194 protein-coding genes (2 of these 194 cut by a window edge) are annotated in these 230686 nt (G+C 32.6%); 104 read left to right on the top strand and 90 right to left on the bottom strand.

The genetic code is table 11. The features are described 5' to 3' along the window. From AB3G39_RS07335 to AB3G39_RS07325, 3 genes are all read left to right on the top strand, one after another. Window positions 1–587: the 3' portion of a class I SAM-dependent methyltransferase gene (locus AB3G39_RS07335; protein WP_369752269.1), read on the top strand. The gene continues 178 nt to the left of window position 1, outside the view; only the last 587 of its 765 coding nucleotides appear in the window; the start codon falls outside the window, past its left edge; it ends in the stop codon at window positions 585–587. A gap of 41 nt (window positions 588–628) precedes the next feature. Then, window positions 629–1300, top strand: coding sequence for a ZIP family metal transporter (locus tag AB3G39_RS07330; protein WP_367771154.1), 672 nt, complete (start codon window positions 629–631; stop codon window positions 1298–1300). A gap of 323 nt (window positions 1301–1623) precedes the next feature. Then, a complete protein-coding gene (locus AB3G39_RS07325) occupies window positions 1624–2307 on the top strand; it encodes a hypothetical protein (protein ID WP_369764689.1) in 684 nt (227 codons plus the stop codon). Between the two features lie 1202 nt (window positions 2308–3509). Here the strand turns inward: AB3G39_RS07325 and AB3G39_RS07320 are convergent. Together AB3G39_RS07320 and AB3G39_RS07315 are read right to left on the bottom strand one after the other, a co-directional pair. Beyond that, entirely contained in the window at window positions 3510–5897 is a 2388-nt protein-coding gene (locus tag AB3G39_RS07320; protein ID WP_369764688.1) for a TonB-dependent receptor domain-containing protein, read from the bottom strand. A gap of 151 nt (window positions 5898–6048) precedes the next feature. Continuing rightward, the gene (locus AB3G39_RS07315) at window positions 6049–7194 is read right to left on the bottom strand and encodes a helix-turn-helix domain-containing protein (RefSeq protein WP_367754324.1); all 1146 of its coding nucleotides are present in this window, start codon (window positions 7192–7194) and stop codon (window positions 6049–6051) included. A gap of 166 nt (window positions 7195–7360) precedes the next feature. On the opposite strand from AB3G39_RS07315, the gene murQ reads away from it, so the two are divergent. From murQ to AB3G39_RS07275, 8 genes are all read left to right on the top strand, one after another. Next, window positions 7361–8176, top strand: a complete 816-nt coding sequence (gene murQ / locus AB3G39_RS07310; RefSeq protein ID WP_367754326.1) for an N-acetylmuramic acid 6-phosphate etherase — start codon at window positions 7361–7363, stop codon at window positions 8174–8176. A 49-nt stretch (window positions 8177–8225) separates the two neighbouring features. Continuing rightward, window positions 8226–8447: a DUF6095 family protein gene (locus AB3G39_RS07305; protein ID WP_367754328.1), complete on the top strand. Its 222-nt coding sequence runs from the start codon at window positions 8226–8228 to the stop codon at window positions 8445–8447. Next, a complete protein-coding gene (locus AB3G39_RS07300; RefSeq protein ID WP_367754330.1) occupies window positions 8447–9019 on the top strand; it encodes a pentapeptide repeat-containing protein in 573 nt (190 codons plus the stop codon). The genes AB3G39_RS07305 and AB3G39_RS07300 overlap by 1 nt, the downstream gene beginning before the upstream one ends. Before the next feature lies 1 nt (window position 9020). Next, entirely contained in the window at window positions 9021–9599 is a 579-nt protein-coding gene (locus AB3G39_RS07295; RefSeq protein ID WP_367771163.1) for a DUF1572 family protein, read from the top strand. Between the two features lie 108 nt (window positions 9600–9707). Continuing rightward, on the top strand, window positions 9708–10082 hold the full coding sequence (locus tag AB3G39_RS07290) for a DNA topoisomerase IV (protein ID WP_367771166.1): 375 nt from the start codon (window positions 9708–9710) through the stop codon (window positions 10080–10082). A gap of 49 nt (window positions 10083–10131) precedes the next feature. After that, on the top strand, window positions 10132–10902 hold the full coding sequence (locus tag AB3G39_RS07285) for a TerC family protein (RefSeq protein WP_367754336.1): 771 nt from the start codon (window positions 10132–10134) through the stop codon (window positions 10900–10902). A gap of 143 nt (window positions 10903–11045) precedes the next feature. After that, the gene (locus tag AB3G39_RS07280) at window positions 11046–12965 is read left to right on the top strand and encodes a DUF294 nucleotidyltransferase-like domain-containing protein (protein ID WP_369764687.1); all 1920 of its coding nucleotides are present in this window, start codon (window positions 11046–11048) and stop codon (window positions 12963–12965) included. Further along, the gene (locus tag AB3G39_RS07275; protein ID WP_369764686.1) at window positions 12965–13627 is read left to right on the top strand and encodes a PolC-type DNA polymerase III; all 663 of its coding nucleotides are present in this window, start codon (window positions 12965–12967) and stop codon (window positions 13625–13627) included. The genes AB3G39_RS07280 and AB3G39_RS07275 overlap by 1 nt, the downstream gene beginning before the upstream one ends. A 60-nt stretch (window positions 13628–13687) precedes the next feature. Here AB3G39_RS07275 and AB3G39_RS07270 read toward each other — a convergent pair whose 3' ends face one another. Both AB3G39_RS07270 and AB3G39_RS07265 read right to left on the bottom strand, forming a co-directional pair. Further along, window positions 13688–16402: a DNA gyrase/topoisomerase IV subunit A gene (locus AB3G39_RS07270; RefSeq protein WP_369764685.1), complete on the bottom strand. Its 2715-nt coding sequence runs from the start codon at window positions 16400–16402 to the stop codon at window positions 13688–13690. Window positions 16403–16437: 35 nt separating this feature from the next. After that, window positions 16438–18300: a DNA topoisomerase IV subunit B gene (locus AB3G39_RS07265; RefSeq protein ID WP_367754344.1), complete on the bottom strand. Its 1863-nt coding sequence runs from the start codon at window positions 18298–18300 to the stop codon at window positions 16438–16440. Between the two features lie 349 nt (window positions 18301–18649). Here AB3G39_RS07265 and AB3G39_RS07260 point away from each other — a divergent pair, with 349 nt between their 5' ends. The 4 genes from AB3G39_RS07260 (at window position 18650) to AB3G39_RS07245 (ending at window position 24863) form a co-directional block, all read left to right on the top strand. After that, window positions 18650–21436 (top strand): TonB-dependent receptor domain-containing protein, encoded by a 2787-nt coding sequence (locus tag AB3G39_RS07260; RefSeq protein WP_369764684.1) that lies wholly within the window; start codon window positions 18650–18652, stop codon window positions 21434–21436. A gap of 33 nt (window positions 21437–21469) precedes the next feature. Continuing rightward, on the top strand, window positions 21470–22870 hold the full coding sequence (locus AB3G39_RS07255; protein ID WP_369764683.1) for a hypothetical protein: 1401 nt from the start codon (window positions 21470–21472) through the stop codon (window positions 22868–22870). 66 nt (window positions 22871–22936) lie between these two features. Then, window positions 22937–23896 carry a hypothetical protein gene (locus tag AB3G39_RS07250; protein ID WP_369764682.1) on the top strand — a complete coding sequence of 320 codons (960 nt, stop codon included), beginning with the start codon at window positions 22937–22939 and terminating at the stop codon, window positions 23894–23896. A gap of 10 nt (window positions 23897–23906) precedes the next feature. Next, window positions 23907–24863 (top strand): hypothetical protein, encoded by a 957-nt coding sequence (locus AB3G39_RS07245; RefSeq protein WP_369764681.1) that lies wholly within the window; start codon window positions 23907–23909, stop codon window positions 24861–24863. 84 nt (window positions 24864–24947) lie between these two features. On the opposite strand, the gene AB3G39_RS07240 is transcribed toward AB3G39_RS07245, so the two are convergent. The 3 genes from AB3G39_RS07240 to ychF form a co-directional block, all read right to left on the bottom strand. Continuing rightward, window positions 24948–25469, bottom strand: coding sequence for an NADPH-dependent FMN reductase (locus tag AB3G39_RS07240; protein WP_369764680.1), 522 nt, complete (start codon window positions 25467–25469; stop codon window positions 24948–24950). Window positions 25470–25625: 156 nt separating this feature from the next. After that, complete coding sequence (locus AB3G39_RS07235) at window positions 25626–26651, bottom strand: MBL fold metallo-hydrolase (RefSeq protein WP_369764679.1); 1026 nt, start codon at window positions 26649–26651, stop codon at window positions 25626–25628. A 153-nt stretch (window positions 26652–26804) separates the two neighbouring features. Continuing rightward, window positions 26805–27899 (bottom strand): redox-regulated ATPase YchF, encoded by a 1095-nt coding sequence (ychF, locus tag AB3G39_RS07230; protein WP_369764678.1) that lies wholly within the window; start codon window positions 27897–27899, stop codon window positions 26805–26807. A 307-nt stretch (window positions 27900–28206) separates the two neighbouring features. Here ychF and AB3G39_RS07225 point away from each other — a divergent pair, with 307 nt between their 5' ends. From AB3G39_RS07225 to AB3G39_RS07215, 3 genes are all read left to right on the top strand, one after another. Further along, window positions 28207–30855: a TonB-dependent receptor domain-containing protein gene (locus AB3G39_RS07225; RefSeq protein WP_369764676.1), complete on the top strand. Its 2649-nt coding sequence runs from the start codon at window positions 28207–28209 to the stop codon at window positions 30853–30855. Between the two features lie 152 nt (window positions 30856–31007). Further along, the gene (locus tag AB3G39_RS07220) at window positions 31008–31760 is read left to right on the top strand and encodes a class I SAM-dependent methyltransferase (protein ID WP_369764675.1); all 753 of its coding nucleotides are present in this window, start codon (window positions 31008–31010) and stop codon (window positions 31758–31760) included. A gap of 116 nt (window positions 31761–31876) precedes the next feature. Continuing rightward, on the top strand, window positions 31877–32410 hold the full coding sequence (locus AB3G39_RS07215) for a hypothetical protein (protein ID WP_369764674.1): 534 nt from the start codon (window positions 31877–31879) through the stop codon (window positions 32408–32410). A 70-nt stretch (window positions 32411–32480) separates the two neighbouring features. Here the strand turns inward: AB3G39_RS07215 and AB3G39_RS07210 are convergent, their stop codons facing one another. Continuing rightward, a complete protein-coding gene (locus AB3G39_RS07210) occupies window positions 32481–32831 on the bottom strand; it encodes a 4Fe-4S dicluster domain-containing protein (RefSeq protein ID WP_367771200.1) in 351 nt (116 codons plus the stop codon). A 151-nt stretch (window positions 32832–32982) separates the two neighbouring features. Between AB3G39_RS07210 and AB3G39_RS07205 the strand changes: the two genes are divergently transcribed. From AB3G39_RS07205 to AB3G39_RS07180, 6 genes are all read left to right on the top strand, one after another. Then, window positions 32983–34041 carry an acyl-CoA reductase gene (locus AB3G39_RS07205; RefSeq protein WP_369764673.1) on the top strand — a complete coding sequence of 353 codons (1059 nt, stop codon included), beginning with the start codon at window positions 32983–32985 and terminating at the stop codon, window positions 34039–34041. A gap of 93 nt (window positions 34042–34134) precedes the next feature. Beyond that, entirely contained in the window at window positions 34135–35205 is a 1071-nt protein-coding gene (gene serC / locus AB3G39_RS07200; protein ID WP_369764671.1) for a 3-phosphoserine/phosphohydroxythreonine transaminase, read from the top strand. 109 nt (window positions 35206–35314) lie between these two features. Continuing rightward, window positions 35315–36265 carry a D-2-hydroxyacid dehydrogenase gene (locus tag AB3G39_RS07195; RefSeq protein ID WP_367754370.1) on the top strand — a complete coding sequence of 317 codons (951 nt, stop codon included), beginning with the start codon at window positions 35315–35317 and terminating at the stop codon, window positions 36263–36265. Window positions 36266–36366: 101 nt separating this feature from the next. Beyond that, window positions 36367–36930 (top strand): hypothetical protein, encoded by a 564-nt coding sequence (locus AB3G39_RS07190; RefSeq protein WP_369752292.1) that lies wholly within the window; start codon window positions 36367–36369, stop codon window positions 36928–36930. A 113-nt stretch (window positions 36931–37043) separates the two neighbouring features. Beyond that, the gene (locus AB3G39_RS07185) at window positions 37044–37478 is read left to right on the top strand and encodes a DUF6146 family protein (RefSeq protein WP_369752293.1); all 435 of its coding nucleotides are present in this window, start codon (window positions 37044–37046) and stop codon (window positions 37476–37478) included. A 32-nt stretch (window positions 37479–37510) separates the two neighbouring features. Beyond that, complete coding sequence (locus tag AB3G39_RS07180) at window positions 37511–37813, top strand: DUF6787 family protein (RefSeq protein ID WP_367754376.1); 303 nt, start codon at window positions 37511–37513, stop codon at window positions 37811–37813. A gap of 1 nt (window position 37814) precedes the next feature. Here AB3G39_RS07180 and AB3G39_RS07175 read toward each other — a convergent pair whose 3' ends face one another. Together AB3G39_RS07175 and msrA are read right to left on the bottom strand one after the other, a co-directional pair. After that, a complete protein-coding gene (locus AB3G39_RS07175) occupies window positions 37815–38102 on the bottom strand; it encodes a hypothetical protein (RefSeq protein ID WP_369752294.1) in 288 nt (95 codons plus the stop codon). Between the two features lie 48 nt (window positions 38103–38150). Then, window positions 38151–38696 carry a peptide-methionine (S)-S-oxide reductase MsrA gene (gene msrA / locus AB3G39_RS07170; protein WP_369764670.1) on the bottom strand — a complete coding sequence of 182 codons (546 nt, stop codon included), beginning with the start codon at window positions 38694–38696 and terminating at the stop codon, window positions 38151–38153. 157 nt (window positions 38697–38853) lie between these two features. Here msrA and AB3G39_RS07165 point away from each other — a divergent pair, with 157 nt between their 5' ends. The 8 genes from AB3G39_RS07165 (at window position 38854) to AB3G39_RS07130 (ending at window position 48718) form a co-directional block, all read left to right on the top strand. Beyond that, entirely contained in the window at window positions 38854–39516 is a 663-nt protein-coding gene (locus tag AB3G39_RS07165; RefSeq protein ID WP_367754382.1) for an ABC transporter ATP-binding protein, read from the top strand. A gap of 66 nt (window positions 39517–39582) precedes the next feature. Further along, window positions 39583–40347 carry a TIGR02757 family protein gene (locus AB3G39_RS07160; protein ID WP_367754384.1) on the top strand — a complete coding sequence of 255 codons (765 nt, stop codon included), beginning with the start codon at window positions 39583–39585 and terminating at the stop codon, window positions 40345–40347. Between the two features lie 297 nt (window positions 40348–40644). Then, the gene (locus tag AB3G39_RS07155) at window positions 40645–41013 is read left to right on the top strand and encodes a response regulator transcription factor (RefSeq protein ID WP_367771223.1); all 369 of its coding nucleotides are present in this window, start codon (window positions 40645–40647) and stop codon (window positions 41011–41013) included. A gap of 21 nt (window positions 41014–41034) precedes the next feature. Then, entirely contained in the window at window positions 41035–42144 is a 1110-nt protein-coding gene (locus AB3G39_RS07150; protein ID WP_369752296.1) for a HEAT repeat domain-containing protein, read from the top strand. Between the two features lie 21 nt (window positions 42145–42165). Further along, on the top strand, window positions 42166–43575 hold the full coding sequence (locus tag AB3G39_RS07145) for a glycosyltransferase (RefSeq protein ID WP_367754390.1): 1410 nt from the start codon (window positions 42166–42168) through the stop codon (window positions 43573–43575). 29 nt (window positions 43576–43604) lie between these two features. Then, window positions 43605–46034: a sulfatase-like hydrolase/transferase gene (locus AB3G39_RS07140; RefSeq protein ID WP_369764668.1), complete on the top strand. Its 2430-nt coding sequence runs from the start codon at window positions 43605–43607 to the stop codon at window positions 46032–46034. Beyond that, window positions 46031–47296: a YaiO family outer membrane beta-barrel protein gene (locus AB3G39_RS07135; RefSeq protein WP_369764667.1), complete on the top strand. Its 1266-nt coding sequence runs from the start codon at window positions 46031–46033 to the stop codon at window positions 47294–47296. The genes AB3G39_RS07140 and AB3G39_RS07135 overlap by 4 nt, the downstream gene beginning before the upstream one ends. A 69-nt stretch (window positions 47297–47365) precedes the next feature. Then, window positions 47366–48718, top strand: a complete 1353-nt coding sequence (locus AB3G39_RS07130; RefSeq protein WP_369764666.1) for a DEAD/DEAH box helicase — start codon at window positions 47366–47368, stop codon at window positions 48716–48718. Between the two features lie 59 nt (window positions 48719–48777). Here AB3G39_RS07130 and AB3G39_RS07125 read toward each other — a convergent pair whose 3' ends face one another. Further along, the gene (locus AB3G39_RS07125; protein WP_369764665.1) at window positions 48778–49890 is read right to left on the bottom strand and encodes a lactonase family protein; all 1113 of its coding nucleotides are present in this window, start codon (window positions 49888–49890) and stop codon (window positions 48778–48780) included. A 170-nt stretch (window positions 49891–50060) separates the two neighbouring features. Here AB3G39_RS07125 and AB3G39_RS07120 point away from each other — a divergent pair, with 170 nt between their 5' ends. The 4 genes from AB3G39_RS07120 to AB3G39_RS07105 are packed head-to-tail and all read left to right on the top strand — an operon-like array spanning window position 50061 to window position 54271. After that, entirely contained in the window at window positions 50061–51989 is a 1929-nt protein-coding gene (locus tag AB3G39_RS07120) for a BatA domain-containing protein (RefSeq protein WP_369764664.1), read from the top strand. A 45-nt stretch (window positions 51990–52034) separates the two neighbouring features. Then, window positions 52035–53288, top strand: coding sequence for a dihydroorotase family protein (locus AB3G39_RS07115; protein WP_367771246.1), 1254 nt, complete (start codon window positions 52035–52037; stop codon window positions 53286–53288). Window positions 53289–53292: 4 nt separating this feature from the next. Next, window positions 53293–53622 (top strand): hypothetical protein, encoded by a 330-nt coding sequence (locus AB3G39_RS07110; protein WP_367754404.1) that lies wholly within the window; start codon window positions 53293–53295, stop codon window positions 53620–53622. Window positions 53623–53626: 4 nt separating this feature from the next. Further along, the gene (locus tag AB3G39_RS07105) at window positions 53627–54271 is read left to right on the top strand and encodes an alpha/beta hydrolase (RefSeq protein ID WP_367771249.1); all 645 of its coding nucleotides are present in this window, start codon (window positions 53627–53629) and stop codon (window positions 54269–54271) included. 31 nt (window positions 54272–54302) lie between these two features. Here the strand turns inward: AB3G39_RS07105 and AB3G39_RS07100 are convergent, their stop codons facing one another. Together AB3G39_RS07100 and AB3G39_RS07095 are read right to left on the bottom strand one after the other, a co-directional pair. Then, window positions 54303–54806 (bottom strand): hypothetical protein, encoded by a 504-nt coding sequence (locus AB3G39_RS07100; protein WP_367771252.1) that lies wholly within the window; start codon window positions 54804–54806, stop codon window positions 54303–54305. Window positions 54807–54817: 11 nt separating this feature from the next. Then, window positions 54818–55582, bottom strand: a complete 765-nt coding sequence (locus AB3G39_RS07095) for an MBL fold metallo-hydrolase (RefSeq protein ID WP_367771255.1) — start codon at window positions 55580–55582, stop codon at window positions 54818–54820. 96 nt (window positions 55583–55678) lie between these two features. Here AB3G39_RS07095 and AB3G39_RS07090 point away from each other — a divergent pair, with 96 nt between their 5' ends. Continuing rightward, window positions 55679–57139, top strand: coding sequence for a TonB-dependent receptor (locus tag AB3G39_RS07090; protein WP_367754412.1), 1461 nt, complete (start codon window positions 55679–55681; stop codon window positions 57137–57139). Window positions 57140–57210: 71 nt separating this feature from the next. On the opposite strand, the gene bcp is transcribed toward AB3G39_RS07090, so the two are convergent. Continuing rightward, window positions 57211–57663: a thioredoxin-dependent thiol peroxidase gene (gene bcp, locus AB3G39_RS07085; RefSeq protein WP_367754414.1), complete on the bottom strand. Its 453-nt coding sequence runs from the start codon at window positions 57661–57663 to the stop codon at window positions 57211–57213. 334 nt (window positions 57664–57997) lie between these two features. On the opposite strand from bcp, the gene nth reads away from it, so the two are divergent. Beyond that, window positions 57998–58648 carry an endonuclease III gene (nth, locus tag AB3G39_RS07080; protein WP_367754416.1) on the top strand — a complete coding sequence of 217 codons (651 nt, stop codon included), beginning with the start codon at window positions 57998–58000 and terminating at the stop codon, window positions 58646–58648. 276 nt (window positions 58649–58924) lie between these two features. On the opposite strand, the gene AB3G39_RS07075 is transcribed toward nth, so the two are convergent. The 3 genes from AB3G39_RS07075 to AB3G39_RS07065 form a co-directional block, all read right to left on the bottom strand. After that, window positions 58925–59509, bottom strand: coding sequence for an RNA polymerase sigma factor (locus AB3G39_RS07075; protein WP_367754418.1), 585 nt, complete (start codon window positions 59507–59509; stop codon window positions 58925–58927). A 317-nt stretch (window positions 59510–59826) separates the two neighbouring features. Further along, window positions 59827–60582, bottom strand: a complete 756-nt coding sequence (locus tag AB3G39_RS07070; protein ID WP_367754420.1) for a family 16 glycosylhydrolase — start codon at window positions 60580–60582, stop codon at window positions 59827–59829. Between the two features lie 6 nt (window positions 60583–60588). Then, complete coding sequence (locus tag AB3G39_RS07065) at window positions 60589–60798, bottom strand: fibronectin type III-like domain-contianing protein (protein ID WP_369766267.1); 210 nt, start codon at window positions 60796–60798, stop codon at window positions 60589–60591. Between the two features lie 246 nt (window positions 60799–61044). Between AB3G39_RS07065 and uvrA the strand changes: the two genes are divergently transcribed. After that, a complete protein-coding gene (gene uvrA / locus AB3G39_RS07060; RefSeq protein ID WP_369764663.1) occupies window positions 61045–63831 on the top strand; it encodes an excinuclease ABC subunit UvrA in 2787 nt (928 codons plus the stop codon). Window positions 63832–63914: 83 nt separating this feature from the next. Here the strand turns inward: uvrA and AB3G39_RS07055 are convergent, their stop codons facing one another. The 5 genes from AB3G39_RS07055 to AB3G39_RS07035 form a co-directional block, all read right to left on the bottom strand. Next, window positions 63915–64211 (bottom strand): hypothetical protein, encoded by a 297-nt coding sequence (locus tag AB3G39_RS07055; protein ID WP_367754426.1) that lies wholly within the window; start codon window positions 64209–64211, stop codon window positions 63915–63917. Between the two features lie 380 nt (window positions 64212–64591). After that, entirely contained in the window at window positions 64592–66061 is a 1470-nt protein-coding gene (locus tag AB3G39_RS07050; RefSeq protein ID WP_367771264.1) for a lipopolysaccharide biosynthesis protein, read from the bottom strand. 36 nt (window positions 66062–66097) lie between these two features. Beyond that, complete coding sequence (locus AB3G39_RS07045) at window positions 66098–67390, bottom strand: glycosyltransferase family 4 protein (protein WP_367771267.1); 1293 nt, start codon at window positions 67388–67390, stop codon at window positions 66098–66100. A gap of 51 nt (window positions 67391–67441) precedes the next feature. Beyond that, window positions 67442–69871 (bottom strand): YfhO family protein, encoded by a 2430-nt coding sequence (locus AB3G39_RS07040; protein WP_367771270.1) that lies wholly within the window; start codon window positions 69869–69871, stop codon window positions 67442–67444. Window positions 69872–69920: 49 nt separating this feature from the next. After that, window positions 69921–70202 carry a DUF4834 family protein gene (locus AB3G39_RS07035; RefSeq protein WP_367754434.1) on the bottom strand — a complete coding sequence of 94 codons (282 nt, stop codon included), beginning with the start codon at window positions 70200–70202 and terminating at the stop codon, window positions 69921–69923. Window positions 70203–70334: 132 nt separating this feature from the next. Between AB3G39_RS07035 and AB3G39_RS07030 the strand changes: the two genes are divergently transcribed. The 4 genes from AB3G39_RS07030 (at window position 70335) to AB3G39_RS07015 (ending at window position 74444) form a co-directional block, all read left to right on the top strand. Next, window positions 70335–71300 carry a transporter gene (locus AB3G39_RS07030; protein WP_369764662.1) on the top strand — a complete coding sequence of 322 codons (966 nt, stop codon included), beginning with the start codon at window positions 70335–70337 and terminating at the stop codon, window positions 71298–71300. A gap of 187 nt (window positions 71301–71487) precedes the next feature. Continuing rightward, window positions 71488–72681, top strand: a complete 1194-nt coding sequence (locus AB3G39_RS07025) for a C10 family peptidase (protein ID WP_369764661.1) — start codon at window positions 71488–71490, stop codon at window positions 72679–72681. Between the two features lie 13 nt (window positions 72682–72694). Continuing rightward, window positions 72695–73201, top strand: coding sequence for a hypothetical protein (locus AB3G39_RS07020; RefSeq protein ID WP_369764660.1), 507 nt, complete (start codon window positions 72695–72697; stop codon window positions 73199–73201). 124 nt (window positions 73202–73325) lie between these two features. Continuing rightward, a complete protein-coding gene (locus AB3G39_RS07015; protein WP_367771280.1) occupies window positions 73326–74444 on the top strand; it encodes a GTP cyclohydrolase in 1119 nt (372 codons plus the stop codon). Between the two features lie 72 nt (window positions 74445–74516). On the opposite strand, the gene AB3G39_RS07010 is transcribed toward AB3G39_RS07015, so the two are convergent. Further along, complete coding sequence (locus AB3G39_RS07010; protein ID WP_369764659.1) at window positions 74517–74984, bottom strand: hypothetical protein; 468 nt, start codon at window positions 74982–74984, stop codon at window positions 74517–74519. Between the two features lie 105 nt (window positions 74985–75089). Then, window positions 75090–76352: an aminotransferase class I/II-fold pyridoxal phosphate-dependent enzyme gene (locus AB3G39_RS07005; protein WP_369764658.1), complete on the bottom strand. Its 1263-nt coding sequence runs from the start codon at window positions 76350–76352 to the stop codon at window positions 75090–75092. 227 nt (window positions 76353–76579) lie between these two features. On the opposite strand from AB3G39_RS07005, the gene AB3G39_RS07000 reads away from it, so the two are divergent. Next, the gene (locus tag AB3G39_RS07000; protein ID WP_367771288.1) at window positions 76580–77383 is read left to right on the top strand and encodes an NYN domain-containing protein; all 804 of its coding nucleotides are present in this window, start codon (window positions 76580–76582) and stop codon (window positions 77381–77383) included. On the opposite strand, the gene AB3G39_RS06995 is transcribed toward AB3G39_RS07000, so the two are convergent. Beyond that, entirely contained in the window at window positions 77380–79764 is a 2385-nt protein-coding gene (locus AB3G39_RS06995) for a 7TM diverse intracellular signaling domain-containing protein (protein ID WP_369764657.1), read from the bottom strand. The two genes, AB3G39_RS07000 and AB3G39_RS06995, sit on opposite strands and share 4 nt — an antisense overlap. Before the next feature lie 165 nt (window positions 79765–79929). On the opposite strand from AB3G39_RS06995, the gene AB3G39_RS06990 reads away from it, so the two are divergent. From AB3G39_RS06990 to AB3G39_RS06970, 5 genes are all read left to right on the top strand, one after another. Continuing rightward, window positions 79930–81438 carry an FMN-binding glutamate synthase family protein gene (locus AB3G39_RS06990; RefSeq protein WP_369752316.1) on the top strand — a complete coding sequence of 503 codons (1509 nt, stop codon included), beginning with the start codon at window positions 79930–79932 and terminating at the stop codon, window positions 81436–81438. Between the two features lie 401 nt (window positions 81439–81839). After that, window positions 81840–82418, top strand: coding sequence for a non-canonical purine NTP diphosphatase (locus AB3G39_RS06985; RefSeq protein WP_367771296.1), 579 nt, complete (start codon window positions 81840–81842; stop codon window positions 82416–82418). Between the two features lie 204 nt (window positions 82419–82622). Beyond that, complete coding sequence (locus tag AB3G39_RS06980; RefSeq protein WP_367754466.1) at window positions 82623–84554, top strand: DEAD/DEAH box helicase; 1932 nt, start codon at window positions 82623–82625, stop codon at window positions 84552–84554. Between the two features lie 88 nt (window positions 84555–84642). Then, window positions 84643–85410: a carboxypeptidase-like regulatory domain-containing protein gene (locus tag AB3G39_RS06975; protein ID WP_367771299.1), complete on the top strand. Its 768-nt coding sequence runs from the start codon at window positions 84643–84645 to the stop codon at window positions 85408–85410. 78 nt (window positions 85411–85488) lie between these two features. Next, window positions 85489–85827, top strand: a complete 339-nt coding sequence (locus AB3G39_RS06970) for a DHCW motif cupin fold protein (RefSeq protein ID WP_367771302.1) — start codon at window positions 85489–85491, stop codon at window positions 85825–85827. A 255-nt stretch (window positions 85828–86082) separates the two neighbouring features. On the opposite strand, the gene AB3G39_RS06965 is transcribed toward AB3G39_RS06970, so the two are convergent. Further along, window positions 86083–87546: an aminoacyl-histidine dipeptidase gene (locus tag AB3G39_RS06965; RefSeq protein ID WP_369769785.1), complete on the bottom strand. Its 1464-nt coding sequence runs from the start codon at window positions 87544–87546 to the stop codon at window positions 86083–86085. Between the two features lie 101 nt (window positions 87547–87647). On the opposite strand from AB3G39_RS06965, the gene AB3G39_RS06960 reads away from it, so the two are divergent. Beyond that, window positions 87648–88718 carry a DUF3810 domain-containing protein gene (locus AB3G39_RS06960; protein ID WP_367771308.1) on the top strand — a complete coding sequence of 357 codons (1071 nt, stop codon included), beginning with the start codon at window positions 87648–87650 and terminating at the stop codon, window positions 88716–88718. 139 nt (window positions 88719–88857) lie between these two features. Here AB3G39_RS06960 and AB3G39_RS06955 read toward each other — a convergent pair whose 3' ends face one another. Next, window positions 88858–90162 carry an NAD(P)/FAD-dependent oxidoreductase gene (locus AB3G39_RS06955; RefSeq protein WP_369769784.1) on the bottom strand — a complete coding sequence of 435 codons (1305 nt, stop codon included), beginning with the start codon at window positions 90160–90162 and terminating at the stop codon, window positions 88858–88860. Between the two features lie 258 nt (window positions 90163–90420). Between AB3G39_RS06955 and AB3G39_RS06950 the strand changes: the two genes are divergently transcribed. After that, window positions 90421–90915, top strand: a complete 495-nt coding sequence (locus AB3G39_RS06950; RefSeq protein ID WP_367754478.1) for an RNA polymerase sigma factor — start codon at window positions 90421–90423, stop codon at window positions 90913–90915. 5 nt (window positions 90916–90920) lie between these two features. Next, entirely contained in the window at window positions 90921–91553 is a 633-nt protein-coding gene (locus AB3G39_RS06945) for a hypothetical protein (protein WP_367771313.1), read from the top strand. 38 nt (window positions 91554–91591) lie between these two features. Here the strand turns inward: AB3G39_RS06945 and AB3G39_RS06940 are convergent, their stop codons facing one another. Both AB3G39_RS06940 and AB3G39_RS06935 read right to left on the bottom strand, forming a co-directional pair. Beyond that, window positions 91592–92401: a lysophospholipid acyltransferase family protein gene (locus AB3G39_RS06940; protein ID WP_367771316.1), complete on the bottom strand. Its 810-nt coding sequence runs from the start codon at window positions 92399–92401 to the stop codon at window positions 91592–91594. Between the two features lie 122 nt (window positions 92402–92523). Beyond that, window positions 92524–93171 carry a CoA pyrophosphatase gene (locus AB3G39_RS06935; protein WP_369769783.1) on the bottom strand — a complete coding sequence of 216 codons (648 nt, stop codon included), beginning with the start codon at window positions 93169–93171 and terminating at the stop codon, window positions 92524–92526. Window positions 93172–93266: 95 nt separating this feature from the next. Between AB3G39_RS06935 and AB3G39_RS06930 the strand changes: the two genes are divergently transcribed. Beyond that, the gene (locus AB3G39_RS06930) at window positions 93267–93701 is read left to right on the top strand and encodes a DUF4268 domain-containing protein (protein ID WP_367771322.1); all 435 of its coding nucleotides are present in this window, start codon (window positions 93267–93269) and stop codon (window positions 93699–93701) included. Between the two features lie 81 nt (window positions 93702–93782). Here AB3G39_RS06930 and AB3G39_RS06925 read toward each other — a convergent pair whose 3' ends face one another. The 11 genes from AB3G39_RS06925 to guaA form a co-directional block, all read right to left on the bottom strand. Then, the gene (locus AB3G39_RS06925) at window positions 93783–94193 is read right to left on the bottom strand and encodes a hypothetical protein (RefSeq protein ID WP_367754487.1); all 411 of its coding nucleotides are present in this window, start codon (window positions 94191–94193) and stop codon (window positions 93783–93785) included. Between the two features lie 9 nt (window positions 94194–94202). Then, complete coding sequence (locus AB3G39_RS06920; protein WP_367771325.1) at window positions 94203–95147, bottom strand: NAD(P)H-dependent flavin oxidoreductase; 945 nt, start codon at window positions 95145–95147, stop codon at window positions 94203–94205. Between the two features lie 15 nt (window positions 95148–95162). Then, window positions 95163–96797, bottom strand: a complete 1635-nt coding sequence (locus AB3G39_RS06915; RefSeq protein ID WP_369769782.1) for a S8 family serine peptidase — start codon at window positions 96795–96797, stop codon at window positions 95163–95165. Between the two features lie 90 nt (window positions 96798–96887). After that, the gene (gene mnmA / locus AB3G39_RS06910) at window positions 96888–98075 is read right to left on the bottom strand and encodes a tRNA 2-thiouridine(34) synthase MnmA (RefSeq protein WP_369752327.1); all 1188 of its coding nucleotides are present in this window, start codon (window positions 98073–98075) and stop codon (window positions 96888–96890) included. A 73-nt stretch (window positions 98076–98148) separates the two neighbouring features. Next, window positions 98149–98856: a toxin-antitoxin system YwqK family antitoxin gene (locus AB3G39_RS06905; RefSeq protein ID WP_369764651.1), complete on the bottom strand. Its 708-nt coding sequence runs from the start codon at window positions 98854–98856 to the stop codon at window positions 98149–98151. 92 nt (window positions 98857–98948) lie between these two features. Next, on the bottom strand, window positions 98949–100847 hold the full coding sequence (gene yidC, locus AB3G39_RS06900) for a membrane protein insertase YidC (protein WP_367754492.1): 1899 nt from the start codon (window positions 100845–100847) through the stop codon (window positions 98949–98951). A 113-nt stretch (window positions 100848–100960) separates the two neighbouring features. Further along, the gene (locus AB3G39_RS06895) at window positions 100961–102574 is read right to left on the bottom strand and encodes a CTP synthase (protein ID WP_367754494.1); all 1614 of its coding nucleotides are present in this window, start codon (window positions 102572–102574) and stop codon (window positions 100961–100963) included. 152 nt (window positions 102575–102726) lie between these two features. Continuing rightward, on the bottom strand, window positions 102727–102960 hold the full coding sequence (locus AB3G39_RS06890) for a DUF3820 family protein (protein ID WP_367754496.1): 234 nt from the start codon (window positions 102958–102960) through the stop codon (window positions 102727–102729). A gap of 85 nt (window positions 102961–103045) precedes the next feature. Beyond that, window positions 103046–103447: an OsmC family protein gene (locus AB3G39_RS06885; RefSeq protein WP_367771342.1), complete on the bottom strand. Its 402-nt coding sequence runs from the start codon at window positions 103445–103447 to the stop codon at window positions 103046–103048. Beyond that, complete coding sequence (locus AB3G39_RS06880) at window positions 103447–105438, bottom strand: LysM peptidoglycan-binding domain-containing protein (RefSeq protein WP_369769781.1); 1992 nt, start codon at window positions 105436–105438, stop codon at window positions 103447–103449. The genes AB3G39_RS06885 and AB3G39_RS06880 overlap by 1 nt, the downstream gene beginning before the upstream one ends. A 126-nt stretch (window positions 105439–105564) precedes the next feature. Then, window positions 105565–107094, bottom strand: a complete 1530-nt coding sequence (guaA, locus tag AB3G39_RS06875; RefSeq protein WP_369769780.1) for a glutamine-hydrolyzing GMP synthase — start codon at window positions 107092–107094, stop codon at window positions 105565–105567. Window positions 107095–107368: 274 nt separating this feature from the next. Between guaA and AB3G39_RS06870 the strand changes: the two genes are divergently transcribed. Then, window positions 107369–107896, top strand: coding sequence for a hypothetical protein (locus tag AB3G39_RS06870; protein ID WP_367771348.1), 528 nt, complete (start codon window positions 107369–107371; stop codon window positions 107894–107896). Window positions 107897–107920: 24 nt separating this feature from the next. On the opposite strand, the gene AB3G39_RS06865 is transcribed toward AB3G39_RS06870, so the two are convergent. Next, window positions 107921–108622, bottom strand: coding sequence for a hypothetical protein (locus tag AB3G39_RS06865; protein ID WP_367771350.1), 702 nt, complete (start codon window positions 108620–108622; stop codon window positions 107921–107923). A gap of 160 nt (window positions 108623–108782) precedes the next feature. Continuing rightward, the gene (locus AB3G39_RS06860) at window positions 108783–109379 is read right to left on the bottom strand and encodes a hypothetical protein (protein ID WP_369769779.1); all 597 of its coding nucleotides are present in this window, start codon (window positions 109377–109379) and stop codon (window positions 108783–108785) included. A gap of 228 nt (window positions 109380–109607) precedes the next feature. On the opposite strand from AB3G39_RS06860, the gene AB3G39_RS06855 reads away from it, so the two are divergent. From AB3G39_RS06855 to AB3G39_RS06795, 13 genes are all read left to right on the top strand, one after another. Next, window positions 109608–109991 (top strand): RidA family protein, encoded by a 384-nt coding sequence (locus AB3G39_RS06855; protein WP_369769778.1) that lies wholly within the window; start codon window positions 109608–109610, stop codon window positions 109989–109991. Window positions 109992–110061: 70 nt separating this feature from the next. Next, on the top strand, window positions 110062–111318 hold the full coding sequence (locus AB3G39_RS06850; protein WP_369764646.1) for a voltage-gated chloride channel family protein: 1257 nt from the start codon (window positions 110062–110064) through the stop codon (window positions 111316–111318). A gap of 69 nt (window positions 111319–111387) precedes the next feature. Beyond that, window positions 111388–112395 (top strand): bifunctional oligoribonuclease/PAP phosphatase NrnA, encoded by a 1008-nt coding sequence (locus tag AB3G39_RS06845; RefSeq protein WP_369769777.1) that lies wholly within the window; start codon window positions 111388–111390, stop codon window positions 112393–112395. Between the two features lie 6 nt (window positions 112396–112401). Beyond that, window positions 112402–113085, top strand: coding sequence for a gliding motility-associated peptidyl-prolyl isomerase GldI (gene gldI / locus AB3G39_RS06840; RefSeq protein WP_367754516.1), 684 nt, complete (start codon window positions 112402–112404; stop codon window positions 113083–113085). 19 nt (window positions 113086–113104) lie between these two features. Beyond that, window positions 113105–114229, top strand: coding sequence for a peptidylprolyl isomerase (locus AB3G39_RS06835; RefSeq protein ID WP_367771361.1), 1125 nt, complete (start codon window positions 113105–113107; stop codon window positions 114227–114229). 40 nt (window positions 114230–114269) lie between these two features. Beyond that, the gene (locus tag AB3G39_RS06830) at window positions 114270–115451 is read left to right on the top strand and encodes a peptidylprolyl isomerase (protein ID WP_369769776.1); all 1182 of its coding nucleotides are present in this window, start codon (window positions 114270–114272) and stop codon (window positions 115449–115451) included. Window positions 115452–115822: 371 nt separating this feature from the next. Then, window positions 115823–117115 carry a hypothetical protein gene (locus tag AB3G39_RS06825; RefSeq protein ID WP_369764641.1) on the top strand — a complete coding sequence of 431 codons (1293 nt, stop codon included), beginning with the start codon at window positions 115823–115825 and terminating at the stop codon, window positions 117113–117115. Window positions 117116–117297: 182 nt separating this feature from the next. After that, the gene (locus AB3G39_RS06820) at window positions 117298–117804 is read left to right on the top strand and encodes a hypothetical protein (protein ID WP_369764639.1); all 507 of its coding nucleotides are present in this window, start codon (window positions 117298–117300) and stop codon (window positions 117802–117804) included. 149 nt (window positions 117805–117953) lie between these two features. Then, window positions 117954–118247 carry a hypothetical protein gene (locus AB3G39_RS06815; RefSeq protein WP_369764638.1) on the top strand — a complete coding sequence of 98 codons (294 nt, stop codon included), beginning with the start codon at window positions 117954–117956 and terminating at the stop codon, window positions 118245–118247. Next, window positions 118244–118588, top strand: a complete 345-nt coding sequence (locus tag AB3G39_RS06810) for a hypothetical protein (protein WP_369764637.1) — start codon at window positions 118244–118246, stop codon at window positions 118586–118588. Before AB3G39_RS06815 ends, AB3G39_RS06810 begins: the two co-directional genes overlap by 4 nt. Before the next feature lie 184 nt (window positions 118589–118772). Continuing rightward, entirely contained in the window at window positions 118773–119084 is a 312-nt protein-coding gene (locus AB3G39_RS06805; RefSeq protein WP_369764636.1) for a hypothetical protein, read from the top strand. A 5-nt stretch (window positions 119085–119089) separates the two neighbouring features. After that, window positions 119090–119491 (top strand): DUF5958 family protein, encoded by a 402-nt coding sequence (locus tag AB3G39_RS06800; protein WP_369764635.1) that lies wholly within the window; start codon window positions 119090–119092, stop codon window positions 119489–119491. 159 nt (window positions 119492–119650) lie between these two features. Beyond that, complete coding sequence (locus AB3G39_RS06795; protein ID WP_369764634.1) at window positions 119651–120040, top strand: VOC family protein; 390 nt, start codon at window positions 119651–119653, stop codon at window positions 120038–120040. A 61-nt stretch (window positions 120041–120101) separates the two neighbouring features. On the opposite strand, the gene AB3G39_RS06790 is transcribed toward AB3G39_RS06795, so the two are convergent. After that, window positions 120102–120539 (bottom strand): hypothetical protein, encoded by a 438-nt coding sequence (locus AB3G39_RS06790; RefSeq protein WP_369764633.1) that lies wholly within the window; start codon window positions 120537–120539, stop codon window positions 120102–120104. A gap of 317 nt (window positions 120540–120856) precedes the next feature. On the opposite strand from AB3G39_RS06790, the gene AB3G39_RS06785 reads away from it, so the two are divergent. Further along, window positions 120857–122752: a heavy metal translocating P-type ATPase gene (locus AB3G39_RS06785; protein ID WP_369764631.1), complete on the top strand. Its 1896-nt coding sequence runs from the start codon at window positions 120857–120859 to the stop codon at window positions 122750–122752. 202 nt (window positions 122753–122954) lie between these two features. Continuing rightward, window positions 122955–125456: a PAS domain S-box protein gene (locus AB3G39_RS06780; RefSeq protein ID WP_369764630.1), complete on the top strand. Its 2502-nt coding sequence runs from the start codon at window positions 122955–122957 to the stop codon at window positions 125454–125456. Window position 125457: 1 nt separating this feature from the next. Here AB3G39_RS06780 and AB3G39_RS06775 read toward each other — a convergent pair whose 3' ends face one another. The 13 genes from AB3G39_RS06775 to AB3G39_RS06715 form a co-directional block, all read right to left on the bottom strand. Continuing rightward, a complete protein-coding gene (locus AB3G39_RS06775; protein ID WP_369764628.1) occupies window positions 125458–126063 on the bottom strand; it encodes a GNAT family N-acetyltransferase in 606 nt (201 codons plus the stop codon). A 26-nt stretch (window positions 126064–126089) separates the two neighbouring features. Beyond that, window positions 126090–126449, bottom strand: coding sequence for a hypothetical protein (locus AB3G39_RS06770; protein WP_369764627.1), 360 nt, complete (start codon window positions 126447–126449; stop codon window positions 126090–126092). 127 nt (window positions 126450–126576) lie between these two features. Beyond that, window positions 126577–127755, bottom strand: coding sequence for an AIR synthase related protein (locus AB3G39_RS06765; RefSeq protein WP_369764626.1), 1179 nt, complete (start codon window positions 127753–127755; stop codon window positions 126577–126579). 187 nt (window positions 127756–127942) lie between these two features. Next, entirely contained in the window at window positions 127943–129436 is a 1494-nt protein-coding gene (locus AB3G39_RS06760; RefSeq protein ID WP_367771399.1) for a carboxypeptidase regulatory-like domain-containing protein, read from the bottom strand. Window positions 129437–129493: 57 nt separating this feature from the next. Beyond that, entirely contained in the window at window positions 129494–130870 is a 1377-nt protein-coding gene (locus AB3G39_RS06755; protein WP_369764625.1) for a CsgG/HfaB family protein, read from the bottom strand. 4 nt (window positions 130871–130874) lie between these two features. Further along, window positions 130875–131273 (bottom strand): curli production assembly/transport component CsgF, encoded by a 399-nt coding sequence (locus AB3G39_RS06750; protein ID WP_367771403.1) that lies wholly within the window; start codon window positions 131271–131273, stop codon window positions 130875–130877. Window positions 131274–131286: 13 nt separating this feature from the next. Further along, entirely contained in the window at window positions 131287–132009 is a 723-nt protein-coding gene (locus AB3G39_RS06745; protein ID WP_369769775.1) for a CsgE family curli-type amyloid fiber assembly protein, read from the bottom strand. Window positions 132010–132011: 2 nt separating this feature from the next. Beyond that, window positions 132012–132551, bottom strand: coding sequence for a hypothetical protein (locus AB3G39_RS06740; protein WP_369764624.1), 540 nt, complete (start codon window positions 132549–132551; stop codon window positions 132012–132014). Between the two features lie 89 nt (window positions 132552–132640). Next, a complete protein-coding gene (locus AB3G39_RS06735; protein ID WP_367771412.1) occupies window positions 132641–133666 on the bottom strand; it encodes a hypothetical protein in 1026 nt (341 codons plus the stop codon). 56 nt (window positions 133667–133722) lie between these two features. Further along, window positions 133723–134943, bottom strand: a complete 1221-nt coding sequence (locus AB3G39_RS06730) for a hypothetical protein (protein ID WP_369764623.1) — start codon at window positions 134941–134943, stop codon at window positions 133723–133725. Window positions 134944–134996: 53 nt separating this feature from the next. Further along, complete coding sequence (locus AB3G39_RS06725) at window positions 134997–135791, bottom strand: hypothetical protein (protein WP_367771418.1); 795 nt, start codon at window positions 135789–135791, stop codon at window positions 134997–134999. 315 nt (window positions 135792–136106) lie between these two features. Then, the gene (locus AB3G39_RS06720; RefSeq protein ID WP_369764622.1) at window positions 136107–137183 is read right to left on the bottom strand and encodes a hypothetical protein; all 1077 of its coding nucleotides are present in this window, start codon (window positions 137181–137183) and stop codon (window positions 136107–136109) included. Window positions 137184–138119: 936 nt separating this feature from the next. After that, window positions 138120–140309, bottom strand: a complete 2190-nt coding sequence (locus tag AB3G39_RS06715) for a glutamine synthetase III (protein WP_369752357.1) — start codon at window positions 140307–140309, stop codon at window positions 138120–138122. Window positions 140310–140542: 233 nt separating this feature from the next. Here AB3G39_RS06715 and AB3G39_RS06710 point away from each other — a divergent pair, with 233 nt between their 5' ends. Together AB3G39_RS06710 and AB3G39_RS06705 are read left to right on the top strand one after the other, a co-directional pair. Further along, on the top strand, window positions 140543–141556 hold the full coding sequence (locus AB3G39_RS06710; RefSeq protein ID WP_367754563.1) for a glutamine synthetase beta-grasp domain-containing protein: 1014 nt from the start codon (window positions 140543–140545) through the stop codon (window positions 141554–141556). 132 nt (window positions 141557–141688) lie between these two features. Next, window positions 141689–142642: a TerC family protein gene (locus AB3G39_RS06705; protein ID WP_369764621.1), complete on the top strand. Its 954-nt coding sequence runs from the start codon at window positions 141689–141691 to the stop codon at window positions 142640–142642. A gap of 97 nt (window positions 142643–142739) precedes the next feature. Here the strand turns inward: AB3G39_RS06705 and AB3G39_RS06700 are convergent, their stop codons facing one another. From AB3G39_RS06700 to AB3G39_RS06685, 4 genes are all read right to left on the bottom strand, one after another. After that, on the bottom strand, window positions 142740–143270 hold the full coding sequence (locus AB3G39_RS06700) for a hypothetical protein (RefSeq protein WP_367771429.1): 531 nt from the start codon (window positions 143268–143270) through the stop codon (window positions 142740–142742). A 154-nt stretch (window positions 143271–143424) separates the two neighbouring features. Continuing rightward, window positions 143425–143925: a hypothetical protein gene (locus AB3G39_RS06695; protein ID WP_367754568.1), complete on the bottom strand. Its 501-nt coding sequence runs from the start codon at window positions 143923–143925 to the stop codon at window positions 143425–143427. Between the two features lie 717 nt (window positions 143926–144642). Next, the gene (locus AB3G39_RS06690; protein WP_369764620.1) at window positions 144643–147078 is read right to left on the bottom strand and encodes an Ig-like domain-containing protein; all 2436 of its coding nucleotides are present in this window, start codon (window positions 147076–147078) and stop codon (window positions 144643–144645) included. Window positions 147079–147380: 302 nt separating this feature from the next. Beyond that, window positions 147381–152912 carry a hypothetical protein gene (locus AB3G39_RS06685; protein ID WP_369764619.1) on the bottom strand — a complete coding sequence of 1844 codons (5532 nt, stop codon included), beginning with the start codon at window positions 152910–152912 and terminating at the stop codon, window positions 147381–147383. 413 nt (window positions 152913–153325) lie between these two features. Here AB3G39_RS06685 and AB3G39_RS06680 point away from each other — a divergent pair, with 413 nt between their 5' ends. Continuing rightward, window positions 153326–153574 carry a hypothetical protein gene (locus AB3G39_RS06680; RefSeq protein WP_367771438.1) on the top strand — a complete coding sequence of 83 codons (249 nt, stop codon included), beginning with the start codon at window positions 153326–153328 and terminating at the stop codon, window positions 153572–153574. A gap of 1015 nt (window positions 153575–154589) precedes the next feature. Then, window positions 154590–155714, top strand: coding sequence for an SDR family oxidoreductase (locus tag AB3G39_RS06675; protein ID WP_367771440.1), 1125 nt, complete (start codon window positions 154590–154592; stop codon window positions 155712–155714). Between the two features lie 160 nt (window positions 155715–155874). On the opposite strand, the gene AB3G39_RS06670 is transcribed toward AB3G39_RS06675, so the two are convergent. After that, a complete protein-coding gene (locus AB3G39_RS06670) occupies window positions 155875–159315 on the bottom strand; it encodes a methylmalonyl-CoA mutase family protein (protein ID WP_367771442.1) in 3441 nt (1146 codons plus the stop codon). Between the two features lie 257 nt (window positions 159316–159572). Between AB3G39_RS06670 and AB3G39_RS06665 the strand changes: the two genes are divergently transcribed. Both AB3G39_RS06665 and purU read left to right on the top strand, forming a co-directional pair. Then, window positions 159573–160280: a DUF4197 domain-containing protein gene (locus tag AB3G39_RS06665; protein ID WP_367771445.1), complete on the top strand. Its 708-nt coding sequence runs from the start codon at window positions 159573–159575 to the stop codon at window positions 160278–160280. A 32-nt stretch (window positions 160281–160312) separates the two neighbouring features. Next, window positions 160313–161167, top strand: a complete 855-nt coding sequence (gene purU, locus AB3G39_RS06660; RefSeq protein WP_367754580.1) for a formyltetrahydrofolate deformylase — start codon at window positions 160313–160315, stop codon at window positions 161165–161167. A 274-nt stretch (window positions 161168–161441) separates the two neighbouring features. On the opposite strand, the gene AB3G39_RS06655 is transcribed toward purU, so the two are convergent. Further along, window positions 161442–162254 carry an alpha/beta fold hydrolase gene (locus AB3G39_RS06655; protein WP_369766265.1) on the bottom strand — a complete coding sequence of 271 codons (813 nt, stop codon included), beginning with the start codon at window positions 162252–162254 and terminating at the stop codon, window positions 161442–161444. A 104-nt stretch (window positions 162255–162358) separates the two neighbouring features. Here AB3G39_RS06655 and AB3G39_RS06650 point away from each other — a divergent pair, with 104 nt between their 5' ends. Next, complete coding sequence (locus AB3G39_RS06650; protein ID WP_367771450.1) at window positions 162359–162505, top strand: hypothetical protein; 147 nt, start codon at window positions 162359–162361, stop codon at window positions 162503–162505. On the opposite strand, the gene AB3G39_RS06645 is transcribed toward AB3G39_RS06650, so the two are convergent. Together AB3G39_RS06645 and pyrF are read right to left on the bottom strand one after the other, a co-directional pair. Then, window positions 162500–163300 (bottom strand): ABC transporter substrate-binding protein, encoded by an 801-nt coding sequence (locus AB3G39_RS06645; protein WP_369752363.1) that lies wholly within the window; start codon window positions 163298–163300, stop codon window positions 162500–162502. The two genes, AB3G39_RS06650 and AB3G39_RS06645, sit on opposite strands and share 6 nt — an antisense overlap. Window positions 163301–163586: 286 nt before the next feature. Then, entirely contained in the window at window positions 163587–164414 is an 828-nt protein-coding gene (gene pyrF, locus AB3G39_RS06640; RefSeq protein ID WP_369752364.1) for an orotidine-5'-phosphate decarboxylase, read from the bottom strand. Window positions 164415–164837: 423 nt separating this feature from the next. Between pyrF and AB3G39_RS06635 the strand changes: the two genes are divergently transcribed. The 6 genes from AB3G39_RS06635 (at window position 164838) to AB3G39_RS06610 (ending at window position 168994) form a co-directional block, all read left to right on the top strand. Further along, the gene (locus AB3G39_RS06635; protein WP_367754589.1) at window positions 164838–165401 is read left to right on the top strand and encodes a helix-turn-helix domain-containing protein; all 564 of its coding nucleotides are present in this window, start codon (window positions 164838–164840) and stop codon (window positions 165399–165401) included. Window positions 165402–165412: 11 nt separating this feature from the next. Further along, window positions 165413–165859, top strand: a complete 447-nt coding sequence (locus tag AB3G39_RS06630; protein WP_367754591.1) for a response regulator — start codon at window positions 165413–165415, stop codon at window positions 165857–165859. A gap of 1 nt (window position 165860) precedes the next feature. Beyond that, the gene (locus tag AB3G39_RS06625) at window positions 165861–167645 is read left to right on the top strand and encodes a CHASE3 domain-containing protein (RefSeq protein ID WP_367771459.1); all 1785 of its coding nucleotides are present in this window, start codon (window positions 165861–165863) and stop codon (window positions 167643–167645) included. Between the two features lie 331 nt (window positions 167646–167976). Continuing rightward, a complete protein-coding gene (locus tag AB3G39_RS06620) occupies window positions 167977–168120 on the top strand; it encodes a lmo0937 family membrane protein (protein WP_367754595.1) in 144 nt (47 codons plus the stop codon). A gap of 13 nt (window positions 168121–168133) precedes the next feature. Then, a complete protein-coding gene (locus AB3G39_RS06615) occupies window positions 168134–168433 on the top strand; it encodes a hypothetical protein (RefSeq protein ID WP_367771462.1) in 300 nt (99 codons plus the stop codon). A gap of 240 nt (window positions 168434–168673) precedes the next feature. Further along, window positions 168674–168994: a hypothetical protein gene (locus tag AB3G39_RS06610; protein WP_367771465.1), complete on the top strand. Its 321-nt coding sequence runs from the start codon at window positions 168674–168676 to the stop codon at window positions 168992–168994. 85 nt (window positions 168995–169079) lie between these two features. On the opposite strand, the gene prfA is transcribed toward AB3G39_RS06610, so the two are convergent. Continuing rightward, window positions 169080–170156 carry a peptide chain release factor 1 gene (gene prfA, locus AB3G39_RS06605; RefSeq protein ID WP_367771467.1) on the bottom strand — a complete coding sequence of 359 codons (1077 nt, stop codon included), beginning with the start codon at window positions 170154–170156 and terminating at the stop codon, window positions 169080–169082. Window positions 170157–170487: 331 nt separating this feature from the next. Between prfA and AB3G39_RS06600 the strand changes: the two genes are divergently transcribed. Beyond that, complete coding sequence (locus tag AB3G39_RS06600; protein ID WP_369764616.1) at window positions 170488–170958, top strand: hypothetical protein; 471 nt, start codon at window positions 170488–170490, stop codon at window positions 170956–170958. Window positions 170959–170991: 33 nt separating this feature from the next. Then, window positions 170992–171372, top strand: coding sequence for a hypothetical protein (locus AB3G39_RS06595; protein WP_369764615.1), 381 nt, complete (start codon window positions 170992–170994; stop codon window positions 171370–171372). Window positions 171373–171996: 624 nt separating this feature from the next. Here AB3G39_RS06595 and AB3G39_RS06590 read toward each other — a convergent pair. Next, window positions 171997–172479, bottom strand: coding sequence for a hypothetical protein (locus AB3G39_RS06590; protein WP_367771470.1), 483 nt, complete (start codon window positions 172477–172479; stop codon window positions 171997–171999). Between the two features lie 246 nt (window positions 172480–172725). Here AB3G39_RS06590 and AB3G39_RS06585 point away from each other — a divergent pair, with 246 nt between their 5' ends. The 3 genes from AB3G39_RS06585 (at window position 172726) to AB3G39_RS06575 (ending at window position 176625) form a co-directional block, all read left to right on the top strand. Continuing rightward, complete coding sequence (locus AB3G39_RS06585) at window positions 172726–173376, top strand: DUF1801 domain-containing protein (RefSeq protein WP_369752367.1); 651 nt, start codon at window positions 172726–172728, stop codon at window positions 173374–173376. A gap of 281 nt (window positions 173377–173657) precedes the next feature. Beyond that, a complete protein-coding gene (locus AB3G39_RS06580; protein WP_369764614.1) occupies window positions 173658–175964 on the top strand; it encodes a DNA topoisomerase 3 in 2307 nt (768 codons plus the stop codon). 172 nt (window positions 175965–176136) lie between these two features. Beyond that, entirely contained in the window at window positions 176137–176625 is a 489-nt protein-coding gene (locus tag AB3G39_RS06575) for a DUF6265 family protein (RefSeq protein WP_367754613.1), read from the top strand. Window positions 176626–176648: 23 nt separating this feature from the next. Here the strand turns inward: AB3G39_RS06575 and AB3G39_RS06570 are convergent, their stop codons facing one another. Further along, window positions 176649–177812, bottom strand: coding sequence for an MFS transporter (locus tag AB3G39_RS06570; protein ID WP_369764613.1), 1164 nt, complete (start codon window positions 177810–177812; stop codon window positions 176649–176651). A 412-nt stretch (window positions 177813–178224) separates the two neighbouring features. Here AB3G39_RS06570 and AB3G39_RS06565 point away from each other — a divergent pair, with 412 nt between their 5' ends. From AB3G39_RS06565 to AB3G39_RS06545, 5 genes are all read left to right on the top strand, one after another. After that, window positions 178225–180600 carry a TonB-dependent siderophore receptor gene (locus tag AB3G39_RS06565; RefSeq protein WP_369764612.1) on the top strand — a complete coding sequence of 792 codons (2376 nt, stop codon included), beginning with the start codon at window positions 178225–178227 and terminating at the stop codon, window positions 180598–180600. A gap of 71 nt (window positions 180601–180671) precedes the next feature. After that, entirely contained in the window at window positions 180672–181802 is a 1131-nt protein-coding gene (locus AB3G39_RS06560) for a PepSY-associated TM helix domain-containing protein (RefSeq protein ID WP_369752371.1), read from the top strand. Between the two features lie 167 nt (window positions 181803–181969). Further along, window positions 181970–184372, top strand: a complete 2403-nt coding sequence (locus AB3G39_RS06555) for a TonB-dependent siderophore receptor (RefSeq protein WP_369764611.1) — start codon at window positions 181970–181972, stop codon at window positions 184370–184372. Between the two features lie 44 nt (window positions 184373–184416). Beyond that, on the top strand, window positions 184417–184965 hold the full coding sequence (locus AB3G39_RS06550) for a PepSY-associated TM helix domain-containing protein (protein ID WP_367754623.1): 549 nt from the start codon (window positions 184417–184419) through the stop codon (window positions 184963–184965). A 211-nt stretch (window positions 184966–185176) separates the two neighbouring features. Further along, a complete protein-coding gene (locus AB3G39_RS06545; protein ID WP_367771491.1) occupies window positions 185177–186499 on the top strand; it encodes an APC family permease in 1323 nt (440 codons plus the stop codon). 67 nt (window positions 186500–186566) lie between these two features. On the opposite strand, the gene AB3G39_RS06540 is transcribed toward AB3G39_RS06545, so the two are convergent. Both AB3G39_RS06540 and AB3G39_RS06535 read right to left on the bottom strand, forming a co-directional pair. Continuing rightward, window positions 186567–186941 (bottom strand): hypothetical protein, encoded by a 375-nt coding sequence (locus tag AB3G39_RS06540; RefSeq protein ID WP_367771493.1) that lies wholly within the window; start codon window positions 186939–186941, stop codon window positions 186567–186569. 242 nt (window positions 186942–187183) lie between these two features. Continuing rightward, complete coding sequence (locus tag AB3G39_RS06535) at window positions 187184–189817, bottom strand: valine--tRNA ligase (protein WP_369764610.1); 2634 nt, start codon at window positions 189815–189817, stop codon at window positions 187184–187186. A 227-nt stretch (window positions 189818–190044) separates the two neighbouring features. Between AB3G39_RS06535 and AB3G39_RS06530 the strand changes: the two genes are divergently transcribed. After that, window positions 190045–190434 carry a DUF1573 domain-containing protein gene (locus AB3G39_RS06530; RefSeq protein ID WP_367771499.1) on the top strand — a complete coding sequence of 130 codons (390 nt, stop codon included), beginning with the start codon at window positions 190045–190047 and terminating at the stop codon, window positions 190432–190434. Window positions 190435–190490: 56 nt separating this feature from the next. Here AB3G39_RS06530 and AB3G39_RS06525 read toward each other — a convergent pair whose 3' ends face one another. Then, a complete protein-coding gene (locus tag AB3G39_RS06525) occupies window positions 190491–191819 on the bottom strand; it encodes an aspartyl protease family protein (RefSeq protein WP_369764609.1) in 1329 nt (442 codons plus the stop codon). Window positions 191820–191944: 125 nt separating this feature from the next. On the opposite strand from AB3G39_RS06525, the gene AB3G39_RS06520 reads away from it, so the two are divergent. The 5 genes from AB3G39_RS06520 (at window position 191945) to lgt (ending at window position 197055) form a co-directional block, all read left to right on the top strand. Continuing rightward, entirely contained in the window at window positions 191945–193138 is a 1194-nt protein-coding gene (locus AB3G39_RS06520; RefSeq protein ID WP_367771505.1) for a pyridoxal phosphate-dependent aminotransferase, read from the top strand. A 263-nt stretch (window positions 193139–193401) separates the two neighbouring features. Continuing rightward, entirely contained in the window at window positions 193402–194073 is a 672-nt protein-coding gene (folE, locus tag AB3G39_RS06515; RefSeq protein ID WP_367754637.1) for a GTP cyclohydrolase I FolE, read from the top strand. Window positions 194074–194194: 121 nt separating this feature from the next. Beyond that, a complete protein-coding gene (gene cysS, locus AB3G39_RS06510) occupies window positions 194195–195673 on the top strand; it encodes a cysteine--tRNA ligase (protein ID WP_369764608.1) in 1479 nt (492 codons plus the stop codon). A gap of 65 nt (window positions 195674–195738) precedes the next feature. Continuing rightward, window positions 195739–195981 (top strand): membrane protein insertion efficiency factor YidD, encoded by a 243-nt coding sequence (gene yidD, locus AB3G39_RS06505; protein WP_367774162.1) that lies wholly within the window; start codon window positions 195739–195741, stop codon window positions 195979–195981. A 120-nt stretch (window positions 195982–196101) separates the two neighbouring features. Beyond that, window positions 196102–197055, top strand: coding sequence for a prolipoprotein diacylglyceryl transferase (gene lgt / locus AB3G39_RS06500; protein WP_367754641.1), 954 nt, complete (start codon window positions 196102–196104; stop codon window positions 197053–197055). A 59-nt stretch (window positions 197056–197114) separates the two neighbouring features. On the opposite strand, the gene AB3G39_RS06495 is transcribed toward lgt, so the two are convergent. The 9 genes from AB3G39_RS06495 to AB3G39_RS06455 form a co-directional block, all read right to left on the bottom strand. Continuing rightward, on the bottom strand, window positions 197115–199283 hold the full coding sequence (locus tag AB3G39_RS06495) for a T9SS type B sorting domain-containing protein (protein ID WP_369764607.1): 2169 nt from the start codon (window positions 199281–199283) through the stop codon (window positions 197115–197117). A 191-nt stretch (window positions 199284–199474) separates the two neighbouring features. Further along, a complete protein-coding gene (locus AB3G39_RS06490; protein WP_369764606.1) occupies window positions 199475–200089 on the bottom strand; it encodes an acyloxyacyl hydrolase in 615 nt (204 codons plus the stop codon). Window positions 200090–200230: 141 nt separating this feature from the next. Then, complete coding sequence (gene secDF / locus AB3G39_RS06485; protein ID WP_367754647.1) at window positions 200231–203203, bottom strand: protein translocase subunit SecDF; 2973 nt, start codon at window positions 203201–203203, stop codon at window positions 200231–200233. A gap of 226 nt (window positions 203204–203429) precedes the next feature. Continuing rightward, window positions 203430–204365 carry a malate dehydrogenase gene (gene mdh, locus AB3G39_RS06480; protein ID WP_367754649.1) on the bottom strand — a complete coding sequence of 312 codons (936 nt, stop codon included), beginning with the start codon at window positions 204363–204365 and terminating at the stop codon, window positions 203430–203432. 67 nt (window positions 204366–204432) lie between these two features. After that, entirely contained in the window at window positions 204433–206376 is a 1944-nt protein-coding gene (gene gyrB, locus AB3G39_RS06475; RefSeq protein WP_367771520.1) for a DNA topoisomerase (ATP-hydrolyzing) subunit B, read from the bottom strand. Between the two features lie 180 nt (window positions 206377–206556). Continuing rightward, window positions 206557–208173 carry an asparagine synthase B gene (asnB, locus tag AB3G39_RS06470; RefSeq protein ID WP_367771523.1) on the bottom strand — a complete coding sequence of 539 codons (1617 nt, stop codon included), beginning with the start codon at window positions 208171–208173 and terminating at the stop codon, window positions 206557–206559. Window positions 208174–208368: 195 nt separating this feature from the next. Continuing rightward, window positions 208369–209994: an amidohydrolase gene (locus AB3G39_RS06465; RefSeq protein WP_369769774.1), complete on the bottom strand. Its 1626-nt coding sequence runs from the start codon at window positions 209992–209994 to the stop codon at window positions 208369–208371. 137 nt (window positions 209995–210131) lie between these two features. Next, window positions 210132–211808, bottom strand: coding sequence for an asparagine synthase B (asnB, locus tag AB3G39_RS06460; RefSeq protein WP_367771529.1), 1677 nt, complete (start codon window positions 211806–211808; stop codon window positions 210132–210134). A 187-nt stretch (window positions 211809–211995) separates the two neighbouring features. Beyond that, window positions 211996–212445, bottom strand: a complete 450-nt coding sequence (locus AB3G39_RS06455) for a hypothetical protein (RefSeq protein ID WP_369752378.1) — start codon at window positions 212443–212445, stop codon at window positions 211996–211998. 215 nt (window positions 212446–212660) lie between these two features. On the opposite strand from AB3G39_RS06455, the gene AB3G39_RS06450 reads away from it, so the two are divergent. Then, window positions 212661–213206 (top strand): DUF2911 domain-containing protein, encoded by a 546-nt coding sequence (locus tag AB3G39_RS06450; protein ID WP_369752379.1) that lies wholly within the window; start codon window positions 212661–212663, stop codon window positions 213204–213206. Window positions 213207–213278: 72 nt separating this feature from the next. Here AB3G39_RS06450 and AB3G39_RS06445 read toward each other — a convergent pair whose 3' ends face one another. The 3 genes from AB3G39_RS06445 to AB3G39_RS06435 all read right to left on the bottom strand — a co-directional run bounded on the left by AB3G39_RS06445 (window position 213279) and on the right by AB3G39_RS06435 (window position 219064). Further along, window positions 213279–215033, bottom strand: a complete 1755-nt coding sequence (locus AB3G39_RS06445; protein ID WP_369769773.1) for a TonB-dependent receptor — start codon at window positions 215031–215033, stop codon at window positions 213279–213281. A gap of 93 nt (window positions 215034–215126) precedes the next feature. Continuing rightward, complete coding sequence (locus AB3G39_RS06440; RefSeq protein ID WP_369769772.1) at window positions 215127–215993, bottom strand: PhzF family phenazine biosynthesis protein; 867 nt, start codon at window positions 215991–215993, stop codon at window positions 215127–215129. Between the two features lie 56 nt (window positions 215994–216049). Next, a complete protein-coding gene (locus tag AB3G39_RS06435) occupies window positions 216050–219064 on the bottom strand; it encodes a tetratricopeptide repeat protein (RefSeq protein WP_369752381.1) in 3015 nt (1004 codons plus the stop codon). A gap of 169 nt (window positions 219065–219233) precedes the next feature. Between AB3G39_RS06435 and AB3G39_RS06430 the strand changes: the two genes are divergently transcribed. Further along, the gene (locus AB3G39_RS06430) at window positions 219234–219917 is read left to right on the top strand and encodes a cell division ATP-binding protein FtsE (protein WP_367754669.1); all 684 of its coding nucleotides are present in this window, start codon (window positions 219234–219236) and stop codon (window positions 219915–219917) included. Then, window positions 219917–220804, top strand: coding sequence for a glycosyltransferase (locus tag AB3G39_RS06425; RefSeq protein ID WP_367771543.1), 888 nt, complete (start codon window positions 219917–219919; stop codon window positions 220802–220804). The genes AB3G39_RS06430 and AB3G39_RS06425 overlap by 1 nt, the downstream gene beginning before the upstream one ends. On the opposite strand, the gene AB3G39_RS06420 is transcribed toward AB3G39_RS06425, so the two are convergent. From AB3G39_RS06420 to AB3G39_RS06410, 3 genes are read right to left on the bottom strand one after another with little or no spacing between them, the layout of a single operon-like run. Then, window positions 220801–221898 (bottom strand): glycosyltransferase, encoded by a 1098-nt coding sequence (locus tag AB3G39_RS06420; RefSeq protein WP_369769771.1) that lies wholly within the window; start codon window positions 221896–221898, stop codon window positions 220801–220803. The genes AB3G39_RS06425 and AB3G39_RS06420 overlap by 4 nt on opposite strands. Further along, window positions 221895–222299, bottom strand: coding sequence for an FdtA/QdtA family cupin domain-containing protein (locus AB3G39_RS06415; protein ID WP_369769770.1), 405 nt, complete (start codon window positions 222297–222299; stop codon window positions 221895–221897). The genes AB3G39_RS06420 and AB3G39_RS06415 overlap by 4 nt, the downstream gene beginning before the upstream one ends. 3 nt (window positions 222300–222302) lie before the next feature. Continuing rightward, window positions 222303–223406: a glycosyltransferase gene (locus AB3G39_RS06410; protein ID WP_369769769.1), complete on the bottom strand. Its 1104-nt coding sequence runs from the start codon at window positions 223404–223406 to the stop codon at window positions 222303–222305. Between the two features lie 48 nt (window positions 223407–223454). Here AB3G39_RS06410 and AB3G39_RS06405 point away from each other — a divergent pair, with 48 nt between their 5' ends. Next, entirely contained in the window at window positions 223455–224336 is an 882-nt protein-coding gene (locus AB3G39_RS06405) for a glycosyltransferase (RefSeq protein ID WP_367771554.1), read from the top strand. 4 nt (window positions 224337–224340) lie between these two features. Here the strand turns inward: AB3G39_RS06405 and AB3G39_RS06400 are convergent, their stop codons facing one another. The 5 genes from AB3G39_RS06400 to AB3G39_RS06380 are packed head-to-tail and all read right to left on the bottom strand — an operon-like array spanning window position 224341 to window position 229365. Beyond that, window positions 224341–225099, bottom strand: a complete 759-nt coding sequence (locus AB3G39_RS06400; RefSeq protein WP_369769768.1) for a transferase — start codon at window positions 225097–225099, stop codon at window positions 224341–224343. Then, complete coding sequence (locus AB3G39_RS06395) at window positions 225092–226579, bottom strand: oligosaccharide flippase family protein (RefSeq protein WP_369764597.1); 1488 nt, start codon at window positions 226577–226579, stop codon at window positions 225092–225094. Before AB3G39_RS06395 ends, AB3G39_RS06400 begins: the two co-directional genes overlap by 8 nt. Window positions 226580–226581: 2 nt before the next feature. Continuing rightward, complete coding sequence (locus AB3G39_RS06390; RefSeq protein ID WP_369769767.1) at window positions 226582–227688, bottom strand: DegT/DnrJ/EryC1/StrS family aminotransferase; 1107 nt, start codon at window positions 227686–227688, stop codon at window positions 226582–226584. Between the two features lie 60 nt (window positions 227689–227748). Then, window positions 227749–228726, bottom strand: coding sequence for a GNAT family N-acetyltransferase (locus AB3G39_RS06385; protein ID WP_369769766.1), 978 nt, complete (start codon window positions 228724–228726; stop codon window positions 227749–227751). A 36-nt stretch (window positions 228727–228762) separates the two neighbouring features. Next, complete coding sequence (locus tag AB3G39_RS06380) at window positions 228763–229365, bottom strand: trimeric intracellular cation channel family protein (protein WP_367771568.1); 603 nt, start codon at window positions 229363–229365, stop codon at window positions 228763–228765. 210 nt (window positions 229366–229575) lie between these two features. Between AB3G39_RS06380 and AB3G39_RS06375 the strand changes: the two genes are divergently transcribed. Both AB3G39_RS06375 and AB3G39_RS06370 read left to right on the top strand, forming a co-directional pair. Beyond that, on the top strand, window positions 229576–230361 hold the full coding sequence (locus AB3G39_RS06375; protein ID WP_367771571.1) for a TrmH family RNA methyltransferase: 786 nt from the start codon (window positions 229576–229578) through the stop codon (window positions 230359–230361). 42 nt (window positions 230362–230403) lie between these two features. Continuing rightward, window positions 230404–230686: the start of a serine hydrolase gene (locus tag AB3G39_RS06370; protein ID WP_369769765.1), read on the top strand. 1262 nt of this gene lie beyond the right edge of the window; 283 of the gene's 1545 nt are visible here — the first part of the coding sequence; its start codon is at window positions 230404–230406; its stop codon lies off the right edge, out of view.

Below are 230686 nucleotides of genomic sequence, written 5' to 3'. Positions count from 1 at the left end.
TGCTTGACTTGGCTTGCGGTAAAGGCCGTCATTCTATTTATTTGAACCAACTGGGATTTAATGTCTTAGGCGCTGATTTGTCGGAGAATAGTATCGCTGAAGCCAACAAAAATGCCAACGACTCTTTACACTTCAAAGTACACGACATGCGTGAACCTTTTGAAGAAAAATTTGATGCAATATTTAATTTGTTCACTAGTTTTGGTTATTTCGAAAACGACGATGACAATTTAACCACTTTAAAAGCCATCAAAGAAAGCTTGTCTGACTATGGTTTTGCCGTAATTGACTTCATGAATGTCAAACAAGTGCTCGATACATTAGTTCCTGAAGAAACAAAAACGGTTGAAGGCATCGATTTTCATCTGAAACGCTATTTAAAAGACGGACATATCTATAAAGAAATCGACTTTGAAGACAAAGGACAAAAATTTCATTATACCGAAAAAGTAAAAGCCTTAACTCTTCAAGATTTTGAAGCATTAATGGAAGAAGCAGGAATTTATCTTTTGGATATATTTGGCGATTACAAGTTGAAAAAATTCTACAAAAATGATAGCGAACGCTTAATTATGATATTTAAGTAGTTGATTAATCCATTCAACAAATAAACGATTCAACAAAAAACATGAATTACCTTTTACCCTTACTTTCTGTACTGTTAGGCTATATCATTGCATCAATTTTAAAACCAAAAAACAAAACCAACCTCAAGCTATTATTAGCTTTTAGTGGTTCTTTTTTATTGTCTTTAACCGTGATGCACTTGCTTCCTGATGTTTACGAAAGCAAAGACAGCAACATAGGTATCTTTATCATGTTAGGGATTTTGTTCCAAATCATACTAGAATTTTTTTCCAAAGGGGCAGAACATGGACACGTTCATGGACACGAAAACATGAACCATATTCCGTGGTTATTGTTTATCAGTCTCTGTATTCATGCCTTCTTAGAAGGATTCCCTGTAGGCCATCATCATGATAATCTAGCCATTGGTATCGCCATTCATCACCTGCCTATTGCCATCATCTTGACTACCTTTTTCATCAATTCGCATTTGAATCCAAAAGCCATTTTTGCCTTCATGATCACCTTTGCCGTCATGACGCCACTAGGAACACTCGCATCTGATTATTTACCTTTTTTAAACCAATATACTACTCAAATCACAGCCGTAGTCATTGGGATATTATTCCATATTTCATCTACCATTATTTTTGAAAGTAGCGAAGGACATAAATTCAACATTGCCAAAGTTTCCATGATTATCCTAGGAATCTTACTGGCTTACTTTTTATAATTCTATCATTTGGGCGTGCCCCTTCGTAAAAACTTCAGGTCGGGCTATTCACTTCAATCTTTTTATTTTTAAAGAAAAAATAAAAAGGATTTCCGCTATTATCCCTCACGCAACACAAGTACACAATACAAATAAATGGTTCACCTAAAACTAATATCAGAAAAAATTTACAATTCCTTGATAAACAGACTACAGTTGACTATATTTGAGTAAGATAAATTTGGACGATTGCTACACATATCGCCGCAAAAAAGACTGACTTTGTGTGATTTTTTCACACATATGCAAGTTTGTAGCAATTCGACGAGAAAAAATCGTACTAAATGAAAAGATTCTATTCCTTTTTAGCTACAATTATTATTGCAATATGCATTATATCATATTTTGTAACACAAGAAGTATTTGTCTCAACACAGTTTTCTACAATTATTGACATAATCAACGTTACTCAAGTGTTAATTTCAATATACATAGCTTACTTGTTATTTGATCGATTTGGAACTAGCAAAAAAATACTTGATAAACAGAATGAAATAATTCTTGATTATTTGGAAGAATTAAAAAAATTGAGAATCCATATTTATTTATTCGAAGGAGAAAAGCTCAAAATTGAAGTGAATACAAATATTTCAAAAGATATGAATTTTTCGAGAGAGCTTTTTGTAGATAAAAAAATCATGCTTGTAAAATCTGGTTACTTCTCATTAGACAAAATTAAAAAATTCAATGAATTAACAAATCATCCTTTATTTCCTATTGAACTTAAAAATGAATTAGACATATTTAACTATAGTGTTTTAACGTCAAGTTTATCTGAAAAGAAAGAGAACTTTGCTTTTTTTTCTTTAGAACCAGAATATGATTTTGATATGACCAAATGGATGATTCCAGGTCGCAAAGAAGATATTACAATTACTGATTTTTTTGATAAGATTGAAAATCTTCTTATAACAGTTGAAAATTGGATCAATAAAGAATCTTCAATAAGAATTAAATTGAATTTCTAATACGAATCTACTAACAGCCAACAAACCCACTCTGGTGCTCGATTGCATCGAGTACCTACTTTCTTGTATGAACAAAATAAAGCGGTTTGTTAATCAAAGATTTCCAACTTCTCTCAACTTGTACTATTTATTGTCGAAATACTAGATGAGATTGCTTCGTTCCTCGCAATGACAAAGTGCATCAAATTATAAATTCTGTAATACTTAAATTTTTTGTACTTCAATTCGCTACACAAATAAAGCAAATAGTACTATCCACAATCAAAGTCATAGCGAGGAACGAAGCTATCACACTAAAACACATCGACAATAAAACTAAGAAAATATGACAACGGAAACACTAGATGAGATTGGTACTTTCTTCGCAATGAATTAGTTATTGCTAGAAAAAAAATACGCATAAAATCCGTTTTCATCAACGTTTTGCTTTAGCAATCCGTTTTATCCGCGTTCTAAACTAAACCATAGACACACTCTGGTGCTCGATTGCATCGAGTACCTACTTTCTTGTATGAACAAAATAAAGTGGTTTATTAATCAAAGATTTCCAACTTCCCTCAACTTATACTATTTATTGTCGAAATACTAGATGAGATTGGTACTTTCCTCGCAATGACAAAGTGCATCAAATTATAAATTCTGTAATACTTAAATTTTTTGTACTTCAATTCGCTACACAAATAAAGCAAATAGTACTATCCACAATCAAAGTCATAGCGAGGAACGAAGCTATCTCACTAAAACACATCGACAATAAAACTAAAAAAATATGACAACGGAAACACTAGATGAGATTGGTACTTTCTTCGCAATGAATTAGTTATTGCTAGAAAAAAAATACGCATAAAATCCGTTTTCATCAACGTTTTGCTTTAGCAATCCGTTTTATCCGCGTTCTAAACTAAACGATTGACTTTCCCAATCTAATAGAAACTGTTCTTCATTGCCGAAATACTAGATGAGATTGGTACTTTCCCCGCAATGACGTAGCTAATGGTAAAGAAAAGACAATCATCAACCCTTCTAGTACGAATTTTTAAGCCGTTTCCAGAAAGAATTTCGACAATGAAAATCTAAAAACTGTATTGAAATTTAAAATTGCCTTGGACATTTGATCTAACTATAGTTAAAACAAAGTAGAAAACCATTTATGGAATGATTTTCTACTTTGTTTTAAAGACTATCTTCTAAGATATTTGGTATTATCTACCTGTTCTATTTTTTTCTTCTTGATTCCCAAAATCTCTATCTTTTACATTTATTTTTTTGTTCCCAAAATTATAAACCACAGACAGACGTACAAATCGATTGCTTTCATTGTTGGCATACACTTGTTTCACTCCATTTACAACCGAAACAAAATCTTTTAAATAAGAAGTATTAAAAATATCATTTGCCAGAAACGCCACTTGAACACTTTTATTAAACAAATCTTGCTTAAAACCAATATTTAAACTTGACATATAACCTATTTCATATAATCCTGCTTTATAAGGAGGAGTATAACTAAAATCAATTTGCAATTTTGCCGTTTTACCTAAGGAGAAAGTATTGTTTGTAGAAAGATCAAGTTCTAAACCATTTTTTGGTGTCGCGTTTATAGCACTTGTAAAATCAGTTTTTGATCCTAAAAAATACAATGAATTTTCACTTTGCCACCAATCTGTAAAATTAGCAGAATAAGTCTCTCCAATACCGTAATTCACCCCTTTAAAATAATTCTCTCTTGTCACAATTAGTGTATTCGTGTCAGGATTTGATGTAAATAGCACACCATAAGCATCTGTAATAACATTTAGGAAAACACTAGTTCTTAAAATTTCTTTATACGAATGTGAAAATTCAAAATTATCACTGAAAGAAGGCTTCAAAAACGGGTTTCCTTCTGAATAGCTATTACTGCTGATGTAAATACGAAACGGATTCAATAAGTCAAAACGAGGTCTATTGATTCTTTTTCCGTAATTCAAACTGAAATTATTGTTCTCGTTTTCGTTATAAGAAGCATAAAATGTTGGAAATAATTTTAAATAATTATTCACTGTTTCTTGATTCAAATTTTCAGAAAAACCATTGGTTTTAGTATTCTCTAATCGCAATCCCAATTGAAAATTCCATTTTTCATTAATTTTTTTAGCTCCATTAATGTAAACTGCCTGATTATTTTCGGTGTACTTAAATCGGTTTGATTGCTGAGGATCTAATTCTGGACTACCAGTAATGGTATTAAAATAGAACACATCGCTCTTGCTATTTGTAAAACTCATCTTTGCACCATACGATAATTTTAACACTTGAAGCGGATGTTCCATATCTGCCTTAAAACTAAAGTTATTGATATCTTGATTAGAAATATTTCTCCCTGACTGATTTATAGCTATAAATGTCATATCTGCCTCGTAGTTATTAGCAACAAACTTTCGATCAAATTTTGAATTATAATCGAAATAATCTACATCAAATGATAATTTTCGGTTAAGGGAATCCAGTTTTGTAATCAAATGCACATTATACGTTTGATTGCTAGATTCTTTGTCAGCAAAACTAGTATTGAGTATGTAATTTTGTAATTGCTTTTGTTTATTGTATCTGTCAATTCTAATATCTGATTGAAAATCAGGATTGTTTTTGGAGTTTAAATATTGAAAACCAACCGTTGTTTTTTCTGAAAAATCATAATCTAAAGCTAATTTTCCTGATGCATTTTCGTCTTTTACTTTTGTTCTCGCTTTCAAAATCGAAAGCCCTTCTACGAAATACACCTCAGAAACTTCATCGACATTTTTATATCCCGTTTTTCCATTTATACTTGCAGAAAAACGGAACTTATTTTTACTGAAAAAGAAATTATTTCTTAAAGAATAAATGCCATATTTATTTTGATCGTAAGAAGCTGTAGTCGTGTTTTTCCAGGAATCACGTGCTCCCTTTTTCATGATAATATTAATTAATCCACCAGTTCCTTCCGCTTCGTATTTTGCTGGCGGATTACTGATAATTTCAATGTTTTTAATATCACTTGCCGAAATTGATTTTAAAAAGTTGTTCAACTCCTCAGCAGTCAACTCAATCATTCTTCCGTCAATCATCACTCGAGAAGCTCCTTTTCCTAGAATAGTGATCACATTACTTTGCACCACAACTCCTGGCGCTGTATTTATGGCACTTAATGCATCACCACCAACCGTTGTAACATTATTTTCTAGATTATAAACCACACGATCTGTTTTCTGTTCGATGGTATTCCTTTTAGCTTGAATGACAATTTCATTCAAATTTGTTGCATTCTCTTTTAAAAGAATTGTACCTAAATCGAAATCATTTTCTATTGCAATTTCTTTTTCGTAGTCTGTAAATCCTAAAAGACTTACACCTATTTTATAAAAACCTTTTTTAATATTAATTTCAAAAGTACCATCTTGTTTAGTTGTAGTACCGTCAATAATTTTCCCCTGTGAATTTGATATGGAAACATCAGCCCATTGTAAGGGAGTTGTTTCACTAACTATTTTTCCTTTCAATTTTAAAGGTGCTTGCGCTAAACAAAACAAAGGCAATAGTAAAAAAATAAGGAGGTTCACTTTTTTCATAATTTCTAATTTTAAACTTGTTCGATTAATTTGAAGCAAAGTTCCCTTAGAAATTTTCAGAATTCGACCGACAAAAAAAAGTCGAACCAATTTCTATTAAAAAAATTGGTTCGACTTTTTCAAGTATGAAGTTCGACTTTTTACAAAACCTTTATAGTGAAGCGTTTCGGTAAGAGGTAGGCGTTAGATTAGTATATTTTTTAAAAGACGTATTGAAGGATGATTTTGAATTAAAACCTACTTCGTACAAAATTTCTAAAACGGTAAGCTGACTTTTGGATTGATCTTTTAAAATATGCATCGCTTTTTGAATGCGATATTCATTCACAAAATCAAAAAAGTGCTGGTTCATACGATGGTTAATCAACACTGATAAATCCCGAACTGGAATATTAATTTGATTAGAGAGTTCTTGAATTGTAAGCGACGGATCTAGATAAGGCTCCTTCTCTATCATATAATTTTTTAATGCTAAAATTTGAGAAGATACAAATTCGTCTTTATTGCTTATTATTTCTTTTGTAACCTCATTTTCTTCAGGAAGAAAATCTTTTGTCAGTTGCAATTTAGAATTGATTCCTCTAAAAAGTTCAGGATGATTTAGAGCTTTCATTACTAACCAACAAGTAATAAATAAAGCGACACTCCCTACTACAACATTTAACCAAAGAAACAGTTGTCTGAAATCGCTGTAACGCAATACATTTTTTAATGCCACCAAGCAGTGTGCGATAAGAAAAACGGTTGTCATCTGAAAAAGATACTTGTACGTAGAAGTACTTGGATTGGTATAGTTTTCCAGATAAATCTCTCTATATTTCTTCAAAATTAAAAATGAGCTCACGATATAAAACACGTATTGCAATTCAATTAAAACCTGTATAAAGTATATTTCTGGCATTTGCTCTAGAAATTCAAAAATTTCCTTTTCAGTATCACTAGCAAGATAAAGTCTTGGAAGAAAAACTAAATTAACTAGCACAATAGGAAATAAATGCACTAAATGCTTCCATTTTAATTTAAAATCAGAATAACAAACTGCTAACACATAAAGATAAAACAAAGGCATTGCCAACAAACAGATTGTCCATCTAAAAATCACTAAATTGACATAATCTTGAATATAATCTAAAACAAAAAAACCACAAAGGTCAATAGCAGAGACAATAAAGAACCACGCAAATAAACGGTTAGCTAATTTATTTTCGGTTTTAACGGTCAGTAAAAAAAATGCCATCAATAAAGACACAAAAACCCCGATGCGAGCAATCCCTTGCAATAAGCTTATTCTATCCATTTATCTTTTAATATGTAACAAATATAATATTTTAGTTCTTTTAACAAGAATTCGTCAGAGCGATAATGTGAACAAAATGAGAAATTAAATGTTTGTGACTTTACGCTATAAATTTCGAGATTGCAATAAAAAAGATTATTTTTGGGGAGTTCAACTATACTAAAAAATGACTTTCACAAAAACTACCGAGCAATCCTCAAAATACGAGCATCTTGAAAAAATGTCCGTTCACGAATTATTGACAAATATCAATCAAGAAGACAAAACTGTTCCTCATGCTGTTGAAAAAGCATTGCCACAAATAGAAAATTTAGTCACTCAAATTGTTGCTAAAATGAAGTTGGGAGGCCGACTTTTCTACATTGGAGCAGGAACTTCGGGACGATTGGGCGTGGTAGATGCTTCAGAATGTCCGCCTACTTTTGGTGTACCCTTTGATCTCGTGGTAGGAATTATTGCAGGTGGTGATATGGCGATACGCAGAGCGGTAGAAAATGCCGAAGATAATAACACTCAAGCTTGGAAAGATTTACAAGAACAAAATATAAATACCAATGATGTTGTAATAGGAATTGCAGCATCAGGAACAACACCTTATGTTATAGGTGGTTTGCAAGCCTGCAACGAAAACAAAATTATTACAGGTAGTATTTCATGTAATGCAGGAAGTCCACTTTCTCTTACGGCACAGTTCCCTATTGATGTAGTAGTAGGTCCAGAGTTTGTTACTGGAAGCTCAAGAATGAAAGCAGGAACAGCTCAGAAATTAGTGTTAAACATGATTTCTACAGCTACAATGATCCAACTAGGAAAAGTAAAAGGAAACAAAATGGTCGACATGCAATTGAGCAATAGTAAACTGGTTGATCGAGGTGTAAAAATGATTATGGGTGAAATCCCAGTAACCTACGAGCAAGGTGCTGAGTTATTAAAAACATATGGCAGCGTGCGGAAAGCGGTAGACTTTTACAATAATAAGTAGTACACAGCAGACAAAGAACTTGAAATTTTAAACCTGAAACAAAAAAATAATGGCAACAAATAAAGAGATGTTATCCAAAGGAATCAAATATTTAGCATGGGCTTTGCCGTTGTTGTTTATCGGTCCGTCTTTGATTTATAATGCCTTTATGAACAAACAAAACGTTTGGCACTATTTGGTTTTGGCAATTGGAATAATGGCATGCATTGGAGCAATGTATTTGATGTTTCTAGGTTTAAAAACAATTATGAAAGGCATATTTAACGACTAATGGAAGAATTAATACACATTCAAAAAACCTTTGAAAAAGTAGTCTTTATTGACAAAAAAGTAAGTAATCGAGAATTTGAAGATTGTACTTTTAAAAATTGTGATTTCTCAAATAGTAATTTCTCCTATAATAGTTTTCTAGATTGTGAATTCATCGATTGTAATCTATCGATGACAAAATTATCAGGAACAAGCATGAAAAGCATTCAATTTAGAAACTGCAAACTACTCGGAATTCAATTTGAGGAATGCGACGATTTCTTGTTTAATGTTAATTTCCAAGAATGTGTTCTCGATTATTCTTCCTTTGCCAATAAGAAAATGCCAAAAACAAAATTCAATTCTTGTTCGTTACAAGAGGTAACTTTTGTTGGTACTAATCTGACGCAAGCCATTTTTGATGATAGTAATCTAGAAGGCGCTATTTTTAATAATACGCAACTAGCGGGAGCTGATTTTTCGAAAGCCTCTAATTTTAAAATTGATCCCGAATTCAATCCCATGAAAAAAGCCAAGTTTTCTACACAAGGAATTATTGGACTTTTGGATAAATACGATATTAAAATTCAATAAAATGGAAACGAATCAACTGTATCTTGAAAGTGTAAAAAAGCAAATGCACTATTACAAAACAATCGGTGAGAAAGCAATCAATCAATTAGAACCGGAACAGCTATTTATTACATCGAACGATGATTCTAATAGCATTTCGACAATTGTAAAACACCTTTCGGGAAATATGCTTTCGCGCTGGACCAATTTCCTAACGACCGATGGGGAAAAAGAATGGAGAAATAGGGATTTGGAATTTGAAAATGAACCACAAACCAAAGAAGAAGTATTAGCAATATGGAATACTGGCTGGGATTGTTTTTTTAAAGCAATTGATTCTCTGCTTCCGGAACAGCTTTTACAAATTATATACATTCGAAATGAAGGACAAACAGCAATGGATGCCATCAACAGACAATTGGCTCATTATCCGTATCATGTAGGTCAAATCGTTTTTTATGCTAAGCAATTAAAAAATACAAATTGGGATAGTTTATCCATCCCGAAAAACAATTCAAAAGAGTATAATTCGGAGAAATTTGCTCAGGAAAAGAGCATCAAACATTTCACTGATGCCGAATTAAAAAGACTAAACAAATAAGGAACCGCTAATCAACTAGCCCTGATAGCAGTGGAAATCCTTTTTATCCTGATTTTTTTCAGGATAAAAAGATTGAAACGAATAGCAGGAATAAGCTTCAAAAAAAATATGAAAAAAATACTATTACTTCCTGTACTGCTCTCTATTGTGTCCTGTTATAATGTTGAACATAACTGCAAAGACTTTAAAACAGGGAAATTCCGTTTTGAATATGAAGTCGATGGGGTAAAAAAAGTAACCCTTTTTGAGCGAAATGACAGCATTGAAATTGAAAATTTTGAAGGTAAGATTGATACCGCATCGATTCGATGGGTAAACGATTGTGAGTATATTTTGAAGAAATTGCATCCAAAAAATATGGCGGAAGAAAAATCAATCGACATGAAAATTTTGTCAACATCAGGAAACACCTATATATTCGAATTTGGTATTGTAGGGACTGCACAAAAACAAAAAGGGACTGTTACTAAACTTAAAGACTAAACTTAAAGACTAAACTTAAAGACTTTTTTATAATTCTTAACTCAATAAAATGGAAGTATTTTTAAATCCTGATGCTTGGATTGCCCTGTTAACATTGACTTTTTTAGAGATTGTACTTGGAATCGATAATATTATTTTCATTTCAATTGCTACGGGTAAACTGCCCGTTGAAAGCCGTAAAAAAGCCACCAAAATAGGAATGTTCTTGGCTATGTTCATGAGAATCGGTCTGTTGTTTGGTATTAATTTATTGATTCAAATGAAAGAACCTTGGTTTACGATTGACCTAAGTTGGTTCTCTGCTGGAGTAACGGGACAAAGTCTCATATTACTTTTTGGTGGATTATTTCTTATCTATAAAAGCACTAATGAAATTCGTGAAAAAGTAGATGAAAAAGGACATGAGGAAAAAGAACTGGGCAAAGCGGCTACAAAATCATTTCAGAATGTATTACTACAAATTATTATGATTGATTTGGTTTTCTCTTTTGATAGTATTCTAACTGCTGTAGGGATGACTAATGGTGTTCATGGTGCTATATATATCATGATTACCGCTGTTGTAATTTCGGTATTAATTATGATGCAGTTTGCCGTTCCTGTTGGGACATTTGTGAACAACCATCCTTCCATCCAGATTTTAGGACTTTCCTTTTTGATCTTAATTGGCATGATGCTACTCACTGAAAGTGCTCATTTATCGGATGCACTTATTTTTGGTAGCCATGTGACACCGGTCCCAAAAGGCTATTTGTATTTTGCCATTTCCTTCTCCCTTTTTGTAGAAGTCATCAACATGAAAGTAACTAAAAAGAAATAAAAATTAGTAACTAAAAAAGCTTTCGTTTCGGCGGAAGCTTTTTTTTTATGCTCATTTCTAAGAATATGATATATAAATATCAAATTTTGTTTTTTTCTTTTTATCTCTAATTTTATAAATTAACTTAGTTGCAAATTATCGTAATGAAAAATACTATTTCCCATAGGGTTGCCGACTTTTTAAAAAACTTTCCACCATTTAGTTTTTTACATCAAAGAGAAATCGAAGCCCTTTCTGAGCAAATATCAATTATATATAAGGAAAAAGACAGTGTTGTATTTACTGAAAATGAAGAAACGCACAACAGTTTTTACATCGTTCACAAAGGAGCTGTAACCTTACGAAATAGTTTCAGTAACGCTGTTTTGGACATGTGTGATGAAGGTGATATTTTTGGGTTAAGACCACTTATAGCTAATGAGAACTATAAAATGGAAGCCCGAACTCATGAAGAAAGTATTCTGTATGCTATACCGATTGCCTTTTTTAAGCCCTATGCGCTTGAAAACAAAGCAGTAGGGAACTTTTTAATTGAAAGTTTTGCTTCAAACACACGCAATCCTTATTCCAAAAGTCATAGAGGGAAATTATTTGGTGAGGCTTCAGCAACTGAAACTTTGGATGCCAATAAAAGCATATTAGACATTCAGCCCGTAAAGTATTCAAAAAAACTAGTTAGTTGTTCTGCGTCAACTACAGCAAAAGATATTGCTGAAACCATGACTAAAAAAAACGTAGGTGCTATTCTTGTTGTCGAAAATTCACTCCCTATAGGCATTATAACTGATAAAGATTTAAGAAATAAAATTGTTACTGGAGCATTTCCCATCACCACAACTGCCAGTGTAATAATGACAACTCCTGTTATTACCTATCCTAAAAAAATGACCGTTACACAAGCGCAAATGGCTATGATGAAAAGTAATATTAGCCATTTATGTATTACCAAAGACGGTACTGCTAATACTAAAGCAGTGGGAATCCTATCCAAACATGATGTTATGGTGGAAATAGGTAATAATCCTGCAGTGTTAATAAAAGCAGTAAAAAGAGCTAAAAAATTCAAACAAATCAAGCCAATACGAGCTAATATAATGCAACTATTACAAGGATATTTAGATCAAAATATCCCAATGACTTTGACTTCTAAAATAATTACCGAATTAAATGATGTTTGTATAAAGCAAGTTATTGCCATTGCGTTAAAAAAAATGAAAACCACTCCTCCTGTAAAATTTGCATGGTTGGCCATGGGAAGTCAAGGAAGAAGTGAGCAATTGCTACATACCGATCAAGACAATGCATTAATGTATGAAGATGTCCCAGAAGAATTAAGTGCAGAAACCAAAAGCTACTTTTTAGAATTGGCAACACATGTCAACAAAGGCCTTTTTGACATTGGTTATGATTATTGTCCTGCTGAAATGATGGCTTCAAATCCTAAATGGTGTTTGAGTTTGAGTGAATACAAAGATTTAGTGTACCATTGGATTACTAATCCTGGAAAAAATGAGGTTTTATTGTCTTTTATCTTTTTTGACTATAGCTTGTCTTATGGAGATAAGGAACTTGTAAATAACTTGTCCGATTTTATTTTTGAAAATATAAAAGCCAATCCAGTTTTTTATATTCACTTAGTAAGTGGTGCATTGCAAAGTCCTTCCCCCACTGGATTCTTCAGACAACTTCTTGTAGAACAAGATGGAGAGCACAAAGACTTTTTTGACATTAAAAGACGTGCTTTAATGCCACTAGCCGATGCCGCTAGAGTATTAATCCTGTCACATTCTGTGAAATCCATAAGTAATAGTCCGGAGCGGTTTGAAAAATTAGCCGACTTAGAACCCCAAAACAAGGAATTGTATTTGGCTTGCTCCTATTCCTATAAAGCATTATTAAAATTCAGAACCAAACAAGGACTTTTACATCACGATTCGGGGCAGTTTATTGCCTTAGAAGCACTAACCAAATTAGAAAAAATAAAATTAAAACGAACCTTTAAAACCATTAAGGAACTTCAAGAACTTATTACTATTCGGTTCAATGCTTCAAATATATTATAATGAAGAAATTTTTAAAAAAAGGCCAAACCGTTTTATTGAATTTTTTGGGTAAATCAGAAAACCCATATGAAGAGGAGTTGCTATCAAAAGACATTGACTCCACCCGTTTTGTAATATTGGATACGGAGACCACAGGATTCGATTATGTAAAAGATCGCATTCTTTGCATTGGAGCAGTTGTTTTACAAAATAATACAATTGCAATTCAGGACAGTTTTGAGGTTTACATACAACAGGAGCATTACGATAAATCAACAGCTAAAATTCATGGCATTTTAAAAGAATTTGCATTAGACAAACCTAATGAATTAGAAGTGTTGCAACAGTTTCTGACATTTTTAGGAGACTCCATTATCGTTGCACATCATACCGTTTTTGATGTTACTATGATTAATAAAGCACTAGAAAGGAATGGATTACCATTACTAACTAATAAGTCTTTAGACACAGCGGTACTTTATAAAAAAACGCTAATTGTTTCTCACTTATTTGAGATTAAGGATACCTATAGTCTGGATGAACTTGCGGATAAATTTGATATTTCTATAAAAGACAGACACACTGCATTAGGTGACGCCTATATTACAGCTATTGCTTTTTTGAAAATTAGAAAAAAATTAGAAGCAAAAAAAATTACAACTCTAAAACAATTATTTAAATAAGCACATTCAAAACCGTTTAAAATTAAAAAGCTTCCACAGTTGTGGAAGCTTTTTTTATAGTTAAAATAAAATAATTTGGCCATCATCATCAAGATGTACATCAGTATCATCATTGTGATCATCGCTTTTAATCGGTTCCTCTTTAATTTCTACAGGAGGTTCGTAAGGTAATGATTCTAATAAGTTTACCTGTTTTAGTTTATCTGTTGTTAATTGATTTCCAAGTGCTTTAAATCCTTTGACAGCAATAAAATCTTCGATATCAATAGTTACACTTTCTTTTTGAACTCCTTTAATCTTTGGAAAAATTAATTCGGCAACGGGACGGTAATCTGTTGATACAATTTCCAATTGGGAATTTGGGTGTTCTGTAATGAAGTTTTCCTCTTTATTTTCGGTTTCCACCAAGAAACGTTTTAAGTAATAACGCTCTTTTTCACCATCAAAATAAATTGCAGATATTGGTTTCTTAGGAATCCATTTTTCCAGCACTACCATATCCGTGTCGAAATGAGTGGTTAATTCCGGAATGACTACTTTTAATTTTCCAGATTGCTGTATAATCAAGATTTTGTCATTTGGTCTAAACTCACCCAATAATTCTCCTCTACCATCAACATTCAAACGTTGTACTGTATCATCAAACCAAATTTTTCTTGGTAATAACGTTGAGATTCCTTTTTCTTTAATTTCAATTTTCTTAATCGGATATTTAGAAACCACATTTCCTTTAGAAGCACGTCCTTTTATACCAATTTTAGAAAAATCAATATCAAATTTCAGTTTTTTAATACTTCCCACCTGACGTAAAATTATAGTCACTACTTCAGCTTCTCCATTTGGATTACAGGTGAAATAAAGAATCTGTGACCCTTTGGTACCATTGGTTAAATCATATAATTTATCTCTAGTAACTCCCGAAACATTAAATCGTTTAATATAAGAAGGCCCCGATTTTCCATCGCGATAAATCACATTGTAAATAGTACGCTTGTCGCTTTTGTCAAAAATAGCAATGTGAATAATGTCTTTACCCACAAAGGTTTTGGCATCTACTTTGGTCACCATCATGTTTCCGTCACGTAAAAAAACAATGACATCATCAATATCTGAACAATCCGTAACATACTCGTCTTTTTTCAAGCTGGTTCCTACAAATCCTTCTTCTTTATTGACATATAATTTAGTGTTTCTCAATACTACTTTGGTCGCTTCAATATCATCAAAAACACGAAGTTCCGTTTGACGTTCTCTCCCTTTTCCGTATTTGTCTTTCAGCTTGACAAAATAAGCAATAGCAAAATCAATTAAATGTTCTAAATCATGCTTTACTTGCTCAATATTTCCTTCTAAGGCTTCAATTTTATCTTGTGCTTTATTGCTATCAAATTTAGAAATACGCATGATTCGAATATCCAACAAACGCAGAATATCTTCTTCGGTAATAGCTCGTTTTAAATGTTTTATATGCGGTTTCAATCCATCATCAACGGCCTGAATAACATCTTCTCTAGTTGTTTTTTCCTCAATATCACGATAGATTTTGTTTTCGATAAAAATACGTTCCAAAGACAAGAAATGCCATTGTTCTTCTAGCTCGCTTAATTGAATTTCCAGTTCGCTTTTTAATAATTGAACCGTTCTGTTTGTTGAAATTTTCAACATATGGGAAACACCAATAAACAACGGTTTGTTATCTTCAATTACACAACCTAAAGGTGCTACCGAAGTTTCACAAGCCGTAAAGGCAAATAACGCATCAATCGTTTTATCAGGAGAAACACCAGGATACAAATGAATTAGGATTTCAACATTGGCAGCGGTATTATCCTCAATTTTTTTGATTTTGATTTTCCCTTTATCATTCGCTTTCAAAATACTATCTATTAAGGTAGTCGTATTTGTAGAAAACGGAATTTGGGTAATTACCAATGTGTTTTTATCTAGTTGCCCAATTTTGGCACGCACACGCACACGACCTCCGCGCAATCCATCATTATAATTGGAAACATCGGCAATACCTTGAGTCATAAAATCAGGATAAATCGTAAACGGTTTACCTTTTAATATTTTTACCGAAGCATCAATTAATTCATTAAAATTATGTGGCAAAACTTTGGTCGAAAGACCTACAGCAATCCCCTCCGCACCAGAAGCCAATAGTAATGGGAATTTTACTGGAAGATTGTTTGGTTCTGCTCTTCTTCCATCATAAGACATTCCCCAATCGGTAATTTTTGGGCTGTATAAAACCTCCAAAGCAAACTTTGACAATCGGGCTTCAATGTAACGAGAAGCAGCAGCACTATCACCAGTAAGGATATTCCCCCAGTTTCCCTGGCAGTCAATCAGCAGTTCCTTTTGTCCAATTTGTACCATAGCATCACCAATACTCGCATCTCCGTGAGGGTGATATTGCATGGTGTGACCTACAACATTGGCTACTTTATTATAACGACCGTCATCCAACTCTTTTAGAGAGTGCATAATACGGCGTTGCACTGGTTTAAAACCATCTTCAATAGCAGGAACGGCACGTTCTAGAATTACATAAGAAGCATAATCCAAGAACCAATCTTTGTACATTCCTGTAACTTTGGTAATGGTATCCCCACCTTCTTCTTCGTTATCGTAAAAATGTTGTCCTTCAAAATTCTTGGCATCGACTTTGATTATTTCATCCGATTCTTCTTCTTGATTTTCATCAATTGAATTATCTTCTGAAGCGCTATCTTCATTTTCTGGAATTGTATTTTCGTCGTCTTCGTCTTTCATTAAATATATCCTATTGAATAGTAATTAATTGTATTTTAAACTGTTTCAATTGCATCCAATTCCACTTTCAAGTTTTTTATGATAAACTCTTGTCGGTCCGGAGTGTTTTTACCCATATAGAAAGACAGCAATTGCTCTACTGAAGTATTTTTGTCCATCATTACAGGGTCCAATCGAATATCTTCCCCTATAAAAAACTGAAACTCATCTGGAGAAATCTCTCCCAACCCCTTAAATCGGGTGATTTCTGGTTTTGGTTTTAATTTTTCAATGGCTGCTTTTCTCTCGTCATCAGAATAACAGTAAATGGTTTCTTTCTTGTTTCGAACTCTAAAAAGGGGTGTTTGTAAAATATACAAATGCCCTTCTTTTATCAATTCAGGAAAAAACTGTAAAAAGAATGTTATTAATAACAATCGAATGTGCATTCCGTCGACATCGGCATCGGTTGCAATTACAATGTTGTTGTAACGCAAGTTTTCCATATCATCTTCAATATCTAAGGCCGCTTGAAGCAAATTGAATTCTTCATTTTCATAAACAATTTTTTTGCTCATTCCGTACGAGTTCAATGGCTTACCACGCAAACTAAATACCGCTTGCGTATTTACATCACGCGATTTGGTAATCGATCCAGAAGCGGAATCTCCCTCGGTAATAAACAGTGTACTTTCTAAATAACGTGGGTTTTTTATATCTGGTAAATGCACGCGGCAATCACGCAGTTTTTTATTATGCAAATTGGACTTCTTTGCTCTGTCTTTGGCTAATTTTCTAATTCCTGAAAGTTCTTTACGTTCTCTCTCCGCTTGTAGAATTTTACGTAAAAGCAAGTCGGCCGTTTCTGGATTTTTGTGTAAATAATTATCTAATTTATTTTTGATAAAATCATTTACAAAAGTACGAACCGAAGGCATGCCAGGATCTGAACCCATATCGGTCGAACCTAATTTGGTTTTTGTTTGTGATTCAAAAACAGGTTCCATTACCTTAATACTTATCGCACTCACAATCGATTTCCTAACATCCGAAGGATCGAATCCTTTGTTGTAGAATTCCCGAATTGTTTTTACAATTGCTTCTCTAAATGCCACTAAATGTGTTCCTCCTTGCGTTGTATTTTGTCCATTTACAAAGGAATGGTATTCCTCACTGTACTGGGATTTACTGTGTGTAATTGCTAATTCGATATCATCCCCTTTCAAATGAATGATTGGGTAAACCATATCTTCTTCGGCAATATTTTCATCTAATAAATCTTTCAATCCATTATCAGAAAAGTATTTTTCTCCATTATAGATTATTGTTAAACCCGCATTCAGGTAACAATAATTCTTTAGCATTTTAATTACATATTCATTTCTGAATTTATAATTTTTAAAAATAGCTTCATCTGGAATAAAAGTAACCTTTGTTCCTTTTCGTTTTGTAGTATCAATAATATCTTCTTCCAGCACCAAATTTCCCGCTGAAAATTCGGCTGCTTTTTGTTTTTCATCTCGAACGGATTCAACGCGAAAATAATTGGATAAAGCATTTACTGCCTTAGTACCCACTCCGTTTAACCCTACCGATTTTTTAAAGGCCAAAGAATCGTACTTCCCACCTGTATTCATTTTAGAAACTACGTCAATGACTTTCCCAAGTGGGATTCCTCGGCCATAGTCACGAACCGTAACGGTCTTGTCTTTAATGGTTACTTCAATCGTTTTACCAGCACCCATTACAAATTCATCGATACAGTTATCCAAAACTTCTTTCAGAAGAATATAAATACCATCGTCCGCAGAAGATCCATCCCCTAATTTCCCAATGTACATACCGGGACGCATACGGATGTGTTCTTTCCAATCGAGGGAACGAATATTGTCTTCGGTATATTGATTTTGATCTGACATTTTAAAATTTATCGATTTTGTGCTAATATAGGATATCTCGATATATTTTAAAAGAGGTAACAGTCAAAGTTATTAAGAATGATATTGACAATTATTATGTAGTGTCACTTTTGGAGTACTAGATCCTTTTAAAGAAAACCAAAAAGTAACCAAAAAGTTAATTCTAATTAAATTTTGTAAGAATCAATTTGATTTTTACAATGATTTAATATCGGAAAATAAAATTAAATAACTGAAAAACAAATAGTTAATATTAAATCTAAAATATTGAAATTATTAAAATATTAAGGAACAGTAACCTGTGATTTTTGAAATAGCTAAATAATTAGGTTTGTAAAAAAATTAAGCCGTGTGTAAAATAAGTACTTTTCGATTGTCTCTATTACTATTAATTATCCCTTTTTTCAGTATAATTTATGGGTCTGAAATCAAAGGTCGAATATTGGATAAAAACACTAATGAACCTATAATAGGGGCTACCATTTATCTAACCGCTACAACTTATGGTTATTCTGGTTTTGACGGTACTTATATCATAAAAAATGTTCCTAAAGGAAGTTATATAGTGAAATGTAGCTATCAAGGATATATAAATCAAGAAACAACAATTACTGTAAAATTGGGTGCAATTACATTAAACTTTGAATTAGTAGAAAAAAACATCACCCTTTCCGAAGTCGTAATTTCTGTAAAGCAAGACAAAGAATCTTCAAAATATGCCTTACATAGAGAAAAAGAATCGCAAAATATTTTAAATGCAATTAGCGCGAAAAGCATACAGTTGCTACCTGATTTAACCACCGCCGGCGTATTACAACGTATGTCTGGAGTTTCATTAGAGCGCACCAGCACAGGCGATGCTAGATATGCCATCATAAGAGGAATGGATCAGCGATACAATTACACTCTTGTAAATGGAATAAAGATCCCAAGTCCGGATAACAAATATCGTTATGTCCCAATGGATATGTTTCCAGCTGATTTATTAGAACGATTAGATGTTATTAAAGCACTAACACCCGAAATGGAAGGAGATGCAATAGGTGGGGCTATGGATTTAATTATGAAAAATGCGCAAGACAAATTGGCGATAACCGCTAATATTGCAACAGGATTTAGTCAGTTTATTAGTGATAATGGATATGAAAATTTCGATAAAAAAGTAATTAACAGTAAGTCTCCTGCAGATATTAATGGTGCTAATTATATCGCAACACCTAATGATTTTACCTATAAAAACTTTGATTACAAACGTAAAACTTTGCCTTTAAACACCAACTTAGGATTTTCAATAAGCAATCGTTTTTTGAAAGATAAAAAACTGGGAGTAGTTGTAGCGACTAGTTATCAAAATGAATACAAAGGATCAAATAGTATATGGTTCAAACCAGAAAATCAACCTGCACCAGGGAATGTTCCTGCGTTTACAGATCTATATTCCAGAAGGTATAACACCAACCAAACTCGATATGGAATTCACACTGAGCTAGATTATATTTTAAATTCTAAAAATAAAATTAGTCTTTACAATGTGTATTTAAAATCCGAAGAAACTCAAAATCGTAAATCTATAGATACTAGTTTATCGATAGGTCGATCAGGAGTTGGAACAGGAAATACATACAAATTATACCGTTCCAGATATATAAAGCAAAGTATTTACAATAACACCTTGCAAGGAGAACATAAAATCAATGAATATTTAAATGCTGATTGGTCAGCTGTTTATTCTTTGGCTAAAAGCATCACCCCAGATTGGTCTGAATACCAAACTGTAGAACAAGTTGGTTATGATGCTAATCAAAATCAAACAGTTACTCCAGCTGTTTTAAATATTCCTTTTTATCGAATTTGGATGAACAACTCCGATAGAGATTATGCTGGTTACATAAATTTCAAGTATAAAAAAGAAATCTTAAATAAACCGATGGTCCTATCGATGGGAGGGCTTTACAGAAATAAATTGCGAAAAAACAATTACAATGAATGGAATTTAATACCTAATAATTCCAGTTCAGGCGAACCCATTCCTTATGATGGTATTTTATCTCCAGACAAATTTCATTTTAATGGTATTACTGCAGCACAAGGAAGTCCTAACAATGCTTTAAATTATGACGCTACGGAGAAAATTGCGGCCTATTATTTTCAAGATAATATTCAATTTAATGACAAACTTTCGATTCTTGGAGGTCTACGTATAGAAAATACGACACAAACTTGGAAAACAGCACAGGATGCTACCATAATTGCGGGAGCGGTTGGATCAAAAACCTATACTGATTTTCTGCCAAGTATCCATTTTAAATATAAATTAAGTGAAAAAGAGAATCTTCGGTTATCTTATTTTAGTGCCATAAACAGACCCGGATTCTACGAATATATTCCTTTTAAAATAGAAGGAGAGGATTTTAACATGAGTGGTAATCCAAATTTAAAACATGCAACTGCTTCCAACTTTGATATTAGATATGAATTATTTCCAAAAGGATTAGATCAGTTCTTAATTGGAGCTTTTTATAAAAACATTCAAAACCCAATAGAATCTGCCATTTTATTCACAGGGACATCAAGCGCCACTTTAAAACCTACCAATTTTGGAACAGCTACCAATTTTGGGTTTGAAGTAAACATGGCTAAATATTTTGGAAAGATTGGAATAACAGCTAATTACACTTACACTAACTCAAAAATTACTACTACTAAATTGTTTTACAACAGTTCTTATGTGAGCGAAGAAACGACTCAAACTAGACCACTACAAGGACAATCCCCTCATATTGCCAATCTTTCGTTATTGTATAAAAATCAAAATTCAGGAATAGATGTACAATTGGCCTACATCTATACAGGAAGAAAAATCACATTAGTTTCCCCTTATAAAGATTTAGATTATTGGCAAAAAGGAAATTCGCAACTTGATTTTTCTATAGAAAAAAGAGCATTTAAAAATTTTACTTTCTATAGCAAAATTACCAATCTTTTAAACACGCCCGTTCTTGTGCAAATTTTGCAACCCAACATTTATACTACTGGGAAGTTTGCCTTACCTAATCAAACAGACCCTGACAGAGTTACCGTACAAAAAGACTTGTATGGAATCAATTACACCTTTGGAATGCGTTATAAATTTTAATCATAAACAAAACAACTATAAATAAATTAAACAATGAAAAATAAATTAAATTTTGGAATTATAGCTTTAGCATTAATAGCTTTATCCTCTTGCAGTAATGATCAAGTCTCAACACCGCAATTTAAAGCTAGTACTACTATTACAGGAGAAACCCTTTCTGGAAGTGTAAAAGGAACAATGGAATCAGGCAAAACCTATTATTTTAATTCAAAAGTAACCATTAATGCTAATGATACATTGGTTATGCAAAGTGGTGTAAAATTATTAGCTACAAATCCTGCTGCAGAATTAATTGTAAAAGGTGTCTTTATTTCATTGGGAACAAAAGAAAATCCAAACTGGATTACTGGAAAAGATGCTTATTTGAATCCAGCTAATTATAAATTAACAACACTACAAGATCCTAATACTGATCCAGCTTTGAAACCAGATGGAAAGCTTTGGGGAGGTATTCAATGTGAAGCCACTTGTTCTTTATTGGATATCAAATGGACTCATTTAGATTTTGCAGGAGGAACTGCAGATGACTTAAATGCTGATCAAGGGTACAAATCTGGAGATGATTTATTCAATATCAAATTTGGTAATCCTGATGGAATTTTAATTCTAGAAGATTCATGGGTTTATGGTTCAACTACAGATGCCGTTCGTGCAAATGGAGGAAAAATACACATCATGAGAAATACAGTTGAAAAAGTTGCTTATAATGATGGGGACTGTTTTAACGTAAAAAATTCAAGCATAGGAGACATGGCTTATAACTTAATCATAGGAACCGCTAAAGGAGGTACAAAAGCATCTAATAAAGGTACTTACGGAAGCGTTCAAACGGAAATCAATATGTATAACAATACGTATGTATCTGGTGGTTTTAGAAGTGTAGATCCAGACCGTGGTGCTAATGCTAATATTGAGCAAGGTGCCAAAGGAAAAGTGTACAACAATCTATTTGTGAATTGTAGAACAGGCTTGCGTATTTTAGAAAACCCAGCTGCGGATTTTGCCAATTGTTTTTATGGTAATAACTTAAGTTATGGTGATACTGCCGCAATTGTAAATGAGTTTTACCCAACTACTCATGCAACAACTCCCCAAGCTACTGATCTTCCTTTACCTTCTTCTTTCTTACCAGTAGGTTATGTTAATGGCGCAGTATATAACGCTCCGCAATTAGTAGGTCAAAACAATCCTAAATTTGTAAACTTCCCGTTACCTGTTCCTGTTATAGCAAATTTAACTTTGTATAACTTTCAAGGAAATTATGATTTTCACTTAGCTGCTGATTCACCAGCAATTGGTAAAGGGAACGCTTCATTTACTGCAGTTAATGCAACAGCTTCTCTAACAAATCAATATCTAAAAGCCACCGTTACTCCTCCAAATGTTGATTTAGGCGCATTCCCTAAAAATGGTTTAGGTAATCTACATAATTAATAAAATTTATTTTAATTAGAAAGGCGGCTGGGAAATCCATCCGTCTTTTTTTATTTTTTTTGAATTATGAAATTACGCTTCTGTATTCTATTTGTATCTATATTAATACATTCATTCAGTTTTTCTCAAAACAAGAAAACGCCTTTTACTTTCATTGTATTAGGTGATATGCCCTACAATTTACCCAAAGACAATCTGAAATTTGAAAATGTAATTGCAGCACTTAACAAACGCAATCAAGCTTTTAATGTTTTTGTAGGAGATTTTAAATCGAGCAAAACACCATGCTCAGATACTGCTTTTCAAAAAATTTTAGGTTATTTCAATAGCTTCAAAAAACCATTAATCTATACTCCTGGCGATAATGAATGGACAGATTGTGGAAAACCTCAAGCGGGCTCTTACACTACCAATGAACGTTTATCTGCAATTAGAGTACAATTCTTTAGGGACACTTTACATAGTTTAGGCAAATCAACAATGGAGTTAAGTTCAGAATCGTCAAATGTTGCTTATGCGAAATATGTTGAAAATAAAATGTGGAAGTACAACGGGATTTCATTTGCCACCATTCATCTTGTAGGCTCAAATAACAATTTCAATACTGATAATTTAAATTCAAATGAAGAATTTTATGAGCGTTCAAATGCTGATATTTTTTGGTTGAATACCGTTTTTGAACAAGCAAAAAAGGACAATTCTTTAGGAATTGTGATCTTTGAACATGCAGATATGATTACACCCGATAAAGGAAAAGAGGGGTTTGTAACTTTCCTTAAAGAACTTCAAAAACGAGTAGAAACATACAAAAAGCCAGTGCTTTTAGTAAATGGTGATTCTCATGAATACAAAGTAGATAAACCATTGTATGAAAATGTGGAGTTAAAAAAAACAGTGCTAAACTTCACCCGATTGCAGGTATTTGGCGAAGCTGATATGCATGCTGTCGAAGTTACAGTAAATCCAAAAAATCCAGCACTTTTTGAAATCAACCAAATTTGGATTCCAGAAATTAATAAATTTTAAATTAAAAATAATGAAATACTCTTCCCTAATTGCATTTTGTTTTTACAGCATATTTCTAACAAGCTGTACTAGCGACACTACTAAAACAGCAGAACCTGAAGTTATTATTGACCCCGTTGTCGTTGAGCCAATAGTAAACACTCCTTTGGTTTCCGAAGTAGGCTTGATGTGGTCCTATGCACCTGAATCCTCTGGGATTGTCTTGACAAATGGTTCTATTTACACCTTTAATGATTCCGGAAACCCTAATGTTTTTTACAAAGTAAATCCTGCCGATGGAACTTTGCTGCAGTCTATAACCGTTACAAATTTTCCAAACGTAGATTGGGAAGATATTACAGCAGATGATAATTATATCTATTTAGGTGATTTTGGAAATAATGATGGAATCCGAAAAGATTTAAAAGTTCTAAAAATCAGCAAAGCACAGTTTATAAACGAAACAGCCAAAACGGTTAATGTAACAGCCGAAGCTATTGCTTTTTCTTATAATGAACAAACGAGTTTCATTTCTTCAAGCACTCATAATTTTGATTGCGAAACCATTATTTCAAAAGCAGATAATTTATATATTTTTACTAAAAATAGAGGAGATAATAAAACCAGCATTTATAAACTCTCCAAAACTCCGGGTCAGTATTCCGTATCATCATTAGCAAGTTATAACGTAAATGGGTTGGTCACTGGTGGAGATTACAATGCTCAAACTAATGAAGTAATTTTAGTAGGTTACACCCCTTCTGGTCATAAAAATTCTTTTGTTTACAGTTTGACTAATTTTAATGACGATTCGTTTTTTTCAGGAACTGTTGTTGAAAAAATAATAGGAAATAGTTCCAATGACTGGCAAACCGAAGGAATTGCTTTTGGTTCATTAGATGGAAAAAAAATATACCTTTCATGTGAAACAACAGCTTTTAGTAAAGCACAATTATACAGCACCGATAAGACCACTTTGGGTTTCTAAAAAGGATCAGACCTAGGTAGTTGACTTATTTGCAATAATCATTAGGGTGAACTTTTAAAATATCGATGGAACTTATCTAAAAAATTAGAAATTATTTACAATTCCATTCAATTCCTCATCCAATTGGGGATTAGAAATCTTATTGTTTGCGATATCAAAATTATCATAGAAACTAGGTAAAGAAAAAGTAGCTTTAATTTCGGCTCCATATCTTGGAAAAGCATTTTTAGCAATTTCTAATACTGTGGCTCCCCCTCTTTTTCCATCAGAAGTAGCCATAAGCAGCATTGGTTTTTCTTGAAAAACTTTCCCTTTGATTCGAGAACACCAATCAAAAACATTTTTGAACGCTGCAGAATAGTTTCCATTATTCTCTGCCATAGAAACAACCAAAATATCAGCTGTAGCAATTTTATCTAAAAATGCTTGCGCCAACGGATGCTGACCAATTTCAGCCTCAACATCAACACTAAACAAAGGCATTTGAAAATCGTTTAAATCCAACACTTCTACCTCGGTATTTTTAAATAAAGAAGTAGCATAAGTGGCTAATTTCTTATTGATCGAGTTTTTACTGGGGCTTGCGCCAAAAGCAATGATTTTCATAGTACTAGTTTTTTATAAAAATAGTAAAAAAGGATTTGACAACAAAGTCACAAAATATAAACTAAGCTCACAAAGTAAATAGATAGATTTTAGTGTACCTCAAATTCGTAACTTATTGAATATAAAAATTTCAAGCTCTGAAACTCCAAAAAAACTTTACTCCTCTGTCCACCATTTAGTACTTTCAGAAGTTTTTGCGGCAAACAACTCCCATATTTTTGGGACAATGAAACTTAGTTTTTTGGTTTCGGCTTTTTCTACAAATCGTTCTACTGGCTCTTTCCAAGGATATTGTGCTAATGCAAAACCTGCCCAATGTACTGGCATGCAATTTTGAACTTTTGCATCTATTGCAGCCTGAACACTCTCCTCCGGATACATATGAATTTGGTGCCAGTTTTCATTGTATTGACCACATTCCATAAAAGCAAAATCAAAAGGTCCCAAACGGTCACCTATTTCTTTAAAATGCGTACTATCACCACTAACCCAAATGTTTTCTTCTTCAGTCTTAAAAACCCAACCACCCCAAAGGGATTTGGCCCTATCAGTCAATCCTCTTCCTGAAAAATGGCGAGTAGGCGTAAACGAAATTTTTATATCATTAAAAATAGACTCTTCCCACCAATTAAATTCTGTAATAATATCCTCTGGAATTCCCCAAGAAACCAAATGTCTTTTTACACCTAAGGCAACATAAAAAAACTTCACTTTCCCCTTTAGTCTCAAAATACTTTCATAATCTAAATGATCGTAATGGTCGTGAGAAATTAATACCAAATCTATCTCAGGAAAACTATCAATAATAGCTAAAGTTGAATTACTAAAACGTTTCACTTTAAATGGTGCTATTGGAGCTGCATCAGGACCAAACATGGGATCGATTAAAATAGTCTTGCCCTTCAATTTCATATAAATTGCCGAGTGTCCATACCATATACTCTGCATGGATTGATTTGAACTTGTGAATAACCCATTATCAAAAGAGACAACTGGCAAGGACTTTGCTTCTCTACCCTCTTTCTCACAAAACTGCTTACGCAAAAAATTAGGCATCTTAGACAATGAAAAATCCATACTGGTTTCTTCCAAGTTTTCAAAAATGGTACCGTTCCAATACTCTGATTTTGAATATTTTTCTATTTCGGCTTTTGACGGTTTTGCTCCAAATTGCTTTCTCATAATCTTTATAATTGCTTCCTGAAAATTCTACGACTTAAACTTAGTAAAAAATAAACTACTTAACTGTTACTTTATATCCTTGTTAACAATCAAAAAAGCCTGCAAAATTACTTTTGCAGGCTTTACCTCTTTTTTATTTTCTAATTTATCTGATTATACGTTAAATCGGAAATGCATTACATCTCCATCTTTAACGATATATTCTTTTCCTTCAACTTTAAATTTTCCAGCTTCTTTCGCTTTTGCCTCAGAACCATAATGAACGAAGTCTTCGTATGAAATTACTTCGGCACGGATAAATCCTTTTTCGAAATCAGTATGAATTACTCCTGCTGCTTGTGGCGCAGTTGAACCAACATCAATTGTCCAAGCACGAACTTCTTTAACACCAGCCGTGAAATACGTTTGTTGTTTTAATAATTTGTATGCTGCACGAATAAGAACTGACGCTCCTGGCTCAGTTAATCCCATATCTTCTAGAAAAACTTGACGCTCTTCGTAACTTTCTAATTCTGTAATATCCGCTTCAGCACCTACAGAAAGAATAATCACTTCGGCATCTTCATCTTTAACTAATTCACGAACTAGATCAACATACTTATTTCCTGCAACTGCCGAATTTTCATCAACATTACAAACATATAGTACGGGCTTTGCAGTAATCAATTGAAAGCCTTCCATCAAAACTTCTTCATCGTTATTTTGAGGAGTTATTGTTCTTGCAGATTTTGCTTGTAATAACGTTTCTCTGATTCGGTCTAAAAGTGCTTTTTCAGTTTGCGCTTCTTTATTTCCAGTTTTAGCTGCACGATTTACTTTTTCCAAACGTTTTTCAACATTCTCTAAATCTTTTAATTGCAACTCGATATCAATCGTTTCCTTATCACGTATAGGATTTACATTTCCGTCAACGTGTACAATATTATCATTATCAAAACAACGTAATACATGAATGATTGCATTACACTCTCTAATATTTCCAAGAAATTGATTTCCTAATCCTTCCCCTTTACTTGCTCCTTTAACTAAACCTGCAATATCAACAATATCAACAGTAGCCATTTGAACACGTTCTGGTTTTACTAATTCCTCTAATTTTTCAATTCTAGGATCTGGTACATTTACGACACCTATATTAGGTTCAATTGTACAAAAAGGAAAGTTAGCACTTTGCGCTTTTGCATTTGACAAACAATTAAATAATGTTGATTTTCCAACATTTGGCAATCCTACAATTCCTGCTTTCATTTTATTTATGTTTACAAATAGTCTTTTACGCTATTCGTTTTTAGTATTAACTTTAAAAGTTTGCAAATATAAGATTTAATAAATCTATTAGTGAAAATAAACCCAAAATTTATATGAACAACATTATTTTCAAACAATTTATCAAAGTAATAATAATTTTTGTAACAATTTATGGATTCAATAATTAGATTGTGAATTTTCAACTAACCCTCAATTATTTTTAGAAATACAGCCGATATATTAATGTTATGTTAAAAAAATACTATATTGCACTAGATTTAAACCAAAAACCAAACTTAATCAAATTATGAAAAAAATCACATTACTTTTTTTACTACTAAATGTCAGTGTTCTTTTTGCTCAAAAAGAAATTTCTGGAGTAGTAAAAGATAACTCTGGTGCGGGATTGCCGGGAGTTAACATTGTCGAAAAAGGGACAAACAATGGAGTCTCTACTAATATCGACGGAGCATACAAAATAAAAGTTAAAGAGGGAGCTACTTTAGTTTTTAGTTATATTGGTTATTCTAAAGTTGAAAAAGCAGCAACTGGCTCAACAATTAATATCGTTTTATCAGAAGAAGGTGGTCAAGCCTTAGATGAAATTGTAGTTACAGGAACAAGAACTGCTCCCAGAAGTAACACTACATCTGCATTACCAATTGATGTAATTTCTTCTAAAGATTTAACATCTACTGGTCAAGCAACTTTTGACAAAGCATTACAGTACAAAATCCCTTCTTTTAACACGGTTCAAACACCAGTAAATGATGCGACTTCATTACTTGATCCATACGAAATTAGAAATATGGGACCAAGTAGAACATTAATCCTTATCAATGGAAAACGTAAAAACTTAAGTTCTTTACTTTATGTTCAAACTTCTCCAGGACGTGGTGAAACAGGTGCAGATATTTCTGCTATACCTACAGACGCTATCGAAAGAGTTGAGATACTTCGTGATGGTGCTTCTGCACAATACGGTTCTGATGCAATTGCTGGGGTAATGAATATTATCTTAAAGAAAAGTACTAACGGAGGTTCAGTTACAGTAAGAAGTGGAATAACTTCTGAAGGTGATGGTGAAATGTTAGGTGTTAGTTTAAACAATGGTTCTACTGTTGGAGATAAAGGGTTCGTAAACTATACTGTAGATTTCTCTAAAGTAAACCAATCAAACAGACCAGGTAAAGTAGATGCTGCTGGTGAAGCTGGAGATTTTGGTGCTTCTTTATCAGATGTTCAAGCTTTCCTTGCTAAACACCCAGATGCAGGAAACATCAATGGTTCTCCTGAAACTGCTGCTGCAAAATTCTTAGTGAATGGTGGAAAAGAATTAAGTGAAACATCTCAACTTTATTACAATGCTGCATACGTTTACAAAAAAGTAAACTCATTTGCGAATTATAGAACTCCATACTGGAGAACATTATCTGATTATCCATACCTAAAAGACTTTTTTGGCGATGGTACACCTGCATCTTATCAAGGCTATGTTCCTACATTTGAAGGAGATTTGAATGACTATAATGGAACATTAGGATACAAATCAACAAAAAATGACTGGAATACTGACGCAAGTATTACTGTTGGTGGTAACACACAAACTTATAGTGTAAACAATTCTCACAACAGATCTGACATACAAGACAGCAATGGAAATAACGTTTACTTGGAAAACAGTCCAATCTCTTTCAAACCAGGCGGAACAGCTTTCAATCATATTGTAGGGAATTTAGATATCTCTAAAGTATTGTCTGATAAAATCAGTATTGGTTTTGGTTCAGAAATGAGAACAGAAACTTTCGAAGTTATCGAAGGTGACAAAGCATCTTGGGATGGAATTGGAGCTGATTCATTTGCAGGTAATAGACCCGAAAACTCAGGAAAATGGAATCGTTACAACTTAGGAGCTTATTTAGATGTTGCTTACGATGTAACTAAAGACTTCTTAATAAACGGAACAATTCGTTATGAAGACTATAGTGATTTTGGTGGAGCAACCGTTTGGAAATTAAGTTCTAGATATAAATTTGCTGATGATAAAATCACATTAAGAGGATCTGTTTCTACTGGTTTCAGAGCACCTACTTTACACCAAATTTATACTCAAAAATCGCAATACTCTTTTGTTCCTGGACAAGGAATTCAAGTAAGTGGTTTAATCAACAACTCATCTCCACAAGCACGCATCTTAGGTATTCCTAAATTAGATGCTGAAAAATCAACAAACATAACTGTTGGTATTGGTGCAAAACCTTCTAGAAACTTCAACTTTACTGTAGATTATTACAATATTAAAGTAGCAGATAGAATTGTTTTAGGAGACAAAGTAGATACTCAATTTGGTACAGTAGCTTGGTTTGAAAACTCATTTGACTCAAGAACTTCAGGTTTAGATTTTGTTGCTAATTACACTAACATTGAATTAGGGACTGGAAAACTTGCTTTAAACTTATCTGGAAACGTTACTATTCAAAACGAAAGAATTTCTCCTGTAAAAAGTAATAATTTCAGCCCTACATTAGATGCTTTAATGTTTACTTCTAGACCAGATACAAAATGGATTTTGGGAGCAAATTATGAAATTGGAAAATTTGGTTTCTCTCTTAACAATACTTATTTTGGAAAAACTACATTCAAACAAGACGGTTTAGATTCTAACTTAAGAACTGAATTTACGCCGAAAATTGTTACAGACTTAGGAGTTTCTTTCTCTGCAACTGAGAAATTAACATTTGCTTTAAATGTAAACAATTTATTAAACGTGTTGCCAGAATGGAAATTCAAAGCAGAGAATGCCGCAGGTGCTGCATTATTAGCTGATGCTGCTCAGGTTAAAAACCAATCAAACTTGATTACTTTCAACCAACGTTATTCTCAAATGACATATGATGGTTTTCACTTTAGTCAATTAGGAACTATGTTTAATTTATCAATGAACTATAAATTCTAATTCGGTTATCGAATATATAATTTAAAAAGGCTGTCGAAAGACAGCCTTTTTTTATACCCCCTTTTTTCATAAATTTATATCGAAACAATTCATTTTCAAAATAAAAAGATACACAAAAAAATTATCATGAAACCGTATTAAAATAGTAAATTATGGCAACACTATACAATGAAAAAATGGCAACTATATATGATGCTATGTATCAAACTTTTGTTGATTACGATGAAGAGTATCAATTTTACAACTCCCTTATTCGGGAAAATAATTGCAAAAGCATCCTAGAAATAGGAAGCGGTACAGGAAATCTTGCCAAACGCTTTCAAGAAAACAAACAAGATTACAAAGGATTAGATTACAGTAAAAATATGATTGCTATCGCACAGGAACGGAATAAAAACTGTCTTTTTATTCACGGAGACATGCGTGATTTCAACTTGGAGAAACCAGTAGATGCCATTCTTATAACAGGCAGATCTACAAGTTATTTAACTTCAAATGATGACATTAACGAAACCTTTACGTGTTTAATCAACAATATTAATGACGAAGGAATTATAATCTTTGATTTTATAGATGCTAACCGGTTTATCCCTTTTGTAAATGAAAATCAAAAAATTAAACATGAAGCTAAACATGAAGGAGTGAACTATTTAAGGGAAAGCAATTGGGAAACAACCTCCTTAGACAACTTTATGCTAGAATGGAATGCAAAATACTTCACTATTACCAATGGCGAAAAAGAATTAATAGCGAATGATTTTTCAACCGTACGTGTTTTTACACTAAACGAAATTCAGCTTTTATTATACATAAATAATTTTGAAATCATAAAAACCATAGATCGAAAAACCTATGCCTATGATACCTATGTTATTGTAGCAAAAAAAAGAATTCTTAAAATTTAACCTTATTTAGTTTTGACAATAGCGTAAATAATATAATCTTTTATTAAAATCATATAATAATTAAGCTAACATCTATTTGTATTTTTGTGATATACAAATCATTAAAAACAAATATCATGAAAATTATAGCTTTAGGAATGGTTGCTTTTTTACTTTCGTTTAATAGTCAAGCACAAAACAAAAATGTAAAAACAGAAGTAAAAACCAATATTACAACAATAAAAGATTCCCAAGGGGAGAAAAAATTGGTTAAAACAGAAGAAATAAAAGAAGTTCAAGCAGTTGAATTAATGGATGCCGATTCAAAAGTTTTAAACAAAGACACAAAAGAAACTCCTGTTGAAGTTACCGCAACAACAAAAATCACGGCTGATGGAGTTACTAAATTAATTGACGTAGACCGATCTGCTTATTACGAATTAGACGGAGTAAAATACCAAGTTTCTAATGATAAAAGTGGTTATACTGTTTTTTCTCCTGACGGAAAAAAATCAGCTATCTTAAGAAAAACATCGAATAACAATTACATCTATAAATCTAAAAACAAAACTTCATTTGGTTATTTTGATAGTGATGGAAATTTAGTTCTAGAATCGTATGATGAAGCGACAGACACAATCACTGTTACTACTTATGTTATTGAAAAATAAAAAATAAGACATAGCACAAAAAAAACCTGAACGAGAGTTCAGGTTTTTTTGTGCTTAAATTAAATTAAACTTATTCATTATGCAGAAAAGCTTGTCTATTTAACAAGGTTTCTTCAGTTTCCACATGGTTATCATCTGGAATACAACAATCTACAGGACAAACAGCAGCACATTGCGGCTCATCATGAAATCCTTTACACTCCGTACACTTACCAGGTACAATATAGTAAACTTCATCAGAAATTGGAGTTTGAGCAGCATCTGAATCAACCTCTGTACCATCTGGTAAAATCACCTTCCCTGCCAATTTTGTTCCATCTTTATATCTCCAGTCATCTGCACCTTCATATATAGCTGTATTAGGGCACTCTGGTTCGCAAGCACCACAATTTATACATTCATCTGTTATTATAATTGCCATCGTAATTTATCTTAAAGTTTATATGTCTTAAGCCTTATAGTCTCAAAGTTAAAAGACAATTCAATCTTTTGACTTGATGACTTTTGACTTCGACTTTATTATGCTTATTTTTGTGCAAAATTACAATCAAAACAATTCATAAGCAAACATTATGACATTAGAAACAAAAAAAAGTGTTTTTGTTGAATTAGGAAAATTTTTAAGCCAATTTTCTCAAGATAATGATTCAAAAAAAACAAGCGTACTATATAATGACCTCTTTTTCGAAGAATTCATCAATTTAATAAAACTTTCCCAGTCCCATAATGGATGGTATACACCTGAACATGTATACTTTTCTATCCAATCTTGGGCCAAAGCACTGACCGAAGATAATTTAACGAAATGGACATCTGTCTACGCAATTGAAAATATAAAAGCCAAGAACGTTGCTTTAATTTTAGCGGGAAATATCCCTCTGGTAGGGTTTCATGATTTTCTGACTGTATTAATGACTGGCCATAATGTTTTAATAAAAACATCATCAAACGACCAACATTTACTTCCTTTTTTAGCAAAATACATTATCGCCATTGAACCTGAATTCGCTGAAAAAATCACGTTTGTTGAAGGAAAACTAGAAAATTTTGATGCTGTAATAGCAACTGGAAGCAACAATACAGCTCGTTATTTTGAATATTATTTTAAAGATAAACCATCCATTATCAGAAAAAACAGAAATTCTGTTGCAGTACTAAATGGTTCAGAGTCCAAAGAGCAGTTAATTGCTTTAGGAGAAGATATATTTAGGTATTTTGGACTAGGATGTCGAAATGTATCTAAACTTTTTGTCCCAAAAGACTATGTTTTCGATCCTTTTTTTGAAGCTATTTTTGAATATCAGGATGTGATTCACTATGAAAAATATGCCAATAATTACGATTACAATAAGGCTGTGTTTTTAATGAGTAATTTTAAGCTTCTTGACAATGGTTTTTTGACCTTAAAAGAGGATTCAAGTTACGCCTCTCCTATTTCAAGTGTCTTTTACGAGCGCTATGAAACCATAGCTGATCTACAACAAAGGTTAATAAATGAAAAAGAGCAAATACAATGTATTGTTAGTAATGGTCTTGTTCAAAACAGTATCGCTTTTGGAGAAACGCAAAACCCTCAATTATGGGATTACGCAGATAACGTAGATACTATTTCGTTTTTGTTAACAATATAGGTTAAAAATGTTTTATTTTTTCGAATTATTTAACGCTTTTTAAAGTCCTATTGCCGAAATTTGCATTTTAATTTTTCGGACATAAACTACATCATGAAAAAACACAACTACAGCGCAGGACCTTGTATTTTACCACAAGAAGTTTTTGATAAATCAGCACAAGCTATTTTAAATTTTAATGAATCCGGGTTATCTATATTAGAAATTTCGCATAGAAGCAAAGATTTTGTTGCGATTATGGATGAAGCTAGAGCATTGGCACTAGAATTATTAGGATTAGAAGGCAAAGGATATCAAGCACTTTTCCTTGCTGGCGGAGCAAGTCTAGAATTTTTAATGGTACCTTATAACTTAATGAAAGAAGGCGGTAAAGCGGCTTATCTTGATTCAGGAACATGGGCTAGCGGAGCAATAAAAGAAGCGAAATTTTTTGGAGAAACGGTTGTTGTTGCCTCTTCAAAAGAAGAAAATTACAATAATATCCCAAAAGGATACAGTGTACCTGCTGATGCAGATTATTTTCACTGTACAAGTAATAACACCATTTTTGGTACGCAAATAAAAGAATTTCCATCGTTAGACATGCCAATTGTTTGCGATATGAGTTCTGATATTTTTTCTAGAGTTTTGGATTTTTCTAAATTTGATATCATCTATGCAGGAGCACAAAAAAATATGGGGCCAGCAGGAACCACTCTTGTAATTGTAAAAGAAGAAATCCTAGGTAAATCAGGTAGAACTATCCCAAGTATATTGGATTACGAAAAACATATTAAAGCAGAAAGTATGTATAATACTCCTCCTGTTTTTCCTGTATATGCATCACTGTTGACTTTACAATGGTTAAAAAATCTAGGTGGTATTGCTTCTGTTGAAAAACTAAACAATGCAAAAGCTGCTTTACTTTACACTGAAATTGACAGAAATCCATTGTTTAAAGGTGCTGCTGCAATTGAAGACCGTTCTAATATGAATGCAACTTTCTTATTAAACAATCCAGAGCATGCAGCAACTTTTGACACTATGTGGAAAGCAGCAGGAATTTCTGGAATACCTGGACATCGTTCTGTAGGTGGTTATAGAGCTTCTATGTACAATGCTTTACCTATTGAAAGCGTTCAAGTTTTGGTAGATGTCATGCAAGCTTTAGAAAAAGCAATTTAAAAATTATAATTAGGGATTGATTTAAGGATTTCAAAAACTTTTTATAATCAATCACACCATTAAATAAACAGATTGAATTTTTAAATTTTCAATCTTAAAAAAAACAATAATGAAAGTATTAGCAAACGACGGAATTTCTAAAAGTGGAATTCTAGCTTTAGAAAAAGGTGGATTTGAAGTAATAACTACAAAAGTAGCACAAGAACAAGTGGCTAATTTTGTAAACGAAAACAACGTGAGCGTAGTTTTAGTTCGTAGCGCTACTAAAGTACGTAAAGATATAATTGACGCTTGTCCAGGTCTAAAAATAATTGGTCGTGGTGGTGTAGGTATGGATAATATTGATGTTGACTATGCAAAAAGCAAAGGGATTCATGTAATCAATACTCCAGCATCTTCATCAGAATCTGTGGCAGAATTAGTTTTTGCTCATTTGTTTTCTGGTGTTCGTTTTTTACATGATTCTAATAGAAACATGCCTCTTGAAGGAGATTCAAACTTTGATGGTTTGAAAAAAGCATATGCAAACGGAATTGAATTAAGAGGTAAAACATTAGGAATTGTTGGTATTGGTCGTATTGGTCAAGCTACTGCTAAAATGGCTCTTGGACTAGGTATGAAAGTGATTGCTGCGGATAGTTTTATCCCACAAGTTGACGTAAAAGTGGAATTCTTTGACGGACAATCAATCACTACTACTATAGTTTCTCAATCACTTGAATCTTTATTCAAAGAAGCTGATTTTATTACTTTACACGTTCCAGCTCAAGATGGTTACATCATCGGTGAAAAAGAACTAGCTATCATGAAAGATGGTGTTGGTATTGTAAACTGTGCTCGTGGTGGTGTTATTGATGAAGTTGCATTAGTAAAAGCATTAGACAGCGGAAAAGTATTGTTTGCTGGATTAGATGTTTTTGAAAATGAGCCAACTCCAGAAATGACAATTTTAATGAATGCTAAAATTTCTTTGACTCCACATATTGGAGCTGCAACTGGAGAAGCACAAGATAGAATTGGTACGGAATTAGCTTCACAAATCATTAGTTTGATTGGTTAATTAACTTAATTTTAGTTACATATATACAAGTGGGTTTGTTAATTTATTTTAACAAACCCACTTTTTTTGTAAATTGCAAAGCAAATCTAAAAAGTATAAAAATGTTTGAACAATTAACCCAATTAGCCCAACAATTTGGTGTAGATTCTGTGATAAATAATGCAGCAGTACCAAATGAAAAAAACGAAGCAGTACTAGGTGAAGCCAGTAATTCAGTACTAAGCGGATTACAAAAAGTAGTTTCCGAAGGAGGCATTGACCAATTAGCTGGATTATTTCAAGGTAACAATGCTACAAATAGTACTAACCCAGTAGTACAAAAACTAACACAAGAATTATCAGGTAACTTAGGTGAAAAATTTGGAATAAATGCCTCTGATGCCTCTGGAGTAGCTTCTAAATTAATTCCTCAAATTTTGGGTGCTTTAGTAAGTAAAGCAAAAGATCCAAATGATTCCAGCTTTGAAATATCCGATATTATTGGAGCCATCACAGGAGATGCTGGGAAAAACTCTGGAATTATGGATGCAATCTCTACCTATGGAGGACAATTTGGCTTAGACCAAAATGGAGATGGCAAAGTAGATATTAGTGACGCAATGGATGCTGTTACCAAAAAAGGTGGTGGAATTGGCGGGATGCTAGGTGGTTTATTTGGAAAATAATAAACAACATACTTATTTTTAAAAATCATTTGCTTATCGTAAATGATTTTTTTTTGTTAAAACACTCACAACCAACTAATTATTTTTGTAAATTTAATTTCAATATTTCAATCATGAAAAAAATTTTTTACATAGTAAGCGTTATTTTATTTTCCATTTTTAGTTGTAAAACAGCTAACACAGCTTTAGTAAAGTCTAATAAAACAATTCCTACTCAAAATGATACCATCCGAATTGCTAACGATGAATTAGAATATGAAGTAATAATTATTGACCCCGGTTTTAATACTTGGCTTGTTTCAAGAGCCTTTCCTCGAAATTATTATTCCCAATCGTATTTAGAAAGTAAAAATAGAATCTGGATCAGCGAATGGAATAACCGTGTTTTACAACCTTTTCGCTATAGTCCCAATTTATATGAAATGAGTATATCTTACGATCCCAATATTGACTATGGGTATGAAGTCAATTATTTAATTTATAATTATTTAGTTTATTTTCAAAATACCTATAAACAAAAACTTTTTGGATATGTTCCCTCAAGATAATCTTAGTATATTTGTAATCATTATAAATAAAAATGAAAGGATTGAAGAAACGTTGGGGAATAGAATCTAATTTTCAACTTACCATAATAATTATTGTTTTTGCAATTACGGGATCTGCTTCGGCTTGGTTATCTAAACCTTTTTGTTTATGGTTGGGAATTATAAAAGAAGATTTAGGTATGTGGTTTACTCCTATTCGCCTTTTACTGATTTTCCCAATTTATCAAGTCCTTTTAGTGTTGAATGGATTTATATTTGGACAGTTCAAATTCTTCTGGGCTTTTGAAAAAAAAATGCTAAAACGAATGGGATTACGTTTTCTATTTAAAGATTAATTCACTCTCTTTTTTTAATCCAATAATTATAAATCCAGGTCAAGGTAAAACTTGGAATAATATCGGTAAAGGGAATAATCTCTTCCAAAAAGGCGATCACACCCGCTACCTTTCCCACAGTTCCTTTATACATATGAGTCATTAAAAAACCTGCAATTGGCGCCCAAATAACATCAGAAAACTCCCCAATCATAGGCACCGTAAACGACAGCATACCTATTCCATCAAAGAGTATCCCAAGTATTAAATTCTTAGTTTTATTATTAGCTGCTAAAACTGGTGTATCCATATTCCATTACTTTAATAATTCGTTTCAAGAAAATTAATAATAGGTTTCTTATTTGAGTTTATCTTTAAAGACTTTTTTTAGCTTTTCGATTTTAGGAGTGATTACATAAGAGCAATACCCCTGCAATTTATTCTGATTGTAGTAATCATTATGATATTCTTCTGCCTTATAAAACGTAGATACTGGTGAGATTTGCGTAACAATAGGAGCATCAAAAGTATTTTCTTCAGTCATTAACGAAATATAGGCTTTCGAAATCTCTTTTTGCATTTCGCTGTGATAAAATATTTCACTTCTATATTGCGTCCCAATATCATTCCCTTGACGGTTTAATGTTGTAGGATCATGAGTTGCAAAAAACACCTCTAATAATTCGCCAAAAGAAATCTCATTGGGATCAAAAGCAATTTCTATGGCTTCAGCATGTCCTGTATCTCCATTACAAATTTCAGCATAAGTAGGATTTAAAGTATGTCCTCCAATATACCCCGAACCAACGCTTTTCACTCCCTTTAATTCTAAAAACACTGCTTCAGTACACCAAAAGCAACCTCCAGCAAATGTAGCTTTCTCCATTGTATTTCGTAATTCCATTTTATAAATTCTTAATTTAAATTCTATTTATGACTATCCAAATTTAACCTATTTAATAGACTTCTTTCTTTTTCATTAACTAAAATTTATAGTTTGTGGGATTAAAATTATACCAATAATCATTAAAATCTTTGTTTCTTTGTACAAACTGGTTAAAATGATACAAGCAAAAAATTTACATAAATATTACGATGAACTTCATGTTTTAAAAGGAGTTGACTTACATATAAAAAAGGGAGAAATCGTATCTATTGTAGGGGCATCAGGAGCAGGTAAAACTACTCTTTTACAGATTTTAGGAACATTAGATAGACCTTCAACAGAAAATGAAATTGTTCTTCGTATCAATAATGAAGATATTTTGACCATGAAAGATAAAAATTTATCCAAATTTAGGAATCTAAATCTGGGCTTTATTTTTCAATTCCATCAGCTATTGCCTGAATTTACTGCCTTAGAAAATGTATGTATTCCTGCCTTTATAGCTAATAAACCGAAAAAAGAAACTGAGATTGAGGCCGAAAAATTATTAACTTATCTAGGTCTTTCTCATAGAATGAATCACAAACCCAATGAGCTTTCGGGTGGAGAACAACAACGAGTAGCAGTAGCAAGAGCGTTAATAAATAAACCAGCGGTCATTTTTGCAGATGAACCTTCGGGGAATCTTGATACAGCATCAGCAGAGAACTTACATCAGTTATTTTTTAAATTGCGTGATGAATTTGGACAAACATTTGTAATAGTCACACATAACGAAGATTTAGCCAATATGGCCGACAGAAAATTAATTATGATTGACGGTATGATTAGTAACTAAAACAGTTTAAAGTTCATTAAAAATGACGAAACATTTTAAACATTAAACTTTAAACTTTAAACAAAAATGAATCCATCTGAACTCAAATCATTTCTTGATGAGAAAGTGATACAATACAATACACTCGACTTTATCGATAGTGATCCCGTTCAGATCCCACATCTTTTTACCCAAAAAGAAGATATTGAAATTGCAGGCTTTTTAAGTGCCACAATTGCTTGGGGAAATCGTAAAATGATCATCAAAAACTCCCACAAGATGATGGATTTAATGGGGAATGCCCCCTACGATTTTATAATGTCCCATACTGAAACTAATCTAGAACAACTGGAATCATTTGTACACAGAACCTTCAACGGACAAGATTTTACATTCTTCATTAAAAGTTTAAAAAACATTTATCAAAACCATAATGGATTAGAATGCGTATTTACTAATAACCAAGATTTAGAAACTATGCAACTATCCATTTCAGAATTCAAAAAAATATTTTTTGAAATTCCACATCAATACCGAACACAAAAACATGTTTCGGATCCAATGAACAATTCAGCTGCAAAACGCATCAACATGTATTTAAGATGGATGGTACGCCAAGACAACAAAGGAGTTGACTTAGGAATATGGAAAAATATTTCACCCTCTTCCCTATCCTGTCCTCTTGATGTTCATTCAGGCAATGTAGCTCGAAAACTGGGTTTATTATCTCGAAAACAAAATGATGGAAAGGCACTTGCCGAATTAGATCTACAACTCCGAAAATTAGATCCAAAGGACCCCGTAAAATACGATTTTGCCCTGTTTGGTCTAGGGGTTTTTGAAGGTTTTTAATTTATACACTAGTATATTTAAAATAACTAAACAAAAAGAATTTAAATATATCCCTCAAAGAGCTATTTTCTAAATTTTTAAATAAGATTTAACATTAAAAAAAGTAGTCTTTCACTTTCATATTCACAAATTAATGCCTTTAATCGATGTTTTTAGCATTTAATCGATGGGCGGAACGAAGATTTATATTAAATTTGGTTTAATTAAATAAGAAAAGACTTTAAAAGAAGAAAATCTAGATTAAACAAAATAACACAACTGAATTTCAATTATAAAAAAATTAAAAAAAGTCAAACAATGAGTGAATCAAAAAAAATTCTTTTGGCAGAAGATAATTCAATCCTCTCATTATTGCTCAAATTCAAATTAGAGAAAGAAGGGTATAAACTTTTCATGGCCATTAATGGAAAACAAGCAATTGAAATAATAGAAGAACACAGCCCTGATCTAATTCTTACTGATATAATGATGCCATTTGTAAGCGGATTAGAAGTAATAAGTCACGTAAGAAACAAATTAGAATACATAACGCCAATCATTGTGTTTTCATCAGCAGGTCAGGAAGAAATGGTTCTCAAAGCATTTAATTTAGGTGCAACTGATTTTATGAGTAAGCCATTCAGCCCAAATGAATTAAGTATAAGAATAAAAAGATTATTACGATAGAAAAAAATTGGTAAACAAAATATGGTAAATATATTTCAATATATTGTCGACTATCTAAAATATGCCCCTACAATTATTCAATTGTCTTGGGCTTTGAGTGCTGTATTTACATTTACAATAATTAGTTTAACATTCTATTTAAAACACTTAAGAAGTCGTCTAAGGACTAAAGAAAGAATCCAAAAAGTATATGAAAAAAAATATGAAGCTGATTTAATAGAATATTTATATTCGGGTAATGAAGAAGAGGAAGTGAGTCCTGAACAACAAAAAATTATTAATTATTTGAAAAAAAGTTCAGAAGATAGTTTAAAAAGAAAACTAATCATCTCGACCTTGTTGAAATTGAGAAGCGAAATTTCAGGTGAAACAGCTAATGACATCCAGAAACTATATTACCAAACAGGACTTATTAATTATTCCTCATCAAAACTGAAACATAAAAAATGGAATATAATTGCAAAAGCAATTAAAGAGCTTACCCAATTTGGAATTAAAGATGTGCATGACGACGTAATTCTTTTAATAAATCATCCAAAAAAAGAAGTGCGTAAAGAAATCCAAATGTATTTAGTAAAATTATTCCATTTTGAAGGACTTGATTTTCTAAATGTATTAAAAACTCCATTATCAGAGTGGGACCAAATTCAATTATTAGAAATTCTTCAAAATTTTGAAGACCAAAAAATACCAGATATAAATGAATGGTTAGAATCAAGTAATAGTACCGTTGTTCTTTTTGCTTTAAAACTAGCCAAAATTTACAATCAGTTTGAAGCCAAAGATGTAATTATAAAACTTCTGAATCATTCAGAAATGCAGGTTAGAATAGAAGCAATTGATGTACTTTCCAACATGGGAGTTATTGAAGCGGTCGCAATATTAAAAAATGATTTTGATCAACGTGATATAGAGGAACAGATTGCCTTCTTTAAAATGTTGGAAAGCATGTATGACACTAGCGATATTTCTTTCATTTCACAATTTATTAATCATGAAAACTTTTATATAAAAGTATCTGTAATGAAAATATTGAAAGTAATTAATGTTGATAATGAATCCAATACATTTAAAATAATTACTACAGATAAAGAATTTTCAGAAAGTATCAATTTAATTAAAGCCAGTTAATTATACTAAAAAACTACCCAAATGATAATAGATTTAATTCAATACCTATTTTTTGGTTTTGCACTTACTGCAATTCTATCCTATATCATATTAGCCGCAATTTCAGCAATTGAGACAATAGAATATATGAAAAAAAATAGCTTTGTTAATTATAAAGAAATATTATCATCCTCAATTTCTCCTTCCATTTCAATTATTGCACCTGCCTATAATGAAACTTTAAACATTGTAGAAAACGTACGCTCTTTATTATCAAACCATTATGTAAATTACGATGTAATCATAGTAAATGACGGAAGTAAAGATGATAGTCTTGAAAAACTTATTAAAGCGTATGACTTAGTTAAAGTAGACTACCTTATCAATAACCAAATCCCAACAAAACCGCTTAGAAAAGGAGTCTTTAAATCCACTAACCCTGCTTTTGAAAAATTGATTGTAGTTGATAAAGAAAATGGTGGAAAAGCAGATGCATTGAATACTGGACTAAACATTAGCCCTAATAAATATGTAGCATGTATTGATGTCGATTGTTTATTACTAGAGGAATCCTTACAAAAAATGATTAAACCCTTTCTAGAATCTACGGATGAAAAGGTAATTGCTGCGGGAGGAGTTATCCGAATTGCAAATTCATGCATCATAAAAGACGGTAAATTACTAGATGTGAACTTGCCTAAAAATTTAATAGTAAGAGGGCAAATTTTAGAATATCTAAGAGCTTTTTTATTAGGTAGAATGGCATGGAGTAAATTGAATGGTTTATTAGTTATTTCGGGCGCCTTTGGTTTATTTGATAAAAAAATAGCTATTGAGGTGGGAGGTTACGACACCAAAACTGTTGGAGAAGATATGGAAATCATTGTGAGAATGAGAAGACATATGGAAGAGCAAAAAATAAAATATAAAGTAGCCTATATTCCAGATCCACTTTGTTGGACTGAAGCGCCGGATAATTATAAAATCTTTATTTCACAAAGAAATAGATGGACCCGAGGAACCATTGAAACATTAAAAAAACATCGTAAAATTGGTTTTAACCGTAAATACAATGCATTAGGAACCATTAGCTATCCTTATTGGTTAATTTATGAAAGACTAGCTCCAGTAATTGAAATTATGGGTTTATTCTATTTTTTATTTCTTTTACTAAATCATAATGTAAAATGGGATTATGCAATAGCATTCATTGTACTATCTTATTTATTTACTGTATTCTTTTCGATTATTACTATCATTTCTGAAGAGCTTACTTACCACCAGTATAAGAAAAAAGGAATTGGTTTACAATTAATCAGCACAGCCTTTTTAGAGCCTTTCACAAATCATCCCTTTATTCTATATGCAGCAATTAAAGGTAATTTTGATTACTATTTTAACAAAAAAATAAAATGGGGAGAAATGACTAGAAAAGGAATGACAAATGATTAAATTACCTAAATAAATAGAGATAGTAAAATATGAAGATTAAGTCGTTTTTAAATAATTGTTTCCCTTATATTTATTTAACAATTTCATTGGTAATCGCTTTTTGGTTTATTACTGCATTTGAAATATATACTAAGGCAACTAACGGAATAAACATTACAAACACAACAACAATGTTGTTCTATAAATTACTCAATGATTTTGGAATAGCATTGTTGATTGGAGTATTCTTTTTTCCAGTATATATGCTCTTTTATTATGTTAGAAAACCATGGAGTGTTATTGTAATCAAAATCATTTTTTCTTTACTGATTATTGGTCAATTTGCATTGGTTAAATACAACCTTACCACGCTAGTAAATTTAGGTGCAGATATTTTAGGATATTCCTATAGTGACATGTACACTACTGTAACTGCATCCGAATCATTATCTTATTTATACTTTATTCCTTTTATTATTTTTCCACTTCTTTATTTAGGTATTAATAACCTATTGGTAAGCTATGGTAATCCAAAAATTATTTATATCATTTCAGGAATTTCAATACTTATCTTAGGAGGTTTAAAATTGGGAATTTCTGAAGCTTCTGATTCTACTTATCAAAATAAGTTGTCCTTCTTTGCAACTGATATCTTTCGTTTTCAATCAGATAAAAATGCGTTTAATGCTGATAATCTATTTTACAAAAAAGAGTATCCGTTAGTGCAACCATTTGAATCATCTCCGGATGTATTAGCCCCTTTTTTTGAAATTCATGAGGAAAAACCAAATATTGTAATGATCATAGTTGAAGGACTAGGTGATGAATTTATTGGTAAAAATGCCTATCGAGGCTTTACTCCTTATTTAGATTCCTTAATTCCAAAATCACTTTATTGGGAAAATTTCGTTAGTAATGCAGGAAGAACTTTTGGCGCCTTACCTTCAATATTAGGGTCTCTGCCATATGGCGAAAAAGGATTTTTAGAAATGAACCCATTGCCTTCTAATATTTCTCTCGTCAGTATTTTAAAAGCAAATGAATACACTACCTCATTTTATTGTGGTGATGAATCCAGTTTTGACAGAAAAATAAATTTTTTAGAATACAACGGAATCGAAAATGTCATTGATATAAATAAATTTGGTCCAGGTTATGTTAAAACAAAAGAAAATTCTGGTGGTTTTTCATGGGGGTATCCTGATGGCGAAATATTCAAAAAAACATTATCCGAATTAGATTCTAAAAAACTCCCAAGGCTGGATGTGATCATGACACTAACCAATCATGAACCGTTTGATTTTCCAGCTAAAAAAGAATATTTAAAAAAAGTAGATGATATAATCAATACAAATAAAACACTTGAATTAACAAAATCGGAGGTTAACACCTATAAAGATATATTTGCATGTTTATTATATACTGATAATTCTATTAAAAATTTCATTGAATCTTATTCCAAAAGACCTGAGTTTAAGAATACCATTTTTGTAATTACAGGTGATCACCGATTAATCCCAATAGCTCAAAAAGACAAACTATGTCGCTTTCACGTGCCATTGTATATCTATAGTCCGTTATTGAAAAAACCACAAACATTTAAATCTGTTTCATCACACTGGGATATAACACCCAGTTTAGTTTCATTTTTAATGAATAATTACAAAATGAATAAAATGGAGAAAACAGCTTGGATGAGTACAGGCTTAGATACGGTAAGAAAATTCAGAAACATTCACACTATTCCTATAATGCAAAATAAAGGAAGTATAAATGAAATGATTTATAAAGACTATTTACTTTCAAATGGTGACTTATTCAAAATCAATGAAAATTTTGACATTGCAAAAGTAAACGACGCCGCAATGCTGAAAGCAATAACTGACACTTTGAATGCCGCAAAAAAACTTAATGCATATCTAACTCAAAAAAACAAAATAATACCTAACTCAATTAATATATATACAAAACCTGCTTTTGAATTTTCGAAAACAGATCTTGCTACAATCAAAAAATTAACTAAAGGATTGACCTATGACGAAATATTCTTCCTTGCACGCGACTTTGCATTTAACAAAGAGCGCGATAAAGCCAGATTACTTTGTAATTACATATTAAATGAGTTTCCAAATTATGCAGACGTACGAACATTAAAAGGTAGAACTTTAGCATGGGATAAAAATTATGCAAAAGCAGAAACCGAATTTCTTGAAGTAATAAAAAGAACTCCCTATTACAATGACAGCTACCTTGCTTTAATGGATATGTATTGGTGGTCAAATCAAAACGAAAAAGGAATCGTTACTGGAAAAAAAGGACTAAAAAACAAAGTGGAAACACCAGAACTGGGAGTGAAATTAGCGCAAGCCTATTTCCGAACAAATAACTCGCTAATAGCAAATAAAATTATTGACAGTGTTATAAAAAAGCACCCAAAAGAAACAGAATTATTTAAAATTAAAAAATCCTTTGTAAAATGATTACAAAAAAAATAGCCAAACTAACATTTGTACTTTGTTTTACAATGATTTTTCAAATGTATGGGCAAGAAGAGAAATACAATGGCAATCCAGATACTTCTTTTGAAACTGCTCGTAATATGGCTTTCAATAAGCAACGCAAGCAGGCACAAGATACTTTGTCCCATATTTTAACTAAATATCCAGATTATCATGATATTCGTTCTTTCTTAGCCACAACCTATTCTTGGGATGGTGATTATAAAAAAGCGCGAAAGGAATTTGCCTATGTTTTAGAGAAAGATCCACAAAATAAAAGTACATGGATTGCTGCAATTAAAAATGAAATATGGGGAGACAAACCCTATACTGCTTTAGAAATGACAACCGAAGCATTGAAAAACTTCCCTGATGATGCCGAAATATTATACCTAAAAGCGAGTGCCGAAGAAAAAACAAATAAACCATTAGAAGCATTAAATACTTTAGAATCAATATTAAACAAGAACCCTGAAGATCAAAAAGCAAAAGAGTACAAATCGAGTTTAAGTACAACTCTAAGAAAAAACACGATCGGAATCAAAGCTGAAGTCGATATCTATTCGGAAGTTTTTGATCCGATGCAGTATTATACTTTAAATTACAGTCGCCAAACTAAGTACGGTAGTATTATAGGAAAACTAAATTTCAATAGAAGATTCAATGAAAACGGAACTCAAATTGAATTTGATCTATATCCAAAAATTACCAAAGGATTATATGCTTATTTAAATATAGGTTTTGCAAATACGTTTCTTTTTCCTGATTTACGATATGGAGCCGAATTGTATAAATCATTGCCAAAAAGTCTTGAAGTTTCTCTTGGATTCCGCTCTTTAAAATATACAACTACCACTAACATTTATACGGGCTCCATAGGTTGGTATACTGGGAATAGTTATTTGTCTTTTCGCCCGTATTTTACTCCGGGTGATAATGGAACCAGTACATCAGGGACTTTTACGTATCGAAAATACCGTTCTGATGCTGACAATTACCTCGGCTTCTCTTTTGGAATGGGATTTTCCCCAGAAATAAATCAATTTAATTTTAGTGGAAATGAAACAGCTATTGTAGATCTTAAATCTCAAAAATTAAATTTAAGCTATAATTTTACTTCTAAAAACAAACAAAATGCTTGGGGAACTCAGTTTGGTGTCGCACATCAAGAAATTAGTTTTGATCAAGGAAATTATTTCTGGATCTATTCACTAGCAGTTTCATGGGATTTAAGGTTTAGATAAAACAGCAGATTTTGCACAATTAGCATCTTTACACTCAAAAAACGTATCTTTGCACAAAATATACGTTTTATGACCACTTTCGAGCAATTAAATCTACCCAAATCAGTCCAAAAAGCAATAGACGATTTAGGTTTTACATCCCCAACTCCTATTCAGGAAAAAACTTTTTCTGTGATAATGTCAGGTCGTGATATGATGGGAATTGCCCAAACAGGAACTGGTAAGACTTTTGCCTATTTATTACCCTTATTAAAATTATATAAATTTATTCCAGGACATACTCCAAAAATAGTAATCCTTGTCCCTACTCGTGAACTTGTAGTTCAAGTGGCAGAAGAAGTAGAAAAATTGACCAAATACATGTCAGTTCGTACTATTGGTATTTTTGGTGGTGTAAATATCAATACCCAAAAAACAGCTATTTATCAAGGTTGCGACATTCTAGTAGGAACTCCAGGAAGAATCATGGATTTAACGCTAGATAATGTAATTCGTTTTGAAGAAATGCAAAAGCTGGTTATTGATGAGTTCGATGAAATGCTGAATTTAGGTTTCCGTACGCAGTTGACAGCTATTTTGGCTATGATGCCAAAAAAACGTCAAAACATTCTCTTTTCAGCAACCATGACGGATGAAGTAGATGCTATTTTGAATGATTATTTTGATTACCCAGAAGAAGTTACTCTTTCTGCATCAGGAACTCCATTAGAAAACATTACACAAATAACGTATAATGCACCTAACTTTAACACCAAAATAAATCTATTAAAACACTTGTTACAAGAAAATGAAGACATGAGTCGTGTGCTGGTTTTCGTAAATAACAAGAAAATATCCGATATGGTTCATGAACGTATCGAAGAAGATTTTGAAGGACAATTTGGAGTAATCCACTCTAATAAATCTCAAAACTATCGTTTGAGCACTATGGCTTCGTTCCAAGAAGGAAATCTTCGCGGTCTTATTACAACGGATATTATGGCTAGAGGATTGGATATTTCGAATATTACACACGTTATTAACTTCGAGATGCCAGAGATGCCAGAATTATACATGCACAGAATAGGTAGAACAGGTCGTGCTGATAAAACAGGTACTGCAATTAGTTTTGTTGCGCCCCGTGAAGAAGAGTATAAAGTGGAGATTGAGGTGTTAATGAATATGGAATTAAATGCTGAGCCTTTCCCTGAAGCAGTTGAAGTTTCATCTAAATTAATTGAACCTGAAAAAGACAGACAGCCGATTAAGTTTTTGATGAAAAAGAAAAAACTGGAAGGCGATGGTGCATTTCAAGAGAAAAGTAAAAAGAACAAGAAAGTCAATTTAGGTGGACCGGGGGTAACCAAGAAAAAAACACATGGATCTGTCAATCGAAATATGCTTAAAACAAGAGATAAAAAACGAAAAGACAAAAACAAATAGCATAAAAAAAGGCTTAAAAATGAATTTCATTTTTAAGCCTTTTTAATTTAAAACCCTCTCTAATTTTCAGTAAACACTAAACAAACTGGAGAACATAATTCAATTCTTTTTCCTGTATCTGTTAATGCACCAGTTAGTTGATCTCTTTTAAAAATAACAACATTGTTCGTGTATTGGTGGCCTACCAAAAGATAATTTCCTGTAGGATCAATAACAAAATTTCTTGGCCCTTTACCTAATGTACTCGTTTGTCCTTTTGATTTTAATTTCCCGTTTTTACTAATTTCAAATATCGAAATATCATTTGCTTCCCCTCTATTTGAAGCATATAAAAATTTCCCGTCAGGTGAAATATGAATATCCGCAGAACCAAAAGTTCCTTTAAAACCTTTAGGTAAAATAGTAGTTTCTGCCACTTTTTTTAATTTTCCGTTTGAATATTTAAAAGTAGTCAAGCTTGCATCCATTTCCTGCACTAGATACACAAATTTACCATCTTTACTAAAAGTTAGATGTCTTGGCCCGCTTCCCGCTTTAACAGCTACACTATCGCATACTTTCAAGGCTTCCTCATTTGTATTGGGATCGTATGCATAAGAATATACTTTATCAAGACCTAAATCATTTGACAAAACAAACTTTTTATCAGGAGAAAAATGCACCATATGTACGTGTGGTCCTTGTTGTCTTTGTACATCAGCTCCCTTTCCATAATGTTGAATTACTTGCTTAGCTTCGGCAAGACTTCCATCACTGTTTTTTTGAAAAACCGAAATGTTCCCACCAGAATAATTAGCAACAATAACATTTTTATCGTCATTGATAATATAACAAGGATCAGCTCCTTTTGAACTTAGTCTATTAATTAAATCTAATTTACCGCTAGATGGAATGTAGCTATAAGAACTAACCGTACTTTCTGGTCCATTTTCATTTACTGAATAAACATAATTATTATCCTTTGAAACGGTCAAATAACTTGGGTTTATACTGTTTTCAGCAACGTTTTTAAAACTAAAATCAGCTGTAGTGGTATCAAAATTATAAACATATATCCCCTTGCTTTCACAACTGTTAGTATAGGTACCTATAAGTAAATTAAGCTTTTGACTTTGAGCTTGAAATGCCGTTAATATTGAAAATAAAAAAAGAATTAAAACCTTATTTTTCATAATTGTGTGTTTTTTAAGAAAGCTAAAATACATAATTAACCTTAATTGTTTAATGCTTTTAAAAATTATAACAACATCTATAAAAACTGTCTACAAATTTGTATTTTTGACTACTAATATCCATTTCACTTCAAAAGAAATAGAATCCAATGAAGTAAACTAAAAACCGAATGCAGTACAAACATCCCGAAATTTTATACTTTCTTTTCTTACTGATTGTACCAATTTTGGTTCATTTATTTCAATTAAGACGGTTCAAAAAAGAATACTTTACTAATGTTCAGTTCTTAAAAGCTTTATCTATACAAACTAGGAAAAGTTCTAAAATAAAAAAATGGTTGCTCCTTTGCTGTCGTTTACTTCTATTAGCTTCTATTATTATTGCATTTGCTCAGCCCTTTTTTTTAGCCAAAGACAATAAGAATGCTTCAAATGAATTGTATATCATTCTGGATAATTCCTTTAGTATGCAAGCCAAAGGAAAAAAAGGAGAACTCTTAAAACGCTCTGTACAGGAATTACTTGAAAACACACCCGAAAATACCCGTTTTTCTTTGCTCACCAATTCCGAAAGTTATTGGAATACTGATATTAAAGAAATTCAAAATACATTACAAAATCTTGAATATAGCGCTATTCCGTTTCAATTAGACAATTTAATTGCAAAAGTAAAATCACATAAGTCCATTTTCAAAAAAGACATTATCATCATTACTGATGCCGTAGGTATTGATAAAAAACAATTAAAAGGCATTAATGAAAATGAAAATCCGTATTTTATAATTCCAAAAGCAGAACAAAAAAATAACGTAGCAATCGACAGTGTTTATATCAGTGAAACATTAGAAAATTTCTATGAAATTGAAGTAAAACTATCGAGCTACGGACAAAGCGAAAAAGAAGTTCCAATAGCTATTTACAACCAAAACAAATTGATTGCAAAAACGCTAGTCAATTTTGAAACGAAACAGAAAATAGTTCATTTTACTATTCCAAAACAAGTTTTTCACGGTTATGTAAGTATTACTGATAATGGTTTGGGGTATGACAATGTTTTATATTTTAGTATTTCAAAAACTAAAAAAGTAAAAGCACTTAGTATTGGAGACCTTCAAAAAAACACTTTTCTAAGTCGGATTTTCACAAATGAGGAGTTTGATTTCAATGCAACTACAATTTCTTCATTGGATTACAATGAAATAGAGAAACAAGATGTTATCATTTTAAATGAACTAGATGAAATTCCTCAAGCATTACAAACCACATTAAAATCAGTAGTAGAAAAAGGAGCTAATTTAATCGTGATTCCGTCAGGAAAATCATCTTTGAGTAACATCAATCCTTTCCTGAATATTTTTGGAAAACTACAATTCAACTCTTTAGAAAATTTTGAAAAACGAATCACCAAAATTAATTTTGAACACCCTTTATTCAATGGTGTTTTTGAAAATAAAATTACCAATTTTCAATATCCAAAAACGAATAGTTCATTTGAAATTTCAGGAGTAAACTCTGGAGCGCTATATTATGAAGACCAGAGCTCATTTTTGACTTCGTTACCCAATGTTAATTCAACCGTTTACGTTTTTTCGGCACCAATTAATACCGAAAATTCAAATTTTCAACAATCGCCATTAATTGTTCCTACCTTTTATAAAATGGCAGTAAGTAATCATAATGATGGAATTATTGCATTAACTATTGGGAATGAAAATCCTTTTTTGGTAGATGTATTATTATCTAAAGATGCCGTTTTAAGTGTAAAAAATAAAACGGAACAATTCATTCCCATCCAACAAATACTGAACAATAAAGTAAAATTAATTTTTAATGATTATCCCACACAAGCAGGGAATTTTGAAATTTACAACCAAAAAGAAGCGCTAGAAAACATTAGTTTTAACTACAATAGAAGCGAAAGCAACTTAGAAAATAGCAATGAAAATGCAGTAACAGACTATAAAACACTCGATTCAATTGCAACTGTTTTTGACACTTTACAAACAGAGCGAACAGACAATCAAATTTGGAAATGGTTTGCTATCTTTGCACTGTTATTTATGGCTGGCGAAATGGCAATCATACGATTCATGAAATAAAAAGCATATTTCATGTATTAAGAATTAAAAAAATAAAATCCACATATGAAACTTATCATCCGAGAAGCAAAAATTATCGACCCACAAAGTCCTTTTCATAACAAAAAAGCAGATATTTTAATTGTAGATGGTTTTATAAAAAAAATAGCAACTTCAATCCCAAATGAAGAAAATATCGAGGAAATAAAACGTGCTAATTTACATGTTTCCCAAGGCTGGTTTGACAGTAGCGTATCGCTAGGAGAACCTGGTTTTGAAGATAGAGAAACAATAGCAAATGGATTACATGTAGCGGCAAAAAGTGGTTTTACTGCAATTGCGTTACAACCCAACTCCTTCCCTATTATAGACAATCAATCCCAAATAAACTTTGTACAAAGTAAAGCTTTTGGAAGTGCAACTCAACTGTTTCCCATTGGTGCTTTAACAAAAGGAAGCGAAGGAAAAGATATGGCTGAATTGTATGATATGAAAAAAGTGGGGGCAGTCGCTTTTGGGGATTACAATAAAAGCCAAGACAATGCCAATCTACTAAAAATAGCCTTACAATACGTTCAAGATTTTGATGGATTAGTGATTGCTTTTCCACAAGATGAAAAAATAAAAGGAAATGGAGTGGCTAATGAAGGTATCGTATCCACAAGATTAGGCTTAAAAGGCATCCCAAATCTAGCGGAAGAATTACAAATTGCCCGCAATCTATTTTTGTTAGAATATACTGGAGGAAAATTACATATCCCCACAATTTCAACTGCAAAATCTGTGGAACTAATTAAAGATGCAAAAGCAAAAGGACTAAGCGTTAGCTGTAGTGCAGCAGTGCATCATTTGGTTTTAACAGATGAAAAACTAGAAGATTTTGACACACGACATAAAGTTACACCACCATTAAGAACAGAGCAGGATCGAAAAGCACTAATCGAAGGGATACTAGATGGTACAATTGACATGATTACATCCGACCACAACCCCATCGATATTGAGCATAAAAAAATGGAGTTTGATGCCGCCAAAAACGGAACTATTGGACTAGAAAGTGCCTTTGGTTCTTTAATGACCGTATTGCCTTTAGAAATAATAATAGATAAATTAACTGCCGGAAAAACTACTTTTGGCATCGAAAATTCTATCGTTACCGAAGGAGCCAAAGCCAACCTAAGCTTGTTTTCACCTGAAGAAAATAGCACATTTACAAAAGCATCTATTTTGTCAAAATCCAAAAATTCTGCTTTTCTAGGAGTAGAAATGCAAGGAACCGTGTACGGTATCGTAAATCAAGATCAATTAATTTTAGCATAAAAACATGAATAACAACACCGTTGAAAAAGGTAAAACTACAGCCATAACCAGTTATATTCTAGGAATTGGAGTCTTTATTGCCATGTCTATGAATGCTGAAGATAAAAACACTTTTGCCTCCTTTCATATTCGTCAAGGATTAGGATTAACAATTACATTTATTTCATTAGGGCTTATTGTAAGTAACTTTGATAGTTTAATGATATCAGCTCCAATGTGGATTTTTGTTTCTATTTTATGGACTTATGGTATTTTCAGTGCGATAAAAGGAGAAACAAAACCAGTTCCTTTAATTGGAAAACTTTTTCAAAAATGGTTTACAAACATATCTTAATCAAATGAAATTATCTTTAGAATACCTCGTAAGAGAACCCAAAATAAAATTAGACAAAAATCCTTTATTACTTTTACTCCACGGTTACGGAAGCAATGAGGAAGATTTATTCTCCTTTGCAACTGAACTTCCTGATGACTATTACGTGATTTCAGCACGAGCACCTCATACTTTGCAGTATGGCAGCTATGCATGGTACGCAATAAATTTTGATGAAAATCAAAATAAATTTTCAGATAACGAACAAGCAAAAGTATCCCGAGATTTAATTACTACTTTTATTGATGAATTAATAGCGACCTATCCTATTGATACGGATAATATTATCTTGACAGGATTTAGTCAAGGGGCGATATTGAGTTATGCCGTGGCACTTTCACATCCAGAAAAGATTCATAAAGTGGTTGCATTGAGCGGTTATATAAGCGAACCTATTTTTGAAGAAAATTATAAAAATAACGATTTCTCCAATTTAAAAATATTTGCTTCTCATGGGACTGTAGACCAAGTAATACCAGTAGATTGGGCTAGAAAAACTAAACCATTTCTAGATAATTTAAATATAAAATCAACTTATAAAGAATATCCAATAGGACATGGGGTTTCACCTCAGAATTTCTATGATTTTAAAAATTGGTTGTTAGAATAAAAAAAAGGTTCCAAAATTGGAACCTTTTTTTTTAGCGTTTTTGATATAATAAAGACTGAATCACCTCAAATGAAATCGTTTCATCTTGATTTACAAAATACTTCAGTAAAACTTCTCCCCAAATTTCACCATCGCTATAATCAGCGATAATCCATCTGTGATTTAACACTTTCACTTTGTTGATTATAAATTTATTAGCCCCTATTTGATCTTGTCCTACGTAAGGATTCCCTTTTGGATTTGAATTTAAATCCATCAATTTCTCTTTCACATAAGGAATTAACTTTTCATACTGGATTGTTTTTTCGGAACCTGAAGTATCAAAATAGTTTTGTGCATTTTCATTTTTTTCCAATGAAAAATAGTTCGCATCAGTCAATTTTGCCGTTACCGAATTCAAACTGTCTTTTAGTTTTTTGGTCGTTTTTTCGTATCTATGTTGCTCATATTCTACTTCTTTACTTAAAAACATGTAGGTATAGACGTTTAATAATGCAATAAGAATAAAGGCATACAGCAATAATGATTTTTTCATTTTATATTTAATTAAATTGTAATTTCTAAATTGTCAAAAGCAAGATAGACGTTTTTAGGTAATTTTTTTTGCACATCCTCATGAAACCCTAGTAAATGACTAATGTGCGTTAAATAGGCTTTTTCTGGATTAACCAAAGCAATAAAATCTAAAGCTTCTTGTAAGTTGAAATGAGAAAAATGATGTTCTTCTCGCAAGGCATTTATAACTAATACTTTTATGCCTTTTAATTTTTCAGTCTCGACATCTTCAATAGTTTTAACATCTGTCAAATAAGCAAAATCGTCTATTCTAAAACCAAAAACTTGAAGATTCCCGTGCATGACATTTATAGGAATTGCTATTTTATCACCAATAGGAAATGGTTGGTCGTTGATTATTTCAATTGTCTTTACAGAGGGTGCGCCAGGATACCGATTTATGGTTTCAAAAACATAATCAAATCGTCTTTTTAGATTCTCAATTACCCTTTGATGTGCATAAATAGGAATTTCTCCTTGTTTAAAATTAAAAGGTCGAATATCGTCTATACCAGCAGTATGATCCGAATGTTCATGAGTAAATAGGATTCCATCTACTTTTTGACAATTTGAAGTAAGCATTTGCTGTCTAAAATCGGGTCCGCAATCGATAACGTAAGAATAAGAATCCCACGAAACCCAAACAGAAACACGTAACCTTTTATCCTTATAATCAGTACTTTTACATACTGGATGGCTACTCCCAATTATAGGAATTCCTTGAGAAGTACCAGTGCCTAAAAAATATACCTTCAAATCTATTTTATTTTTTTACAAAAATAGGATTAATTATCTTTCATAAGAAACCTATTTCATTAACTTTGTACATTATTAGCCATATTTAAAATAAAAATGGATACTGCAATAAAACTAAAAGGTGACAAAGTCATCGAACAAATACCTTCAATAAAAGATAAGGCACTCCGTATTAATTTGAACGAAAATATATATGGAACTTTTGCCGAAATTGGAGCTGGACAAGAAACGGTAAGACACTTTTTTAGATCTGGTGGTTCTTCAGGAACTATAGCTAAAGCTATGTCTGCTTACGATAAAGACTTTAGTGATGCGATATATGGCACTGAAAATGATGGGCGTTATGTAACTGAAAATCGATTAAAAAAGATGTTAACTTTTGAAGGAGAGTTAATTGAAGAACGATTAAGTAGAGAAAAGCACCCTAATAAAATGTTTTTTAGTTATGCTAATACTGTAGCTACTATTGACTTTGCAAAGCAATTCAAAGGACATGGATGGGTTGGTATTCGCTACCAAATTGAGCCTGATGAAGATTATAATGAAATTACGCTTCATATTCGTTTTAAAGAAACGGATGCACGGTTACAACAAGAAACATTGGGTATTCTTGGAGTAAATTTAATATATGGTGCTTTTTATAAATACAACGACCCTAAGCGATTGTTGCGTTATTTATACGATCACCTTGACAAAGACCAATTAGAAATTGACACCATTAATTTTTCTGGACCTCGTTTTGCTGATGTTGACAATCGTTTAATGAGTTTACAATTAGTGAAAAACGGAATGACTGATGCTGTAATGTTTGACCCTAACGGTAAAAACATTCTTCCTGCCGCCATATTATACAAAAAGAACATTCTAGCATTGAGAGGAAGTTTCCGTCCTGTAACTAAGGTAAATATGGACATGTATGAGAAATCATTAAAAATGTTCATTGAAGAAAATAAAGTGGAAAAAGAAAATACATTAGTTGTATTTGAGATTACACTTTCTAATCTTCGTTCTGACGGAGAAATTGACGAAAGAGATTTTATGGATCGTGCTGAATTACTTTGTTCATTAGGACAAACAGTAATGATTTCTAATTTCCAAGAATATTATAAAGTAGTAGAATATTTTGCTAACTATACTAAAGCTCGAATGGGGCTTGCTATGGGAGTAAATAATCTAGTCGATATATTTGATGAAAAATACTACCGTCATCTAAGTGGTGGAATACTTGAAGCATTTGGAAAATTATTCTATCGCGATATGAAAGTATTCCTATATCCTATGCTAGATGAAAATGGAGATATTGTTACATCAGAAACACTAAAAGTACACCCAAGAATGAAAGAATTGTATAAATTTTTTAAATTCAACGGAAAAGTGATTGACATTGACGATTATGACCCTGAGAATCTGGAAGTATTCTCTCGTGAAGTACTTAAAATGATTAGTGATGGAAAACCAGGTTGGGAACCAATGCTCCCTTCTGGTATTGCGGAAATTATTAAAGAACATCATCTGTTTGGGTACAGCCCAAATAAAGTTTTAAAGGAAAGTAATTAATTTAAAACCAGAAAAAAGAGCCAAGAAAAAGACTACGATTCTGTCTATTTCTTGGCTCTTTTTTTATCTGCTTATTTCAGTATTTGATCAGCATGTTCTTTCGTTTTCACTTTTTCAATTACTTCATCAATAATTCCATTTTCATCAATTACAAAAGTGGTTCTATGAATTCCATCGTATTCTTTGCCCATAAATTTTTTAGGTCCCCAAACACCAAAAGCTTCAATAACTGATTTGTCTTCATCGGCTAATAAGGGAAATGGAAGTTCATATTTTTCCTTGAACTTGGCTTGCTTGGCTTGAGCATCAGCACTTACACCTAACAAAGCATAATTATTAGCTTCAAAACGCGAAAAATTATCGCGTAAATCACATGCTTCTGCGGTACAACCTGGCGTACTTGCTTTTGGATAAAAGAAAACCACTAGCTTTTTTCCTTTATAATCGGCTAATTTATGTGGTTTTCCATCTTGATCTACTGCTGAAAATGCAGGCGCTTTATCTCCTTTTTTTAATGTTGTCATCGTTTTATTTTTTTTACCACTAAGATCACTTGGATTTTTCGCTAAGTTCACTAAGCTTTGAATGAAAATTTTATTATTTATGAATTCTTTTTGTTTGTTTTTTTTAACCGCAAAGTTCACTAAGAGTTTTATTGCGTTTTTATTTGAAGCCCCAGATGGAAGTGAAAAGCCCGGACTGAAAAAAACTATTTTTTTCTTGTCAAGAAGAGCGACCAGAGGAAGCTCCTTATTTGACATTAGAAAAAATGTTTTTTAAAGGAGGACTTATAACGAACAGCTGGATTAGGCACATCCTAAAAATTATTCTATTTTTACAAGATATAAATTTACAAAAATGACCAAGCAAGAACGTGTAACATTTGTTATAAATACGTTAAAAGAATTATACCCTACGATTCCTATTCCGTTAGATCACAAAGATCCTTATACTTTGTTGATTGCTGTTTTACTTTCGGCACAATGTACAGATGTTCGTGTGAATCAAATCACGCCTTTACTTTTTGCTAAAGCGGACAATCCGTATGATATGATTAAAATGTCAGTCGAGGAAATTAAGGAAATTATTCGGCCTTGTGGGCTTTCGCCAATGAAATCGAAAGGCATTCATGGTTTATCTCATATTTTAATAGACAAACACGGAGGCCAAGTACCACAAAGTTTTGAGTTTTTGGAGGAATTACCTGCCGTAGGGCATAAAACAGCAAGCGTAGTGATGTCACAAGCTTTTGGCGTTCCCGCATTTCCTGTAGACACACACATTCATCGCTTGATGTACCGATGGAATTTGACTAATGGTAAAAATGTAGTTCAGACTGAAAAAGATGCTAAACGTATTTTTCCAGAAGAAATTTGGAATGATTTACACCTGCAAATTATTTGGTACGGAAGGCAATATTCGCCAGCTAGAGGATGGGATTTAGAAAAAGACATTATTACTAAAACTGTAGGACGCAAATCTGTTTTAGCAGCGTACTATAAAAAATAAATTTCCCCAATTTGAAAATCAAAATAGGGAAATTTACTTCATACAAGTCATCTTAACTTAACCTTGTATATTGCTTTTAAAAAGCTAATTAGCTATTATTTCGAAGCTTTGATTCTTTACATTTATGATGCTCAAAGCTTTTGAATAATTCAATAAAAAAGAAACGATTTCTTTTTTTGGCTTCATTGTCGTGGTAACAAATGAATTCTTAGAGTAAATTTTTGCCATGTTATACTATTTGTTTTCTAATACAACGTTGCTTTTATTAATTTATTGTCAATTAGTTAAAACTATTTGATGTTTATCAATCACTTTTCTCAAATTCATTAAAGCATAACGCATTCTCCCTAAAGAGGTATTTATGCTTACGCCTGTAATTTCTGAAATTTCTTTAAAGCTCATATCCTGATACATTCTCATAACCAAAACTTCTTTTTGATCGAGCGGTAATTCCTCTATTAATTTTCTGATGTCCTGCTCAACTTGCGCTGAAATTAATTGATTTTCAATTGTGGGAGAATCATCAGACATGATTGAAAAAATAGAAAACTCCTCTGTTTCTCTGAATAGGGGCATTTTTTTATTTTTTCTGTAATGATCAATGATAAGATTATGAGAAATTCTCATTACCCACGGCAAGAATTTACCTTCTTCGTTGTAAGAGTTTGATTTTAATGTTTTGATTACTTTAATAAAAGTGTCCTGAAAAATATCATTAGAAATATCTCTATCAGAAATCTTGGAATAAATAAATCCAAAAATTCTTGATTCATGCCTTTTTATTAATGTAGCCAAGGCATTTTCATTTCCTGATACATAATTTTGTACCAATAAAGCGTCTGGAAGTTCTAAATTAGCCATAGTTTTACCTTTTAGTTTAATTAAAAATTTTTCGAAATTTTTCTAAAAAAGTAGTTTTATGTATAGGCTAATTGTAGTTTTGTGTTAATAGATTGGTCAAATTTAACAAATATTTACTTGAAATTACAACTAAAGTTAAGAAAAAAATAACGCATTATATAAAAAATTCTTACTAATTGTTGTTTTTTTTTTAACCATCCAAAATTCAAATAATAATTAGCAGTTTTCTTAAACAATAGTCCCACAGTTAATTATAAAAAAAGAGATGATTTTACTTAACTAATATCAGGTCTTTTTTATTAAATATGAATTTAAATTTATTGATACACTTTTATATAATCTAAAATGAATTTTTTAGGAAAAATAGCGTCATCAACTTCAGGTCCACCAAAATTACCTCCAATAGCTAGATTAACAAGAAAATAAAACGGTTTATCAAAAGGCCAAGTATCTTCATTTTTGACTTCTGGATAAAAGGTATAAATCAAGATACCATCAACATAAAAATCCATTTTATCTTTTGTCCAATCGATACCAAATCGATGAAAGCCATCTTCAATGCATTCAATTTTAGTTTTCTTAGAATTTATAGAATTCCCATGACTATCTTGGGTATGTAAAGTGGTATAAACCATCTGCGGTTCTTTCCCAACGTATTCAAGTATATCAATCTCACCTGATTTTGGCCAACCTACTTCATCTATATTAGAACCTAGCATCCAAAATGCAGGCCAGATTCCTTGCCCAACAGGCAACTTAGCTCTAGCTTCAAAATAACCATACAAAAATTCTTTCTTGTCTTTCGTTGTTATTCGGGTAGAAGTGTATTTATTACCTTCTTTTTTAGCGGTAATTACTAGATTCCCATTTATTAATTCATGGTTCTCATTGGTATATAATTGCCTTTCATTATTACCCCATCCGCAATTAGGACAACCATTACCTAACTCTATGTTCCAAACTTTTTCATTTAATGATTTTCCTGAAAAATTTTCTTCCCAAACTAATTTTCGTTTGCCTTGCTGAGCAAAACCCAATTGCCCAATTATCAATAAGATTAAAAATTTATTCATTTCGTATTAATTAGTATATTGAAAATTAGATTCTAAAGTTGTAGCGGAGTTTCCTCCTATAAAAATCTTAAAATCACCCACCTTTGCTTCCCATTTAGAATTAGCAGTATAATATTGAATTGTATTTTGATTAATTACAAAAGTCACCGTTTTGGTTTCATTTGGTTGTAATTCTATCATCTCAAAGCCCTTTAGTTCTTTAAGAGGTCGAGCCACACTATCTAATGGACTTGTTTTGTTATTGTCCAATGTATTAATAACAATAATTTTTTGTTACAATTTATAAGTGTACTAACTCCTTTTCATTTATCAAAAGAGCTATCGCTTTTTTAACCCCGTCTAAAATAACAATATCATTCCATTATTTTCATCAAAAAGTTTGTAATTCCTAAAATTTGTGAATTGTTCACCCGCTTTTCCCCAATGAAAAATGATTACTTTTGTAAAAATATACCATTTCTTATGCAAGTTGATTTTTCCAAAATAGACCCCAAAAAAAACATTATAATTAAAGGAGCCGAGGTACACAATTTAAAAAGTGTAGATGTGGTAATTCCTAGAAACAAATTGGTAGTTATTACTGGACTTTCTGGTTCTGGAAAATCGAGTTTGGCTTTTGATACTTTGTATGCCGAAGGACAACGCCGCTATGTAGAAAGTTTATCTTCCTATGCAAGACAATTTCTTGGACGATTAGACAAGCCAAAAGTAGAATACATCAAGGGCATTGCTCCCGCTATTGCCATTGAACAAAAAGTAAATACGACAAATGCACGATCTACCGTTGGAACTTCTACGGAAATTTATGATTACATGAAATTGCTTTTTGCTAGAATTGGGAGAACATTCTCCCCTATTTCTGGTCAAGAAGTAAAAAAAAATACCGTTACAGATGTTATTACTGATGTACAAAATTTTACCCTAGATAGTAAATGGTTGCTTCTCGCTCCCATTCACCTAGAAGAAGGTAGGAAACTAGAAGACAAACTAAAGGTATTGTTACAACAAGGTTTTTCAAGAATCTTAGTTGACAATACAATGGTTCGTTTGGACGAAATTGATCAGCATTCATTAGATAATAAAGATATAACCCTTATTATTGACAGAATTGTAGTTAAAGAGGAAGAAGAGTTTTTTAATCGTCTTGCTGATGCCGTGCAAACCGCTTTTTATGAAGGAAAAGGAATTTGCTATTTACAGGAGTTAAACTCTGAAAAAAGATATTCTTATTCTAATAATTTTGAATTAGATGGAATAACTTTTTTGGAGCCTAATGTTCATTTATTCAGTTTCAACAATCCTTACGGAGCTTGTCCTGTATGTGAAGGATATGGAAACATTATAGGAATTGATGCTGAATTGGTTGTACCCAATACCACTTTATCAATATTTGAAAATGCTATTTTTCCTTGGCGTGGGGAAAGTATGAGTTGGTTTAGAGACGAATTAGTTAATAATGCATATAAATTTGACTTTCCTATCCACAAACCATTTTTTCAATTAACGGATGAACAAAAAGAATTAATCTGGACGGGTAACTCCTATTTTCAAGGACTCAATGATTTCTTTAAAGAACTAGAAGAAAAAAATTATAAAATTCAAAACCGCGTCATGCTTTCTCGTTACCGTGGTAAAACCAAATGCCATTCTTGTAAAGGAAAACGACTTCGAATTGAGGCCTCTTATGTAAAAATAAATGATAAAACGGTTTCGGATTTAGTGGATTTACCTATTAAACATTTAGTTGCTTTTTTTAAAGATTTAAAATTAGATGTTTATGATCAACAAATTGCTAAACGCTTGTTATTGGAAATCAATAACAGATTATCATTTTTAACCGAAGTAGGGTTGGATTATTTGACATTGAATCGAAATTCATCTACGCTATCAGGTGGTGAGTCGCAACGAATTAATTTAGCCACTTCTTTAGGAAGTAGCTTGGTTGGTTCCATGTACATTTTGGACGAACCTAGTATTGGGTTACACCCAAAAGATACAGAACGCTTGATAAAAGTATTGATTTCATTACGTGATTTGGGAAATACTGTAATTGTGGTGGAACACGATGAAGATATTATGAAAGCAGCCGATATGATTATCGATATTGGACCAGAAGCAGGAACCTTTGGCGGTAAATTAGTCGCGCAAGGAAGCTATAACGAAATCCTGAAGTCAACTTCTTTAACGGCTAAATATTTAAATGGCGAACTCGAAATCGCGGTTCCCAAAAAACGAAGACCATTTAAGAATTTTATAGAAATAAAAGGAGCGAGAGAAAACAATTTGCAAAATATTGATGTTACTTTTCCATTGGATGTATTAACGGTTATAACGGGAGTTTCTGGAAGTGGAAAAAGTACGCTTATTAAGAAAATTTTGTTTCCGGCGATGCAGAAAAAACTGGACAATGCAGGTGAAAAAGCAGGTCAGTTTAGTGAAATAAAAGGTTCGTTTTCACATATAAAACATATCGAATATGTGGATCAAAACCCAATTGGGCGAAGTTCCCGTTCTAATCCAGTAACCTATATCAAAGCATACGATGACATTAGAGAATTATTTGCCAAAGAAAAGTTATCTAAAATAAGAGGGTATCTACCCAAACATTTTTCTTTTAACGTAGATGGTGGCCGTTGTGAAACTTGTAAAGGAGAAGGTTCTATTAATGTTGAAATGGTATTTATGGCCGATGTACAATTACCATGTGAAACTTGTAATGGAAAACGATTTAAAAAAGAAGTCCTTGAAGTAACATTTGTAGGCAAAAATATACATGATATTCTAACACTGACTATTGATGATGCTGTCGCTTTCTTTGAAACTAATCAGCAACATAAGATTACTCAAAAACTAAAACCGTTACAAGACGTAGGATTGGGATATGTTCAATTAGGACAGTCCTCATCCACTTTGTCTGGTGGAGAAGCACAACGAATAAAACTAGCTTCTTTCCTTGTAAAAGGCGCTACAAAAGACAGAGCACTATTCGTATTTGATGAACCTACGACAGGATTGCATTTTCATGATATTAAGAAACTATTAGCGTCCTTTGATGCTTTAATTGAAAAAGGACATTCCATACTTGTTATTGAACACAATCTAGACCTAATTAAATGCGCCGATTGGATTATTGATTTAGGTCCTGAAGGTGGGGAAAATGGAGGGAAACTTTTAGCAGTTGGAACACCTGAACAAATTGTAAAAATAAAAGAATCCGTTACAGGTAAATATTTAAAAGATAAAATATAAGCTTTAACACTTGAGCAAAAAAAACTCCTATTCTGTTTAAAATTAAACAAGTATAGGAGTTTTTCTATTTTATAGACTAACTATTAACTAAAGCATTTATCTTCAAATGGATTACCATCTTCGTCAATAGCAATTAATATTACTTTTTCTTTATTAGACACACAATACAAATAAAACCATGGCAATGACCACAGTCCAAAAGTGATACATGAAATTAAAAAATTGAAATTATGGTTCACTTTTTTCCCCTTCTTTGATAAAACAGCAAAAGGTAATTTATCATTTCTTTCCACTACAGTAAAACCATTATTCATTTTTTCTTTCAAAATTTTCGTGAATTTAGAAAAATTTTCTTCTGGAGTAATTGTATTAATTTTCATCGCTATAATTGTTTTTATTTACCTAGTAAAATCGTCAACGGATCCTTTTATAAATAGGATATAAAATTAAACAGTTTTTCTAGTTGCCACAATACCCACTTTTAGTGATATTTCAAAAAACTTTGCAAAGCATTAGAATCTGTTCTTACTAATTATTTACAAATGTATTTCTTATAAAAAGATAAAATATTACAAATTAAAACTATAAGTTTATAAAATTCACAGTAATCTAAAACACTGTATAGCATTAATTTAACGAGAGATACAAGAGATACAAATAGGATTAAAAAAAGCAACTACAATTTGAGTTGTAGTTGCTTTTTTTAAAAAATTAATCAATCTGAAAAATATTTTTTAGATCCTCAAGATTTCGGGCCTAATTATATATTTATTTTTAACCTTTTTAAAAGATTATTTATCACTTGATTTATTTCGTTAGAAATGACAAATTTATAATTAAGGTAAACATATGAAATAGTTACCAGAATCGATTTTAACCCTATTGCAATAATGGGATTAAAGGGAAATTGCCAAAAATAAAATAATACAAATAATACAAGTGTTAGTGCCATTGAATATAAAGTTTGGTTTGTAAAAGGATACAAGTGCAATCGTTTTACTACAAACATTAATTTTGCCAAACTATATAACGTGATGGATAATAAAGTCGCAAAAGCAGAACCCAAAATTCCATAAATAGGAATAAAAATCATATTTAATCCAATAGTTAAAAAAACCAGTACTACTCCTAAAAACAAAACGGCACGATAGTATTTTGTATTGAAAATTATAGCATTATTGTTCCCCAATATTAAATCAAAATACTTGGATAACCCAATCATAAAGACAACTAATATACCACCGCTGTATTCCTTTGGAACCATTTCATACAGTTGACTTATGTTCACAAAAATGCACAACATTACAAACCCACCCACTACTTGTAAATTAATAGACGTTTTCTTGTACAAACTATTCATTTCTTCATGCTTGTCTTCGTGCATTAATTTTGCAGTTATTGGATACACAATTTGATGCATTGCACGACTAGGAACAGAAATAACTAGTGCAATATAGGTTGCCACAGAATAATAAGCTATATTTTCAATTTTAATGTATTGATTGAGCATTAGTTTATCAATATCTAAAAGTAAAGTAGCTACACTTCCAGATAAAATAATAAAAAAAGTATAGACCATAATTTCCTTCGCATTATGTGGAATGGAAAATTGAAAATTAGGTTTTTTTAAGTAAAAGGCATACAGCATTGTTACAATAAATGCAACAAAATAAATCCCTGCGGTAACATACACAAATTGAATAACCGAAATCCAATTATAATAAACTCCAACCAATGTCAATAATGAAAACGAACGCAAACCAACTTCTTTAATAAAATTACCAAAAACTGAATGCATATGAACCCTAGCCCATGCATAAAATATTTCGAAATAAGCCATGCATAAACCCGTAAATGGTATCAACCACAAATACTCTTTTACTATTGGATTTTCTTTTGATAAAAATTCTGAAATATCACTATAAAAAAACAATCCAATCAATAATAAGGGAATCGATAATAACAGTGGAAACAATACTGTAAAAGACAAAAATTTAGATTCTTCTTGTTCTGTTTTACATTGAGAATAAAATTTCACCAATGTATTTTGCATTCCAAAAGCCAAGAGCGGCATAATAATACTGGAAGCCGAAAGAACATAATTAGTTAGTGCATAATAGGTTGCCCCAAGAAAGAAAGGATACAAGTAAATTGTATTTACAGCCCCAATTCCAAAACCAACATAGGTTATTACTGTATTCTTTAAAGACTGATTTAATACTATTCCCATTCTTTACTATTGCGAGACACCAATAATCTCTTTATGTTATTTATTAAGTAGCTGTACTAATTCTTTAGTCAAATTTTTTCTGGAATATTTTTGCAAACCCACACCATTGGATTTTAATTTACCTTCTAAAAACTGATTATAAAAGTCCAAAAGTACACTTTTTAACTTCTCTTTTTCAGAATAGTTAAAGAACACTCCTGTATTCGTATTGGTAATAATTTCGGCAAAATCAGAATCTTTTGGACCAATCGCAATAATGGGTCTATTAGAAACCATATATTCGAATAATTTTCCAGGAATAATACTCTTAGTATCTTCAGAATCAATTTCAATCAGCAATAAAACTTGTGACTTTTTTTGATGAACAATTGCTTCCCCATGTGAAACATATCCTAAGTTTTTCAAATAAGGAACTAAATCAAAATTTTTAATTTCATCCAATACTTCTTGACTAACAGCCCCAATTAATTTTATTTCTAAATGTCTTTTAAAATCAGGTATTTCGTTCAGTAATTCTTTTATACTTTCCCATAAAATAATTGGATTTCTTTCGGACAAGAATGAACCAATATGAGCCAAGCTAAACTTAGTATCTAATTCCTGATTTGCTATGGTTTCCACGTCATACCCATTGGTAATTACTTCAATCGGCTTTGTCGTTATTGCTTGAAATTCAGCTTTTGTAGTTTTACTGGTAACAATAATAGTATCTGCAGTATTCAAAACCTGGTACTCCAAATCTTTATGTTTTTTTGCAGCATAATTCGATAAACGAAGTGATTTATGATATCCTATAGTGGTCCACGGATCACGGAAATCAGCAATCCATTTTAAATTTAGTTTTTGTTTTAATTCTAATCCTATAAGATGTAAACTATGTGGTGGTCCAGAAGTAATAATAGTATCAATAGTATTCTCGGCAATGTATTTTTCTAAAAAAGAAACAGACGGTTTAACCCAAAATACACGAGCATCAGGAATAAATAAATTACCTCGAATCCATAGGAACGTTTTGTCTAAAAAAGACTGTTTTTTTTGATTTGGAATTATCCCTGAACTTATCTTTTTGGTTTTAGATCTAGAAAAAAAAGATGCCAATTGATATGGCTCAAAAATTTTATGTTTTAAAATAACTGTAGCAGCCGAAACTTCTTTTTCTAAATCGGTATCCACAATAGGATACGTTGGGTTTTCAGGAATGTAAATGATGGGTTGAACTCCAAATTCTGGTAAATATTTTACAAATTTCAACCAGCGTTGCACACCTGGACCTCCAGCTGGTGGCCAATAGTACGTTATAATTAGAACTTTTTTAGTTTCAGCTTCCAAGTTTATAGTTTAAAGTTAAATAGATTATTCTATCTGCAAAATCTGAAATCGTTAATCAACAATCTTAGATCCATTTTTTCTTTCAAAATAAACTCCGCCTATTACCAATAATAACATTCCAGCTAAACTAATTAATGTTATAATACTTCCGGTTTTAATTACTTGTGGCTCAAATTTGAACTCAATTGTATGTTCTCCTCCCGGTACAATCATGGCTCTCAATACATAATCAACAGGAAAATGATCTGTTTTAACACCATCAATATAGGCATTCCAACCATTTTCATAATAAATTTCAGAGAAAACGGCTAGACCTTCTTTTCCATTTGTAGATGTATACTTTATATAATTAGGTTTGTAAACCTTTAATTTAATAGTCCCTGAAGTATCTAAGTTTCTTTTTAATCTGGCATTTTTAAATTTATCTCCATACAGATGAATATTGAAAATAGCGGCTCTTTTTGTATCGATTTTATCCAACATTTTCATTTCATCATTGGCTTTATTCACCAACTTAACATCATTTACAAACCAAGCATTACCATTGGCATCTGGATTAACAATTGGAAATTCTTTTCCTTCCTTATCCGTTTGAATGACATACTTTACATTTAGCATATTCAGTATATCCAAATTGTTTTTAGCCAGCTGATAATCAAATAATTGTTGCACTCTTCTAGGCCTTACAGCACTATACCCTCCAATTGACTTATGAAAATAAGAAGTCCTTGCTCCCATTAAATCTCCAGCCTCAAAAACACGGTAATGCGTAGTGTCCTTTAAAATTTGAGTATCAGAAGGTTTTTCATGGAAAGGAACTTCAACATCTCTTCCACTAACAAAATCTTTAGCTGAAACATATTTTTTATCTACAAAAAACAAATCCGAGACCATAAATAATCCTACCAAAATGATAGCGGTATTTTGAGCTATTTTATTTTTAATGAATAACCATAAAACGCCAGCTACTAATAGAATAAAAAAACCTGATCGCAACAAGTCCGCACTATACAAACTCATTCGGTCGCCTTTTAGTGCCTCTACAAATTGTGGTCCGTAACTTTCTAAATAATACCCATCATTTGCGCTAGAAAAGCTAAACATGCTTTTACATAAAAACAAAATCAAAATTATTCCTAAACCTAAAGTTCCTGATTCTAATAACCCTTTAGTTTGTTTCTCTTTTTCTAATTTAAAGAATGATTGCAACCCCATTATAGCTAAAACAGGAAAACACAACTCTAGTATAACTTGTATTGATGAAACAGCCCTAAACTTATCATACATAGGTACATAATCAATAAAAAAGTTGGTCAGTAACGGGAAGTTTTTACCCCAAGAAAGTAACAATGATACAACTGCTCCTGAAAGAAAAACATATTTAATTTTACGTTCATCAATAAACAAAGCTAAAATTCCTAAAAAGAAAACAACAACTCCTATATAAGCAGGTGCTGCAACAATAGGCTGGTCACCCCAATAGGTAGGTAGTCCCATTGTGAAATCGGCGGCTTGCCCTTCTGGAACGCCCTGACTAATCATGAATTCATACATTTTACTATCAGTCCCAACTGCTTCATGATTAGAACCTCCAAATAATCTTGGAGCTATCAAATTGAAACTTTCAGTAACTCCATAACTGTATTCAGTAATATAATCACGTGTCATAGCACTATTGGTAGTGTTTTTAGAACCATCAGGATTGTATGTTAGTTCACTTTTCCCACGAATACTAAAATTTGCATATTCAGAGGTTGCTAAAAGATTGGTAGCATTAGCTCCAATAGCAAAAATACCAGCAACGGCTAAAACTCCTAAAGATTTTAAAATTGCATTATACTCCTTGATTTTTACATCCAAATAAATAAAATAACCAGAAAGTATCAACAAGAATATTAATAAGTAATAGGTCATTTGAAAGTGGTTTGCATTTATTTCCAATGCAGTTGCAAACATAGTAAGCAATCCTCCAACAACATATTTTTTTCTATAAACCAAAATAAATCCAGCAATCACAAGTGGCATATACGCAATCGCATGAGCCTTGGCATTGTGACCAACACCCAATATTATAATTAAATAAGTAGAAAAACCAAAAGCTAAAGCACCAAAGAAAGCTTTTAACGGATCCGTTTTAAGAACTAATAACAGTCCGTAGAACCCCAGAAAGTACAAAAATAAATAATCGGCAGGACGCGGTAAAAATCGTAAAACATCATCTATTGCCCCAATAAAATCATATGGATATTTAGCTCCTAATTGGTACGTAGGCATCCCTCCAAAAGAAGAGTTCGTCCAATATGGCTCTATATGATCGGAGGCTCTAAAGTCATTTTGCTCCTTAGCCATTCCAGTATATTGAGCAATATCTGATTGGTAAATTTGTTTTCCCTGTAATACCGGATAAAAATAAAGAAGTGAGACAATTAAAAAACCAACAATGGCTAGCGCGTGAGGATAGAACTTATTTACTATTTTCAATTTTCGAGAGTTTATTTTTTTAAATATGTGTATGTAAACGAGGACAAATTTAATCTATTTCTTCGTAATCAACATATTCTCCTACTTTTTTAGTTTCCCGAGGATTTTTTTCGTTTTTAGTATCATAAATTACTTCATCATTCGTTGGTGATTGATTCCATGAAGTACCCTGAGAACGTTGCTGTTCCTGTTGAAAATTTTGCCCTGCTTTTTCCACTACTTTTTTAACTAATAGAGGCAAAAATAACTTTGCTAAAAACTTAAATATGTAATAGAAAGCAAGTATGTAAAACAATGTTCTTATAAAACCTGTAAAAGAGGCAGTTTGCATAATATAATATTTTTTACAAAATTAATAAATCCATCCCGAAACTTCGGGACAAAATTAAAATATCATTCTTAAATAAATGATAAAATATAGTACATTTGAAATGCGTTATTACTTTTAAACCCAAAAAATAATATGTCAAAACTCAAAACAGCCCTTCTTTTTGTCCTAATTACACTTCCCAGTTTTAATTATGGACAGCATACCGATCAAATAAATTCTAATAGACCCGGCAAAAGCATGTCCGCATTTGCAGTAGGAAAATCAGTTTTCCAAATTGAATCGGGACTATACGGAATTAAGGAAAACCACAGATTGCTTGGATATGATGCCAAAGGTTTTGGTTTAGATTTCACCCTTAGATGGGGATTGTTCATGGAAAAATTAGAATTAATAGCAGATTTACAATATCAAAATGAAAAATTTACAACACCTTATAGTGTTGTCGATAAAAAAGCATTAAAGCAAACCGTTTTAGGTGCAAAATATCTAATTTACGATCCATTCAAAAATTATGAGAAAAAAGTAAACATTTACAGTTGGAAAGCCAACCACAAATTTGACTGGCATCAAATGATTCCTGCCGTATCTATTTTTGCTGGAGCTAACCTCAGCTTTTCTGATAATCCGTATTCTTTCACTAATCAAGCCAGTATTTCTCCAAAAATAATGCTGATCACTCAAAATCATTTAGGTGACGGTACTTGGGTTTTTGTTACTAATATTATAGCTGATTACATTTCAACTGATTATCCTAGTTATGGTTACGTTTTAACTTTAACCAAAGGATTCAATGATCAATGGTCTGGATTTGTCGAAAATCAAGGCTTTAAAAGTGATTTTTACAGCGATGCTATTGTTCGTGGGGGAGCAGCCTATTTATTAAATAAAGACATGCAAATTGACGCATCGATAAGCACTAATTTTAAAGATACGCCAACCGTTCTCTATGGCGGAATTGGTTTTTCTTGGCGCTATGATGCCAATTATCAAGAAGTTAGAATGAGTCTTGACAAAGGCGGAAATAAAAAAACGAAGTCTCAAAAGAAAGTAGAGAAAAAGAATAAAAAACGCAAAGACGAAATAGAAAACACACAATAATATTTCGTAATTCAATAAAAATATAAGAAATATTTTACTAGAATATATTTATCATTAAGATAATTAACTACATTTGAAACACTTAAATACCACATTTTAATTTTTTAATGATAACAATTAAACTATATAAAATGAAACAAAACAAAACAGAACAGAACAGAACAGAACAAGTTATAAACTTGTCAAAATGTTGAAAAAATCAACATTACTATTGTTTTTAGGAATTACTTTTTTAATTTCTTGTAGTAAAGACGATAATCGAGATCGTAGATTATACACTTCTAATGAAGTTAATAAAATTACGGCTATTGATATCGCTCAATATTTTTTCAAAAACAGTAATTCTAAGGCTGGCAAAGGAGTAGATAATACAAAGACAATTAAAGACATTACCACCTACAAAACGCTTAAAAACGAAACTGCTTTTTATGTGATTAATTACAACCAAGGTGGTTTTATAGTAATAGCTGCAGATAATAGAATTAGTCCCATTTTAGCATTTTATGATATTGGCAAATTTAACACAAAACTTACCGAAACGCCAGAGCCAGTTATCGAATGGATGGAAAGCGAAAAAGAGCAGGTTCAATATACTGTAGACCATAATCTTAAACAGAGTAAAAACATTGCTTTAGAATGGAGAAAAATAACAACTGACATCAATGAAACTGGTCCAAGCCAACCATTAAAAAGTATTACGGGAAGAATAGATCCAGACCCAACTCCTTGTGCAGATTTATATATTACTAAAGGCCCTTTACTAAAAACATCCTGGGACCAATGGGGTAATGGTTTTAATAATTTAATTCCATATGATTGCCCTTCTAACCCTGGAGGAAAAGCACCAACTGGATGTGTAGCAACTGCAATGGCACAAATACTATTCTATTTCAAAAAACCAAATACTTACAATTGGTCAAATATGCCCACAACATATGGAACTTATGATACTCAACTTTTAATGAAAGATGCTGGTTTATCGGTAAATATGCAATACAACTGTGAAGGTTCTGGAGCATACGCGATAAATATTGTTCCTGCTTTAAAAAATACTTTTGGATATTCGAATGCATCATATACTACAACTTATAGCTCAACTCTGATTACTGATAATATCGACACTAATAAACCTGTCTTACTAGGAAGATTTCCATCCTCTGGAAGTGGACATGCTTGGGTTTGCGACGGATATCAAAGAAACACATATTATGAACGAGACAATCTTGGAAATTGTACTGGATTTGCTACAACTACATTATATTTAAATATGAATTGGGGATGGGGAGGTCAGAACAATGGATATTATGCATATAACAATTTTAACCCAGGAACTTCTTCTTATAATAACAATCGTACTATTATATACAATATAACACCTTAAAATCTAATTTATTATGAAAAAAATTTTTATTCTTGCTGCCGTAATACTATATATTTCCTGCAATAACGATGTTGAAAGCAAACAGGCTACCTTAATTTCTGCGAATATCAATGTGTACCTTAAAAATAGTGCTGGTGAAAACATTTTAAACACAGATAAATATCCCGAAAATAACATTAGTATAAAATACCTAATAGCTGGAAAAGAACTTGGTTATGGTTATGATACACCCAGTGCTATACTAGACAATCCTAAAGGTTTTTTTCTTGGCATACTGTCTGAAAACGAAACCGGAAAAGGAATGCGTGTCTTTTTAAATAGCGATGCTTCCGAAGAGTATCCTATTACTTATATTCATTGGAATTCTATAGAAACTGATATTATCAAAACAAAATATAAAAGAGGAAATGGAAATGATGGTACTTACGTTATATTAGAAAAAGTTTGGTTAAATGATGTTTTAGTTTGGGAAGTTGAAAAACAAGGTCAAACAAATAATAATATCACGATAGTCAAATAAAATAAATAGCTATTTTCAAACTCAAAAGCCCATTAATTTGGGCTTTTTTTTATGTCGTATTTTTTAATTCTTAGAAAGATAGCTATATTCGTGGTATCGTCTTAAAAACAAAACATTTTTCTTAATGATTACAATAAAAGAAGCCATTACAAAAAAGGAAATGACGGATTACATCAAATTTCCTTTTTCCCTCTATAAAAACAACGAATTCTGGGTTCCACCCATTATTGCTGACGAACTAGAATCATTTGATAAAGCTAAAAATCCTGCATTCGAAAATGCCGAAGCGTATTTTTACATCGCCTATAAAAACAATGAAATTGCAGGTAGGATTGCCGCAATTGTGAATTGGAGCGAAGTAAACGATCAACAAAAAAAGAAAGTCCGTTTTGGTTGGTTTGATGTTATAAATGATATCGAAGTGACTAAAGCCTTGCTTGAAAAAGTATACGAATTAGGCCGAAAAAACAATCTAGAACATGTTGAAGGCCCAATGGGTTTTTCTAATTTAGATAAAGTAGGAGTGCTTACTGAGGGATTTGACCAATTGGGAACTATGATTACTTGGTACAATCACCCGTATTATGCAAAACACTTTGAGCAATTGGGTTATGTAACTGAAAAAGAATACATAGAAAGTAAATTTCCTTTTGAAAATGTAAAACCGGAATTTTTTGAAAAAGCTAATGATTTAGTAAAAAGAAGGTATCAATTAAGTCCGCTTAATTTCAAGACTACTAAAGAGGTTATGCCGCATGTAGATAAAATGTTTGATTTATTCAATGCTTCTTACGCTTCTTTATCTTCATTTGTTGCTATTTCAGATACTCAAAAAGAATATTTTAAGAAAAAATACATCAGTTTAATCAATCCGGAATATATTAAATTTGTGGAGGATAAAGACCATAATATAGTTGCTTTTAGTATTGTTATGCCTTCTTTTTCTAAGGCGTTACAAAAAGCAAATGGTAAATTATTCCCTTTTGGATTCATCCATTTACTAAAAGCTAAAAAGCAAAGTAAGGATATGATTTTTTACCTCATCGGTGTACATCCTGATTTTCAAAACAAAGCAGTTACCGCTATAATATTCAATGAATATTATCATACGTTCAAAGAAAAAGGTATTGTAAACTGTTTCAGAACACCGGAATTAGCAGATAATATTGCAATTCATAACTTATGGAAACATTTTAAACCCGAAATTCATTGCCGTAGAAAGACTTTCCGAAAAAATCTTTAATAAAACAATAAATAGAAAATCCATCAACACAACTGATGGATTTTCTATTTATATTTGGTTACAAACACTGAATTACATTTTACAATCTACTTTTGATAAAACCATACTGTCATCAAAATTTAATTTTTTCACATCTTTAAAGATTACTTCCCCCTTATTATCATCTATAACTGCTCCGTACCCTTCCACATAATTATTCCCTTTTTTCAAGAAAACAACTTGACGAATTGAAGTTACACCTTCGGACATGAAAGTATAATCGGCATAAAGGGTATCCTTTTTTATTTCCCCAACCAATGTTCCAAAATTTTTATCCTTTTCATAAAAAACATAACTTAATTTCCCTGAAACCTGTTGATCTCCCTTAATATTCAAAGTCATATAAACCGTATCTTTTTTAATAACGGCGCTATAACATTCCTGAGAACTGGATGTATCAACAACAGCCTTTTCTGGTAGAGTTGTAGTCTCTTTTTTTTCTTTTTTACAGGAAACAAAAACACTCCCTAATAAAATACTTAATAAAATTACCTTTCTCATCAATCATTTAGTTTTTATAAATGTACAAATTCTTACATTAAATGAGTCCAAAAAAAAAACATCAGCGATTGCTGATGTTTTTTATACTATTATAAAAGTAAAGAATTAAGCGTCTAAATCTACTTTAGTTCTAGATGCAATTTCTTTGTAAGTACCGTTTTCTAACTTTTCACGTATTGCTTCAAATGCTACCAATGTTTCATCAATATCTGATAATGTATGAGATGCTGTAGGTATCATTCTTAACAAGATAATCCCTTTTGGAATCACCGGATAAATAACAATTGATAAGAAAATACCGTAATTTTCTCTTAAATCATTTACCATAACCATAGCTTCAGGTACACTTCCTTCAAGATAAACTGGAGTAATACAGGTATTTGTATCACCAATATTGAAATTTCTTGAACGCAATCCCGTTTGCAATGCATTTACGTTTTCCCAAAGTTTATCTTTCAATTCTGGGTGGTTACGCAACAATTCTAAACGTTTCAATGAACCCAGAGTTTGGATCATAGGTAACGATTTTGCAAACATTTGAGAACGCAAATTGTATTTCAAATAATCAATAATTTCTTTATCCGCAGCTACAAAAGCACCAATGTTCGCCATTGATTTTGCAAAAGTTGAAAAATAAACATCAATATTATCTTGAACTCCTTGCTCCTCACCTGCTCCAGCTCCTGTTTTACCAAGAGTACCAAAACCGTGTGCATCATCAACTAGTAAACGGAAATTGTATTTTTGCTTCATAGCAACAATCTCTTTCAATTTTCCTTGTTGTCCACGCATTCCAAAAACACCTTCAGTAATAAATAAAATACCTCCACCAGTGGTTTCAGCCATTTTAGTAGCACGTTGCAGGTTTTTTTCCATACTTTCTAAGTCATTGTGCTTATAAGTAAAACGTTTCCCCATATGCAAACGTACACCATCAATAATACAAGCATGTGAATCAACATCATATACAATGATATCATTTTTAGTAACCAAAGCATCAATAATAGACACCATTCCTTGGTAACCAAAATTCAATAAATAAGCTGATTCTTTCATTACAAAAGCAGCCAATTCTTCCTCTAATTGTTCATGGTATTTCGTATGTCCACTCATCATTCTCGCTCCCATAGGATAGGCTGCACCAAACTGAATTGCTGCATCTGTATCCGCTTGTCTCACCTCAGGGTGATTCGCTAAACCTAAGTAGTCATTCAAACTCCAATTCAAAATATCTTTTCCGCCAAACTGCATTCTAGGCCCTAATTCTCCTTCTAGTTTTGGAAAAACAAAATATCCCTCTGCTTGTGAAGCCCATTTTCCTAATGGCCCTTTATTGTTTTGAATTCTTTCGAATAAATCCTTTACCATAATATATTTAAGTAATAATTTTAATTTTAAGAAGTTGCAAAAATAAATATTTATATTTTATAAAAGTCTTGAAAGTAAATTTATTTTTTGTAGCTATTCCTGCTATTCACTATATCTTTTACTTTTTTAAAGAAAAAAAGTAAAAGGATGCCGTTCCTATCAGGGCTAAAAATTCGATTCCAATAATAAACTTTGTATATTTGAATAATATTTCAACTCAATTATAGATGTCACAAAATCCAACAGAATTAAAACTAGCTGTCCTTATTGACGCTGATAATGTTCCTTATAGTAATGTAAAAGGAATGATGGAAGAAATTACGAAGTACGGAACTCCAACAACCAAACGTATTTACGCCGACTGGACGCGTCCAAATGCTGGAGGATGGAAAGGGGTTTTATTAGAACATGCCATTACTCCTATTCAGCAATACAGCTATACCTCTGGAAAAAATTCTTCTGACTCTGCTTTGATAATTGACGCCATGGATTTATTGTACTCCGGCAAACTAGATGGTTTTTGTATTGTATCTAGTGATAGTGACTTTACACGTTTAGCCATACGCCTGCGTGAATCGGGTATGAAAGTAATAGGAATTGGAGAACAAAAAACACCAAAACCTTTTATCAGTGCCTGTGACCGATTTGTATTTATTGAAGTTTTGGATGGCGCAATCAAGAAAAACACTCCTAAAAGAGTTTCAAATACGGAAACGAAAAAAATAATTGAAAAAAGCACTGAAAAAGCAGCCGAGAAAAACACTCAAAAACCACTGAGTAAAATTGACGAACCTACAATTGATCTTATCGAAGACTCCATTGATGACATTGCTGATGATAGTGGCTGGGCTTTCCTTGGCGACGTAGGAAACCTCATTGTTAAGAAAAAACCTGAATTTGATCCTAGAAATTATGGTTTTCCAAAACTAACTCCCATGTTAAAATCCCTAACTGATATTCTAGAAATTGACGAAAGAGATTCTGACAAGAAAGGAATTAAACACGTATATGTACGCTTGCGTTTTAGTTAAACTAGCTTTTTTATCGCCTGATACAACGTTTCCTTTTTTATAGGTTTTGTTAAGTAATCATTCATTCCTATTTCTGTAACTCTTAATTTGGTGCCTTCCATAACATCCGCTGTTACCGCTATGATAGGAATGTTTGCATACGCTGAACCTATTTCACCATTACGTATCGCAATTGTTGCCTCATAACCATCCATAACAGGCATTTGCAGATCCATTAAAACAATATCAAAAGTATTGGTTTTAAAAGCATCCAATCCCTCTTGTCCATTATTCGCATAAACAACATTTGTATTCAACCATTTTTTAGTAATCATCTTAATCACCATTTGATTAATGGAATTGTCTTCAACCACTAAAATTGTTTTTCCCTCTAAATCATACACTTCAGGTTCAGCCGAAACTACATCCAATTTTGGTTGCTCCACACTTTCAAAATCAATCGTAATTTTACAAGTGGTTCCTTTACCTGGGTAACTATTCATTACAATAGTTCCTCCTTGCATATCAACCAACGTTTTTACAATATAAAGTCCCAATCCTAAACCGCCAAATTTCCTTTTATTATCAATACTATTTTGAGAGAATGAATCAAAAATACTATCCATTTTTTCCTTTTTAATACCAACACCGGAATCAGATATGGAAATAATCAAACTCACCTTATCATCTGGTTTAATTTGAGATTCAATATCGAAATTTACAAAGCCTTCGGAAGTAAACTTAATAGCATTACTAATAACATTATTTACTATTTGCGAAAACCGCATTTCATCTCCCTTCACTAAAAGTGGAAAACCATCTCTCTTAGAAAAATTAAACTCTAATCCTTTATCTTTAGATCTTAACTCTGCGGTCTCTTTAATTCGCTCCAAAGTATGCAAAGGATTGAAAGGCACACTTTCTAATCTCAATTCGTTCTTTTCAATTTTTGAAAAATCAAGAATATCATTTACGGAGCTTAATAAACTATGAGAAGAATACTTTATAACCTGACAGTTTTTTTTGATTTTTTCATCCTCCACATCACTTGAAACTGAATCAATTAAATTCATTATGGCATTCAAGGGCGTTCTTAATTCATGACTTATATTCGATAAAAAATAAGATTTCAAATCATTCATTTCTTCTGAACGAACCAAAGCCAGGCGATTTAATTCATTTTTTTCGTTTTTAAGATTTCTGATTAAATTAGACATCGAAAGCGAAAGAAAAATTATTTCTAATCCAGTTCCAAATTTCGAACTGTTTTGAGTTATAAAATTATTAGGCACCATTCCAAAGTTATTCAGGATAAAAACGGTGAACCCAAGAATTAAAAAGAATATACCAATTGTAAATAAAGAATCAACCTTCTTTTTTTTATAATAAAGGTAAATTACGGAACAAACAATTAGAATCAAAAATATTAGTGCCAGCACATTTACAGCTATATAACAAAATGATAAAGTGGCAGGAATAAAAAGTGTACAAAGAAACAAAACCCCTAACGTAGCATAACTAACATTAAATAATCTATAAAAAGATTTACTGTTATCTTTTATTTTCAAGAAAACTTCACTGTATTTACCTGATAAAAAAGCAGCGACAATAGCTAATAATAAAACAGCATGATTTGAAAACCATCCTCCATTTGGGGTGATGTATTTAAAGAAAAAACCATCTAAAGAAAACTGCAATAAACCAACAAAAACTACATATAAACTATAATATAAAAAAGTTTTTTCACCCAATGCAAAAAAGAAGAAAAAGTAAATTATTGCTGCAATTGTTAATATTCCATAGAATATACCAAATAGAAACTGCTCATTTGAAATCATGTCTATAAAACTCCTAGAAGTATATAACATCAAAGGCATTTTTAATACCTCACCATCACTTTTAAGATGCAAAAACATTTTTATTTTCGCTTTTGGTTTGATTATAATATTAAAAATCGACTTCCGATTGTCAAAAGAACGCATTGAGAAAGGAATATTATCTCCACTTTGTTGCTTTAAAATCTCTCCCGTTGACTCGTCTATAAGGAACAATTCAACCACATCAGTTATCGGGCGAGCCGTTTCGAGGTAATAATTCAAAACAGAATCACTATCGTTTTGAAGCTGCAGTTTCCCCCAGTAATTATCATTTGTAAAACCTAAATCCTCATTTTTAGTCTTTAATGCTTGAGGATGTAAAGAATCATAGTTTGAAATTATATATTCTATGTCAAGAGTCTTATCGCCTACATTTATTATCGATGCCTGTTTATGCAACGAAATGACATTAGGTAAATCATTAGAATGAAATACGTATTGAGAATAAGAATTTGTTAAAAAAAAGAAGAATAAAAAGAAGAATATTTTGGATTTACTTTTTGTGGTATTATTATACAATCTCATATCTTGACCTTTACTATTTATTAATATACGTAATAAAATATAGTTTAGTTTTATTGCAAATATATTGAAAAATAAAAATAGATATTTTTTCAATAAAATCTTACATAAATCAATAAAGAAGCTATATTCTTCTTAATTTAGTGCTCCCACTAAAATCATCTTCACATGAGAAAAAAATTTTTTGTTTTTGTAACTATCGCTTTCTTACTATCCATGCTATTCTATATCTATTTCAATACAAGTCTAGTAATATCAATCGTTTTATTATCACTCTTATTTATTGGGTTCCTTAATAGTTTACAACACAAGCATGCTATTTTACGAAACTTCCCTGTACTGGGATATTTTAGATATCTATTTGAAATGATAGCTCCCGAAATTCAGCAATATTTTATTGAAAGAACAACAGACGGCAAACCTTTTTCTAGAAATGAACGTTCCCTTGCCTATGAAAGAGCCAAAAATATTGATGCTACAACCCCTTTTGGGACGCAATTAGACATCAACCAATCTAGTTATGAAGGGATCAAACATTCTATATTTCCAGCAAAAGTTAATCATGAACTCCCAAGAATAACGGTTGGTGGCCCAGATTGCAAACAACCTTATTCCGCTTCTTTATTGAATATTTCAGCCATGAGTTTTGGCTCATTAAGCGAAAATGCCATTATTGCACTTAATAAAGGAGCTAAAAAAGGAAACTTTTATCACAATACAGGAGAAGGAGGATTAACTCAATTCCATTTACAAGGCGGAGATGTTACTTGGCAAATAGGTACTGGATATTTTGGATGTCGAACAAATGAAGGGAATTTTGATGCTGAAAAATTCAAAGAAAAAGCCAATCATCCTTTTGTGAAAATGATCGAAATAAAACTATCTCAAGGAGCAAAACCTGGACATGGTGGTGTATTACCTGCCACAAAAAACACAGAACAAATCGCAAAAATAAGAGGTGTAGAACCCCATACCACCATACTTTCACCACCTAGTCACACTGCTTTTAGTAACCCCGAAGGCTTGATTCAGTTTATAGCCCAACTACGTCAATTATCAAATGGAAAACCCATTGGATTCAAACTATGCATTGGCCAAACCAGTGAATTTGAATTAATTTGTCAAGAAATGATTCTGCAAAATTGTTTTCCTGATTTCATAACGGTTGATGGTGCCGAAGGAGGTACAGGGGCAGCTCCTCTTGAATTTTCAGACGGCGTAGGTATGCCATTTGAACCCGCATTGATCTTTGTAAACAAAACATTAATCAGTTTAAATATCCGTGATAGAATACGCGTGATAGGAAGTGGTAAAATTATTTCAGGCTATTCCATTCTTAGAGCAATTGCAATGGGGGCAGACATGTGCAATAGTGCCCGTGGTTTTATGTTTTCATTAGGCTGTATTCAAGCATTACGTTGCAATAACAATACTTGCCCTACTGGTGTTGCAACCCAAGATAAAATGTTAATGAAAGGATTAGTTGTTACAGACAAATCTGAAAGAGTGTACTACTTCCATAAAAACACTTTACATGCGGCTAATGAACTTTTAGCGGCAGCTGGTAAATCCAGTTATAATGAAGTCGATAATTCTATTTTTATGCGTGGAGATGAATTCACTAAACTATCTGATCTCTATTTTCCAGATAACTTAACGAATGTCTCTCGTTTTTAATAAAAATAAAAGAGAATCATTTTATTTATGCCAAAAAAAAGGAGGGCATCTATAGCCCTCCAGTTGTAAGTTCTGATTTACCATTATCAACTCATACTTCTAACAGTATAGCTGACTATTGCGTTTTTTTATCTTATGTGAAGATTAAAAATACACAAGTAATTAATCAAAACCACATAGTAAAGATACATTAAAATAAAACTCAAATCCATAAAAGACAACCGTTTAACCTCAATTTAACTCATTCTATTTAGAAATTATAAAAAAGATAGACTTTTAAGAAAAAAACTGAAATTTACATCTAATTCGTTTTCAACAAAGGATAAAACGCAAATAATAGAAACCTCTATACCTTTTAAATAATAGTATATTTGTTTTACTAAATTATAAAGTTTAAAAATATGCAGCTTGTTTTCGCGTCCAATAACAAAAATAAAATAAAGGAAATTCAACAATTACTTCCAGCAACAATACAATTGCTAAGTTTGGAAGACATTGGTTGTCATGAAGAGATTCCTGAAACTGCGGATACTATTGAGGGAAATGCAATTTTAAAAGCAAACTATGTCACTCAAAAATATGGTTATGATTGTTTTGCTGATGATACAGGGCTAGAAGTAGAAGCCTTACACGGTGCTCCAGGAGTGTACTCCGCCCGATATGCCGGAGAACAAAAAGATTCAAACGACAATATGAATAAACTGTTGACTGATTTATCAGGGAAATCGAATAGAAATGCACAATTCAAAACGGTGATTACTTTAAATAAAGATGGAAAACAACAACTATTTACAGGAATTGCTACAGGGAAAATTACTGAAGAAAAATGGGGTGACAAAGGATTTGGCTATGATCCCATTTTCAAACCAGAAGGGTATCAGGAAACTTTTGCTCAACTATCATCAGAAATAAAAAACAAAATCAGTCATAGAGGAAAAGCAACACAACAATTAATTGCCTTTTTAATAAACAAAGAATAATTGTTTGAAATACAACATTTTTTATTCAAAATTTTAAATTTCGAGCAGAAAAATAGCTCTTATAATTATAAATCATAACCCCAAAACTCGAAAGCAAAATATAACTTTCTGATAATCAAATAATAATAAAACATTAAAACTTAAAATAGCATTAGTTTATCTGAATTATAAACAGTAATTTTGCACCCTATTTTAAAAATACATATGAATAAATTTGAACAATTAGGATTGAGTGAATCGTTACTGAAGGCGATTTTAGATCTAGGATTTGAGAATCCGACCGAAGTACAGGAGAAAGCGATTCCCCTATTATTGGAAAAAGACACAGATATGGTTGCGTTGGCTCAGACAGGGACAGGGAAAACGGCAGCATTTGGATTTCCAGTTATTCAGAAAATTGATGCCAACAATAGAAATACACAAGCATTGATTTTATCTCCAACACGCGAATTGTGTTTGCAGATTACCAACGAAATTAAAAACTACTCTAAATACGAAAAAGGTATTAATGTGGTAGCAGTTTACGGTGGAGCTAGCATTACGGAACAAGCGAGAGACATTAAGAGAGGAGCACAAATTATTGTAGCTACTCCAGGAAGAATGCAAGATATGATTAATAGAGGTTTGGTAAACATTTCTCAAATTAATTTTTGTATTCTAGACGAAGCGGATGAAATGTTGAACATGGGATTCTACGAAGACATCGTAAACATCTTATCAACTACTCCAGACGAAAAAAACACATGGTTGTTCTCTGCAACAATGCCTGCTGAAGTAGCACGTATTGGAAAACAATTCATGAAAGACCCTATCGAAATTACTGTAGGAGCTAAAAATTCAGGTTCTGCAACAGTTTCTCATGAGTTTTACCTTGTAAATGCTCGTGACCGTTACGAAGCTTTGAAACGTTTAGCCGATGCTAATCCAGACATTTTCTCAGTAGTTTTCTGTCGTACTAAGCGTGACACACAAGCTGTAGCTGAAAAATTAGTTGAAGATGGATACAGCGCTGCTGCATTGCACGGAGATTTATCTCAAGCGCAACGTGATGGTGTTATGAAATCTTTTAGAGGAAGACAAATCCAAATGCTTGTAGCTACTGATGTTGCAGCACGTGGAATTGACGTTGATAACATTACTCACGTAGTGAACTACCAACTTCCTGACGAAATAGAAACTTATAATCACCGTTCAGGTCGTACTGGTCGTGCTGGTAAATTAGGTACTTCTATCGTTATTGTAACTAAAAGTGAATTGCGTAAGATTTCTTCTATCGAAAGAATCATCAAGCAAAAATTCGAAGAAAAAACAATCCCATCTGGAATTGAAATCTGTGAAATCCAATTATTACATTTAGCGAATAAAATTAAAGATGTAGAAGTTGATCACGAAATTGACAACTACCTTCCTGCAATAAACAATGTTCTTGAAGACTTAACGAAAGAAGAGTTAATCAAGAAAATGGTTTCTGTTGAGTTCAATCGTTTTATCAACTATTACAAGAAAACTAGAGATATTTCTAATCAAGCTTCAGGTTCTGAAAGACGTGATCGCGATGATAGAGATGGTGCTCCAAGAGAAAATAATAATGGTGGTGCAACAAGATATTTTGTGAACATCGGTTCTAGAGATAACTTTGATTGGATGTCATTAAAAGACTACTTGAAAGAAACTCTTGACTTAGGTCGTGATGATGTTTTCAAAGTAGATGTAAAAGAAGGATTCTCTTTCTTTAACACGGATCCAGAACATACTGATAAAGTAATGGAAGTATTGAACAACGTACAATTAGAAGGACGTCGTATCAATGTTGAAATTTCTAAAAATGACGGTGGCGGAAGACGTGACCATAATGGAAGAAGTTCAGGTGGAAGTTTTGGTGGAGGAAGAAGTTCAGCTCCAAGAAGAGAAGGTAATTTTGCTCCAAGACGTGAAGGTTCAGGAGGTTTTAGAAGCGACAGAAATTCAGCTCCAAGAGAAGGTGGTTTCAGAAGCGACAGAAACTCTGCTCCAAGAGAAGGTGGATTTGGTGGAAGAAGTTCAGCTCCAAGAGGAGAAGGATCTTCTGACAGAGCACCTAGACGTTCTGAAAGTTTCGGTGATTCACCTAGACCAAGAAGACCAAGAAGAGACTAACATTTATTGTTAATTTTCTGATAATTATATCTGAGAACTACAAAATATTTAATCCTGTTTTACTACTTTTAAAGTTTTAAATCAGTTTATGAAATATTTTGTAGTTTTCTTTTTTATATTACTTTCCATAACTAGCTCAGCTCAAGTTATCACTCCATCTCAAAAAGTATCTGGTTATATCTATAATGATAATACCAAAAGTCCATTGATTAATGTCAACATAATCAATATCAACAAAGTAAGAGGAGCTCGTACTGATTCTCAAGGATATTTTGAAATTGATGTGCAACCAAGCGACACTCTACATCTTTCTCTTTTAGGATTTCAATCATTGAGAGTTAAAGTAACCAATGACTGGATCAAAAACAAAGTAGCAAAAATCTACCTTACTGAAAAAGCAATTGCACTTGAAGAAGTAGTTATCCGACCATTTAACTTAACTGGTTATCTTGAAGTCGACTCAAAAACAATCCCAACAAACGAAAACTTCCGTTATAGCATTTCTGGATTAACTCATGGTTATGAAGCAGGGGAATATTCACCAAATGCTTTTGGAAGAGTTCTTGGCTCCATTTTCAATCCAGCTGACATGCTTTATAATTTCTTTGGAAACAACCCCAAAGAACTTAAAAAACTTAAGGAAATGAAAAAAGATGATACGGTACGTAATTTATTGGAATCTAAATTTGACAGAGAAACTATTGCTGTACTCCTTGGTGTTGAAAAAAAAGAAATAGCCGAAATTTTGCAACGTTGCAACTATTCCGAAGCCTTTATACAAACAGCAAATGACTTACAAATCATGGACGCTATAAGTGGTTGCTATGAAGAGTATAAAATATTAAAGAAGAAATAATAACACATTTACTAAAAAAATAACAATCCCTAATTACTTGTAGTTGGGGATTTTTTTTAACCTAATATACCTATCAACATGTCAAATATACCTTTTCAAACTATTAATTGGGATACCATAGAGAAAACAGAACACAAAGGAGAAAACGGAACTTCGTTTTGGCAAACTTTACAATTAGGAGGGTTACGAATTCGAAAAGTGAGCTATTCTAAAGGGTATCTAGCAGATCATTGGTGTCAAAAAGGGCATATTGTACATTGCTTAAAAGGAAGCTTTATAAGCGAACTGGAATCTGGAAATCAAGTTTCATTATCCGAAGGTGGAACTTATGTTGTCTCAGATGATTTAAGTTCTCATCGTTCTACTTCAATTTATGGAGTTGAATTATTAATCATTGACGGCGATTTTCTAAAATAAAATTCAAACACAATCAATAAATTATATACATTTACTTCAATCAAATAAATTAATAACCGAAAATCTAAATACATATCATGGCAAAAAGTCAAGACGCTAAGAAAACAGCAAAGAAAGAACCGTTAAAAACGGCTAAAGAAAAGAAAGACGAAAAAAGAGAAAAGAAAAACAGTCCAAAAAGAGACTAATTCTTATTAAATAACAAACCCTCGTTTATTACTAAACGAGGGTTTGTTTTATAATTTAGGCTGAAATTTATTTCAACGGAATATTAGCTAAAATTTCTACTAAAAATTTCCAGAATTTCTGAGAAGAAGAAATACTTGCTCTTTCATCAGGTGAATGCGCTCCATGGATTGTTGGTCCAAAAGAAATCATATCCATTTCAGGATAATTAGTTCCAAGAATTCCACATTCTAATCCTGCATGACACGCTACAACACTTGGTTTTGCTCCATTTTGTTTTTCATAAATAGGAACTAGAACATCTAATATTTCTGATTCAGCATTAGGAGTCCAACCCGGATAAGATCCTGAAAATTCCACTTCACAACCCATTAATTCAAAAGCAGAACGTAAACCGTTTGCTAAATCAAACTTAGCCGTTTCCACTGAAGAACGTGTTAAACATTTAACCGTAAGGTTCCCATCTCCTACTACTACTTTTGCAATATTATTAGATGTTTCCACAAGATCAGCAAAATCAGCACTCATAGCATAAACCCCATTATGAGCTGCATACATTGCTCTAACAAAATAAAATTGAGCAATTGAAGGCATTACTTTAGCAGGAGCTGCTTTTAATTTTTCGAAAACAACCTCAAGATTTGGCTCAGTCGTTTTTAATTCTGTTTTGATATCATTTACAATCTGTTGCATATCAAAAACAAATGCTTCATCATACACTTCAGCAATTACTACTGTTGCAACACTTTCTCTAGGAATAGCGTTACGTAAACTTCCTCCTTGTATTTCAGAAATTTGCAAACCAAAATTATCAAAACCATCAAATAACAAACGGTTCATAATTTTATTAGCATTCCCTAATCCTTTGTGGATATCCATTCCAGAATGCCCACCTTTTAAACCTTTTACCGTAATTTTATATCCAACAGAAGCTTCTGGTGTTTCCTCTTCATCATATTCAGCAGTAGCTGTCACATCAATACCTCCAGCACAACCGATATCAATTTCGTCATCTTCTTCAGTATCTAAATTCAATAGAATTTGACCTTGAAGAATCCCTCCTTTAAGATTTAACGCACCCGTCATTCCTGTTTCTTCGTCTATCGTAAACAATGCTTCGATAGCTGGATGTGGAATATCAGTACTTTCAAGAATCGTCATTATAGCCGCAACTCCAAGTCCATTATCGGCCCCTAATGTAGTCCCTCTAGCACGTACCCAGTCTCCATCAACATACATATCAATCCCTTGAGTATCGAAATCAAAAATGGTATCTCCATTTTTTTGATGAACCATATCCAAATGTCCTTGCATTACTATTGCTTTACGATTTTCCATTCCTGGAGTCGCTGGCTTACGAATAATTACATTACGGATCTCATCTTCAAAAGTTTCTAATCCAAGATTTTTTCCAAAGTCTTTCATAAATTCGATTACTCTTTCTTCTTTTTTTGAAGGGCGAGGAACTGCATTCAAATCGGCAAACTTATTCCAAAGTACTTTGGGCTCTAAATTTCTTATTTCTTGACTCATTTATTATTGTTTGAAGTTTAACATTTTTAAAGTCCAAAGTTACAAAGTTTAAATTCTTTTTCGGTACTAATTGATATTGTAATTATATTTACATTCTATAAATGAATCCTGTGAAACCGAAATACATTTTACCTTTTTTTCTAATTGTTCAAATCATTTTTTTACAAATCATTCCTTTTTACCCAGAATGGATAGAGCAAAACTATAGTAACGGGCTGTACCCTAGTATCGCAGCATTTTTAAGGACTTTTTTAGGAGCGATTCCATTTTCTATTGGAGATTGCATTTATTTTATTCTTATTTTTTTGATTATAAAATGGTTTTGGAATAAAAGAAAATCTTGGAAATTGCAGTGGAAAAATAACATTTTGACTATTCTAAGTTTCTTTTCCGTTTTTTATTTTTTGTTTCACAGCCTTTGGGCGTTTAACTATTATCGTCAACCTCTTTTTGAAAAAATGGCTATTCAAAGAGAATATACCGATGCTGATTTACTTGATTTCACCAAAGCTTTAATAATTAGAACAAATAGTATACAGAGACAGTTAGCCCAAAATGACAGTTTGAAAGTAAAATTTCCCTACACCCAAAATCAGGCATTCCAAAAGAATTTAAATGGGTATAAAAACCTATCCAAGGAGTATCACTATTTTACTTTTAACCAAATAAGTACCAAGAAATCACTACTTAGTTTGCCATTATCTTATATGGGTTTTAGTGGTTATTTGAATCCTTTTACAAATGAAGCACAAGTCAATGATTTAGTTCCTATGTATAATTTTCCTACCACTACCTGTCATGAAATGGCACACCAAATGGGCTATGCCAGTGAAAGCGAATGCAATTTTATAGGATTTATGGCTTCTATAAAAAATGAAGATTTGTATTTTCAATACTCAGGGTACAGCTTTGCTCTGCGATACTGCTTAGGTAATTGGGAAATACGAGATAAGAAAATTTTTAAACAATTACTAAAAACAGTTCACCCTGGAATTTTAAAAAATTACCAAGAAAGTAGCAATTTTAGAAAACAATACCAAAGCCCAATTGAAAGTGCATTCCATATTTTTTATGATAATTTCTTGAAATTAAATCAACAAAAAGATGGGATGGAGAGCTACAGTAAATTCATCAATTTAATGGTAAACTATTACAAAGAAAAAAAACTTTAGTAAGAAAACAAAAAAATGAACTTTCCTTTCTCACTTGAAATCTTTGAATCCTTGAATCCTTGAATCTTTGAATCTTTGAATCCTTGAATCCTTGAATCCTTGAATCCTTGAATCCTTGAATCCTTGAACCTTAAAAAAACTAAACCTCGTCACTAGTAAAAGAAGTAAAGCTTTTCTTTTTATAAGGACGAATAATTAATCGACCTTCCCGGTCAAAACGAATGTAATTGTACACCCAATTCAAGAAAACTACAGCTTTATTTTTGAATCCAATAAGGGAAAACAAGTGTACAAACATCCATACAAACCAAGCAAAAACACCACTAAAATGGTAATTAGGCAAATCAACAACGGCCTTATTTCGACCTATAGTAGCCATAGAACCTTTGTCATTGTATTCAAAAGGCTGCATCTCTTTATGCTGAATTAACTTTATTATATTCTCTCCTAATAATTTTCCTTGCTGCATGGCAGGCTGTGCCATCATGGGATGTCCTTCTGGGTATTCCTTCGTTTCCATAGAAGCAATATCTCCTACGGCAAATATATTGTCATAACCCTTTACTTGATTGAATTCATTCACCCGAATACGTTCTACTCGCTCAACAAGAGATTGTGCATCTAGACCCGCTACAAGCGCTCCTTGAACACCTGCCGTCCAGATTACAGTAGCCGTTTCAAAAGTTAAATCGGAATTAGTGGTAATGGTGCGTCCATCATAATTAGTTACTCGAACATTTTTCCAAATTGTAACGCCCAAACTTTCTAGAAATTTTTCGGCTGCCAATGATGATTTCTCACTCATTGTATTTAAGATTCGGTCTCCGCTTTGTATGAGGTTAATTCCCATTTTTGCAATATCAAGATCGGGATAATCTTTTTGAAGAATAGCTTTTTTCATTTCGGCCAATGCGCCTGCCAGTTCCACTCCTGTTGGTCCACCTCCTACGAGTACAAAGTTGATTAAGCTATTCTTTTCGGCAACATCTGTAGTCAAAACAGCTTGTTCAAAATTTTCCAGAATAAGAGAACGAATATTGAGTGATTGCGGTATGGTTTTCATAGCCATACTATTGCGTTTTATTTCTTTATTTCCAAAATAATTCGTTTTGGAACCGGTAGCAATAACAAGGTAATCATAGCTCAACTCCCCTATTTCGGCAATTACTTTTTTGTTTTTAGTGTCTATTTCTTGAACAGATGTCAATCTAAAATAAAAATTATCATATTCTTGAATTACTTTACGAATTGGATACGCTATAGATCCGGCTTCAAGACCACCTGTTGCTACTTGATACAATAAGGGTTGAAATGTATGGTAATTGTGCTTGTCCAATAAAACTACTTGTACCTTTTTATTTTTTAATTGTTTGGCTAGCGCTATTCCTGCAAAACCGCCACCGATAATAACAATTCTAGGTAAAGTTGAATTTGGGATATTCATAATTAAATGCTGTTTCAAATTTGTAAAACTCAAATATACAAAGTTTAGTGTTTGTTGTTCTAAATTACTGCAACTGAAAATGCAATTATGAAAAATAGACGGTATAGATAGCCCCGATAGCAATGGAAATCCCACGCTTTTTTGCGTGGATTGCAATGGATAGCGGGACAAGACTTTATTGTAATTCAAATCATGGTGCTAGAAAATAAAAAAGCGGTACTTTGTAACAAAATCTAAATTTAGATTACTAACGTATATATGAGTGAAAATCTAGAACATTCTTTTGTAAAGCAACTGAAGGACAATCAGAATATAATCCACAAGATATGTAGGTTGTATACTGACAACGAAGATGCACATAAGGATTTGTTTCAAGAAATCACCATTCAACTATGGAAGGCTTTTCCAAAATTTAGGGGCGATAGCAAATTTTCTACTTGGGCGTATCGTGTTGCCTTAAATACTGCCATTACTTTATACAGAAAAAACAAACGATCGATCGCTACAGTTGAATACGAGAGCCGGCAGCACTTTATCAAAGAAGTCGATTACAACTATGAAGAAGAAGAACAGATTAAGCTCATGTACAAAGCGGTTTATCAGCTCAGTGATATTGAAAAGGCGTTGGTCTTTATGTATCTAGAAGACAAAGATTACCGAGAAATTGCAGAGACATTAGGGATTAGTGAAGTCAATGCGAGAGTTAAAATGAACAGAATAAAAGGGAAATTAAAAAAGATATTAAATCCTTAAGGAATATGAAAGAGCTGGATTTATTAAAAAAAGACTGGAAAAAGAACGAGAATTCTTTTGTTCAGATAAGTGAAATAGAGATTTATAAAATGATTCATAAAAGATCCTCGTCTATAGTAAAGTGGATTTTGATTATTAGCATTTTAGAAGTACTTCTATGGACATCCATTAGTATTCTTTTTAATACTGATGACTATTTTAAAAAAATGGATCATGTTGAATTGATTCCTTTTATGAAGGGAATTACTTATTTAAACTATGGTGTAATATTGGTTTTTATCTATTTATTTTATAAAAATTACATTCAAATTTCAACTACCGAATCTACTAAACAATTAATGAAAACCATTTTAAGAACAAGAAAAACGGTTCAATGTTATGTATGGTATAATCTAGGAATGGCATTGATTAGTTTGATTATCGGGTATATAATTGCTTTGCTATACAATCCCGAGACAAGTGCTTTAATGAGTCAAATTACAAATAGCGGAAAAGTTATGGCTATAACTATTGGCGTTTTAGTATTAACAACTGTTGCCTTTTTTGGTGTTTTTTGGTTATTTTACAGATTACTTTACGGCATCCTGCTACGCAGATTGTATGCTAATTATAAAGAATTAAAAAAAATAGATTTATAAAAAAAAGAGTTAGCCATGGCTAACTCTTTTTTTTATAATTAATATTCCCACCTACGGAGCTTATTTAATTTTTCCTGCTCTTCTATTTCCTCACACGGAATTACCTTTAGGAAAGACGGATGTTGTTCAATAGCATACTCAACTTTTTCAACAATTTCATCAATTGTATCATTATCATAGTCAATTTCTAAAGGTTCTTTAATTATAAAAGACTGAAGAATTCCTTTCTTTTTCATACGTAGTCCCTTTTTGTCAAATGAACGTCTAAAGCCATCAATTACAATAGGTACCACTATAGGACGGTGTTCTTTTATAATGTGAGCCGTTCCTTTTCGAACTGGCTTAAAAGATTTAGTCGTTCCTTGAGGAAAAGTAATTACCCATCCATCATTTAGCGCCATTTTTATGTTCTCCGTATCGTTAGGGTTTACATCTTTTTTCTCTGTTACATCAACCCCTTTTGCTCGCCAAGTACGCTCTACGGATATCGCTCCAGCATATGCCATAATACGTGGCAACAAACCAGATTTCATTGTTTCTTTGGCAGCTACATAATAGATATTCATCTTCGGTTGCCATAAGTAACATACATTTTTTATGGTATCCTCACGACCACTTAGGCTAGCATTAAAAACATGAAACATAGCTACTACATCAGCAAAGTATGTTTGATGATTGGATATAAAAAGCACATTTGTATCTGGTAGATTCCTGATAATCTCCGAACCTTCAATTTTTAATTCATTAAATCCTCTATAGCGCCTGTGTGTTGCTGCACCAAAAAATCGAATTAACCATTTTTTCAAAAATAGTATATGACCAAAAGGATTTCTCTTAAATAACCCCATAAAAGTGTTTGTTTATTTTTTTGATTTCGGATTACAAACTTACAAAAATTATTTTTGTCGTGTTTTCGAAACACCTAATCTCTTATCCTACATTTATTTTACTTCAATTTTAAGTTAATAAACTAAATTCTATATTCTAGTGTAGAATTCAAAACATCTTTCAATTCACTCAACATCATTGCCGTAGCCCCCCAAACCACTTGCCCTTCTATTTCAAAAGCAGGAACATTAATATCATTTGCATACGAAGTTGAAAGTCTAGCATTAATAATTATTTCATCATTTAGAAAAACGGATAATGGCAGCTCAATTATTCTGGCCACTTCACTAGCATCAGGAACAAAGCAAATTTCCTCACTGCAAATTCCGAAAAAAGGATATACCATAAAATTACTTGGCGGAATATACATAGGTGTAAAAGGCTTTATTATTTTCATTTTTTCAGGAAGGACACCAATTTCTTCATGTGTTTCACGCAAAGCTGTTGTCGAAAAATTTAAATCCTCTTTTTCATATTTACCTCCTGGAAATGCAATTTGTCCAGAATGTACCCCTTCATACGAATTACGAACAATAAGAACCAAATGTGTTATTCCATTTTTAGGATAAAGCAACATCATTACTGCAGCTTTTTTAGCGTTTTTATTCTCCACAGTACTATTTAAGCTTTCAATCCTTTCCATAGGAGCCATTTTCACATGGGAAGCCATAGCGGGAAGTTTCGCTTCTGCTAAACAAGGAACAAATTCTAAAAATGATTGAAAATCCATTATCAAAGTCTATTTTTGCATTCAAATTATTATATAAATATAGTCTAGAAAATAAGATTTCGCAAATTTTCTAAAATCAAATTCAGAGAAACAAAATGTACAGCAAAGAAGAAACTCAAAAATTAAAAAGAGAATTCTGGATCACATTCGCAGAGAAATACCCAAGAAAATGGGTCCTATACGATACCAAAATAAAAGACTTCTCCTTTAAATTTTATGTTGACAATAAAAAAGCACAAGTCTTAATTGACATTGAACCTCGCAATGACGAAAAGCGTACTGCTTATTTTGAGAAAATGGTAGCTTTAAAAAATATTTTAGAAGAGGAATTTATTAAAGATTTAGTTTTTGAAAAAGACTATGTTTTAGAAAGCGGAAAAACCATTAGCCGAATTTGGGTAGAAAAACTAGGTGTAGGTGTAAGTAATAGAAACAATTGGGATGTAATATTTGATTTCTACAACGATAAAATGAGCGCCTTGGAACTTTTCTATTTAGAATATGATGAGTTTATTAAAGATGTAGAATAATTATCTTTATAAAGACCACGGTAAAAATTGTTTTTAAATCATAAAAAAAGTCGCTATTCGCGACTTTTTTTATGATTTAAATTACATATTGAAAATATTATATACAATAATTCTGTTATCATAATTGATATACAATTGTTTTCTATTGTCCTGATTTTTTCTTGTAATAATTGATAAGGTACAATCCTCTCCATTATTATCTTTACAAGTAAAAGAATACACAATATCAGTATCATTTTCGGCTATTGGTTGATACACGATAATCTCAAATAACTGAATCACTTCTGAATAAATTACAAATCTGCTTTTATTAGTGTCCAATGAAACTAAAATGTTGACCAAATTCAAGTCGGACCATTTCCCCCATTTTCCTCTTTCGTTTTTTTCCAAAACACTAAACCCAGAAGTTTTAAACTTATAATTTTGACTGTATCCCTGCTGCAGACCAAGTCCTAAAAAAAGTAATATGATATATAATTTTATTTTAGTCATTTCTTTATATTAAAAATCAAACACTTCAACTTCTTTTCTAGCTGTGTCAAAATCAGCAATCATTTCTATTATAATTCCTTCAGCAGATTTAATTTCATTGATCACTCCTGCTATTTGTCCTATTTCTAGTTCTCCTTCAATTAAATCTCCTTCAAACATACCCCGTTTTGCTCGCGCTCTACCTAATAAATCAATTAATTCTTCTTTGGTTGGGCATTTTTCATAAAGCGCTTGAACATCATTATAGAATTTATTTTTCACTAAACGCACTGGAGCTAATTCTTTCAATGTCAATTGCGTTCCACCTTCTTTGACATCTAAGATTGTCTTTTTGAAATTTTCATGTGCTGATGATTCAATTGAGGCCGCAAACCTACTTCCTACTTGTACCCCATCAGCACCAAGAACCATAACAGCTAGCATTCCTCTCCCAGTACCAATTCCTCCAGCTGCAATAATAGGAATTTTAATTTGTTCTTTAACTATTGGGATTAATGTTAATGTGGTTGTTTCATCCCTTCCATTATGACCACCAGCTTCAAAACCTTCAACAACAACAGCATCAACGCCTGCCTCTTGTGCTTTTAAAGCAAATACTAAACTACTCACAACATGCACAACAGTTATTCCTTTTTCTTTTAAAAATGATGTCCAGGTTTTGGGATTTCCTGCCGAAGTAAAAACGATTTTCACCTCTTCTTCGACAATTATTTTCATAATCTCTTCCAAGTTAGGATATAACATGGGAACGTTCACTCCAAATGGTTTTGACGTTTCTTTTTTACATTTTTGAATGTGCTCCCGTAAAACTTCCGGATACATTGATCCAGCACCTATCAACCCTAGTCCTCCAGCATTACTGACAGCGCTGGCCAATTTATGTCCACTAACCCAGATCATTCCTCCTTGGATTATTGGGTATTTAACATTGAAAAGTGTTGTTATTTTATTCATTTAGTAGATTAAATGTTACTGCTTTATAATTTTACCCATCTTTGAAAAACCATCCGATTCTATTTTATAAATGTAAACTCCATTACTTAAAGAATGTAATGAAATGGAATCTGAATTTGCACTCAGGTCTCTTTCTAGAATCTTTTGACCGGAAAAAGTATAAATAATTACTTTTCCTTTATTAAAACTTTCAGGAAATGAAACCGTAACAAAATCAGTTGTTGGATTGGGATACAGTACAAAACTAGTAGTAGAAAATTGATTTACATTTAGCGTTCCTTTATTCAAAGCTAAACTAAAATCAGGTATTCCATAACCATATTGATTTGTTGGATTGGTAAATCGATCTGCAGATTCAAGAATTAATTGTCGAATTTCTTTATTGGTTTTATTAGGAAATGCTTGCCAAAAACTCGCTATTATTCCTGCCATTATAGGACTGGAAAAAGAGGTGCCATTTGAAGTAATTATATTACCAAATTCATCTGATAAAACTGTCGAAACACCTTGTGCCATAACATCTGGTTTTATTCGCCCATCAAAAGAGGGGCCAATAGAACTAAAAGAAGCCCTAACCTCCGTTGCATTTACAGCACCAACAGCAAGCACTGAAACAGCATCAGCTGGGACTGCAATATAGGGATTTCTAGTTCCTCCTTCATTGCCTGCAGCCGTAACAACTATCATCCCTCTACTAAAGGCTATTTCGGCTCCGCGAGACATGAAAGTAGTCGTGCCATTCATTTCACTATAAGTATGATTATAGGTTGGATTATCAAATTCAAAATAACCCAATGAAGTATTAATTACATCAACTCCCAAACTATCCGCTTTTTCTGCCGCTTCAACCCAAAGAGATTCCTCGATAGGATTTTCTGAAGTGGTATCTTCTGTAATAAATAAATAATAGGATGCATCAGGGGCAGTACCAACTAAAGCATTTTCTTTATATCCTCCCATTGTGGAGAGCACCGAGGTTCCGTGTGAATTTCCTGTATAAAAATTTTCGCTCCTCGATACAAAATTATACCCTCCTAGTATTTGATTGTTATCTTTTAATCTTTGAAAAGGCAAGGCTGAATCCACTCCTGGATAACCAGCATCCATAATGGCAATTATTTTACCTGAACCAGTAAAATTTTGCTGATGTAAAAGCTGTCCATTCACCATTTGTATTTGATTTGCCGATGTTCCGTAAGTATAATCAGCTTTAATTCTCTTCGTTTTACTTTGCTCTTTAACGCTAGTTACCTTTGCTAGCTTTTCAGCTTTAACAGTCTTAGCACCTAGATTTAATGTTTTGTTTGCAAAATCAACTTTGTCTACAAAAGCAAAATCTTTTATTGAGTTTATTGCTGTTTGAGTTCCACGAACATGAATCGCATTTAACCATTTAGATTTAGCCATTACAGTAATTCCGGAAACCAATTTAACTTGGCTTACAAAGTCTTTATTCATTGGAATATCCATGAAGTCCAACGCAATATTTTGATTTGTCCTCCTATCCAAAGCTCTTTGAGAGAGCATCAGCAAAGGAGATTCATAATACGACTGTGAATTTGCTTTGGCATTAAAGTACACCCAAGCATCCTCTTGAGAAAAAGCGAATGTAGTCAGAAATAAAAAGAAGAATAAACAAAGCTTTTTCATAGTTAACAATTAGAATCAAGAAAACGTATTGAAATAAATATCTTCTGGTAATAGTTTTTTTTTTAACAATCTCAAAAATAAAACAGCAAGCTAAGAAATAACTCCCGAACCAACTAATTCATCTCCAATATACCAAGCTGCAAATTGACCTTCCGTTATTGCGGATTGTGGATCTTCAAAAGACACATACATCCCATTTTCAAATTGATGCAATACTGCTTTTTGTAATGGTTGTCTGTACCGTATTCTTGCCATCACTTCCATCGATTCTCCATTGGCCAATGCCAAATCATTACGAATCCAATGTACTTCTTCTTTTTCGATAAACAGTCCTTTCCTAAACAAACCAGGATGCTGGCTGCTTAAACCCGTATAAATTGTATTGGTCTCTACATTTGTTGCAATTATAAATAAGGGATCAGTTGTTCCTCCTACATTTAATCCTTTGCGTTGCCCAATGGTAAAATAATGTGCGCCTTGATGTTTTCCAACTATTTTACCCATTTCTGGAGTGTAATGAATTTTATTAGAAGCTATTATTAATTTTTCTTCAAGGGATAGTTCTTCTTGTTCATTAAAATTATAAATAGAATCATTTTTATCAATCTGAATTATTGTTCCCTCTTTTGGCTGCAATTTTTGTTGCAAAAATTCAGGCAAACGTACTTTCCCAATGAAACATAACCCTTGAGAATCTTTCTTTTCAGCCGTAACTAGTTCCATTTCGGCAGCAATTTCTCGTACTTCAGGCTTCGTTAGCTCCCCTATAGGAAATAACGATTTGGCTAATTGCTCTTGTGATAATTGACAAAGAAAATAAGATTGATCTTTATTATTATCAGCACCCGCTAATAATTGATAAACGGTTTCTCCATGCACTTCTATTTCATTCTTTTTGCAATAATGTCCAGTAGCTACATAATCAGCCCCAAGACTTAGAGCAATTTTCATAAAAACGTCAAATTTTATTTCGCGATTGCAAAGTACATCTGGATTTGGAGTACGTCCTTTTTCATATTCGCTAAACATATAGTCAACGATCTTTTCTTGGTATTCTTCACTTAAATCTACAGTTTGAAAAGGGATTCCTAGTTTTTCAGCCACTAGTAATGCATCGTTACTGTCTTCAAGCCATGGGCACTCATTAGAAATAGTAACGGAGTCATCATGCCAATTCTTCATAAAAAGACCAATCACTTCATATCCTTGTTTTTGCAGCAAATAAGCCGCAACACTTGAATCCACACCTCCAGAAAGTCCTACTACAACACGTTTCATTTCAAAATCTTTATTAATTTTATAAGACTGCAAAGTTACAAAGTTTTATTACAGTATTAGTTCCAACGTAAAGTTAATTGCGCTTGGCTTTTGGAGCACTTTGAGTAGCACTCATATTTACTTCTTTGACTCCTTTTCCTTTTTCAAAAAACTGCCAAACACCTGTTTTTTTTCCATTGATAAATTGTCCTTTTGAAACTACAGATCCATCAGGGTCTTTAAAAATAGCCAAGCCATTATATTCATTATTCTTATAAACGGATTCTTCAAGAACAATTCCGTTTTCAGAATATTTCTTATAATTTCCATCTTTAAAATTGGCAACATAAAAAGCTTCTTCAGCGATTTTACCACTGAGATAATATACACTTCTCACTCCTTCCAATTTCCCTTTTTTATAATTTTCGGTTGTCATAATCTTATCTGATGCCTGATGGTAATATTTCCATGAGCCTTCATATAATTTATTAATGACATTACCTTCGCTTACTTTGTTGTTTTTTTGATCGTAAAAAATAGTATAAGCTCCATTGTCTTTAGAATTGAATTCTCTCGTAGCAATTACAGAACCTAGTTTAGTGTCATCAAAAAACTTAAAAAGTCCTACTTCTTTTCCATGGGAAAAACTTCCTTCATATCTTGGTCTTTTAGACTCTTCATAAATGCCTTTCCAGACTCCTTGCTTTTTCCCATTTGCATCCAACACATTGGATTGTGCTTGAAGTAAAAAAACATTCAATAAAAGCAAAGCCAATAATCCTATCTTATAAAATACTTTCATAAATACTTTTTTAATACTAACGTTTCCGTGAAATTAAAATTACATTTAAAATAAAAAAATCCCGAATTAACGAGATTTTTTTTAAACTTAAATTATTTCTTTTTTTGTTCTGCTTTAATAGCTTCTTGTTGTGCCATAACTTCTTGCAGTTTTCTTTGAAACTTACCTTGTTTTTTGGGCTCTTTCAATTTGTTTTCTTGAATTTGAGCGTGAATTTTATCACTATCAATGATATAATTCTTAATTACAAGCATAATTCCAATTGTAATAGAGTTAGATATAAAATAGTACAAACTCAGTCCAGCTGCATAATTATTGAAGAAAAGCAACATCATTAATGGTGAAATATAAATCATCACTTTCATCATTTTAGCCATATCTGGCATCCCTTCTTGTTGAGGAGCTGCCATTTGTTGATCTCCAGTTGTCATTTTCATATAAAAGAAAATAGCAATAGAAGCTAATATTGGAAACAAACTAATATGATTCCCATAAGCTGGAATATGAAACGGTAATTCATAAACAGAGTCATAAGACGATAAATCATCTGCCCAAAGGAACCCTTTTTGTCTTAAACTGATTGCCGAAGGGAAAAACTGAAACAATGCATAGAATACTGGCATTTGCAATAAACCTGGTACACAACCGGCCATTGGGTTTACGCCTGCTTTATTATACAACTTCATTGTTTCTTGCTGTTTTTTCATTGGGTCTTTTTTAAATTTCTCCCCCAATTCAGCAATTTCCGGTCTCAATACTTTCATTTTTGCTTGTGACAAAAATGATTTATAGGTTATAGGAGACATTACCAGTTTGACTAATATTGTAAACAATACAATCGCCCAACCTTGTTGTAAGAACAAAGTCAAGAAACCAAACATTGGAATAAAAGCATGACGGTTAATCCAACCGAAAATTCCCCATCCTAATGCAACAATATCTTCTAAATTACGATCGTACGATTTCAACAATTTATAATCTGTTGGACCATAGTACCAATTCATTTTCTGGTCAATTTCTCCATTTTTAAAAGCCAATGGAACAGTTGCTTTAAATTGTTTGGTGTAAGTTGTATCAACATTATCACCACCAACCAAATTATTAGAATACAATTCCGCTTTTTCAAAAGGAGTGCTAGTCAATAAAATAGAAGAAAAGAAATGTTGTTTGTAGGCGATATAAGAAACACCTTCAACAGTTTCTGTTTTATCTTTACCAGAACCCATATAATTACTCTTACCATCTTCATGCTCATAGTACATCTCAGAATAACGGTTTTCAGTAGTTATACTTTTTTCATTAGTATACCCTTTTAAATCCCACTCTAAATTTAATGGTTTTGATGTATTCAATACTTTACTCAATCCTTGAGATTGAATATCAAAATCCAACATGTAATTATCGGCTTTCAAAACATATTTATATTCTAAATATTGGTCGTCAGCTGATTTCAAACGCATTGTCAAAATTTGGTCTTCCCCATTTTTTGTCAAAGTTGGTTCAAAATATAAATCCTTAGTATTTAAAGTATGATTATCACTTGTAAACAACTGAATATTTAAATTGGCATTATTGTCTTTAATCAACTTCACCAATTCTCCAGAACCTTTTTTAAATTTTTCAAAATTCTTTAAGGTTGCTTCAACAATATATCCACCCTTATTAGCAATTTTTAGTATTACTAATTTATTTTCGATAGTTGTATAAGCTTCTTTAGCTGAAGGAAGTGCTGCAGAATAAGCAAAATTCCCTAATGACTTTTGCAATTGAGCCATTTGTAGTGTATCTCCAACCGCCACAGTTGCTGGAACTGTAATCGTTTTTGAAGCATCTTCTTTGGATTTAGCTTCTTTTACAACCAACTCTTTTTTGGCTTTTTCTGCCGCAATATCTTTTTCAGATGGCTGATTGTTATACATTATCCATATTAATATCCCAAATATCAATATAAAACCAATTATCGAATTAGGATCAAATTTTTTTTCTTCCATTATAATTTTTGTTCAAAGTTTAATGTTTTGAGTGCTTATAGCAACTCGCAACAATTAGAATTAGTATTCTTGTGTTTAATTATTGATACAACAATCAAACTGGTTGTTGAATATTATTTTTTACTTGCTTTTACAGCCGCTGCCACAAAATTCACAAAAAGTGGATGTGGGTTAGCTACCGTACTTTTATATTCTGGATGGTACTGTACTCCAATAAAAAAAGGATGATCTTCTAATTCTATAATTTCTACCAAACCTGTATCTGGATTCACTCCAGAAGCTTTTAATCCTGCCTCATGCAAAACATTTACATACGCACTATTGTATTCGTAACGGTGACGGTGACGTTCTGATATTGTAGTTTGACCATAGATTTTATGTGCCAAAGTATTAGGCTTAATATCACATTTCCAAGCTCCCAGACGCATTGTCCCTCCTTTGTCAGTAACATTTTTCTGCTCTTCCATTAAATTCACCACAGGATGTGTGGTTTGTTCATTCATCTCTGTTGAATTTGCATCAGCATAACCTAAAATATTTCTTGAATATTCGATTACTGCCATTTGCATTCCTAAACAAATCCCGAAGAAAGGCATTTTATTTTCACGTGCATATTGAACTGCTGCAATTTTACCTTCAATTCCTCTTTCCCCAAATCCTGGAGCTACTAATATAGCATCAAGGTCTTTGAATTTTTCATTTACATTTGAAGCATCTATATATTCCGAATGGATAGAAATAACGTTCACTTTAGTTTCATTGGCAGCACCTGAATGAATAAAAGCTTCCAAAATTGATTTGTAACAATCTTGCATTTCTACATATTTCCCAATCAAACCAATATTTACAGTATGTTTTGGATTTTTTATTCTACGTAAAAAAGTATTCCAGTTTTTCAAGTCTGGAGCTGCTTTTTTAGGCAAATCTAATTTTTTTAAGGCTACAACATCAAGTCCTTCTTCTAGCATTAAATTAGGAACTTCATAAATAGTAGAAGCATCAATTGATTGAATAACTGCTTCTCTTTTTACATTACAAAATAAAGCCAATTTATTACGAATTTCATCCGAAATTTCATGTTCCGTTCTACAAACTAAAATATCCGCTTTTATTCCGCTTTCCATCAATGTTTTTACGGAATGCTGTGTAGGTTTTGTTTTCAATTCCCCAGCAGCAGCTAAATAAGGCACCAAAGTTAAATGAATAACAATAGCATTATGCTCTCCCATATCCCAAACTAACTGACGAACAGACTCAATATATGGTAAGGATTCAATATCTCCAACAGTACCACCAATTTCAGTGATAACTATATCAAAATCACCTGTTTTACCAAGTAATTGCATTCTATCTTTAATTTCATTGGTAATATGAGGTACTACTTGTACTGTTTTACCTAGAAATTCTCCTCTTCTTTCTTTTTCAATAACCGAAAGATAAATTCTTCCCGTAGTGACATTATTCGCCTGAGAAGTAGGAACATTTAAAAAACGCTCATAATGACCTAAATCCAAATCTGTTTCTGCTCCATCATCCGTTACATAACACTCCCCATGTTCATAAGGATTTAATGTTCCTGGGTCAACATTTAAGTAAGGATCAAACTTTTGAATAGTTGTCCTATATCCTCTTGCTTGTAACAGTTTTGCTAAAGATGCTGCAATAATTCCTTTTCCTAAGGAAGAAGTCACACCTCCTGTAACAAAAATATATTTTGTTTGATTCATTATGTTGTTGTTTGTATTGTAGTTGTGTAAAAAACTTGGCAAAAATACGATTATATATTGAGAAAATACTAATTTAGAAATGAGATAATTTGGAAAATTGACAATTGTTTAACGTCGTTATTTAAAAATAAAAACAGCATTAATTTAAGAAATTAACGCTGTTTTGGATATCTTTTTTTAATATTTAGTATCAATTCTTCTAACCCATTCAATTTTATCTCGTAAATTAGTTTTAATTGCTCTCCTAATTCTCCTTTTGGAAATCCTTTATTATGATACCAAACCACATAATATTCTGGTAAATTTATCAGATATCTTCCTTCATATTTACCAAAAGGCATTTTAGTATGAGCGAGCTTAATCAGTTGTTCTTGATTTTTATCCATTTTTTAAACTTAGAAAAAAAAGCAAAAGTTAAGATGCCAAAAGCGCTAAACCTCGTGCATCTTAACTTCCACTTTACATTTCTTTTTATTTCCAGTTAAAAGTAATTCGCTTCTCTATTTCAACATTCAAACTTAGAAAAACAGGACATGTCATCGCCGTTCTTTCTAAAATAGTTTTGTTTTTTTGATCCGCATCGACATTCATATGAAAAATTATTTCGATTGCTCCAATTCTTCTTGGTTCGGCATTCATAATTTTAGTTACTTCTGCAGTAGATCCTGTCAAATCGACATTCAAATCACGCGCTTTTATACCCATCACAGTCATCATGCAACTTGCCAACGCATTAGCTACTGTGTCTGTTGGCGAAAAAGCTTCTCCTTTTCCATTATTATCTATAGGTGCGTCCGAAACAATTTCACTTCCAGATTGCAAATGAATTGATACTGTCCTTAAATCACCCAAATAGGTTACTTTTGATGTCATTAGTTTGCTTCTTTTATTGTTAAATCGGAATCGTAGTACATTATGAAAACACCTTTGTTGGTATAACCACCATCTTCTTTTTTATAATACTCAAACTTATTCTCAATTTGTTTAGTTGCTGCTGAATTTACCGTTTCCTCAAAAGTTTTATTTTGAACCAATCGCATCATCGTATCAAAAGTCACATCAAATCCACGAGTAGCATAATCACTAGGATAAATGGAATTTATTTTTTTAAATTCTTTTTCAAAAACAATACCACCTGGAGTCTCATCATCTCGAGTCACTGATGGATACATTAGTTTCAACTTAATCAAATTGGCAAACTTAATTTCATCTGTATCCAACGTTTCATTAGGCTCTAATATTACCAATTGAACCTGATAATCAGACATAGAACCTACCATTGCTGCGATAGTCGTTTTTATCATCCATGTATTTCCAGTTTCCATAACTACATAATTCATCTTTCCTTTCTGTAGCATGCTTTTCAAACTTTCTCCAGACACGCTTCCATTTTCTTTGAAAGCTACAAATGGAACGTCTTTTTGGTATTCTTTGATATATTGAACTATGGATTCCTTTTTCTTATCTACAACCGCCATAATATTTCCATTATGCGCTCTCATATAATCAAACATGGTGTTTTTTATCACTTCACTAGTTGGAATTGTTTGATATAAATTAGCATACGGGTTTCCAACATCTTTTGAAAGTGGAGAAATCACTGGAATGTTATTTACACTCAATAACTGAGCAGCAATTTCAGCATTACTTTGATAAAAAGGACCAATAATTGCATTGGCCGTTTCAAGATTGTTCTTTTTGATAATTGAAGCTACATTTGAGCTATTTTTAGTTTCCTGCGAATCGTATATCTCGATATCTAAAGGAAGTCCTAATGTTTTAGCAGAATCAATTGCCATCAATGCGCCTGCATAAAAGTCCAAAGTCATATTCAAAAACTTATCCTTCTTCAAACGAGATGCATTAGAATTGATCGTATCACTTTCAATTAAAGGAATATTAAATGGTAATAACAAAACCATTCTTTTACGATAACCTAAATTATTATTTTTGGTTAACGCTGCGTATTCTTTTCTTTCTTCATTTACAAGAGAAGTTTTAACTGGAACTTTTAAAATCATCCCAATTTCAACTCCATTTTTCAGTTCCGGATTAAGAGCAACAAACTCTTCCTGACTCATCCCATAAGTTTTAGATAAGCTATAAAGTGTTTCTTTAGGCTGTACTTCATAAGTGGAGTACTTAACCTCCGTCGAAGTTGCTATTGGAATTTGCTTTACAATTTCTTTTTTAACTTCCTTTGTTTCCTTTTTTAAATCCGCTTGCTCCATTACTTTTGGAGCAGTCCCTTTAATTATTAATCGATACCCAATTGGCAAATTAGATACTACTTCGGGATTGCGTTTTTCTAATTCTGCAATTGAAATTCCATATTGTTTAGCAATGGAGTATTTAGTTTCTTTTGCGAGTACATCATGATACACGTACTTCTCTTGAGTTACTGTTGCCACTTTATTGACAACCGAATTTTTCACACTATTTTTCGAAGGAATCGTTAACACTTGTCCTATTTGCAAACCCTCTTTCTCAATAAAAGGATTGGCCTTTTTTAAATCTTCGTCAGAGACACCATATTTTTTTTCAATTCCATATAAAGTTTCTTTAGGAGTCACTTCATGCGTTACACCTGTTGGTCCTTTTACATTAGAATTAATAGGATTACTTTTAATCTCAACTATTTTAGCTCCAGATTTTTTTGGAATTAGCAAAACACTGTTTGGCTTTAATCCGCTTTGTGCATCTGGATTTAGTTGATAGATATCAAATGGAGTCACTTGATATTTTTGTGCAATTTGGCTTATCGTCTCTCCTTTTTCTACTTTATGTGTAATTGCTTTTTCTTGGGAAGAAATAGAATTAACAGACATTAAAATAGTAATACAAATCGCTAAAAAATATTTCATTATTCTTATTTATAAAATTATTGTTTCAAAGATAAGAAAACGGTATCAAATTTTATTCCAAAATCTGATACCGTCTTTATAATAATAGTAAAATTAATGATTCTTACAAACCAAAAACGCTACATTTTATTCCCATTCTATAGTTGCTGGTGGCTTTGAGCTAATATCATATACCACTCTATTTACCCCTTTTACTTTATTAATAATATCATTTGACACTTTCATTAAGAAATCATAAGGCAAGTGTACCCAGTCAGCAGTCATACCATCTGTAGACTCTACTGCGCGAAGCGCTACTACTTTTTCATAAGTACGCTCATCACCCATTACACCTACACTATTCACCGGAAGCAAAATAGCTCCTGCTTGCCAAACTTTATCGTATAATCCCCACGATTTTAGTCCGTCAATGAAGACTTTATCAACATCTTGTAAAATTTGTACTTTTTCAGGAGTGATATCTCCTAAAATACGAATGGACAATCCTGGTCCTGGAAAAGGATGTCTTCCTAATAATTCAGGATCAATTCCTAATGATGCACCTACTCTACGCACTTCATCTTTAAAAAGCATACGAAGCGGTTCTACAATTTTCAATTTCATATAGTCAGGTAATCCACCTACATTATGATGCGATTTAATGGTAGCTGAAGGTCCTTTTACCGAAACTGATTCAATTACATCCGGATAAATTGTTCCTTGTGCTAACCATTTTACGTCTTCAATAAGATGTGACTCATCATCAAAAACTTCGATAAAAACCCTTCCGATAATTTTACGTTTGGTTTCTGGATCACTAACTCCTGCCAATTCTGACAAGAAACGATCACCAGAATCTACCCCTTTAACATTCAATCCCATTCCTTTGTATTGATCTAATACGCTTTGGAATTCATTTTTGCGAAGCAATCCGTTATTTACAAAAATACAGTATAGGTTTTTACCAATAGCTTGATGTAATAAAACAGCTGCTACAGTTGAATCTACTCCTCCAGAAAGTCCAAGGACTACTTTGTCATCTTGTAATTTCTCTTTCAATTCTGCAACCATTTCCTCTACAAAAGCATTTGGTGTGAAATTTTGAGGAACATCAGCTATTTTAACCAAGAAATTCTCTAACATTTTTGATCCATCAGTAGAATGAAAAACCTCAGGGTGATACTGTATTGCGTAAGTAGTTTCACCTTCAATCTTGTACGCTGCAAATTCCACATCATGTGTACTAGCAAGCTTCACTCCATTAGTAGGTAATCTTTTAATACTGTCGCTATGACTCATCCAAACCTGACTGTTAAGGTCAACTCCATCAAAGAAAACTTCTTCTTCTTTTATATAAGATAAATTAGCTCTACCATATTCTCTCGTATTTGATGCTGCTACTTCACCACCACTAAAGTGTGCTAAATATTGCGCACCGTAACAAACGGCTAACATGGGTAATTTTCCTCTGATTTGAGATAAATCAGGATGTGGAGCGTCTTCTCCTCTAACAGAAAATGGGCTTCCACCTAGAATTACGGCTTTATAACTTGATAAATCACTCGGAAAATGATTGTATGGGAAAATTTCGCAGAATATATTTAATTCGCGAACTCTACGCGCAATAAGTTGAGTATATTGCGATCCGAAATCTAAAATAAGTACGTTGTGTTGCATGCGCAAAAATACTTTTTATATTCGGAATTGAAAAATTGAAATTTGAAAAATATTTATTTTTTTTTTACAACAAACTTTATTGCACTATTTACAAGCCGAAATAGTAATTTTAGAACTACTAATGAAAAGCACGATCAAAAAGTATTTAAACACAAAAAACGCTCCTGCTTCATTAAAGAACTTTCTGTATTTAATATAGTATATTTGCCAATCATACATTCAACCTATTTATTCAAAATACACTTTGAGTATGTGACCCAAATTTAAAAAGAAGATGAAAATAAAATCATATACCGTTATCGCTCTATTGTCCTTAGTTGTTTTTTCATGCAGTGTAATTGACAACCTACTCACTTTTACCGTTTCAAACCAAACTGAGTTTAAAATCGCTAGTAATTTCCCACTTAATGTGGCAAGCGGCATCGTTACACCAGATGTTCCGACCAACTCAAGTGCCCAATTTGATAATAATAACACGAAAGCTAACTTAGTAAAAGACGTTAAGTTAAAAGAATTGAAACTAAGTATAACAGATCCAACCAATAAAACATTTAGCTTTTTAAAATCAATACACATCTATATTTCAACGGATGCAAATGATGAAGTAGAATTAGCTTATTTAGATAATGTCAACGCTACCACAAACACAATAATGCTAACACCAACTTCTGAAAAATTAGATAAATATATCAAGGCATCCAGCTATAAATTAAGAACTGAAGCTGTCATTAAAGAATCTTTAACTACAGATATAACAGTTAAAGCAGATATGAAATTCCAAGTAACAGCTGATCCTTTTTAATTTAAAAAGGACAAAGACCGACTCTTATTCTTTTATAAATGTAAATTTAGACTTGACTCCTGTATCAAAATTATTCCACAAGTCAGACAATAACAAGTTTCCGTCGTTGTCATAAATATAAAAAGCGCCCGTATTCCCACCTAAGGCTCCACGATTCAGGGCTTCCAACTCTAGATAATTCAATCCCTCTTGAAGTTCGATTTTAATATCTTTTAAATTGCCTTCTAAGTATAAATTATTGGCTAGAACCGTACTCTTATAATTTTGTATAATAGTGGCTTTTATTAAATCGCCATCAATAGCGCCATAATCTCTTACTCGAATCACTAAGTTTTTAGATTTCGTACGAATAATTCCAAAACTTAAGTCCTTTTCATTTAAATAAGAAGTATCTTCTTTTAATCCATTATTGACTAATGATTTATCAATACTTTTATTCAATTTATCTCTTACTTCATCACCTGGATTTACAAAATCATTAGTTCTAGTCATCGAAATGGGATCAGGATCACCAATTTTAAAATTGGTACTAGGCAGTTTGGATTCTGGTTTTTTAAATAGATTAGGTGCTAAAATATCTGGAGGAGCCACTGTTACTGGTGCAGCTTTTTTAGCTTTAATACCTGTATCCAAAGGTGGTATTGCCTTAAACTTAGAACTAAACTCCATTTGAGAATAGCCGTTTATTGCAAAACACATCATAATTGCCAGTAATACCTGCTTCATATTATACCACTTTGTTTTAATTACTCTAAATATTGAGATGCCACAAATATACCAAGCTTTCTATTTAGAAAACAAAACCTCGAGCGAACATTAAAAAAAATTTAACCTAATCAATCTTAAATAATGCTTTCAAAACCTATCTTTTATATAAAAAATGTACTTATTCTTTGTTTATGATTATAGTAGCCATATATCCAATACCTATGTTCCATTGGCTAGACGAAATTAACTTCCCTTTATCGTCATACACTTGAAATTCGGCTGTATTAGGTGGAGCAAAACCTTCATTTAATGCCTCAAAATCGATTCTATTAGTTCCTTTTTCAAGTTTTACATCAAATACTTTAAAGTTACCATCCAAAAGGACATCATAATCTATAACCTTATAATTTACATAAATCCTTATTCTATCCCCATCGACATAAGCTCCATCACGATATTGTACTCTTGCCGTTTTAGAACTCGTTTTATAAACGCCTAAATCTTGATTTCTTCTGTAGGCTTCAGAAGCTACAATAACATTACTTTTAGGTACTTTAAAATTATTTTCTGGTATTGCAGTAGCAAAATAAGGCAATACTTTAGGTGGTCCCGGAATTGATGGGACTACTGGTTTTACTTTCAAATCTTTAGCCTTAGGAGGAATCGCTTTAAACTTTGTGCTAAATTCTTCCTGCGAGTATCCATTAAAAATCATCCCTAAAAGGAAAAGAAAGAGAAAAATTTGATTCAAAAAAATTTTATTATTATTCATCATTTCTTTTTAAATTAAAACCACTTTATAAAATCGGCAACCTCTAATTATAAACTCCTATTTATAACTATAAATTTTAATAAATATTACTTTTTCAAGCAAAAAAACATTTTATTAAAAACGAACATTTTATATAAAATCAGTGTTTTTTACTTTACTATATTTTTATAAATTGCAAAAAATATACCAAAATTTAAATTGAGTAGAAATCAACAATAAAAAACGAATAAAATGAAAAGAGAAAACATATTAACAGGCTCTCCTTGGGAAGATAAAATGGGTTACTGTCGTGCGGTACGCATTGGAAACATCATTGAAGTTTCAGGTACAGTAGCTATTGTAGATGATGAAAAAGTAACCGCAACGGATGCCTATGCACAAACATTCAATATTCTTGAAAGAGTAGAAAAAGTTTTAGAAGACCTAAATGCAAGTATGAAAGATGTGATTCGTACTCGAATATTTACCACTGACATCACAACATTTGAAGCGGTTGCTACAGCGCATGCAGCCTTTTTTAAAGATGTAAAACCAACTACAGGTTTTTACGAAATAAGCAAATTAGTGGCACCAGAATACCTTGTTGAAATAGAGTTTACTGCTGTACTTGCTTAAAAACAGCATAATTTAAAAGGATTGTAATACTTTAGCAAAATAAAGCATTACAATCTTTCTATTTAAACGCATGAATTTAGAAAAAATTAAAAAAATAATTGTGCTCGGTCTCAAATGGATTCTCATTTGTATCCTGATAGGCTTTTTCTCTGGTTCAGCCTCAGCTCTACTATTAGTTTCTTTAGAATGGGCAGCACAATATAGAGAACAAAATAGCTGGATTATTTGGCTTTTACCAATCGGCGGTTTACTTATTGGTCTTTTGTATCATTATTATGGAGCATCAGTGGTGCGAGGCAATAATTTATTGCTAGAAGAATACGAGACACCTAAAAAGACCATTCCATTAAAAATGGCGCCTTTTGTACTTTTTGGAACTATTGTAACCCATCTTTTTGGTGGTTCAGCAGGACGTGAAGGAACGGCGGTTCAAATGGGAGGTTCTATTGCCGACCAATTTACCAAAATCTTTAAACTCGAGCCAGCCGAAAGAAAAACATTAATTATATTAGGAATTAGCGCGGGTTTTGCCTCCGTTTTTGGAACACCATTAGCAGGTGCAATATTTGCTTTAGAAGTATTATATTTTAGTAAAATTACATCCAAAAGTATTGTTTTGTCTTTCCTAGTGGCTTTCCTTGCTTACTTTACAGTAGAATTATGGGACGTAAAACATACGCATTATTCTATTCCTATCACTCCCGACTTTGGGTTTGAAAAACTGCTTTGGATCATTCCAATAAGTATTTTGTTTGGACTTGCAGCCATGCTTTTTTCGAGAAGCACGCATTTTTGGGGAAATTTATTTTCGAAAACAATACCATACCCACCACTACGTCCTTTTGTAGGCGGACTCCTTTTTGCGGTGGCTATGTATTTCATCAGTACAACAAAATACTTGGGTTTAGGAGTTCCTATTATTGTTGAGTCCTTTTCAAAACCAAGTGAATATTATGACTTTTTACTGAAAATTTTATTTACAGGATTTACTCTAGGGGCAGGATTCAAAGGCGGTGAAGTTACCCCACTTTTCTTTATAGGTGCCACATTAGGGAGCACTTTATCCCTTTTTGTACCACTACCCATAGCACTTTTGGCTGGAATGGGATTTGTAGCTGTTTTCTCGGGAGCAACACACACTCCAATAGCTTGTACCGTTATGGGTATGGAACTTTTTGGAGTAGAAAGCGGTATATACATTGGACTTGCTTGTTTTATAGCCTATTTCGCATCAGGTCCTATAGGCATCTACCATTCCCAAATAGTCAAAGGACCTAAATATCATTTGTACGAAAAATTTAAAAGAAGAAATTTAGATAATTTCTAATATCTAAAAAGCATGTTAAATTGCAAATGATTAAAAACTTTACATTAAAAAAATGTAATTTCGCAAACTATGAAAACACAAGACATTCAAGCAGTACAAATACTATTGGCAACACCAAAAAAGATAGCAATCATCCCACACAGAGGTCCTGACGGAGATGCTATGGGTTCAACTTTAGGTTTGTATCATTTTTTATTAAAAAATAATCACCAACCAGTAGTAATTGCACCAAATGAATTTCCCGATTTTCTAGCTTGGCTTCCTGGGTCTGAAACCGTTAAAATATTTGAAAAAGACAAAGAAAACTGCACTAAAATACTGGAAGAAGCCGATTTGATATTCACATTGGACTTCAACGCATTACACCGTGTAGGATCAGAAATGGAAAAAGTACTAGCAGAGATGAAAGCGCCATTCATCATGATTGACCATCATCAAAAACCAGATAATTATGCAACAGTCACTTATTCTGATACTTCATTTGGGTCTACTTGTGAAATGCTATATAACTTCATTGTTTTTTTAGACAAAAAAGAAGCTATTGATAAAACAATTGGAACTTGCATCTATACTGGAATTTTAACTGACTCAGGTTCTTTTAGATTTCCAGGAACTACTGGAAATACACATCGTATTGTAGCTGATCTAATCGATTTAGGCGTTGAAAATACTAAAATACCGAATTTACTCTTTGAAAACAGCTCTTACAGTCGTTTACAATTGTTAGGAAGAGCGCTTCAAAACATGAAAGTATTGACAGAGCACCATACTACCTACACGACGCTTACTCAGGAAGAATTAAACACTTTTGAACATGTAAAAGGAGATACGGAAGGTATTGTAAACTACGGATTAAGTATAAAAGGAGTTGTATTTACGGCTATTTTTATTGAAAATAAAGAAGAAAAAATCATCAAAATATCTTTCCGTTCCCAAGGGGATTTTGATGTGAATGAATTCGCCAGAGAACACTTTAATGGAGGTGGTCATCGTAACGCTGCAGGAGGAAAATCAGACGTTTCAATGAGTGAAACAGTCCGTAAATTTGAAGATTTAGTAACAAAATTAACGATATAGTCCAATATGAAATATACCTATTTAATTGTAATTACACTCTTTTTATCTGGACTAATTTCCAGCTGTAAACAGCATCAAGAAGCCAGAAGACCTATTTCACATACGTCTGGGACTTTCATGAAAAAATCAGTGGCTAGAAATAAAAAACTAGTAGCGACTGAAGAAGATCAAATCAAGACACTAATGAAAAGCAAACCAACTGTTGAATATTTTTCTTCATCAAAAGGGTATTGGTATTCTTATGAAATAAAAAATGACATTGATACAATCAGTCCAAAAAAAGGAGATATTGCTTACTTTGATTATGAAGTAAAAGACCTTGACGGCACTATTATTTACTCTCAACTAGAATTAAGACCTCAGGTTTATCATATCGACAAAGAAGATATCATGATGGGATTAAGAGATGGCATTAAACTAATGCATAGAAATGAAAAAGTAAACTTTCTTTTCCCTTCTCATATGGGTTTTGGGTATCATGGAGACAATAAAAAAATTGGGGTCAATCAGCCTTTACTTTGCACTGTAACCCTACGTGATTTTAGACCTGAATCAACTTATAAAAAACAAGCAGAATTAGAGACATTATCTACTGACAATACTTTAAAAAAGGTAAATAAAGACACCACTCCAAGGTCTCAATCCGCCGTAAAAAAGACGATAACTCAAATAAAAGATACCTTAAAATAATTCGTTAATTAATATCAATATGAAAAAAAGCATCCTATTTGTATTACTTGTACTTGCTACCTTGACATCCTGTAAAGATGAAAACAGTAATCTTCCTGATGGCTTATATGCCAAAATAGAAACAAGTAAAGGAACAATCATTCTAGCCTTAGATTACAAGCAAGCGCCTATTACAGTGGCTAACTTTGTGACTTTGGCCGAAGGAAAAAATGACTTTGTTACCAATGATAATCTTAAAGGAAAACCTTTTTTTAATGGTTTAAAATTCCACAGAGTGATTAAAGATTTTATGATCCAAACTGGAGATCCACTAGGAACAGGATCAGGAGACGGTGGTTATAAATTCAAAGACGAATTTAACGATTTGCGTTTTGACAAAGGAGGTATTATGGCCATGGCTAATAATGGTCCAGCAACAAATAGCAGTCAGTTTTTCATCACTCATGTTGCCACTCCATGGTTAGACGGAAAACACACCATTTTTGGTCATGTAGTCGAAAACGGAATGGAAGTGGTTAATAAAATTGAGCAAAATGATTTTATAAAAAGTGTAACCATCATTAGAAATGGTGAAGCAGCAAAAAAGTTTAATGCTGTAAAAACATTTTTCAACTATTTTTCTGTTGAGTCAGAAAACCAAAAGAAAAAAATGGAAATCGATGCTCAAAATAAAAAAGCATACGATGAAAAATACAAAGATGTTCGAGAAGATAAAGTAAAATATTTCAATGCTTTAAAGAGTAAAGCGACTAAAACTTCAAGTGGTCTTAAATATGTAATCACTAAGAAAGCCGGTGGTAAAAAACCAGAAAAAGGGTCAACGTTATACATTCATTATGCAGGCTTCCTTGAAGATGGTCAACTTTTTGATAGCAGTATTGAAAATGTAGCACAAACTTTTGGAAAATACGATCAAAACAGAGCCAATCAAGGCGGATATCAACCTATTCCTTTTCAAGCAGGAAAAAAAGATGGCATGATTCCGGGCTTTATTGAAGGATTAGAAAAATTATCTTTGGGTGATAAAGCGATTTTATTCATACCCTCGCATTTAGCTTATGGCGCAGGTGGTGCAGGAGATGTTATTCCTCCCAATGCAAATATTGTTTTTGAAATAGAGTTATTAGATCCTAGTGCAAAATAATAAATAAGACCAAAAAAAGGTAGACCTTAATTTAAACAAGATGAAATTTAAACTTTTAATTTTAGTGTTTTTTGGAGTATTAAATACCCAAGCTCAAAACACAAAAAAAGCCGTTACTACAAAAAAAACAGCTGTATCTACAACAAAAGCAGTTGTTAAAGCACCCGTTGCTATTGAAGGAATTTTTGCAACGATTGCAACAAATAAGGGAGATATTACCCTGCAACTAGAATACCAAAAAGCGCCCATTACAGTGGCTAATTTCATTTCACTTGCGGAAGGAAAAAATGCTTTTGTAACTGATGAAAAATTAAAGGGAAAACCATTTTTTGACGGTTTAAAATTCCATAGAGTAATTAGTAATTTCATGATTCAAACTGGAGACCCAACTGGAAGTGGTGCTGGTGGAACTGGATATGCGTTCAAAGATGAATTTACCGATTTAAAGTTTGACAAAGGCGGTGTTTTAGCCATGGCTAATTCTGGTCCAGCAACAAATTCGAGTCAATTTTTCATAACGCACAAAGACACACCCTGGTTAAATGGCAAGCACACCATTTTTGGTCATGTAACTCAAGGAATGGATATTGTTAATAGTATTGCTCAAGAGGATGTAATTACTAAAGTGACTATTACACGAAAAGGAGCTGGTGCTAAATATTTTGATGCATCAAAAGTATTTGCTAACTACTATGAAAACAAAGCAGAGGACGCTAAAAAACAAGCTTTAATTGAAGCCGAAAAAGTAAAAGCAACTAATGAAAAGTATGCAGGCGTAATTGCGGCTAAAGTAGCCTACCTTGCTGCTGCCAAAGCAACTGCTACCACTACTCCATCTGGTTTGACTTATAAAATCATACAAAAAGGGACAGGAGTAAAACCAGTTGATGGCAGTACATTCTACTTCCATTATGCCGGTTATTTTGAAGATGGAACTTTATTTGACAGCAGTTATGAAGAAGTAGCCAAAGCATACGGAAAATATGATGCCAATAGAGCGGCACAAAACGGATACGCCGCCTTTCCTTTCCAAGCAGGGAAAAAAGACGGAATGATCCCTGGCTTCTTAGAGGGATTAAGCGTAATGTCATATGGTGACAAAGCAATACTTTTCATCCCTTCTAACTTAGCTTATGGAGAAAGCGGTGCTGGTGGCGTTATACCTCCCAATGCCACTTTAATTTTCGAATTAGAAATGTTTGAAAAACAACCTACAAAATAAAAAGAGTCCTCTTTATTCATCACAACCGATTTGCACCTGCAAGTCGGTTTTTTTTTATGCTTATTTTGGGCATGCCCCAGCTTCCACTCCTTTCCAGCAGGGTCGGGCTGTACGTTGCAATCTTTTATTACACTACGTTCCATAAAAGGATTTCCACTTCCATCCCTCATGCAACCCCACGATAAAGAAATACACTAGAAAATCAACACCCCTATTCACCTCTCTTTTAATAAGAGCTATTTAAATAATAATCAGTCACTTCAATCGTTTAGTTAGTAAGAAAAAACTGCGTTTACCTTAAAAAATCCTTAAAAGATGTATATATTTGATGTTATATACAAGTTAACTGCAAGCTAACCAAAAAACTTAGAATGAAAGAAATAATAGTATCACAAAATGAAATTGCTATTCCAATAGATAAGTTGGAATATCTACAAAAAGAACTAACTAATGTCAGAGAGGAATTCGCTGACAATAAATATATTACCGAAGCTAAAAAAGTTTTAGCAGCTGGTGGATTAAGAAGCACAATTGGGTGCTATTGGAACGCTGTAGTTGATGATTTGCGCAGAAAAATTATTCACACAAGTATTGATCTTTTCAATAAGGAGTATGACCAAAAAAGAGAAATAAAGACTTACGAAGATTTTCAAAATTATGTCATAGATATTGATTTGATTGAAGGTGCTTACAAAATTGGAGCAATTGGTTGGGAAGCTAAAAAACTTCTGCAACAAGCCCGCGAGACTAGAAATATCTTTGATGGACATCCTGAAAGTTCCGACCCGACTTATTTTAAAGTCTTTGATATGATTTCAGATTGTAACAGATACGTATTATCTCAACCTTATCCTATTCCGATAATAGATGTCAACGAATATATCTTAACAATGGATAGTGAAAACTTCAGTAAAAGTGAAATTGCAGTAGAACAAGCTTTTTCTGACCTGCCTGATATTTATAAAAATGAAATGTCTAATCGTCTTTTTACATTATATATTGGAGAAAATGCATCAACAACATTAAAAAGCAATATTGAGTTTGGATACCCAATTCTATGGAAAGTTATTTCTAAAGAAATTAGGCAACAAATTGGACAAAGATTTGATAAATTAATTGTATCTGGTAATTCTATTATAATCAATAAAGCGACGGATTTATTTACTTTTGTTAGTGGCTTAAGATATGTTTCGATTGCTAGTAGAAGAGTATTATACGAACCTTTGATAACAGAATTAGAAGTTAATTTAGACAATTGGGAGAATGAAGGTAATATAATTAAAAAAATACAACGCCTTGGAACAAATATACCAGAAAATTTATTAGAAAGATATGTAACCGCTTTAACACTAACCTATGTTGGTTATAAAGGTGGAAGTTATCAATATGCTAGAAAAGATTTTTATTCAAATACAGCTGCACCCAGAATATCAAATATGTTTGAATACTTTGACAATAATTCTGCTTCTTATTTTATTGAAACTATTAAAAAAAACAAAACTTTAAAAACCAGAATTGCTAATATTAATCAATTAAATCGATTGAGAAGTTTAGCAAATATAATCCTTAATAAACCAGAACTTTTAGAAGATACTAGAGAGTTTCTTCAATTAGTTACTAATGAAGAAAAAATAAAAGATTTCTTTTACGTACTAAATAAATAGAAAGCCTGCAGTTAACCGCCATTTTGAGCTAGCTGGAATTTAGTGGAATTATCGTTTCGCATCAAGTTTTCGTTAAGCCGAAAATTGAGCGGTTACGAACTTCCAGCCATCTCAAAGTGGCATAACGTTAGTGGCAAGCTATCGTGAACGGTAACAGAAACTACTCTGCAAAAGAAAATCAAATGAATAATTACAAATTAATATACATAGTTTTTTTATTTCCAATTTGTTTGTTTGCTCAAATCAAACCGACAAAATCAACAATTCAGAAAGTAGTTAAAAACAGTGTTGTGGAAATGGAAAAAGGAAAGTTAAATTTACCTTCAAACAAGTCTTGGGAATTTAATAATATTGATAATTTATACTTCAAAAAGGACTCTTTAAATGCATTTGTTTACAAAGAAGGAACGAAACACAAAAGTTTATGTGAAGTAGTTGATTGGACATTTTACCGTAAAAATGCTTTCGTCTTTGGTCAAGGTTCGAATTGTAAAGAACCAACAACAAGAAAAGTTACTCGAAATCCGAAAGACTATTATACAATTTCAATTTATACTGTTGAAAACGAAACTATGATAGATATTTTGAGATATGACAAAATGATTGTAGAATCTTTTATCGTAATTGAAGTATCCGAAACAGAAGATTGTACTGAAATAAAATTGGTAAGAAGATTTAATGGAAATTAGCCAGCCACTAACAGCCGTTTCTCGCAATTGCGAATTTTGTGGTAAGTTCACGTTTACGTTTCGCAAGAATTTTTATCTTTAACAGAAAATAATTTGTTCCGAAGTTCGCAACTGACGAGAAGCGGCGGAACGTTACCACTCATTTAAAAATGAAAATAGCAGCGAAAACATTAATTATTACATTTTTATGTCTACTTGTAACGATAATGTTTGCAGGTGGCGGACACGGAACATATATTCCTGCGAAAATAATTTTTCCCTTTACAATGTTATTAGCAAACTTAAATAACGAAATAGGTTTAATTGGTCTTATCATAGCTGTAATCCAAATACCAATTTATAGCCGAATTTTAATAGCCAAACCGAAATGGAAATACTTTGTTTTTGGAATACACTTATTTGCAATTGCTTTATGTTTTTATTTTAATAACGACTCATTTTGAATTTACAAAAACTTACTAAACCAAAAACTGAATATAAAAGTATTGCGCTTAAAAGCATATTGCTTTTTGTGATTCTTATATTGCTATTCTTAATTGAAATTTTTGTCTTTTGGGGAATTTATGGTGAAGGCGCAACTGCAAGCAGAATTTCAGAAATTTGGTATGTTGAAATAATATTGGACTATTTACCAATCGTAATAATCGGTGGATATTTAATATATCAAATATTTAAAAACTTTAACGAACAGAAATTTATTGAATCCAAAACTAACATAATTACATTAGTGATTTTGATTATTATATTCTTAATGCGAAACGAAATTCAACAACTGATCTTCTAAAGATAAACGAGTGGTAACAGCCGTTTTGCAAGATTGCGAATTTTGTGGTAAATTCACATTTACGTTTCGCAAGAAATTTTATCTTAGCCGAAATATCTCGGTTACGAAGTTCGCAACCTTGCAAAGCGACAAAACGTTATGTGCGATATTTGAGGAACGAACTACTAAAAGACAACATCGAAAAATGATATTGAGTGAAGCAATTTTAAATTGTAAGAATTACATAGACACTGAAGAAATTATACATTCAATTTTTGCAAAAAGAAATAATGGAAAATTTCTACCAGATTCTGAAGCTTTAGTTTTGGAATTAACTCCTGAAGAAATGGAAATGCAGTTGAGCATAATAGCCCAAACAAAATGTCCAGAATTTGAATACTTTTTAGAAATTTTTGTTTTACAAGATTTTTATGATGACCTATTGAAAATTGAAGAATTCAAGTCAGACGATAAAAAAGTTGAACGAATTATATACTATGCCGAATTTGATGCTTAACTAAAATGACTACACTTGAAAGACAAATAAATTTAATCGCCCAGAACATAACTGAATTTGACAAAGGTCAGAAACTAATCTTAAAAAGCTCTGAATTTGATTTCAAGATAACTTTTGCAATTCTAAAAAATTTCATTTTTAATTCTATTCGAGACAAATCTAATTATAATTCTGACTCTTATCAAAGAGCTATTGTTAGTATACCTATCAAACAAACTTTCACACCAGTCGTAATACTTAATAAATTTTCAACCAAAATTGCATTTAAAATATTAAGTGAATTACCTGAAAATGAATATGAAAAAATAATCATTTCGCTTCTATGGATTTTCAAAATTACTGATACTGAAAGACGAGAAACTGAATGTAAAAATGGATGTGGACATTATTGGCACAGTATCACGTAAAAAATACCGCACATAACACACGCTACAACGGATTTGGGCAATTGGCTTAATTTGGAAATGGTTTTGTATTTGGAAGATTTGGCAAATCCGAAAATAGGGCTTAATTTAGTCTTTAACTAATTGTAGCAAGGAAAAAACAACTAAAAAAAGTATAAAAAAATGAATACTAGCTATAAACCCCACGGATACAACTCTCTTTCACCCTACTTGATTTGTGACCATGCGCAATCACTTGCAGATTTATTGAAACTAATTTTTGATGCTGAAGAAACGAGACGCTTTGAGCGCACTGATGGAAAAATTGCCCATCTCGAGTTGAAGATTGACGATTCGATACTCATGATCTGTGATAGTACCGAAAACTATAGTGCTACTAAATCAATGATGCATTTATACGTTCCTGATGTGTTCTCTACCTTCCAGAAAGCGATGGAAAATGGATGTGAACAAATTGAAGCTCCAATAAATCTTCATGACGACCCAGATACTAGAGGTTCATTTTATGATACGGCTGGTAATTATTGGGCGGTTAGCACTCCACATAAATAAAAACCCGATAGTGTGAACTATCGGGTTTTATATACTACCTTAGAATTATTAAAATACAGTATTAGCTTTTAAACTTCCAGTCAAATTCATCCTTTTGATTGATGATAGCACCAATTTCAAATTTTACAACCTCATCATATTCCGTTTGAAAAATAATCCAATTCTCTTCGTTAAAATAGTTTTCGAAAGTATCAAATTCTTCCTGAGTAAATTTAGTAATCCCTTTTTGAGCAAGTTCTTTCTTTACATCACTTATTTTTCTACCAATCACCTTATTCCCGAATAATTCCAAATCAGGACTTGAAGCAACCATATAACCCAATTTAAATTCTTCTTCTTGATAAAAAGTCAAACGTATTTTGTGAGTATTATAAGCAAAAATAACATTGTCATCTTCGTCTTTGTAGTTTCTATCTGGTTTACCGTAAAGAGCGGTAACGTCTTTTTGTTTCATCCCGAAAATGAGCTTATCAATTCCGTTTTTTAAGTTTATTTTCATATCAAAGTATTTGATTGCAAAGTTCGCAAAGTTTTTAGCAAAACCCACTACCTTTTTGAGTAAAAATACAAAGGCATGCAATGTATTCGACCGAATTTGTAATCTACAAACGCTTTTTCATACTGTCAAACTAAAATTTTAAGTTAAATTGCAAGAGGTATAAATAATAAGAAATAGATTATTTTTATATTTAACTATTATTATAATTTTAGTTCAAAAATTTCAAATAAAAAGGTTTCTCTTCCTTAATAACTCACTTTTTCATAAACGTTATTTCCATATTGGAACGTTGTAAAAAAAATAAAAAAAGTATTTTTATGAAACTCCCCATCAAAGACAAAAAATTTATATTCCTTCTTTTTGCTATTACAATTGTCATTATTTTGGAAATCCTATCCATCATTGGCATACATATTCCTATGCCTTATGGACCATTTATTTTTGCTTTTTTCATTATCGGCATTGGGTACGAGGTGTTAATCAATGGTTTCAAAGCGCTATTTAAACTTAAATTCAGTAGCATTAATTTACTAATGACTATTGCTGTTATTGCCGCCTTTTATTTGGGCGAATATCCTGAAGCAGCTGTAGTAATCGTTCTTTATGTTTTGGGCGAAAGACTGGAAGATATAGGACTCGAAAACTCTAAATCAGCTCTGGATGAATTAATTCGTAAAGCTCCTAAAACCGCCTTTGTAAAATTAGAGAACCAAAATATTCCTATTAGTAAAATTGCTGTAGGAACAATTATACAAGTTAAACCAGGTGAAATGATTCCCCTTGACGGAAAAATAATTTCAGGAGAAACCATGATTGATGAAACAGCAATCACTGGAGAACCTTTACCTAAGGACAAACATCCTGGCGATATTATATTTGCTGGGACATTAAACAAAAATAGTTTTATAGAAGTTGAAACGACCAAATTATCCATAGACACTACTTTTTCTAAAATTATCCGACTGACTTTCGAAGCAGCGGCTTCCAAAAGTGACACTCAAAAATTCATTCAGAAATTCTCGCAATTTTACACGCCTACCATTATAGCGTTGGCTGTTTTAGTTTTAGTCATCCCCGTTTTTATACTTCACTTGGATTTTGATCTTTGGCTAAAACAAGCCATCACTCTGCTAGTCATTGCCTGTCCTTGCGCTTTGGTGATCTCTACGCCTGTTGCCATATATGCCGCTATAGGGAATGCTTCCGCAAAAGGGGCACTGGTAAAAGGAGGGAAATACATAGAAGGAATGGCCCGAATAAAAGCAATCGCATTAGATAAAACCAGAACAATCACTTACGGGAATCCTATAGTGACTGATGTATTTCCTTTGAATGGAACCAGTAGAGAAGAATTGCTGGCTTGCACCGCTGGAACGGAGCTATTCTCTGAACATCCATTGGCACAAGCGATTGTTACTGCCAGTAAAAAAGAAGGTTTTGAGCCACACAAAGCGGAAGGGTTTAAAAGTATTATGGGCAAAGGAGCTATTGCCAAATGTTTGGTTTGTGAAGATGAAACCGTATATGTAGGAAAAATGGAATTCATTAAAGAATACCATGAGGTCACTGACGATGCCGAAAAAATTGTGGAACAACTGGCTTCCGAAGGAAAAACTAGTGTCGTGATTAGTTTTGGTAAAGGAGTAGCTGGAATCATTGGTTTGACTGACGAAATAAAACCAGACAGTATCAAGGCCATAAAACAATTGCAGGCCATGAATATAGAACTTATAATGCTTACTGGAGACAGTAAAAAAGCAGCACATTATGTCGCAAAACAAGTAGGAATCGAGAAGATATTTGGTGGCTTACTTCCTGAAGAAAAATCCAGCAAAATAAAAGACCTAATCCATCAATTTGGTGATGTAGCCATGGTTGGTGACGGAATAAATGATGCCCCTGCTCTGGCGCAAAGTACTATAGGAATTGCAATGGGAGCCGCAGGAAGTGATACCGCAATTGAAACAGCAAATATTGCTTTATTGAATGATAATCTTTCTCTAATTCCGTTTTTAATCCAACTTAGCAAAAAAACACTTATTAGAATCAAAAGCAATACAATTGGAGCTATTGCGGTGAAAGTTATTTTCATAACATTAGCTTTTCTAGGATATAGTAATTTGGTTTTCGCGATTGCCGCTGATGTAGGAGTTACTTTAATTGTAATCTTATTGAGCTTAAATTTGATGAAATTTAAAAACAGTGCTACCTAAACATCTCTTCTTATAAACTGTTACTTTCATTTTTATACTATTTAAAAGGTAATAGTCAAATAACTTTCATCAAAACGACGCAGCATTTCACGATTAAAAAATTAAAACCCGAATGAATAAATTCAATATAATTCACTAACTTTCATAGATATAACATTCCCTTTTTGGGTTTTATTTAAATTAAATATAAAATCACTAGTCTATGAAAATTTCTTTTGAAAAAAAAATATTCCTAGGGTTTGTCATCAATGTATTAGTAGTAATTGCATCAGGGTTAATTTTCATAAATCGACTTGATACAGGGCGAGATATCACTAGGGACCCAGTTTTTGACTGGGTTGAACTTTCATTATTTATACTATCTATCGTACTCCTTATTGTGGTCTATATTATTATTAGAACCCAATTGAAAGCAAAAACAGAGTCACAAAACTTACTCAATCAAAACCGACTCTTACTGCAATCGATAATTGACAATACATCAAACCCCATTTTTATAAAAAAAATTAATGGAGAATATTTGTTAGTCAACAAACAATTTGGCTCTTTATTTAAAAACCCCACTGAACCAATTATTGGCAAAACAGATCACGACCTTCTACCCGAAACCATAGCTGAAGACTACCGGAACTCTGACCTTGAAGTAGTAAAACAATTAAAAGAGTTAAAAACAGAAGAAGTTATTACGCAAGAAGATGGCAAACACACTTATATTGCTGTGAAATTTCCATTGTACGATGCCAATAATAGGATATATGCTATAGGGGGAATATTAACTGATATTACAGCACGAAAAAAACTAGAAGATTCATTACTAGTTTCTGACAAGTTTTTCAATATGTCTGCGGAAATGATGGTTATCGCCTCGTTTGATAAATTTATCAAAGTAAACCCTGCAACAATGGAAATACTAGGATATTCAGAAGACGAACTACTAAGTCAGCCCTTCTTAAATTTTGTACACCCAGAAGATAAAGTTAATACCGCATCTGAAGTGGTCAAACTAAAATCTGGAATGAATTCTATGCAATTTAAAAACAGATACATCTGTAAAGATGGTGCTATAAAATGGTTACAATGGTCTACTTATTCCGAAATAACTTCTGGCTTGTTGTATGCGGTGGCCAGTGACATAACTCCCTTAATTGAAAAAGAAATTGAATTAAAAGCAGTAGACAAATTCTTCAATATGTCTTTGGATTTCATGGTGATAGCACAGAAAGATAAATTTATAAAAGTGAATCCCGCTACTAGTACCATATTGGGTTATACAGAAGAAGAGTTAACAACTGTTTCTTTCCTAAAATACATTCACCCTGACGACATTGAAATTACAAACGAAGAAATAAATAAGCTTGAAAATGGTGCTACAATAATAAAATTTGAAAATCGATGGATTGCAAAAGATGGATCGATCAAATGGTTAGTGTGGAATGCTGCAGCAGATATTGAAACGGGTTATTTATATGCCGTTGCCAGAGATATGACTTCACAAATAGAAACACAAAAATCTTTATTAATAGCTGAGAAATTTTTTAATATGTCTTATGACATGCTTGCCGTAGGAAGTGGAGACTATTTTATAAAAATTAATCCTGCTTTTACGAGAACACTAGGGTATGAACAAAGTGACATGGACCATAAAACTTTTTTATCTTTTACGCATCCTGAAGACATAAAAGCTGCTACTGAAGCTATCAAATCTTTACAAAAAGGAAAATCATTAATCAATCTTAGAGCTCGTGCTCGTTGTAAAGACGGAACTTATAAATGGTTGGATTGGACAAGTACAATTGACATTGAGACGGGAAAAATGTTTGCAGTTGCAAGAGATGTAACTGAAATGGTTAAATACGAGGAATCCTTAAAAGTAGCCGATAATTTCTTCGATATGGCTTTTGATATCTTATCCATTTCTAAAGAAGACCAATTTATTAAAATAAATCCTTCTTTTACAAAAACATTGGGCTATGAACAAAAAGATCTCAACAACATAAAATTCACTGATTTAATACATGCTGATGACAAAGTTTTGGTAGAAGAAGAATTTAATAAACTCTTGAAAGGAACCCTCATGATTAATTATAAAAACAGGACTCTTTGCAAAGACGGAACCTACAAATGGTTAGATTGGCATTGTAATTATGATGCCAAAAAAGGGTTGATTTATTCCGTTGCAAGAGATATTTCGGAAGAGATTCGATTAGAAAATGAGGAAAAAGTAATTATAAATGATTTGTATGAAAATGAAGAAAAATTACGCTTAATCCTAGAAAACATAGGAGAAGGTGTTATCGTTGCTAATGCAAATAAAGAAATCGTAATGGCCAATTATATGGCCAATGAAATTTTTGGAATTGAAGAAGACGAGAATATCCCTTTGAATATTACCGATCATTTTGATTTGTTCTTTCCTGATGGCAGAACTATATTTCCATCCCAGAATCTTCCCATGGAAAAGGCCTTAAATGGAGAAGTAACTAATGATATTGATGTCATCCTTTCGGACTCAGAAACGCATGAAAGAAGACGCGTTTTGATTAGTGGAAGACCCTTGATAGATCAAGAGAATAATGTAGTTGCTGCAGTTGTAACCATAAAAGATATTAGTAAATACAAACATCTAGAGGAAGAGTTACAAGAAGCCGAAACTAAATATCGAAAGTTAATTGGGTTTAAAAAAGACGAAGAAAAAAAAGAATAGATTAATTCTCAATCCGTTTTAATAAACTTGGTTTGACCTCTTCAAACCATTCGTTTCGTAGAATACTCAAAATAATGGAATCTCGTCTCTTTTCACTACCCACATTTATAGGCATGTGGTTTCTAAGGATTCCTTCTTCCTTACATCCTATACTTTTCATGGCAGCAATACTTCTCTTATTGTTATTGTCTGCACGAAACTCAACACGCTCCATGCCTAGGGTTTCAAAAGCAAATTGTAACAGCAAAAATTTACATTGTTTGTTAAGTCCAGTGCCACGAAATTGTTCTCCATACCAAGTATAACCCAGTTGTAGCGTTTTGAAATCTAAGTTTATGTCGTAGAAGCGAGTGCTTCCTGCGTATTTTCCTGATTTTTTATCAAAAACGATAAAAGGAAATTGGTTTTTATTCTCTCTTCCTTTTACTGCCGATTGAATATAATTCAACATATTTTCTTTTCCGTCAGCACGGATTAGAGAATATTCCCAAGTAGTAGGTTCATTGATGGCAAACTCTAGTAAATTTTCTAAATCACTTTCTTGAAGGGAACGTAGTAAGACATGATTATTTTCAAGAATTACCTGCTGAGAAAAGTTTAAACTCATAGTCAATTATTTAAAATACGGATAAACTATTCACTCATTTCATCGTAACGCTCTGGAACTTGTGGGTCATATAGCGGACATTTAAATTCCTCCATTAGATTTACCAATTTATCCATTGTACTTCCTTGGGTACCATAGCAATCAATTTTGACACTTTGTGGTGTTGTTCTAACGTGAAAAGCTCCTACTCCGTCGTTGTTTTTCCAACTTTTATCATCTACTTTTTCCCATTTTGAAAATACCGATGCGATGCGATTCAAGATCACTTGAACTGGAAGTTCTTCTAGTCCTTCAATTGCTGCTTGTTCTTCGGAAATGGATTCATAAACCAAGTGATGGTTTAAATATACTTCCTCTAGGTATTTCCAAAATACTAATTCGTACATGATATATATTTTTTAGCCCCGATAGTAGCGGCATCTCCCGATTTAGAAAAACAAGGCTTTTTAGCCTTAGTTTTTATTATCGGGAATACAGCGGATAGCGGGATTAGCTTCTTATTTAAAAACTGATTTAGTATTCAAAAGTTCCGTATACACTACTGATAGTTAATTTCTTGCTATCAGCTGCTTCTACTCTTCCTACGATTTGAGCATCTACATTAAACGATTTTGAAATCGCGATAATGTCCTGTGCAACCGCTTCAGGAACATATACTTCCATACGGTGACCACAGTTGAAAACTTGGTACATTTCTTTCCAATCTGTTTTAGATTGTTCTTGTATCAATTGAAAAAGAGGTGGGACTGGAAATAAATTATCTTTTATAATATGTAAGTTTTGTACAAAATGTAAAATCTTAGTTTGCGCTCCTCCGCTGCAATGCACCATTCCGTGAATATCAGCTGATGAATATTTATCTAAAATTTTCTTGATTATAGGCGCATAGGTTCTGGTAGGCGAAAGTACAAGTTGTCCTGCATCTATTGGTGAATTTTCAACGGCATCCGTTAGTTTTACTTGACCAGAATAGATCAAATCCTCAGGAACTGCTGCGTCAAAACTTTCAGGATATTTAGTGGCTAGATATTTTTCGAAAACATCATGACGTGCCGATGTTAAACCGTTACTTCCCATTCCTCCATTATAGCTTTTTTCGTAAGTAGCCTGACCAAAAGAAGCCATTCCTACAATTACATCACCTGCTTTAATATTGGCATTGTCAATCACCTTAGAACGTTTCATACGAGCCGTCACCGTAGAATCTACAATAATGGTACGTACCACATCTCCTACATCGGCAGTTTCTCCACCTGTAGAATGAATGGTTACACCAAAAGATTTTAACTCCTTGATTAACTCTTCGGTTCCATTGATAATCGCTGACAAAACCTCTCCTGGAATCAGATTCTTGTTTCTTCCGATTGTGGAAGAAAGCAAAATATTATCCGTTGCTCCTACACATAATAAATCATCTATATTCATGATTAAGGCATCTTGAGCAATCCCTTTCCAAACTGAAATATCTCCAGTTTCTTTCCAATACATATAAGCTAGAGAAGATTTGGTCCCTGCACCATCAGCATGCATAATTAAACAATAGTCTTCATCTTGGGTTAAATAATCCGGAACGATTTTGCAAAATGCCTGAGGAAATAATCCCTTGTCAATATTTTTTATAGCATTATGCACATCTTCTTTGGATGCTGAAACACCGCGTTGTGCATATCTTTTTGAAGTATCTGAACTCATGTAGTCTAGTTGTGTAAGCTGTTTTTAAGCAACTGGGTTGTGCGGCAAAGATAATTATTTTTTTGGGTTTTGCCTATTGGGATATAGGAAGTGTTTCAGGAAATAATAGGTCCTTAACTAAAAAATAAAGTGCAAAAAAAATGCCTATCTAAAACCGATAGGCATTTATAGAACACTGTATTTTATTTTATTCCCAATCCGGCATACTCGCGTTGGAAAAAAGTATTGTTCTTGCCGCAACAGTACTATTACTAGAAGGAACTTGTTTTACTATGTTTTTTGTTGATAAGCCATCATTGGATGTATTTACAAAAATGTATTCCGACTCGCTTGGAGAATATCGCACGTCCAAATCTAAAGTACCTGTAGGTTTATCTAATCCAATATCAGTAGTTATCCCAGTACTAAAGACATACTCATAAATCCTAGTGTCTAGCTGTCGATAATTGGCATTTTCATAACCTGAAATATCTCTCGTGAAAATTAATTTTTGCCCAGTTACTGAAAAATTCAGTCCTCCTAAAGCGCCATCAATTCCAGATAAAACTTGATTTATTACCGTTCCGGAAGTATTAATAACCCGTATTTCTGCATTATAACCACTCGCATTATTAATTTTCAAAGCAATTTTTGCACCATCAGTACTCCAGTCACATTCCGAAATAAATCTTCCGTCAGGAGTTTGATACATTTTAGTTAAGCCACTTCCATCTTTATTTATTCGATATAATTTATCAAAATAAGGATAGATAATTTGACTTCCTGAGGCATTCCAAGAAAAATTAATAAACTCCGAATTAAAGCCAGCAATAGGCACAGCATTCGTCACTTTAAAAACTCCAGATCCATCCGGATTCATAGTGTAAATATGATTTTGTGACCCACTTGATCTAATAAAAGCAATTTTTTTAGATTGTGTATTTTTTCTAGGCCTCCAACTATTGGTAGCAGAATTGGTAATTTGTAATTGATCGCCTGAATCATTACCTGAATAAATTACGTTATTATCATTTATATTTTTTACAAATAAAAATCGAGCATTAGGTAAAGCCAATGTAGTAAATGTATGCACCGCACTTAGCACTACTGGGTTTATTCCGTCTGAAGCTGATACTTGCCAATAATATTTGGTATTGTAGGTTAGATTTTTTAAGTTGTAACTGGGTTGAGCAACATTAGAGTAAACAACAACATCAGTATTCGCATCATTTCTTAATGTAATTTCATAGGTTAATGCGTCATTTTCAGGATCAGTGTCAGTCCAACTTAAATTCAATTCTAAATTTTGATTTACAGCATTGTCCGCTGGAGTGACTAGTGCAGGAGTTGTTGGAGGTTTGTTATTGGTGGTTGCTAATTTGAGTTCGAATACTAGATCTGTTGTGCTATTAATATTTACTGTTCCTGACTCAAATTTAGCTAGATAATTGTCTTTTTGAGCTTCAAAGGAGTATTGTCCTACTTTAATTTTTGGAATAGAAAAGCGACCGTCACTATCTGTAAAAACAATACTTGAACTTGGATTTGAAAAAACCTTTACATTCTCTAAAGGTTCAAATGTCACTGCGCTCACTACTCTTCCATTAACTGTCCCAAAATCTTCTCCTGAAATTTTTTCCTCACTACAAGAAAAGAAAAGAATTAAAAGAGACAGGCTTAGTTTTATATATATATTTTTCATTTTTTTAATATTAGATTTTAGGTAATAGAAAATTATTTAAGATAAGAAGATCTACAATTATTTAATTTGAATTTTATCTTTTTTCTTGGCAAAGTAATAGGTCAGCCCTACCCCAAAACGGTAATAATAATCATCCCGTACTCCTCTTTTTATATAATCGATATTATCACTAAAATTCAAGTTATGTTCCCCATACATTTTTATACCAATTCTATCTGAAACTAGATATTCAAGCCCTAGCCCATATTGCACTTTTGTATGGAAATTTTCAAAATCCTTATTCATACCAAAACCACCTCCGGCAAATACATAAGGAGAAAATTTATCTTTAGGTAGTAAAATAAATTCGGCATTAAGATCAAATGTTGCATACCATTTATCGAAACGGTCTTTATTAGCCAGATTTATAGCATTTGTAGAAGCACTCAAATTAAAACTTGGTGTTAAAAAATATTTTAAAGCCCCACGCCCCATTGGGCGCAATAATGGATTTGCATAATCTCCATCCATTAAGGTAACACCACTTCCAAACTCGATTGCAAATTTTGACCTTCTATCCGTTAATTTTCTACCATATATCGCCGTTGCATCAGCATCTTCATTTTCTTTTTGATATTTTAACATTACAGAGTCAATCTCTTCTTTAGGCACATCAGCTTCCCAAATACCATCTTTAATTCCTTCCATAACAAGTGAGGCTACTGCTTTTTCTATAGCTTCAGTAACTGCCATTTGAATGGGTTCATTTGTAGTATAGCCCGTTTCTACTTCCAATAGTCTTTTAAAATTTACATATTTAAATAAACTTTGATCAATAGCTTGCGATAAAATCGTTTTAGAAATATAAACGGATTTAAGTATCTTCCCATTTGCAGTAGAAACCATACGTAGATATATCGTAACTCTATCTTGTCGATATTTTACAGAACCTCCTGTACCAAAATATCGGGCACCAAAACCACCTGTAATAATATTAGAATCATACGAAATAATTCCTCCTTCAAGTAATACCCCCGCATATAATAAAGGGGATATTTGAGGTGCTTTAGGGTCTACATTTGCTGTATATTCTTGTCTAGTGGAACGGATAAGATTTCTCTCTTGAAGTAAGTTTCCTATATTTTCACGCTCTATAGGAACAAACCATTTTGAGTCTTCTAAAGCTTTAATTAAAATTGATGTCGCTCCTTGAGTTACGGCTGTACTAAAAGTACTTCCATTTTCGGAAGCTTTATATTGTCCCGTTTGGTCTCTAAATTTATAAATCCCTACTACTATAGGCTCTTTAGCTTTAGGAAGTCCTTTTAAAAGGGATGTTGCAGGAGTACTTTCGCCAATAACTGCTTTCTCAATACCTGTGGGTTGGTTATAAAAAGCACCGCAACCGATAAATAAAAAAATAATAGGAAAAATTAAATAGGATTTGAATTGCATAATATTAATTTGGGATAATAACTTGAGTTTGTTCACCTGTCGTGGTATCTAAAATATCAACAGTCAATCCTCCAGAGGAAGGATAAATCTCAACTGATAAACTACCAAAAGTGTAGCTTCCTGCCGAAAGACCTTGTGAACCAAACTGCTGGGTATATAACGATCTTGAGATTTGGTTTAATAGTTGCGAATTCAACTGATCAGCAAACTTTTCTAAATCCGTTTTAGCAGTTGTTGCTGATGATGTTTCTTTAAATTTATTTTGCGATTCAGCTGAACTAGCCAACCATTGATAATTAAATGTATCACCTCCAAAAGCTGGATTTCTTGGTTTATAAACTAAATCCTGCGCATTCACCGACATAGTCAATAAAACTATTATTAAGGAAAATAAGAACTTCATTTTTTTCATAAACTTAATATTGCGTAAAATATTTATTTTCTTTTTCTAAATTTTTTAAATAGGAATATGTAGCATAAATTGATTTTTGCACCATATTGTTTAAGTACTCTTCATCCGGTTTTGCCATAAATTCATAAATGGTTTCATTATTCATACTGATAACCAATTTAGTATTTCTTGCAAAACTTAATTCTTCACTTATTGAAACTATATTGGGTGCATTTATTTTATACTCATTGTATTTATAGTAATATAAATCGTAAAAATCTTTTCCTACTTTAGTTTTAGTTTCATCTATTACAATTCCTTTTAATTCAAAACCGTCAATTGGTAACGATTCTACTTTTTTTTCAGTACCAAGTACAATTCTATCCTTTCCAATTAGCTGCTTATTTTCATCGTAAAACAATAACAAAACAATAACCTCATCATCTTTACCTACATTTACTTGTGTCACTGATAATTTTTTATTTTCACTTGGTTCCAATGAAAACAACCCTTCTTGAGCATTATTAGATTGATTATTATTGATGTTGTTTTTTTTAATTACAGATAATTTATAGGACAAACTTTGAACTATTTCTGATAAATTTTCAGCTGTTCCAGTTATTTTAATACTTCCTTCAATTTCTTCCGTTTCAATTTTGGCTTTTACTACCGTATTTGAGATTTGAGAATAAGAAAGGGAAGAGACCAGTAAGACTATTACTCCTAAAAATTTCATACCTTTTTTCATAATTATTTATTATTTATAATAATTACAGCAGCACCATTTCCAGATTGAATAACCTTCATATTCTCAGAAATTGAATTTGTACCATAATTCTGGATATTTTGATTACTACCTTGTTGAATGAGCTCCATATTTACATTATTATTTGCGTACATCGAAAGGTCTTTAATTGAATTATTTTGACCATCTTGAACTACCTTTTGCTTGATTGAGTTTACTTCTTTATCTAATTCTAATTGATTATTATCTCCATTTTGGACAATATCAACCTTAATAATCGCTCCTTTTAAGTTAAGATTAAGATTATTATAGTCCCCTATTTGCCTGATATTTAACCCCCCAGATTGAATTAAATTTTCAAAAGGTGTTTCTTTTTTTGAAGTAAGATAATTTTCAGAAACAAATTGAAACGTTTTTTCTTTAGAGTCAAAAGCAGAAAACCCAGATTCATCGTGTCCTAAACTTCCCTTGTTTTCTTGACAGAATACTAAAGAGGAAGATATAATAACAAAAAACAACAACATTCTTTTAATTGAAAGTATCATAAATATTCTTTTTAATTAATACTGATGAAATTGTTCTATCTAAAAACAATTCCATCAGTATACTATTAGTATCTAATTCAAAACGCTCCTTAATTTGATTGTACTACATTAGAAATATTACTACCCCCATTTTGATTAACATAACTTGTATGTAAATCTCCAGTTTGAATAGTTGCAGCAAAATTTAAATCTCCATTAAACTGGTAAATCTCTGATCTATTTGAGTCTCCATTTTGCATTGAACTTGCTTCATTTTCATCGCCATAATATTGTTGAATAAACGAATAGTTAACCGCTCCATTTTGATTAATTGCAGCTTCATTAGAATCACCATATTGATCGGTATAACTTGAATTATTATCTCCAACAACGTTAATTGAAGCATTATTAAAACCCCCATGTTGATAACTCCATGAAGTGTTACTGTTCCCGTTTTGACTTAAATCTGCATTATTTGCATCGCCATATTGAGATGTAATAGAGTAATTAAAATCTCCAATTTGATCATGCTTTGCAAAATTCGAATCCACATATTGATACGAATAGGACCTATTACTATTTCCTACTTGATTTTGTGAAGTAGAATTATTTGAACCTCCTACATCCCATGCGCCTTGCGAAGCTTCGGCAGTATTTGAGTCCCCTATTTGAGTTTGTTTAGCGCTATTATTACCGCCTACAGTTGCATATTTATGCGTACTCCCATCCAACCAATCTATATAGAAATACTTATTTTGATGCACTGATGCCCTATTGCTATTTCCTTCTTGAACTTGAGAGGAAGAATTGACTGCACTTCCTTGCTCAGCATACGAATTATTAAAACTACCAGTTTGATCTTGAACGGCTAAATGCCCAGTTCCTATTTGGTCAATTTTAGCACTATTTGAATCTCCTTTTTGATCTTGATCTGCATTGTTTAAAGTGCCTAACTGAAATACATCTCCAGCATTAGCGCTACCATTTTGCAACACATCCGAAGTATTAGACAATCCTGTTTGAAGTACTACACCATTATTTGCAACTCCTATTTGATCCACTTTGCTTTCATTGCCTTGAGCAGTTACTATAGTTCCAATTAACAGTAAAGAGATACTTACAATTATTTTTTTCATAATTAATTCATTTTATAAAGGGATAGCAAAAAAGCTACCCCTTAATCTATTATAAATTAATTTGATTGTGTTACATTAGAGATATTACTATTCCCAATTTGACTAACTGTACTCATATGAGACATCCCTGATTGACTAGTTGTTGCTATATTTAAATCACCTAATTGCAAAATACTTGACACATTAGAATTTCCATTTTGCATTGAAGTAGCCCTATTATTATCACCAGTTTGATCCGATATTGATTCATTCGAATTTCCTACTTGACTTTCATAAGATGTATTTCTATCACCATGTTGTATAGCGATTGCAAAATTAGAATCACCCAGTTGAACTTGTGTAGCATCACCATTAGAAGCATCACCAAAAATTCCTTGACCTATACCAGCAATGTTACCATTACCAGTTTGAGTTTGTCTTGCGTCATTAGATCCACCAATTGATGAATCGTTTTGATAAACAACTGCCAAGTTAGAATTACCCAATTGATATTGATCAGACCAGTTCCCATTATCCCCTTGCGTAGCAAAAGCGATATTACTTACTCCATTCTGTGTTTGAATTGCAGAATGATCAGCTCCAACTTGATAAATTACAGCTCCATTTAATGAACCTGTTTGTTTTTGTTTTGCCGTGTTATCTTCTCCATATTGATTAATTAAAGCATCATTCAAGCTTCCATTTTGATCTTGTTTTCCATAGTTATCATCTCCTGCTTGGGTAATAAAAGCTATATTCCCTGCTGAGTGATTTGGACCAGAACTTTGATCTTGATACGCTTTGTTTTTATCCCCTACTTGCACAACAGTAGCAAGATTATTATCATACAATTGTTTTTGCTCAGAAATATTTTTGTTACCAGTTTGTGTCGCTGTAGCAACATTATTTTCGGCATTTCCAGCACCTTGGCTAATAATTGCTTTGTTTTTATCACCCAATTGTGTCACTGTACCTTTATTTAAATCTCCATCTTGTTTTACGTTTGATGTGTTTTTATTTCCAGTCTGTTTAACAGTAGCATCATTGCTCACACCACTAATTGGAGAAACTGACCCAAGTTGTTTTACTATTGAACTATTTTCTTGCCCAAGTTGGTTAACATCCGAAGTATTCATTGTTCCTTTTTGCGAAACATCAGAAATATTCGACAATCCAGCTTGAACCACTAAGGCATCATTTGCTGTTCCCGTTTGATTTACTGTACTTCCATTACTCTGTGCAACAGCGACAGAACCTACTAACAGTATCGCGGAGATGCTTAAAATTACTTTTTTCATGATTTTTATTTTTTATAAAGGGATAACATTTTAATATTATCCCCTATTAAGTTTTAATTTGATTGTGTTACGTTAGAAATATTACTAGCTCCGTTTTGGTTAACATTGCTAGAATGCATATCTCCTGTTTGGGTAGTTGCAGCAAAGTTAAAATCACCTCCATATTGTCCAATATAAGATTGATTTGAATCTCCATCTTGAATTGAAAAAGCTTCATTAGAATCACTACTTTGATAAACTGTAGAGTTGTTGAAGTTTCCTGTTTGTGTAGTTTCGGCTAAATTAAAATCAGCACTAAAATATTGATCAACGTGCGAATAGTTTGAATCTCCTGTTTGAATTTGCGCAATCTCATTAGAATTCCCTGGACTTGAAGTACCACTACCAGAATAACTGTTTTGATGTGCATAGGCAGTATTACCATTTCCTACTTGTGCAGTATTAATGATATTATCATTCCCATTTTGCCAAGAATCAGAGTAGTTACTATTCCCTTCTTGAGTTGTACGAGAAAAGTTAGTATCCCCATTAACACCTACAACAGCATTGTTTAAGTTACCTATTTGATTTGTTCCACTGTCATTTGAAGAACCCACTTGACTAATCCACGCACTGTTAGAGTCTCCTAATTGATCCATATCGGCAATGTTAGTAGCGCCTAACTGAATAACATCTCCGTTATTAGAGTTACCATTTTGCATTACATCAGATGCATTAGACATACCAGTTTGACTAACCATTGCGTCATTAGCCGTTCCTGTTTGATTCACAGTACTCCCATTACTTTGTGCAACTGCAGCTGCACTTACTAGTAGCATCGCTGAGATGCTTAAAATTACTTTTTTCATAATAAATATATTTAATTGGTTATTAATACAAGTTATCATGTAGGTTTTAAAAATGATTTGGGAATAATTTTTAAAAAAGAAATACTATAGCATAGTGCTATTTATTTCTAAATAGTTGAGCATATTTTATTTAAAAAATCTGCGCTTTTTAATCAAAATATAAACTTTAAGGAAATTCAAATTAATTATTTTAAAAGAATAAATCAGTATCTTTAAGTATTATAGTAATATCAATACAATAGCTACTATTAGAATTAAAAAATTGTTCTTAAAAAGAAGGGATAGTTATATAACTATCCCTTAATTAGATTTGCATTAATTTGATTGTGTAACATTAGAAATATTACTCGCACCGTTTTGATTAACATAACTATTATGCATATCTCCTGTTTGAGAAGTTGCAGCATAATTCATATTACCACCATACTGCGATATACCTGATTGATTTGAATCTCCGTTTTGAATAGAAAAAGCTTCATTTGAATCAGTTACTTGATAAACTGTAGAATTATTGTAATTTCCATCTTGTGTAGTTTCAGCTAAATTAAAGCTAGAAGTACCTCCATATTGGTCAACATGAGTGTAATTTGAATTCCCAGTTTGAATTTGAACAATCTCATTAGAATCACCAATTTGATGTGCATAAGCAACATTACTATCTCCATGTTGAGTAGTTAAAATGCTATTATCATTCCCTATTTGCCATTCATCAGAAAAGTTACCGTTACCAAATTGTTCAGCCCATGAATAATTTCTATCACCAACTACACTAGTAGCATACGCTCCATTATTATCCCCTTGGTCTTGATTACTTCCATTACTATTCTCATTTCCTACTTGGCTAACACTAGAATAATTATTTCCACCATGTTGATACATACCAGATTGATTATCATTACCTTGCTGAGACTGTATAGTAGTACTAGTACTTGCTCCATTAGAATACCCTTGCAAACTACTTGCATTATTACGATCCCCTATTTGAGTTTGAGTAGCAACATTATTACCTCCAGCACCATATAAATCAGCAAGATATACATTTTGATGTGCTCTAGCATAATTAGAGTTCCCATCTTGCACTTGAGTTATTGAATTGCTTTCATTCGCTTGCTCTGCAAATGCATCATTAGAAACCCCAGTTTGATCGATCGACGCCATATGACTTGTTCCCAATTGATCAATTTTAGCAATGTTAGTAGCTCCTAGTTGCGCAACATTAGCATCATTACTTGCACCATTTTGTAGTACATTAGACCCATTTGACAAACCTGTTTGAGCTACTAAGGCGTCATTTGACGTTCCCGTTTGATTCACTGTACTTCCGTTACTTTGCGCAACTGCGGCTGCACCTACTAGCAGCATCGCGGAGATGCTTAAAATTACTTTTTTCATAAAAATATATTTAATTGGTTATTATACAAGTTATCAAGTAGGATTTAAAAATGATTTGGGAATAATTTTTAAAAATGAAATAGAGCTAAATTGTTAAATTTAATTTACACAAATCTAGGTCTTGAATGCTTATTAAAAAACAGGTATAAATACCCGATTCGTAAAATATTAACGTTTTACACGTTAAAGAGTTGATTTATTCGATGAACTACACTTCATAATGAATAATTTACAATAAAACCCTAATAAGTTAATATGCAAACCTATTATAATACTTACAAACTATTATTTCACATCATTTATTCGCTAAATGTCTACTACTAATTACTATTTAATAATGAAACACATTGATGATGAAAAATTGTAAAAACAACATCCTAAATTATTGTTGCCAAATTATCTTTCTTACATTCCTTTATGCAACAGCTGAGCCGTCTATTAACAACATCTCAGAGCAACTTAAAACTAATTTTATTCAAAATACGTTCAAGTTATTATTACTTCAAGTTATTGATTAGATTTACAAAAGGATTTACGAATCATTTTTACAAAAAGGAACACAAGATTAGTGCGCCATTTCCTCTTAGAATTTGTAAGGTATTCTTTAACAAACCGGAATCAATACTTTTTTCGTCAAAATGCAAACATACCCGACTAAATACATATTTAAATTACTATATGATAAAAAATTAGATAAAAAACACTCTAATTATTAAAAAATATCATAATAACGAACCTCAATTTCAACATTATTTTATTCCTTAAAAATTTTATCTCATCTTTTATCCTTTTTATAAAATCCAAAAAAAACAATAACACATCATAACTTCATCTAATCAAGATTAAAACACCTTTAACCGATAATGGAATACCCCAACGCAAAAAAAAAGCCTATCCAAAAGGATAGGCTTTTACTTGAAATAATAGAATTACTTATTATTTTGTAAATAACAATTCTCTGTATTTAGTTAAAGTCCAAAGTTCATTATCAACTAAAAGTTCTAGTTTATCACAATGCTCACGGATTATTTCAAAGTAAGGTTTTACTTTGTCACAATACGCTTCAGCCATTTCTTGAGCATCAGTCAATACGTTTGCTTTTTTTCTTTCGTTTGTCATAGCAAGTACTTTTGAATTGATTCCTTCAATATGTTTTGAAATTTCTTTGATAATGATAATTTGCTCTTTAGCAATTGTTTCAAAATCAGATCCAAAAATATCTTTCAATCCTTTTACATTTTCGATTAACGTATTTTGGTAACGAATTGCAGTTGGAATTACATGATTTGTTGAAATATCACCTAAAACTCTACCTTCAATTTGAATTTTCTTAGTGTACTCTTCTAATTCAATTTCGTAACGTGCTTCTACTTCGACATGGTTCATAATACCCATTTCCGAAAATAAATCTAAAGCTTGTTTTGATGCTCTAGCTTTTAATGCTTGTGGTGTTGTTTTAAAATTACTCAACCCTCTTTTTGCAGCTTCTTTTTCCCAAGCTTCACTATACCCATCCCCTTCAAAAAGGATTTTTTTAGAATGCTTGATATATTCTCTTAACACATTGAAGATAGCATCATCTTTCTTCATGTCTTTTGTTTCAATTAATAAATCAACTTCCTTTTTAAAGTCTTTTAATTGTTTTGCAACAATCGTATTTAAAGTGGTCATTGCATTTGAACAGTTTGCTGTAGAACCTACCGCTCTGAACTCAAATTTATTTCCTGTAAAAGCAAAAGGCGATGTTCTATTTCTATCGGTATTATCAAGAATTACTTCTGGAATTTTCCCCACAACATTTAATTTTAAATCTGTTTTTTCTTCAGGAGATAATTTTCCTGTAGTCACCCCTTCTAATTCAGCTAATACTTTAGTCAACTGTGCTCCAATGAAAACAGAAATAATTGCTGGTGGTGCTTCATTAGCTCCTAACCTATGGTCATTACTTGCCGTAGCAATTGCAGCTCTTAACAAAGCTTCGTGATCATTAACCGCTTTAATCGTATTTATAAAGAAAGCTAAAAACTGTAAGTTAGTCATAGGGGTTTTACTAGGGCTCAATAAATTAACTCCAGTATCAGTTGCTAAAGACCAGTTATTATGTTTTCCAGAACCATTAACTCCTTTAAACGGTTTTTCATGTAGCAATACTTTTAAATCATGACGTTCAGCCACTTTTTGCATTACATCCATCAATAAACAGTTGTGATCTACTGCAAGATTAGTTTCTTCAAAAATTGGAGCAAACTCAAATTGGTTTGGCGCTACCTCATTATGACGTGTTTTTACTGGTATACCCAATAACATACATTCTTGTTCTAAATCTCTCATGTACGTTAATGCACGAGTAGGAATAGAACCAAAATAATGATCATCTAGTTGTTGCCCTTTTGCCGAAGTATGTCCTAGCAAAGTTCTTCCTGTCATCATAAGATCTGGACGAGATTCCGCCAATGATCTATCAATTAAGAAATATTCCTGCTCCCATCCAAGTGTAGCAGTAACCTTCTTAACATTTTTATCAAAATATTTACATACATCAGTAGCCGCTTCATCAATTGCAGACAATGCTCTTAATAAAGGAATTTTATTATCTAATGCTTCTCCAGTGTAAGAAATAAATACAGTAGGAATGCACAAAGTAGTACCGTATATAAATGCAGGTGATGTAGGATCCCAAGCAGTATATCCTCTTGCCTCAAATGTATTTCTAATTCCCCCATTTGGAAAACTAGAAGCATCTGGTTCTTGTTGTACTAATTGAGCTCCACCAAATTTCTCTACTGGATCACTACCATCGTATGATGTTTCAAAAAAGGCATCATGCTTTTCAGCAGTTGCGCCTGTAAGTGGCTGAAACCAGTGTGTATAATGAGTCACTCCTTTTGCCAGAGCCCACTCTTTCATACCCATTGCTATGTAATCTGCTAATTTTCTATCTATCTTAGTTCCATGCTGAACAGCACCTTGGACACCTTTAAATGCATCCGAAGTCAAATACTGCTTCATTGCCTTATCATTAAACACATTTGAACCGAAAATAGCAGATTTTCTTCCTGATTCTTCAAATTGAACTGGTTTTCTTGTAGAAGCTTCTCTCAAAGCTTGGAAACGAATTGTTGACATAATTTTTTTTTACAAAGATAACAAATACTAAGGAAAAAACCCAGATATCAGGATGAATAAAGCTCAAAAATAACCTCTTAAATTGATAATTTAAAAATTCAACCCTATAAAAAATAGGGTTTTCGTAAAAATAATAGGAATGAATACAAAAGCCCCCCCATATTTTTAACCGAATTAAAAACATCTTTATATTTGCATGAAAATTAAAACAACCAACAAAAAATTATATTATTATGGCTAAAATAAAATTAGAATATATCTGGTTAGACGGATATGAACCTACACAAAATCTTAGAAGTAAAACTAAAGTTGAAATACATGAAGATTTTCAAGGTACATTAGAAGAAATAGGAAACTGGTCTTTTGATGGTTCATCTACAAGACAAGCTGAAGGAGGATCTTCTGACTGTTTATTAGTACCTGTTGCCATTTACCCTGATCCTACTCGCATAAATGGATATTTAGTAATGACTGAAGTTATGAATCCTGATGGTACAGCACACCCTTCAAATGGTAGAGCTACTATTGATGATGATGGTGATTTCTGGTTTGGATTTGAACAAGAGTATTTTATCATGGATACTAAAACTTTATTACCACTTGGATTCCCAATTGGTGGATATCCTGCTCCACAAGGAATGTACTACTGTTCAGTAGGTGGAAAAAACACTCATGGTAGAGATTTAGTTGAAGAGCATGCTGATTTATGTATTGCTGCAGGACTTAATTTTGAAGGTATCAACCAAGAAGTTGCTTGTGGACAATGGGAGTTTCAATTGTTTGCTAAAGGTGCAAAAATAGCTGGTGATGAAATCTGGATTGCTAGATACTTACTTGATCGTTTAACTGAAAAATATGGTTACTATATTGAATACCACCCAAAACCACTTGGTGACACAGACTGGAATGGTTCTGGAATGCATGCCAACTTCTCTAATGAAGTATTGAGAACTTGTGGTTCTCGTGAAACTTACGAAAAAATATGTGAAGCTTTCAGACCTGTAACTGCTGAACACATTGCAGTTTACGGAGCATATAATGACCAACGTTTAACTGGTAAGCATGAAACTGCTTCTATCCATGATTTCTCTTTCGGAATTTCAGATAGAGGAGCTTCAATCAGAATCCCATTAATCACTGTTCAAAAAGGATGGAAAGGTTGGTTAGAAGACAGAAGACCAGCTTCAAACGGAGACCCATACAAAATTGCTGCTAGAATTATTAAAACAGTTAAATCTGTTTTGTAATTTAAGTTTATAAATATAAAAGTGCCATTGCTAACAATGGCACTTTTTTTATACCCGTCAATTAATATCCTCTTACCTCAAATATTTATTGAAGTTAAAAAGTATCTTTGTAAATCTAAATGAAAACTATTTATGATTGTCTGGATTTCTTTCTTTATAATAGTGCTAATAATTCTTATTTTAGACTTAGGTGTTTTTAATAAAACGCCACATATTATCAGTACGAAAGAAGCTACTAAGTGGACATCAATTTGGGTAACTATTTCCTTTTTATTTTCAGGTGTTATCTATTGGATCTATAATAACAATTACATTTCAAACCCCGATGAACTAAAGCCAATAGGAGCAGCCATAAAATTCATAACAGGCTACTTAATTGAATTATCTTTAAGTGTAGACAACATATTTGTAATTGCCATTATCTTCTCCGCTTTCAAAATACCAAAAAAATACCAACACAGAGTTTTATTTTGGGGGATTTTGGGAGCAATTGTATTTAGAGGAATAATGATTTATTTTGGAGTTTTACTCATCAATAAATTCTCATGGACCACTTATGTTTTTGGAGCTTTCCTTTTTTACACAGCGGTCAAAATGCTTTTCACTAGTGACGAGGAACAATTTGAACCAAAGAAATCATTGGTTTTCAAAATGATAAAAAAAATCATTCCAATTACTACACATATTGATGGCGAACATTTTTTTGTAAAAAGAAAATACATTAGAGCCGCAACTCCACTTTTTGTAGCATTAATAGTTATTGAAATAATGGATGTTGTCTTTGCCTTAGATAGTGTACCTGCAATATTAGCCATAACTAGTGATCCCTTTTTAGTATTTAGTTCAAATATTTTTGCCATCTTAGGATTGCGTTCCATGTATTTCTTTTTAGCTAACATGCTGGAAAAATTCAGTTATTTAGAATTTAGTCTTATTGCCATTTTAAGTTTTGTAGGACTTAAAATGCTCCTTAATGATTTTATAGAAATTCCTGAATGGGCTTCCTTAGCTTTTATTGCATTGGCTCTTTTCGCTGGAATTGTAATTTCATTACGAATGAGTAAAATTAATAATATTAAAGATTAATTTAATTCGCTGCGTGAAATTCAATTTATACTATTCGTTTTAACCACATAAAAAAGGGAGACTAAACAGTCTCCCTTTTTTATAAAATATATTATTTTTAGAAATTAATTTGTTGCACTTGACTTTCATTTATATTTAAAGCAGCCATAACATCAGCATAATTATTTTTATTTACTGACGCCGAAAAACTTCCTGGAACTATTACCACTCTAAACGTCTGATTATTTATATAAGATGGCGTTAAACTCAAATCATAGTTACCTCCTGCATAAATTGTGAAGTCTTCTTTACTAAAATCAAAATCATAATCTAGTTCTCCTTGTGGTAAAAAAAGAGTTCTTGGTATCAATTGCCAAATTGGTGTTGTAGAATCAATTGTTCCAGTCATTCTATAAATCAAAATAACATCCGAAGAATATATTTGAGGATTTAAAGCTCTATATATAGTATAGCCATCTGTAGCATTATAAGCAAAATTCACATTCTTAAGCTCAAAAACTTCAGAAATCAGACCATCTGCTCCATTTTGCCCATCCAAACCATCATAACCTGGAGGCCCCTGTGGTCCTGAACAACTTGAAATTACAATCATTCCAATAACTGCCAAAAGTGTACTTATCTTTTTCATAACTATTTTTTTTTAAAAAGGTTGCTTTATTAATCCTACGGTTCTTCATTGAACCAAATTTAATTTCTAAATAACTAATTTACAATTAATTATTTATTTAAAATTTCAAAAAAGGAAATCTTTCGACTTCCTTTTTATACTTTACTATTCAAAGTTAGAAGTTTATTTTCTGAATTTGACTCTCTTTTAGATTTAAAGCCGTAATAACATCCGAATAACTATTTTTGTTAATTGAAGTTGCATAATTTGCGGGTACAATCACAATTCTTAAAACTTGATTTATTCTGAATTCGGCAGTTACATTTTGTAAATTAGATCCTATCATATAAATATCGACGTCAGTATTCGTATAATCATATTTATACCCAAAATTCAAACTACCATCATTATAATAATGTGTTTCGGGCAATAATTCCCATATATCACCTTGTGAATTAGCTCCCGATAGTCGATAAACTAAAACTACATCCGAAGAATAAATTCTAGGGTTAAAAGTTACCAGTTTACCAAAATTATTGGTTGAATTAAACGAAGTGGTTATTTCAAACACTTCACTTGTAGTCGTTGTAGGTGCTATTTCAAAACTACCTGATGTGGTACAACTTTGCAAGGTTAACAATCCTGCAATAGCTAAAAGTGTAATTATCTTTTTCATGATTTCATTTTTTTATAGATTCTTATTTACATCTATTCATGAACTGTGCCAAAAATTTATTTGGATAACAAATACAAATTTGAAATACAGATGAAAAATTAAATTTATTTATAGTAATGCTTGGGTGCAGCACAGAAAAAACAATTATAAAGCAACACATTTTTTTTTCAAATTGAAAAGTTTTAGAATATTTAATCCTAAAAATGATTGCCTTTTATCCCAAAACTAAAGGAGAAACTCATAGTTGTCCTCTGCGCAAAATAAATAAACTATATGATGCTGTAGTTGCAATCATTGCTAAAGAAAAAGCTGAAATTACTACTTCATGTAAATTATTATATATTAATCTAATGGAATAATATATTAAATGAGTTTGCAAAATACTACTCTAAATTCTTACTGTTTCTAAAAGCTGAGTACCAGTTATAAAAAATCCAAAACTAGCACTTTCTACAAATATTATGATGTAAGTGAGCAGCTTCCATAGATAAATAAGTTTGATATGAATGTATCTGATCTAGCAGACCAATTGAATTCCTGATTCAAAGACAACTACTCTTTAAAAATTACTAAAACTGTAACTGATATAAAATAGATTAAATTATATATTAAGTATTTGAAATTAAAAAAGCAAACTGCTTTATAAGCCTGAATTATACAAATGAAAAAAGCATCCGTTTTGGTGGATGCTTTTTAGTAAAACTTTTACTATTTAATCTATTTGGAAGAAATTACTTTTTTAGAACTACTCTCTCTATCAGTAGTCAACTTCACAATATACACTTGTTCTTTCATTTTACTTGCATTTAAATCTAGTGTAATTTCTTTGTTCAAATAACTATTGGTGTCTTTTTTTGAAAGTACCAAAATACCTTGTGCATTGAATACTTCAATCTTCACATCCGATACGTAATCAAAATTGTATTTGATTGTTAGCTGGTCTTTAATAGGAACAGGAAAAGCCTCAAAACTTGATTTTGTAGTCACCTTGTTTGTCAATACCTCTTTTGGAACAACTGGTTCAGCTGATTTAAGAGCTAACACTACTCCACAGGTAGTTAAACCAGAACCGCAACCATTGACTGAAACAGAAACCTTATAGCCCGAACCCGCAGGTATATTACTAAATATAACGGGGGAGACTGCTGTCCCTATGTAAGTTGTTGCTGTAGTAAGCCCTACGATACCTACAATGGCATTTCCTTCTTTATTCAATACAGTATAAGTAGCTCCATTGATTACACCGGACAGAGTAATACTAAAAGTGGTTTGATCGCAAGTAGGAGCTGTGTATGAAACACTTGGCGGAGATGGATTTGCTATTACCGTTACTGTAGCTGTTTTTTGACAACCATTACTATCCGTATATGTGATAATAGAAGTACCTGCTGACACACCTGTTACCAAACCTGTAGTACTTACAGTAGCAACACTTGGAGTGGCGGACACCCAGGCATTTGAAATAGCTGGAGTGCCAGATCCGGTCAACTGTGTTGTAAAACCTACACACATACTAAGAGTTCCTGTAATAGTGGGCAATGCATTTACTGTAACCGTAGCCGTTTTTTGACATCCATTGTTATTGGTATAAGTAATGACTGATGAACCTGCTGACACTCCTGTTACCAAACCTGCAGCGCTAACAGTAGCTACACTTGGCGTAGCAGACACCCAAGGATTAGATCCTGCTGCAGTAACTGACCCTGTCAACTGTGTAGTAGAACCTATACATATACTAAGAGTACCGGTTATCGTAGGTAATGCATTCACCATAATTTTAATCGATCCGGTGCAACTACCATCGGCACTACTATAATTGATAGTTTTCTCCCCAGCACCACCAGAATTAGAGGGTGTAAAATAATAGGGACCGCTACCACTTACACCAGGCCCACTAAAAGTACCTCCGCTGGGTGTAGCCGATAGAAGATAAGCTGTTGTATCATCTGCGCATTTAGCCGCAATAGGAGTAATATCTGTACTACCAAAATCAAAATCCACAGGAATAGGGGTTATAAAATCTTTAAGTGCAGCAGTCGAAGCTGCAGAAGCTTTTGTTTTAACCCATAATGTTTTTATTTTTAGACCACTACAACTAGCTCCCCCAAGTACCTGATTTAGAAGATAAGTCACATTGACAGCTGCTTCTACAAATGCATATTGTTGGTACGTATTCGTTCCAAATGCAGAATAAGGTACATTCAATTCAGCACCCGCTCTGTTAGTTTCGGCAAATGCATTAGCGCCCAAAGCTGCCAAAGTTACCAATTCATAAGACCACTTGGTTCCACTCTGTTTCCACTGGTAAATATATACAATCGGTTTTGAACCCCCATTGGTATACTCCATGGAAATGATTATATCGTCTTTTGTTCTACCGCCGCCATTTGCCTTACTCGCCAATGGAGTTCCTGTAAAAGTTCCATTATCATTTTGAACAACGGTACCTTGCAATAATTCAAAATCTATATAACTGGTTCCATTAGTAGACTGACGGTCTCCGGAAATAAAGATCCACTGGTTGTTACTAGCGTCACGAGACACATGATACAGGGCATTATCAATATCGTTTTTATCTGGCGCTGAGTTTGTAAACCATTTTAAATCTGACACATAATCGTTAAATTTGCTTCCATTTGTAAAAACATCGTCATTAGAACCATAAGGCTCCTCTGTATCAACACGACCGCTTGTTTGAGCCGTAGCAGGTGCCAAAATATCACCCGCATTATCAAAGACAGAACCACCTGAACCTGAACCTGAAGCTCCGGGATACCAATCGCCCTGATTAGCGGTGAAGGGAGTGGGACTAATTGGCGTATTAGCTCTTAACCCTCCATCAATGGCGAATCCTCCCGATGGTGGGTTTACATCGGCAAACTGCCCATAAATTTGTGAAGAAAAACCCAGGAAACTAATTAAAATCAATGTCACCAAGTTTCTAAAAGAAAGTAGAAATCCATCATATCCTGATTTTGAAATGCTATTACGTGAAGTCTTTTTTGTAAGATTTAAATTCTGAAATCTAGAATTTAAATAAGAAAAATTAGGAATCAGAAAACCTAATGTGACCATACTATCTTTCGTTAAAAAAAAACTATTCACTTTACGGGATAAAAATTCGAAAAAATTCGAAATTGTAAAATTTTTCATGATAATAAAGTTTTAATACCATAAATTATTTAAAAGCAGGAAACTAGTGGACTTGGGAAAGAAAAACTTGCAGAAAAACAAAACATCTTCAATAAATGGATTTATGAAGTAGTCCATCATCAAAAAGAAATTATATTGTAAAGAGCAATAATGGATTCTTTTATCTATCGAGTAGTCATTTTTATAAAACAACTTAAATTTTAAAAAAATATAAATAAACCCCGAAAGTGTACTTTCGGGGTTTAATCTTAATGATCTAATCCTTCTCTATATTTTATAGAATTAGATGGTTATTAATACTACTATTGTGAAGACATTACTTTTTTAGAGCTGCTTCCTCTATCAGTAGTCAGTTTTACAATAAAAACTTGCTCTTGACCTTTATTTATATTTAAGTCAAGTACTACGTTTTTGTTTAAAAAACTATTAGTATCTCTTTTAGAATACACCAAGTTTCCTTGTGTATTAAATACTTCAATTTTAACATCTGATTGATAATCGAAACCGTATTTAATGGTTAATTGATCTTTAAAAGGAACTGGACTAGCAGTAAAACCTGCGATTTCAGTTTGTGTAACTTTAGATGTTAAACTAAGTACTGGACAATTCAATGGCGCAACATTATAACCTACGAATATTCTACATTCATCAAAAGCATTATTAAGTAAATCTTCTAATCCTGCAATTGCTGAAAGAGAAAGACCGTTTGTTGATCCTCCACCTAATGCTTGGTTTGCTAAATCAAACAATCCTTGAACTGTAGGGTTACCTCCTAAGGCAGTAACAACATTGCTAGGAATAGTGTAATATTTATATTCATTATTCACTGTTCCGTCTAGATTACAAGTGCGTTCTTTTGCTATTTCTGATCCACAGCCTCCTTGAGGAACTGCAACAGCTAAAGTTCCTGCTTGCAAGGTAAAGTTACCAAGGTTACTATTGATTCCTATATTAAGACCTAGTGCAATGGTTTGAGCCAATAAAGTATTATTGATTCTACCATTTTTCAAGTAGCTAGAAGGCAAACTATTTATTTCATAGTTACCTGCTGATAAAACATAGCTACCTCCTCCTCCAGGCATTACAGAGATAAGAGCATTTATATCGGTCATATTATTCATAATATAAACAGAATGACCTAGTGTACCAATAGTCATTTTACCTCCATAAGAAGTCAATGCTTTAGCAATTAGCTCTTTTGTTGAGTATGAAATACCTTCGGCACATGATTTACCTCCTACATTTCCATAATATCCTTGAGTATACGTACAGATCGCTTTAACACAAATTTGAGTTGTAACCAAAGCATCATCCGTAGCTGTACAACCATTGGCTGGATCAGTAACAGTGAGTGTATAAGTACCATCAGCATCAACTATTGGGCTCGCTGTATCAGCTCCCGAAACAATATGACCTCCATTACTAGCAGTCCACAAGAATGTAGCTCCTATTGTTGTAGAAGATCCTGACAATCCTACAGTGGTGTTGCCGCACAAAATTTGAGCATCAGCACCTGCATTTGCATTTGGTAGCGTATTGTTAACCGTTACAGTAACATCATCCGTAGCTGTACATCCAGATGTAGTATGTGTTTTTGTTACGGTATAAGTAGTAGTTACAGAAGGATTCACCATTGGGTTAGCACTTGTAGAAGTAAATCCTACTGGTGAAGATACCCAAGAATAAGTATATCCTGCTACCGCTGCTTCTCCTATTAAACCACCTGATACATTAATCAAACAGTTTTTAGTGAAGTCGGCTCCTGCAACAGCTACAACTGTTGGTTTATTTACCGTTACAGTCACATCATCTGTATCTGTACAACCAGATAAAGTATGTGTTTTTGTTACGGTATAAGTAGTAGTAACTGATGGATTCACAAATGGGTTTGCACTTGTAGAAGTAAATCCTACTGGAGAAGATACCCAAGAATAAGTATATCCTGCTACCGCTACTTCTCCTATTGAACCACCTGATACATTAATCAAACAGTTTTTAGTGAAGTCGGCTCCCGCATTCGCTGTTACATCTGGTTTATTAACCGTTACTGTTACATCATCTGTATCTGTACAACCAGATGTAGTATGTGTTTTTGTTACGGTATAAGTAGTAGTTACAGAAGGATTCACCATTGGGTTAGCACTTGTAGAAGTAAATCCTACTGGTGAAGATACCCAAGAATAAGTATATCCTGCTGCCGCTGCTTCTCCTATTAAACCACCTGATACATTGATCAAACAGTTTTTAGTGAAGTCATCTCCTGCAACAGCTACAACTGTTGGTTTATTTACCGTTACTGTAACATCATCTGTATCTGTACAACCAGATAAAGTTTGTGTTTTTGTTACAGTATAAGTAGTAGTTACTGATGGATTCACAAATGGGTTTGCACTTGTAGAAGTAAATCCTACTGGTGAAGATACCCAAGAATAAGTATATCCTGCTACCGCTACTTCTCCTATTGAACCACCTGATACATTAATCAAACAGTTTTTAGTGAAGTCGGCTCCCGCATTCGCTGTTACATCTGGTTTATTAACCGTTACTGTTACATCATCTGTATCTGTACAACCAGATGTGGTATGTGTTTTTGTTACGGTATAAGTAGTAGTTACAGAAGGATTCACCATTGGGTTAGCACTTGTAGAAGTAAATCCTACTGGTGAAGATACCCAAGAATAAGTATATCCTGCTGCCGCTGCTTCTCCTATTAAACCACCTGATACATTGATCAAACAGTTTTTAGTGAAGTCATCTCCTGCAACAGCTACAACTGTTGGTTTATTTACCGTTACAGTCACATCATCTGTATCTGTACAACCAGATAAAGTATGTGTTTTTGTTACGGTATAAGTAGTAGTAACTGATGGATTCACAAATGGGTTTGCACTTGTAGAAGTAAATCCTACTGGTGAAGATACCCAAGAATAAGTATATCCTGCTACCGCTACTTCTCCTATCGAACCACCTGATACATTAATCAAACAGTTTTTAGTGAAGTCGGCTCCCGCATTCGCTGTTACATCTGGTTTATTAACCATTACAGTAACATCATCCGTATCTGTACAACCAGATGTGGTATGTGTTTTTGTTACGGTATAAGTAGTAGTTACAGAAGGATTCACCATTGGGTTAGCACTTGTAGAAGTAAATCCTACTGGTGAAGATACCCAAGAATAAGTATATCCTGCTGCCGCTGCTTCTCCTATTGAACCACCTGATACATTGATCAAACAGTTTTTAGTGAAGTCGGCTCCTGCAACAGCTACAACTGTTGGTTTATTTACCGTTACAGTCACATCATCTGTATCTGTACAACCAGATAAAGTATGTGTTTTTGTTACGGTATAAGTAGTAGTAACTGATGGATTCACAAATGGGTTTGCACTTGTAGAAGTAAATCCTACTGGTGAAGATACCCAAGAATAAGTATATCCTGCTACCGCTACTTCTCCTATTGAACCACCTGATACATTAATCAAACAGTTTTTAGTAAAGTCGGCTCCCGCATTCGCTGTTACATCTGGTTTATTAACCGTTACTGTTACATCATCTGTATCTGTACAACCAGATGTGGTATGTGTTTTTGTTACGGTATAAGTAGTAGTTACAGAAGGATTCACCATTGGGTTAGCACTTGTAGAAGTAAATCCTACTGGTGAAGATACCCAAGAATAAGTATATCCTGCTGCCGCTGCTTCTCCTATTAAACCACCTGATACATTGATCAAACAGTTTTTAGTGAAGTCATCTCCTGCAACAGCTACAACTGTTGGTTTATTTACCGTTACTGTAACATCATCTGTATTTGTACAACCAGATAAAGTATGTGTTTTTGTTACGGTATAAGTAGTAGTAACTGATGGATTCACAAATGGGTTTGCACTTGTAGAAGTAAATCCTACTGGTGAAGATACCCAAGAATAAGTATATCCTGCTACCGCAACCTCGCCTATAGAACCACCTGATACATTAATCAAACAGTTTTTAGTAAAGTCGGCTCCCGCATTCGCTGTTACATCTGGTTTATTAACCGTTACTGTTACATCATCTGTATCTGTACAACCAGATGTAGTATGTGTTTTTGTTACGGTATAAGTAGTAGTTACAGAAGGATTCACCATTGGGTTAGCACTTGTAGAAGTAAATCCTACTGGTGAAGACACCCAAGAATAAGTATATCCTGCTGCCGCTGCTTCTCCTATTGAACCTCCTGATGTATTAATCAGACAGTTTTTAGTGAAGTCATCTCCTGCCACAGCTACAACTGTTGGTTTATTCACTGTTACAATCACTTCATCAGTATCACTACAACTTGTACCTGTTTTAGTTTTAGTAACAGTATATGTAGTGTTTACTAATGGATTTGCGATTGGATTTGCAATATTTGTAACAGATAATCCTTCAGCTGGGCTCCATGAATAGGTAAATCCAGCTTGTGGAGTTTCTCCTATTTCTTTACCATCAGGATTGCTAATACATGTTTTAGTAAAATCAGCTCCAGCAAAAGCTTTTGGAGTAAAATCCAAATCTAATTGAATTGGTCTTCCAGGGAAATCTTTTAATTCAGATTGACTTGAGTTTCCTGAACTTCTAGTTCTAATAAACAAGGTACTTATCGTAAAGCATTCATTACTTGTGGCTTTAAATACCTGAGTCAAATTTATACCACCTTCAGCCCATTGATTTGGTGCATAAGAACCTGTAGCTCCACTTCCATAAACATCAAAAGGTACATCAGTAGTTGAAGTATTATTAGTGCAAAAAATATTTCCTTTAATTCCTGGAACTGAATAGTTAACACCATCAAAAACAACTACGTATTGAAAACCACCGCCTGCTTTTTCAGACCATTTTTGAATTACGACAGTAGCATCACCACCACCCTGAGTAAACTCAATAGTAATTAACAAATCGCCTAAGGTACGACCACCATCTGTTCCCTCAGATATAAAGCTACCACTTCCACCAGTAATTGGTGCTGTATTAATTAAGGGATCGATCACTCCAGGATTGGGTAGTGCTCCAGTTATAGTTAAGCGTTTTTGTAAAAACTCAAAATCGATATAACTGCTACCATTAGTTACCTGACGGTCACCCGCAAAAAGGCACCACAAATCTTTAGAATTTCCTGTAATAGGAAAACTAAAGCTTGTACCATTAGTGCTTATTCCTCCATCCATACCATCTTTTCCATAACTAAAATGAGCACCACAATTTTGAATTTCATTTTTGTTCGGTGAAGATCCTGGACCCCAAGTATACGTATTTGGGTTATCATTTATTTTATTGGAACTCGTGAATATCGTTGGATCATTTTGAAACGGATCCTTTAGAAAAAAGGTAACTGGAACAGGATCAATTGTTCCAGGATAAAGAAGACTTCCATCTGCAAGGTTAAGTATCCCATGGTTAGTGCCATCAATAGGATAGTATTCTTGAGGATTGGTACCTGGAATGGGTTTACCACTTAAATAATTTTTTCTATCAAACAAATCTCCAACATTTAAGTAGATGGAACTGGTACCAGTAGGTTCATGAGCCCAACCATCACCGTCAATTCCATCACCTAATAATGGATATTGTACAGGTACAACCCCTTTAATAGACTGTGCATTTGTCGTATATCCCGTCACTAAAATTGCCACTAAAATAAGTGGCATAGCAAACCACTGGCGCCAAAAGTAGGACCAGTAATCCGAAATAAAATCAATAGCTCTTCTCTCCTTAAATTTTAAAAAATTTAATTTAGAAACTGTTTTTTTCGATATAAAGAAACTCATTACTTCATTAGACAAAACATCGAAAAAATTCGAAATTGTATTCTTTTTCATAATAATAGTATTTTTATGCCATACGTTATATTAAGTAGGATATTGAAAGAATGGGGGAATCAAATGTCTAAACATCATCTTCATAGCTGATTATGAAGTGTACCATCATCCAAAGGAGTAATGTAATTCAAACATGAAATACAATCAACCTCTAGCAATATTTGCGTCACTTTTTGCAAATGACTTTTAAAATTATGAGTAACAAATAGGTTCTATCAAATGTTTTCAAACTTGGGGAGAAAACTAGTTAAAAATCAAAATAACTTCAGAATTTATATTCTTGAAGTTTTCCATCATTTAAAGAAATTATTAAACAATAAAACAGCATCCTTTTACAAACCAAATATTTATTAATTAATAAAAATTGAAAACTTAGTTTAAAAAATTGAAAATGAAGACTGATAAAAGCTTCTATGCTTGATATAGAAACTTGCAAAAAAATAAAATCCAAAAAATTGATTCTCAAAGTTTCATTTTCTTTAAAAGCACTTTTGGAAAAAATCGTAATAATGCTTTCTTTGGTGTTTAAAAGCTACTTTAAATTACAACCTATCCCGAATTATTTGTTAATCAAAGTTAAAGGATTAACTAAAAAAAGGGAAGAAAAGGCGGTAAAACAAGACCAAATTCTATTTTTAACGATGAGGAACATTGTTCGTTAAGAAAAGCATTACATCAATAAAATATTAATAAAAAACTACTGGTTAACTTATTGTTTATCAATACATTATGAATAATATTACATAAATTTTGTTAAACATAAATTCGTGTTAAACTTCTAAAAAATAATCTAACATATTCTTATTCACTTGATTTTTATATTGATTTTTCCATAAAAAAATTAGAAAAATTTTTCATAATCTTAAATTAAAAAAAAGCAACACACTTTTTTAAATTTCCAAATAAGTGTTCAAAATTTTAACATAATTATTCATTTGAAAAATGGAGGCAAACAAAAAACAATAAAAAAGACATTTTTACTAAAAAGAGAAATCACTTTACGAACATAAACACATCAATAAACATTCTTGTAAAAATTTGAATCTACAGCTACAAAATAAACTTCATAACACTTTGAAAATCAACAACATAATACAAAATCGTTTTTAATTGATTCTTTTTTAAATAAAAAAGAATTAGTCTAATAATATGTCATTCCATTATTAACAAGTTTATTGTACTAATATCTTCATAAAAAGGATTCATTCAGTTCCCGTATTAATCTGCTTAATACAATTCCAAAAACAGTTTAAATAATTCCTTTTATTTATAGTTATGTTATCCAAATTTGTTTTTTTATAGTTCTAACTTTTCAAAAAAAACTTCCTCTTCTTATGAGGCTCCTTAAAGCACTGTATTTATTTTTTGGCTTATTGATTAGTAAAATAAGTTCCTTCAAAAGCTTCAATTGTTGCAATTGTTTATTTTTTGCATAAAATACAACCAGTATTATTTAGTTGCAAAACAAATTATTCATTGTTTTGAATTTAAAAACACTCCTTTTTTTTAACATAACAAAAAATATGCTTAACTTTAAGTTCCCTTAGTCGTAAATAAAAAACACACAACTAGCTGTACAACAAATACTTAGTAGCTAAAATATTACTTTTTTATTTCTACAGTTTTTCCTCTTATTTTATTAATTGAATTTAGATTACAATTAAAAAAACACTTACGATGAAAATAATACTTACAGGTGCAACGGGAGTTTTGGGTTCACAAATCATGTATGAAATCCTTGAACTATTTATACGAGATTCAATTAATGGAAAACTTTTATTGATTTCTAGAAGCAAAGGAAAAAAGTCTGCATTAGACCGCATCAATAAATTACTTTCCAGTAGTTACACTCCAAAAATATTAAAAGACCAAGGGCTTGAAAAGCTAGATCAATACATCGAAATTATTGATACCGATTTAGATTCGGTACAAGAAAACTTTTCTAGTAAAATTGATGGTGCTTATTTCATCCATTCGGCTGGTTACGTTAATTTATCAACAGACGAAGAACACCGAGAAAAAATATTTGACGAAAACACTAAAATCACCAAAGTCATTTTAAACAATTTTCATCATTCCATAAAAAAATTCATTTATATAGGCACTGCTTTTTCCTCAGGAGAACGTACTGGAATTGTAGAAAATGATTTTCACAATCTTGATTTCATTCCCCAACATCGCAACGCATACGAAAATGCCAAATTTTATTCGGAGAACTTTGTTGCAAAACGATGTAAAGACTTAGGATTGCCTTTTCAAATACTGCGTCCAAGTGTTATTTGTGGACGATTAATGGATGACGAAAACAAATATTTCGTTTCCAAATACATGGTTTTCTATCTCTTGGCTAAATTTTTCTATCTTGCTGCTCAAAGAACAACCGAACAGGAAAATGTACGTTTTATGATCAATGAAAAAACAGGTTTAAATATAATTCCTGTAGATTATGTAGCCAAAATAATTGTTTCCGTTTTCAGGAGAGATGACATTCAACAACTCAATATTGTAAGCCATAAAAGTTTAAATCTGGTCAAAGGGTTAGAATTAATTATGGATGAAATGGGCTATAAAAATTATACTATAATAAAAAATGCTCCCCATTTTGAGTACCAAAATACCACCGAAAAATTATATTACGAAAGTATTGGTAAGCACCTCAAACCCTATTTAGTGACTAGTGCCAAACAATTTAACACTACCTTATTGAATTCTATTCTAGAAATTCCAGTACTCGATGATGAAACATTTACACAACTCATTCGATATGCGAAATTGCACAAATTCAAAGATGTAAATATCTAATTTCGTTTTCTAATAATTACTTTCAAAAGTAAAACAAAATAAAAAAGACCTTCCTCCCGAAGATTCGGAACTGAAAGGTCTTTCTAATTTTTAATCTGTTCCACAAAAAAGGCAGAACTGCGATTCATCTCTTTTATGGAATGCAAAAGTGGTTCTCTGCTTACATATTTCTTCTGTATTGTCCACCCACTTCAAATAAAGCGGCAGTTATTTGTCCTAACGTACATACCTTAGTTGCTTCCATTAAGTGGTCAAATAAGTTTTCATTTTCAATTGCTGCGTCTTGTATGCGGTCCAATTGTTCTTTTACTTGCATTGCATTGGCTTTATGTAAGTTTTCCAAGGTATGAATCTGGAATCGCTTTTCTTCTTCCGTTGCACGAATCACTTCAGCAGGAATCACTGTTGGCGACCCTTTGGAACTTAAAAACGTATTTACTCCTATGATTGGGAATTCCCCAGTATGTTTCAACGTTTCATAATACAAACTTTCTTCTTGAATTTTAGAACGTTGGTACATGGTTTCCATAGCACCAAGAACTCCTCCTCTTTCAGTTATTCTATCAAATTCTTGCAGAACAGCTGCTTCAACAAGATCCGTTAATTCTTCAATGATAAACGAACCTTGAATTGGATTTTCATTTTTGGCTAGACCTAACTCTTTATTAATAATCAATTGGATTGCCATGGCACGACGTACTGATTCTTCTGTAGGTGTTGTAATCGCTTCATCATACGCATTGGTATGCAAAGAATTACAGTTGTCATAAATAGCATATAATGCTTGTAATGTGGTACGGATATCATTGAAATCTATCTCTTGCGCATGTAAAGAACGTCCAGACGTTTGAATATGGTATTTCAACATTTGCGCTCTTTCGTTAGCTCCGTATTTAACTTTCATGGCTTTCGCCCAAATTTTACGTGCCACACGACCAATAACTGCATATTCAGGATCTACTCCATTCGAAAAGAAGAAAGATAAGTTAGGTCCAAAATCATTGATACTCATTCCACGACTCAAATAGTATTCTACATACGTAAATCCATTTGAAAGTGTAAATGCCAATTGTGTTATTGGGTTTGCACCCGCCTCAGCAATATGGTATCCCGATATTGAAACCGAATAAAAATTACGAACATTGTTAGTAATAAAATATTCTTGAACGTCTCCCATTAAACGCAAAGCAAATTCGGTAGAGAAAATACACGTATTCTGCGCTTGATCTTCTTTTAAAATATCAGCCTGAACCGTTCCACGAACTTGTGAAAGTGTTCTAACTTTAATTTCATTATATACGTCTAAAGGCAATACTTGATCTCCTGTTATTCCTAAAAGGAACAAACCTAAACCATTATTCCCTTCGGGTAAATCACCATTGTAAACAGGGCGATTAACTCCTTTTTCTTTATATATTTTGCTAATTTTAGCTTCTACTTCTTTTTCTAAATCATTAGCTTTAATGTACAACTCACATTGTTGATCAATAGCAGCATTCATAAAGAAACCAAGCAGCATAGGCGCTGGTCCATTGATTGTCATACTTACCGAAGTCATAGCATGTACCAAATCAAAACCTGAATACAATTTTTTAGCATCATCTAAACAACAAATAGAAACTCCAGCATTACCAATTTTTCCGTAAATATCAGGACGCAAATGCGGATCATTACCGTACAAAGTCACACTGTCAAAAGCAGTTGATAAACGCTTAGCCGGTAAACCTGCACTTACATAATGAAAACGCTTGTTAGTTCTTTCCGGTCCACCTTCACCTGCAAACATACGTGATGGATCTTCTCCTTCTCTTTTAAAAGGATACAATCCGGAGGTAAAAGGGAATTCTCCTGGTACATTTTCTTGTAAACACCATCTCAATATATCTCCCCAAGCTTCGTACTTAGGCAAGGCAATTTTTGGAATTTGGGAGTGCGATAACGATTCCGAATGTGTTTTTATTTCAATAACCTTATCTCTAACTTTAAACGAGTAGATCGGGTTTTTATATTTGTTTACTTTTTCATCCCAAGTCAAGATTACTTCCCAATTGTAAGGATCTAAATCCATTTTTACTTTATCAAATTGATTCAATAAAAGGTTAAGAAAGATATTATTTTCATCGTGCTCTTTGATTGCACTTGGATAAACCGAAGTATCGTCAAGTCCAGTTTTAGTAATCACTGGAACATTTCCAGAAACCGATTCTATAGTTTTGAAAATACCATACAATTTTTGAGCTACTTTTTGTTGGCTCAAAGCGGTTTCATCATATTTTCTGTTGCTTTCGGCAATTTCAGACAAATAACGGGTTCTGTGAGGTGGAATTACGAAGATCTTCTCACTCATTTCACGCGTTACTTCAAAGGTTGATTTCAAGTCGGAATCCGTTTTCTCTACAATTTTATCCATAATGGATTTGTAAAGCGTATTCATTCCCGGATCATTGAACTGTGAAGCAATAGTTCCAAAAACAGGCATATCATCTGGATTTGCATCCCATAGATTATGATTGCGTTGGTATTGTTTTTTTACATCACGAATAGCATCTAATGCGCCACGTTTATCAAATTTATTCAATGCTACTAAATCAGCAAAATCAAGCATGTCGATTTTTTCTAATTGTGTTGCAGCACCAAATTCTGGTGTCATTACGTATAACGAAACATCAGAATGGTCCATAATCTCGGTATCCGATTGACCAATTCCTGAAGTTTCCAAAATGATGATATCGTATTTTGCCGCTTTGATTACTTGAATCGCATCAGCAACATATTTTGATAAGGCTAGATTGGATTGACGTGTTGCTAGAGAACGCATATACACTCTAGGACTATTAATCGCATTCATACGAATTCGATCTCCAAGAAGCGCTCCTCCTGTTTTACGTTTTGATGGATCAACCGAAATTAAACCAATGGTTTTCTCTGGAAAATCGACTAGAAAACGACGAACTAATTCATCTACTAATGATGATTTTCCAGCTCCACCAGTACCAGTAATTCCTAGAACGGGTGTTTTGCAGTTTTTATTTATTTCATGAATGGCATCCAATGCTGGTTTCGCAATTTCAGGAAAATTCTCTGCCGCCGAAATTATTCTAGCAATAGCTGTTGGATTTTTGGAAGCCAATTGCGCTACTTCATCCGTTAATTTGTCTCCAGTAGGAAAGTCTGATTGTTGAACTAAATCATTAATCATTCCTTGTAATCCCATCGAACGCCCATCATCTGGCGCATAAATTCGGGTGATTCCGTAAGCTTGTAATTCCGCAATTTCAGAAGGCAAAATTACTCCTCCTCCTCCTCCGAAAATTTTAATATGTCCTGCTCCTTTTTCTTTTAGCAAATCATACATGTATTTAAAATACTCATTATGGCCTCCTTGATAGGAAGTCAAAGCAATTGCATTAGCATCTTCTTGAATAGCGGTATTCACCACTTCTTCAACACTACGATCATGCCCTAAATGAATTACCTCTACTCCTGTAGACTGAATAATTCTTCTCATGATATTTATAGCTGCATCATGACCATCAAATAATGAGGCTGCAGTGACAATTCTTACTTTATTCTTAGGAATATACGGTGTTTGTGGATTCATTTTGAGAATATGATAATTTTAAGGGTGCAATTTACAAAAATTTTTAATGATTGTTCTATGTTCCTTTGAGATGTTAATAAAAAAGCAATAATCTTCTAAATTAGCCCCGATGGAAGTGGCATCCCACGCTTTTGGGCGTGGATACAACGGACAGCGGGACAATTGTTCCTAAATATAACATAAAGTTTATGCTTCTATAAAAAATTATGCAACTCTATTTGAATTAAATAGTATTTTTGGTCTAAATAAATAAAATTATGAAAAAATTAATAGCAATTATAGCCTTGTTTTCTCTTTCTAGTTGTGCTGAATTACAACAAATTGCCAATCAATATCCGACCCTTGGAACTGTGGGAAGTGTTAATATTGCAGGTGGTTTGCGAGAAGCTTTAAACAATGGAATTTCTAAACAAGTTACAAAGCTAACAGCGACTGATGGGTTTTTGAAAAATGAAGCTGTAAAGATCTTATTGCCACAAGAATTGCGAAAAGTTGATTCGGCTTTAAGAAGCGTAGGTCTTAGCTCGCTGGCAGATGAAGGTTTAAAAGTACTGAATCGTGCTGCCGAAGATGCTGTAAAAGAAGCAACTCCTATATTTGTAGATGCCGTAAAAAACATGACTTTTACGGATGCTAAAACTATTTTATTAGGCAATAATACTGCTGCAACTGCTTATTTACAAAGTAGTACTTCGACTGCGTTGTACGGCAAATTTAATCCTGTAATCAAGAATTCATTTAGCAAAGTTGGAGCTGATAAAGTGTGGTCTAACATCATCACTAAATACAACAGTATTCCACTGGTTAACAAAGTAAACCCTGACTTAACGGACTATGTTACGAATCAAGCGATGGATGGTGTTTTTAAAATGATTGCCGTTGAAGAATTAAACATAAGAACGAATATCACTGCAAGAACTTCTCCTTTATTACAATCTGTTTTTGCTATGCAAGACAAAAAATAATTAATACCTATTCTCAAAAATAATTATCCAAAATGCAAAAGATTACCTTACTCATTCATTGCAAAGACCAAAAAGGAATTATTGCCGCAGTAACTAATTTTATACTAAAAGTAGAAGGAAACATTACCTATATCGATCAACATGTTGATGTAGAACAAAATGTTTTTTTCATGCGTTTAGAGAGCCAATTGACCAATCCTGAAATTAGTTTAGCGGCTATAAAAGAAGATTTTGAAAAAACCATTGCCCATGATTTCAATATGGCTTGGGATTTTTATAATAAAGATTTAAAACCAAAAATGGCTTTGTTTGTTTCTAAATACAACCATTGTTTATATGATATTTTAGGTCGCTATAGTGCTGGAGAATTAAACGTTGAAATTCCTTTGATTATTAGCAATCACATGGACTTGAAACCTATTGCGGATCAATTTAATATTCCGTTTTATCATGTTCCTTTTACAAAAGACAATAAAGAAGAAGGAGAGAAAAAACAGATCGAGTTATTGAAAGAATTTGAAGTGAATTTTATTGTTTTGGCAAGATACATGCAAATCATCACGCCGAAACTGATATCGCTTTACGAAAATAAAATCATCAACATTCACCATTCCTTTTTGCCCGCTTTTCCAGGTGCAAAACCGTACCATTCGGCATTTAAACGAGGTGTAAAGATTATTGGAGCAACAAGTCATTATGTTACTGAAGAACTAGACGAAGGACCCATTATTGAACAGGACATCTCTCGGGTATCCCATATTAATTCAGTAGATGACTTTATAATGAAAGGTCGAGATTTAGAACGAATTGTTTTGGCAAGAGCCATAAAACTACATGCCGAAAGAAAAGTAATGACCTACAGTAATAAAACAGTCATTTTTCTATAAAATGATTTTTTTTCATCATGAAAACAGCTCACTTAATGTGGGCTATTTTTATAGAAATACATTCCTAAGATAAACAGAATTTAATAACGCATTGATATACAGACATAAAGCGTAAAAACTAAAAATCTTAACTTATACACAACAAACTAATAACACAATATTAACAGCTTTACGCTTCCTTATATATGATCTTTGCAGAGTAATAAACTGGTTATTTATTATTTGGTTTTGGTTAGTTAAAGAATTGCCGACATTTTAGGATGTCGGCATTTTTTTATTTATTTCGATTCATAAATAATAAAACCTCTTTATTGAAAATAGTAGGCTGCTCTACATTTACCACATGACCGCAATTTTCTATTACAAATAATCTTGATGATTTATAATGATTTTCAACCACCTTGCGAACGGCTGGTAAAAACATATAGTCTTCCTCTCCCATAACATATAGCGTAGGAATATTCAACTCTACCTGACGAAACCATTTTAGAACGGGATTAATTTCGGCAGTGAGTTTAAACCATTTAATAAATTCTTTTTGGTATAATTTTTTGGCTTCATTTATAAAAAGCAGTCGAGATTGTTTGTGGCTTTTTTTAGGCATAATCACAAAGGCGAAAAACCGATATAAAACCAAATAAGGTAAAACATACTTGAAAGCGTTACCCAATTTCATTAAAATCTGTGAACGAAAATTCATTTTCAATATGGCGCCACCAAGAATCATACTTTGTACGCGTTGGGGATACATTTCGGCCAATTGTCTAATTAAGATAGTTCCCATTGAAATACCGATAAAATGCGATTTTTCAATTTTAAGATGATCCAGCACTTCCAAAATATCATTGGCCAAAGCCGAAAAAGTATATTTTTGCTTAAAAGCCGTTTTTAAAGTAGTTTTAGATGCTCCATGACCTCGCAAATCCAATAACAATACATTATAATGCTTTTGAAAATCTCTAATTTGCTTGAACCAAATAGAAGAACTTCCACCTGCTCCGTGCACAAAAGTCACCCATTGCTTTGCCTGTTGACTTTCGATCAAGCTAGCAACATTTTTATTTTCATAAATTGTATAACAAATCACCGTTTTTTGGCAAAAATAGTACATTAATTCTAAATCTCAATCTTAACTAATTTTTAAGTATTTTATAAGAATCAAAAAAACTAAATTTGCAAAAAATTACGATTATGATTGGCTTACTGAAAGAGAAGAATGAAATTGAGAAACTCCAAGAAGAATATAAAAAATTAGCAGACACAAACTTTAAAGTGGACGCTACTATCAAAACTGAAATCCCAAAAGAAGAATTAGTTCTTGAAGAATGTGAATCATAGTTTTTGATGTAACATTTTGAAATAATCAAAGGCTTTTAGCAAGCGGCTACCGTACCACGAAAACATTTCTCCATCTACCAAGACGGTTTGCGCTTTATCCGTATAGTTGCTTATTTCATATCCATCTTCTTTTTTAAACGGATAAGGTTCAGAAGACAGAAAAATAAAATCGGGATCACCATCTTGAACAATTTCTTCTATGGCAACTTCGGGATAACGTCCTTTAGTGTCATATATGTTCTTGAAGTGGTTGAGTTTTAATAATTCGTTTATAAAATTATCCGAACCCGCCACCATATAAGGATTTTTCCAAATAAAATAGGCCGCTTTCTTCACTGGAATGTCCTTTATGAAATTTTTAAAATCGCTCAAGGCAAAAGCCAATTTGTCGTTCCATTTTTGAGCCTCGGTTCTACAATTAAACAGTCGACCAAAATCAGATATCATTTGGAAATTATCTTCAATTGTAATGATATTTGTAACCCAAACAGGGCATATTTCGCTTAATCTTTCAACAATTTCTTGGGTGTTCTCCTCTTTGTTGCAAATGATAATATCTGGTTCTAATAGACGGATTTTTTCATAATGCACTTTCTTAGTTCCTCCTACTTTAGTTTTGGTGGATTTAAAATGATAAGGATGTACACAAAACTTCGTTATCCCGATTATTTTAGCCTCTTGCCCCAAGTCATACAATAATTCAGTTTGCGAAGGCACAAGAGAAATAATTCGTTTTGGCGAAGTTATAAAGGTGTGTGAAGTCCCAAGTTGATCGATGAAAGAAATTTGTTTCAAGTTTTTTTGTTTAAAGGTTTAACCACAAAGTTCGCAAAGGACACAAAGGATTTTTTTAAGTTGCAAAGTTACGGAGACTCAAAGTTACAAAGTTCGTAGGTTTTAACTTGAGGTTTGAATTTCATAATTCGATCAGCGAATTTTAAGTACTAAAAACGTTAAACTTTTTAAAACCATGTAGGTATGAAGAAAAATCAAGACCTCTCTTTATAGACAATCCAAAACTTTAAACTTTAAACCTGAAACTTTAAACTAAATTACCCACAAACTGAGACAACTTGAAACTTTAAACCTGAAACTTTAAACTTACAATAGCCTCCATCTCCTGTTGCATTTTCAAGGCTTCTTCTCTTGCTTTGACGGTAAAATCAGTTCCGTTTGAGGCATAGATAATTGCTCTTGAAGAGTTGATCAATAACCCTATGTTGTCGTTCATTCCGTATTTGCATACTTCTGAAAGGCTTCCACCTTGTGCTCCTACTCCCGGAACTAGCAAGAAACTATCTGGAACAATTTTTCGAACCTCTGTAAAATATTCTGCTTTGGTAGCACCAACCACATACATTAAGTTTTCGCTGTTTTTCCAAGATTTAGAGGTTTCAAGTACTTGCTTGTACAATTCTTGTCCGTTCACAAGTAAAGTCTGAAAATCAAATGCACCTTCATTAGAAGTCAGCGCCAACATGATAGTATGTTTGTTTTCGAAAGCTAAGAAAGGCTCTACCGAATCTTTCCCCATATACGGAGCAACAGTTACACTATCAAAGTTTAAATCTTCAAAAAAAGCTTTGGCATACATCGAAGACGTATTTCCTATATCTCCTCGTTTTGCATCGGCAATCGTAAAAATTTCAGGATAATTGGCATTGATATATTGGATTGTTTTTTGCAAAGCCAACCATCCTTTTATACCGTAAGCTTCAAAAAAAGCAATATTGGGTTTGTAAGCAACACATAAATCATGTGTTGCATCAATAATAGCTTTGTTAAACTCAAAAATAGGATCTTCTAAATCTAAAAGATGTTTTGGAATTTTATTTAAATCGACGTCCAGACCTACTGCGAGGAATGATTTCTTGATTTTGATTTGTTCAATTAGTTCTTGTGTAGTCATTTTTCTTGTAGTTGTGCGACAAAATTACAAACATAGAGTTAATATCGGTTAGAATACTACGATAAAATTCCATTTAATTTACAAAATTAAAATCCGTAGTTCTCAGTTTAATGAAATCTTTACTACCCAACAAATTGACTATTTGTAAGTTCTTTTTTTAATACCATACAAATGAAATGGAACTGTAAAAGCGTAAAACAACTGTTAAAAAAAACACAAAATACAAGAAACTGCTACTAGAGTCTATTTTAATAACCAAAAAATCTCACAAATAATCCGCTAATAATCAACACACAACTATTATTTTATTGTCGAAAATTTCATAATTTCACGCCTAAAATTTAAAAAAATGATAGTACGAATGGGTATTCAATAAATTTAGTATTAACATTTTTATATCTTTACTAATTAACAAAAATGCTTATGAAAGTACATTTGAAGTTTGACTATGCTCAGTTAACAAAAAAGATTGTCCAAGAAAAACTATCCGAATTAGGATATAAATACAATTATATTGGGTTTGGTGAATTCAATTTTTTAGAAAAAGTACCTACTGCAAAAATAAAAGAAATCACTTCTATTTTCGATGAGTATGGTATAGAAATAGTTGAAAATCAAAAAAGCATATTAGTTCAAAAAATTAAAGACACCATCGTTGAAATGGTTCACAATGACGAGCAATTAAATATAAAAAGCTCCGTATACATTGCTGATAAATTAAACATGAGTTACGCCTATTTGTCTAATCTATTTTCAGAAGTCACTTTTACTTCGATTGAAAACTTTATTATAATTCAAAAAATAGAATTAGCAAAACAATTAATGCTTAACACCTCATTGAACATAACTGAAATTTCCATTCAGTTGAACTATTCCAGTGTAGCGCATTTAAGCACACAATTCAAAAATATGACAGGCATGACTCCTTCCGTTTTTCAAAAGTTAATTAACAAACGAAAAGAACAATTAGATAAAAATAACAGCTAAAACAAGACTCTATGACTACTGATTACATAAATATTTGCCTTGCAGACGATGACGAAGACGACAGGTTGTTTTTTACAGACGCTTTTGACGAATTGAAAATAAATACAAAAGTGAGCACTTTTAAAGATGGTGTAGAGTTAATGAATTACTTAAACCATTTTGATGCTGTTTTACCTAACATTTTATTTTTAGACTTAAACATGCCAAAAAAAAATGGTCTCGAATGTTTATTGGAAATAAAAAAAAATAAAACCCTAAATGATATTGTCGTTGCCATCTATTCAACCTCATCATCAGAAGAACATATCGATGAGACTTTTATAAATGGTGCTAATATTTATATTAAAAAGCCAAGTGATTTTGATAGTTTAAAAAAAATACTTTCTGACGTGGTGACCATTAACTGGCAATACCATACCTCTGGTTTAAATAAAGATAATTTCTTAATGAGAATGTAAAATGAAATATATTCAGCTTCATAAATCGCCGCTATTTTTAAAAATAATTTTTATTATCTCAGTAACGATTATATTTTTTATTGGCGCTATTACTTTTAAACACATTACTGTTCTAAAAAAAACATCCAATTGGGTAAGTAATAGTTATGAAGTAAATATTGAACTGGAGCGTTTAATTTCTTACCTAAAAGATGCCGAAACTGGAGAAAGAGGTTATATATTGACTAAAGAGAAAAGTTTTCTTGAACCTTATATTGCATCTAAACATTTAATCAAAAATTCTTTCAAGAAAGTAACCTTATTAACTGTCAACAGTAGGACTCAACAAGCAAATTTAAAAAAATTAATATTCCTCATTAATACCAGACAAAACTACCTTTCCAAAACATTGTATCTTGTTGAGCAGGAAAATTATGATCAGGAAGTTTTTAAAAGTTATTTAGAAATTGGAAAAAAAACAATGGATTCTATACGAGATAAAATAGAAGAAATGATTATTGTTCAAAAAAGACTTTTACAAAACAGGCAATTGGATTATGAGTCCACTATGAGTTATACTCCGCTACTTATTTATCTCACCCTCTTAGTGACGTTAGTTTTAATTACGATTGCATTTATTAAAATGAATCAGGACTTAGTGACCCTTAAAAATACAATTAACACACTTTCAGTTGCCAATGAAGCCAGTAATCTTGCGGAGATTGTGGGAGGTTTTGGAAGTTGGCAATTCAATTTAAATACAGAAACCTTTGCTTTCTCAGATAATGAATATCGCTTATTAGGATGTGAACCTCAATCTTTTAAGGCAAGTCTCGAAGAATTTTACAAATTTGTTCACCCAGACGATTTACAACACGTAATTGACAACGCGAACAACATTCCTATTGAAACAACTTTACCTGCATTTACTTATAGAATTATCAGAAAAGATGGCGAAATAAGATATTTCAGAGCTTTAGGACGAGTTGTAACAGTAGCTTCTGGCGAGAGAACACATATAGGAACTACAAGTGATGTTACTGAGGAAGTGTATGCTAATAACTTTATTGAAGATCGAAATAGAGAATTAGAAAGTAACAATAAAGAACTAACGGCATTCAACTACATTGCGAGTCACGATTTACAAGAACCACTAAGAAAAATTGAAACTTTTCTCTCAAGATTAGTTAGTAAAGATTATAACAATTTATCTAAAGCAGGACAACAATACGTGACCAGCATACAATATTCTGCTAATCGAATGCGTATTCTTATTGAAGACTTATTGCAATTCTCTAGAACTAATAAAACTGAAAAAGCTTTTGAAGACGCTGATTTAAATTCCTTATTAGAAAATGCAAAACAAGAACTAGCTCAAATAATTGAAGATAAAAATGCAAGTATTGAAAATACTGAATTACCTCATTTAAAAGTAATTCCATTTCAAATGCAGCAGTTGTTTATTAATTTAATTGGTAACTCATTAAAATATAGCAAAGAAGACAGCAGTCCAATCATTCAAATTAATTGTTCAACAATCAGTGCTAATAACGAAGAATTATTACCTAACAACAATCTGAACTATTATAAAATCACCATTAATGACAACGGAATCGGATTTGAGCAAGAATATGCTAAAAAGATTTTTATCCTCTTTAATAGACTTCACAACAAAAACGAATATAACGGAACAGGAATTGGTTTGGCTATTTGTAAAAAAATAGTAGAAAACCACAAAGGATTTATATTTGCCAATGGAGTATTGAATCAAGGTGCTACATTTACTATTTTTCTCCCTGAGGCATAAGAGTCAACCATATACTATCTTCTAAACTCAATAAAAGATACTTCAACTCCTGATAAAACGCACAAAAAAAATCTCTTTTTGGCATGTATCAGTCTGCAATAAGTTTTAAATTATATAAGACCACATTTAAATTCTGTAATAAAAATCGAAATTGATGTAACAAACTTTTGCTATCAACTATCGATCTTTGTATATATAAAACAAATCTTTAAATAAGATGCTGAATTAGAACATTTATAAAAGAATATGGGTTGCTTTATTAATGACGGGAATAACCAAATTAATGCAAGCAGCTAATACACTTTAATTATTAATTATATATAAAAACATCATGCAAAATTTATTATACATTGTAGCAGTAGTATTAGTAATACTATGGGCATTAGGATTCTTCGTTTATAGTTTAGGAAGTATTATTCACATATTATTAGTAATAGCTGTTATTGCAATTTTACTAAGAGTGATAAGAGGGTAATTAGATAAAACAAATGAAAAACAACAATTTAACAATAGGAATACTTGGAGGTTTCGTATTAGGATCTTATTTAGGAATTCTATTCACCCAAGAAAAAAGAGAAATTGCTAAAAATAAAATAGTTGACAACACCAACAATTTAAAAAAAATGGTAAAACACTCAACTAATATATTGAATGATACAATTTCTGAAAAAATAAATAGCCTAAAAAATCAATCACAACAATTGAAAGAAAACGCTATAGTACTTATAGAACAAGAAAAAACAAAATTAGAAAATATAAAAGACATTAATAAATCAGTCTTTTTATAATAGCAAGCGAATTAAATGTACAGTAAAAAACCGTACTATTTTAAAAAGCACATTCAATCTAAACATAAGAGTATTCAATAGCTTGCTACACTACTAATTCTATGTTTAATACGATGATCAATTGTATGAAAAATGTCCTTTTTAATGATTTTCAAGCAGTCAAAATAAAGGTGCTAAAAAACGGTTTAGTACATATCTATTTTAGACTTATATATGTAATAAAACCATAATAATACCAGAATGAAAAATTCAATACCACTATTAGGATTTTTTTTAATAGCAATTAGTTTGGCATCTTGCAAAACCCAAGAAGAAAAAAAAGCAGAACAAGTTACTAATAATTATGTTCGTTTTGTAGATTCGATCAGTCATAAAAATACTGATGATATACTAGCAAATTGGGATTCTATTAATACGTCTTTCGAAAATAAAACAGCTGAAATAAATACTGAAATTGACAAATTAGAGGACAATCATGATTTTGATGCCAAAATCGATTCGGCTATCGCCAAATATGAAGTTTTAAAAAAATCAGTCCTTCTACTAAAAGAAAACAAGTAAATATTCAAGAACTAAAACTAAAAAAAATGCCACACTAATTAGTAGTATGGCATTTTTATGTATTCAATATTTTTATTCTGTTTTCTTAAAAAACCTCACTGGCTTCTTTCAGTTTCTCCATGTTGTTCACTAATGCTAGTTCGTCAACAATTTTTTGAATATCACCATTCATAATGTTTCCTAGGTCATACAGGGTTAAACCAACTCTATGGTCCGTTACACGGCCTTGTGCGTAATTGTAAGTACGAATTTTAGCAGAACGGTCACCTGAACTAACTTGAGACGTACGTGTAGTAGCATCTTCAGCTTGTTTTTTGGCTAATTCTTGTTCGTATAAACGAGAACGCAATACGCCAAAGGCTTTATCCTTATTCTTGTGTTGTGATTTTTGATCTTGACATTGTGCTACCAATCCAGTTGGAATATGCGTCAAACGCACTGCCGATTTGGTTGTATTTACTGATTGTCCACCAGGTCCTGACGAACAAAAGAAATCCACACGTACATCATTCATATCAATTTGCACATCAAATTCCTCTGCTTCTGGCAATACCATAACAGTCGCTGCTGAGGTGTGCACACGTCCTTGCGTTTCCGTTTGTGGTACACGTTGCACACGGTGAACACCCGCTTCAAACTTCAATGTTCCATAAACATCCTCACCAGTAACTTCAAAGATTACCTCTTTAAATCCACCCGAAGTTCCTTCATTCATATCCACAACTGACGTTCTCCATCCGCGGCCTTCACAGTATTTAGTGTACATACGGAATAAATCCCCTGCAAAAATACTCGCTTCATCCCCACCCGTTCCGGCACGAATCTCCACCATCACATTCTTCGCATCTTCAGGATCTTTAGGAATCAACATAAATTTAATTTCTTCCTCTAGTTCTGGTAATCTTTCCTTTGCTTCGTCCAGTTGCATCTTGGCCATTTCGGTCATATCTGCATCACTACCGTCTGCAATTATTTCATTTGCTTCATCAATATTAGCCATAAGTAGCACGTATTCGTCTCTCTTTTCAGCCAATGCTTTCAAGCTTTTATACTCTTGATTCAATTGCACATAACGTTTCTGATCAGAAATAACATCCGGCTGGATAATCAAATCCGATATCTCATCGAAACGTTGTTTTACTATTTGAAGTCTATCTAACATAATCTTAGTCCTTTATTTGGAGTGCAAAAATACGAAATTTTTGTTTAAAGTGTAATGTTTAAAGTTCCAAGTTTTTTTAGGAGCTATTTCCTGCTATCCGCTGTATTCCCGATAATAAAAACTAAGGCTAAAAAAAGCCTAGTTTTTCTAAATCGGGAGATGCCGCTACTATCAGGGCTAGCGCATTTGTGATTAAAAAGCACGTGTTGAGGTTTCCCGTAAAGGTACTGGAGTAAAAGGTGTTACTTTTGTATAAATTCATCTTATCAGAACTCAATCAGAAAAGTATGATAATCCACCAATTGTCAAAAAACAATTTAAATCTATAATAATGAAAAATTTAATTACGTTACTTATTTGTACTTTCTTTTTCATCTCTTGCGGAAATTCAAATCAAGGGAATCAAAATAATGCAGAAAACATTATTAAAGTAAAGACCATAATTGGAAAAACCGAAAAAGAAATTGAAAAAATTTTAGGTAAACCTGATAGTTCTGAGAAAGTTTCACCCAGTAACACGCCTTGTAAAGATGAGCCTTGTACAAAAATGTTTTATCAAAAAAACAAATTTGAGATAGTTTATATTAATGGTAAATCAGATTGGATTACAATTAATAATATTTCAGATTTCGATTGCAATTCGGAGAATATTGTCTTACTTGGTTTACCTCCAACAATACCTGATTTTGAGAATTTAAATGGATTTAGATGGAGTAACATTGAGAATATCTCAGAAATTAATTTTTCCAATAATGGTGAGGATAAAATTGATTACATATATATTAAATCTACAACAAAATAAAGTTTGAAATTTATTTAAAACCCTCTAGTTAAAATGAATACTCAAGATAAAACACATTGTGGAAGTTGCAATAACATTATTGAGAACTCATCTTGCAACTGCAACTATTGTGGGTCTATTAAGAAAAAAATTTCAATCAATTTCAATGATGTTTTTCATGTTGAATTAAAAGACACATTAGAAGGAAAAATAACAAACCCTAATCTGCGCAGTAAAGATAAAATACGTGAGAAATTTTTCTTTGGTGCACAACAATCTAATAACGGCGAATGGATTGAAAAAACTCAAATTTATGACCGGGACAAAAATTATTATTTCGAAAAAATAGTAACTAAAACGGGAAAAACAATTCATTTTTGTGAAGAAAAATTAAGCAACCATAAAGGTCATGGATCTGATAAATTCAACAAATAAAAATTCCAGCCATTCGAAATATGTATATTCTGTAACAGCTACACATACTAATCTGGTAAATCACTCTAAGAAATCTCTTGACTAATTAGAACAAACTAAGCAATCAATACAATTCCGCAAACAAAGTCATTGCAAAGAACGAAGCAATCTCACGATCAAGAGCAAAACCAACAAATTATTTAAGTGGAGAAACTGGATGAGATCCCTCACTCTTCGGGATGAGAAGATTATGGAAATCGATTGAACACAAAATAACAAATCCAATAAAAACATCTACGCGGATAAACTGGATGAGATTGCTTCGTTCCTCGCAATGACAATCTAAACCCGCATAGCTCCACGATGTCTCCTAACTACGTAGCACAAACTAAATAAGCAATACAATTCCACAAACAAAGTCATTGCGAGGAACGAAGCAATCTCACGATCAAAAGCAAATCCAATAAATTATCTACGCGGATAAACTGGATGAGATCCCTCATTCTTCGGAATGACAAGAATATAGCAAAGGTCTTAATATAAAAAACCAACGATTCAAGCAATACTTATTTCGTATTCTTCAATCGTTGGTTTTAGTGTATTAGCTAAGTTAGAAAAGACAATAATTCATTCCTCGCTTGCAGATTATTTATCAACGCAATCGACACTTGTTAATTTATATTTTACATTATCATAATCGATAGGTTGCCCTTTAACAAAATAAGACTTTCCAAAATAGTATTCTATTTTTCCATTTCCTAAAATTAGGCTATCTCCCCTTTTTAGAAATGCCATTGGGTTACTAAATATTTTTACTTTGTCCGCTCCTTGATAAAAAGAATAGTCAACTAATAGCGTATCTCCATGGAATGATCCCGTAATTTTTCCAATCTTTTTTGGCTTAGCATAAAGACTCATTATCATATCCCCAGTTATTTTATTGTCTTTTGAAGTAATCATTTTCATTTCGATAGTATCACTTTCATACAACGCTTTATAGCAAGCTACGTTGGCAGAATTTTCAGCCTGTACTTCAGTAGCTTTAGTATCTTTTTGACTTTGCTCTTTTTTACAGCTTTGGAGTCCAAAGCATGATAATAGCAATAAAAATAGACCTAGATTTTTCATAATAGTAAACAGTTTAGTTTATAAATTGGTGAATATTTACTACTAATTTACGAATAAATAGCGTGATTTAACGCCTATTTTCAGTTTAATATTAGGACTGTCCGCAAATCGAACCAAACGTTCTTTATTTGGCTACTTTGAAACAAGTGAAAATATTTATTTAAAGCACTTTGTAGCATTTACAAAACGTTTTTTTATACTTTTATAAAACTAAAAGCTACTTCAAAATTTAAAACTACATCAACAATGAATCTCAAAGTCGACGACTTTATTAGTAATGCTAAAAAATGGCAGCCCGAAATGGAGCAATTACGACAATTGTTACTCGATTGTGGTCTGACCGAAGAGTTCAAGTGGCGCACGCCTTGTTATAGTTTTCAAGGGAACAACGTAGTTTTAATAGCCAGTTTTAAATCATTTTGTGCGCTTAGTTTCCTCAAAGGTTCGTTGCTACAAGATACCAACGGAATGTTAGTACAACCGGGAGAAAACAGCCAAGCAGTCCGTTTTTTTAAATTTACTAATGTATCTGAAATTGAGGAACTAAAACCTATCCTGAAAAACTACATTTATGAAGCGATTGAGGTCGAAAAAGCGGGTTTAAAAGTAGCTTTCAAAAGTAATAAAGAATTAGAGTTAGTAGATGAACTGAAAGCTATTTTAGATAAAAACCTAGCTTTAAAAGCAGCTTTTGAATCCTTAACTCCAGGACGACAACGGGCATATAACTTGTTTTTTGAAGCTGCGAAACAATCCAAAACTAGGGAAACCAGAATAGAAAAATACATTCCCCGCATTCTTGACGGTAAAGGAATCAATGATTGTGTTTGCGGTTTATCTAAAAAAATGCCCAGTTGCGACGGTTCACACAAATCCATTTGTGGAGAAGATAAATGATCTGATAGTACAATCCTAGATCTTTGGTTATTGTGAAAATAAAACGGAATTAATAGCCCTGATGGAAGCGGCATCTCCGATTTAGAAAAACAAGGCTTTTTTAGCCGTAGTTTTTATTATCGGGAATAGAGCGGACAGCAGGACCATTCGTTTTTATAAATCCTATTTATTCTGCTCCTAAAAAACCTTGCAATTTACTACCCGTTCATAACTCCCGACGATTTTTTTTTAATACCAATTTCTAAATTCCTAATTTGCGCCATCAAAATCAGTAGAAGAAAATGAAGGTCTGTATTGCCGAAAAACCAAGTGTAGCACGTGAAATCGCATCCGTTTTAGGAGCCAATACCAAGCATGATGGCTATTATGAAGGCAATGGTTATGCGGTAACCTATACTTTTGGTCATTTATGTACCTTGAAAGAACCTAACGATTACAAATCCTATTGGAAAAGTTGGGACTTGAACAACTTGCCCATGCTTCCTGAAAAATTTGAGACTAAAGTAGTTTCTAATTCAGGAATCCAAAAGCAATTTAAAATTATAAAAGGATTATTTGACAAGGCCACTTTAGTCATCAACTGCGGGGATGCGGGACAAGAAGGAGAACTGATCCAGCGCTGGGTGATGAACGAAGCCAACTATAAAGGCGAAGTGCAACGCTTGTGGATTTCGTCCCTAACCACCGAAGCTATTAAAGAAGGTTTTGAGAACTTAAAACCATCCGCCAACTACGATAATTTATACTACGCTGGTTTTTCGCGAGCCATAGGTGATTGGTTACTGGGCATGAATGCCACCCGTTTGTACACCGTAAAACATGGCGGTTACAAGCAAGTATTGTCTATAGGACGCGTACAAACGCCTACATTAGCGATGGTAGTCGATCGCTGGAAGGAAATAGAAAATTTCAAACCACAACCCTATTGGGAATTGCAAACCTTATATAGAGAAACACTTTTTAGCTATGAAGAAGGTCGTTTTTTGAAAAAGGAAGACGGAGAAATTTTGGCCAATAAAGTCAAAGAAAGTGAATTCGAAATTGTTTCTGTAGAAAAAAAGAACGGAAATGAGTTTGCACCTAAGTTATTTGATTTAACTGGATTACAAGTGTATTGCAATACAAAATTTGGTTTTACAGCTGATGAAACGCTTAAAATTGTGCAAACTTTGTATGAACAAAAAGTAGTCACCTATCCCAGAGTAGACACCACTTTTTTACCAAACGACGTCTATCCAAAAGTGGCCGGTATTTTACAAAATTTAACTAATTATGCTGCATTAACGCAACCGCTTTTAGAAAAAAAGATTAAAAAATCATCTAAGGTTTTCAACGATAAAAAAGTAACCGATCACCATGCGATTATTCCTACGGGAATTCAATCGAACTTGCAATACAATCAGCAGCAAGTTTATGATATTATTACAAAGCGTTTTATAGCTGTATTTTATGATGATTGCTTGGTAGCTAATACCTCAGTGATTGGGAAAGCAGCCGATGTGCTGTTCAAAACTACTGGAAAAGAAATCTTAAAAAAAGGATTTCGAGTTGTTTTTGAAGATCCAAATGCCAAAGAAAAAGAAGCCGATTTATTACCCAGTTTTACTGTGGGTGAGAAAGGACCTCATCAACCTTCCTTTTTAGAAAAGGAAACCAAACCACCCAATCAGTTTACGGAAGCTACGTTATTGCGTGCTATGGAAACTGCAGGTAAACAAGTTGATGATGAAGATTTACGGGAATTGATGAAGGAAAATGGCATCGGACGACCGTCAACACGAGCCAATATTATTGAAACCTTGTTCAAACGCCAATACATTGTAAGAAATAAAAAACAAGTATTGCCAACCCCAACAGGAATTCAATTGATAGACACGATTCAAAATGAATTAGTAAAATCAGCGGAACTGACGGGATCTTGGGAAAAGCAATTGAAAGATATCGAAAAAGGAACTTTTACCGCTGGTGCTTTCATCAATAATATGAAACGCATGGTCGAGGCCTTAGTCTATGAAGTACGCAGTGAAACCAAACGTGCTAATATTTCGCATGTGGGTAATATTCAAAAAGAAGTAGCTAAAGTAGAAAAAAAGAAAGCGGCTGGAATCATGGCAGAAGCCTGTCCTAAATGTAAAAAAGGTACAATTATAGCAGGAAAGTCGGCTTATGGTTGTACCGATTATAAAGCGGGTTGCACTTTTTTATTGCCTTTTACTTTTATGGAGAAAAAAATATCCGAGAATCAATACCTGCGATTGCTACAAAAAGGATCCACTGTAAACTTGAAAGATTTTAAAACGGATACAGGTACTGTAGAAGGATTACTGCGATTTGATGAAAACTTCAATTTAAAATTAGAACCCAAAAAAACGGCTGCTCCTGCTCCTGCAAAGAATACAACTGCTGACATGCTGGCTTGTCCCAAATGCCAAAAAGGAACCGTTATAAAAGGAAATACAGCTTATGGGTGCAGCAATTACAAACTGGGCTGTGATTTCAAAGTCTCTTTTGATGTGGTTCGAACAAAACTAAAAGATCAAAAACCGACCAAAGAATTGGTTCATACTATTTTGAAAGAAAGCATTTAAGATACTTTTTTTTAGGAGCTTCTTCCAGCTATCCGCTATATTCCCGATCATAAAAACTACGGCTGAAAAAGCCTTGTTTTTCAAAATCGGGAGATGCCGCTTTTATCTGGGCTAGTTGTGTATATTTTTCCTAATTTTGTATCCGTTCAACAAACAATAATTCGAAATCAAGATGTTTAAAAAAATAACTTTACTACTGCTGATCGTAACATTGCTATCCTGCAAGAAATCAGATTCATCTGATAAGAATGAAAAAGACAAGATAAAAACTGCCCATTGGTTACTGGGAACTTGGGAAAACAAAACTGCCGAAGGAAATTTATCAGAGACTTGGGAAAAAGTAAATGACAGTACATATGAAGGGCAATCGTATTTCATAAAAGGAAAAGACACGATTCACTTTGAAACCATTCAATTGCAACAAAAAGGAGAAGAATTAACTTATAATGCCAACGTACAAGGGCAAAATGAAGACAAACCGGTTCCTTTTAAACTAACTAAAACCACCGAAAAAGAATTGGTTTTTGAAAATCCAAAACACGATTACCCTCAAAAAATAAGCTACAAAAGCGTTTCAAAAGACAGTTTAATAGCGGAGATTTCAGGTATGCAATCAGGCAAACCAAGCTCCGAAAAATATGTGATGACGAAATCTAAATAGTACCGATTTAAGAAAAAATACAATTATGCTTCTTCGGTTGCAATTTTATTGACCATAAAAATCATAATGATTCCCAAAAGAGCCATTATTAAAAAGGCCCATTTCATACTCGAAATTTGAGAAATGAATCCAACCATTGGTGGCACAATCAAAAAACCAAGATATCCAATAGTTGAAATAGACGTTAGTGCGCTACCATTGCTCAAACTTTTTGATTTTCCAGCGATACTGAACACTAATGGGACAACACACGACACCCCAATTCCTATTAAAAAATAACCAATTATGGTTGTCGAAATAAAAGGAAAAAGAAAACAAATCAAAAAACCAGAGCTAATAAAAATACCGCTATAAAATAAAATTGGTTTTATACCATATTTAAATACGGCATAATCTCCCAAGAGACGCCCTAATGTCACCGCAGTCATAAAAAAAACAAAAGCTGCTGTGGTCCATTTTGGTGATGCATGTAATATGTTTTGAAAATAAATTCCGCTCCAATCATACATGGTATTTTCACAGGCCATCGACACAAAACAAATTATAGCAAACTTGATCAGGTTTTTGTCGGGCATCAAAAAGAATTTTTTCTTCTCCTTCACCGGTTCGGTATGAATTGTTTGTGGATAAACCCATGCTGTAACTGCCATCATTGCAACACTTACTCCCAACAAATGAAAGGAAGGCGCAATTTTTTGAGTAACCATTACATAACCTAAACCTGCTCCTATAAATCCTGCCAAACTCCAGACGGCATGAAAAGTAGTCATTATTGATTTTGGATACAGTTTTTGAACTTCGAGTGCCTGTGCATTCATTGATAAATTCAAAATATTTCTAGAAGAGCCAAAAATCAAGAGGATTATAACCAATTGCCAAACAAAAGCAGCAAAACCAGGTAAGGCCAATACGATATTAAACAATATGGCACCTAATAACATACAATACCGACTGCTATATTTATTCAATAACCTTCCAGTAAATGGCATAGTTAACATCAATCCTACTGGAAATGCAAATAAAACGGCTCCAAATTGCGCTTCACTTAAATGCAATTGCGCTTTAATAGCAGGAATTCGAGATGCCCAAGAAGAATATCCAAATCCCGAGATGAAAAAAAATACGGTGTTGGCAATTCTATATCCTTTAGGAGAATGCTGTATTTTTTTTAAATAGGATTGTATCATTTATTTTGAATGGTTTCAAAAATTATTGCTCTTTTTAAAAAATGATAGGCACTAATTCGAAGCTGTAAATTTAAGTATTTTAAAAACTAAATTTCTATGCTCCTTCCACTTTCTCCTAAAATTTAAAAAGTCAGTTTAAATACTACTATTTCATGTATCCAGTTCAGACAATTATTCTTGGATGAAGATTCATAAAAAAACGACCATTTTACATAATACATTATAAACAACAACCTTTCATATAAAAAACAGTATTATTTTCGATTCATAAAATGCTGTAAAACAATTGGGTAAAAACTTTATTTTTATTTAATCTAAATAACTATTGTTAAATAAAAATTAAAATATAGATTTGCATTATTCTTATTGATTCTAAATAATAATAAATCTATAACTTTAATTATTTTTTAATATGCACTATTTTAATAAAAAAACACCCACTTTCTTATTGCTCCTTTGTCTGTCACTAATATCATTAAATACAGCTTTTGGTCAGCAGCACAAAACAGCAATAAAAGGAACTGTTTATACCAGCGGTAATAAAGCAGCTGAAGGAGTATCCATTACCTTGAAAGGAAAAAACAAAACTACCATTACAGATAATGACGGTGTCTTTATTCTAAAAAATTTAAACGAAGGGGAATACACCTTAGTTGTAAGTTTAATTGGAAACAATGATATTGAAAAACGAGTTGCAGTAAAAAATAACGAAACAACCACTGTTGACATTACGCTTTCTCTATCAAACAATGAACTGAACCAAGTAGTAATTCTAAGTAATAAAAGTGCTTTTAAAACCAATAGAATTTCTTCCTCGTTGCGTTTACAGTCTCCCATCATTGAAATTCCTCAAAACATACAGGTAATCACTGGAAAACTAATTAATGACCAACAAATATTTGACATGTTAGAAGGGGTTACTCGTAACGTAAGTGGTGCTACCAGAGTAGAGCATTGGGATAATTATGCTAATATAACGATGAGAGGAAGTCAAGTAGCTGCTTTTAGAAACGGTATGAATATGAGTTCCACTTGGGGACCATTAACTGAGGATATGAGTATGGTAGAACGTATTGAATTTGTAAAAGGGCCTGCCGGATTTATGCTGGCTAATGGAAATCCAAGTGGTTTTTATAATGTAGTTACTAAAAAACCCAGCGGCCGTACAAAAGGAGAAGCGAGTTTGACTTTAGGAAGTTTTGACATGTACAGAGGGACATTAGATTTTGACGGAAAATTAACCAAAAATGGAAAATTATTGTACCGTATCAATGTAATGGGAGAAAAGAAAAACAGTTACCGTGATTTTGACTTCAATGATCGTTATTCCTTTGCCCCTGTTCTTAAATATTTGGTTTCAGATAAAACAGCAATTACACTTGAATACACCCAACAATTCTCTAAAGTAAATGCGATAGGAGCTAATTATTTGTTTTCACACAGAGGATATGCTGATTTACCCAAAAGTTTCTCTACATCCGAAGCTAATTTAGATCCTACAAAAATGATAGAAAGAAATATTCTTGCTATTGTAGAACATAAAATCAATGACAATTGGAAATTCACAGCACAAACGTCTTCCCTAAATTACCAGCAAGAAGGGATGTCATTGTGGCCAACTGGTTTTGATACTACTAATGATGCAATTCTTAAACGTGGTGCTGGTATTTGGGATGTTTTAGGTAAAGTATATGTAGGTCAAGCATTTTTAAATGGTGAAGTTCAAACTGGAGCTATCTCACACAAAATACTATCAGGCATCGATATGAGCGATAAAACATTCTATCATGACTTTGCACAATCTGTTGCTTTACCCGATTTAGACATTTACAATCCTGTACACGGAACACTAGCTGCCTCGCCTACTTTTGACAGAAGCAAAAGCCTAGAAGAAAGAGGTGTTAAATACCAAAATAACTACAAAGCTTTTTATGTGCAAGACGAATTGGGGTTTTTAGACAACAAACTGCGATTGACATTAGCAGGAAGATATACTGTACTTAAAGCATATAATGCTTATTCTGGCAACGCTAAAAACAACAAATTTACGCCAAGAGTGGGATTAAGCTATTCAATTGATAAAAATACATCAGCCTATTTTGTAAACGATCAATCTTTTAATGAAAACTATGGTACAGACTGGCAAGGAAAATCTTTTAATCCTGAAACAGGTGGAAATATTGAATTTGGCTTAAAAAGAGACTGGTTGAACGGAAAATGGAATTCTGTCGTTTCAGTTTACCAAATCACAAAAAATAATGTACTTACAGCTGACCCAGAACACGCTTCAGGAGGGATGCAGTATAGCAGAGAAAGTGGACAACAAAAAGTAAAAGGATTTGAAGTTGACATTAGAGGTGAAATCGTAAAAAACTTAGACCTTATAGTTAACTATGCCTTTACTGAAGGAAAAACTACTAAAGATACTGATGAATCTATAATAGGAAACCAAATAGCAGGAACTACCAGACACATTCAAAATACTTGGTTGAATTACAAAGTAGACAGAGGTACTTTGAATGGAGTTGGTTTTTCACTAGGTTATCAATACCAGGTAAAAAGAGCTCCATGGTATATCTCACCAGATAACACTGCTAGTTTACCTGATTATTTCCGATTAGATGGAGGAGTTTCTTACCAAAAAAACAAAGTATCTATCAATCTAGTTGTCAATAATATCTTAAATAAATACTTGTATTCTGGAGGCTACTATAGCTATAGTGATATGTATTACTGGCAAGCGGAAGCGGGTACTAATTTTCGCTTATCAGTTGGATATAAATTTTAAAGTTAGTTCGTTTTGTTTCAGTTTTGTTTAATTAAGCTCCTCATTTCGGTGAGGAGTTTTATTCTTATCTAATGAAAAATAATAATTTAAAAAAAGGAATAGGGAAAATACACTTATGGTTGGGTTTATCTTCGGGCATAATTGTATTTATCATTGCTATTACAGGTTGTTTGTATGCTTTTCAAGAAGAAATTCAAAACCTGACTGAGGAATATCGTTTTGTCCCAGAACAACAATCTCCTTTTTTGCCTCCATCTCAATTACTCAAAATTGCCCAGAAGCAACTACCTACCAAAACGATTCACGCTTTAAAATACAATAGAAAAACAGATGCTGCAGAAGCCATTTTTTTTCATTATGAGCCTACTTATTATTACACCACGTACTTAAACCCCTATTCTGGAAAAGTATTGAAAACAGTCGATAATGAAACTGGTTTTTTTCATTTCATTTTAGACGGACACTACTACTTATGGCTACCAGATCAAATTGGGCAAGTTGTAGTTGCCTCAGCTACTTTACTATTCCTAATTCTCATCATTTCAGGATTTATATTATGGTACCCTAAAAACAAAAATGCAGCCAAACAGCGTTTCACTTTCAAGTGGAAAAAAGGGATGAAATGGAAACGAAAAAATTACGATTTACATAACATTACTGGATTTTATGTTTTGCTGATTGCCTTCATTTTTGCGGTAACAGGATTAATATGGGGATTTCAATGGTTTGCTTTTTCTTATTATAAAGTTTTAGGGGGCGAAAAATCCTTAGTTTATGTCGAGCCAATTTCTAAAATAGAAAAAGAACCAAAAAATGCTCCAGCTTCACCTCTAGATATTATCTGGGGAAAAATGAAAATAGAACATCCCAAAGCCGAATCTATAGAATTACATCCTCCAGAAAATGATAATTCCTCGATAGCAGTAAATATAAATAGTGATAAAGAAACCTACAGTAAAATAGACTACCGCTATTTTGATCAATACTCCTTAAAAGAAATTAAGGTCAACCACATTTGGGGAAGAAAAAAGGATGCTAAACTTGCAGATACCCTAACGAAAATGAATTATGACATTCATACTGGTGGCATCTTTGGCCTAGCCGGAAAAGTATTTGCTTTTCTAATTAGCTTATTAATAGCCAGCTTACCCGTTACAGGAACTTTAATTTGGTGGGGGAAAAATAAGAAACAAAAAAACTAAAATTACGTAATTATACATTTTTGTCATCCAATAAAAATAGTAGATGACTAACAATCAAATTCTTAAAAAAAAATTAAAATAATTATTGATATTTAATCTAAATAAGCTTTGTCAATTCAAAATCAGATTATATATTTGCACCGTTATTTTTAATAAATCTAAATAAAATGAAAGCTCAACTTAGAATCATAGCATTATTATTATTTGCAACTCTTTTTGTAAACGCACAAGAAAAAGGAATTATACAAGGAAAAATAGTTTCTGCTGATGGATATCCTTTGAAAGAAATTGTAATTAAATTAGCAAAAGGAGCTTATACAAGTGAAACAAATAATGATGGAACCTTTAGATTTGATAATTTCCCCGTAGGTATTCATACCTTAACAATTGAGGGAGAAGGATTAAAAAAACAATCCAAAGAAATTAAAGTATCCCCAAATACAGTGACCTACGTAGAGTTCAAATTAAATGAAAACATTGAATCCTTACAAGAAATTGTAATTGTATTTAAAGGAAGTACCAATAAGAAAAAAGAAAATGTACTTTCTGGACTATCGTTAAAACCATTAGATATCCCTCAAAGTATTCAGATAATTGGTAATGAAATCATCACACAACAACAAGCCATCCGATTAAGTGATGTTATAAAAAATGTAAATGGTGCCTATGTAGGGTCCGCTCGTGGTGGTGCTCAAGAATCCATCTGGTCTAGAGGATATGATATGACGGCAAACAATATGTTTAAAAATGGGTTCCGTTTTAGTGGCGGATCTGTTCCCGAAGTATCATCTTTAGAAAAAGTAGAGATTTTAAAAGGAAGTGCCGCTCTTTTATTTGGAAATGTAGCTCCAGGAGGAATTATGAACATGGTGACTAAAAAACCTTCATTCGAAAAAGGAGGAGAAATAAGCATGCAAGCAGGTAGTTTTGCTTTCTATAAACCCTCTATTGATATTTACGGTCCTTTAAACAGCTATATTGCATACCGATTTACAGGATCTTATGAAAACTCTGAAAGTTTTAGGGATGTCGTAAAAAAAGAACGCTATTATATTAATCCTTCGTTCCTTTTCAAAGTTAGTGATAAAACGGAGATTGTATTACAAGGTGATTACCTACATGATAATTGGACACCCGATTTTGGTACAGGAATCATTGGAAAAGAAATTGCCGATGTACCTCGTAGTACTTATTTAGGAGCGACATGGTCTAATGGACAAACAAGACAATCTAGTGTATCTGGATTAGTAAAGCATGAGTTTAACAAAGATTGGAAATTAAATTTCAATACCTCTTTTCAAGATTACAACAGAATTTCAAAAGGAACAGAACGAATTCAACCAGCCGATAATGGAGATTGGAGCAGACCACTGGGACAAAACAAAAACCTGGAACAAAATATTGGTCAACAAATTAATCTACAAGGTTGTTTTACTACTGGAAGTGTAAAACACCAATTGTTTACAGGAGTTGATTTTGAAAACTCATTTGCACAAGCGTATCGATTTAGCTTCTCCCCCTCTACTTACGGATCTGGAAATATTTTTGATTTCGAAAATTTTGATCAAGGTGGTGCTATTCCAGAAGGAGATATTACTAGAATCGTAAAAACAAACACGAATAGTTTTGGAGTATATGCACAAGATTTGATTTCGATTACAGATAAATTTAAAGTATTAGCAGGATTACGTTGGTCATGGCAAGAATCACAAGCAACCACTCATGATTATACTACAACACCTATAACAATCACGGAAGATCAAATAAGAAATGATCAAGCATTTACTCCAAAATTAGGGTTAGTTTTCCAACCAACCAAAGACATGTCTTTATTTGCGAGTTATTCGAATTCTTTCACTCCAAATTCAGGAACTACAGTTGATGGAAAAGTTATTAAACCCTCTTTGATTGATCAATATGAAGCAGGAATTAAAAAAGATTTCTGGAAAGGTTTATTGAGCGCTAATGTTACTGTCTATCAAATTACCAATAGCAATTTAGCGCAAACGGCTGAATTCAAAGCCGATGGTACTTTTAATACAGATACTTCAATAAAAGTATTAAGCGGGGAAACAACTAGTAAGGGAATCGAAATTGATATTACTGCAAGACCAACTGATGGATTAAATATCAATGCAGGTTACAGCTACAATGATATGCGTTACACTAAAACATCAGGCCTTAACGGAAGTTTTATTGAAGGGGATCGTTTAGCAAGAACACCCGCTAATACTGCCAACTTAAGCTTCTTCTATACGTTACAATCAGGATTGTTAAAAGGAGTTTCTATAGGAGCAATTGGAAACTATATAGGAAAACGTGTGGGTGGATGGAACAACCAAATTCTTATTGATGCCAATACACAAGAACAAACTATAAGAGACAGACAAATTCCTCTTGGTGATTACACAACAGTAGATGTATCTGCAGGTTACGAATGGGGTAAATTTTCAATCCTTTGTAAATTATCAAATGTTGCTAATGTATTGGCTTATACAGTACATGAAAATTATAGTGTAAATCCCATTGGACCTCGTCAAGTAATGACTTCATTAAAATATAAATTTTAAACAATCCCTTTTATCTCTTTTTACTTTTAAAAAGAACTAGAATTATGAAAAAAATCAATTTCAGAAATTTACACCGCGACTTAGGTTATTTCTACATCGGGTTAATTGTTTCCTTTGCCTTATCAGGACTTATGATGAATCACAGAGAATCTTGGCATCCTGAAAAATATACTACCCAAACAAAAGCAATTGAAGTTCCACTTCCAGAAGAAAGTGGGTTAAACGAAGATTTTGCTAAGGACTTAGGTAAAAAATTAGGAATTGAAGACAAAATGAGACGTCAAATGGTTCGAAAAGGAACTTATAAAATTTCATTTGAAAGTCATGATGTCGAAATAGACATGAAAACAGGAAAAGGGGAAATTGTTTCTTTCTTTAAAACCCCCATAATAAGTCAATCAATGACATTGCACAAGAATACGTCCAATTTTTGGATTTATTATTCCGATATTTTTGCGATAAGCCTAATTATTATTGCCTTAACTGGAACTATAATGATAAAAGCAGGTAAATTCAGTTGGAAAAATAGAGGTTGGAAACTAGCAGTAGCTGGTGTTGTATTTCCTTTATTATTCTTGTTTTTATTTAGTTAGCATTTTTGAAAAAAATAAGTAAACCCCGTTTAGCAATAGGCGGGTTTTTTGCTTTTAAGAAGAATACAAATTTTTAGTATATTTGGTTCAAATAACACTTTTTCTTACAAACTTAACATCGTAAAAGTGAATAGATAATAAGTATCATAATCTCTTTTAGGCTAAGACTAGTTACACTTCTACTGCTACAGCTATTAAAAATTAAATTGCTATGACAAAATCAAAAAAAAACCAATTGAAAAAAAGTTTAGGCTTGGGTTTTGGAATTGCAATATTAATTGGAGGTACCATCGGAGTAGGAATACTGCGAACACCAGGTGCCATCGCGGGCATGTTGGACAATTATTGGCTTATCATTAGCTGTTGGTTTTTAGGCGGACTTTATATCTTAGTTGGCGCAAATTCCTATGCAGAATTAGCTACTATGCTTCCCAAAGCTGGTGGATCATACAATTACATAAAAAGAGCTTTTGGTGATTATGCCGGTTTTTTATCTGGCTGGTTTGACTACATTACTAATGTGGTCCCTCCCGCTTTTTATTGTATCGTAATTAGTGAATATCTAGTTATTTTATTTCCGAGTCTTGAAAGTCAAACAACAGTAATAGCCATCGGTTTTCTAGTCGCCTTTACCTTATTACACGTCAGCGGAGTAAAAAATGGCAGTTTCATACAAAAAATGACAAGTATAATAAAAGTCCTGTTTTTTGTTGCCTTAATTGTTGCTTGTTTTATCTATTCGGGATTTAAATTTAATCCTATTGAAAAAGATACTCCTTTCTTTGAAATGGGAATTGTTTTCGGTTTCTTTAAATCACTACAATTAATTATTGGTACTTATGATGGCTGGTACGCTGTTTGCTTTTTTGCTGAAGAAGATAAAAACCCAAGTAAAAACATCCCCAAATCTTTATATACTGGAGCTATAATAGTTATAGTAATATATATATTGATAAATATGGCATTCTTTCAAGTATTGCCCGTTTCAGCATTGGCTAATTCTCCATTAGTAGCTTCAGATGTTGCTAAAGTTGTGTTTGGACACAATGGTTCAATAATAGTCACTGTCATTGCCATTTTTTCTTTAATTAGCATTCTGAATGCCTATATGATGATACCTGCTCGCATACTATTTGGATTGAGTCGCGATGGCTTTTTTACACAAAAAGGAACTAGAATAAATAAGGGTGGCACTCCAATTGTGGCGCTTTTAATCTCTTCATTATTTAGTCTATTCTTGATTAGTATAGGTTCATTTGAAATATTGTTTTCGTTTGGAACCTTCATGTCTGTCATTGTTTGGGGATTGGCCTATTGCTCACTAATGAAATTAAGAACCAAAGAACCCAATTTACCAAGACCTTATTTATCTTGGGGGTATCCATGGACATCGATATTGATGATTATAGCCACCTTAACTTTGTTAATAGGCTTTGCCTACAGCGACACTAAAAACTTTGTAATTATTATAATTATTGCTGTACTATCCTATCCAACTTTCTTACTTATTGATCGTACAAATAAAAAAGAGTGATTTCTAAAATCCTAAAACTGAAAACTCCAGTTTTAAAAACATTAATAATCGAGTAGTATTAAAAAATTTATTTCATAAAAATCCCGTTCTCTTCCAGTAATTCTACTAGGCTAGTATGTTCATTAGGCTCATATTTTTCAATACCACTTTGATACCATTTTGAAATTATATTGATTTGATAAGCCGTGTATTCATCGGCATCTATAGGTAAACCGAACATGCCTGCAATAAGGAAATCTTCTAAAACTTTTTCAGTAACAATCCGATTTGGAATTCCGTTACTAATACATCCATTCATTCGTTCATAGTCTAAACGTCCTGATTTAAATCCAGCAATAAAACCTGCCTTTTTTGTACCACTAAATGGCAACAAAGGGTCTAAACCTATTGAATATCCGTCAAAATAATCTTTTCTGTAAGTGGAACTAAATATTTTTTTCATTGGTAGTAAATGTGGTATTTAATAATTACTGTACAAAAATATTAACAATTTGTCCGTAAATACGCATAAATCGTTTAAAGGAAAAAATACCCTTTAAAATACATTCACTATGATGTTCGTCGATAAAATAGGGCTACCATCTATTTGATTACACTTATTAAATGAGTTCGTTTTGCATTAAATCTAAAAAACCCATCTCATTTTAAATGAGATGGGTTTTAAATTGAGTTATCTGCTTCCCTTTATTTCAGTCCTGCCAAACTATTTTCAATAGTTTCAATTTTAGCCAAAGCATCAGCCTCTTTTTGCTTCTCATTTGCCAAAACTTTTTCTGGTGCTCCTGCAACAAATTTTTCGTTCGCTAATTTATTTTGAACTGATTTTAAAAATCCTTTTGTATAATCTAATTCAGCTGTCAGTTTTGCAATTTCTTCTTCAACGTTTATGTTTCCAGTAATTGGAATAAAATATTCATTAGAATTCACACGGTACGATAAAGCCCCATCCACTTTTTCAGTAACATATTCTAACGAAGTGATGTTCCCTAATTTAGTGATAACCGAATCAAAATAAGTAGAAACTTTATCGTTATTGATTGCTTTTAATTCAATCGCATCCTTAAATGGAATATTCTTATCCTTACGGATGGTACGAATTCCAGAAATCACTTCCATTGTGCTTTCAAAATCAGTAATTAAAGTTGCATTAAATGGTTTCATCTCTGGCCAAGTAGCAACAATCAAAGCTTCTTCCTTAGTTCTTGTAGCTAATATTTGCCAAATTTCCTCGGTCAAGAAAGGCATAAATGGATGCAATACTTTTAAGTTATTTTCTAGCATTTCTATCGCTTTCGCAAAAGTTACACTATCAATTGGCTGTTGGTATGCTGGTTTAATCATTTCTAAAAACCAAGAACAGAAATCATCCCAAACTAATTTGTAGGTTCCCATTAAAGCTTCTGAAATTCTGTATTTCTCAAAATTATCTTCGATTTCTAAAAGTGTTTGTTGCAACTTCGCTTCATACCATTCTATCGCCACTTTAGAAGATTCTGGTTGTGGAATACTTTCAGATACTTCCCATCCTTTGATCAATTTAAAGGCATTCCAAATTTTATTAGTAAACCCCTTTCCTTGGTTGCATAACTCTTCATCAAACATAATGTCGTTTCCTGCAGAAGCACTTAAAAGCAATCCTACACGAACCCCATCAGCACCAAATTTTTCAATTAAATCCAAAGGATCTGGTGAATTCCCTAATGATTTAGACATTTTACGTCTTTGTTTGTCACGAACTAAACCTGTCAAATAGACATTTGTAAATGGTTTTTTTCCTGTATATTCATAACCTGCAATAATCATTCTCGCTACCCAGAAAAATAAAATATCTGGACCCGTTACTAAATCATTCGTTGGGTAATAATATTTAAAATCTTCACTTTCTGGATCCATTATACCACCAAAAACTGACATTGGCCATAGCCAAGAAGAAAACCAAGTGTCTAATGCATCAACATCTTGTCTTAAATCTTTTGATTCAAGTTTTGAGTTTGAAGTTTTCTCTCTCGCAAGCACTAGAGCATCTTCGATCGATTCAGCCACAACAAAATCTTCTTTTCCGTCTCCGTAGAAATAAGCAGGAATTTGTTGTCCCCACCACAATTGACGAGAAATATTCCAGTCACGTATGTTATTCAACCAGTGTGCATAGGTGTTTTCAAAACGTTTTGGATGCAATTTAATATCTCCATCTACCAAAACTGATTGGATTGCTGGCTTTACTAAATCTTCCATTTTCAAGAACCATTGATCCGATAAACGCGGTTCAATAACAGCTTTCGTTCTTTCAGAAGTTCCTACTTTGTTCAAGTGGGTTTCTGTTTTTGCTAAAGCACCTAATGTTTCCAGTTCTTTTGCTATTTCTTCACGAACCACAAAACGATCTTTCCCTTGGTAATGTAAACCAAAACTATTCATTGTTGCATCTTCATTGAAAATATCAATAATTTCAAGGTTGTGTTTTTCCCCTAAGGTTTTATCATTCATATCATGGGCAGGAGTTACTTTCAAACATCCTGTTCCAAATTCGATATCTACGTATTCATCTTCTATTATAGGAATAATACGACCACAAATAGGAACAATGGCGCTTTTTCCTTTTAAATGAGCAAAACGTTCGTCATTCGGGTTAATACAAATTGCACTATCCCCAAAAATAGTTTCAGGACGAGTCGTTGCAATGGTCAAGAAGTCTTCACTTCCGTCAATTTTATATTGAATGTAATATAGTTTCCCTTGTTGCTCTTCAAATATTACTTCTTCATCAGATAAAGTCGTTTTAGCTTCTGGATCCCAGTTTACCATTCGATATCCACGGTAGATAAGTCCTTTGTTATACAAATCAACAAAAGAACGAATTACAGATGCTGACATATCTGGATCCATAGTAAATTTTGTTCTTTCCCAATCGCAAGAAGCACCAAGCTTTTTTAATTGATCCAAAATTACGCCACCATATTTATCTGTCCAATCCCAAGCATGTGCCAAAAACTCTTCTCGAGTCAAATCATTTTTATTGATTCCTTCTGCTTTTAATTTAGCCACCACTTTAGCTTCTGTAGCGATTGAGGCGTGGTCCGTTCCTGGAACCCAACAAGCGTTGAATCCTTTTAAACGTGCTCTACGAATCAAAACATCTTGAATAGTATTGTTCAACATATGCCCCATATGCAAGACTCCAGTGACATTTGGAGGAGGAATTACAATAGTATACGGTGTTCTATGGTCTGGCTGCGAATGGAAATAATTATTTTCCATCCAGTATTCATACCATTTGTTCTCAATAGTTTTAGCGTCAAATTGTGCAGGAATTGTCATTTTATAGTGAATTCGTTTAATCGTTATTTAGTGATCTAATTATTCTATTAATACAATGATTACTAGTCGAATAACCGACTGACCAAGTCATAAAAATAGTTTGGTCTAATTATTGCAATTCATATTGGGAACAAAAGTAAATAATAAAGTACACTATAAAAAGGGAAATAAAAATTTGTGCTCTAATTAAAACAAAGTATATTTACTTTTATTAAATAAAATTTAAAATGAAAAAAATAGCAACATTAATAGTGGTCGTATTATTCAGTAGTATTGGATTTGCACAAAACGGAGCTAAAATTGACTTTAAAGACGAAAATAATACGATTGACTACGGGACAATTACAAAAGGAAAAGATAATGGTATAAGAGCATTTGTATTTACAAATACTGGAAATGCTCCTCTTATTATATCCTCTGTGCAATCGACATCGAGTTGTACTATTTTATCGAAACAAACGGACACCATATTACCAGGTAAATCATCCAAAATAGAAGTAAAATACAACATGGTAGCAGGCCCTATTAGAAAAACAATTACTGTAGAGTCTAATGCTGTTAATTATGATGAAGGTAGAATCCCTTTAAAAATAAAAGGTGAGGTTATAGCTAACTAAGAACTAAAACAATACATAAAACACTTCTTGATAAATAGTTCAAGAGGTGTTTTTTTTTACAAAATATTTTGCAGTTGAAATTTAAATTTTAAAACTACCCCTTCTCTTAATACCTCTACAGTAATCCATTTTTCATCCTCCGATTTTAAAAAAGAATTGATTTGCTGTAATGTATATTTATGAGCTAAATTCGAATTGATAGAAACTATCACATCACCTAATTGTAAACCACAAAGAGCTGCTGGAGAATTTTTCCTAAGGTTTGCTATTTCATAAATAGGTTTTAATTTAAATTTATATTGAAAATCAGATGTTTTCTTTTCCACTTTTGAATCAAAAGTATCCGCCAATACTGGTACAGTCTGAAGATGAACGGTTTCTTGCACCCATTGCATTCCACTGTGCCTGATCTCAATTCCACTTTTATTATAATTAAAAGGAGCGAAGTACTCTTTCCCTTTTCTAAAATACAAGCTATTGTTAGGATAATCAAAAACTATTGAGAATCTTTTTAAAATTTCACCCCCTACTGAACCGAATCTGTTGGGTACCATTTTTACATGCTTCACTGAATTCGAATCTGGGAATGCTATAACGAGATTAGAAAATTTAAAATCGGAAATTATAAATTCTGAAATACGGGCTCTTCTCCCTTCCACATCTCCACTAAAACCTTTACCCAAATAATCTTCAAAATTTCTGTTTGGTACTTTTATTTTATCAGATACATTTTGAAAAAGCCAAACTGCATCACTATTACCAATATCGACCAATAATTTTGAAGCGATATTAACGGAGTCAATCATGACATTTGCAACAATATATGGCTTTGCTCTTTCAATGGAAATTGGTAATTTTTTATATTTTTTTTCAATCCTTCTCTTGTTTTTACCATTATCATGGTAAAAAAATATTCTTTTTTTATCGTAATTAATTTCTACTAGATTATTTTTAAAAAAAGAATATCCTATAATTCCATTTACAGGAATTCCAATATGAGATGACAGATTAAAATCCGGATCCAAAATAATATACAAAAGATGATTCCGCGATTCCATCCCTTTTACCTCCAATAAATTCCCAGTTGACTTTAGTCCTTCAACAGCTTCTTCACTTCCCAACCCTTTTAAACTTATTTTTTCAATGTTTTTTAAATTGATTTCCTTTTTATCTTCTAAACTAAATAATACTGTCTCTTCAACACCTGTATCCAATAAAAAAGTCAGCTCAACCCCATTAACATTTAATGGAATGAAGACTAAATTATTTATTAATTTAAAAGGAATACTTACTTTATTACTATTTTTCACAAAATGAAATCCATCTTGAGCATTAGTAGAAAAAGAATAAAGGAGTAAAAAAAAATACAGCAGATTTTTTTTCATAGAAATGATTTATATAAAATTACTAAAAAAACAGATAAATATTGCACATTTAACAACAAATAAGGGATATAAGCCTATTAAAATTGAGAAAAAAATCGCAAATTTGCATTTCAACAATTATAATCATGCCAAAAATATCGAATAAAGGTAATTTAATGCCTGAATCACCTATCCGTAAATTAGTTCCTTACTCGGAAATTGCTAAGAAAAAAGGCAATAAAGTATATCATCTAAATATTGGTCAACCCGATATAAAAACACCAGAAGTAGCTATCAATGCTGTTAAAAACTTTGATATAGAAGTTTTAGAATACAGTCATTCCGCTGGTTTTGAAAGCTATAGAACTAAACTATCTCAATTTTACAAAAACCAAGGTTTACCAATTAATTTTGAAGACATCATTATTACTACTGGAGGCTCTGAAGCGTTGTTATTTGCAATGGGTAGTACTATGGACCAAGGAGATGAGATTATCATTCCTGAACCTTTCTATGCCAATTACAATGGTTTTTCAACAGCATCTGGTGTAACGGTAGTTCCAGTTATTTCATCGATTGACACTGGATTTGCTTTACCTCCTATCGCAGATTTTGAAAAATTAATTACACCAAAAACAAAAGCAATCCTTATTTGCAATCCTGGTAATCCAACTGGTTATTTGTATTCCAAAGAGGAAATCATGCAACTAGCAGAAATCGTAAAAAAACACGATTTATTCTTGATTGCTGATGAAGTATATAGAGAGTTTACTTACGATGGTGATTTACACTATTCTGTAATGAACATTCCTGGACTAGAGGAAAACGCCATTATGATTGATTCTGTTTCTAAAAGATACAGTATGTGTGGTGCAAGAATTGGTTGTATTGTTTCAAAAAACAAAGAACTAATGGCAACGGCAATGAAATTTGCACAGGCAAGATTGAGCCCACCTACTTTTGCTCAAGTAGCAAGTGAAGCCGCTCTTGATACTCCACAAAGTTATTTTGACGAAGTAATATCTGAATATAGAGAACGTAGAGATACACTAATTACCGAATTAAATAAAATAGAGGGTGTAAAAGTAGCTACTCCAAAAGGAGCTTTTTATTGTATCGCAGAGTTGCCTATAGACAACGCAGATTATTTTGCACAATGGCTATTAGAAACTTACGATTTAAATGGTGAAACGGTAATGGTAGCACCAGCTGCTGGTTTTTATTCCACTCCTGGAGTTGGTTTAAACCAAGTTAGAATAGCCTATGTATTGAAAAAAGAAGATTTAATTACGGCTGTACACATCCTTAAAGAAGCAATTACAACTTATAATTCTAAATAATTAAATAGAGTACAATAAAATAAGGAAACCTTTAAAAAAATCCTTTCCATAGGGGGCTCCTGAAAACATAACCTATTAATTACAAAGGCAATAACTACCATTTAGTTATTGCCTTTGTTTTTTAATTATCAAAATAATGGCATAAGCTATGCCAATACCATTTAAAAGAGACCATTTATTATTAAAGCCTATAGAAATTCTTTAGTTTTTATTAATTATCTTTACATCCTAAAAATATATACCCACTATAACAGTACCTTTTAATGATAAACAATGAAGAAATTCATGACGAAATAGGAGATAATCATATTGGTTCATGTGCAAAAAATCCAGTTCGAGACGATGCTTTTGCAATAACTGACGACGAAAAAATTGAAAAAATAAAAAAAGATGTTGAAAGTATCCTAATTACCCTTGGGATGGACTTGACAGATGATAGCATGAAAGGCACACCAAATCGTGTTGCAAAAATGTTTGTTAAAGAAATTTTTGGAGGATTGAATCCTGCAAAAAAACCAAAAGCATCTACTTTTGACAATAATTATAAATACGGTGAAATGTTAGTTGAAAAAAACATTACACTCTACTCTACTTGTGAGCATCATTTATTACCAATTATAGGAAGAGCACATGTTGCTTACATCTCTAATGGTACAGTAATTGGACTTTCAAAAATGAATCGTATTGTAGAATATTATTCTAAAAGACCACAGGTACAAGAACGTTTAACAATGCAAATAGTTCAAGAACTTCAAAGAGCATTAGGAACTCAAGACGTTGCTTGTGTCATTGATGCCAAACATCTTTGTGTAAACTCAAGAGGTATTAGTGATATTGAAAGTAGTACCGTAACCTCAGAATTTGGTGGTAAATTTAAAGAACCTCAAGCAAGAAGAGAATTTTTAGATTATATCAAATTAGAAACAAAATTCTAGAAGGATTACTTAAAACAAATAATGCCCTAGCCCTGATTGAAGTGAAAATCCTTTTTATTTTTATTTTCAAAAATAAAAAGATTGCAGCGAAAAGCAGGAAATAGCTCCTAAAAAAATAAAAATGCCTCTATATAACGATCAATCTTTAAAAATATACAATTCTCTTTCGGGAGAAAAAGAAACATTTGTTCCTATTAACGAAGGAAACATTGGAATGTATGTATGTGGACCTACGGTTTACAGCAATGTTCACCTTGGAAATGTTAGGACATTTATGTCTTTTGATGTTATTTTTAGATATTTATTGCATTTAGAATACAAAGTTAGGTACGTACGAAACATTACGGATGTAGGTCATATTGTGGATGATGTAGATGAAGGCGAAGATAAAATTGCTAAAAAAGCGCGTTTAGAGCAACTGGAACCTATGGAAGTAGTGCAACGCTATACTGTAGATTTTCATGATATCTTGAAAGCGTTTAATTTTTTACCGCCAAGTATTGAGCCAACGGCTACTGGACATATTATTGAACAAATTGAAATCATCAAAAAAATTATTGAAACAGGAGTCGGTTATGAAGCCAATGGATCTGTATATTTTGATGTTGTTAAGTTCAATAAAACAAATCATTACGGAAGACTAAGTGGAAGAAATATCGAAGATATGCTTACTAATACCCGTGATCTTGATGGACAATCGGATAAGAGAAATCCGCAAGATTTTGCGCTTTGGAAAAAAGCAGAGCCACAACACATCATGCGTTGGCCGTCTCCATGGAGTGATGGATTCCCAGGTTGGCATCTTGAATGCACAGCGATGAGTACAAAATATCTTGGTAATCATTTTGACATTCACGGTGGCGGAATGGATTTAAAATTCCCGCATCATGAATGTGAAATTGCACAAAATGAAGCATGTACAGGTCAGACTCCAGTAAATTATTGGATGCATGCCAATATGTTGACTTTGAACGGTAAAAAAATGGCAAAATCTACTGGAAACAACATTCTTCCAAGAGAGATTTTGACTGGTGAAAATTCAATATTAAGTAAAGCATTTTCGGCATCAGTTGCTCGATTCTTTATGCTTCAAGCCCATTATAGAAGTATTCTTGATTTTTCTGACGATGCCATTGTTGCTGCCGAAAAAGGATATAAAAGATTGATGGAAGCGATTGATACTATCAAGCAACTAACTTCTAGTACTACTAGTACACTTGATATAGCTGCATGGAAACAATCTTGCTATGACGCTATGAATGATGATTTTAACTCTCCTATTTTAATTGCTCAATTATTTGAAGGAGTACGTTATATCAACCTACTAAATGACGGAAAAGAAAAATTAACTGCTTCTGATCTAGAACTGTTTTCAACAGCTATGCATGCTTTTGTATTTGATGTTTTAGGCTTAGAAGACGAAAATTCAGCTAGTAACAGTAATGACAAGTTAGAAGGAACAGTTAATATGCTTATTAGCATGCGAAATCAAGCGAGAGCCGATAAGAATTTTGCGCTATCGGATCAAATTAGAGATCAATTAATTGCTTTAGGAATACAATTGAAAGATGGAAAAGAAGGAACAACCTTTAGCATTTAAAGATCAATTTAAGATAGTCAATTACATTAAGTAAAAATAGAAATCAAGTGCAACACTTCAAAACTATACTATCAAATATCCTCATTTTTCCTTTTTTACTATTGGTCCGATTGTATCAATTAGTATTATCTCCACTTATGCCTGCAACCTGCCGTTTTGAACCTACATGTTCTGCTTATATGATTGAAGCTTTACAAGTACATGGTCTATTTCGAGGTGGTTATCTAGGTATAAAAAGAATTTTAAGTTGTCATCCTTGGGGAAAAACAGGCTATGACCCTGTTCCAAAAAAGAAATGCAACCATTAATCAAGTTTAACCGCATAATGAAAATCAGAATGTTATAAAAAGCTTAAAAAGTAATCTTTAACTTAAATTTCACACTGAAACTCTTAACAAAAAATGTATTTTTACATAAAATAAAAAATAATGACACACGCTTTAAATATAGTTTGGAATCCATCGGAAGGAATTGATCTTGGTTTTTTTATAATCCGTTTTTACAGCCTTATGTTTGTAATTGCTTTTGGATTAGGATGGTATATCATGAAAAATATATATGAGCGAGAAAATGAATCTATAGAAAAACTAGATTCTTTATTCATTTGGACTGTACTTGCCACATTACTTGGAGCCCGTTTAGGTCATGTATTTTTTTATGATTGGGAATATTATCGTAATCATTTAGTCGAAATTCTTCTACCTATTAGAGAAAATGCTGTAGAAAATTTGTTTGGCTTTATCCCTGGCTGGGAATTTACTGGATATCAAGGGCTGGCCAGTCATGGCGCAGCCATTTCTATCATAATTGCAATGTATTATTACAGCAAAAAAATACTAAAAAGACCCTTATTATGGATTTTAGACAGAGTTGTTATTGCTGTTGCAAGTGGAGCAATTTTTGTACGATTGGGTAATTTTTTCAATTCAGAAATTGTTGGAAAAGAAACAACTTCATCATTTGGAATAAAGTTTGTTAGAGATTATTTTAGTCCAAGAGATGCTGTTAATGCAACTCAAATTGCAAATCCAAAAGAAGCTTATCATGCGATAGCAACTAATCCAAAGTTTGCTAGTTTATTAGAGCAAGTACCTGCTAAACATCCAGCACAATTATACGAAGCATTTTGTTATGTTTTTGTATTTGCTATCTTGTTCTTCTTGTATTGGAAAACAGAAGCAAGAGAAAAATCAGGTTTCTTATTTGGTCTTTTTCTAGTTTTATTATTCACTGTACGAATAGTCGTAGAATTTGTAAAAGAGAGCCAAGGAGGTTTTGAAAGTGCCTTAGGTTTGCTTTCTACAGGTCAATGGCTCAGTATTCCTTTTATATTAATTGGTGCTTATTTCATCTTCACTGCTGAAAAACCTGTTACTATCTAAACATAAAACACATTTTAGAATTAAAAAAAACTCCCGCCATGGCGGGAGTTTTTTTGTTTTTAACGTTTTAATGAAAAGTGAGATTTAAACTTTTTTGAAATATTCTGTTCTGTATATTCAACTACAAACCAGTAATCATTGCTTGGCATTGGCTGCCCATTATAATTACCATCCCATCCATTTCCGTTTGGTCTAATTTCCTTTAGTAACTTACCATATCTATCAAAAATAAAAATTTTAGAACCCAATTCATCTTGTAATTCCGCTATATTCCAAGTATCATTATAACTATCTCCATTTGGAGTGAAATATTTTGAATAATTAATTACTAGAATATTTGATTTTGTAATTGGGTTACTACACCCTCCTTGGTCTATAACCGTTACAGAATGATAGCCCGAAGAAACATATTCAAATATTGGACTATCCTGTAGCGGTCCACTATCCAGCATATAAGAATAGTTCCCTGCTGCGGTAGCTGAAATTGTAATTACTTGATTTTCTGCAAAAGCTTCCGTTACAGTCCATGTGAAATCAACTAAAGTATTAGACGGTATTACAGTAACATCGATTGTTTGAGCACTAGCACATTGATTTGGATCTGGAATAAAGTCATATGAAGCACTTGTCATATTATCAACTATTCCAGGAGACCAAGTCCCTGTAATTCCATTTGGAGACGTTTGATTTAAAGTTGGAGGTATACTTCCTGAACAAACTGAAAACGAAGCAAATCCAGGGTTTATAAGTGCTGTAATTACAACATTAAGCGTCTGCGTATTTGCACATTGATTTGAATTAGGTGTAAATACATAACTTCCACTAGCGGTGTTATCAATTGTCGCTGGAGACCAAGTACCAGTAATTCCGTTTGGTGCCGTATTATTCAAAACAGGAGTTGCTGTCCCTGTACATATAGGGGAGATAGGTTGAAAATCGGGTGTAGCTTTTTGAATAATCGAAACATTTAATGTCTGTGAACTAGCACATTGATTTGGATTGGGTGTAAAAACATACGATCCGCTAGTAGTATTGTCAATTGTAGCAGGCATCCAAGATCCAACGATCCCGTTAGGAGAGGTACTTGTTAATATCGGTGCTGTTGTTCCTGAGCAAAAAGGGGCAATTGAAGCAAAATCTGGGGTAACATTTTGAACAATTGTAATAGTAACCATTGTAGAAGTTACTGAAGTACATTGCCCAGGGTTAGGCGTAAATGTATAAGTAACCGGGCCCAAAATTGAAGTATCTACAGTAGCAGGACTCCATGTTCCAGAAATAGAAGGCACATTATTTGAGTTAGAAGGTAAAACTGGAGCAATAGCATTTTGGCATACAGTTGCTGGAATACCGGAAAAAGTAGGTGTAATTAAAGGTGTAACCGTAACATTTAAAGCCTGAGTAGTAGCACAAGGAAATAAAACTGGATTTGGTGTAAAGACATAACTACCACTTGTTGTATTGCTAATGACAGCCGGTAACCAAGTACCTGTAATATTATTTGGAGACGTAGGCCCTAAAATTGGAGCTACCGATCCAAAACAAAAAGGAGCTATGGCAGGAAAATTTGGAGTTATCGTAGAAGCTCCACAAGGAACAGTACAAGTCAATGTTTGTGGAGGAACACAAGGATGTGTTGCAGATGACAAGGTCAATGTTGCTGATTCTCCAGGTGATACACCAAAAACCTCTTGATGCGAAACACCTGTGGTTCCACTAACTGTAGGACCTCCATTAATAGTATACGAATAATTATAAGTATTCGAAATAAGCGGGTTATTTGCCCAATCAAAAAAAACAGAAGTGGTAGTTGTAGCTTGCGTAGGGTCACACCTGAAAGATAAAATAGCTGCTCCATTATCAGCGACTACATTTACAACAATTTCGGCCCTAGTGCTCTCTCCTGTGCCATCGTTCTGACTTACGTAATACTTTGTCTGGCCGACTGTTGTTGTAGAAGGAGTTGGTGCAGATGCAGAACCTACACCGCCAATTGCATTTGTCCCATACCAAATTAAAGTCCCACCGGGAGAAGATGTAGCTGTTAAGGGGCTTGCTGCACTATTTTGACATAAATTAATGGGGGTATTTACTGTAGGCGGTGGGGCAATTAAATAAATTCTCTCTTTTAGATCAGAAAAACTGACACTAGCATGCACATGAATGATACTAGAAGATAAAAATATAATTATAAAAAGAGAAGCAAATAACCGGATACTATTTTTCATTATTTGAGGTATTTAATTTGATATAAACAAATAGTCGATTCTATCAATAGGAAGTAAATATATAAAATTTGAAACTTTTATAAAATAATTAACACATTTAAAATGATGGCCAACTCAAACAAAACCTAGAACACACTTCAAAATGTAAATAAAATCTTAAAAAAAACAGAATACGAAAAGAAATATAAAATTTACAATTTGTAGAAAATACCAAATTCAAAATTCTGAGTATTAAATCCAAGATTAGGACTACTTAGGCCTGCATTAGAAACATGTCGAAAACTAGGCTTGATTTCAATTGTAAAACTGTTAATTTCTAAATCAAATCCTATTGCTAACGTATTTGACAATGCAAACCCTTTGGCCAAACGTTCAGTTTCAACATCAGAAATTAAAGGTCCCACACTTCCCAAAACAAAAAAACTAAAGGCATTAGAAATTGGCTTTCTTAAAATAACTCCAAAGTTTAAAATGTACTGATTGATTCTATTAGTTTTGGAATAATATTCTCTTTTCACCAAATAATCAGGATCATCACTGGTAATAAAAAGAGGATTGATCAATTTATGATTGGCTAAATTTATTTCTGGCTCCAAAATTAATTCACACCTAAATTGCTTTAGTTGTTTGACTATATATCCTACATGTGCTTTATAAAATTTATTTTCAAATGTATAGTTCTTGTTTTTCAATTCATGTCCAAAACCGTATGAAAAACCCACTAATAAATCATTCTTGTTTTTTTGAGCAAAAGAAGCATGAATTAAAAAAAACACCAATAGCGCAAAATGTATTTTTTTAATCATAATACATTCATTTAAAAACGATTAAATATAAATACCCTTATTAAATTTAACCATTAAAATTGAATAAAATCCAATTTATTAAGACAAAAAAAAAGACCCAATTTTTCAATTGGGTCTTTAAAAATATTTAAAAAAGTTATACTAACTTTCTTGATGTTGTTTTTCAATTAATTTTTTATCTTCTCTAGATATGGTGTCAACCAATACTGGTGTTGCAATAAATAAAGACGAATAAGTACCTACAACGATACCAACTAACATAGCAAATATAAATCCTCTAATAGATTCTCCTCCAAAGATGAACATGATTAATAATACACCAATCATAGTCAATGAAGTATTAATAGTTCTTGACATAGTAGAGTTAATCGATTTATTTACAATTTCACCAAAAGTTCCTTTTGTTTTACCATCCAAGAATTCACGAACTCTATCAAATACAATTACAGTATCATTCATAGAATATCCAATAACTGTTAATATCGCAGCTATAAAGTGTTGGTCAATTTCCATTCCAAAAGGCATGAACTTATAGCATAATGAATAAATTCCTAATACAAAAATAACATCATGCGCAACAGCAGCAATAGCACCTAAACCATATTGCCATTTTCTAAAGCTTATTAATAAGTATAAAAATACAATTAACATAGCTCCAATAACAGCCCAATACGCATTCGTTTTAATATCTTCTGCAACTGTAGGTCCTACTTTAGAAGCTTGTACAATACCAAATTTCTTTCCATCATAAGCATTTACAAATTTCTCATAAGTCAATCCAGCAGCATAATATTCTTTTAAATTATCGAATAATAACTTATTAACTTCTTCATCCGCTTTTGTACCGTGCTCCTGTACTTTATATTTAGTTGTAATTTTTAACTGGTTGTCATTACCAAAAACTTTCACTTCGGCACTACCATCAAAAACTTTTGCCAATTGTGCTTTTACAACTTCTGTTTCAACTGGTTTTTCAAAACGCACTTGAAAAGTTCTTCCTCCAACAAAATCTACTCCTTGATCCAAACCATTTGTAAATAAAGAGACAAAACTCACTACTACAACAATTGCAGAGAACAAATACGTCCATTTTTTTATTTTTAAGAAATCAAAATGGAAATTAGTAAAGAAATTTTTAGAAAAATTTGTTACGAATGACAAATCATTTTTACCAAGAATATTTTTATCAATAAAAATCCTAGCTATAAAAATAGAGGTAAACAATGAAGTAATAATACCAATTAATAATGTAGTTGCGAAACCTTTAATTGGACCCGAACCAAATATAAAAAGAACTGTTCCAATCAAAATGTGAGTAACATTCGCATCAACAATAGAACGCATTGCTCCTGTCCAACTATAAGAAGCCACAACAGCTTCACTCAAAGATTTTCCTTCTCTTAATTCTTCTTTAGCTCGCTCGTATATGATAATATTCGCATCAACTGCCGTACCCATTGTCAATACAATACCAGCAATACCTGGCAAAGTCAATACAGCACCTAAACTTGCTAAAATTCCAAATAAGAATAGTAAGTTAACTGCCAAAGCAATATTTGCATACCAACCTGCTTTACCATAATAAACCAACATCCATAGAGAAACTAAAAGTAACCCTACAAGTGCTGAGTTAGTTCCGTTGTCAATAGCTTCTTGACCTAAAGATGGTCCTACTACATCTGACTGAACAATATCAGCAGAAGCTGGAAGCTTACCTGCTCTCAAAACATTTGCTAAATCTTTAGTTTCTGTCACATCAAATGATCCTGAAATTTCAGATCTACCACCAGAAATTGGTCCGCTAGAAACACCTGGAGCAGAATATACAATATTATCAAGAACGATTGCTATATTACTTTTTTGAGTATAAGCTCTTCCTGTTAATTCTTCCCAAGCTTTAGCACCTTGTCCGTCCATTTGCATAGAAACCGAAGGCTTTCCTGATTGATCAAATGAATCTTTAGCATCAGTAACAACACCACCACTCATTGCAGGAATATTATCTCTATTTCCTTTTAAAGCATATAATTCAACAGCTTCAACATCTTTTGCTTTAGCATCTTTGATCGTTGTCAATTTACCCCAAACAAATTTAGCGTAACGTTGATCAGCAGCTAATAATACTCTTATATCAGCTCTTTTTAAATATCCATTTACTGTAGCTGTATCTTTTGGAGAGAAAAGACCTAAAACTGGACCTCCACCTTGACCAATTATTTTATCCAATAAAGGATTATTTCCTTTTTTAGTAGAAGCAGAATCTTTACCATCCGTTAATAAAGCACTCAAAGAATCTTTAACAACTGCTTTTGTCTCTACCTTTGAAACTTCAGTATTTTTTAATGACTCATTTGCAGCCATTAAAAAACTTCCCATTTCATCAATCTTATACGTTTCCCAAAACTCTAATTGAGCAGTACTTTGTAATAACTTTTTTATTCTATCTACATCTTTAGCTCCAGGAAGTTCAACAAGAATTCTTCCAGTCTCTCCTAATTTTTGAATATTAGGTTGAGTTACTCCAAATTTATCAATACGTTTTCTCAATACTCCAAAAGCACTTTCTACAGATTCATCAATTTTTCTTTTGATTACTTTTTGTACTTGTGCATCTGTCATTTGATAATCTACACCACCTTCACCTTGCAAACTTCTGTTAGCAAAAATATCCGGCGAAGCTAATTTTACAGTTCCTTTAGAATTTGCTTCAAAAGCATCAAAAAACTTATCTGTAAAAGATTTATTTCCTTCAACATCTGCAGTAGCGTCAGCTAATGACTTATTGAAAACTGGGTTTTTAGAATTATTAGATAATCCTTTCAATATATCTTTAACTGAAATTTGAAGAATCACGTTGATTCCTCCTTCTAAGTCAAGACCTTTATTGATTTGCTTGTCACTTACTTCATTAAAAGTAAAGTTGGTAAAACCTAAGTTAAATACACTTTCCTTACCAATAGAATCTAAATATTTTACTTCTTTTTCAGAGTTTCCATTTGCAAAAGATTTTGCATCACTTTTTACTTTGCTTGCAACAAAAGTGAAAGAAAGTTGGTAAATACTTACCAATGCAAATAGAATTGCGAAAAATTTAATAAGTCCTTTATTCTGCATTATTACTAAAAATTAATTATTTTATATTTATTTATTTTTGCTTTAACCCCTATAAGACAAGTCCTGAACTTTATTTTAATTCTAAAAATAGAAACCCAAGAATTATAATATTTATTTTAAACCGAGCAAATATATAATTATGGATAAGATTAACCAATTTATTTATTGATTAATCTCAAAAAAAAGACTGCATAAGTGCAGTCTTCTCTATTATATGACTAAAATATTAAGCTAAAATTGTTTTTAAGGCATCATTCATCTGTCTAACAGCATCTGCACTTTTTGCAAACAATGCTTTTTCGGCATCATTCAATTCAATTTCAAGAATTTCTTCTACTCCGTTTTTCCCAATAATACAAGGTACTCCGATGCAAATATCATTTTGACCGTACTCTCCTTCAACAAATACAGAGCAAGCAATCATTTTCTTTTGATCGTTTAATATACTATCTACTAAAAAAGCAACTGATGCTCCAGGAGCATACCACGCTGATGTACCCAAAAGACCTGTTAGTGTTGCTCCACCAACCATAGTACTTGCAGCTACTTTTTGCAATGCCTCTTCAGAAAGAAATTGAGAAACAGGTATACCATTATAAGAAGCCAAACGAGTCAATGGAATCATCGTCGTATCTCCATGTCCTCCTATAACCATTGCTGAAATATCATTTGCTGGTTTACCTAAAGCCATAGACAAATAAGTTCTAAAACGAGAACTATCTAATGCTCCACCCATACCAATTATTCTATTTTTAGGCAATCCAGTTGATTTTAATGCTAAATATGTCATCGTATCCATTGGATTAGAAACAACTACAATAACTGCTTCTGGAGAAAATTCAAGTACATTTTCGGCAACTGTCTTAACAATTCCCGCATTAATTCCTATTAATTCTTCACGAGTCATTCCTGGTTTTCTAGGAATTCCAGAAGTAATAACTACTACATCACTATTAGCAGTTTTAGAGTAATCATTAGTAACACCAGATACCTTAGTATTAAAACCCGTATTGGTAGCACACTGCATAATATCCAATGCTTTTCCTTCAGCAAATCCTTCTTTAATATCTAATAACACTACTTCACTTGCAATTCCTCTATAAGAAATCACATCCGCACAAGTAGCACCTACATTCCCTGCCCCTACAATAGTAACTTTCATATTTTATGGTTTATCGGTTGTTTGTTAATTTTATTTTAATCTAAAACAATACTAATTGTTTTTATGGTTATGCATCAATATTTGCATACACTGCATTTTTCTCTATAAACTCTCTTCTTGGTGGTACTTCATCACCCATCAACATAGAGAAAACTCTATCTGCCTCAGCTAAACTATCAATGTTCACTTGACGCAATGTTCTAAAACTTGGATCCATTGTCGTTTCCCACAATTGTTCCGCATTCATCTCTCCAAGACCTTTATAACGCTGAATTCCTGCACTTCCACCCATTCTTTCATTGGCTTGATCACGTTGTAAGTCATTCCAAGCATATTCTTTCTTATTCCCTTTTTTAACTAAATACAAAGGTGGAGCAGCAATATAAACATGTCCTTCTTCAATTAGTTCTTTCATAAAACGGAAGAAAAATGTTAAGATTAAAGTAGAGATATGACTACCATCTACATCGGCATCACACATAATAATTACTTTATGGTAACGCAGTTTCGAAATATTCAAAGCTTTACTGTCTTCTTCTGTACCAATTGTAACTCCAAGAGCCGTAAAAATATTTCGAATCTCTTCGTTTTCAAACACTTTATGATGCATTGCTTTTTCTACGTTCAAAATCTTACCACGCAATGGCAAAATCGCTTGAAAAGCACGATCACGACCTTGTTTAGCCGTTCCTCCTGCCGAATCTCCCTCGACAAGATATACTTCACATTTAGCTGGATCTTGTTCTGAACAATCAGACAATTTTCCTGGCAATCCACCACCACCCATTACGGTTTTGCGTTGTACCATTTCACGCGCTTTTTTAGCTGCATGACGCGCTTGTGCTGCAAGAATAACTTTTTGAACAATGATTCGAGCATCATTTGGATTTTCTTCCAAATAATTTTCAATCATTTCACTCACCGCTTGACTTACCGGCGAAACTACTTCCCTGTTTCCAAGCTTCGTTTTAGTTTGCCCTTCAAATTGTGGCTCTGCTACTTTTACTGATATAATTGCTGTTAATCCTTCACGGAAATCATCCCCTGAAATATCAAACTTCAATTTATCTAACATTCCAGAAGCATCTGCATATTTCTTTAATGATCTCGTAAGACCCGTTCTAAAACCTTGCAGGTGTGTTCCTCCTTCGTGTGTATTAATATTATTTACATATGAAAAAATATTCTCTGTATAACTGGTATTGTAAATTAACGCAACCTCAACAGGAATCTCTCCTTTTTCGTGATCCATAGAGATTACATGAGCAATAATTGGCTCACGATTCCCATCTAAATAACGAATGTATTCTTTTAGACCTTCATCGGAATGAAAAATTTCACAAACAAAATTTCCGTCTTTATCTTTTTCTCTCTTATCGGTAAATGTAATTGTAATTCCTTTATTCAAATACGACAATTCGCGCATACGTGCCGAAAGTGTATCATACGAATACTCAATTGTTTGAGTAAAAATACTTGGATCCGGATAAAAAGTTACAATAGTTCCTCTTTTTGTCGTTTCTCCAATTTGTTTCACTGGATAAAGCGCTTTTCCTTTTTCATATTCTTGCTCATAAACCTTTCCATCACTGCTATGAACCGTAGCTCTTAAGTGATTTGAAAGTGCATTTACAACAGAAACCCCAACACCGTGAAGTCCTCCAGAAACTTTATAAGAATCTTTATCAAATTTACCTCCGGCACCAATTTTAGTCATTACAACCTCCAATGCCGAAACCCCTTCTTTTTTATGAATTCCTACTGGAATACCACGTCCATTATCTTCAACAGAAATTGAACCATCTTCATTAATATCTACTCTTATGGTGTCGCAATGACCTCCCATAGCCTCATCGATAGAGTTATCGACTACTTCATAAACTAAATGATGTAATCCTCGAACACCTACATCCCCAATATACATTGATGGTCGCATTCTTACGTGCTCCATACCTTCTAACGCCTGAATACTATCTGCTGAATAATTGTCCTTCTTGATTTCTTCGCTCATATATTTTATTCTAAAAAAAATGTACTATTTGTCTAACACGCAAATATATAAAAACACAAACTATATAACCGTTAAAATCATGTTTTAAGCGGTTAAGTTATTAACATAATGTTGATTTTTTAACATAAAAAAACGCTCTCAAAACTGAGAACGTCTTTATTTTCATGAAAAGTTGTTTTATCAAACAATAATTCTTGTTTTTGCAATTTCTATATCTGCTTTTACGTGAGCCGCATTTGCTCTTCCGCTTGGATCTTCATTTTCCTGCCATTTTGGAATCCATTTCCTCACTGTTTGAGCAGCACTTTGTTGTGGGAAATATTTATGAAAAATAGACCTGTAAAAATACGCTTCTTTTGTTGTTGGAGCATTATATTGAAACTCTGTAGCAGCTCCAGCTAATTGCTCATCAGTCACTTGTAAAGAACAATAACTTATCAATTCATCAATCCAATTGTAACCCACCCCGTCTGAAAACTGTTCTTTTTGCCTCCATAAAACATCATCTGGAAGATAAGGATCATCTGGTGTATCAAATGCTTTTCTTAAAATATATTTTTCTTTACCATCATATGTTTTAGGCATTTTTTCTTCTGCTTTTACTCGAATAGCAACATCTAAAAATGCTTTATCCAGGTAAGGAACTCTAGTTTCTAATCCATGTGCCATTGTCGATTTATCCGCTCTTAATAAATCGGCAGTAAATAATTTCTGAACTCTTTCGATTGTTTCTTTTTGAAAATCTTCGGCTGACGGCGCATTTCTAAAATACAAATACCCTCCAAAAATCTCATCAGCACCTTCTCCTGAAAGTACCACTTTTACACCTAAATCCGTAATAGCCTTCGACAAGAAATACATTGGAGTACTCGCTCTGATCGAAGTTAGATCATAGGTTTCTAAATTCCATATTAATTTCTCTAACACTTCCAAGCCTTCCTCTACAGTGAAGTAAATTTCATGATGTTCAGTCCCTAAAAAAGCAGCTACTTTTCTTGCAGCAACGGTATCTGGTGCATTAACATCTAAACCTATAGAAAACGAATGCAGTTTTTTTCCGCTTTCCGCCAATAATCTTGAAGCAATTGCTGAAGTTAATGAGGAATCCAAACCGCCTGACAGCAATACCCCAATAGGCACATCACTCATTAAACGCTTGCGGGTTGCTTCTGTCAAAGATTCTCTTATTGCAATCAAATCTAAATTCTGATCTGCATTTAAATAATCTTCATATTCTGGTTGATAGTACTTTACAAAACCTGTTTTTCCTGTATAATAATGTCCCGGAGGAAATGTTGCAAATGTTTTACATTGATCTGAGATAGATTTCATTTCAGATGAAAAATAAATTCTTCCCCTTTCATCTAATCCATAATATAACGGTTTTACACCCATAGGATCTCTACCAGCGATATAGTCATCTCCGTCAACAATTACAAATGCCCAGTCTCCATCAAGCATATTACAAAAGTCATAACCAAACTCTTCATACAAATGAACAATTACTTCCGAGTCGGATTTAGTTCTAAAAGTATGATTTTTCAAAATACCATCTCTCAATTCTTGATGATTGTATATCTCTCCGTTATGGATCATATACGCTGATTTAGTTCCTTGTATAGGCTGTTTCCCTGAATGTAGGTCAATTATAGACAAACGTTCATGACTTAAAATATGTCCTTTTTCAGTAACATGCAAATCGCTTTCGTCAGGGCCACGATGTGACATTCTTTTAGAAAGTTCCATAACAAGTTTCTCCTCTTTACCTTTCCCTATAATGGCTAATATTCCGCACATAAATCTATTTATTAATATTTTAATTCACCTTAACAAAACAAAGATGTACCATCAGTTACAAATACAAAAGACAATACTAGTATTTAATTATAAAAAATCACAAAAAAAGTAGATTTACATCAAATATGTAATACAAAAGCATGCAGAATCGATCATTATGTTATCTACTCTCAACCTCTTTTTACAAACTGCATTTTATTTTACTTTAACCCCTTTTATATACGTCCTAGATACTTTCATCTCCAGAATTTCGCTATCAATAATCTTCATAATATCTCTATCAAAAATAACAAAATCTGCCCATTTCCCAACTTCTAGACTTCCTTTTTCTTTTTCTTCAAAATTAGAGTAAGCAGCCCAAATCGTCATTCCTTTCAAAGTCTCTTCTCTAGTCAATGCATTTTCCATTTGAAAACCCCCTTTTGGATATCCCTTACTGTCTTTTCTTGCTACCGCTGCATGAAAAGTCAACATGGGGTTTACCTCTTCAACCGGAAAATCAGTACCTAATGCAATAACTCCCACTTTGTCCAATAATTTTTTATAAGCATATGCATTCTTTAATCGGTCTTTTCCTAAACGATCTACTGCCCAATACATATCTGAAGTTGCATGTGTGGGTTGTACCGAAGGAATAATTCCCATCTTGAAATAATCAAAATCTTGTTCTCTCAAAACTTGAGCATGTTCAATTTTCCATCTTCGATCTTTCTTACCTGTTAATGCTTCTTTATAGATTTTCAGCAAAACTGTATTTGCCGAATCACCTATAGCATGCGAATTCAATTGAAAGTCTGAATTAGCTATTTGTTGCGCAACTGATTTCAACTGAGTTATCGACGAAAGCAATGCTCCAAACTGCTTCGGCATATCCGAATATGCTTTGTGTAAACAAGCACCACGAGATCCCAAAGCACCATCACCGTACATTTTAAAAGAACGAACATCTAAATTATCTGTTTTGTATATTCCTTTTTTCAAATACAAATCAATGTTTTTTTGATTAGCGGTAACCATAGCATAAACATTTAATTTCATCGCTTTTGCCTTTTGCAAGCTATCCATTAAATTGATAATATCTGGATCTAAACCCGCATCATTTACTGTAGTTAATCCATAATCAAACATTACCTTTTCGGCATCTAGTAAAGCAGCAATTTGGGTTTTACGACTGGGTTTTGGAATTATATTAAAAACCAACTCCATCGGATTATCAATTAAAATCCCTGTAGGCTCACCGTCTTTAATTTCAATTTGACCACCCACCGCTTTTGTATGTTTTGTAATTCCAGCCAATGCCAAAACTTTACTATTTACAATTATTGCATGACCATCTACTCTATTCAGTACCACAGGAATATCTGGGAAATATTTATCTAAAATAGCTTTGGAAGGAAATTCTTTTACACTCCAATCGTTTTGGTCCCATCCATTTCCAACAATGAAATTTGATTTTTTTTCTTTTTGAAAAGCTTGAATGCGCTGTATCACCTCTATCATACTTTTTGTCCCACGTAAATCAACTTCTTGCAGACTTAGTCCAAAACCATAAAAATGACAATGCGCATCGATTAAACCTGGATAAATAAATTTACCTTTTGCATCTACATTTTTATCTGATTGAAAATTATTTTGTATTTGAGCATTCGAACCTATTCCAACAATTTTACCATTCTTGATTGCCATAGCTTGAGCAGTGTCAAAAGCTTTGTCAACTTTATAAATAGTAGCGTCTGTAACAATCAAATCAACCGAAGTCTTCATGTTTTTTAAACAAGAGCTAAGGGAAAACAATATAAGGATGACAACAAAACGTCTCATGGTGGGTATTTTAGATTGGCTAATATAAAAAACAAGACTTATATAAAAAAATGCTCTTAAATTATTTTCTAAAATGGCTAAATAAAAAATGCTCCCAAAATTTGGGAGCATTTTTTTATCAATAAATAATTTTAAAATTATGCTTTTACATAAGAATCAGTATGAACATTAGCCACTGCTCTTCCAGAAGGATCGTTCATGTTTTTGAATGCTTCATCCCACTCTAATGCAATTTTTGTACTACAAGCTACGCTTGCTTCTTGTGGTACACATAAAGCGGCTGCATCACTTGGAAAATGTTCTGTAAAAATAGAACGGTAGTAATATTCCTCTTTTGATGTTGGAGTTTGTAATGGAAACTTATATTTAGCATTTGCTAATTGTTCATCAGAAACTTCAACAGCTACTACTTCTTTTAACTTATCAATCCAACCGTATCCAACTCCATCACTAAACTGTTCTTTTTGTCTCCAAGCTACACTTGGTGGCAACATCTCTTCAAATGCTTTACGTACTACCCATTTCTCCATTGGGTGTTCTTTGTTAATCATTTTGTCTTGTGGGTTGATTCGCATTGCCACATCCATAAACTCTTTGTCTAAGAATGGCACACGTCCTTCAATTCCCCAAGCTGCTAAACTTTTGTTTGCTCTTAAACAATCGTACATATGTAGTTTTCCTAATTTACGTACGTTTTCTTCATGAAACTCTTGTGCGTTTGGCGCTTTATGGAAGTATAAATACCCTCCAAACAACTCATCAGCACCTTCACCTGACAATACCATTTTGATACCCATTGATTTAATAACTCTCGCCATTAACCACATTGGTGTCGATGCTCTAATCGTAGTTACATCATACGTTTCTAAGTTGTAAATTACATCTTTAACAGCATCTAAACCTTCTTGAATAGTAAACTTAATTTCATGATGAATGGTTCCAATATGATCTGCCACTATTTGAGCAGCTGCTAAATCTGGAGAACCCTCTAGTCCTACAGAGAAAGAATGCAATTGTGGGTACCAAGCATCAGCAGTATCTCCTGATTCAATGCGTTTTTGAGCATATTTTTTGGCTACAGCCGAAGTAATCGATGAATCTAATCCTCCAGAAAGTAACACTCCGTAAGGAACATCACTCATTAATTGTCTGTGAACCGCAGCTTCAAGCGCTACTTTGATATCTTGAATGTTTGTTTCATTGTCTTTTACAGCATCATATTCTGTCCAGTCTCTTTTATACCATTGTACAAATTCACCATCTTTACTTGTCATATAATGTCCTGGAGGAAACAATTGTATTTTTGTGCAATATCCTTCTAAAGCTTTCAATTCAGAAGCCACATAAAAAGTACCGTGTTGGTCCCAACCAATATATAATGGAATAATCCCCATATGGTCACGAGCTACAAAATACTCATCTTTATCTACATCATAAATTGCAAATCCAAAAATCCCGTTCATTTCATCTATAAAATGAGGCCCTTTTTCTTTGTAAAGTGCTAGAATAACTTCACAGTCACTTTCTGTTTGAAAGTTATATTTCCCTTCAAATTGTTTGCGTAATGCTCTATGGTTATAGATTTCTCCATTGGCAGCCAAAACTAATTTACCATCTTCACTAAACAATGGTTGTTTTCCTGAAGCTGGATCCACAATCGCCAAACGCTCATGAGACATAATCGCTTTTTCATTGCTATAAATTCCACTCCAGTCCGGTCCACGGTGACGAATAATTTTAGACATTTCTAATACTTGCGGTCTTAAAACTTCTGCTTTTTGTTTTAGATCAAAGGCACATACGATTCCACACATAACACTATATTTTTATATTTTTTTGATTTTATTTTTTTTGATGAAGCAAAGATGCAATAACAGTTACATTTGAAAAACACTAACAGCAATTATAGTTATAAATTAAAACTTAAATCGATGTTTTAAATTAAATTAGTAATCAAAAGCTATTGAAAATCGTTAGCAAGTTAAAAATCATAATTTATCATTATGAAATAGCTTCTATCAAATACTTTGTAGTGTTAATCTCAAACCCAAACCCTACTTTATTCCCCATTAGTTTACTTCCCAATGGTGATTGAGGTGACAAAGCAATTACATTAACTCCTTCAATAGTAATTTTTGGCAGTGCTAAACTGAGATACAAATAAATCCCATTGGCTTTAACTAAGCTACCCACAATAATAGTTTCAGCGGTTTTAGTCGAATCAATTTTATCCAGTACTGCTTTTTGAGTAAGCACTTCCTTCAATTTAGTATTGAGTTTTTCTTGTTCGATGTGCATCATGGACAGCGCTGTTTCATGTTTATCCCCAGCAGATCCTTTGGCATCATTCTTAGAATCTTCAGTAAGTGCCGTTATCATATCTCTAAAAACATCCATTCTATCTTGAACCAATTGTAAGTAGTACTGATGTATTTTTTGTTTAAATGTCATGTTTCTTTTTAAATTTATAATAGATAGAGCACTAATTGAAATATCACTGAGTTCGCTACTTCATGCGACCAAAGTTAACGTATTATTCCAAAATTGCGCCATATTTTCCAAACTCCAACTCATTTATTTACTAAATTTTAACATGAATTTTTAACTTTATAAAAAGACAATTGATAATTTTAACATTCTAATCATATAACTTTATAATACATACTATGAAAAAATCGACACTTGTAGCTACAGTAGCCTTTGCTTTTACATTGCTTTTATCTTCGAATGCAAATGCTCAAAAATTTCCCGACCTAGATAAAAGTCCAATGGACGTCGCCTCATTCCCTACTGATTATAAAAATCCTGCCAAAATTGCTAAAGTAACCTACAGCAGACCTCAACTAAAAGGACGTAGTTTAGACGAACTAGCTCCAAACGGAAAAGTATGGAGAACTGGTGCTAATGAAGCTACCGAAATTACTTTTTTTAAGGATGTAACTCTAGGAAGCACTAAAATTAAAGCGGGTACTTATACATTATATACCATTCCTGAAAAAGACAAGTACACTGTTATTATCAACAAAGACTTAAATGTTTGGGGAGCTTATTTTTATAAAGAAGAAAATGATGTAGCGAGACTAACCGTTCCTGTAACCGAAGGAAAAGAATCACTTGAATCACTTTCTATGGTTTTTACCAAAACGGATAAGGGGATTGAATTGAATATGGGTTGGGACAAAGTGAGAATTGCTATTCCTTTCTCAGAATAATAATTTATTAAACCTAAAAAAATAGGCTTCCTTATCAGGAAGCCTATTTTTTTGTCTTAGAAATTAAATCAATTAAAAATCAAATTTATAATTAGCTCCAACTACGATTTGAAAACCTTGAACAGGGTAATTCAACCATTTTTGATACGACTGATTCGTAATATTATTAGCTCTTATAAACCCAGTTAATTGCTCATTGTATTTATAACCTACATGTGCATTAACATCAAAATAACTATCTAAAGTTATTGGAGTAGAATCCACCGTGAAATTAGTATTGAATTTCATGTCCTTACGTTCCCCAACATAGAAAACAGTAGCACCTGCAAACCATTGTGGTGTAATATTAAAATCAATATTTGAATTTAATTTCAGTTCTGGCAAATTCCATGCTTCTTGCTGAAAATCATTCGTATAACTATTATACGTTCCGCTGATACCAAAAGTAACATTTTCTGAAAAATTAGCTTTTAAATCACCCGTAAAACTCAATGTTCTCATGTCATCATAAACCACCTGCATTGAATTCCCAAAAGCATAATTTTCATTGGAAGCATTTTCATTGTAATCATTGCTTCTAAACAACGCTTTATTTCTTTCGTTCACATATGACCCTTTAATGTTATAACTCACATTATTTGTAATTTTCCCTTTTAAACCAGCAAAAATATCATATTGTTTGTCTGTAGGCGCAATATTTAAAGTAGGAGATAAAAATGAGTTTTGATTCACAAAATCCATATAAGAATTTTGCTCCAAATTCCCTTCGGCTCCTGCATAAAAAATCATTAAGTCTCCAACCACTTTATAAGAAGCGTTGATTTGAGGATAGACAAAAAACTTATTATTACTATGCTCATTATCTAAACTATAAAATAAAGAAGCACCCAGATTCAAAGTCCAATCGTTATCTTGCATTACAAAAGTAGGTGAAATACCAAAGTTAGTGAAACCGTATTTTATAACTTGGGTATTGGTGTTTTGGTAATTTTTATCAAAACTTCCACCCACGTAATCCACAATTATATTTGTTTTTATCGCTTCGTCCATTATATTGAACTTCAACGAAGGTTTAACATAAAAACGATTTTCAGTAGAACCAAAAGTATCTGTAAAATGATTGAATTTCAAACTTGCATTGTCTAGAATTCCCTCATTAAAATCAATTTTTGAACCTAACGAAAAAGTATTGTAAACATGTTGTGGATTTATACCATTAATTAACATTGCTCTATCTGAAGAAGAAAGTGTACTACCAAACTCTGTTGGCAATCCATACCAATTATAAATTTGGTTTTGGTATCCTAAATCAACATTCCATGACATATCACTATAATTAGCACCATAAGTCAAATCAATTGCAGAATCATAATAACGGTCATCTAATTCCACTCCACTAATTCCACCTTGTGATGAAAGATGACGAAACATTCCCCCTACATAATCATTGCTCCCTAATTCTTGATTAACAAACAACTCGGCATTGAGCGTTCTATAACTCCCAAATCCTAATGTCGCATAATTATTATAGAAATGGGCTTGCTTTGTTTTGTCAACGCCTTCTGCTTTTCCTTTTGAAGGAGTAAATGTAGAAGCTACAGGGAAAGAAAAAATAGAGTACTTAATTGTTTCTTTTTTAGCATTACCTTCATCATCCAGCACTGGAGTTTCTTGTACTTTGAAAGCATCCGAAATAGTTGGGGTATATGGCTTCACTACATTTACTACTTCAGATCCTATGTTGTCCTCTTTTTTTTGAGCAAACGAAAACTGAAAAACTACTAAAAGTAGTACAATTGTAATTTTATTTTGGAAATTCAATTTCATATTTTTTGTTTTATTATAAAAAAGGCGATTAAAAGTTATTTACCCTCTCCTGCATTTTATACATTATCTTTTTTTACTACTATTTTTATTTTTTTAATCTACTTCCCATTCACCTTGTGCTACAAACTGAGTTTCTCCACCGATATTAATGTCAAAAAGAGGCTCTTCTCGTTTTCCTTCAAAATATATTTGAGAACTTCTATTGATATATTCTCCCTGGTTATTCACCATATTTATTTCATCTGCATGGTATTTCAATAAAAAAGCTTGCAAACAAGTACTAGCACTTCCTGTCGCTGCATCTTCTATAAGCTGGTTATTTTCAATACACAACATTCTACTGGTTAGCACTTCATTTTCTAAACTAAAAAAATACAAAGCCCTATGTTCCGTTTTACATTTTGCTTTAAGCCACTCGGCTGTTTTATCTTTATCCAATTCAACTGCTTTTAATGTCTCTCTATTTTTTAGAGGTACCATGACAAAAGCACTTCCAGTAGTTACTTCTTGAATTTCAAAACGAGTATCAAAATCAGTTACACTTAAATTACTAAATGAAGCAAAATCTTCCTTCATTAAAACATCTAGAAAATCAGGCTGTGCGGCTTTCAACCAAACTAAATCCGGAGTTTGCCTAACCGGAATTTCTCCTATTGGAACATTTAATTTAATCCCCTTAGGATGGTGTTTGAATACTTTATTCATCAAAACCCATGAAGTTCCTATTATTGGATGCCCAGCAAATTGCATTTCATGCGCTGGAGTAAAAATTCTAATTGTTGCTTTATTATTCTCAGGTGCTATAGCAGTTACAAATGTACTTTCGGCAAAATTAATTTCGCGTGCGATTTCCTGCATTTGATCAGTCGTTAAATCAGTCGCATTTAAAAAAACTGCCAGTTGATTTCCCGCATATTTTTTTTTGGTAAATACATCTACAATATAAAAAGGAATCGTCATTTTTTAATAATTTTAAATTCACAACAACGGCATCATCACAGTTGTTTTAAATATTCCTAATTGGTTATTGATGAATTTGTTTTAGACTCTTCGGCTTTAATTCTATCTAATTCATTTTGCGCCTCAGCAACTACATCTGAAAAATCAGTGAAATTTTTAATCACATTTTCTAAAATATAAGTCGCTTGAAAACTATCTTTTAGTCCATAAAAGTTTTTCGCCATTAGAATCAATCCTTTCGATCCATAAAATCTATAACTAGAATAGTTTTTTGCTAATTTTTGAATCGTCACATTTGAAGCTTCATATTTTGAATCTTTATTTTTAAAATAGGCATCATAATATAATGCTTCAGCGGCTAGTTCTCCTTTAGCAATGGTCAGCACTTTTGCATATCCCGCTCTCGCTTTAGCTTCATCACCTGTTTGCATTGCTGAACGAGCAATAATAATTTGCGCATCCGAACGAACATTATCATCTGTTTTAGGATTATTTAATACTTTATCCGCATAAATAACAGAATTTCCATAGTCCTTTTTATCGTAATAACACTTCATTAAGTTTGATTGAGCAAATACTTTGTTTTGAGGAAAATCCGATTCGTTTTCTAAACGAACTAAAACTGGAATTGCTTTATCTTTTTGATTGTTATCCAATAACACTTGGGATAATCTTGCCAAAGACTGTTCCGTAAATTCACTTCTAGGTTCACTAATTACATATTGATAATTAGCCACTGACTTGTCTTTTTGTCCTTCAGAGAAATAGGCTTGCGCCAAATAAAAATTAGCTTGAAGTGAATGAATTCCTCTTGGAAAACTAGAAATATAAGCACTAAATCCAGAAATGGCCTGCTTATTATTATTTTGCTCAAATTGTTTCAAAGCTGACTCATACGAGTCATTATCCAAATCCGCATCAGTAACCGCCACAAAGTCTAAGGTTCTCACCCAAGTAGCATACTCATTAACTCTTCCACCATCAACATATATCAATCTAGCAGTTGAAACGGCTTCAAGTGCTTCGGGAGTTTTAGGAAAATCAGCCGCTACTTTTTTAAATTTTGTTAAAGCTAGTTCACTTTTATCCGAATTATAGTAAATCAGTCCTTGACGCAATATTGATTTGGCAGTATAGCTTCCGTTTTTGTACTCCCCAATTAATCGATCAAATGTTTTTAAAGCCAAATCTTGTTTGTTTGCCGCTACATAAGTATTAGCCAATTCATACATGGCATCATCACGGTAACTTGATTTTGGATACATTTGTAAGAACGAATTTAATTCTTCAATTTTCGTGTCATTTTTGGATACAAAACCATAACAAATTGCTTTTTGATAATAAGCATAATCTGCATCAACACCTTTTAATTCAATTACTTTATTGTACGCTTCCATTGCTGGCCAATATTTAGAACTAACAAATCGGCAATCACCTAAACGCAAATAAGAATCATTCAATCTCACTTTATCGTCTTTTACTTTATCAATTTGATTTTGAAAATAGGTAGCCGCTTGATCGTACTCTTTCAATTTAAAATAAGTATAAGCAATATTATAATTGCTGTTTTTATATTCTGATGCCGAAGACGCACGAGGCCCATTTACAAACTGCTTATAACTCAACAAAGCATTATTGTAATCATCTTGAATGTACTCCGTTTCCGCTTTCCAAAAAGTAGCTCTGGCCGTAAAATCTGCATCAATTTGACCGTCTATTGATTTCTTAAACATCTTGGCCGCTTCTTGATAATTTCTGTCTGCATAAAGCTCTAAACCTCTATAGAAAGTCACTTTTTGATACGCCAATTTATTTTCTGGCCCTCTATTTTTTTCTAATAAAACCAAGGCTTCTTTGTAGTTTTTAGAAGAAATATAAGAATCGATTAACAGTTTTTCGACTACTGGACGACTTGCATTGTTTGGGTATTTTTTTATAAAATCCAGTAAAACCTGAGGAACAGTTTGATATGAATTCCCTATTTCATAACTCAATTTCGCATAATTCAAACTAGCGTCTTCTTGGATAGAAGCATCAAATGTCATTTCGGAAGCATTTTTAAACGCATTCAACGCTTGTTGTTTTTGATCTAAATTTAAATAGCTTTGCCCTAAATGGTAGTAGGCATTTTGCGCTACAAAATCTTTACCATTTATGATTTTATTGAATTGAGAAATCGCATTTTCAAAATCATTTTGCTTGTAATACGCGTATCCCAATTGGTAAAAATCAGTATTGTTCCATCTTCCTTTTTTACCTTTATAATCCGCTAAATAAGGGATGGCTTTATCATATTGTTTTAAATTAAAATAACTTTCTCCAATGATTTTATTTAATTCAGACTTTTCCAATGCGTTCGACTTTGACATTGCCTTTTGTCCTAAATCAATTGCTTTTTGAAAATTTCCTAATTTAAAATTCATATCGGCCTGATAGTAAGACAGTTTTTCTTTGTACTTTTCTTCGCCTGAAACCGCATCAAAATATTTGGTCGCCTCTTTATAATCATCTCCTTCATAGGCTATAAAACCCAAGTAGTATTTAGCTTGAGAACCATATTCAGCTGAATTTACCACTTTATTAAAATAAGTGGTAGCCTCTTTTTTATTTTTAGAATTAAAAAAAGCATACCCTTTTTGGAAATTAAATTTATCGCGCTCTTTATATGTTAATTGGCTCTCATCTACTTTTTCAAACCATTTTAGGGCTTGAGGATAATTTCCTTGTTCAAAATAATAATGCGCTACTTCTATAAAAGCTTGATTGCTCTTAGCACTTGTTGGATAGTCTTCAACAAATTTCTCCATCAAAACATCCGCATTCGCTTGATTCAAACGAATAGCACAAGATGCATCATAATAAGAACAATCTGATTTGATTTCTTCATTTGTAGTTTCCAAGTTTACTTTTTCAAAAATAATTTGGGCTGAAGCAAATTGATTGTCATTAAATAAGGAAATTGCCTTATTAAAATCTTTTAATTCATGGGTATATATTATTGATTTTTGAGCAGAAACAGTAAAAGTGCCAACAAAAATCATTAAAAGAAAAAGCCAAGAGAGTTTACGCATTTTGTTTGTTTTTTTTGATATTCAAAAGTATTATAACTAACGGGTATAACGAATTGTTATTCCCTTTTATTATGAACAAATGTTTTAACAAAAAATAAAAAAAATTAGAATTGATAATTGATAATTGACAATTGATAATTACTTTTACCCAATAAACAATTTTTCAATTATGTCTCAAACTGTACTGTCTTTAAAAAACGTAACCATTTATCAAGAAGATAAAGTAATTTTATCTAATGTAAACTTGGAAGTAAACCATGGTGAATTTTTATACATCATCGGAAAAACAGGATCAGGTAAGAGTAGCTTAATGAAAACACTTTATGCTGATATGCCTTTGACTGAAGGCGAAGGACATATAGTCGATTTTGATCTAGTTACTTTAAAAGAAGATGACATTCCTTTTTTAAGAAGAAAAATTGGTATCGTATTTCAAGATTTCAAATTATTGCCCGATCGCTCAATCAAAGACAACATGTTATTTGTCCTTAAAGCGACAGGATGGGTTGATAAAAATGAAATGGATCGTAAAATTGACGAGGTTTTAGACAAAGTAGGAATGAAAGCCTACGCAATGAAAATGCCACATCAAATTTCGGGTGGTGAACAACAACGTGTCGCTATTGCTAGAGCTTTACTTAACGACCCTGAGTTGATCCTTGCAGATGAACCTACTGGTAACCTTGACCCACAAACAAGTGCTGAAGTTCTAGAAGTTTTAAGAAGCATTAATGCTAATGGAAAAACGATTATAATGGCAACGCATGATTATGCCTTATTAATGAAATTTCCATCGAAAACATTGAAATGTGAAGACACTAAAATCTTTGAAGTAGTTCAAAGAACAGTGTAATGCTCTCCATTCTTATTCCAATATACAATTACAATGCCTATCCTTTAGTTCAGGAATTGCAAAAGCAATGCATGAAATATGAAATTGATTTTGAAATTCTTTGCCAAGATGATGCCTCTCAATCCCCACTAAACCAGTTTAATGAAAATATAAATTTACTCCCAAATTGTAATTTTATGTCATTAGATAAAAATATTGCCCATCGCGAAAACAGAAATTCGCTAGCTAAAAAATCTAAATTCGATAATTTACTTTTCATAGATGGTGATTCCATAATTTTGAATACCAATTATATCCATAATTACGTGGAAAATATTCATGATAGTGATGTAATTTATGGTGGCCGATTACATCCTGAAAAATGCCCTTCAAATCTTCAAAAACTAAGATGGAAATACGGTAAATTTATTGAAGATCAACCAACCTTAAATCGAAAAAAAACTCCCTACAAATCATTACTTTTTAATAACACTTTGATTAAAAAAAAATGTTTTAACAAAGTAAAATTTGACAAAAGCATCATTAAATATGGTCATGACGATACTCAACTTTCTTTCCAGTTAGCTTTATTACAAGCCAAAGTTAACCATATTGAAAACCCTGTTGAACACGGTGACATCGATACAAACTTAGTTTATTTAAAAAAAACAAAAGAAGCTTTAGAAAATTTAATGCTCCTATATGAGAATCGACAAATTGACGGAAAGTTTGTGAAATTAATTTTTTTATTTGAGTGGCTGAACAATTTAAAATTAACCTATTTAATATCTCAGTGCTATCTTTTTTTCGAAAAAAGGTTAATCAAAAACTTGAAAGGAAACAATCCTAATTTAGTTGTTTTTACATTGTTTAGAATTGGTTATTTCTGTACAATTAAAAGAAGCTAATTATTTTTTATAATATTTTCAAAAAGTGCATTCCATTGTAACATTATAATATCCAAATCATAATCGGCAACTGATTCACGGGCTTTTTTACCTAGTTGTTTTCGTAAAACAGCATCTTCAATAAGTACACTAAGTTGTTCTACAAAAAGCTGCTCCTTTCCTTCCGGTACAAGAATTCCATTTTCTCTATTTGTTATAATTGCTCTTGGTCCTACTGGACAATCATATGCAACACAAGGTAAACCGGACGCCATAGCTTCAATAAGCACCATGGGAAATCCTTCAAAACGGGAAGTCATTACAAACAGAGAAGCATTATTATATTTTTCTTCAATATTCATTACTGGTTTATGGAATCGTACCGTAGCATTAATATTTAATTTTTCAGCGACAGTCTCCAATGGTTTTAAATCATCACCATATATTTCTAGAATCCAATCAGGGTGTTTTACTGCTGTTTTTTGCCAAATCAACAGCAATCGATCTAGCCCTTTTTCATACGAATTTCTAGCTACTGTAATTACTTTCTTATTTTCTAATGGATTATCGGCGGTCACTTTCAACCAAGATGGATTAGGAATAATGGTGTAGTTCAACACATCCCATTCTTGTAAACTCTCATTGGATAAAGCTATAAATCGCTTGTATTTTTGTGCTCCCAAGTTTTTGAATTTATATTTAAAAAATTGAATTCCTTTAAAAAAAAAGGAAGCCTTCATTTTATTTTCTTGTATGTATTTTGAACCATGACACTCAAACACCAAAGGTATATTTGAATTGAGAAAAAATGGAATTGTAAATGCTTTCAACCCATTATCACAAACAATAATAATATCTGGTTTTATAATTGAGATTTGGAGTTTTAAACTATTTATATAATCCTTAAAAAACTGAAAAACACTACCTTTTAAAATCATATCGTGGAATACAATTCCAGAATTAAAATTATAAAAAGGACTCGTATTTCCATCATTTTGGGTAAGAATATGAATGTCATATCCCCATTTCTCAATAAGACTATTTGTTTTCACCGAAAGCACTCGTGCCACGCCACCTTCAGTATTACAACTGGGAACAATATAGAGTAGTCTCATTTTTTAGAACCCATAAATGCATCAAAATCTCTAATATAATCTTCCTCAATAAATTCATCCGAGGCTAAAACCAAACAAACAGCACCTGAGGAAAAATTCTCCAATTCTCTCCAAATCCCGTTTGGAATATACAATCCGATATTGGGTTTATTTAATACAAATGATTTTTTTTCGAATCCATCATTGAGTACCACCTCAAAACTACCACTCAAAGCAATTAGCACTTCCTCTTGTAAAATATGTGAATGACCTCCTCTAAAAGCATTACTTGGCACATCAAAAAGATAGTACACCCGCTTGAATTCAAACGGTAAAACATCTTTTTGAATAAAACCTAAATTCCCACGTACATCTTCAACGACAGGAATTATTACTAATTGAATTGCTTCTATTTTTGTCATTTTTTAGTTGGTACTTATTTGCATCAAATCTAACCATTGTTGCCCGATATTCTCTAATAGAAACGGACTAATACTTTCTATAGTGTTCTGTTTGCAATTTTGATATAAAGAATCATCTGTAACCATTTCATTAATGGCACTAGTCAGTTTTTGCCAATTCTGGTTTTCAACCAAAATTCCATTTTTGTGATGATGTATCATTTCTTTTGGACCAGAAGGACAATCAAAAGAAACAACGGGAGTGCCACAAGCCAATGATTCTAAGATAACATTTGGCATTCCTTCATTTTTACTGCTCAATACTAGGAATTTTGCTGCTTTCAAATATTTATAAGGATTGTCTTGATACCCTAAAAAATGAACGAAACCTTCCATTTTTACTTTTTTAACTGCCATTTCCAAATCAGTTCTATCACCTTCACCCAAAATTAAAAGATGAATTTGTTTTTCAGGCAAAACAGAATTCCCATAACTTGAAATCAACTGATTAAACTGCTTAATGGGATTTTCAAACTGGCCGATAGCAATAATATAATCAAAGGTTATATCAATCTTTTCTATACTTTTTTCATTAACCTCAACAATGTTAACGGGATTAGGAATCGTAACAACATTTTTTAAATTATGTTTTTGTTTTATTAGCACTTTCATATCTGGAACAAGGGCCACATTTGCATAACAATGATTGTACATGAATCGTGTCAACCCTGAAATATTAGGCATATAATGATCAATTAAAAAACTATGAACCGTAAATATGGTTTTGGTATTGTAAATCCATCGCGAAATCACAAGCTCTTGAATGACTTTAGTTCTAAACCTAAAATCAATTATAAAATCAAAGTCATTGCTATTTAAATAATTTCGCAATGCCGTTAATCGTTTGAATTTATTGATAACACCATTGGAACTATTTTTTAGCAAGCCTAAATTCATCAACTTCCCCGCATACAGAAAAGAGACTTCATCGATAACCGTAATAATATGCACTTCAATTCCTTTACTTTCGAAAAAAAGAGACAGATTCGCCATCACTTTATCACCTCCGCCACCGCTCAAACGGTAACCAATTAAAGCAATTTTATATTTTTTGTTAGGCAATATCATTATCGATTTCTTATTTTCGTATCAAATATATAACTCTTTTAAAAAGATATGCAAGATAAAGCATTAGTTACCATTATTTGCTTGTGCTACAATCAGGAAGCGTTTGTATTGGAAAGCTTAGAATCTGTTATCAAACAAGAGTACAAAAACATTGAACTTATTATTATTGATGATTGCAGTACCGATAATTCTAAAACTACAATTGAGAAATGGATAGTTGACCATCCAGAGGTACAATTTATAACTAATAAAACCAACTTAGGGATTACAAAAGCATTTAATAAAGGGTTGAAACTTGCCAAAGGCACCTACATTATTGATTTGGCTGCTGATGATGTTTTGCTTCCCAATTGTGTAAGTCTTCAAGTCAATACTTTTAAAAATAGCAACTATAAAAATCTAGGAGTTGTCTATGGTAATGCAGCTTTGATTACTAAAAAAGGGCTCTTAGATTCTTATTATTTTGCTGTAAATAAAGACAAAAAAGTAACCCAAAAAAGAATTACTGGAGACATTTACACCTCCGTTCTTGCTGGAGGAGACAGTATTTGCTCTGTTTCTAGCATGACCAAAAAATCAGTTTATGATGTACTTGACGGTTATGATGAAAACCTAGCGTATGAAGATTTGGATTTTTGGATTCGTGCTTCTCGAATTTATGCATTTGATTTTATTGATGAAATTTTGATTCAAAAAAGAATCGTATCCAATTCTATGGCAACCGATTTTTATAAGAAAAAAAATAAAATCAACCATTCTACCTATGTTATTTTGAAAAAAGCCATTGGACTAAATCGCTCCAAAATAGAAAACAAAACAGTACTAAAACGCATTCATTTCGAGATGATTTTGGCCTATAAAAATCTAGATTTTGTTTTGCTTGTAAAATATATTTTTCTAGAAATAAGAATTCGAATTTCTATTTTATAAGGTATTACTGAACGGTTAAAAATGCATCTAAAACCTTTCGTTCCCCTTCCCAATCTCTTGATATATTTGTCCTAATCAATTTAGCAGGCATTCCTGCCAATAAACAATTTTGCTCGAGTTGTGAATAGTCCTTATTGCACAAACTATTAGAAGCTATTGTACAATAATCCGGTGTGTGTGTCCCCGCCATAACCGAAACTCTACCGCCAACATAATTATAATTCCCAATATGAATGGCATTAGTGATTTTGTAGCGCTCACCTGTACTTGTGTCAATCATTTGATGAAAATTAGTATCAATAATCTGAGATTCTGGTCCAAAACGAGCATAATCACCTAAAACCACTTTTTCTATACAGGTTAATTTTGAATTCGAACCCAAAGAAGCCATATGCCCTAATTCACAATACCCATCCTTACCCACATAAATGAAATAGTCCTTACCAAATTGTACCTGCCCTTTAAAAACTAATTTACCAGTGATATTAATTTCTGCGATTCCGCTAGCCACTGTATTCATTTCATAATCTTGACCAAAACCAATCATCCCTCTTTGTATGGGTGCCGCAATTTCAATTTCGCCAGTAATCAAAGTAAGTTTTACTTTTCCATAAAAAAATACAGGTAACTTTTTTGCTGTTGCAAAAGGGAATTTTTTAAAATTAAAATAGAGTGTTTTTGTCCAATTTACGGAATAGTAAAATCGTATTTTGTAAAAAAACAATCGCAATTTATCATATTGATTTTTAATAATATCAGCCATTTTTTTTCTTGATTAAAGCATTAAAAACGGATTTCAACTCCATTTTTTTATTGATGTGAAACAACACATAACTAACGGAAACCAAAATCATGATAAACATTAAACTGTATTTTACAATCGGATTTGGTATATATCTCAATAAAAAAGTAATACCGCATAGAAAAATACAAACGAGATAAGTAAGGTAAAAATCTTTTTCAAAATACAGCCCATACCTTTTTTTGGAAATGATTTTTAATCCTACAAAATGAATGATATAATAGATTAAAAAGCTGAAACCAAGTCCTTCCAATCCATAGTACGTATAACCTAAAATATTCAATAACAAAGATATAACATTAAAACCAATAGCTGTTCGCAAAAACATTTTGGAATCTCCTTTTGCAATTAAAACAAATCCCATAGACCAAGAAACCGCTCTAAAAAGCATCCCTATTATTCCAAAACAAACCATCGGAATTATCAAATTAAATGATTCGGTATAAATCACTTTTACAATCAAAGGAACAAAGGTGAGGAACAAAATAATGATTGGCGTTATTATTAAAATCGAAATATAAGATTGCTGCATTACGCTTTCTCTTACTTTCTCGTTATCCTCACTTATGGCAGATAGTCTTGGAAAATAATCGGTGCTCATGACTGTAAAAATAATCCCAACATAGGAGTTTAGTAACGTAAAACCTGCATTGTAAAATCCTACTTCCTCTAATCCGCCTGTTTTCCCAATATAAATTTGAATTAAATAAGTTGTCACTAAAGTGAGTAATCCACTTATGGTTAATAGAATTCCTAATTTAACAACATTTTTTCCTTCGCTAATTACTTGCTTGGTATTTATCACTTCCTTTTGTATTCCCAATTGGTTCGAAAAGTAAAATGAAAACACTAAAGCTGATAAAGACACCACTATGATTGTGGGTATTATAGCGTCAATTCGATAACAATAATACAACGGAATTGAGACCAACAACCCCAATAAATTGCCATAAAAATTGGCTTTGGCTAAAAGACGCATTTTTCTCAATCCTTGCAAAACTACTAATTGACCCGAGCTAAGTTGCCTGAACAAAACTGTAATGGAAATAAAAATAAAAGCAGTCGCATAGTGGGTATTCCCAAAAGTAAGTGTGCTCAACCAAGAAGAAAAAACCACAGTTAATAACGTTCCAAATATTCCCGTAATCAAAACCAATTTTCTAACAATTGTCACAATTCTTGAAACACTTTTTAAGTCATTCTCTTTATAATCTCCAGAAATGTGTTTGACCGCGCTCGTTTCAATTCCTAAACTAGTAGCACCATTTATTGTGTTTAAAGCTGAATTTAGCAATGCAATAATTCCCATTCCTCCTGGACCAATAAAAACAGCTATCAGCTTAGTACGAATTATCGAAATGATAATATTTAAAAACTGTACACCACCAAAAAGCGAGGTCGTTTTTAAAATTTGGAGATAGGAGGATTTTTGGTCTGTCATCTCTAATAGTTATTTAGAGTTGCAATAACAAAATCAATTTCTTCCATTGTTAAAGCAGGATTTAAAGGCAAACTCAAAACCTCATTGTGAATTTTCTCCGTAATAGGAAATGACCATTCATTCCAGTTTTTCAAAGCTTTTTGTTTGTGTGCTGGAATAGGATAATGAATTACGGTTTCTATTCTGTTTTTCAATAAATAAGCTTGCAATTCGGCTCTATTTTTTGTTCGAATAACAAACAAATGAAAAACATGATTAGTAGACAAATCCCAAAATGGAAGCACAACTTTATCGTTTTTAATTTCTGATAAATAGCGTTTGGCAATTGCTCTTCGCTTATCATTCTCAGCATCTAAATGCGGTAATTTCACATTCAAAAAAGCGGCTTGTAATTCATCCAATCTTGAATTTACTCCTATATAATCAGTATAATATTTAGTTTCAGAACCATAGTTTCTAAGTGTTGAAACTACTTTTGCCAGTTCTTCGTCATTAGTAACTACCGCCCCTCCATCTCCCAAAGCGCCTAGATTTTTCCCTGGGTAAAAACTGTACGCTTGGGTATTCCCGCTTTCGAATTTCGACTTTTGACTTTCGACCTCAAAAAAAGCACCATGAGACTGAGCAGCATCTTCAATTACCAATAAATCATTAGCAAAAGCGACTTCATTTATCTGATTCATTTCTGCTAGTTGCCCATATAAATGAACAGCTAGAATGGCTCTGGTTTTTGAAGTGATTTTTTCTTCAATCAAGTCAGGATTAAGATTGTAGGTTTCCAACTTTGGCTCGACTAAAACTGGAACTAAATCGGCTTCTAGAATCGCCAAAATACTTGCTATATAAGTATTCGCGGGCACAATAACTTCGTCTCCTTTTTGCAATTTACCCAGCTGAATGTATCCTTTGAAAATTAATACCAATGCGTCAAATCCATTACCTACTCCTATGCAATATTCTGATTTACAAAACTGGGCAAAATTAGTCTCAAATTCCTTTACTTCATTTCCTAAAATATACCAACTACTATCTAAAACCGATTTCAATTTATCTTGAAAAGCAGTTTCATATTGTGCATTGATTTTTTTTAAATCCAGAAATGGTATCATTTAAAAAGGTTTAAGGTTTAAGGTTTAAAATTGCCGAAATTGTATTGATTAAAAAAGGTTTTATACTAATATGTTCTCCAATTTGGAATAATTAATTGTATCCACTTCATAGAAATCATGAACTATCGTGCTGGCACCAAAACTTTCTTTCCAGTAAGATAACCCTTCATTGAGTTTTTTCCCTTGGGCTTCATTCGAAACTCCAAAATCAAAAAATCGTTTTTCAGCAAATACTTTATGAATTAAATAATCATATAAAAAATCCAAACTCCCTAGGTTTTCGTCTTTTTCAAATTTGGATATGTATTGACAATGCACCACTGTTTCTGTTTCAAAAACAGTAGTCCCAGCCACTATTTTTCCTTGATAACACACATTGAACTGTCTAATATTAGTAGGAAAATCTTTTTTTAATCGCACTATTTCTTCTAAGGAATGGACTGGTTTTGCATTATGACGATTTGCTAGATTAGGAATCAATATTTCGGTCCAAAAAGATTCGAAATCCGTTTCTTCTTTAATCTCTAATCCCAACTTTATCCCTTTTTGAATCCCTCTTTTTCTAATTTTCGAAAAAGAAAATTCCTTTTTTAAATCAATTACGGATAAGGTATCTCTCCGAATTAATTTGGCATCAGCCAAAAACAAAGCATAAAGCAATTCCTCGGCTGGTTTTTTATGGTAAATGGAAGGCGTTGTTTTTAAAATTAATTTTTCGATTTTATTTTCATTTAAAAAAGCCAAAACACTCTTAAAAATAGCAATAACCGAAGCTAAGATCGTTTTTTCAGTATATACTAATCCTCCATAAGTCAATCCTTGATGAGAATGAACCACATTACCAACGCTATTGGCAGGAAGAACGGCTACCCAAGTATCACCATTCAAAATTACTAAAGAATTATCTTGAAATCGCTCTTTATGATAGTCCATAAAATCACGATGAAAAAGGAAAGTAGCATTTTTGGCTTGACCAATAAAACTATTCCAATTACCATAATCACTTTCTAGGTATTGTTTGACGGTGTATTTAATCACAATTAATTTTTAAACTTCGTGAAAGTAACTAATTTTTTATTTACTTTCAAAAGTAGGCAAATACCATTTGAATTTAACCGCCATCAATCGCACCGAAATAATGACCAGCGAAGTTATTAGATATAAAAAATCATCATTAAGATTAAATTTTTTCAGGATAAAAAAGACGACTCCTCCAAGAATACAAATAGTAGCATAAATTTCTTTTCTGAAAATTACTGGTATTTCGGTACATAAAATATCCCGAATAACTCCACCAAAACAAGCCGTCATTGTACCTAAAGCTATACATATCAAAGGGTGCAAACCAATACCGATTCCTTTTTCGAGACCAATTAAAGTAAAAACACCTAGCCCAATTGTATCAAATAAAAACAAGGACGTTCGTAATCGATCAAATTTCTTTCTGAAAACGATAGCTAAAACAAAAGCAAGAACAATGATATAAACGTACTCTAAATCGACCATCCATCCCACAGGTGTTCTCCCAATCAAGACATCACGTAAAGTTCCTCCTCCAACAGCAGTTACAAAAGCAATAATAAAGACGCCAAAAGCATCCATTTTTTTACTCATGGCCGTTAATGCTCCTGACATAGCAAAAGCCAAGGTTCCTATAATATCTAATAAATGAAACATGAAATCTTTTGGATTTTAAATTGAAGAAATGCAATTGCTCAAAAAAACAATTGGGACAAAATTAATTAAAATTAGTGGTGAAAAATGGTAATTAAAAACTTAAATCCACTTTATCCTTTTAGATTGCTAAATATTCTATTTTAAATTTATAATTCTGCATTTTCTCTGTGTATATTTGTTTCCTATATAATAATTAAATTTTAGAGTCTCTTGAAACAAATCACTTCTATTCAAAATCCATTCATAAAATCTTTGGTATTATTACAAGAAAAAGCGAAGAATCGCAAGCAAAGCGGTACGTTTTTAATGGAAGGAAAACGGGAGATTTCATTAGCGCAAAAAGGAGGATATGAATTAGAAACGGTTTTATTTTATCCTGAAATTTGTTCTGAAAATGAGGCCAAAAAATTAGCGCCAAATACCGAATTAATAGAAATTAATAAAGAAGTTTTCCAAAAACTGGCGTATCGCGATACTACCGAAGGGATTTTGGCTGTAGCCAAAACAAAATCGATGCAATTGACTGATTTGAAGTTATCAGAAAACCCATTAATACTAGTTGCCGAAGCACCTGAAAAACCAGGAAATATTGGTGCATTATTGCGCACTGCCGATGCTGCTAATCTTGATGCTGTTATTATTGCCAATCCAAAAAGCGATTTATACAACCCAAATATTGTTCGCTCCAGTGTAGGTTGTTTATTTACCAACCAAATTGCGACTGGAACAACTGCCGAAATTATTTCTTTTTTGAAAGAAAGAAACATTAATTTCTATTGCGCCACCTTACAAAACTCGACTTCCTATCATACCCAAGACTACACTACCCCAACTGCTTTGGTTGTAGGTACAGAAGCTACCGGCTTGACCCAAGAATGGCGCGATGCAGCCACTCAAAACATCATCATTCCCATGCAAGGAGAAATTGACAGTATGAACGTTTCTGTAGCTGCCGCGATTTTAATTTTTGAAGCCAAAAGACAAAGAGGGTTTTAGGTTAGACCTTAAAAACAAAAATCATTTTTAATACCCATTAGCATGAAAAAATATCTATTTGTAGCCATTACATTAATTGCAACTACATTCTCATTTGCACAAATTACAGCACCAGAAGTGGATCAATTAGTCAATCGTACTTTAACTGCTTTTAATGTTCCTGGAATTGCTGTAGCAATCATCAAAGATGGAAAAATAGTTTTAGCCAAAGGGTATGGTGTGAAATCTATAGCAACCCAAGAAAAAGTGGATGCAAATACGCTTTTTGGAATTGCTTCAAACAGTAAAGCCTTTACAAGTGCCTCTTTAGCTATTTTAGTTGATG

This window comes from Flavobacterium sp. WC2416 (assembly GCF_041200095.1).
Classification (GTDB): domain Bacteria; phylum Bacteroidota; class Bacteroidia; order Flavobacteriales; family Flavobacteriaceae; genus Flavobacterium.
Note: the sequence above shows the minus strand (reverse complement) of the source record. Positions and strands in the feature narration are given on the sequence as shown.

Bases quoted from the DNA above. Each gene is read 5' to 3' on its own strand.
- purU (WP_367754580.1), top strand. From the start codon at position 160,313: ATGCAAAAGATTACCTTACTCATTCATTGCAAAGACCAAAAAGGAATT.
- AB3G39_RS06415 (WP_369769770.1), bottom strand. From the start codon at position 222,299: ATGACAAAAATAGAAGCAATTCAATTAGTAATAATTCCTGTCGTTGAA.
- AB3G39_RS07140 (WP_369764668.1), top strand. From the start codon at position 43,605: ATGAAGATTAAGTCGTTTTTAAATAATTGTTTCCCTTATATTTATTTA.
- AB3G39_RS07010 (WP_369764659.1), bottom strand. From the start codon at position 74,984: ATGAGAAAGGTAATTTTATTAAGTATTTTATTAGGGAGTGTTTTTGTT.
- cysS (WP_369764608.1), top strand. From the start codon at position 194,195: ATGCCTCTATATAACGATCAATCTTTAAAAATATACAATTCTCTTTCG.
- AB3G39_RS06930 (WP_367771322.1), top strand. From the start codon at position 93,267: ATGTACAGCAAAGAAGAAACTCAAAAATTAAAAAGAGAATTCTGGATC.
- AB3G39_RS07015 (WP_367771280.1), top strand. From the start codon at position 73,326: ATGATTACAATAAAAGAAGCCATTACAAAAAAGGAAATGACGGATTAC.
- AB3G39_RS06540 (WP_367771493.1), bottom strand. From the start codon at position 186,941: ATGAAAAAAATATTTAGTTCCACTTACAGAAAAGATTATTTTGACGGA.
- AB3G39_RS06920 (WP_367771325.1), bottom strand. From the start codon at position 95,147: ATGAATAAAATAACAACACTTTTCAATGTTAAATACCCAATAATCCAA.
- AB3G39_RS06965 (WP_369769785.1), bottom strand. From the start codon at position 87,546: ATGAGTCAAGAAATAAGAAATTTAGAGCCCAAAGTACTTTGGAATAAG.
- AB3G39_RS07020 (WP_369764660.1), top strand. From the start codon at position 72,695: ATGAAAAAAATTTTTATTCTTGCTGCCGTAATACTATATATTTCCTGC.
- asnB (WP_367771523.1), bottom strand. From the start codon at position 208,173: ATGTGCGGAATATTAGCCATTATAGGGAAAGGTAAAGAGGAGAAACTT.
- AB3G39_RS07300 (WP_367754330.1), top strand. From the start codon at position 8,447: ATGGAAGAATTAATACACATTCAAAAAACCTTTGAAAAAGTAGTCTTT.
- AB3G39_RS06795 (WP_369764634.1), top strand. From the start codon at position 119,651: ATGAATACTAGCTATAAACCCCACGGATACAACTCTCTTTCACCCTAC.
- AB3G39_RS06985 (WP_367771296.1), top strand. From the start codon at position 81,840: ATGCAGCTTGTTTTCGCGTCCAATAACAAAAATAAAATAAAGGAAATT.
- AB3G39_RS06545 (WP_367771491.1), top strand. From the start codon at position 185,177: ATGACAAAATCAAAAAAAAACCAATTGAAAAAAAGTTTAGGCTTGGGT.
- AB3G39_RS06945 (WP_367771313.1), top strand. From the start codon at position 90,921: ATGAAAGAGCTGGATTTATTAAAAAAAGACTGGAAAAAGAACGAGAAT.
- AB3G39_RS06405 (WP_367771554.1), top strand. From the start codon at position 223,455: ATGCAAGATAAAGCATTAGTTACCATTATTTGCTTGTGCTACAATCAG.
- AB3G39_RS06550 (WP_367754623.1), top strand. From the start codon at position 184,417: ATGAAAAAAATCAATTTCAGAAATTTACACCGCGACTTAGGTTATTTC.
- AB3G39_RS07320 (WP_369764688.1), bottom strand. From the start codon at position 5,897: ATGAAAAAAGTGAACCTCCTTATTTTTTTACTATTGCCTTTGTTTTGT.
- AB3G39_RS06850 (WP_369764646.1), top strand. From the start codon at position 110,062: ATGAATTTAGAAAAAATTAAAAAAATAATTGTGCTCGGTCTCAAATGG.
- msrA (WP_369764670.1), bottom strand. From the start codon at position 38,696: ATGGAATTACGAAATACAATGGAGAAAGCTACATTTGCTGGAGGTTGC.
- AB3G39_RS06380 (WP_367771568.1), bottom strand. From the start codon at position 229,365: ATGTTTCATTTATTAGATATTATAGGAACCTTGGCTTTTGCTATGTCA.
- AB3G39_RS07125 (WP_369764665.1), bottom strand. From the start codon at position 49,890: ATGAAAAATAAGGTTTTAATTCTTTTTTTATTTTCAATATTAACGGCA.
- AB3G39_RS06440 (WP_369769772.1), bottom strand. From the start codon at position 215,993: ATGACGATTCCTTTTTATATTGTAGATGTATTTACCAAAAAAAAATAT.
- AB3G39_RS06590 (WP_367771470.1), bottom strand. From the start codon at position 172,479: ATGAAAAATCTAGGTCTATTTTTATTGCTATTATCATGCTTTGGACTC.
- guaA (WP_369769780.1), bottom strand. From the start codon at position 107,094: ATGCAACACAACGTACTTATTTTAGATTTCGGATCGCAATATACTCAA.
- AB3G39_RS07305 (WP_367754328.1), top strand. From the start codon at position 8,226: ATGGCAACAAATAAAGAGATGTTATCCAAAGGAATCAAATATTTAGCA.
- AB3G39_RS07135 (WP_369764667.1), top strand. From the start codon at position 46,031: ATGATTACAAAAAAAATAGCCAAACTAACATTTGTACTTTGTTTTACA.
- mdh (WP_367754649.1), bottom strand. From the start codon at position 204,365: ATGAAAGTTACTATTGTAGGGGCAGGGAATGTAGGTGCTACTTGTGCG.
- AB3G39_RS07275 (WP_369764686.1), top strand. From the start codon at position 12,965: ATGAAGAAATTTTTAAAAAAAGGCCAAACCGTTTTATTGAATTTTTTG.
- AB3G39_RS06975 (WP_367771299.1), top strand. From the start codon at position 84,643: ATGAAATATTTTGTAGTTTTCTTTTTTATATTACTTTCCATAACTAGC.
- AB3G39_RS06390 (WP_369769767.1), bottom strand. From the start codon at position 227,688: ATGATACCATTTCTGGATTTAAAAAAAATCAATGCACAATATGAAACT.
- AB3G39_RS06700 (WP_367771429.1), bottom strand. From the start codon at position 143,270: ATGAAAAAGATAAGTACACTTTTGGCAGTTATTGGAATGATTGTAATT.
- AB3G39_RS06730 (WP_369764623.1), bottom strand. From the start codon at position 134,943: ATGAAAAAAGTAATTTTAAGCATCTCCGCGATACTGTTAGTAGGTTCT.
- nth (WP_367754416.1), top strand. From the start codon at position 57,998: ATGACCAAGCAAGAACGTGTAACATTTGTTATAAATACGTTAAAAGAA.
- AB3G39_RS06835 (WP_367771361.1), top strand. From the start codon at position 113,105: ATGAAAAAAAGCATCCTATTTGTATTACTTGTACTTGCTACCTTGACA.
- AB3G39_RS06720 (WP_369764622.1), bottom strand. From the start codon at position 137,183: ATGAAAAAAGTAATTTTAAGCATCTCCGCGATGCTGCTAGTAGGTGCA.
- AB3G39_RS06530 (WP_367771499.1), top strand. From the start codon at position 190,045: ATGAAAAAAATAGCAACATTAATAGTGGTCGTATTATTCAGTAGTATT.
- AB3G39_RS06635 (WP_367754589.1), top strand. From the start codon at position 164,838: ATGAAAGTACATTTGAAGTTTGACTATGCTCAGTTAACAAAAAAGATT.
- AB3G39_RS06890 (WP_367754496.1), bottom strand. From the start codon at position 102,960: ATGGATAAAAATCAAGAACAACTGATTAAGCTCGCTCATACTAAAATG.
- AB3G39_RS06630 (WP_367754591.1), top strand. From the start codon at position 165,413: ATGACTACTGATTACATAAATATTTGCCTTGCAGACGATGACGAAGAC.
- uvrA (WP_369764663.1), top strand. From the start codon at position 61,045: ATGCAAGTTGATTTTTCCAAAATAGACCCCAAAAAAAACATTATAATT.
- AB3G39_RS06750 (WP_367771403.1), bottom strand. From the start codon at position 131,273: ATGAAGTTCTTATTTTCCTTAATAATAGTTTTATTGACTATGTCGGTG.
- AB3G39_RS06680 (WP_367771438.1), top strand. From the start codon at position 153,326: ATGCTTGATATAGAAACTTGCAAAAAAATAAAATCCAAAAAATTGATT.
- AB3G39_RS06970 (WP_367771302.1), top strand. From the start codon at position 85,489: ATGTCAAATATACCTTTTCAAACTATTAATTGGGATACCATAGAGAAA.
- asnB (WP_367771529.1), bottom strand. From the start codon at position 211,808: ATGTGTGGAATCGTATGTGCCTTTGATCTAAAACAAAAAGCAGAAGTT.
- mnmA (WP_369752327.1), bottom strand. From the start codon at position 98,075: ATGAAACGTGTTGTAGTAGGACTTTCTGGAGGTGTGGATTCAAGTGTT.
- AB3G39_RS06740 (WP_369764624.1), bottom strand. From the start codon at position 132,551: ATGATACTTTCAATTAAAAGAATGTTGTTGTTTTTTGTTATTATATCT.
- AB3G39_RS07290 (WP_367771166.1), top strand. From the start codon at position 9,708: ATGAAAAAAATACTATTACTTCCTGTACTGCTCTCTATTGTGTCCTGT.
- AB3G39_RS06520 (WP_367771505.1), top strand. From the start codon at position 191,945: ATGCCAAAAATATCGAATAAAGGTAATTTAATGCCTGAATCACCTATC.
- AB3G39_RS06615 (WP_367771462.1), top strand. From the start codon at position 168,134: ATGAAAAACAACAATTTAACAATAGGAATACTTGGAGGTTTCGTATTA.
- AB3G39_RS07105 (WP_367771249.1), top strand. From the start codon at position 53,627: ATGAAATTATCTTTAGAATACCTCGTAAGAGAACCCAAAATAAAATTA.
- AB3G39_RS06575 (WP_367754613.1), top strand. From the start codon at position 176,137: ATGTTTAAAAAAATAACTTTACTACTGCTGATCGTAACATTGCTATCC.
- AB3G39_RS06885 (WP_367771342.1), bottom strand. From the start codon at position 103,447: ATGACATCAAAAGTAACCTATTTGGGTGATTTAAGGACAGTATCAATT.
- AB3G39_RS06880 (WP_369769781.1), bottom strand. From the start codon at position 105,438: ATGAAATATTTTTTAGCGATTTGTATTACTATTTTAATGTCTGTTAAT.
- AB3G39_RS07145 (WP_367754390.1), top strand. From the start codon at position 42,166: ATGATAATAGATTTAATTCAATACCTATTTTTTGGTTTTGCACTTACT.
- AB3G39_RS07130 (WP_369764666.1), top strand. From the start codon at position 47,366: ATGACCACTTTCGAGCAATTAAATCTACCCAAATCAGTCCAAAAAGCA.
- AB3G39_RS06990 (WP_369752316.1), top strand. From the start codon at position 79,930: ATGAGAAAAAAATTTTTTGTTTTTGTAACTATCGCTTTCTTACTATCC.
- AB3G39_RS07325 (WP_369764689.1), top strand. From the start codon at position 1,624: ATGAAAAGATTCTATTCCTTTTTAGCTACAATTATTATTGCAATATGC.
- AB3G39_RS07285 (WP_367754336.1), top strand. From the start codon at position 10,132: ATGGAAGTATTTTTAAATCCTGATGCTTGGATTGCCCTGTTAACATTG.
- AB3G39_RS06735 (WP_367771412.1), bottom strand. From the start codon at position 133,666: ATGAAAAAAATAATTGTAAGTATCTCTTTACTGTTAATTGGAACTATA.
- AB3G39_RS06610 (WP_367771465.1), top strand. From the start codon at position 168,674: ATGAAAAATTCAATACCACTATTAGGATTTTTTTTAATAGCAATTAGT.
- prfA (WP_367771467.1), bottom strand. From the start codon at position 170,156: ATGTTAGATAGACTTCAAATAGTAAAACAACGTTTCGATGAGATATCG.
- AB3G39_RS06805 (WP_369764636.1), top strand. From the start codon at position 118,773: ATGATATTGAGTGAAGCAATTTTAAATTGTAAGAATTACATAGACACT.
- AB3G39_RS07155 (WP_367771223.1), top strand. From the start codon at position 40,645: ATGAGTGAATCAAAAAAAATTCTTTTGGCAGAAGATAATTCAATCCTC.
- AB3G39_RS06525 (WP_369764609.1), bottom strand. From the start codon at position 191,819: ATGAAAAAAAATCTGCTGTATTTTTTTTTACTCCTTTATTCTTTTTCT.
- AB3G39_RS06450 (WP_369752379.1), top strand. From the start codon at position 212,661: ATGAAAAAATCGACACTTGTAGCTACAGTAGCCTTTGCTTTTACATTG.
- AB3G39_RS07175 (WP_369752294.1), bottom strand. From the start codon at position 38,102: ATGGATACACCAGTTTTAGCAGCTAATAATAAAACTAAGAATTTAATA.
- folE (WP_367754637.1), top strand. From the start codon at position 193,402: ATGATAAACAATGAAGAAATTCATGACGAAATAGGAGATAATCATATT.
- AB3G39_RS06815 (WP_369764638.1), top strand. From the start codon at position 117,954: ATGAAAATAGCAGCGAAAACATTAATTATTACATTTTTATGTCTACTT.
- AB3G39_RS06600 (WP_369764616.1), top strand. From the start codon at position 170,488: ATGAAAAATTTAATTACGTTACTTATTTGTACTTTCTTTTTCATCTCT.
- AB3G39_RS06595 (WP_369764615.1), top strand. From the start codon at position 170,992: ATGAATACTCAAGATAAAACACATTGTGGAAGTTGCAATAACATTATT.
- AB3G39_RS06695 (WP_367754568.1), bottom strand. From the start codon at position 143,925: ATGAAAAAGATAATTACACTTTTAGCTATTGCAGGATTGTTAACCTTG.
- AB3G39_RS06625 (WP_367771459.1), top strand. From the start codon at position 165,861: ATGAAATATATTCAGCTTCATAAATCGCCGCTATTTTTAAAAATAATT.
- AB3G39_RS06725 (WP_367771418.1), bottom strand. From the start codon at position 135,791: ATGAAAAAAGTAATTTTAAGCATCTCAGCGATGCTACTAGTAAGTGCA.
- AB3G39_RS06410 (WP_369769769.1), bottom strand. From the start codon at position 223,406: ATGATATTGCCTAACAAAAAATATAAAATTGCTTTAATTGGTTACCGT.
- AB3G39_RS07090 (WP_367754412.1), top strand. From the start codon at position 55,679: ATGGATACTGCAATAAAACTAAAAGGTGACAAAGTCATCGAACAAATA.
- AB3G39_RS06675 (WP_367771440.1), top strand. From the start codon at position 154,590: ATGAAAATAATACTTACAGGTGCAACGGGAGTTTTGGGTTCACAAATC.
- AB3G39_RS07070 (WP_367754420.1), bottom strand. From the start codon at position 60,582: ATGAATAAATTTTTAATCTTATTGATAATTGGGCAATTGGGTTTTGCT.
- AB3G39_RS06895 (WP_367754494.1), bottom strand. From the start codon at position 102,574: ATGAATCAAACAAAATATATTTTTGTTACAGGAGGTGTGACTTCTTCC.
- AB3G39_RS06490 (WP_369764606.1), bottom strand. From the start codon at position 200,089: ATGATTAAAAAAATACATTTTGCGCTATTGGTGTTTTTTTTAATTCAT.
- AB3G39_RS07005 (WP_369764658.1), bottom strand. From the start codon at position 76,352: ATGGTAAAGGATTTATTCGAAAGAATTCAAAACAATAAAGGGCCATTA.
- ychF (WP_369764678.1), bottom strand. From the start codon at position 27,899: ATGAAAGCAGGAATTGTAGGATTGCCAAATGTTGGAAAATCAACATTA.
- AB3G39_RS07270 (WP_369764685.1), bottom strand. From the start codon at position 16,402: ATGAAAGACGAAGACGACGAAAATACAATTCCAGAAAATGAAGATAGC.
- AB3G39_RS06785 (WP_369764631.1), top strand. From the start codon at position 120,857: ATGAAACTCCCCATCAAAGACAAAAAATTTATATTCCTTCTTTTTGCT.
- AB3G39_RS06445 (WP_369769773.1), bottom strand. From the start codon at position 215,033: ATGAAATTGAATTTCCAAAATAAAATTACAATTGTACTACTTTTAGTA.
- serC (WP_369764671.1), top strand. From the start codon at position 34,135: ATGAAAAAACACAACTACAGCGCAGGACCTTGTATTTTACCACAAGAA.
- AB3G39_RS06800 (WP_369764635.1), top strand. From the start codon at position 119,090: ATGACTACACTTGAAAGACAAATAAATTTAATCGCCCAGAACATAACT.
- AB3G39_RS06830 (WP_369769776.1), top strand. From the start codon at position 114,270: ATGAAATTTAAACTTTTAATTTTAGTGTTTTTTGGAGTATTAAATACC.
- AB3G39_RS06955 (WP_369769784.1), bottom strand. From the start codon at position 90,162: ATGAATATCCCAAATTCAACTTTACCTAGAATTGTTATTATCGGTGGC.
- AB3G39_RS06860 (WP_369769779.1), bottom strand. From the start codon at position 109,379: ATGATGAATAATAATAAAATTTTTTTGAATCAAATTTTTCTCTTTCTT.
- AB3G39_RS07120 (WP_369764664.1), top strand. From the start codon at position 50,061: ATGCAGTACAAACATCCCGAAATTTTATACTTTCTTTTCTTACTGATT.
- AB3G39_RS06775 (WP_369764628.1), bottom strand. From the start codon at position 126,063: ATGAGTTTAAACTTTTCTCAGCAGGTAATTCTTGAAAATAATCATGTC.
- AB3G39_RS06765 (WP_369764626.1), bottom strand. From the start codon at position 127,755: ATGAGTTCAGATACTTCAAAAAGATATGCACAACGCGGTGTTTCAGCA.
- AB3G39_RS07055 (WP_367754426.1), bottom strand. From the start codon at position 64,211: ATGAAAATTAATACAATTACTCCAGAAGAAAATTTTTCTAAATTCACG.
- AB3G39_RS06845 (WP_369769777.1), top strand. From the start codon at position 111,388: ATGAAAACACAAGACATTCAAGCAGTACAAATACTATTGGCAACACCA.
- AB3G39_RS06960 (WP_367771308.1), top strand. From the start codon at position 87,648: ATGAATCCTGTGAAACCGAAATACATTTTACCTTTTTTTCTAATTGTT.
- AB3G39_RS07240 (WP_369764680.1), bottom strand. From the start codon at position 25,469: ATGAAAATCATTGCTTTTGGCGCAAGCCCCAGTAAAAACTCGATCAAT.
- AB3G39_RS07165 (WP_367754382.1), top strand. From the start codon at position 38,854: ATGATACAAGCAAAAAATTTACATAAATATTACGATGAACTTCATGTT.
- AB3G39_RS07330 (WP_367771154.1), top strand. From the start codon at position 629: ATGAATTACCTTTTACCCTTACTTTCTGTACTGTTAGGCTATATCATT.
- AB3G39_RS06665 (WP_367771445.1), top strand. From the start codon at position 159,573: ATGAAAAAATTAATAGCAATTATAGCCTTGTTTTCTCTTTCTAGTTGT.
- AB3G39_RS06710 (WP_367754563.1), top strand. From the start codon at position 140,543: ATGGCTAAAATAAAATTAGAATATATCTGGTTAGACGGATATGAACCT.
- pyrF (WP_369752364.1), bottom strand. From the start codon at position 164,414: ATGACTACACAAGAACTAATTGAACAAATCAAAATCAAGAAATCATTC.
- AB3G39_RS07235 (WP_369764679.1), bottom strand. From the start codon at position 26,651: ATGAGAAAGCAATTTGGAGCAAAACCGTCAAAAGCCGAAATAGAAAAA.
- AB3G39_RS06650 (WP_367771450.1), top strand. From the start codon at position 162,359: ATGATTGGCTTACTGAAAGAGAAGAATGAAATTGAGAAACTCCAAGAA.
- AB3G39_RS07160 (WP_367754384.1), top strand. From the start codon at position 39,583: ATGAATCCATCTGAACTCAAATCATTTCTTGATGAGAAAGTGATACAA.
- AB3G39_RS07000 (WP_367771288.1), top strand. From the start codon at position 76,580: ATGTCACAAAATCCAACAGAATTAAAACTAGCTGTCCTTATTGACGCT.
- AB3G39_RS07255 (WP_369764683.1), top strand. From the start codon at position 21,470: ATGAAAAATAAATTAAATTTTGGAATTATAGCTTTAGCATTAATAGCT.
- AB3G39_RS07025 (WP_369764661.1), top strand. From the start codon at position 71,488: ATGTTGAAAAAATCAACATTACTATTGTTTTTAGGAATTACTTTTTTA.
- AB3G39_RS06690 (WP_369764620.1), bottom strand. From the start codon at position 147,078: ATGAAAAATTTTACAATTTCGAATTTTTTCGAATTTTTATCCCGTAAA.
- AB3G39_RS06560 (WP_369752371.1), top strand. From the start codon at position 180,672: ATGAAAAATAATAATTTAAAAAAAGGAATAGGGAAAATACACTTATGG.
- AB3G39_RS06565 (WP_369764612.1), top strand. From the start codon at position 178,225: ATGCACTATTTTAATAAAAAAACACCCACTTTCTTATTGCTCCTTTGT.
- AB3G39_RS07295 (WP_367771163.1), top strand. From the start codon at position 9,021: ATGGAAACGAATCAACTGTATCTTGAAAGTGTAAAAAAGCAAATGCAC.
- AB3G39_RS06745 (WP_369769775.1), bottom strand. From the start codon at position 132,009: ATGAAAAAAGGTATGAAATTTTTAGGAGTAATAGTCTTACTGGTCTCT.
- AB3G39_RS07215 (WP_369764674.1), top strand. From the start codon at position 31,877: ATGAAAATTATAGCTTTAGGAATGGTTGCTTTTTTACTTTCGTTTAAT.
- AB3G39_RS06915 (WP_369769782.1), bottom strand. From the start codon at position 96,797: ATGAAAAAGCTTTGTTTATTCTTCTTTTTATTTCTGACTACATTCGCT.
- AB3G39_RS06620 (WP_367754595.1), top strand. From the start codon at position 167,977: ATGCAAAATTTATTATACATTGTAGCAGTAGTATTAGTAATACTATGG.
- AB3G39_RS06705 (WP_369764621.1), top strand. From the start codon at position 141,689: ATGATTGTCTGGATTTCTTTCTTTATAATAGTGCTAATAATTCTTATT.
- yidC (WP_367754492.1), bottom strand. From the start codon at position 100,847: ATGGAAGAAAAAAAATTTGATCCTAATTCGATAATTGGTTTTATATTG.
- AB3G39_RS06465 (WP_369769774.1), bottom strand. From the start codon at position 209,994: ATGAGACGTTTTGTTGTCATCCTTATATTGTTTTCCCTTAGCTCTTGT.
- AB3G39_RS06820 (WP_369764639.1), top strand. From the start codon at position 117,298: ATGAATAATTACAAATTAATATACATAGTTTTTTTATTTCCAATTTGT.
- bcp (WP_367754414.1), bottom strand. From the start codon at position 57,663: ATGACAACATTAAAAAAAGGAGATAAAGCGCCTGCATTTTCAGCAGTA.
- AB3G39_RS06755 (WP_369764625.1), bottom strand. From the start codon at position 130,870: ATGCAATTCAAATCCTATTTAATTTTTCCTATTATTTTTTTATTTATC.
- gldI (WP_367754516.1), top strand. From the start codon at position 112,402: ATGAAATATACCTATTTAATTGTAATTACACTCTTTTTATCTGGACTA.
- AB3G39_RS07035 (WP_367754434.1), bottom strand. From the start codon at position 70,202: ATGCAAACTGCCTCTTTTACAGGTTTTATAAGAACATTGTTTTACATA.
- AB3G39_RS06925 (WP_367754487.1), bottom strand. From the start codon at position 94,193: ATGACTAAAATAAAATTATATATCATATTACTTTTTTTAGGACTTGGT.
- AB3G39_RS06580 (WP_369764614.1), top strand. From the start codon at position 173,658: ATGAAGGTCTGTATTGCCGAAAAACCAAGTGTAGCACGTGAAATCGCA.
- AB3G39_RS06950 (WP_367754478.1), top strand. From the start codon at position 90,421: ATGAGTGAAAATCTAGAACATTCTTTTGTAAAGCAACTGAAGGACAAT.
- AB3G39_RS06430 (WP_367754669.1), top strand. From the start codon at position 219,234: ATGTCTCAAACTGTACTGTCTTTAAAAAACGTAACCATTTATCAAGAA.
- AB3G39_RS06570 (WP_369764613.1), bottom strand. From the start codon at position 177,812: ATGATACAATCCTATTTAAAAAAAATACAGCATTCTCCTAAAGGATAT.
- AB3G39_RS06780 (WP_369764630.1), top strand. From the start codon at position 122,955: ATGAAAATTTCTTTTGAAAAAAAAATATTCCTAGGGTTTGTCATCAAT.
- AB3G39_RS07250 (WP_369764682.1), top strand. From the start codon at position 22,937: ATGAAATTACGCTTCTGTATTCTATTTGTATCTATATTAATACATTCA.
- AB3G39_RS06585 (WP_369752367.1), top strand. From the start codon at position 172,726: ATGAATCTCAAAGTCGACGACTTTATTAGTAATGCTAAAAAATGGCAG.
- AB3G39_RS06455 (WP_369752378.1), bottom strand. From the start codon at position 212,445: ATGACATTTAAACAAAAAATACATCAGTACTACTTACAATTGGTTCAA.
- AB3G39_RS06535 (WP_369764610.1), bottom strand. From the start codon at position 189,817: ATGACAATTCCTGCACAATTTGACGCTAAAACTATTGAGAACAAATGG.
- lgt (WP_367754641.1), top strand. From the start codon at position 196,102: ATGACACACGCTTTAAATATAGTTTGGAATCCATCGGAAGGAATTGAT.
- AB3G39_RS06980 (WP_367754466.1), top strand. From the start codon at position 82,623: ATGAATAAATTTGAACAATTAGGATTGAGTGAATCGTTACTGAAGGCG.
- AB3G39_RS06940 (WP_367771316.1), bottom strand. From the start codon at position 92,401: ATGGGGTTATTTAAGAGAAATCCTTTTGGTCATATACTATTTTTGAAA.
- AB3G39_RS06905 (WP_369764651.1), bottom strand. From the start codon at position 98,856: ATGAAAGTATTTTATAAGATAGGATTATTGGCTTTGCTTTTATTGAAT.
- AB3G39_RS06555 (WP_369764611.1), top strand. From the start codon at position 181,970: ATGAAAGCTCAACTTAGAATCATAGCATTATTATTATTTGCAACTCTT.
- AB3G39_RS06495 (WP_369764607.1), bottom strand. From the start codon at position 199,283: ATGAAAAATAGTATCCGGTTATTTGCTTCTCTTTTTATAATTATATTT.
- AB3G39_RS07180 (WP_367754376.1), top strand. From the start codon at position 37,511: ATGAAAGGATTGAAGAAACGTTGGGGAATAGAATCTAATTTTCAACTT.
- AB3G39_RS07185 (WP_369752293.1), top strand. From the start codon at position 37,044: ATGAAAAAAATTTTTTACATAGTAAGCGTTATTTTATTTTCCATTTTT.
- AB3G39_RS07245 (WP_369764681.1), top strand. From the start codon at position 23,907: ATGAAATACTCTTCCCTAATTGCATTTTGTTTTTACAGCATATTTCTA.
- AB3G39_RS07030 (WP_369764662.1), top strand. From the start codon at position 70,335: ATGTCAAAACTCAAAACAGCCCTTCTTTTTGTCCTAATTACACTTCCC.
- AB3G39_RS07220 (WP_369764675.1), top strand. From the start codon at position 31,008: ATGGCAACACTATACAATGAAAAAATGGCAACTATATATGATGCTATG.
- AB3G39_RS07210 (WP_367771200.1), bottom strand. From the start codon at position 32,831: ATGGCAATTATAATAACAGATGAATGTATAAATTGTGGTGCTTGCGAA.
- AB3G39_RS07115 (WP_367771246.1), top strand. From the start codon at position 52,035: ATGAAACTTATCATCCGAGAAGCAAAAATTATCGACCCACAAAGTCCT.
- AB3G39_RS07075 (WP_367754418.1), bottom strand. From the start codon at position 59,509: ATGGCTAATTTAGAACTTCCAGACGCTTTATTGGTACAAAATTATGTA.
- AB3G39_RS07110 (WP_367754404.1), top strand. From the start codon at position 53,293: ATGAATAACAACACCGTTGAAAAAGGTAAAACTACAGCCATAACCAGT.
- AB3G39_RS07150 (WP_369752296.1), top strand. From the start codon at position 41,035: ATGGTAAATATATTTCAATATATTGTCGACTATCTAAAATATGCCCCT.
- murQ (WP_367754326.1), top strand. From the start codon at position 7,361: ATGACTTTCACAAAAACTACCGAGCAATCCTCAAAATACGAGCATCTT.
- AB3G39_RS06715 (WP_369752357.1), bottom strand. From the start codon at position 140,309: ATGTCAACAATTCGTTTCCAAGCTTTGAGAGAAGCTTCTACAAGAAAA.
- gyrB (WP_367771520.1), bottom strand. From the start codon at position 206,376: ATGAGCGAAGAAATCAAGAAGGACAATTATTCAGCAGATAGTATTCAG.
- AB3G39_RS06790 (WP_369764633.1), bottom strand. From the start codon at position 120,539: ATGAAAATAAACTTAAAAAACGGAATTGATAAGCTCATTTTCGGGATG.
- AB3G39_RS07195 (WP_367754370.1), top strand. From the start codon at position 35,315: ATGAAAGTATTAGCAAACGACGGAATTTCTAAAAGTGGAATTCTAGCT.
- AB3G39_RS06420 (WP_369769771.1), bottom strand. From the start codon at position 221,898: ATGAGACTACTCTATATTGTTCCCAGTTGTAATACTGAAGGTGGCGTG.
- AB3G39_RS06825 (WP_369764641.1), top strand. From the start codon at position 115,823: ATGAAAGAAATAATAGTATCACAAAATGAAATTGCTATTCCAATAGAT.
- AB3G39_RS07265 (WP_367754344.1), bottom strand. From the start codon at position 18,300: ATGTCAGATCAAAATCAATATACCGAAGACAATATTCGTTCCCTCGAT.
- AB3G39_RS06395 (WP_369764597.1), bottom strand. From the start codon at position 226,579: ATGACAGACCAAAAATCCTCCTATCTCCAAATTTTAAAAACGACCTCG.
- AB3G39_RS07225 (WP_369764676.1), top strand. From the start codon at position 28,207: ATGAAAAAAATCACATTACTTTTTTTACTACTAAATGTCAGTGTTCTT.
- AB3G39_RS06995 (WP_369764657.1), bottom strand. From the start codon at position 79,764: ATGAGATTGTATAATAATACCACAAAAAGTAAATCCAAAATATTCTTC.
- AB3G39_RS06400 (WP_369769768.1), bottom strand. From the start codon at position 225,099: ATGGCTGATATTATTAAAAATCAATATGATAAATTGCGATTGTTTTTT.
- AB3G39_RS07100 (WP_367771252.1), bottom strand. From the start codon at position 54,806: ATGAAAAAATCATTATTGCTGTATGCCTTTATTCTTATTGCATTATTA.
- AB3G39_RS06685 (WP_369764619.1), bottom strand. From the start codon at position 152,912: ATGAAAAAGAATACAATTTCGAATTTTTTCGATGTTTTGTCTAATGAA.
- AB3G39_RS06770 (WP_369764627.1), bottom strand. From the start codon at position 126,449: ATGTACGAATTAGTATTTTGGAAATACCTAGAGGAAGTATATTTAAAC.
- AB3G39_RS06855 (WP_369769778.1), top strand. From the start codon at position 109,608: ATGAAAAGAGAAAACATATTAACAGGCTCTCCTTGGGAAGATAAAATG.
- AB3G39_RS07190 (WP_369752292.1), top strand. From the start codon at position 36,367: ATGTTTGAACAATTAACCCAATTAGCCCAACAATTTGGTGTAGATTCT.
- AB3G39_RS07280 (WP_369764687.1), top strand. From the start codon at position 11,046: ATGAAAAATACTATTTCCCATAGGGTTGCCGACTTTTTAAAAAACTTT.
- AB3G39_RS06425 (WP_367771543.1), top strand. From the start codon at position 219,917: ATGCTCTCCATTCTTATTCCAATATACAATTACAATGCCTATCCTTTA.
- AB3G39_RS06760 (WP_367771399.1), bottom strand. From the start codon at position 129,436: ATGAAAAATATATATATAAAACTAAGCCTGTCTCTTTTAATTCTTTTC.
- AB3G39_RS07050 (WP_367771264.1), bottom strand. From the start codon at position 66,061: ATGGGAATAGTATTAAATCAGTCTTTAAAGAATACAGTAATAACCTAT.
- AB3G39_RS06865 (WP_367771350.1), bottom strand. From the start codon at position 108,622: ATGAAGCAGGTATTACTGGCAATTATGATGTGTTTTGCAATAAACGGC.
- secDF (WP_367754647.1), bottom strand. From the start codon at position 203,203: ATGCAGAATAAAGGACTTATTAAATTTTTCGCAATTCTATTTGCATTG.
- AB3G39_RS06870 (WP_367771348.1), top strand. From the start codon at position 107,369: ATGAAAATAAAATCATATACCGTTATCGCTCTATTGTCCTTAGTTGTT.
- AB3G39_RS07205 (WP_369764673.1), top strand. From the start codon at position 32,983: ATGACATTAGAAACAAAAAAAAGTGTTTTTGTTGAATTAGGAAAATTT.
- AB3G39_RS07315 (WP_367754324.1), bottom strand. From the start codon at position 7,194: ATGGATAGAATAAGCTTATTGCAAGGGATTGCTCGCATCGGGGTTTTT.
- AB3G39_RS06935 (WP_369769783.1), bottom strand. From the start codon at position 93,171: ATGGATTTTCAATCATTTTTAGAATTTGTTCCTTGTTTAGCAGAAGCG.
- AB3G39_RS06435 (WP_369752381.1), bottom strand. From the start codon at position 219,064: ATGCGTAAACTCTCTTGGCTTTTTCTTTTAATGATTTTTGTTGGCACT.
- AB3G39_RS06670 (WP_367771442.1), bottom strand. From the start codon at position 159,315: ATGAATCCACAAACACCGTATATTCCTAAGAATAAAGTAAGAATTGTC.